Below are 230,686 nucleotides of genomic sequence, written 5' to 3'. Positions count from 1 at the left end.
AAAGAAAGCCTCCAAGAATGTCTTTTTGAATGACAGCGCATACGAGGATGCAAGAAAAAGACTAAAGAATGAGCTTTCACTATGGATTGAAATCCTTGAGTCCGGAGGAAAAGACCCCATGGAAATCGTTGAGTCCTGTAAAAGCGAGTGCCAAAAGGCAGAACGGAATTTGAGTGAGAACCTGTTTTGCATTCACGATGAAATTCGTAAGCTTGAAACCACATACAGGATCTTAGACGCGTTCTTCGCCAATGCCGGACAAGGCAAAGTGAACTGCATTACACTCATGAATGTCAACAAGGAGGAACTTGGTGACAATGACTCGGAAGACACGTTGGCCATCCGTGACGAGCTTGAACGATATTTTGACCGTCTGAACTTGAAGAACAACTACAGTATGCTTGTGGTTCCAGGGTATCTTGGTGATGCGGAAACCGTACGTATGTGGGCACAAACTGCTTATAGGAATAAAGTAATAATGCTCACAGATTTTAAGGACAGCATGAATTTCGAGATGCTCAAAGAGGAACTTGATGATGCTAGCTTGCAAGGAACAGATCCCTATTTGGGTAATATTGTGATGACTGCCAATTATATACTCGGTCGCAAGAAATCAGAGCTTGCCGGTGAGGATGAAGACTTGTACATTCCCGCTTCCGGTGCTTTGGCAGGCAGAATGTCAAATACGGAAGAGACAGTGATAGCCCAAGCGGCAGCAGGAAAACGATATGGTACTTTAGATAATGTCAAAGGTGCCCGCATGGATTTACGCAAATCGGAAATCGCAGCTCTTATTGACCTTGGGGTTATTCCGATGGTTGAAGAAGATGGACGGACAATGGCATTCTCTAACCATACATTGTATAATGGAGCCTCAAAGGGGTTACAGGAATATTCAATTGTCCGTGTATTTGACTGGATAGGAAAGGTGTTTGAGAATTATTGCAATGACCATGCCATGGAGATTTGGACACCACAAATTAAGTCAGAGATTACACAGGATATCCACAATTTCCTTAGTGATTACAAAGGTCCCGGTGGTATCATCGAGAAATATACCAATCTCAAAGTAGATCAAGACCCGAAGACAAAAGACATTAGTATCAATGTCGAGATTACGCCATACTTTGCGGCACAGAATTTCTTCATCGAACTGACGGGAAGAAACACCGCTGCCGGTGTGGATTGGGAACAAAATACGAAAAACGCATAAGCGTTCAATAAATCATATTATTAGTTTTTAAATCATTAGAACAATGGCAGAAACAAGAACCGTGACCATCAATGCAGATGGTATTCAGGAGCGCGAAGTGGCTTATGTTCGCTACGAGCTTAATCAGCAGACCGATGTGGAGGGACAGCCTACAGGCCGTACCCGTGGTGGCAAGATTACCGTAAAGGTAAAGTCTAAGAATGACGGTAATACCGAGATTCTTGAGTGGATGTGCGACACCTACATGAGCAAGAACGGTGTCATCTCTTTCCCCGACAAAGACGGAGGTGAGATGAAGCGTCTCAACTTCAAGAACGGCTATGTCGTAGAGTATGCAGAGACATATGATGACACCAACGAGACAAAACAGTTTGAGGAGTTTGTGATTTCCGCAAAGGAGATTCAGGTCGGCAACGCTGTTCACAACAATAGCTGGACTATCGACAAATAATTCAGAACACAAAGACACAAAAGGTGGTTGGAGGTTATCTCCATGGTAACCTCCAATTATCCGATTTTAAATCTGAAGAATATGGCACTTCAAGGTCAAGTTAAGATTCAAGGTGGCGGAGAGTATGGGATTGTGGAATGCGAATATGAATTTTCACAATCTGTTGATGAAACAGGCAAACCGACGACACGCACCATGGGTGGAGTAATCCGATTCGTAATGCCGGCCACTTGTGATGACGATCAGTTCTTTTATAAGTGGATGTTCAATAAAACTGCCGTTTATTCCGGTACCTTCCGCTTTTGCGTGTTCTCCAACGACAATAGAAAGAGGTATAAGACGGTTGAGTTTACCAATGCTTATTGCATAGGGCTAAAGGATTATTTTTGTGATCATGACAGCAAACTGATGTACACAACCGTCACCATCAGCGCAGAGGTAATACGTGTGGGAACCGGATTTATGGATTCAGCTGTTTTCACGAATGATTGGGCATCGTTAACATCCCAAATTCAAAGTCTAACCACATTCTAATAGTGTGTAAACCATGTCGATATCCATAAGAAACATTTCGGTAGCCATTGATGGCACAAAGTCAACAGGTTTTTGTATAGAATTGGATGGGGCAAAATGGAGGCTTGACAATTTCCTGTTGAGCCAGTCTCTTCTTTCCCCTAACGTCCTCTCGTTCTCTCTGCATAAAGAACCAGATGAAAGGCTCAATGAAATATCGTTTAATGTTTGTGGCGCGATTATCGGTAAGGAGATCTTGGTTTCGTTAGAGACAGACAGTATAGAAAAAAAGACGCTGAAAGCCGAAACGGATTCAGTGGCGGACATTGAGTTTGCAGGAGTTATCACAGGTGCTTCGGGTAGTAGAAGTCGAAGTGAATTTACCGTAAATGCGGAAGCATGCAGTTGGGATGCGTTGCTTAACGATAATCCAGCTTGCAAGTCTTTTGAGAAGCAAACATTGAACGACATTGTAAACGATATCATTGACGATTACTCCGAGCATCTTGATTCGGAGATAGATGCCCGTTTCACAAACACCATTCCGTATTGTGTGCAATACAATGAGTCAAACTATCAGTTCCTGCAGCGTTTGGCGAGACGTTATGGAGAATGGTTGTACAACGATGGAAAGAAAATCATCTTTGGCAATCTCATCGAGGGCGAGAGTGTCAAGCTCGCCTATCCCAGCCAAGATGTTCCATCTTATAATGTGGATTTGAAAATGCGGCATGTGGCTTTCAATCATGTCGCTTCATCTTATAACTCATACGACGCTAACCAAAAGGAAGGTGTTGAGGAAATGCAACGGGAATATAACATGCTGAGTGAACAGGTGTTCCGGGCCTCTCAGTCCTGTTTCGTAAAACCTACGCTTCAGAACCTTCATTCAGGAGGCTTTGCCGACACGGACGGACGTGAGATTGTTTTGAATGTATCGACAAAAACACAGGCAAGAGGTGAAAAAGCGAGTATGCTCACCTATTCAGGCACTACCTACTGCTCGAAAATAAAAATCGGAAGCAAATTGGTTATTGTGGATAACTATATACCGGACACTTCTCTTTTGGAGAGAAGCAAAGTGGAGCAAGACGAGATTCTTATAACGGAATTAGTGCATTACTTCTCTGCCGACGAGACCTACAGCAATCGTTTTATAGGCATTCCTTCCGCTTGCGACTATCCCCCTTATTCTGATAGCGATGTCTATCCTATTGCGCAGTCGTGTCGTGCCAAGGTGAAAGATAACGAAGACCCGAACAACCTTGGCCGTGTTCGTGTTCAGTTTGACTGGCAGGCTCAATTGGATGACACCATGATGACACCGTGGCTTCGCATGGCTCAGCCGTATGCCGGTGGTGGCAAGGGCTTCAGTTTTATTCCTGAGATTGATGAAGAGGTTATGATAGACTTTGAGGGAGGTAATGCGGAGCGTCCCTACGTCAAGGGTACATTATATAATGGTGTAGGCGACCCTGATAGCGCATGGTTACCCAACAACAATAGCAGTAACCAAATAAAAGCCATCCGCACACGCAACGGCCATACCATTGAAATACACGATGAAGGCAATGATGGTTACATCCGCATCTATGATAACGAGAAGGAGAACTACATTCTCACTTTCTCAACCGATGAAAAGCTGATAAAACTTGAATCAACGGGTAATATCGAACTGTATGCCCAAAACGACATCATTATGCACGCCGGACACGACATCAATGCCAGTGCGGACAATGACATTTTCATTGCGGCATCGCATGACATGCAGCGCACAGCCGATAATGACATCCGTGAACATGCTGGTAATGACCGTTCTACGTCTATTGACCGCAATGACTCACTCACGGTTGAAAGCAACCAGTTCATTAATGTGAATGACAACAAAGACGAGCAGGTGGCGCACAAATTACAGGTGACAGCGGAGAATATTCGTATTGAAGCGACGGAAAAACTTCTTGAATATTCCAATGTTCATCAGCAAAAGGCTAATGACTCAATGGCGATGAACTCAGGAAACAGAATTGATATAAAATCTGGAGTTGTAAAAGTACAATAAATAAAAAATAGTCTATGATAAACTTTTTTGCACCAAAGATTTGCATTGACATTATCGTTAATAATTCGTGTATAAGGGTTGTTTACAAAAACGAATTGCTAATGAAAGGTACATATGATTCCTGTATGAGTAAAATTAGGCAGATAGTAAACAACATTCCTATTAAAGAAGAAAAAACTTTTGTGTTCAACATCATAAATAAGGCAAGTTCAGAGACAGTCTACGAAGTCGATAGGTCATACTTTAGAAGCCAACTATTTCTGTTGAACTGTTCGTGTAGTTCTGACATAAAAATTAATGAAGGACCGTTTAATCTATTTGCGTAAAATCCGATGTCAGATTCTTACGTTACATCACAAGCGACTATCAAGTGCTCATGTGGCAACAAGTGTGCCAAGCTGACGATATATCCGGATAGAACTGTATTTTTGACAGAAAAGCCAATGGCAAATATATCCGATCATGTGTCGATGTATAACATTGCACCATTTGGCAAATGTCATACGACCGCATATCCACCGACTGGTTCTGCCACGGCTGCCAATCATGGACGCCTCACGCCCATGCCCTGTGTGCCGGGAACAGTCACAGAATGGATTAACGGAAAGAATGATTATATCGTAAAAGGGAAACCGGCTCTTTTGAAATCGTCTTATTGCCGTTGTCAGTGGGGAGGGATAATTACCATAATAAATGATGGACAGGTTAATTCAGGTACTCTCGATATGAAACGCGAATTGCGCGAAACAAGAGAAAATTTGATTAAGAATATCGAAATTGAGTTAACATCTTCAGAATGTGATATATTGGACGGCATATAATTAGCACTAGATATTGCCGGTTTCGCTCCAGGAATAGGCATATTTGCCGACATAATAAATGCAGCCATGTCAGCAACTCGTGGCGATTTTTCATCAGCAGGATTGTCTCTTCTTACTGCTGTACCTTTAATTGGCGATGTCGCAGCGGCTTCTAAAATAATTAGACATGGCATTAAGATTTCTAAAACGGCAGAAAGGGGTGGCGTTAGAGTAGGAAAAGGAGAAGTGAGACTTTTAAAACAAAATGTATCAAAAGGAAAAGCGAACAAAAAATTTGTTAATAAAGGAAATGAATCACCATTTGGAAGTGATTTGATAAAAGTAAAATTAACAGAGGATAAATCCTTTGTTAGGGTTGCTACTTCTGATAATGTGAAGGGTAGATGGATGATGGAAAAAAAGAAATAGAAGGACTAACTCCAAGGGAAATTAAAGAAAAGTTTGCATTACCAAAAGAACCTGATAGGTTTTTTGAGTTAAAAGTTAGAAAAGGTGCCATTTTACGAAAAAGTAAAGTCGGTGGTAATTCTTTTGGGAAAGGTGGTGGTGTACAGTATTATCTTCAAGAAAATAGTTTCTCAAGAGTTGATTTTGAAAATGTTTCTACGATGAAATTCTAATAGAATTAGTTTATGGGACCAATAATAGCACAGGTTGTTAGGGTAGTAGCTACTCAAGTAATAAAATATGTTGGCAAACAAGCAACAAAACAAGTTGGCAAACAAGCCGGAAAGCAGCTAGCAAAACAAGTTAAGAAAGAAACGACAAAAACAATAAAGAACAATAATATAGTTGGTGGCAATGCAGTAAAAAGGCAATCTATTGGTGAAAAATTTGAAATAGGTAATAATAAACATTTTGATTCATTAGACAAGATAATTGAAAGCAATCTAAAAAAAGATCATTCTGCAAAACAGCAGGTGTCAAATTATTTGAAATTTGGATTGCCTGGCAATATGCCTAAAACGAATATCTTCAAAATGCCCCGTCTATGATTAGCATTGCATTGTCATCAACTCTTTTTACACCAATTCATTATATTTTTGCTGTAGTTAAATATGTTAATGAAGAGATAAAGGTTCTACCAAACAATACCATTCACATCACGGACTGGGGAAAACCCTTGGACGTGAAAGAAATGTTTATGAACTTACATGATGGCAATTCTGTAGCTCACATTCTGTGGTTTTCAATAATTGAGAATAAATATTATGAATTCATACAACCATTAGAAGAGTTCTTTATTAAAGACTATGGCCAGTTAATAATTGGATGTTCAAGCAATGGTAGGGTTTGTATATGGAATTATGATGAAAAATATTCAAAGATTATTCTTTATACAAAAGGGACATGTGTTGATAGTTATATACGGCGACAAATAAATAATGAAAAAATCATTATCATTTCAGAAAAAGAAAAATATAGTCCAGACGAATTAAGTACATTTTTTTGCAATGAACTTTCGCATAAAAATGTGTCTACAGAATCTGATTATATTGTACTTGACAACTATATGAAGCAGTTCACATATCATTATGTAATTCAATTTAAGAAATGGAAAAACGATAAATGGGAGGAATTTTTGAATGAAGATGTCATCTCTGAGTTTGATTATATAGAAGAAACACTTTTTGACGGCACTCACGACAAACTTCATGATGGAGGCCTCCTCAAATATCATCAAGCCGGCAAACCCAAGAAACTTGCCATCAAATGGAACATCGGGAAATCGGAATACTCTGCTTACTTTTGGTTTGAGGATGAAGGAATACGGGAGGTGTTCGACAAGTTCTACGGAGCACATCCCGACACAAAGACAGACTTTATCATCCGTATTGATGCAGAGAATAGGAAATATGAGCTGGCATTATATCGGTATGGATTGAAAGAGCCACAGGTGATACTGGAAGATGTGTATCAGCTATTGGTGTTCAAGAATAAGTTTGAGGATTATCGTTCCGACAACTACAATCAAGAACGGGGAGCTTGGGTATGGTAAAAAAGGATGTTAGGTTTATCTGCAAAGTATCTTAAGATACTTGACGGGCATCAAAAGAAGACAAGAATAATAACAATAAAAAATAATTCATTATGGTAACTGAAGAAATGTACGAAGAAGAGGATTTTATCATCAACCTTACCATTGACGGTACTGAATTTGAGGAGGTGGAAGTGAAAGTGACAGATCCGAACAAGACCATCCGCGATCAGATAACAAGCATTGTATCGGTGTTCGAGCTTCCGAAAATTGACAACGGCGGCAATCCAATCCAGTATCTGCTTGGTCAGATAATAGACGAAGGCGAAGAGCCTGAGATATTGGAGTTTGAGGATGAGGACGGGCGTGAGCAGGCTCTCATCGACTACAATATCCAACCCGGAGACCACTTGCACCTGATTTCTGTACCTATCGCTGGATAAGGAGGAAAACGTATGATGAACGACACGATTAATAATTTCAATCAGAAAGAATTGTCAGGCAGAGATGCCCGGCTTTGGAAAGAGTGGAAAGAATTGGACACGCTTTGCGGCAAGCGGAAGGCTGCCAGCGCCAATCCCCGCCAGCCTTCTATCTCTTATATTGTCCGTAGAAAGAACGCAATGGGACTTCCTACCGAATACGAAATTTGGTATCGATGTAAATCCATTGTGGGTGTCATCGGAGATACTGTACCTAGAGAACCCAAGTTCGGTTATCTTCATAAGATGAGTATCGTGCTCCCTAATAATTATCCATCAGCGGACGGTAATCCTATTTTCACGTTCCGAACAGATGTATGGCATCCCAATATCAGATACTCAGGTAGCTTTAAGGGGCATGTGTGTCTGACCATCAAGGAGATGGGCGTACTGGCTTCGTTGAAGGATTTGGTGCTTCGGGTGGAAAGATACTTAAAATACCAGATGTATCATGCACAGAATACTTATCCTTATCCCGAAGACCAAAACGTGGCAGAATGGGTGCGTGAGGAAGGGGAACCCAATAATTGGGTACGTTTCAATCAAGAAATGCCAGTACTCGCCACGCCTGCGGTAAAAATAATGGAGAACACCAAAACAACAGAGAAAGTAAAACCGACTATTAAATCAAGAACGATATGAGAAAGACTGTATTATTCTTGTGGCTACTATTAACATGCTCTGTCCGCCTTGCGTATGGCGATGAAATTAGATCCATTAAATTAGACAACAAAGGGCATGACAAAGAAACCGTTTCTTTGCCTTTTTGTAATATTTTTGTGGAATTACAACCTGAAAATGATAAAGATCAATATAGAATCTCAGTAAGATTGGAGAATGTCTCAGAAGACAAGATTCTTTATCTTTTTGACAGATCTTATAATGAGAAGACACTGAAGAAGATGCGTATCGTCTATGAAAAGTTGTTCCCCGGAACTAAAGGTAAAAGAATCGCGGAAGCCTGTGATGGATTATCTGAGTCGTGCAGGCTCTTGCCCTCTTCTGAAACGAAAAGTATTCTGAATTTCCAAGACAAAGAAAGTACCATTAAGTGTAGATTACCCATCTACATCGCCCGATACAGCGAGAAAAATTTTATAGTCGTCAAGAAAAGCAGAATATCTTTAGCACAAAAAGAAGTGATAGAATTGAATATTGATGTGGAATTGAAACCAGATGAGGACTTCATCAGGCTGTCTGAAGCAACCGATAGCCTTGTCTATGAAATCGGGAAACAGACATTCTGCTCCAATAAGAATCATAGGGGTACTTCTTTAGAAACTTTATATAAGATCTATAATAAATCGATTGACGATTTGAAAGAACAAGTAGAGCGAATCGTCAGCAGCCGCAATTATAGTTCTTCAAACAAGGGTTATCAGCAATTCATGGCTATTCACAATAGACTTGACTCGATTGATTTAAAGAAATTAACTGTTACTTCATGTAGCAATGACAGGAAGAAAGTTATTCATAACTGCAAATATTGTTCTTTGTCAATTGAAGACATCTATAAAAGGTTGGAAATCTACTATATTGATCTTCACAATGGGAAAAAGACAAAGGGACAAATCTTAGGTGATGTTGAAGCCTTATATAACTGTGCGCAAAAAAACAACAGGCGAGCCAAGGGTAATTATATGTCAAGAATCACAACATACTACAATCGAATAAAATCGAAATGACATGAGATTCGTCAGAGTTATACTATTGGGATGTTTGTTATTGCCTTTTCATCTATATGCCAAGGTGAAAAAGGATACGATTTATACAACCGACGGCGACAGGATAATCCTGACTTATGAAATTATCAACTCTGCCAATCAAACTACAATCAAATTTATTGGACAGCAGAAGAAATTAGGAAGTATAAATTATAAGTATAAGGATCTCAGTAAGGTCGCGGTTATGTTTTTCGACCGGACAGGCAATTACAGTAGCGATGTATCTGTCATGGATATGGTTCCCGAGGCTTTTATGATACCTCCCGGAGTTGAATATCAGAAATCTACGGATGGATTCTATCTGGTACAAGCAGAGCCAAAGCTGTCTTTCAATGTCAAATCTAATACGGAAATACTTATACCTATCTACTTAGCATATAAGCCAAAGAAAGGCCGATATTTGTTATTTGGTAAAAGCAGGGACTTGAAAATTCCTCTTGGTTCAAAAGAAGGAACAAACATAACAAAAACGTCTACTCAAACGATCACTTCAACGATGGAAATAGAATCGGATAATACCGTCGCAATTAAAGTGCTTGAAAGCGTTAATATTATAAAGGAATTGCTTTCAGAAACCACAGAGCTTCCATTCTCCGACAACCTGTTGGATGAAATCAATTATCTGCGGCAAAAACGCCGTGAAATCACAGATGACGCGCTTGTCTCGGAGATAACGGATGTCCTGGACAGGTATGAATCCAAGAAACGTATGTTGGAAGAAAGGAACGCCGAAGAACTACAGGCACAACAAAAGGCGGAAGAATTAAGGGCACAGCAAGAAGCCCAAGTGATTAAAGCGCAGAATGATTCTATAGCAGTCGCTCAACAAGCCGCATCTGAAAAAGAGAAGGAACGTAACTTTTGGATGATTATAGGCGGTATTGTACTTGCCGTACTTGCATTCATCGGTAATCAGATTTTCCAAGGCATTCAAAACAAAAGGAATCAGATGCGGATGATGGATATGCAGCAGAACATCGCAAACAAGGCGGAAGCGGAGGCTAAAAGGTGTGCTCGTAATGCAGTAAGATCTAAAAGGAATCGGATTGTTGCCGAAACCAAGCACAAGGCATCTACCGCAATTCGAGGTAAAAGCACTCTCAACATAAATGGGAAATCAAAAAAGGCATCAATCTAATAAGGTTTATCATGAGTATATTTAGCAAAAAATCAACAATTGTCTTTTCGCTTTTGCTGTTATTTTCACAAGCGTATTCGCAAAGGATGATATATGACGTGACTTCAGATTCGACCATTTTTCTCAAAGCCATATACAATGAAGATGGTACAACACATATAGATGTCAATGTAGATGGAGCATACGTGGGGACGATTGCGGCAGGCGGTTCATTATCTATCAACAAAGCCTGTAGTAAATATGTAAAAGCAGGAAGTAAAGAATTATGGCGAACCGGAGATTCCGCCGCAGAAGGGGAGGAAACTTATCTCATCAAAAGTTATGAAAACCAAAGCGCAGACAATGTAGAATCGCATGAACTGGCGACAGAGATCTCTTCAAATAGTAAAACAGAGCAAAAAAAAACGCGTACAAAGAAAGTGCCGATTAACCGAATAGTCTCATTATTCAAAGAGTATTTGGAGAAAGATCCATTCTATTCACCAATGTTTGTCCAATCATTTATGGATGAAGTCGGCCAATATACGGAAGCACTAAACGATATAAAAGACCTAGAAAGTCGGGAAGAGTATATCCGGAATCGTCAGTTACGAGAATATTTAAGCGACAAAGAGGCGATTATCTCGCGGTATGAAGACAGCATGGATTCGTTTGTTGGGAATTTTGTGGCATCAAATTTCAACGCAAACGAACTTTCTAAGCGTTCTGAATACGAAACTAAATTGAAAAATATACTGGAGGAGAAGATTGCAGAGCGAAAAGATGTGTTGGACAATTGTCGTGGTGAAATTCTTGATGAGGACATCTCAACAATATTAACAAAGCGATTATTTTCCGTTGAATCTGTGTTTATCAACGTTGTCCTTGGAACACTGATTACTTGTATTGTCATCTTGATTATTTGGTTAATCAGGAAATCGACCCGAAAGAAGAGGTCAACAATAAGTCAGGAAGAACGTGTCAGACAGAATGCAAATCCAGATATTGTGGTAAGGAGGAAAACAACTTCCATATTAAAAAAACAAAGCCTTGAAGACGTGCATCATAATCCTGCATACTTTCCGATAAACAGTACAGATTTTTGTTCAGACTCCGCCGTAAGACGTATATATCTGAAAAATACTTGCATTAAGGACATATACAATCTTTATGCAGAAGACCTCAGGAATCCGGAGAATCCCAATGAGGACGGCTGTATGGTACTTGGACGCTGGGTTCATGATAATGAGAGTGATGAATATTATGTATCATTGGAAGAGATTGTGAAACCGGGTGATGATGCAATTTTCAAAGAGTATGAGCTTAATTTTGGTGGAAAGATAAAATTAAAAGTTTCGGAAAAGCTGAGACGATTACGCAGAGAGACCAACCTCCAATATGATATGACTTGTTGGGTACACTCTCACCCGGGTCTTGGGGTGTTTTTCAGCAATGCCGACAGCAACGTACAGATGCAACTTAAGCATCCTATCCACCCTAAATTTTTGGTTGCGATTGTGATAGATATTCTCACTCCCAATCAGGAGCTGGGCATATTTACCTTTAAACATGATTCTGATTTAAGCATTAACTCGAAAGCTGATTTACGAAAGATGTATTCCTTGGAAGAATTGCATAAATGGGCTGTAGAGAGCGACCGGACATCCTTTAAGCAGGAGGATTACAGAAATATCATGCGGACAGCTTCCAACCGGATTGACAGCCATTACGGAGTAGAGTTGTCCAATGGTGCCATTATTGACATGTGCCAATTGCAGACAACTCACGAAAACGGGCTATTAGCATGGGTGCATGGATATACATACGAAAAGAACGGGAAAACGGAGTATATACTGAAATCTGTATTGCAAACCAAGCACAGTTTTGATGATGAGCTTATCGGATGCTACATCAATGGTTCCCATTGCAGCATACCGACTATCAAGAGAGTCATTTCAAATGACTTTAGCAATATCAGATTCATCCTGTTCTACTCGACAGCAGATGGAATACTGACATCCATCCCTGTTGTGAATGGACAAATTTCCGTAGACGAGGCTTATTATGGTGAAGAAAAATTAGAAGATTTAAAAATATGGACACGAAGAAAAAGATAATTCACGAGTTGGTTGCGCTGTGTTTAGCAATCTCAGCTGTTCTGCCGGTATTCGGACAAAATGTAAAACGAATCAAATTTTGTGATAAAAAATACGAATATGGCGTGGGTAAGGATTCACTTACGCTATATTTCAATGTATTAGATGCCAACGGCAAAAGAATACAGAATATTGCAACGGAGCTACTGCAAGATTATTTAGTCATAAAAGAAGAGGGCTCGCTGATTCCACCTTCATCTTGCAAGATAAGCTCCATAACAACGGGACAACGTATTCCGGCGGAATACACATTCTCCGTATTAGTGGACTTGAGCATTCCGCAAGAAGGGAAATCACAAATCTACAAAGCCATTTCCCAGTTAGTTGACATATCTCCTAAAGGATGTGTATATCTCTCCTTTTTTGGAGATGAGGTAACATCCAGTCAACTTGTAACTCCTGAGAATCTCGAATCTTTTAAGTCGGGTTTTGAAAAAAAATCTGAATATAAATACCTTTACGGGGCTTTGTTCTCAAAATTAGCGGAATTTAGTATAACAAGTTCCGAGAAAGAAAGCTCGATTGTCGGAGAGGAGAACTATAAAAGGAACTCGGAAATTTCAAGACGTGCCATAAAAAATACGGACAAGAACATCCTCTTTGTCTTTACCGAAGGTAATAAAAGTCCCTCTTTTGAGGAGAATATCGCATTTATAGAGGTTAACGAATACCAGCAAGATACAAGCCATATAGTGCCGACTGTATATGCGTTCTATTATACGGAACAAGGCAAGGACGCTGATATTGAGAATGTGTTAATGGCTATATGCAATCCCAAAGTGGAAGGTAGGAATGGAGACTATAAGCCTGCTAACGATATGGCGCAGGTTTTGTTTGATTTTCAGGAAATTGTAAATGACAAAATGTATGATTTCTCGTTTACATACAGTACGCCTTCCTCCAAAACATATTTTGGCAAGACTTCCTATACGGCAGAATGGAAGGGTGATATAGTCGGAAATGAGGACTTCTCCATCGGTTCTGCAGAAAGACCTTGGCCGGAACATGCCGCATCAACCTCGGATTCCATATATAAATATTTAGTAGCGGCCATTATAGCGATTCTTACAATTGTCTTCTTTGTTTTGGTAATGAAAGTGCTGATACCGTTGTTCAGGTCAAAAGCATTTGAAACCCAATATTACAGGAAGTATGTGCCGGAAAAGAATATTTCAAGCCGAATTTGCCATTATTGCAAGCAACAGATTCTAGAAGGACAAAGTGTAGTCATGCGATGCAAACACATCATGCACGTGCATTGTTGGAAACAGAACGGCTACAAATGTGCGGAATATGGCCAGAACTGTAAGGTCGGCATTCAAGAGCATGTGGAATGGAAAGAAGTGCTTACATTGAAATCGCTGAAAGAATGCCATCAGACTATTGCGGGGATATGCGCCGGTTTTGTCAGCTGGATTTTCTTTGAACTCGGTGGAAGAGGAGGATTTGAAGGTGTGTCGAAGAGTATTGTCAGTCTGTTTTATATCCCAAGCGAGAACATGCCAAACCTAACACTTGAATGTGAAAGTAAAACCTCCGCTTTCCTTACCATAGGTCTGCTTTTGGGCTTTTTCTTGTCCCTTATCTTCAGATATAACGATGAATACAGGAAGAAGGATTGGAAAATAAGTTTGAAGATCCTTGGTCTTTCACTTCTCACAGGCGTGATTGGAATGCTCGCTTTTTCCATTGGAGCGGACATCCTTTGCTCGTTGTTAACGATAATACACGCAGGCTATATTCCTTGGTATTGTTCGTTTCCTGCATACGTGCTTTTCTCGGTGTGTGTGTCGCTTGCCCTTACAATCAAATCGTCCATTCCTCTGAAGAGTGCCTTGATTGGTGGTGGTTGTTCTTCTGTAATTGGTTTTATAGTATTGTATTTTTCAAGTCTTACAAGCATGAGTTGGCCTTGGATGAACATGCTGCTTGATTTCATCATTTACGGCGGAGGTTTAGGCGCATCTTTGGTTACAGTGAGAATGCTAGCAGAGAAATACTTCCTTGTCATTCAGAATGGTGTCAGAATCGGTCAACGGATTCCTATTCACAAATGGATGAATGCCACAGGTGGTGGAAACAAAGTTTCCATTGGCATGACTGGAAACTGTGAGATACAGATGAATTGGGAGAAGAGCAATAAAGTGGCCAAAGAACATGCTCTGCTGTTCATTGATCACGAAAAACAGTTACCCATGATAAAACCACTAGCGACAGGTGTGATTTATAATATGAGAGCGGAATTGGCTGTCGGTAAACCTAATATATTGTCGAACAACGATACATTTAAGATTGGTGACACAATTTTCCAATACATTGAAACGGAATAAAGAGCAAATCGTATATATGGAAACCGTAAAAACATACGAATGGGGAGAGGGCGTTTTTACGCTTCTTTCCTGGTTCAAACAAGATAAGGTGAAAAATGCTAAAGTCCTTGTTGTAGGTGCAGGAGCCTTGGGGAATGAGGTAATCAAGAACCTTACGCTATTTGGTGTCGGGTCAATTTATGTTTGTGATTTCGACCGCATAGAATTGTCCAACCTGACAAGGTCGGTCTTGTTCAGAGAGGAAGATGCATACAAACATGCCTACAAGGTTGAAGTGGCAGCCAAAAGGGCAATGGAGATTAATCCGCAAATCAAAGTTTATCCAATCGTAGGTAATCTGTTCTCAGAGGTCGGGCTAGGCTTATACAAGGATGTGGATGTTGTAATCGGCTGTCTTGACAGCAGGATAGCCAGATACCAGTTAAACAGGCTTTGTATGCGTGTCGGGAAAACCTGGATTGATGGCAGTATAGAAAACATGACGGGAGTAGTGAAGGTTTACACCCCGGGGATTAATTGTTATGAATGTAACCTTTCGCGGGAAGAATTCAATCATATCATGTTAAGAACCGGGTGTGCGGATGTGGTTAGGGCACAAACGTCTGTCGGACGTGTGGCTACGACACCAATCAGCGCCTCTATTGTCGGTGCCGTGCAAGCACAGGAAGCCATGAAGATTATTCATACCTCCGAGGGAGAACCTACCCCATTCAGGACATTGTTAGGCAAGATGTGGCGTTTTGAGGGCATGACCAATACGATAAATACATATAAGTATTCCTCATGGAAAAACAACTGCCCAGCCCATGAGCGTTGGTATGACATTGTCCGCTGTGAAGACTTGTCGGCCGACATGCCGGTCAAGGAAATTTTGGCTATACTAAAAAAAGTGCTTGGAGTTAATGTTGTGGAAATCAACATGCGTAACAACAAGTTCATTGAGAAGATAATCTCTGACAAACCGGAAAAAGAATTTGAATTACATATCCCTGAATCAAAATTGGAAGAAACGATACAATCCAATGACGAATTGCGAAAACTCAGTTATCGGACTATCTTTCACAAGTGTTTCTATGAGAACATAGATAACGATTTCCCGTTTATGGATTTGTCGTTAAAGACCATCGGTATCCCTCCATATGACATTATCCAGGTATCAACAGAAAAAGGGATAAGGTATGTGGAATTAAGCAAAGATGCAAGAAACTACGGATTATAAGACTACACTCAAGCCGGCAGGTGTCCCGCAGGACATAAATGCAGAGGTGTTCATGGAACTTTATCCCGAGGATACGTTCTTTCTGAAATTCTGCGGATTGCACAAGCGCAATGTCTACAAAGACATTTTGGAAATTGAGCAAAGTCAAAACAAACTGCTTCTGCATTTAGGGCGGAACAGTCTGTATAACTCCTTGCCGGAATACTTGTTTCACAGCATTGACAGGTTTGATCATCTTCCTGAACAGGATAAGAAGCAAAAGTTCGCCGAGGAGTATGCCAAACAAGAAAAAGAAAAGGAACAGGCCTACAAATTCTTCGCTCCGATAGACACATTGCTTTTTCAATTGCGGATGCAAGTCAGGGAACGCCTTAACAAATATACGGAATCTGACCTCGTAATGCAGAATATCCTGTTGGACAACCTGACAAGTGAACAAAGGAAAAACAAGTTCATAAAAAGGACACTTCCCTATATAACCTCTTGTAAGGCTATCCGAGGAAACAGAACGCTTATCACATTGTTGTTGAGAAAAGTCTTTTATGACGAGGGGATTACAGTTCGTGTCCAAAATAATGAAATGGAGTTTCGGGATGAAAATCCCCGTTACGATTGTTCGGAAGGAAATAGTCTTGGTTCAATTTATATTGGGAACACATACTCAGAATCGGTTGTGTCTTATACCGTATCGTATTGGTCTGATACCGACTGCGACGTGGATTTCCTGTCGTTTGTCAATGAGCTGGAGATATACCGACAATTCGTGCAAGACTACTTTCTGTCTGTCGATTCAGTTTTGGAATTTAACATATCCAAGGATGCAAGTCCATTAAGAATCTCTGATACGACAATCTACAACTACTTGAATTTTAATACAAATATTTGATATGCCAAAGAGGATTATGTGGAAAAAGGGCATGAGACTGACGGATGAGATTCTCGCCCTTTCGGATAAATGTACGGAAGAACTGGTTTCAAAAGGACTTGTTTTAAGCACTTGTGGTCGTATAGGGCTTTTACCCGGTGTCAGGAAGTTCAACCTATCTGTTGATATCAATAACGAGGTGATAGATATTGTATCCATCGATTGTGTCGGATTGACCAAAAACGGAAGCCTGATAGATGTCCAATATGATACGAATTATACAAATACTTTTGACACCCGTGCCATCCTGCCTTCGCAAAACACAAATTCAAGGTTTCATCTCTGTATCTCAGCTCTTGATGATGTAAGAGATACCAATGACGGAATGTGTGAGACGCAATACGGTTTTATTGTTATTGAAGAAAACAGTCCGGTTCCAGACAATTCATTGCCTATAGCAAGAATACTCTATGATGAGTATTGCTGGCGAACGGACGAAGAGGACTTTGTCCCTCCTTGTCTATACGTAAAATCGCATTCCAAATATGAGGAACTGGCTCTGAAATTCCTTCATGTCTTAAAAGACATAAACGCAGGACTTCCGCAACAATTACTTACTGAGAAGAGGGATGCGGTGAAAATCTTTTGGCCATTAGTTCAACAACTAATGATTACGATGGATAAGGAACAGGACACGATGACACCTATGATATTTCTTTCCTGTTTACAGCAATTGGCAAGCGCTTTCTATTGCGCATGTTGTTTAGATGAATATATCACCGTAAGTAATCCTGAACAATACATTTCTTTCATCAACACCTCTTGTAATTATAAAAATACTTATAAAATCATACGTGAAGGCGTAAACTTGTCATACTTAATCAATGAGAAGGTAAAGACATTCAGTGCGGAACCGATTCGTCAGGTAGAGCCTCCCTCTCTTCCCGCACCTTCCATAGAGAAAAGTCAGCTGCGCCAGATGATAAAATTCGGTAACGCACAAATAAGGGTTACAAACAATGCCCCGGGAGCTACCATCTATTATACGATTGATGGAAGTATGCCAAATCAATCTTCAAAATCCGGTAACACGATAGTGATTGAGAGTGGATTTACGGACGATTGGCACAAAGAACCGCCGAAAAATGTAACCATTAAGGTCGTTGCATACAAGGACGGAATATGTTCTGAGGTGGAGACTTATGATGCACAAATAAGGAAAGGCAATCCTTTTGCCGGTAAGCAGATATAATAATGAAATTCATAAAAACACCTTTAACCTACGAAAACGGTTCAGCGGTCATAGCGAGAAGTCTGGATGAACGAATCGCCATGATTGACAACTTTATTGAGCTGATTGTATTTTCGCCTAAAGGCAGTTTCATAGCGGACGATGATTTTGGCTTTGAGTATTGGAATCATGAGTATTCCAACGTGCATTTCCGGAGTTTCAACCATGGACAGAACGTAACCTACAGTAATGGACTTTACAATGAGGTCACATTGAAGGAATGCAAAGAAAGTATTGAAAAAAGTCTGAATGCCTACGAACCGCAATTGAAACAGATTGGTGTATCAATAGAATTGGGATCAATAAAAACAGAGCGTGAACCGAATCATAAGCTGCTCTCAAAATATGAAGTTACCATTCGGATTTCAGGAATGCTTGATGACGGTCTCGGAATACTCACGCCTTATAAGAAGGATGTCAGTTTCTTGATGGAACCAACTGTTAAGCAAATCAAAATATAGCGATGGATATTGAATTACAGAAAAGAATAAATGATGTCATAACGCATTTGCAGTCAATGATGTCGGAATCTGTTGACTATCAACTCATGGATCCGATTGCAAAGATGATGCTGGTTGCCCTGTTGTACGAGACACAGAAAATCCGTGATGTGATTGATGGTTTTGACCAAAAGTTAATCGACCGGTTCTGTGAGAACTTTATTCCTATGCAAGATGTTGAAGCCATGCCGGCCTTAGCTGTAGTTTCACCTCTGTTTAAAAAGAACAAAGACAGCGATTGCATTCAGATTGGTTCCGGGGTGTCATTCACATATAAAGAAAAATCGAGCAAAACGGCAATAAGCTATCTGCCACTTTTCAAGAACATGCTCGTTCCATATGAAGATATTTATGTGCTCACGCGAAATCGACTGACAAGTAAGGAATACGTTTACGAGATTCAGATGGAAAAGTCGAATATTCTTTGGATAGGCATTCATACCAAGGCAGAGGTAGAGTCGCTTGAGGGATTTTCGTTCTTTTTAAACAAGAAAGACAATGTATATCCGCAAGCGATATCTGTCATGGGAAGCTCAGCGGAATCCATAGGATTCAGTATGATGAATCGGATGGAAGATATTGAAATGTTGGAACCTTTCGACGCTCAGCAGGTATCAACCAGATTCTTGTCTGTCATTGAATATTGGAAAGAGAGACTTCAAGAACTGCCTGGAGGTGTGTTGGTTACTATAACAGACAAGACACGCAACAGAGACCTCTTTAAGAAGAGAGCCTATCCCCGTGTTTTCCAGAACTGGTTGGAAAGTGATGTGCTGAACTGTTTCAATGACGAGACTTTGTGGTTTCAAGTGGAGTTCCCGGAAAACTATATCGTGAGTGATGATTGCGAAGTCATCTTTAACGCCATCCCTGTCGTTAACGTAGACCTGAATTCTGTTACATTGACACAGGCAGCCCCTGTGGCAAAACTTCAAAAGCAGGACGGTTCTTTCTTCGTGTCGGTACTCGAAACAAGCAATGCCGCACACAAACAGGGGTTCTCCATGTCGGCGGAAGAGTTTGTCATACGGGACTTTGACGCGCATTGCTACCACCATGGCGACTTGTACCGGGATATCCGCAATCTATACAATCATTTTGTAGAAGATTATTATGCCTTTATAGAGTACAACGGATTGAAGGACGGGCAGGACATCAAGCGATTGAAAGAGCTTGTGAATAAAATCGCAAAATCAGTAGGTGAAAAGAATGACAAGTTCAAGTTTGACAGTGGCACCTACGTGATGAAGAATATCAAGCAAGCAACGAACAACTCTGTTACAAAAGTCTCTTTCCTGACTACTTTGGGGGCTTTGGGTAATATGCTTGATGTGACGGTCAATTCCGGTTCTTCAAAATTGGAATGCAAGAAACTTCCCGTAATCGAGAGCAATGTTCCTGTTGTAGTCTCCGCATCGGGCGGTAAGGACAAGGCAACTGCCGACCAGCGTTATGAACTTATCCGTTACTATTCGCTGACCAATGACCGTCTATATACAAAAATGGACGTCGAGGCTTTTGTTAGAAAAGAGCTGATAGCCATCTATGGCAAGGAGGAGTTCAAAAGAATCTTCATAAATGTTCACATAGAAGGTACTGCCGGACGAGATTCTGTTCAGCATGGGTTGTATGTGGATATTGAGTTCAAGGACAAGAAGAATTATGAAAAGGCAAATGCGATAGGGATGGAAGATGTTCTTAATCGAAAGATTATCAATCATTCTTGTATATCCATGCCAATAAAAGTCGAACTATCTTGTGTTTGAGAATAATTATGGAATACCGCAAAACAACACCCTTGGTATATAACCCTAAAGTGAGAGAAATTCAATCTATGCTGAATAGAGCTAGAGATAAAGCACGTGCTCTTATTCTGGAAGATTTTTCAAAACCAAGGTTTTTACAAGATAAATACTATTTCCAATCGATTCATCATAGAGATGAAATTTCGAGTAATTGGGAAATACTTGAAGTTGACGGATATTATGGTGATAATACTGAAAAAGCCGTAAAAAGTCTACAAAGGTTTCTATTCATAACAGAGAATGGTATCATGGGGGATTATACCTTTTCCTTTTTGCAAAAACTATTGTCAGAAAGAATTAAAAGTACCCATGTTCTTTATAGAGAAGCCATTGGAACTTCACCTTCCAAAAAAATACAAATCAATCATATTGATACTGTGGGTAATGTTGCAAGTTTAGGTGCTTTGTTTACAGACGGAAGTTTGCCATGGGTAAAACGTTTTATTGAGGCCATGCCTCAAGTGTTTTATAAAACAACGAAAAAATGTACTGCTCCTTTATTTGTATTTACGAAACAAGAAGCCTACCATACTTTTGGACATATTTATAATAGAGTTGATTTTAGAAATATAGGAACGACTGTTCCTGAGTATTTATCAAAAGTCGCTTACATATGCCAGCTATTAATAGTTAATTCCAAGATAAATGAATATAAGTCTCAACCATTTGAATGGAATCGTTTTCTTAAATTTGGTGGAGAAATAACCAGTTTTGTAACAGGTGGAGCAGATATAATAGTAAAACAATTTCCCAAACTATCGAAATTTGGATATGTTGCAGCTGAATCAGGTGCTTCTGTTTCATTAAGTGCAGGTGCTGCATTATCTACTATAGGACAAGCTATTGGAGCGTTTTTGTTGGGTTGGGAGATAGGGAAACTTATTGGGAAGATTCCTTGTGGAAACAACAAGAATATACAGTATTATGTTGATCAATATATTAATTTGATTTGGGAACACCCATACAAAACAATTGGCTTACATCCTGGAGGATTAGTTTTCGCTACAGAAATATCAATCTTAAAGAAAGCAATAGACTGGAATGTGAATAAAGTGAATAACTTAAAACCATTGACTAAAGCAGAAAAAGGGAAATTAGAGCAATATCAACTTCAGCATAGAGAAATGTATATTCAAACAGCACCTCCTAAAATAATTTTTCTAGCTAAATAAATGCACAGAATAGCAATCATTATTATTTTTGTGGTATATGAACTACAAGTTAGATCTCAGTCGCAATCAGACATATTCACTTATATCTCCCAATACAAACAAATAGCCTTGGAACAAGAGAAACAATACGGCATACCGGCATCCATAACTTTGGCGCAAGGAATCTTGGAATCGGGCGCAGGCAAAAGCACACTGACACGGAATGCCAACAATCATTTTGGTATAAAAGCCTTTGGTGGATGGACGGGAGCAATATATCTTGCGTGGGATGACGAACGTCAGAAGAGCCGGTTCCGTAAATATCCATCTGCGGTGGAATCTTACAGAGACCATGCGCAGCTCCTTAAAAACAACAGCAGATATAGAAGATTGTTCTCGAACAGTGTCTATGACTATCGCGCTTGGGCTATAGAGCTTCAAAAAGCCGGCTACGCAACAGCAGGGAATTATGCGAAAGCCTTGATAGGATTTATTGATGCGTATAAACTCTATGCCATCAACGGTGGCGTTAAACTGCGGGCAGGCAAGACTGTCACAATAATCCGACAAATATCAACGACACAACCAATCTTCGATGCGGAATGCGTAATGAATGAGTATGAAGAAAGCGAAGAAGAAATGGAGGTAACAAACATCGTGAAGAAGTTTGTGGTTGACATAAATGAAGTCCGTTGCACAATTCTTTATCCCGGAGAGAGTTTGGTGTCGATTGCTCAAAAATATGACATTCCACAATCAAAACTACTGGAATATAATGAGTTATCATCCCCATTACAAGTAAAAGAAGGTGACGTGATATATTTGGAAAAGAAGAAAAAGAAATATTCCGGACTACAAGATACATATCGTGTGAAGGCAAATGAGACGTTATACGAAATATCACAGCAATTCGGTATTCAATTGGCATCATTGGCCAAACTGAACGACATTGATATTTTTTCAAAATTGAGAGAAGGAGATACACTGTATCTACAATGAAGACATGCAGGATTTAAGCAAATACATAGATGGAGAGCTGCTGTTTGACGGGCATTATAGGCTTATCAAACTGTTAAGTGCCGAAGGTGGAACGGCGGATGTCTGGTTGGCGGAAAATTATGAGTCCGTTGACACGAAATTGTCGGAAGATACCGATGATGTGATACGGGTGGATGGCACAGGTGTTCTCGTCGCGATAAAGATATACCGTCCCAGGAACATTCTTGACGTTGACGGTGAACAGAACTTTAGGTCTGAGTTCAAGACCATTTTTAATTGTCATCATACAAACCTGTTGCCAACCACCGATTATTCAATTTGTGAGGGTATGCCCTATTTGGTTATGCCGTTTTGCGAGAATGGTTCCGCCGAATCTCTTATCGGCAAACTGCATAACGAGGATGATATTTGGAAATTCTTGGCGGATGTTTCCGCAGGACTAAGTTTTCTCCATTCCGTCAACCCTCCAATAATACATCAGGATATCAAGCCGGCGAATATTCTGATTGATTCCAACAGGAACTATTGTATCACTGACTTTGGCATCAGTGTCAAGTCTGGAGTAGAAGATGACCGATATTTAGACAACGAAAGCAGTGGAACGACTATTTATATGCCTCCGGAAAGGTTCAAGGACGGGTACAAGCCTGATACAAGCAGTGACATTTGGGCTTTCGGAGCAACTGCCTATGAAATCTTGACAGGAGACGTGCCTTTCGGTAATCAAGGTGGTGCGGCCCAATTGGAAGGAACACCAATTCCACCGATTAAGGAAGCTATCCCCAAGAAAATTAAAAACATTGTATATGCCTGTCTGAATGCAGACCCGCAAAAAAGGCCTTCGGCTGAATACATTGCGGAATATGTCCGTAGGAAAGGCAAAAACAACCGTGTAGCCCTCATTGCAACTATATCCATTGTGATTGGTTTCGTACTGTTGTCTGTAATGCTATGGAATTCAAAGCCAAAAGCATTGGAACCGTTTGAGGCATACAAAAACAGCGGTGATTCCATCATTTCGTTGCAAAAGCAAGAGGCGGCTGAAATCAAATTGCTCAATTATGGGATAACGATAAACAGATTGAACAATGCAAAAACAATATACACAAAAGCTCTGAAAGAATCCACGGGTGACAAATCGGTAAGAGACAGTGTCCGGAATCGAATTGTATTCATACAGGAAATTATCGTGGCATTGGGTGAATACAAAGGAGTGTGTGACACTCTTGATTTTGTGACAAACGAGGATTTGCCCACTCAAATCGGTATTTTTTCAAAAAAACGGGATAGAATATCGAAAACATTAAAAAATAAAATCTCTAATTTATGATTAAATTTTTAGTTCTTATGGCATCTTTGGCTTTGTTTGGCAGTGTGCAACTGTCAGCTCAAAGCTGCAAGGTGTTATATCAAGAAGGAAACAAGTTAGTTGACCAAGGAAAACTAGACAAAGCAAAGGTTAAATTCCAACAAGTCATTAATTGCGGCAACAATCTTTATGTGCCGGACAGTGAGAAAAGGATTGCCTGGATAGACCGTATCCTCAGGAAACCAAGTACAGTAAAACCTTTCTCATTGTCTGACAATGAAATTGTCATACCTTATCAGGGTGGACAGGATGTTATCACCGTTGACGGCAACGGAACTTGGACAGCCTCACTCAACGACAACAATGTAGCTTGGTGCAAGATAAAGAAGGAAAAAGGCAAGATTTACATTGTTAGTGAGGCTAATGAGGAGACTTCCGACCGTATCTGTGAAGTGATTGTCAAGATGGGAAGCAAAACGAAAACCGTTGTCGTAAAGAATGAAAAAGCGCCGGAAATGCTAGTGCCGTCAGTTGAAAATCTGACGTTTCCATATAAAGGAGAAACCAACACCATTGAAATCCGTTCCAACACCAATTGGAAAGTGACAGATGTTCCGGGCTGGGTGGTATCAACGAAAGAAGACGGAAAAATCAAGCTGACGGCCCTTGCAAATGACAAGAACGTGGAGCGTTCCGCAGAAATCAAGGTGGAGGGTTCTACAAAGACAGTTATCATCAATCTCTACCAAGGAGCGGGTCTTGACCATCTCGCTTTTTCAAAAAACGACCTCCATTTCGGTCCTGAAGGCGGTGACGAATATGTGAGCATCCTTACGGACGCACAGGACTGGAGGTTTGGTGACTTTCCTCATTGGTGCCAAGTTACCAAAGTGGCGGACAATCTGCTCAGGATTCATTGCACTCCAAATGAACCGATTAATCTGACTCGTGAGGCCAGCGTGAATGTTACGACAGGCAAGCAAACATTGGGTATTAATGTGAGCCAAGAACCAAAGCCTTTTGTTGCGGTTATTCCTAATATTGGGATTGGCGGGCGTACTATCTCATTCGGTGTGAGTGCAGGGTATGTGATACCAATGATCAGCACCTCATCGGGAGGAGACTTCACAGGCAGTGTCGTGAATTACGCATTGGGGAACAACTCCGAGTCCGTGTCTTTTTCTTCACAAAGCGGTTTCTCCATAGAAGCATACGCAGATATGAGAATATACAAAAATTTCTATATCAAGGCTGGGCTTAACTTCATTCACTACACATATAAGAATACATTCTGTGAAGATATAACCCGCATTATATCGGGTATTGCTGATAATTATTATTTAAAGGGCTCTCAGCAAAATAACTACAAGGAAGAATACACGATGAATCTCATAGAGATTCCCGTGCTGGCATCCTATAGGTTGCCGGTAACTAAAATGAGTCACTTCCAGATTAATGTGGGCCCTGTTATTAGTTATGGACTGTCTGCCAAGATGAAGTTATCGGGGAATTGGAAATCTGTCGGATTAAAAGGATATGAAATTCATAACCATCAAATGACAGACACCCCCACAGGGTATATATATCCGCAAAGTTGGTCACAGACGGGCAGCTTCAATCTTTATAGCGATCATGCTACTTATACGGAAACCTCTACGGACGGAGTAGATTTCACGACAAACAATTATCCCTCTGATTTCGAGTCATCACCTTTGAAACGGCTTAACTTTGGCGCAAAAATGGGACTTGCTTACGAATATGCAGGGATAAGTTTTAGCGTTGAATATAACTTGATGTTCACTAATATGGCTGAAAAAAAATTCTGGGAAGGTGAACGATGGAAGATATTCCGTCAAGACGCGCCAATCAACATGACCGGTTATAAACAATACAACAACTATTTGCAATTGAAAATAGGATATACTTTCAGATATTAATATTTAGAACATAGAAGAAAATGAAGAATTTATTGTATTTGCTTTTTGCCACTTTCGTTTTTGTGGCATGTAGCAACGACGATGATAACTCTACAGTTATCGATGATTTGAAAAACGAGACTTTCCTTGACTGTCTTGTAGGGCATAAATGGGTGTATGACCATCCAGAAATCCCAAGATGGGAAGAATGGAATGTTTTTGACGATGGTGTTATGTATCTTTCCAACTCTGAGAAATATAATTCCGACATAACCATTACCAACGAAGATGTAAAATGTAATTATGCGTATAACCACCAAAATGCAGGTTTTATCATCACTTCCGAAAAACTTGGTACGACAGAGGGTGTCATAACTAATTGGAATAAATACGAATTTACATGGAAAACTGTTGCTGGAAGTTTTACATACGGTCTTCTTCTCAACATCTACTCTATAAACTCTTTTGAAACCTTTACACCGGATTACGCTTCTTTAATTACAGATGCAAGCATAACGGGATTTTCATCTCACGACGACAAGATTGCCGAAGTAGACGGCAATACAGGTGAAATAAAAGCTCTCTCAGGTGGTCGCACATACATAGATGTCATTACTACAAAAGGCACTGCTGTAGTTGAAGTTAACGTAACCGGTATTCTTCCTTATGATTATTGTGATTTTCTTGGTCTCGAAAGGGATGAAATATATGAAAAGTTCGGCAAATCATCTTATTCGGATACCGACAAACAAATCATGTATCTATTGAGTGAAGGCGAATTCGAATATCTTGTTTTCAAATTTGATACATGGACAGGTAAAGTCAATACGGTATCGGTGACAGCAAAAGAAAATCCTTCATTTACAAATGATGAAATGAAAACATATCTTAATTTGGAATATTATGCCTATGAAAAAGGAACGACAGACACCCAGTGTGCTTATATAAATGCTGAAACCTACGATGAAGCAACAGCGGGAATAATATGGTATCCAAAAGACCGACAATTGGTGATAGTAACCATAAACCATGACCTGTTTACAGACTATAGTCCGTTATTGGGAAAGACAAAAGATGAGGTGATTTCTCTTATGGGAACTCCATATAATACCACAGATGCGTATATTGTATATGGTTTAAATGACAAATACCTTAATATGGTAGGGTTTTATTATACACTCGATTTTATCAATTATTCATCAACGGTACAAGCGATAACCTTATCCGTAAAAGAAGATGCTGACAAGACTAACATCATTGAATTCCTAAATAAAAAGTACATCTTTGATGCAAACAATAGTACTGACACGAATTTAACTTTCTTCTCCTCTGATGTAACACTTGCTATTCAATACGATTTAGAATACAAGACCATCATTTATTCTCTGATTCCATCTGCCCTAGAAGCCAAAGCTATGCGAATGAACTCAGAGAAACTGTTGAAATTTGAATAATATAAAAGAAGAATGAGGCTGCGCCTGAATTTTGACAGCCTCATTCTTTGCAAACTCCGTGTATATAATGTTGAATTTCTCAGATTATTCTGACTCAAACAAATTGTTTGATAATCATTACAGGCTGTTGAAGCCGTTGAGTACTGAAGGCGGAACAGCAGATGTGTGGTTAGCCATAGACGTTAATACGATTGATACATCTTTTGATGAAATTGATAGTGGAGAACATAGCAATGAGAATTCCGGCATGCTTGTGGCCATAAAGATTTATCGTCCCAAGAATGCCTTGGATATTGAGGGAGAACAAAGATTCAGGGATGAATTCAAAATTGTTTATGAATGTCGCCACGAGAACCTGCTTCAACCAACCAATTTTTCCATCTTTGAAGGAATTCCATATTTAGTCTTGCCTTATTGCAAATATGGTTCGTCAGAGCAACTAATCGGAAAAACGTTGTCTCCGGATGAAATTTGGAAATTTATCCTTGATGTCTCATCTGGATTAAACAGGCTACATACAAATGAGCCAAGTATAATACATCAAGATATAAAGCCGGCCAATATTCTTATTTGCAATACAAAAGACTATGCCATTACCGATTTTGGTATTAGCTCGAAGCATAGCGGAACGCATGGTTTCTATTATGAAGATGAGAACAGCGGCACCATGGCTTATATGGCTCCGGAAAGATTTCAAGAGAATGCAGAGCCTATATGTCAAAGTGATATTTGGGCATTTGGTGCCACTTTATTTGAAATATTGACAGGCAATGTCCCTTTTGGCGAAGAAGGTGGAAGATATCAAATGGAGTCTAAAGCCCAAGTCCCAATTGTTAATAACACTTCTTCAGACATACAGAGGTTAGTAAATGACTGTTTGTCTTTAGAGGCTGGGAATAGACCTTCTGCAAAGATTATTAAAGAAGCAGCCTTAGCAAGACAATATCCTGTTAGATCAAGACGAAAATACATTTTGGCATTAGGTCTTATTAGTATCGCAATTGTAATAATAAGTATTTTCTTCTTGTCACCAGAGAAATCAATTCCTGTTGACAAACAATTTGAAATAGCCCTGAATGATGTAAAAAGTGATGATGCTGCAACGGTAAAACGTGGCATATCTATGATGGATAGTCTAAGTAATTTAAGATACATTCCTGCCATTTATCAAATGGCTTATACGTATGGGTGGTACATTGAAAAAGAATCATTGAAGAGAAAAAACATATTAGGTATAGAAGTTTTTGACAACGAGAAGGATGGCTTGTACTTGCCCAAGGTTGATAGATATAGTAATGAAGCTATGGCTTTATTCTCAAAAATATTAGAACTGGATGACTCGACCTTTGCGGAGATTAACGCTCAATCGGCATATCGACTTGCTTGTTATTACGTTAATCCCAATCAGATAATTAAGTCAAATATGTCTAAAGGGAAAATGTATCTGGAACAATCAAAAAAATGGGCAGAATTATCGAAAGACTCTATTCTTCTTGATAAAATAAACAAATCATTAGACACATTTAAATAAAGAATCAACAAAATGAAAAAGATTTTACTGATTTTGGTATGCCTATGGGCTATGACTGGCGTAAAAGCACAAATAGCGAGATGGCTAATCAGCCCTTCGTATGAGAGTATTCAACTAGCTGATGGAATAGATGCAATCATAACAGATTCAGCTGGAATAAGAGTAGTCTGGACAATGAATGGTAAAAGACTTATAACCTCTAATAACGAGATATACCCTTTTAAAGAAGGATTAGCTTTGTCTGTAAAACGAGGTTCATCCACCATTTCCTCAATATACAAACAAAATGGAGATTCAATCAGGATTGAAGGATGTAATGTAACCCATCAATACCCTTATTATTCAAATGGAAAACTTTTGGTGCAACAAGGAACATTCTACAGATTCATAGATAGTAATGGTAACATCTTGGATGGAAAATATACAAGTGCATTTCCGTATTTCAATGGTTATGCTGTATGCGATACTTATTTGAATATGGAAAAAATGAAGAACATTCGTCATATGCTTATTGATAAAGTAGGTGTTCCATGTACATTCTTTTTTCAAGGGAAACAGTTTGATGCTGATGACATACAATTTATATCATCCGTTAATGATGAAAATATAGCAATTGTAGTCATTAAGAAAAAAGTTTATTTCTTTAACGGAGCCGACAGAAGTTTGTCTCCAGTCTTAGCCCAAGAAAGTTCAACTCCAAATCTAAAAGAGCAAGCAAAAATCACCTCAGAGATAGCGCAATGTTTCTTGCAGAACTCTGATTCCACATATGTTTTGGCCGCAAAATGTGGAAAAAAGGACATGGTATCAATTAGTTTTGATTTAATGAAGCGACCAAAGTCTATTATAATTAATGATATAGAACATCGTTATAAACAAAAACAGGAAAAAGAAAAGATTTGGACTTCAGAATTAAAAGCCATAAAAGAAAATGGTTTGACAGGTTTGCTGTGGAATAATGAGGGCGAAATGCTTCCTCCTCAATTTGAAGAAGTCATAACTTGTTTTGACAATAAGGCTTTAGTGAGAACAAAAGGGAAGGTAGGTATGTTGGAAATATTAAAAAGTGAGTCTTTTCTATTAAAGATGAACAAAGGAGATGATATTCCTTTTCGACATCAAAAATTTGAGACCTCCATTCGAGCGGATTTTCCAACATTCTTAAAAGCAGATGAGGTTAATATAGAAATAAATCCTCAGACAGGCTGTGATATAGACAAAACGTCAAAAGAAAGCAAAAATACAGAGAGCGGAAATTTTGTCCAATATAACTGCGTTCTCAATATTCCCGCAAATTTGACGGACGAACTGACAACGATAGAATATCCCATAACAATCCAATATGAAGGTATCAGATCATCAATGATTCCTTTCAAAGTAAATGCATGGCATTATAAATATTTCGTCGTAGATGTTGATGATTCTCAAACTGCGCTAGAAAATGGTACCGTATCTTTTGTCTTTAACATCAATGCTGAAAGAATTGCAAGTGATGGTATATACCCAACTACAGTAAATATTCTTACGGATTCGCTCACGGTTGAATACGAAAAAATGTCTGAGATTCGCCATAAATGTAAGGTGTTTTCTCTAAAAGAAGGGGTAAACAATATCGTAGTGCAAATTCAGGAACAGGGATGTCCGCCAGCGTTTTTCCCTTTTGAGGTTGAGTACCATAAACCTGTTGCAAGAACAAGGAACAAACCTGCTGAGAAGGAAAAAGTTACTATCAAGAAAAAAGAAAAAACTTCGAAGCCTACAAGTGATAATGAAAACGGACCACGAGTAATTATGTAATGTTACAATGAAGATAAACATTAGCTCTATATGCGACATTGGTATAGAACGAACAAATAATGAAGATGCCGTAGCAATATGTGCAGACTTAAAAACTTATTCATGGGACCAACTATCTACAAACGGCTATATTCCATTATCTACTATAGGCTCATTGTCTATAGTAGCGGATGGAATGGGTGGAGCAAATGCTGGTGAGATAGCCTCAAATTTGGTCGTTAAAAGCATTAAAAAATCTTTTAAGACAGAGAGATATGACAATTTTATTGATTCAGATTCCAAAGTACACATTTTTCTAAAAGAATGTATTGTGAAGTCTAACCAAATGATTCTTGACCATGTAGTAGAATCACCAGACTCCATAGGTCTTGGTACTACAATTGTTTTGGTTTGGATAGTTGAAAATAAAGCTCATATTGCATGGTGTGGAGATAGCAGATGCTATTGTTTCAATCCCAATACAGGTCTTAAGTTACTGACAAAAGATCATTCTTTAGTTCAAGAATTAGTTGATAAAGGTGAAATTAAAAGTAGAGACGCCTTCAGCCACCCTGATAATAATATCATAACTAGATGCTTAGGAGACGTTGATGTAGAGCATGAACCTGAGATCATTACATATAACATTAATGATGGTGACATTTTCCTGTTATGTTCAGACGGGTTGTGTGGATTTTGCAGAGATACTTTGATAGAGAAAATCATGTATAGACATTATAAAAATATCAATCATTGTAAGGACGCTTTATTGCAAAGAGCTTTAGATACTGGTGGGCAAGACAATATTAGTATCGTTTTGTGCGCAACATTACCTCAAAACTGCGATAACTACTACATAAATTTGAAAGGAAAAATTAAACAATTCCTTTCAAAATTCAACACTGTCTAAAATATTGTGTAAATGAAAATAGGATTCAGTTGTAAGTTTCTTCTTATATTTCCAATAGGATTTTTGTAATCACTTAAAAAAGGATGACAGGATTGATATCTTTGCCGTCCTTTTTCTTTGTAAACGATTGATAAACTTTATCTTGCATATTCGTAAGTATCCGAAAGTATATATGTGGTTAAGAGTCAAAATATTCACAGGTTATCTCACGTTGATCTCCCTGCTTGTCCTGCTCGTCCACCTGTTCCGCCAGGAGCAGATGAAGCGCAGCGACATCCGCTCGGACGAACGTGAGCAAGCCCGCATCCACCAACTGACAGAACAGGTCTATATCGGTCTGCTGGAACTGTCCGCATATGGAGAAACCGCTATTGTCTGGGATTCCCTGGATCTCCAATCCTACCGTTCACGACGCATCGAGACATGCGACGCCCTCCGGTCCCTCGGCACGCACGGCCGTCAGGAGCAGACGGATTCGCTTTGTCTGCTGCTCAAGAAAAAGGAGAGCGTGTTGGAAGCAGTCATGGCGACATTCCTCCGCCTGCAGGACGTGGATGACATTGTCAGCGAAAAGATCCCGGCCATAGTCACTAATGTCCGCAAAAGTCCGGAAGTGAACGCTCCGAAGATGATGGATACAGAAAATGACAAACCTCGAAAAGAGAACATCTTTCAAAAGATATTCAAACGCAAGGAAAAGAAGTCCGCCTATCTCGCCCAGCGGGAGAAGAAAGAGAAGGAAAAGGGAAACAAGAAGGAGACCCCTGCGACGACAGTGGCAAGCCTGCTATATTCACTTGACAAGCAAGTGACCGACCATCAGACGCATGAACGTGAGAAGCTGCTAGACCAGATGAATGAGTTGTATGTGAGCAGCACGGACCTGAACCAGAAAATCCATGACATCGCAAAAGAGTTGGAACGTGAGACGGCCGCCCGTCTGGAAGAGCGCCACCTGCGCTCCGTCTCCGAAGGCGACCGCTCCTTCCGCATGATCTCGTACCTGTCCATATCTATCTCCTTGCTCACCCTCCTGCTGTACGGCCTCGTCCATCGCGACCTGAAACGCAAGTATCGGTACCAGCGCAGGCTGGAGTCCTCCAATACGGAGAAACAGGAGCTCCTTCAGTCCAGAAAGGACATGATGCTCTCCATCGCCCATGACCTTCGCTCGCCCCTTACCACGATAAACGGCTCGGCCGAGCTGCTCCCCAAGGAGAACGGTGAGCAGGGCAGGATGAAATACGTGGACAACATCCGGCACGCCTCGGAGTACATGCTCTCGCTGGTCGACACGCTTATGGAGTTCTACCTGCTCGACAGCGGCCAGTTACAGCATCATCCCTCCATCTTCCACCTGAGCACCCTGATTGAGGAGACGGCCGACAGCCACGCCCCGGCCGCCAAGAAGAAACATCTCGGTCTCTCCACCGGCTTCTCCGGCCTGGACGTGGTGGTCGGAGGCGAGAAGGGATTCCTCCAGCAGGTGATGAACAACCTGCTCTCGAACGCCATCAAGTTCACGGAGAAAGGGAGCGTCCGCCTTGAGGCGGAATACAGGAAAGGCGAGCTCCGGCTTCTTGTACAGGACACGGGTATAGGCATGGATGTGAAGGACGCCTCCCGGATATTCGCTCCGTTCGAACGGCTGGAGAACGCCCGGCACGCGTCCGGTTTCGGTCTTGGTCTTGCCATCACCTCCCGGCTTGTATCGGAGATGGGAGGAAAAATCGATGTGGAGAGTACGCCGGGCGGGGGAAGCTGTTTCACCGTGCTGATTCCCCTGCCTCCCGCCGACGGTAACTCCCTGATGGAGAACCGACGGCCATCCGGCAGCCCCCGTCTGGAAAACACACGCATTCTCCTGCTGGATGATGATATCAGGCAGCTCGGCATAACGAAGGAGATGCTGCGTCGGTGTCACGCCTTATGTGACTGCTGCACGGACAGCCGCGAGCTCATCGTCCGTCTGAGGGAAAACACTTACGACGTGCTGCTGACGGACATCCAGATGCCGGAGATGGACGGCTTCTCCGTACTGGAGCTGCTCCGCTCATCCAATATCCCGCAGGCCAGGACCATTCCGGTGGTCGCCCTGACGGCGCACGTGAACAAGGAGGAAGAATATCTCGCACGCGGCTTCGCGGGACGCATCCGCAAGCCGTTCACGATAGAAAGCCTCTCTGAAGGCGTAGCGCGGATTATCGGTACCTCGGAGAATAGGGTCTGGAAACCGGACTTTTCCCTGATCCTCTCCGGTGAGGAGAACCGCCGGGAGATGCTGGACGAGTTCGTGAGGGAAAGCCGGAAAGACCTGCGTGTCCTACGCCAGGCACTGGAAAACGGCGACCGCCGGACCGTCCGGGAGGTACTGCACAAGAACCTGCCCCTTTGGGAATCCGTCCGGCTGGACTACCCGCTGGAAGAACAGCGGCGGATCACGACCTCAGATCCGGAAGGGTGGACAGAAAAGGAATTGGAACAGATACGCGACATAGCGGAGGCCGCCGACCGGCTGGCCGCCTTCGCGGAACAAATACAAGACATTGAATGAAAACGATACTGATCATAGAAGATGACGTGATATACGCCCGCAGCATCGGCAACTGGCTGAGGAAACAGGAGATGGGAAGCGAGCGTGTCACAACCCTCTCCGCTGCCCGAAAGAGCCTCTCGGACAGGGAATACGACCTCGTACTGGCCGACCTCCGCCTGCCCGACGGCAACAGCACGGATCTGCTCCGTTGGATGCACGACCACCACATTGTCACTCCGTTTCTGATCATGACCAACTACGGCCAGGTGGAGAACGCCGTGGAAGCCATGCGCCTGGGAGCGGTCAACTACCTTTGCAAGCCCATCCAGCCGGACAAGCTGCTGGAAGCCATCCGCAAGGAGTTCAGCCGTCCCCGCCACGACGGCACGGAGTTCTATCGGGGAGAAAGCGACAAGGCGCGTGAAATGTACCGCCGGATCAGCCTGGTGGCGCCCTCCGACATCTCCGTCCTAATCCGTGGCGCGTCCGGTACGGGCAAGGAACATATAGCTCTCGAGCTGCACGAACAAAGCCGCAGAAGGAACCGACCATACATCACTCTGGACTGTGGCTCCCTTCCGGAAGATCTGGCCGCCTCCGAGCTGTTCGGCCACCGTAAGGGCGCGTTCACCGGCGCGGAGAGCGACAAAGCCGGCCTGCTGCAGGAGGCCGACGGCGGTACGTTGTTCCTGGACGAGATCGGCAACCTGTCCTACAAAAGCCAGATGCTCCTTCTGCGTGCCTTGCAGGAGAAATGCTACAGGCCGGTGGGCTCGACCCGGGAGCGCAGTTTTGACATCCGCCTGATCGCCGCCACTAACGAGAACCTGGAAGAGGCTATCGCCGAAGGACGTTTCCGTGAGGACCTGTTTCACCGGCTGAACGAGTTCACCATCCGTGTCCCCCTCCTTTCGGAATGCCCGGAGGATATCCTCCCGTTGGCCCGTTTCCTTCTGGGGCACCTCATGAAAGAGCACCGCAAACGGGTGCAGGGTTTCGACCGGCTGGCGGAGGCAGCCCTGAGGCGGTATCCCTGGCCGGGCAATATCCGTGAGCTGAGGAACACTCTCCGCAGTGCCCTGCTGCTGACGGACGGGGAGTGGATCACCGCGACTTCCTTGAACCTGGATCTGACGTTAAAACAGGAAGAGGTACCCACCCTCACGGAGGAGGAAAAAGAGAGGCAGCTGTTACTACAGACACTCGAACAAGCCGGAAACAACCGGGCAAGGGCCGCCAAGATGCTTAGTATCAGCCGGACCACCCTGTACGAGAAGTTGCGGAAGTACGGCATCATCTGACGCATGGAAGGTCACGGCCAAAAGGGGGACGTGAAAACCGACTCCCCCAGGAGTTAACTTTCCTTGTCTTGCCTTCAAAGCAGATTCCGCTTATGTTTGCAACAGACGGATAGAATATAAAGCGTTTATTATAAATCATTTACCAAATAAATATATTATAAGCCATGAATATCCTACCTCTATGCGGCAAACTCAGCCTTGATATCTGCGATTTTGAACGTCGAAAACGCATGTGGCAGACAGGCCTTGCCCAGGCCATGCGCCTGTCCCCGCCGTCAAACGACATCCGGAAGATTATCGAAACGAGGCTGCTGGAACCGGTTGTAAGGGAGTTGGGGCGGAAAACCGGACAAGACATCCGGTACAGGGTGCTCTCCCGGGACACCTGCTTCCATCTGCTATGCAAGGGAAGGGAATTCGCCTTCATATCCCTTCCCAATCCTTCCACCGGCAGAGTGTTCATCCAATACCTGAACGAAAACGCGAGACGGGCCTCCCCGCTGAGAGAGCTGCGGAATACGGATGAAATCAGTTCGTTCCTCCAGGAGCGGTTTCCCATATGACATTCCCCGGCTGACAGCCGGCAGTCAAAGGGGCTTACAGAAAGTGTACGCTTCCCTTACAATTTTGTAAGGCGGGTGTACACTTTTCATTTACACCCTCAATCCTAATCCGTCTTCCACTACATTGATTGCCTGCCTTTTATAATATTCCCCTGATAAAATCCGTCCGCTGGTACGGCATTCGTTTCCCTTGTCATTGAACGTAAAACTTAAATTGGAATCTTATGGAAACATCAATGGCAGACCGTCTTCTCGGTTGCTTTGCGAAAGCCGTCCGGGAAAAGAAAGAGCTTACAGAAGTAGAATTGTCATCCGCCTATACAGAATTCATGAACCGCCTGCAATCGATAACCGACGGTGGGCAGCCCATCATCATGAAGCTAAGGCAGCTGCACCGTCTGGAACTGGAGCTGGAAACCTACCGGCACAGGGCATATCCCGTCCTTGAGGGCCTGGCAGACATCTACTTGACAAAAGCCGCCGCCCTTGTCAGAATGGAGACGGACCTACTCCATTTCATGGCGGACCATCCCGGAATCCATACTACACCGTCACCTGCCGACGAAAAGGCAAGGAATCGTCCCGCCCTCCACTGGAAAGGCTCCCAGGCAAATCTGATGGAACTTGTCTCCTCGCTGGATTATTCCGGCCTGGTGACGGACGGGAAAGGAAACCGCCAGTCCTTCGCCGCCCTGGTCGCGGCATTCGAAACCCTTTTCAATGTCACCCTGCCCAAGCCCTACGACCTTCGTGCCGACCTTGCCCGTAGAAAGAAGAACCTTTCCGTCCTGCTTCCCAAACTCCGGGAAACCTACGAGAAAAACATCGTGAACTGCGGGATCGACCGGCATTGAACCGGCGGGGAAACATCCCTGTCAGTAAAAGTCATCTCCTGTCAGGGATAGTCACCTCGCGCCGTTTGGCGCATAGCGGAATTCTCACTTATTTTGCTCCCGAAAAGATAACCATAAAGAAACAGAAGCAATATGGCAAGAATCAAGCAGACACAGAAACCGCAGGATGTCTCCTCCCAGCCCTGAAGAGGCGGGCGCAAGCCGAAGGATGAATCCGAACTTCATTCCTATTATTACGGGTTCCGCCTGGACGAAAGGCAGAACATCGAATTCGAGAGGCTCTACGCGAACTCCGGTGCGAAGACCAGGTCCCAGTTCATCCTCTCGGCCATTTTTGGCAGACCGCTGAAGGTGGTGAAGATCGACAAGGCCGCCACGGACTTCTACATCCGGCTAACGAACCTGCAGAGCGACTATCGCCGCGTGGGAGTGAACTACAACCAGGTGGCCAAGGCCGTCCACAGCGGGGAACTGACCGAAAAGAAAGCCCTCGCCCTGCTTTACAAGCTGGAACAGCTGACCGTGGAGTACATCTCGCTGAACAAAGAGATTATCCGTCTCACTAAAGAATTTGAGCGATGGTTGCAAAGATAACATCCGGGGTGTCCGTCTACGGGGCGCTTTATTACAACCAGGAGAAAGTGGACAAGGGCAAGGCCCGGACACTGGCATGGAACCGTATCATGGAGCGTCCCGACGGCACGACCGGCATCCCGGAGTGCATGCGCAGTTTCGAGGCCTACCTTGCAGCCAACCGCCGGACGGAAAAGCCGGTGATCCACCTCTCGCTCAACCCCCATCCCGACGACAGGCTCTCCGACGGACAACTGGAGGCCATCGGGCGGGAATACATGGAGAAACTGGGTTACGGTGACCAGCCTTACATCATTTTCCGGCACGAAGACAATGCGCGTCCCCATATCCATATCGTCTCCTTACGTATAGACGAGCAGGGCAGGAAGATAAGGGATTACAAGGAGTGGGAACGTTCCATGAAAATCTGCCGGGAGCTGGAACAGAAATACAGACTGGCCCCGTCAATGAAAGAAGAACGTAAGATCTCCGGCGCCATGACAGCGGTGGAGTACCGCAAAGGTGACCTGAAACACCAAATTGCAAACGTGGTCAAACCTGCCCTGCAGGGTTACCGCTTCCGCTCATTCAAGGAATTTAAGGCCCTGCTCGGACTCTTCAACGTGACGGTGGAGGAAGTACGCAAGAGCGTCGACGGAAGGACATGCCACGGGCTGGTCTATGCGGCACTTGACGAAAAAGGCAGACGCTGCGGAGTGGGCATCAAGTCCAGCGACATCGGAAGGAGCGTCGGTTACGAGGCCCTGAAAAAGAAATGTGCTCGAAGCAAGACGTGGATGAAGAAGCATCCCGTACCGGAAAGCACAAAGGAGGCTATCCGGGAAGCCCTGCGTCAGGACACCCGGCAGGGATTCCTCCGGCTCCTGGCCGGAAGAGGCGTCGTCCCCATACTTTGGGAAAACGAACAAGGCGTGATTTACGGGGTGACCTACATCGACCACGGATCAAAAACGGTCTTCAAGGGCTCAGCCCTTGGCAGGGAGTTCTCCGCCTCCGTCCTAAGCAGGCTGTACGACGCGCCGCTTCCCATGGCAATCCCCCATGAAGATACCGCCTTGAAAGAGGAAAGGGCAAGAGGGGAAACCGGATTTGCGGAAGGGCTGCTGGATATCCTCTCTACAGAATCCCGTCCTTATCCGGATAGGGAAACCGCAGAAGGTATCTACGGAAAAAGAAAAAAGAAACGGAAACGCCGCGGCCCGCATATCGGCTAAAAGGGTTTCCAAAAAGATAAGACATAAGCAAAGTATCACCTGTAAAACAAGTAAAACATGTCACAAGAAGATGCCAGGGGACTTGGCAAGACCACCGACTTCATGCGGGCGGTCAGCATCCTGTTCCTTGTGATGAACGTCTATTATTTCTGCTATCCGTTTTTCCACCGCCTGGGATGTACCAACGGCATGGTGGACAGGATCCTTCTGAACCTGCAACGGGATACGGGGCTGTTCACCCATTCGCTGGTGACCAAGTCCTTCTGCCTGATGTTCCTCTTTTTCTCCGCGATGGGGGCCAGGGGACGCAGGGAGCTGGAGATGTCCCGCCGACGCATCGGCTGTATTCTCATTTTCGGGCTGTCGTTCTACTTCTCAAGCGAGCTGCTACTCACTTCCCCGTGGGACATCCGGCTTGTCACGCTGCTGTACGTCTCTGCCGTCACCGCGGGCTACATCTGCCTCCTGACCGCCGGCATGTGGGCCGGCCGCCTTTTAGGAAGCCAGCTGATGGATGACGTGTTCAACGAGGAGAACGAGTCCTTCATGCAGGAGACAAGGTTGATGACGAACGAGTATTCGGTGAACCTTCCTACCCGTTTCCACTACAACAGGAAATGGCACGACGGCTGGATCAACGTGGTGAACCCGTTTCGGGCAACCCTCGTGCTGGGCACGCCGGGCTCGGGCAAGAGCTACGCCGTCATCAACAATTACATACGCCAGCAGATTGCCAAAGGCTTTGCCTGTTACATTTATGATTTCAAGTATCCGGACCTGAGCACCATCGCTTACAACCAGCTGCTTAAGAACAGGGACAAGTACGACGGCAACGTGCAGTTCTACGTTATCAATTTCGACGACCCGCGCCGCAGCCACCGCTGCAATCCGATCAATCCGGCCTTCATGTCGGATATAGCGGACGCTTACGAATCGGCGTATGTGATTATGCTGAACCTGAATAAAAGTTGGATACAGAAACAGGGTGATTTCTTCGTGGAATCCCCGATCATCCTGCTGGCAGCCATCATATGGTATCTCAAAATTTTTGAGAACGGGAGATACTGCACCTTCCCCCATGCCATCGAGCTGCTGAACAAGCCCTACTCGGACGTGTTCACCATCCTGACCTCGTACCGTGAGCTTGAGAACTACCTCTCACCCTTCATGGACGCCTGGAAAGGCGGGGCGATGGAGCAGCTCCAGGGCCAGATAGCGAGCGCGAAGATACCGCTCTCGCGTATGATCAGCCCCTCGCTCTACTGGATCATGAGCGGGGATGATTTCACGCTGGACATCAACAACCCGGAGCAGCCCAAGGTGCTGTGCGTGGGTAACAACCCCGACCGGCAGAACATCTATTCGGCGGCCCTGGGACTTTACAACGCCCGCATCGTCAAGCTGGTCAACCGGAAGGGAAAATTGAAGAGCTCCATCCTGGTGGACGAGGTGCCGACCATCTATTTCCGGGGGCTCGACACGCTGATCGCCACGGCGCGGAGCAACAAGGTGGCGGTCTGCCTGGGAGCGCAGGACTTCAGCCAGTTGGTACGCGACTACGGAGAAAAGGAAGCGCGCGTGATCCAGAACACCATCGGCAACATCTTTTCCGGACAGGTGGTCGGGGAAACGGCGAAAAACCTCTCGGAACGCTTCGGCAAGGTGCTCCAGCAGCGCAAGTCCGTCAATATGACGAAAGAGGACACTTCCACCAACATTAGCACTCAGCTGGATTCCTTGATACCTGCCTCCAAGATATCCAACCTCTCACAGGGGATGTTCGTGGGAAGCGTATGCGACAATTTTGGAGAGACCATCAGGCAGAAAATATTCCATGCCCGAATCGTGGTGGATAGCGTGAGGGTGGAAGCCGAGACGAAGGCGTACAAACCGATACCCGTCATCACGGACTTCACGGGAGAAGACGGCAAGGACCATATGCAGGAAGAAATAGAACGCAATTACTACCGCATCAAGGAAGAGGTGGGCGACATCATCCGGCGCGAGCTCCTGCGCATAGAAAACGATCCGAAGCTGAGCCACCTGCTGGAGACGGACGGGGAATAACAGACTGATATAAAACAGGATTGCCTGAGGGCAATCCACTATTCAATAACCATTTAATTTTAGTTTTATGACCGAGAAAAAGAAAAACATCGCCCTTCAGGAAAAACCCTGTTTCCCGTGGGTGGGCGGAAAGAGAAGACTGCTGCCGGTACTCATCGAATCCCTGCCGGCAGATTTCGAAAAGATGGAAACGTATGTGGAACCTTTCGTGGGCGGCGGCGCGCTGTTCTTCTGACTAAGACAGGCCCATCCCAGTATCCGCTGCGTGATCAACGACTCCAACGAGAGCCTGGTAAACGTGTACCGTGTCATCCAGAATTCCCCCGAGGAGCTGATCAAGGCGCTGGAGGGCATCCAGAGAGAATACCATGCCCTGGCGGAGCACGCGGACAGAAGGGCGTACTTCATGGAGAAACGCACATTCTTCAACGAGGGCGACCCGGACAATGTCACTCGCGCGGCGTTGTTCATCTTCTTCATGCGCACCTGCTACAATGGCATCTATTCGGTAAACCGCAGCGGCAAGCTCTCCGTGACGTTCGGTGCAGGCAACCGCGCAAAAATACTGGAAGAGGACCTGCTCCGCTTGAACCATAAACTGCTGCAGGGAGTCGTCATCTTGGACGGGGACTACCGCCAGACCGGACAATACGCCAGTGAGAAGACCTTCTTCTACTTTGATCCTCCCTACAAGCCGGTCAACGAGTCGGGTGGATGCACCTCCTACATGCCGGACGACTTTGACGACAACGACCAGATCCGCCTGGCCGAGTTTTGCAGGGATCTGGGGGATGCCGGCAGCAAATGAATGCTCTCCAACTCGGATCCGCGCGAGAAGGATCCGACTAATACCTTCTTCGATGATTTATACGACGGCTTCCATATCCAGCGGCTGAGCATCTTCCGCTCGGTCTGCTCCATTGCCGAGAAGCGGAAATCGGTCAACGAGCTGCTGATAAGAAATTATTAATAAGAATTGGGATATGGGATAAACGCCGGAAACATATCCGATATCCGTACTATAAACAAAGGACTACCCCAAATCGGGTAGTCCTTTGTTGTTACTTGCAGTCTAAAATTATCAAGGTCTGATGTAAATACCAGCACACTTCCGCCGGAAAGGTTTGGAGTGGAGGAGATACCGCCGGGCGGCGAGTCCGTAAAACGGCACGGGAGTTTTTACGGGCGTGCCCTTTTACAGAAACCGCATGAACCCTTATGCAGGCAATGGCGCGGCTCCGAAAGACCGAAGGCATAATCGGTACGTGTACCCGCTGTCAACGATGCCGTACCGGGATTTGCAGCAGGAGCGGAATACCGCTACGGGCTGCCGCCGGAAGCAGTTTCATTCCGGATAGCGAAGGGTGATCGCGGCATGCCCCTTTTTATAGCTCACCCTGAGCCCGAGCTTGTCCAGCTCCTCCCGGACAAGGGATTCCTCGAACCCTTCGGCCATGAATTTTTCCCTGAGCAGACCGATGACATTTCCCGTTCCGGTACTTCCGGAAAGAAAATCCTCCGTCCATTGTAGGAAACTTCCGCCGGTACGTATCAGATTGTAGCGCCTCAGACAGAAGTTCTCCATGCTCTTCAGGTTGAATCCTTTGAAAGACAGCAGGTCGCAGAGAAACGGCCCGTTGGCATCGTCCACCCTGATTTCCGTCGTCAGTACGCAGGCTGGCGTGCCTTTTTCTCCGGGAGCATTATAATAAAGCCGGATGTTGTTCCCTATATACAGCCCCATGACATACACCATCTCTCCAGGGGATTCCGTCATGACGGGAAATGCCTGCAATCCGGCATCCTCTCCCCGCTTCAAAAGCACGATGTCCGGTTTTCCGGAACTCCTGTCTTCCGGCGGGCATGACACCATCGTTCCGTTGGTCTTTCTCCATCCGAGAAACCGTAGACAGTTCCCTATATCTTTCAGATACCTTTCTTTCTCCCTACTTCCATCGAGGTACGGGTGGAGCGTATCCACGATTTCGGCCCAGTTCTCATTCGTCTTCATATATTTATTGTTTACAAATTTCTATAAATCAAACCGCTTTGCAATGGAAATATAGCTATTTTATCCCGATCGGTCAAATGAATTCCCTAAAAAGTCATAGGAGAACCGCTCATGCAATCTTCCCGTGATTTTTCAGAAACCAGGTACGGCCCATATCTCCTTCGACCCGGCATGGAGCCTTATCGGACTCTTTCCCCGTCCTTCCGTACGGGGTCTACCGGATGATTCCAATCGTACGGATTTTTTAATAATGCATAAGTTTCCTCCGCCATATCCCTTTTCAGCTTTTTTATCAATTTTAATGAGAAACCGAATCTGGAAGAATATGAATGACAAGCACCCCTGCTGTAACCAATGCCGGATCAATAATGACAGGCAAGTCAGGATGTTTGAAAACAATAAAACCAATGGGTGTGATAAGTGCGGATAACAAAGGAAATCCTTCTTTTTTGCAGATGTGAATGATAATTGAGCCTTTCATTCCGGCTGCAAAATTGGCACTGCATTGGTAAAATGAAAGGGAGGGCCGGACTTTTGGCTCTCTCTTGTTACATGTCAGTCCCATCGTAGGACCGGTTACTGTTTTATCTTTCACCTGCTTCCCTGTTTCAGTTCCGCACATGGCTCCTCCGTCTTTTTCAGGCGGTGCTGGAGGAACTCGTTCAGATCCTTGTGGGGCAGGTAATGTACCGCCTTGTCCATCACGCTCCCGCACTGCCTTCTGATCTCCTCCGTTGTCTTCCGGCCTGCGTCATCATTGTCCAGGAAACAGCAGACATGCCCGTAATATTTCAGTACGTCCAACGCCCCCTGCAGATTGCCGACCGAATTGAGTATCACGCAGTCCGGCACCGGCTTTCCCTGTTTGAGCGTAAGGTACGAGAGATAGTCCATGAAGCCCTCAAACACCAGGACCGTCGTCCTTCCGTTCCCCCCGGATCCATGCCTCAGATGCGTGATGTCCTTTGGGGAGGTCGAACCCTTGAAATAAGGGTTGCGTATCTCCAGTCCGTCCTTCCGGTTCCTGAACCCGATCCCGAAATACCATTTGCCGCGCGTGCGGTAATGCACCTCCACGCACTCCCTCGTGGCGATACCGGAAGGAATCCCCCTCTTTGCCAGGTAGTCCAGCAGCACCGTATTGCGGAGCGGCGAGACGCGTAGCTCCTCGAATGCTGCAGGTGTGGCGGCCGCTTTCCGGGGTGTCTGAGCGGGCGTGAACACGGGGAAGTATCCCTCTATGCCCTTCAATACGGAGGATATGTCACGCGTTCCGTACAGCCTTTGCGCCAGGTCGATGATGCTGCCTCCCGTCCCCTCGCCAAAATCATGTCACAGGTTTCTGGAAAGGCTGACCTTGAATGAGGGGGTACGCTCCTGTCTGAAAGGCGAGCGGTACCACAAACTGTCCCCCTGTTCCTTTACGGGGGAGAATCCCATCCGCCTGAGGTAATCCTCCAGCGGAATCCTTTTCGCTTCTTCAATGTTCATGACTCGTCGTATGATTGATGATGGTAAGAATTTAGAACCGCCCGCCGAACCATTCCACCGGGTCCAGCAGCCGGCCGTTTTTTTGCAGTTCGAAATGCAGGTGGTTGCCGGTGGACGTCCCCGTGCTTCCGACCTTTCCGATGCGCTGTCCGATACGTACCGTTTCGCCTTTCTTTACAAGGATCCGGCTCATGTGCGCGTACAGGGTGGAGTATCCGCCCTTATGGCGGATGCGGACGAACCAGCCGTAACCCGGGCTGTAGTCGGCGGAGATCACCCGGCCGTTTCCTGCCGAATATACCGGCTCGCCATACGGGGCCGCCAGGTCCACCCCCTTGTGGAATATCCTCCGCCCTTTTACGGGATGCATCCTGCTTCCGAACCCGGAGGACATCCGGTAGCGGGTACGCCTGCCGTCAAGAGGGAACAGGACCGGATAATCCGACAGGATGGCGACCGTCCGCCGCAGCCCTCATTCTTCCGTTCATTTCCCCGGTCCCCGGACACGTCCGTTTAACATTTCCCCGCCGCTTTCCGCCCCTCTTCCTCCATCCTCCAGGCAGGCGGAAAGTGACAAAAGGTGACAAAACATGACTATTAATGACAACTTTCTCATAATCAATTTATTTAATGGCAAAGATACTAATTTTACCTCCCGAAATGATTCATTCACCTTTAAATTTAACAGTCATGCAAGAAGTAAATCCCGCTGCGCAAGGCAGCGAAAACGCCACTCAGGAACAGGGTTACCTGATGGCTTACGACAAGAAGGAACAGAAGGCGAAAGGCGTCAAGGGCATCGCGGCAAACGGTGAGCTGGAGACGCTCGAGGCCAACGAGCAAAACAAGGGACAGTTCATCCGCGTGGACCGCTTCGGGAATTTCTTCACCAACTTCGGGAAGAACTTCCTCTACCAGTACAACAACCCCACACGTTTCTCTCTTTACCGGATGGAAGAAAATACCCCGGTGGAACAGGCCGCCAAAAAGATCGAGGAGGCCCAACGTCCCGAGAATGAGGCCGTCCGCCGCGAGCTTTCCAAAAACAACCGCATCTACAACAACCATTTCTTCAATGAGCGGGAGATCAACTGGGAGCAGGCCGAGCGTTACGGGCTTACCCCGGAGGTGCTCAGACAGACGGGCGACATGGAAAAGCTGCTGCAGGGCAGGCAGTCCGGCATAGCCTATGACATCTCCATGAACACCGAGCTGGGACGCCAGAAGGGGGATGCCAAGCTCTCGCTCTTCCGCGACGAGAACGGGGCGGTCAAGTTCGACCTGCACTTCATCCGCCAGGCACCGAAAATCGGGCAGGAATACCGGGGATACAAATTGGAGGAGGACGTGCTGGAGGCGTTGAACCGTACCGGCAACGCAGGCCGGATTGTCAACCTGGTCACGGACTACCGCACCAAGGAAATAAAGCCCTGCTACCTGTCCAAGGACCCGGTGACCAACGAGATGTTTTTCCTCCCGGCAGACCAGGCACGCTGCCCGCGCAAGATCAAGGATTATGTGCTGAGCGACAAGGAATATGCCGATTACGCCGCAGGAAAAGAGGTGCCCATCGAGTTCAAGTCCTCGAACGGGAAGGTGTACCGGACCTCCATCCAGATGAGCGCGGCCGAGCGCGGCACGGAATTCCTGTGGGAACGCAGTACCCTCAAGCCGGAGAAAAAACAGGGGCAGGAACAGACGGCCGGCCTTAAGGAGACAGCCGGGAAACCGGCCAGACGGACCAGACAATCCATAACCCCCAAAATGTAACCGGCCATGACATCCGTAAATGAAAACATAAAACGGCTGGAAGAGCTTTCCCAGGAGGACGGCACAGGCGGCCTCCTGGTCTGTTACGAGACGGGCAGGGACAAGCCCCATGCCGACTCCTCCTACCAGCTTTATCCTGTCAATCCGGATCAGAAGGGCATGACCTACCAGTTTCTCAGCCTCCTGCATGTCGGGGTGGAGACCGCCCGGATATCAGCCTTCATCCCTGACACCCGTATGGAGGTCTACCGCTTCCCCCGTATGTCCGACCTTCCTCCCTTTTATCGGGATACCCCCGTCAAAGAGTATATCACCGGCATGCTGCTGCCCCATATCAAAAAGAACGGGCTGAAGCCGGTGGTAAGTGTCAACCTGCGCGACATGGTCTTCATACGCTCCGAAGGGCTGTCGGTGGAGCCGGGCGGTGTTCTTCGCCTTAATGCCGGACAGGTCGACCGGCTCGTGGAGTTCCGCCGGCGGCAGGACGAACTGGCCGCAAGATATAAATACATCCCCCGACACAAGCTGCCCCTACGCGTCATCGAGACTCCCAAAGGTGTACTGGTGTTCAGCGGCGGCGAGATCGGAAGGAAAGGGACTGAAAACTTCTATAAGTTTCTGCTGGATAACTATTTTTCGATGCATGCGCCTTCCGGTCCCATCAGGCAATACCGCGTGGATTCACCTTCCGACAAGTTATACGGACTCACCGACATCTCCTGCCGGAAAGAGTCGGGAACAAACAGATACACGTTCGACCTTTTCGACGCATACGCCGGTATCGGAGCGTCGGAAAAGAAAGGATGGGTTTTGGAGTTCGCCACGGACATGGATCCTTCCGATACGGAATACCGCCGCTTGGAGGACTTCTCCGGCTGCCGGCCGGAAGGAAACAACAGGGATATCTTCCGTCTGCTCACCTTGCAGAAGCACTTCGACAGGAACATCATCCTCGATCCGGCTTTCGCCTACCATTTCCAGTTCAAGGAATTCGTCAGGAGGATGGATGATTGCGTAAACGGTCTCTCCAAAGGGGACAACATGGAAAAAATACTGGACGAAATGCGGGCAAAGTCGGATCATATCCTGAGAACGGATTTTCGGGTACGGGGGTACGGTACTTCAGACCGGCAAAAGGAGAACAAGCCCGGAAAGGCCCAAAAGAACAAACCTAAAATATAGCCATGATCAGAAAAGAGCAAGTCAAAATTGGAATGCGGATTGTCGGGGATGATCCCGAATCCCCTGAAAGCTATCCGTACAGAGGAACCGTCACCGCCCTTTGCGAGACAGGCCGGAACGAGACGGACTTTCACATAGTCATCAAACTGGACGAGGCATCCATGAGACAGCCGGAAATATCAAGGTGCTGTCCCGAAGGCATCATGAGGTGCTTCCCCTGGAGGGTCAGCCCCGAGGAAAAACCGGAAAAACGGAACAATATCCCTTCCCTGGCCTATACGGCTGTAGAGACATCCCGGGGATTCCTCTTCTTCACCCATACGGAAGAAGGCAAGAGGAGCCTTCGGGAATTCCTTCAGGAAATGGCCGACAGCTATTTCGAGCCGTCATTCGACCTGGGACCGGTATGCGTCTATGAGGCGGAAGGCGTACTTCCTGCTCTCTCTTCGGTCAATCCGGAGAAAATGCCCCTTGCGGCATATCCCTACGTGCGAAAACCGGAGGATTTCCGGCTGGATGTCCGTTACCGGAACGGGATGAGACCGACAGCGGAGGATTTCCGCAGCTTCTGCCACAATGCCGGTTGCTCGGTCAGCCATCGTAACGGAAATATCACCGACACTCTGGAAGCCTTGGAACGTTACGACAGGCGTCTGGAAACACTTCGGTACATGCCGGAAACGGCTCCTCACGAAAGGGATGAGATCCGTGAGACCAGGCAGCAGCTGCAAAGACTGCTGGACTCCGCCTATGATGTCCGCGGACACCGCACGGCAGGAAGGATACTGGATGATCCCGCCCCCGAGGTCAGCGTGGAAGGAGTACGGCTGTCCGCTCCCCAGCGGAGCATTCTTAAAGCCGACCTCGGGTTGTACCTGCCATGCAAAACCGGAACCGGCCCCGCTCACGCGTATGCATGGGTGGATAGGAATACTGACCGCATCGTCTTTGGCAGCCGCCCGCCCGGAGACCGTGAAACCGTCGGGGTCAAACGGGATACGGAAAAGAGGTCCTCCGCTTCTCTGAGAAGTACAAAAAAGAAGACGGGTCCCCGTCATAAGATGTAAAATTGTAAAATCAAGAAAGACAGTATGGAAAAGAAAAACAAGACAACACCTTTGAAAGTGGTGCGGCGGGAGTCCGGTTATCTGCTGTTTTCCGACAGCAATACCGGAAAGGAAGGCCTTGAAAGCTATCTCCAGTATACCGCCGACCATTTCTTCGATCCCCATGCCCATGACGGCCCCCTGGAAATTTATGAGTATTCCGGTTTCCGGAAGGAGCTGGCCTCCCATATCAACAGCAGCTGCCGCAGGGGACTTTTACTGGGCGGGTACGTTTCCTCCGACCTCCTCCCGGCAGAATTCATCAACCGCCTCGAACCGAAACTCTACGTCCCCATGAGTCCGACATCCGAGGGGTATTCCGGGCTGTTCTCCCAAGTGAGGGGATATATGGGGCTCGAACTATCCCGAAAGCCGGAGAACGAGGATATCTACCGCCTGCTCTCCATCAGGGAACACGGTTATATGAACATCCATGACAAACCGTTCACCTATTACCGGGAGCTGCTGCCCCTGGCCGAACAGCTTGAAAAGGTGACCCAGGTCAAATCCGCCGGCCTGTTCGACGTGCAAGCCTTCAAGGAACTTTCCCTCAAAATAAGAAAAGCGGCGGAGGATATCCTTCACCGGGACTTCGACGTAAGGGGCCACCGGTCGTTGGAGAAATACCTCAATGCCCCCGACACCTCCCTTCTTGTGGGAAACAGGGTGCTGGACAAGGCGCAACTCGGGATACTGGCCAAAGGGAACGCCCTGTACCTGCCGGAGAATGACCGCCCAGCCTCCCGGCACCTGCTGTACTGCATGGCGGACTTTACACGGAACAAACTGCTGGTGTCCGGTGAACCGTTCCCTACCAGGACCTACCGGGTAAAGGACGGTATCCCGCATCCTGTCAGTCCGCAAGAAAAAATACCGGAGAAGCGAAAGACTCCCCGTAAATCCACCGGTAGGAAAATATCATAACCTGCCGGGATATAAAGAAATCTAAAATATCACGATATGGAAAAAGAAACCGATTTGAAACAGAGCGGACCGCTCGTCCTTTTCAATGTGGACAGAAAAGGCAGGCTGGCGGACTATGCCGTGTGCCACAGTGACTATGAATGCGGCGATTATCTGCTCCGGCAGGCGGAGCTGGCCCTGGGCGGGGCGTATGTCCCCAATGAGTCCGTATACTGCCTTGCAGGGGCGGAACGGACGGACGACGGCCTTCCGGAACTGCTGGACGACTATATCCGAGAAGGCAACATCCGCGACCTGCCCTCGATTGGCCTGCGCAGCCTCACGTTCATCCATGAGACTACAGGAGGCGGCCTGCCGGAAGGGATGTGGGCCATACTGAAAAAGACGGAACAGTTGTTGGACAGCCCGGATAACAGAAAAATACTGGAAGCGTACCATGCCTACCACGAAAAAAGGGAGAATGCCCTGCCCGAGCGCACCCTCTCCGCCGTCCGCACGGACAAGGGAGTGCTCCTGTTCGACGACTCGGTCCGGGGGCTGCAATGCCTGGAGGGTTACCTGCGGTACCACGCGGACCGGTATTTTTCCCCCGAGCTCCACGGGCTGGAAAAACTGGAGGTATACCATTTCAGCACATCCGATAAAGGCATATCGGACGCGGCCAAAAGGTGCGCCTTTATGTTCACCCCGCAGGGCCGGCGTGAGTTCGTCCCCAAAAAGGCGCGTTACCAGCCGGACTCCCTTGTAGCCGGCCTCCATCCGTCAGCCGGCTGTCCCATGCACGCGGACGGTGAGGCGTTCAGGCGGTTTGTCAAGACCTTCGGCCTGAATGCCACGGACGAGGCGAACGAGATCGCCGCCCTGACCGGAATCCGTGCCAGGGGACTGTCGGATCCCGGACAGCTGGAGAAGGTATCCGTCCACCGGACCGGATTCCGCAGCCTGTATGAACGCCGGCAGGCCTGCCTAGAAAGGAACGACATTGTGATGTACCGGGCACTCGGACAGGCTTCCATGGACATGGCGGAGAGAATCCTCAGAACGGAATACAAGGTACGGGGATACGCGCCTTCCATGGCGGAAAAAGAAACCGGGCACAGAGCCGGTCCGCCTGCCGGTAAAAAGAAGACAAACCGATGGAGGAAAACAGATGGAACCCCTAAAAGACGGATATAGCATGGCATGGCTGGAACGACTGATAAGGTCTTGGAAACGCCCCCGGGAGGAAAAACACGGAAACCTCTATCTGGAACTGTGTCCGGACAACCGGATAAACTCCTTCATGGTGGTCCGACACAGGCCGCAGGGCACGGATCCCTTCATGGAATTCATCGGGCATACCGCCGACAAAGCCATAAGGGAGGGAAACGGGACGGTCCCGGACAACCTGCTGCTGGCCCTGGAAGGAGTGCCGGAAAAAATGCTCCCGACAAGGGAGGAGCTCCAGGAGGAACACCCGGGGAAAGTATGGGAGCTCATCCCCGGGTACGGCGGGATAACCGGAGGGAACCCGGTCCCGCTCAGACGGGCCGTCTACCTGAGGGCGCACGGGAGGGAGATAGACCGTACCGCCCTCAAAGAGATGGAGCGTTCGTCCGGCTGCCGGAACTACGAGGCCTATGAGACCGCCATGGAAAGGACCTCGGAAGGTAAGAAAGCCCTGTTCCGCCTTACTTTCGTGAAGACGGAACGGGGTGTCAGGGTATTCAACGACGGCCTGCAGGGTCCGGAGCGTATGCGCGGGATGCTGCAGGACATGGCGGACCGTTTCTATTCCACCGCATGGGAAGGGCTGAAAACGCTTTCCATCTACCGGATCGAGACGGCCTCCCGGAAGCTGCTGGAAATGTCTCGGGACAACGGGCGGGATTTCCCCGCCTCGCAGCCCCCGCTGGAGCTCCTTGCCGGCTATCTTCCGACGGTATCTTTCGACATGTCGCCCACGGCGGAGAACCTGGAGCGTTTCGTAAAGGCCAACTCCCTGACACTCTCCGCAGGCAACCGTGAGATCATAACCCTGCAGGATATCGCCCGGAAGGGATACGCCCACCTGTATATGGACGGGCCGTTCCGTTACGGGAAAGAGTTCGCCGGTATCGAGAAAGAGCTCCGCACGCTCGCGGGAAAAAGGGAGCTGTACCGGGACTTCCCCTATGAGGAAAGGATACACGACCTTCGGGAAAAGTCCAGGGCCATTGCGGAATTCCTCCTGAAAAGGGAAGGAATCCGCAGGGAGATGCCCTCCCGGGAGCAGAAAGCCGACAAGTATGCGGAAAGGATACGTCGCATGGCGGAAAGCCCGGAAAAGAAGACTCTCCCCCCGGCTACCGGCGAGAAGAAAAAGGGGGCGGCTCGCAAACAAAAGGGTACGGCCTCCCGAAAAGTGAAACCCAAATTATAAACCGAAATGGAAACAACAGAATCATTCACACCCGAAGAACTGCTCGATGCCGGAAGACGTACCATCGACCGCAAGGCGCTGCAGAAGACCATAAGGGATATTTTCTCATACCGGAACCCGCTCAGGCAATTCATGGAAGGCTACCGTTTCAATGTCATCCGTTGGAGCGCCACCAACCTGAGGAAACCCTCCTTATGGAAACGCGTCAGCCTGTTCTTCAACACCAAAGGAATTCCGGGGATTCTCCGTGAGAATTTCCGGCAGAACCGCGCGGACCTGCTCGCAAGGTGGGAAAGGAGCGTCATCAGCGACATCAACCGCTCGCTCATCCGCCTGGGGAGCATACCGCTCTCCTCCAAGCCCCGCGACCTTTCCCGGCAGCTGAAGGACATATCCAGGAAAATATACCGGATGACCACCTATGACCGCTGCCCGAGCCTGCTCCAGGAGAGCCTGCTGCTGTCCACCTACGAGTATATATTCGCCTCGCCGCATGACAGGAAGTTCGGGAACCTGTGCCCCGACGAGATCTGCGGGATGCTCCGACAGAACGGTGTTCCGCAGGAAAGCCTCTGCTACCAGAACTATGAGAGCATCCTCGCCGGAAGGGAGACGGTCCTTTACGAGTTCACCTCCGACGGGAAAGCCACCCTGTATCTCAAGCCGATGGACCATGTGAGGCTGGAGATGACCTCCAAAGGGTATGACATGGTCCCCACGGGGCTTCCTCCCGCCCGGACTGTCCCTTCACCCACGGAAAGCATGGAGAATACGCCGCAGCTTTCCGAGAAAATCGGAAAGACCAGGAAAGCACGGAGCGGAGAGAAACCCGCCAAAGGAGCCGGGAAATCGAAGAAAGGGCCGAAAATAGGATAGTCCATCAACAACAGATAATAACCTGACAATAAAAATGTAAGAAAATGAAAGTCGTGATTTGTGAAAAGCCCCTCGTGGCTAAAAGACTGGCCCGCGTATTGGGCGCGGACAAAATGGAAGACGGGTATCTCACCGGAAACGGATACGCCGTCACATGAACGTTCGGTCACCTGCTGGCCCCGGTTTCCCCATTTTCCTGTCCGGAAGGACCTTTTACAAAGGAGATGCTTCCCCTTGCAGTCCCCTCCGGACTCGCCGTCCGCCAGACAAGGACGGAGGATGGTTTCCGGGATGATCCCGTAGCCGTCAGGCAGCTGGAAATTATCGGCAGGCTGTTGCGGGAAGCGGACGGGGCGGTTACGGCGACGGACACCTCCCGAGAGGGGCAACTGGTCGCCCGTAACCTTTATGACTATCTGGGCTTCAAGGGGAAAACGGAACGCCTGTGGCTTTCCTCACTGACGGACGATGCGATCCGCAAGGCGTTCCTTGACCTTAGACCGGACAGCCTCTATGAAGGCCTGTACCTGGCAGGCAGGGCACGGCGGGAAGCCGACCGGATCATCGGGTACAACGCAAGCCTCGCGCTCGGCATGGCGGCAAAGAGAAAGAACCACTCGCTCGGACGGGTACAGACACCGGTGCTCGCCCTCATCTCGCGCCGTTACCTGGAGAACAGGGATTTCAACGCCGTACCCTATTACCGGCTGGAGCTGTCGGTCCTCAAGGACGGCAAGGAGCTTGTTTTCACCTGCCCGGAAAAATACACGCAGCAGCAGGAGGCCGTGGCCGTTCGGAACCGGATCGCGGCATCGCGTGCGGCCACGGTAATACAGGCGGAGAGAAAGGAAACGGTGGAGGAACCGCCGCTTTTGTATGACCTGGCCTCCTTGCAGAAGGAGGCGAACCTCCGGATGGGGCTGACGGCAGGACAGACGGCATCGGCCCTGCAGAGGCTGTATGAGGGAGGATACATCTCATACCCGCGTACCTCCTGCCGCCACATCCGGGAGGACATGTTGGAGAGGATGCCGACACTGCTCTCCCTTCTGAAAGACGACCCGTGTTTTGCTCGTTATGCGGAAGCTCTGGAAGGCAGGAAGCTGTCCATCCGGACCGCCGATGACGGCAAGGTGACCGGACACCATGCTATCATCATAACGGAAAGCATACCCGGCAAACTGCCGCTTGATGAGCAGAACCTCTACCGCATGGTCGCAGGCAGGATGCTGGAAGCCTTCTCGGGTGACTGCACTGAAGAGGAGGCGGACATCCGCATCGAATACGGGGGAAGCCTGTTCGAGGCCGGATACCGCCGGACGGTGCACGCCGGATGGAAAAGCGTCCATAACAGGGCAGGGAAAGAAGAAGACACCGTGTTCCCCTTCTGGGAGCAGGGCGAGGTGCTGCCGGTAACGGACATATCCGTCCGAAGCGGGGAAACCTCTCCCGAACCACTCTTTACGGAAGCCTCGCTGCTGTCCGAAATGGAACGGTACGGACTCGGTACACCCTCCACAAGGGCCGGTGTCATCGAACTGCTCATCGCACGTCGGTATGTCGAAAGACAGGGATGCGGCCTGCTGCCCACCCCGAAAGGGCTGGAGGTGTATGAGGCTGTCGGGGACAAGCTGATCGCCGCTCCGGAAATGACCGCCCGATGGGAAAAGGACCTGCAGGAGATCGAGCGGGGAGAACTGGACGCGGACGTGTTCATCCAAAAGGTTGAAGAGTACGCACGACAGATCGTGGAGGAGCTCTCGGAGATTCGGTTCGAACATCCTGAACCGTCCCTCCACCGCTGTCCCAAATGCGGCATGAAGACACTGACCCTTCACCGGAAGGTGGCCCGGTGCAGTGACCCGGACTGCGCGTTCCTGCTTTTCAGGACATTCAACGCAAGGGAACTGACCGACGAGGAAATGCTCTGCCTGCTGGAAGGAAAGAAGACGGATTTCCTGCCTTTTGTCAGCAAGAAAGGCAGGCCGTATGAGGCATCCCTTAAGATGGATGAGAACTACAGGATAGAGATGACATTCAGGCCCCCCACGGAGAGATAGCCGTTATCCGCTCACGACCCGTCTGTAATGCAAGCGGCAAACGTCCTTATGGAAGCTCCGCGCTCCGGCCAGTTTCCATAAGGAAAATCCTGAACCTACCTCGAACAGGCGGGAACCTTCCCCCTGGAAGCGGGGCAGGACATACAAGACCAGCTCGTCGGCCATGCCAAAGCGGAGAAGGCTGTCCGTGAAGGGAAGCGTTTCCAAGGTAGCTTCCGCAAGATATACGCCGGAGTGCCTGCATTTCCATTCCGTAAGGGATATGAAGGAAACATCAGGGTCAAGGCAGGATAAGGCATCCTCCCGGATACGGGTGATGCCATATTTCTCGGGGTGTTCCCACAAATCGGGGAATGTCGTCCTGCGGGCAAGATAGCCGTCAAGGGTGATGAAAGCCAGGATCTGAACCGTCGCCATATGGATAGGATATTTTTATTTCGTAATGGTTCCGGCAGGGACATGAAAAAAGCGTGACCCTACGTGGCTCCAAAACGGAGGTTCTGGCAAAACCTTTGAATAGTTGCCGCGTAGAAGCCACGCTATGACAATGCATAGCACAGCCTTACGCAGAAGCCTCTATTCCGATTGAAATTTTGCCAGATTTCCGTTTTAAGAGCGTTCTGCGGAACGTTATGTCTATATATCAACAGAAACGAAGATTGATCCCCGCCTCTGGATGAATTCATATTTTCGGGGTAAAGATAGGAAAATAATCCGGGATTACAGGCAGGCGGGACAGCCAAATTTGATATTCACCCTCCAAAAAAAAGAATGGACAAAGGGGAGTCGGGACAGCCGTCCCCCTTTCCTTGCCGCCCGGCAAGGAAGAGGCCGTGAGAGAATACGGAAACATTTTATTTTGTGAATGTTATGAATTTATAAATATAATTTCATGGAAATTACGATTATTGAAACAAGCGCGTATCTGGAACTGAAAAGACAGCTCAGCATGCTTTCCGTGCAGTTGGGCGATTTCCAGAGGAAAGTGTCTCCTGCATCACCGGAGAAGTGGTTGGACGCCCAGGAAGTCTGCATGGCCCTTGGCATATCCAAAAGATGCCTGCAGAACCACCGGGACAGGGGGCTGATCCCTTATTCGAACATCGGAGGGAAATGCTTTTACAAGGAAACGGATATCCGGCAAATACTGGAAGAAGGTCTCATTAAGAAAAGAAGGAAATAATGGCGGAAATCATCACAAAAGATTCGGAGGAGTTCAAGGAACTGACCGGATGGATGAAGAAGATCGGCAGATCGGTGGAAGCGGCGACGGCAAGGATACGTCCCACCATCGCGGACGAGCATTACCTGCAGGGAGAAGAAGTGTGTGAACTGCTGCATATCTCAAAAAGGACCCTGCAGACACTGCGTGACGAGGGATCCATACCCTATACCACCATCGGAGGGAAAATACTGTATCCTGAGAGTGTCCTGTACGAGACATTGCGGAAGAACTACCGGAACTACAGGAGGTACGCCAGATAGACGGCCCGGAACATGACAAAGGCGGGGGTGTCGAACAATTTGTTCGGATACCCCCGCCTTCCCGTTTTAACAGTCAAGACGGTACATGTCACCGATTCTCTCGCAGACCTTGTCGGTATCCTCACCGACTTTGGGATTGATAAGCTCTGCATAAACCTGCGTGGAAAGTATGTTCTTATGCCCCAGCACACGCTGCAGGGTTTCCAGCGGCATGCCCTTGGTAAGGGTCAGGGTGGCATAGGTATGGCGGCCCACATGCGGGCTGAGCCGGACGCTGCAGCCGGCTTTCTCACCTATACGCTTCAGGCTGTCCTCCATCGTCTTGCGGTTTCCGGCCGGGAACACCTTGTCCGGGGTATCCTTGCCCTCCCTCATGTCCCGGTACCGATCGATAAGTTCCACGGCTATCGGAAGCAGCTTGACCACATAAGGCACCTTCGTTTTCACACGGTTGCCCATCAGCCAGGTACCTCCGTCGGAATCCGTATGGATGTTCTTGTAAGTCAGCTCCTTCAAATCGGCATGGGCCAGACCGCTGAAACACATGAAAATGAACATATCCCGAAAAGCCCGCTGCCGCTTGTAACTCAGCTTGACACGGAGCAGACGCTGCAGATCCTCCTCCGAGAGGAAAGGACGTTTCTTGTATTCCGGATGGCACTCGAACTTCTTAAACGGATGCTTCCTGAGCCATCCTTCATCCACGGCCTTGTACATCAGCCATTTCATCGTATTGATACGCTCGAAGGCCGTGGATTTGGAAAGTCCCCGCACGGATAACATCCAGTTATAGAACCCCTTGATAAAGTTTAAGTCCAACGATGCCAGCGGAACATCTTCCACTCCCAACTTATCCTTCAGATAATGAAGCAGGCATTTACGGTCATTCACCAGCCCCCGATAGGTGCTTTCCGCCTTGGTCTTGCCGATCTGCCGCCTGTAATCCTCTATCTGGTTGTCAAAAATCTCCATCAGCGAATGAACCTCGTCCCCGAAACCATTATAACGGTCATAGACTCTCTTGGCTGTCAGAAGCGAGTCATGGTCTGAAAGGTACTGGTAGTGCTTTCCGATCTGGGCCTTGATATTGTCCAGATCCTGGTTCAACCTCCGGGCCTCGTCGGATTTACCCCTAGCGCAGTTCCCCTTGGCATCCCAAAGGGCAAGGGGAACGTCGCGCTTACAACTGAAACTTGCTGTCGTACCATTGACGGTGATACGACCCATGACAGGAACACGGCCATTTTTTATGGCCTGGTTCTTGGTGTAGAACAAAACTCTGAATGTACTCCTCATAAACTCAATTTTTTGCTGTTACAAAGTTACTATTTATTGAGTTATCAGAGGATATGAAAAACAACGCAAGACATTGAAAAATAACCTGTTGAAACCGATCTTTTTCCGCCTTTCGGGAGGTAACGGTTAAGTAACGGTACTCTCGCCCAAGTATGCTTTTTGCAGCGTCGTTATTCAATACGAGAACAGAACATTCTCCCATTAATCCATTGATTGAGAGAGCATAATCACCTTTATGTTATACTTTCTAAAAATCGCCGCTTTTATGTAAAAAAAGTATTGGTTTTTCTTTGATTAACCCATAAGAGACAGGTTTTAGGTATCCATCAATTCCCGGAGTGGATGGTTATAAAAAAAGAGGACACCGCCCAAGCAATATCCTCTCTTCTTTTCTATAATAAACGTCTTACCTTCCGATAATACCCAGCTTCGAATCATTGATAAAGTCAATGATATGCTGTATTTCATCACTCATCGGCACCTGGTCCTTAATCATCAGCAAGGCATCGAAAATACTGGTCTTTCCCTGATAAACGATACGGTATGCATGGCTGATATGCTTGATCACCTTTTCACTCAAACCCTGGTGGGAAAGGATTACGGAGTTGACTCCGTAGTAGGAAATCGGTTCAAGAGCCGCCACGATATAAGGAGGTACGTCTTTACGGAAACGGCAACCGGTCTGCGTCATCGACCAGGTACCGACACGGCTACCCTGGCTTGCCAACACATTACCTCCGAAGATCGCATAATCTTCAAAGAAACAATTACCGGAGACCTTGCTACCGTAACCCAAAACGCAATGGTTTCCGATATGTGTATCGTGTGAAATATGCACTCCTTCATGTAGGAAATTACCATTACCGATAAAAGTCTGCCCATCCGGAGTCGTGGCACGGTTGATCACTACGTTCTCACGGATCACGTTATCATCGCCTATAACGGCTAATGTCGTGTCGCCTTTATATTTGAAATCCTGGGGTTCTGCCGCAATAACAGCCCCATTGAATACACGGTTACCTTTCCCCAGACGTGCACCACTCATGATACTGGCATGAGGCATGATCTCGCAATTATCGCCGATCTCGACATTCTTATCGATGTAGGCAAACGGATGAACAGTAACGTTCGCTCCCAGTCTGGCACCGGCATCTACATAAGCTAACGGACTAATCATAATAATCTAAGTTTTAATGGTTATTACTCTCTTCCTCCTCCGACAGCACTATACAGATTGATTACAGCCTGCATACGCTGAACGTTGTCGGATACTTCTGTCAATTGTGCACTAAGAAGGCTCTGCTGAGCTGACAGGATTTCCAGATAAGTTGACTGGGCAGACTGGAACAAAGCTTTCGTATAGGTTACGGCCTTTTCCAATTGCTCGATCTGTTGTCTGTCCTGAATCAACATCTTGTTGGTTGCATCGTAAAGATGCAGGGCATCGCTTACTTCCTTACCAGCTTCAAGAATTGCTTGCTGATAATTCATCTGGGCGATCTTCTCCTCTGCTTTCGATACCTTCAAGTTAGCGATCAACTTACCATTGTTGAAGATAGGCTGTGCCAGTGAAGCCAGAGCCTGGAACATGAACTGTCCCGGATTAGCAACAGTAATACCCGAACCGTTCGTCCAACCGGCTGTTGCCGTAATATTCAAACCGGGATAGAAAGCGGCACGTGCCTTGTTTGTCGTATAGTAAGCACTGGCAAGCGACATTTCCGCAATCTTCACATCCGGACGGTTTTCCAGCAACTGCAAAGGTACGCCGGCCATGATCTCGTCGGGGATTACCTGATCTTCCAGTCTGCCGCGATCGATACGTTGCGGTGCTTTAGCCAACAGTACGGACAAAGAGTTTTCCACTTCGCGAACCTGGCGTTGCAGATTGATTAACGAAGACGATACCTGATGATATACGGCTTTCATCTGAACGACTGCAGCCTCGGTTGTCATACCGGCCGTCTTCATTGCTTCCATCGCGCGTACATTTTCTTTATAGATAGCAACCGTTTCGGTTGTGATCTCTACCTGACGGTCGAGCATCAGCAGGGTAAAGTAAGTATTGGCAATACCACCGATCAACTGTGAACGGACAGCCTGCTGTGAATACTGGCTCTGCAAATAGATTGCTTTCTGGTCGCGGCTTGCATTGAGCAGCTTACCAAACAGGTCGACTTCCCAATTAGCAGCAGCCGGCAAAGTATAGGCTTTTGCATAGCTGGATCCTCCCATGGTGGTCAGCGAGCCTTGCGGAGCCAGATTCAAAGACGGAAGGAAAGATAAACGGGCAGCAGTCAGCAACGTTTTCGCTTCTTCCACACGGAGAACGGCAGCCTGCATATCCACGTTATTCGCCAGTCCTTCTTCAATCAGAGCCTGTAATTTAGGATCACGGAAAACTTCCTTCCAGGAAAGATTTCCCATATTGGTCGTATCGGCAGCCAATGTATCCGTTACCGATACCGGATCACGATACAGACCGGACGTATCTATCGTTTCAGGACGATCATAAGCCTTGTAGATGTGGCAACTGCTCAGCAGGGCAGTTGCACACATCATATATATTATTTGATTTTTCTTCATTGTCTTCTCACTTATTTTTTAGCGTACTGTTCTATTTCCGTATTCAAATCGCTGTTGTCAAGGTCTTCCCATTCGATCGGTTTCACCTTTTCCTGCAAGTACTGGAATACCACGAACAAGGCAGGAACGATCAGGATCTGGAAGATCATACCGACAAACATACCACCAATAGCGGCAGTACCCAGCGTACGGTTACCGTGAGCACCTACACCAAAGGCGAACATCATCGGCAACAAACCGACTACCATTGCCAGAGAGGTCATCAGGATAGGACGCAGACGGGCAGCGGCACCCAATACGGCAGCCCAGGTAATACTCATACCCATACGGCGACGTTCGAGGGCAAACTCTACGATCAAAATAGCATTCTTTGCCAACAGACCCATCAACATGATCAACGCGATCTGCATATAAATGTTATTCGACATTGTGCCCAATATCATCTTCAATGCCGGGATGCTACCTAACGCAGCCCAACCCTGTACAAACAGGAAGCTACCCATCAGACCGAACGGAATTGAAAGCAATACGGCCAACGGCAATACGTAACTTTCATACTGTGCACTCAGCAACAGATAAACGAACACGAAACACAAGATAAAGATCAAGCCGGTAGTACTTCCACTCGTTTCCGCCTCTTCACGTGCCATACCTCCCAACTCATAACCGAAACCGGCAGGAAGGGTGGTACTTGCCACTTCTTCCAGTGCTTTCAGTGCCTGACCGCTGGTAAATCCGTCAGCCGGGGCAACCATCAGTTTCATTGAGGTATACATGTTAAAACGGCTGATGATATCCGGACCATATACTTTCTCTATTGTAATAAACTGGGAGATCGGTGCCATTTCGTTACCGTTTCTGACCTTGATATTCTTCAACGATTCCATATTCGCTCTCATAGAAGGATCGGCCTGCACCATTACACGGTACATCTTACCGAAGCGGTTGAAGTTGGAAGCATACAGACCACCATAATATCCCTGCAAAGTCATAAGGATATCGCTCGGACTGATGCCTACTTTCTTACAGGCTGCCGCATCGATATCGATCATATATTGCGGGAAGTTCGGGTTGAAAGTAGTCTGGGCCGACTTGATTTCCGGACGGGCCGTCAATGCTGCCATATAGTCTTTGGAAACATCAAAGAATTTCTCCAGGCTACCACCGGTCTTATCCTGCATATTCAACTCGATATCACTGGAAGCGGAATAACCCGGAATCATAGGCGGAGTAAAGAACAATACCTGTGCATCCTTCACCACTTTCTGGGCACGCATAAATAAACTACCGTAAACTACTTCCGCACTCTGCGTCATAGAACGTTCTTCCCAGTCTTTCAACTTGATGATGAATGAACCGTAAGAAGGTCCCTGACCACCGATAAAACTGAAACCGGTAATAGCCGTACGTGATTTCACAGCCGGGTCGGAAGCGATCAGACTATCTACACGTTCCATGATTTCCAATGTACGTTCCTGAGAAGCTCCGGGAGGTAATGTTACAGCTCCCATGATAGTACCCATATCTTCATTCGGCACCATACCGGTCGGCGTTACCTGCATGAAGAAGATCAACAGGGCAATAGAGGCAGCTACAGTTCCAAATGCCAGCCATTTCTTCTGGATAAAGAACAATACACGCTTCTTGTAACTCTTTAATAAAGAATCGTAAGCCACATTGAAAGAGGTATGGAAACGGGATACGAATGTCGTCTTCTTTTCACCGTGTTCATCATGAGGTTTCAGGAAAATAGCACAAAGTGCCGGACTCAATGTCAAGGCATTCAATGCCGACAAACCGATAGCAATAGCCATTGTCACACCGAACTGACGATAGAATATACCGGCTGTACCTCCCATGAAACTTACAGGGATAAACACGGACATCATCACCAATGTAATAGAAACAATCGCTCCGCCAAGTTCACTCATCGCATCGATAGATGCCTGTTTCGCCGATTTATATCCCTGGTCCAACTTGGCATGGACCCCCTCGACGACGACTATCGCATCATCGACCACAATCGCAATGGCAAGTACCATCGCACAAAGTGTCAACAAGTTGATACTGAATCCGATCAGTGACAACAGGAAGAATGTACCGATCAAGGCTACCGGAATCGCAATAGCAGGAATCAAGGTTGAACGTAAATCCTGCAAGAACACATATACCACAATAAACACCAGGATAAAGGCTTCCAGCAAAGTTTTGAGAACCTCATGGATAGAAGCATAAAGGAAGTCGTTGGCATTCATGGATACTTCAACCTTCATTCCCGGAGGCATAGTCGCCTCTGATCTCACCAGCAAATCCTGGATATTATTGATCGTTTCTGTTGCATTCGTTCCCGGCATCTGGTAAACGATACATGCTACTGCATTATGGCCGTTTACTTTATTTACATAGTTGTAAGTCAAACGTCCCAATTCGATATCGGCAATGTCCTTCAGACGAAGCACTTCACCGTCGGGCAATGCTTTTACTACAATATTATCAAATTCTTCTGCTGTTTGCAGACGTCCTTTATAACGGATCGTATACTGGAACGACTGGTTTCCCTGTTCACCGAAAGAACCCGGAGCAGCCTCCACGTTCTGTTCAGCCAACACGTTCGATACATCGTTAGGCACCAGCTTATATTGTGCCATTACATCCGGCTTCAACCAGATACGCATAGAATAATCGGTACCCAATACGTTGGCATCACCGACCCCTGGTACACGCTGTACTTCAGGAATCAGGTTGATCTTTGCATAGTTTTCCAGAAATTTCTGGTCGTAACGGTCTTCCGCATCATAAACGGCAAAAACAACCAACATGGAGTTCTGACGTTTCTGGGTAGTCACACCGATCTTCGTTACTTCGGCAGGCAACAGACCTTGTGCCATCGACACACGGTTCTGAACGTTTACTGCTGCCATATCCGGGTCGGTTCCCTGTTTGAAATATATGGAGATATCGGCAGAACCGTTATTGGAAGCATTTGATGTCATATACATCATGTTCTCTACCCCGTTGATCTGGTCTTCCAGCGGTGCAATCACACTATTCAATACAGTCTGCGCATTGGCACCTGTATAAGTGGCCCTTACCGAAACAGTAGGAGGCGCAATGTCCGGATATTGGGTAATAGGCAATGTGAACAAACCTAATATACCCAGGATGACAATCAGGATGGAAATCACCGTTGAAAGCACCGGACGGTTAATAAATCTATCTAATTTCATATGTTACTTTTTTATAAACGAATATCACCGGGAAAGCCCGGGTTATCCTATACCTTTAATTAATTAAAAGCTGTTTTTAAATTTCCTTCGTTCTGGTCTTTCATGGCCTGCTGGAACTTTGCAGCCTGCTCAGCCTGTGTAATCGGCGTGATTTCCTGACCGTCTCTTAAACTCTGAACGCCTTCAACAACGATCTTATCACCGGATTTCAAACCTTTAGTAACCAGATAATTCTGACCATCATCCAAAGAGGAAATCTGAATTTCAACATTTTTAATTTTATTATCGGGTTGCAGTACATATACGAATTTTTTGTCCTGGATTTCAACCGTAGCTGACTGCGGAATCATAATAATACCTTCCATGGTGTAAGGGAATACCACGTTTCCTGTTCCCCCGCTTCGCAGGATTCTTTTGTCATTCGGGAAAACGGCACGCATACTAACCGAACCGGTCGACTGGTCGATAACGCCACTGACAGCATCGATCTTACCGGTTTCTTCCAGCATCGTTCCGTCTGCCAACTGTAACTGAACGGCCGGCATCTTATCCAATTGTTCTTTCAGTGTGCCTCCGGCTTTTGTGAGCTGCAACAATTCCTTTTCCGTCATTGAGAAATAAACATATACTTCTCCGATCTCAGAAACAGTTGTCAACGGACTCGAGATAGAAGGGCTCACCAAACTTCCGATACGGTAAGGGAAAGTTCCGACAACGCCATTGGAAGGACTGGTCACTTTACAAAAAGATAAATTCTGTTCCGCACTAACCAAAGAGGCTTCTGCCTGTGCCAAGGATGCCTTTGCAGACATCAATTGGTTGACGGCTGTCTCATATTCAAAAGAACTGATAATAGCATTATTATACAGGTCTTTCTTATTCTTTTCTGTCAATGTCAACGTTTTTACGTTTGCATCTGCCATAGCAACAGCTGCTTTGGCCTGGTTCACTGCCGCCTTATACTGCGTGGGATCAATTTCAAACAAGGGCTGATCTTTACGGACCGTAGCTCCTTCATCGACACATAACTTAACAATAAAACCCGACACCTGGGGACGGACTTCAATATCCTGCGTACCTCTGATAGTCGCCGGATAGGAAGTTGTCTGATTGCTGGAAGATGAATTCACGGTCAAAACAGCATATTCACTGTCACCTAACTTCATGCCGCTCTGGCTGTTACCACAGGCGGTTAATAAAGACACTCCCAGCGCAAATAATGCAATTTGTCTACATTGGGTAATAGTAGTTCTCAACATTTGTTTATCCATAATTATAATTTAATATATTTCTGCCTTTTATTTTTTCGTACATTTATTCCTGAAGGCTTGTATTATCAGACTCGACAACAAAGGGACTCATATCCTAAAAAACGTACAAATGTAGAATCTTTTTATTGCACTTTTACCGTTTATACATTCTTTTATACTAAAAAATAGCTTTATTTATATGTAGAGATCAAACAGATAGCTATTTTTTGCCGGATCGAAAGTAAATTAGTCCAAAATTGCATACATTCCGTTGTTGTTGTTTGTTTATTCAATAATTTAGTTTAAATTTACAGCTATCTATAAACATAATTAATCTACAATCTGATGGGACCAAAGTTTTCTATTTCGGAAGTATGCAGTACTTCATGGCAACGTACTAAAACTCAGATATGGGTTTTAGCCGGCTTATTGATAGGTATGACAATAATTTCTTTTACGCTGAGCGCTTTTGCCATGCCTATGCAAAAATCCATAGTGGGTACAATCGTTATTAATTTGATCAGTTGCATTATCTCCTGCATTTTTGCATTAGGATACATGAAAAACATATTCCAGGCCCTGGATGGAGAGGAACCGCAATTCTCGGCCTACGGACAACAGGCCCGTAAAATCATCACTTATTTTGTGGCTAATCTTTTTATGGGGATCATCGTGGTGTTCGGTATCTGCCTGTTCATTATTCCAGGCATTTATCTGGCTCTCCGATTGCAATTTTTCACCGCTTTCATTGTTGAAGAAGATACAGGTATCATCGAATCGCTGAAACGCAGTTGGGAAATAACCCGCGGACAGGGCATGCCGTTATTTATGCTTATGCTGGCTATGATCGGTATTTTTATATTGGGACTTATCCTGCTGGGTATAGGAATTTTTGTAGCAATGCCTCTTATATATATGATGTATAGCTATGTTTTTCGTAAATTAAATGCACCTTTGCAGATTATTGAGGAATTATAATTTTTATAACACAAAACAAACAGTCCGCAGAATCTTTTCATGTTCTGCGGATTATTTATGATAACAGAATTGCCCTATGGGGAAAACGTATAGAATAAAAGATATAGCAGAATTATCCGGAGTTTCTACCGGAACCGTCGATCGTATTTTGCACAACCGTGGCAAAGTGTCGGAAGAAGCACAGAAGAAGGTCGAAAAAGTATTAAAAGAGATAGACTATCACCCGAATCTGATAGCCCGTTCGTTAGCCCTCAAGAAAAAGTATAAATTCGTTACATTGATACCCTCTTTCGGACAGGGGGAATACTGGGCAAAGCTGTCCGAAGGGATCAACAAAGCCGAACAGGAATTATTCAGTTACAATATTGAGGTCGAGCGGATGTACTTCAACCAGTATGACAGAAACAGTTTTGATAATTTGATTCCCAAAATAGAAGAGGCGGATTGCCAGGGAGTAATCATAGCAACCCTTTTTAAAGAGAGCGTTATCCAACTCACACAACAACTCGATAAACTCGAAATCCCCTATGTGCTGATCGATGCCTTTATCGAAAATACCAATTGTATCGCTTATTACGGAACAAACTCCTATGATTCCGGATATATCGCCGGGCGGTTACTTTTTGAACAGATACATCCGGAAGACAACATCGCTATTTTCCGCTTTATCCGTAAAGGCGATATGCATTCAACTCAGGTTATGAAACGTGAGGAAGGTTTCCGCGATTATCTGTACGGTCACGATTTTCTGGGGAAAATATACCCTGTACATATTCATGCCGATGAATCAGTTGAAAACAAAGAGATACTCGACTCTTTCTTCGCAACGCATGAAGAGATCAAGGCAGGTATAATCTTCAACTCCAGAGCACATGTCCTGGGTGATTATTTCCAGCATCAGGACATCGACAAACATTTTAAACTGATCGGTTACGACGTGATCGAATCGAATCTGAGCCATCTGAACAACGGATACATCACCCATCTGATCGCCCAACGTCCGGAAGTGCAGGGATTCAATTGCGTCCGCGCTTTATTCCGTCATCTGGTATTAAAAGAAAAAGTCGAACAAATCAATTATATGCCTATTGATATACTTATCAAAGAGAACATTAAGTACTACAATAACTATATTTAAAGGCATAAATTAATTATTTTTCTTCTATATTTTTTTTGTTTGACAAATAAATACTATACATTTGCACCCAACGTGTGCTCGCGCACATATTGAACATAAAATGGAAATATCACAATAAAAATCATCTATAAAATGGCTAATTTATTTTGTATTAAAGACAGAGTTGTCATCATTACCGGAGGAGCCGGTATTCTGGGTAGCGGAATCGCAGGCCATCTGGCTGAAGAAGGTGCTAAAGTTGTAATCCTTGACCGTGCAGTGGAAATCGGAGAAAAAATCGTTGCCGATATCAAAGCAAAAGGTGGCGAAGCCTGTTTCTTCCAAACTGACGTTCTGAATAAAGAGATCCTCGAACAGAATAAAAAAGATATCCTTGCCAAATATGGCCGCATCGATGCATTATTGAATGCTGCCGGTGGTAATATGGCCGGTGCTACAATCGGTCCGGACAACAACATCTTTGACCTGCAGGTCGATGCTTTCAAAAAAGTGGTAGATCTGAACCTGTTCGGCACAGTGCTTCCTACTATGGTTTTTGCAGAAGTAATGGCTCAACAGAAAGAAGGTGCTATCGTAAACTTCTCTTCTGAATCCGCTCTTCGTCCGTTGACACGTGTGGTCGGATACGGCGCAGCAAAAGCTGCCATCTCCAACCTGACCAAATATATGGCCGGTGAACTGGCTATCAAATTCGGTGAAGGCTTACGTGTAAATGCTATCGCTCCGGGATTCTTCCTGACAGAACAAAACAGGACATTGATGACTAATCCGGATGGTTCTTATACGGAACGTGCCAAATCTGTCATTGCCCACACACCGTTCAGACGTTTGGGAACACCGGAAGAATTATTCGGTACGATTCAGTACCTGATCAGTGACGCATCCAAATTTGTAACCGGAACAATTGCAATTGTCGACGGCGGTTTCGATGCTTTCTCAATCTAAATGCCTAATAATATGCCAATAGGTTAATGTGCCAATATGCCAATTACTTTAAAGCATATGCCGTAGCCAATTGGCACATTGACAAATTAATAAATTATTTTCTATGTATTTATGCGAACAAACTTGGCGTTGGTACGGGCCGAATGATCCTGTCAGCCTTTGGGATATTAAACAAGCCGGAGCAACCGGTATCGTAAATGCTTTACACCATATCCCTAACGGGGAAACATGGACAGTAGAGGAAATCATGAAACGGAAAGAAATGATCGCAGAGGTAGGCTTGAGATGGTCTGTTGTCGAAAGTGTTCCCGTTCATGAACATATCAAAACACAAACCGGAGATTTCCAGAAATATATCGACAACTACAAGGAAAGTCTGCGTAACCTCGGAAAGTGCGGTGTTAATGTTGTGACATATAATTTTATGCCGGTACTTGACTGGACACGTACTGATCTGGCTTATACGATGCCGGACGGTTCAAAGGCTCTTCGCTTTGAACGTGCAGCTTTCGTTGCTTTCGACCTTTTCATCCTGAAACGTCCGGGAGCTGAAAACGATTACTCGGCAGAAGAGAAGGCTAAAGCGAAAGCTCGCTTCGATATAATGACCGAAGATGACCGTAAACTACTTACCCGTAATATGATTGCCGGTCTGCCCGGATCGGAAGAAAGTTTTACGATCGAACAGTTCCAGGAAGCACTGGACCGCTACAAAGATATCGATGCCGAAAAACTGCGTTCCAACCTGATCTACTTCCTGCAGGAAATTGCTCCGGTAGCCGACGAAGCGGGTGTTAAACTGGTGATCCATCCGGATGATCCTCCCTACTCCATCCTCGGTTTACCACGTATCCTGAGTACGGAAGACGATTTCAAAAAATTGATCGAAGCTGTTCCGAATCCAAGTAACGGTCTGTGCTTGTGTACCGGTTCATTCGGTGTTCGTAGCGACAATGATCTTGCCGGTATTATGGAACGCTATGGCGACCGCATCGACTTCGTTCACTTCCGCAGCACACAACGGGATGCAGAAGGAAACTTCTTCGAAGCAAACCACCTGGAAGGTGACGTAGATATGTACGGCGTAATGAAAGCGTTACTCGAGCTACAACAAAGACGTGGTTGCTCGATCGCTATGCGTCCGGACCATGGCCATCAGATGATCGATGACCTGAAAAAGAAGACAAATCCGGGTTATTCCTGCATCGGACGCCTGAGAGGTTTAGCTGAACTTCGCGGTCTGGAGATGGGTATAGCCAAATCTCTTTTCAAGAAATAACAGAGACTGAAATTTCATTTCTTATTGATTTATAATAAAAAAAGCGTTCAACTCCGGTTGGCGCTTTTTTCTGTTTTATGGTTTTCCAATACATTCACCAGACCATTGAAAAGCATAAACAAATGAAAAAGAACTATAAAGTATTCCTGATAAGGACTTTAGACTGGATTGTTTTTTCTATTTTTGTCCAGCTAAAAAAATTTCATAATGCCTAAGATCTACAGTTATATATTATTATTTATTACACTAATAACACTAAGTACCTGTTCTTCGGTACTATCAGTGCAATCACCACCATCCGTTTCCGATCAGGAATTTAACATGCTGTCTCCGTCAACAGAAATCCCTCTTCCCCAGATAGATATATTCCTTCCTCCTACACCGGAATTGGGAAAAACAGAATATGCACGTAAAGATATTACTGAGGATTTTTCTCCACGGGAAAAAGCCGATATAGCTGTTCCGGATCCAAAACTTCTGGCTGACGAAAACTCTCTTGTTATCGACCTGGCTCTCATGACAGATGAAGATTATGCTTTTCCACTCCCCGGAGCAAAAGTCATATCGCCCTATGCCGGCCGCAGAAGACATCATTCCGGTGTTGATCTGAAAACATGTGCTAATGATACCATCGTTGCAGCCTTCGATGGAATTGTCCGCATGGCAAAACCTTATGCTGCTTATGGTAATGTTGTAGTCATCCGTCATTATAACGGGCTGGAAACAGTTTACAGCCATAATTCCAAAAATCTGGTTAAAGTAGGTGACCGCGTAAAAGCCGGTGAACCGATCGGACTAACAGGAAGGACAGGCAGAGCTACTACGGAACATCTGCATTTTGAAGTGCGTATCAACGGGCAGCACTTTAATCCTGATAAAGTATTCGACCTGGGAAAACGAAAATTGCAAAACACTTGCCTGGTCGCTACCAAAACAGGAAAAAATATTGCTGTAAAAGCTATCGATATACTCCCGCAACAGCGTACCAATGAATACCAATACTCTTATTTAGGAATCCCTGTTCCGAATAATAATAAAAAGTTGGATTTGTAGAATAAAAAAGACAGAGCTTGAGAATGCAAACTCTGTCTTTTTATAAGATCATCTTCTTTTCTAATCTACTTAGGAAGTTGAGGAAGTTTCTCAAATAATACCTTAATCCTTTTCTGCAAATCTACCGACAGTTGAGAGAGATATTCTTCCGGAGCTCCAAGTTGAACAAAATCCATCATCGTATAAACATCTTCATTTACATTTTTCCAATAATTCGGATTATTTTGCATGGCAAAGAATGTAGGTGACTTAAGAAGTTCCAAGCCTCCTTCTACAACCTTTTTCAATGATTCTTTTAATTCCTTTTCCGATTCTTTTATTTTCTCTGTAGTTTCATGTGTCCCTTCATTCAACAAGGAAAATACTTTAACTTTCCATGACCAGGTTCACAATACAATCCTGCTTTTGATCCAGAAAGGCCAGTACATCCGTTACTGCCTTTTCATGAAATTCCAAAAGGCCATGAGCAAAATAAGGTGTTGCCTTTTCATCAAAACGAATACGAAGATCAAAAAATCTGACGCCAAATTCATACTGTTCTTCAAGAGACAGGTTCTGACATTTTCCGGTATTCCAAGCTAATATCTGGACTAGTCCGGTTGGCTTAAGATAAGTCATTGAGTTGTGAGTTCCTAGTTTAAGCATAATATGGTTATTTAAGTGATTAGTAGAAGCTGATTTTCAAAGGGAGCTTCATTCTGCAAATATAAACATTTATCCATACCTGATGTAAAAAACAACTGATATTCTTATTTATTTTCTAATTTGGTCCATAAACAAAAAAGACCACTGATTTTCAGTGGCCTTCGTGGAGATGGAGAGATTCGAACTCTCGTCCAAACGAGGAATTAATCTGCTTTCTACATGTTTATCTTCGCCTTCGATTATCGGGACCAAGCAAGACCGAAGCCACCCACTTAATCCTTATCCTCTAAATTTTCGCCTGACACCCGAGGCTCATTTCAGACTATCTCCGATATTGCTGCACCACCTGATCGGAAAGCTTCGGAGCCACAGCATCCGGGTGATGTCACGTCCCCACAACTTTTGCAGGGATTAAGCTTGAATCTACTATACTTCGATTAAGCAGCGTAAGCGTAATTGTTTTCGCCAGTTAATTGTTCGTTGTCTGAGATTTAAGTGCAAGCCAACCACGCACTACATGCTTACAAACCACTTCTGCCCGCTGTCAAAACCGGTCATCCCCATGATTTGTGAGTACAAAGATACAAAGATTCTGCGTATCTCTGTACTCCATTTAGTTTTTTTATTCTATTACCCCTATTTCACGGAACCAGTCTTCGGCTCTGTCAGGCCATTCATTCACGGCTGCGCCGGTATCTCTAAGTCCATAACCGTGTCCCCCCTTACTATACAGGTGCATCCAGGCAGGAACATCTGCTTCTTTTAATGCATAATAATAGAAAAGGCTGCTGTTTATATATGACTTATCGTCTTCCGCCTGAATCAGCATAGTCGGAGGTGTTGCCGACGTTACTTTGATCTCTGGTGCCAATTGGAAGTTTTCACCGTCCAGATACGCAGGATACACCAAAAGACAGAAATCAGGACGACAACTTACCTTATCCGCAGCATCCACTGCCGGATATGTCCGTTTCTCAAAATTATTACTAACCATCGCAGAAAGATGACCTCCTGCCGAAAATCCCATCACACCGATACGCTGCGGATCTACATTCATCTCTTCTGCATGGGCTCTGACATAACCGATCGCACGCTGCAAGTCCTGCAAAGGAGCTTCATGCTTCTCGTGACCTTCCCGACGCGGGACACGGTATTTTACCAACACAGCTGTTATTCCCAAATTGTTCAGCCATTCGCAAACTTCGTCTCCTTCCAAGTCGTAAGCCAGAATATTATACCCTCCACCGGGACAGACTACCATTGCCGCCCCTGTAGCAACTTCATCAGGAGCCGGATAAACAGTGATTGTCGGTTCACTTACATTAGTAACCCGTAAGACGGTTTCACCACCTGTCTTACCGCCATCAGTATCTGCTTTTTCTATCAGCTTGGTTGTTTCTCCCGGTGCACCTTTCGGGAACAACAGGATCGGATTATCTTGTGCCATAGCTGAACCTATTAAACAACTTGCTCCGACAAGCAGGAGCATCCATTTTCTGACCATACACTACACTGTTTAAAGAATTTATAAGAACCATTATTTTTGAGGGAAATTCGGACTATACAGCATTGTTTTCTCTAATGTCATTAGTTTGCCATCTTTCACAAAAGCCTCTCCACGCTCTGAAAGATGTTTAACCATTTCTCCACGGAGTTCTTTCAACTGTTTTGCATATTCCGCCTTGGCAGAACAATCGGTCAACTCACCCGGGTCTTTTACCAAATCGAACAGTTGCTCTTTTCCATTATGAAGATTCCAGACATATTTTAGTTTGCCATCTGTTAAAGCACACCAATAATTATCCGCACTATAACAAGTAGCATGCTCCATATCAATATATTTACGCCATTCATCTCCATGTCCCTGCACTAATTTCAGCAGTGAACTACCATCCATATCGGGAGGAACCGCCCCCCCAGCCAAATCAATAAAGGTCGGCAGAAAATCGCGTAATTCAACCGGCTGTTCAATCTTTATACCATTTGGAACTGATTTCTTGACATAAGACGGCCATTTTACAATATAAGGGATATGAGCAGAACCCTCATACGGATAAGTCTTTCTCCAATGATAATGGTCGCCCAACATATCGCCATGATCGGCAGTAAAACAGATCACGGCATCATCATACATATCTTTTTCTTTCAACGTTTCAATAATCTGCCCTATCTGGTCATCGATAAAAGTGACATTTGCATAATAATGCCTTCTGGATTTAACGGCATACTCATCCCCAAAATTACCAAACGGAGCATCAGAAGCAGCCTTTTCCGGATCCAGACGTTCCGCATATTTGCCACACCAATCTCCGATAACTGGCTTAGGTATATCCGCATTCTTATACATATCCAAATAACGCTTCGGCGGATCATAAGGACTATGCGGACGTGCAAAAGAGACTTTAAGGAACAATGGCTGATCATTATTATAATTACGAATCAGTTCACAAGCGGTTTGCCCTGTCCAGGTTGTCGGATGTAAACGTTCATCCAATTTATAAACTCCTGCGCCATGGTCATTCCAGCCTATACCAGTTAAATCCGGATTCTGTCCCGGAGCATTTAACTGGAACCATTCCCGGTAATCACTGATGAAATCTTTTGACTCAATCCGGCCGCTCTCATCAATTAAAGTTGCATGGAATCCATGAAGTGCCTTCTGCGGGAACCAATGCATCTTTCCGATACCAAAAGTGAAATAACCCAGATTACGCAACATCTGAGGCATTTCATATTTATATTGCTCAGCCATTCTTCCGTATCCCAGCATGCCATGATGCCAGGGAGATAAACCAGTCAGCAAGCCGGCACGTCCGGGCGTACTGCTTGGAGCCGAGGAATAACCATTTACAAACAGTGTTCCTTCTGCTGCAAGTTTATCTATATTAGGAGAAATAACAGCTTTGTTACCCATACATCCCAAAGCATCCCCACGATGCTGGTCTGTCATGATAAAAATTACATGAGGTTTCTTTTTCTTTTCCTCTTGCCCATTATTCTGTTCATTCAAGGAAGAAGTGATAGATTGTGCAGAATGATTGACTCCAACTCCTGCACCTGCTAATAGTGACGATTTAAGAAAGGCTCTTCTTTTCATTATATGTTTTTCTATGAATACTAATTTAGATAGCGAAGATAAATATCTTATTTGATTCGTGCAAAGAGAAGACGACTAATATTATCGGTAAGAATAAAAACGAAAAGAAGCTATAAACACAAAAAGGAATCAACCTTTCGATTGATTCCTTTCATTTGTTTGGAGTCTGTGACTCTAAAACGGCGGCTATCTACTCTCCCACTTTTACGCAGTACCATCGACGTGGTTGGGCTTAACTTCTCTGTTCGGAATGGGAAGAGGTGGATCCCCAACGCTATAACCACCTTAATACCTTTAAGATGTTTGACCTGGACAACGCTACTTTATCAGTAACTTTCGCTTTGTCAGTATCTCTACTAACCCTGCTGATATATCAATCCTTCCTTCCGGAAATAGAAAGTCTCGGGCTATTAGTACTACTCGGCTTCGACATTACTGCCCTTACACCTGTAGCCTATCAACGTCGTAGTCTACAACGACCCTCAGGGAGATCTTATCTTGAGGCTGGCTTCGTACTTAGATGCTTTCAGCACTTATCCAATCCAGACTTAGATACCCGGCGGTGCACCTGGCGGTACAACCGGTAAACCAGAGGTCTGTCCAACACGGTCCTCTCGTACTAGTGTCAGAGCCACTCAAATCTCCTACGCCCACGATAGATAGAGACCGAACTGTCTCACGACGTTCTGAACCCAGCTCGCGTGCCACTTTAATGGGCGAACAGCCCAACCCTTGGGACCTTCTCCAGCCCCAGGATGTGACGAGCCGACATCGAGGTGCCAAACCGCTCCGTCGATATGAGCTCTTGGGAGCGATCAGCCTGTTATCCCCGGAGTACCTTTTATCCTTTGAGCGATGGCCCTTCCATGCGGAACCACCGGATCACTATGCTCTAGTTTCCTACCTGATCGAGTTGTCTCTCTCCCAGTCAAGCACCCTTATGCCATTACACTCTACGACCGGTTACCAATCGGTCTGAGGGTACCTTTAGAAGCCTCCGTTACTCTTTTGGAGGCGACCACCCCAGTCAAACTACCCACCATACAGTGTCCTCATTTCCACGAGTTAGAACTCAAACAACCAAAGGGCCGTATTTCAACGGCGACTCCACCGACACTGGCGTGCCTGCTTCGCAGTCTCCGGCCTATCCTACACATTAGTTGCCCAAATTCAATGTAAAGCTATAGTAAAGGTTCACGGGGTCTTTTCGTCCCATCGCGGGTAATCGGCATCTTCACCGATACTACAATTTCACCGAGCTCACGGTTGAGACAGTGTCCAGATCATTACACCATTCGTGCAGGTCGGAACTTACCCGACAAGGAATTTCGCTACCTTAGGACCGTTATAGTTACGGCCGCCGTTTACTGGGGCTTCAATTCAAACCTTCTCTTGCGATGAGCTCTCCTCTTAACCTTCCAGCACCGGGCAGGTGTCAGGCTGTATACTTCATATTTCTATTTCGCACAGCCATGTGTTTTTGTTAAACAGTTGCCTGGACCTATTCTCTGCGCCCCGCCATCGCTGACAGGGACCCTTTATCCCGAAGTTACAGGGTCAATTTGCCTAGTTCCTTAACCGTGAATCACTCGAGCGCCTCAGTATTCTCAACCCAACTACGTGTGTCCGTTTACGGTACGGGTACTCTATAGATATGCTTAGCGGATTTTCTAGGGAGCCTGTTTACATCCATATTGCCTTGTACAAGTACTCGGCATACTGTCAGGTTCGACTCTCACGGCGGATTTGCCTACCGCGATCAACGTCTACACCCTTTAACCATCTATTCCGTCAGATGGCAGGACTGTCACTTCTCCGTCTCCACATCGCTCTATAAAGTAGTATGGGAATATTAAACCATTCTTCCATCGGAATCGCCGTTCGGCTTATCCTTAGGTCCCGACTTACCCTGATCCGATTAACGTTGATCAGGAAACCTTAGTCTTTCGGCGAGGAAGTTTCTCACTTCCTTTATCGTTACTTATACCTACATTTGCTTTTCCAGCTGCTCCAGCAAGGGTTATCCCTCACCTTCAACGCCACTGGAATGCTCCCCTACCATCCATTACTCTGGATCCATAGCTTCGGTAAACAGTTTATGCCCGAGTATTATCCACGCCAAACTCCTCGACTAGTGAGCTGTTACGCACTCTTTAAATGAATGGCTGCTTCCAAGCCAACATCCTAGCTGTCTCTGCAGTCTGACTTCGTTAGTTCAACTTAACTGTTATTTGGGGACCTTAGCTGATGGTCTGGATTCTTCTCCTCTCGGACGCGGACCTTAGCACCCGCGCCCTCACTCCAGGGCAATATATAGTACGCATTCGGAGTTTATCTGGACTTGATAGGCGGTGAAGCCCTCGCATCCAATCAGTCGCTCTACCTCATACTATACTAACCCTAGGCTGCACCTAAATGCATTTCGGGGAGTACGAGCTATCTCCAAGTTTGATTAGCCTTTCACCCCTACCCACAGTTCATCCGAAAGCTTTTCAACGCTTACCGGTTCGGTCCTCCAGTTAGTGTTACCTAACCTTCAACCTGACCATGGGTAGATCACTTGGTTTCGCGTCTACTCCCTCCGACTAATTCGCCCTGTTCAGACTCGCTTTCGCTTCGGCTCCGTATCTGAAATACTTAACCTTGCCGGAGAAAGTAACTCGTAGGTTCATTATGCAAAAGGCACGCCGTCACAACTTACATTGCTCCGACCGCTTGTAGGCAGACGGGTTCAGGGTCTATTTCACTCCTCTGTTCGAGGTTCTTTTCACCTTTCCCTCACGGTACTGGTTCGCTATCGGTCTCTCGGGAGTATTTAGCCTTACGGGATGGGCCCCGCTAATTCACACAGAATTTCTCGTGCTCCGCGCTACTCAGGATACCACTAGGCTTCGTTAGAAAGTCGTGTACGGGATTTTCACCCTCTATGATCACTTTTTCCAAAGCGTTCCACTTTCCTAATTTCTTGCCACAGCGTGGTCCTACAACCCCGGTATTGCCTAAACAATACCGGTTTGGGCTCTTCCGCGTTCGCTCGCCACTACTTGCGGAATCATTGTTATTTTCTCCTCCTATGGGTACTTAGATGTTTCAGTTCCCCACGTTCGCCTCCCATTACGGGATGACAGGCCTTCAACCTGCCGGGTTGCCCCATTCGGAAATCTGAGGATCAAAGATTATTTGCATCTCCCCCCAGCTTATCGCAGCTTATCACGTCCTTCGTCGCCTCCGAGAGCCAAGGCATCCACCGTCTGCCCTTGCTTACTTTCTTATTTCCGGTTACCACAGGGGTAAATTGGATTGATATATCTTCAGCTTGCTCTTGTTACTTTATTTTACGTTGTCCATCATGTCAAAGATCTTTTCGTTACTTTACGTTTCCTATGTCTCGGTAACTTTTCGTGGAGAATAACGGATTCGAACCGTTGACCCTCTGCGTGCAAGGCAGATGCTCTAGCCAGCTGAGCTAATCCCCCAGTTTTTCCCTTTTCAGAGATTCTGTAGTCCCAGGCAGAGTTGAACTGCCGACCTCTACATTATCAGTGTAGCGCTCTAACCAACTGAGCTATAGGACTGGCTTATCTTAATCTCCTGAAACTGCCGGATTTCCTTCAGCTTCATCTTTCTCTACTGGGTATCCAGTTTATAAGATCATATATAAATACATATTCAACCGTAGTACAAGTTAACTAATACCTTTAGTCAACTTGATAACGAACTCTTCGCTCCAGAAAGGAGGTGTTCCAGCCGCACCTTCCGGTACGGCTACCTTGTTACGACTTAGCCCCAGTCATCGGTTTTACCCTAGGCCGATCCTTGCGGTTACGGACTTTAGGTACCCCCAACTCCCATGGCTTGACGGGCGGTGTGTACAAGGCCCGGGAACGTATTCACCGCGCCATGGCTGATGCGCGATTACTAGCGAATCCAGCTTCACGAAGTCGGGTTGCAGACTTCGATCCGAACTGAGATGAGGTTTGGAGATTAGCATCCTGTCGCCAGGTAGCTGCCCTTTGTCCCCACCATTGTAACACGTGTGTCGCCCCGGATGTAAGGGCCGTGCTGATTTGACGTCATCCCCACCTTCCTCACAGCTTACGCTGGCAGTCTCACTAGAGTCCTCAGCTTGACCTGTTAGTAACTAGTGATAAGGGTTGCGCTCGTTATGGCACTTAAGCCGACACCTCACGGCACGAGCTGACGACAACCATGCAGCACCTCGCAAATTGCTATTACTAGAGACTCTGTTTCCAGAGCTGTCAATATGCGTTCAAACCCGGGTAAGGTTCCTCGCGTATCATCGAATTAAACCACATGTTCCTCCGCTTGTGCGGGCCCCCGTCAATTCCTTTGAGTTTCACCGTTGCCGGCGTACTCCCCAGGTGGATTACTTAACGCTTTCGCTGTGCCGCTTACTGTGTATCGCAAACAGCTAGTAATCATCGTTTACTGCGTGGACTACCAGGGTATCTAATCCTGTTTGATCCCCACGCTTTCGTGCTTCAGTGTCAGTTATAGTTTAGTAAGCTGCCTTCGCAATCGGAGTTCTGCGTGATATCTATGCATTTCACCGCTACACCACGCATTCCGCCTACCTCAAATATACTCAAGTCAACCAGTTTCAACGGCAATTTTATGGTTGAGCCACAAACTTTCACCGCTGACTTAATTAACCACCTACGCACCCTTTAAACCCAATAAATCCGGATAACGCTCGCATCCTCCGTATTACCGCGGCTGCTGGCACGGAGTTAGCCGATGCTTATTCATATGGTACATACAAAAAGGAACACGTTCCTCACTTTATTCCCATATAAAAGAAGTTTACAAACCATAGATCCTTCATCCTTCACGCGACTTGGCTGGTTCAGGCTCTCGCCCATTGACCAATATTCCTCACTGCTGCCTCCCGTAGGAGTCTGGTCCGTGTCTCAGTACCAGTGTGGGGGACCTTCCTCTCAGAACCCCTATCCATCGTAGACTTGGTGAGCCGTTACCTCACCAACTATCTAATGGAACGCATGCCCATCTATCAGCGATAAATCTTTAACAAATATTTCCATGTGGAACCCCTGTTTTATGCGGTATTAGTCCGACTTTCGCCGGGTTATTCCCCTCTGATAGGTAGGTTGCATACGCGTTACTCACCCGTGCGCCGGTCGCCACCAATGTATTGCTACACCGTGCTGCCCCTCGACTTGCATGTGTTAAGCCTGTCGCTAGCGTTCATCCTGAGCCAGGATCAAACTCTTCGTTGTTTAAATTGTTTTATATCTCTATGCTCAGAATCCGTTATTTTATTTCAAGTTATTGACGGTATTAATTTCTAATACTTGTACTACTTGTTGATATGTAAATCTTTCAAAGAACTTTCGCTTTCTTTTCGATTGCGGCTGCAAAGGTAAGGACTTTTTTTAAACCACCAAATTTTTTAGAAGAAAAATTTGAAAAGTTTTTTTTGAGTCGCTGTGGCGGTTGGAATTTTGCTTAGAACCTCTAACCTCATCCCCTTTCCTCAGGTTACCTCTTTCATCATGTTGGTGCGCCGTTCTCTCTCGAATGCGGGTGCAAAAGTAGTAGATTACTACATACACTCCAAACTTTTTATCGATTATTTTTCATTTATTTTTTAACGGCAGGCACTGTAATATAATGTACGCACAAAGAAGACTGAAAAAATATTCCTCGCTAACCAGTACACCCCGCATCTTTCGATTCGACCATACGGTTACTTTAGGTTTTTGTCTACTTATTTCAGGACACGACTTCCCTTTCTTTTATTCGTTCAATATATATCGAATGAATAATACACTATTATCAAATGAATAAAGCATATATGTGTTCTTTGCGTTTGATATATATCAAACGAATCACTTATACTGTAGCCGGACTGAGTTCGATACAAGTATATACAGAAAACGAAGGAAGGAAAAAGGTATCTATATAGCCCCACCTGGCCCTTTTGCCTTTGCTATAATAGGTAGTAATAAAGTCTATACCAAAGTTCTAACAGCAAATAGACATATCTCCCGAAATAATTCAAGGTAAAAGAATGGTTAGTATCAATAAGTTAACTATATTTGCTGTCTGATAAAAACTTACGAAATATAGATATGAAACAATTTTTTAAAATGATGTTCGCCTCAGCACTAGGTGTTTTTGTTGCTGTTGGCCTGATTTCCATTGTATTTGTATTCACTCTGATTGGTATTGCAGCCAATGTAGGCAGTACTCCTGATTACACCCCAAAAAGCAATACCGTATATAAATTAACGCTTGAAGGAAACCTCTCCGACAATACCGAAGAAAACCCAATCGCTATGCTGATGGGTGAAACAGATAAGTCTCTTTCATTAAAAGATATTCTTTCCTCTATCCAGACTGCCAAAGAGAATAAAAATATTAAAGGTATATATATAGAAGCAAAAGGTCTTAGCACCGGTTCTGCCAGTCTCGAGGCCATACGTAGAGCATTAAACGATTTCAAAGAAAGCGGAAAATTCATTGTTGCTTATTCTGACAATTATACGCAGGGTTGCTATTATCTATGTTCTGTTGCCGATAAAGTCTTCCTGAATCCACAAGGTACATTAGGACTTGTCGGAATGGCTTCACAAACGATGTTCTATAAAGATTTATTAAAAAAGGTCGGCGTAGAAATGATGATATTTAAAGTCGGAACTTACAAGGGCGCTGTTGAACCGTTCATGCTCGACAAACTAAGTGACGCCAACCGTGAACAAATCCAATCATATATAAGTACCATTTGGGACAATGTAACCAACGGCATTGCCGAATCCAGAAAAATCCCGGTTGCCGACATCAATAATTTTGCCAATCAAGGCTATGCTTTCGCTGCGGCTGAAAAAACTGTCGAATGCGGCCTGATAGACGAATTGAAATACCGTCCCGAAGCCGAAGAATTCGTAAAAGAGCTGGCCGGACAAAGCGACAAACGCCTACAGACTGCCAGCCTTTCAAATATGAAAAGCATCAAAACCATCAGTCGTGAAAAGGCAGACCGTATAGCAATCCTGTATGCAGAAGGCGAAATCAAACCCGAAACTCCCTCTTCACCTTATAATACGGAACAGGCTATTACGGAGAAAGTAGCTTCCGAACTCATCAAGTTAAAAAATGATGAAAACGTAAAAGCCGTTGTTTTCCGTGTCAACTCACCAGGTGGAAGTGCCTTTGTATCCGAACAAATCTGGCGCCAAGTCATTGAACTGAAAAAAGTAAAGCCGATTGTTGTCTCCATGGGCGATGTTGCTGCCTCGGGAGGTTACTATATTTCGTGTGCCGCCAGCAAGATTGTAGCTGAACCCAACACGCTTACCGGTTCTATCGGTATTTTCGGTATTTTCCCGAACGTAACGGGTTTATTCGATAAACTGTCGCTTACTACCGATATTGTAAAAACAAATACATACGCAGATTTGGGAGACATGAGCCGTCCGATGCGTGAAGACGAAAAAGTCCTGATTCAATCATTTGTTGAGAGAGGATATGACACATTCATTACCCGTTGCGCCGATGGCCGCGATATGAGCAAGGAAGCAATCAACGAAATAGGGCAAGGACGCGTTTGGACCGGCGAACAAGCCAAAGAACGGGGACTGGTTGACGAACTCGGAGGTATAGATAAGGCTATCGAGACTGCTGCCTCTTTAGCCGACCTGACTGATTACAGCCTGACTCATGTTTCCGGTTCCAAAGATTTCTGGAAAGAATTCATCGAAAAACAGCTCGGTGAAGTAAAAGTTTCTGTTGTAAAAAGTGTATTGGGCGAAGAATATGAGTATTTCAAAACACTGAATAATATCAAATCGACAACCGGAGTCCAGGCGCGACTTCCTTATGATGTTAAACCATTATAATCCGAGATGCCGACAGAAAACGACATAAAAATACACTCTCTGCTTTCTCCCTTTTCCTTCCTGTATGGAATAGGAGTCCGGTTCCGCAATCAGCTGTTCGACTGGCGACTGCTGTCTTCGGAGTCATATCCTATACCTATTATATGTATTGGGAATCTGGCTGTGGGAGGAACGGGGAAAACACCCCATACCGAATATATCATCCGTTTATTAAAGGATGATTACAGGATAGCCGTGCTCAGCCGGGGATATAAACGAAAATCTTCCGGTTTTATCCTGGCAAACGAGCAGAGCACAAGCCACGAGATTGGTGACGAACCTTATCAGATGAAACATAAGTTTCCCGATATTCTCGTGGCCGTAGATGCCAACCGTCGCGAAGGTATCGGTAAGCTGCTGGCTCTTCCTGAAGAACAGCGTCCGCAAGTCATCCTTCTTGACGATGCCTATCAGCACCGTTACGTTGTCCCTTCATTCTCCATCGTCCTGACTGACTACCATCGTTTATTCTACAACGACAAGCTACTCCCTGCCGGCCGCCTGCGTGAACCTATCTGCGGAATACGCCGGGCAGACATGGTTATCGTCACCAAATGCGAGGAAGATATGAAACCTATCGAGTACCGCATCATTGAAGAAAACATGAAGTTGCTGGCCCACCAGTCCATCCACTTCACGCATATCGCTTACGATGAAATTAAACCGGTATTCGGGAATCAGGGCAAATCACTCAGCCGGAAAGACATTCAAAAAGAAGACGAACTGCTGGTTATATCCGGCATCGCTTCTCCCGAAGGGTTCATCAAAGAAGTCGGAAAGTTTTCCGACAAGGTAACACCGCTGATTTTTCCGGACCATCATGCCTTTGAAAAATCCGATATACGACGCATTAAAAATACCTTTGATAAAATGAAGTCATCCGCCAAATACATTCTGGTTACAGAAAAAGATGCCGCCCGGCTATTGGATAATCCGCACATTCCGGAAGATTGGAAAACGTGCATGTATTATTTGCCGATTACCATCGAATTCTGCCTGGACAAGAAATTTGACGATGAAATCAAAAAACATATAACAACTTTCCATAAAGATAATTTGTTACGATAAATAAAAGATGAGCAAAAGAACAGAAATTGCAACATTAGGCGAATTTGGTTTAATCCGCCACCTTACAGAAAAGATAGAGTTAAAAAACGAAAGTACAGTAAAAGGCGTTGGCGATGATGCCGCAGTACTAGACTATAAGGAAAAGCAGGTATTGGTAACAACCGACCTTTTACTTGAAGGCATTCACTTCGACCTGACGTATGTTCCGCTGAAACACCTGGGATATAAATCAGCAGTCGTCAACTTCTCCGATATTTATGCAATGAACGGAAAACCGAAACAGATAACGGTCTCCCTCGGTATATCCAAACGTTTTTCGGTAGAAGAACTGGAAGAATTCTATTCGGGTCTCCAACTGGCCTGTGATATTTATGGAGTTGACATTGTAGGCGGTGATACTTCCGCATCATTGACCGGCCTGTGCATCAGCATTACGTGTATCGGTGAAGGTGAAAAAGAAAAAATAGTCACCCGCAACGGAGCTAAAGATACCGACCTTGTCTGCGTATCCGGAGACCTGGGAGCCGCCTATATGGGTTTGCAGTTGCTTGAAAGAGAGAAAAGGGTATTTAAAGGAGAAAAAGAATTTACCCCCGACTTCACCGGCAAGGAATATCTACTGGAACGCCAGTTAAAACCGGAAGCCCGCAAAGACATCATCGAGTTGCTTGACAAGGCCGGCATTGTCCCTACCTCCATGATGGACATTTCGGACGGCCTTTCTTCCGAATTACTTCATATATCAAAGCAAAGCAATGTAGGTTGCCGTATCTACGAAGACCGCATTCCTATCGACTACCAGACAGCGGCTATGGCAGAGCAGTTCAACATGAATTTATCGACGGCAGCCTTGAATGGCGGCGAAGATTATGAGCTCTTGTTCACCGTTCCCCTAACCGTCCACGACAAAGTATCTGAAATGAAGGGAGTTAAAGTCATCGGTCACATCACCCGTCCCGAACTGGGCAATTATCTGGTAGGCCGTGACGGTGGAGAAGTTGAACTGAAAGCCCAGGGCTGGAATTCACTTAATGAATAATTTTTATCATTTTTTCCACCAAACTATTGCATATTAAAAAAAAGTCCGTACCTTTGCACTCGTTAAACAAAACAACGGTGCCATAGCTCAGTTGGTAGAGCAAAGGACTGAAAATCCTTGTGTCCCCGGTTCGATTCCTGGTGGCACCACTTGAAGAGAAAGCAAAGCGATGTAAATCCCTGAATTTCAAAGAAGTTCAGGGATTTTTCATTTCCAAGAATAGGCAAAATAAGTGGGATTAAAGCAAACTATACGTCCTTATTCGGGGGACGGTTTTAGAAAGCCCTGAATGTTCCACTACTCAATAGTTACTTCATTCTTTTACAGCATGTTGCGCTATTTTACATAACAGAGTCCTCGGTTCGATTTCCTAACTTTGTATCATTAAAAATTGAGCAGTATGGAAAGAAAAAGATTCAGCGTTTTGTTCTTCATCAAGAGAAGCAAACTGTTAAAAAACGGGGAATCTCCCGTGCGTGTGCGTGTCACTTATGACCGCTTATATGTGGAACTTCAACTAAAACGAAGTGCCAAAGTCCCACTTTGGTCTCAGGACAAAGAGAAATCAATAGGCAAAGACCGTAATTCCGTAGAACTAAACCATTACATCGATGCCTTGCGTGTGAAATTCTATCAAATCTACCAAGATTTAGAACTGGAGGGAAAGATTATTTCTGCTCGTGCCATTGTAAACCGCTATCAGGGAAAGGACGAAACTTTCAAGACATTATATAATGTATTCAAGGAGCATAACGATAACTGCCGGAAATTAATCGGAACAGATTATGCCGACATTACCGTAAGACGTTACGATAATTGCCTTAAATACCTCATGGAACTGGTGAAACGAGATTATAAGGTAGATGATATTCTACTTCGTGAGGTAAACGGGGAATTGGTGCGTAACTTTGATTTATACCTGAAAACGGAAAAACATTGCGCACAAAATACCGTTATCCGTTATATGAAATGTTTTAAGAAAGTGATAAACCTTGCCATTGCAAATGAATGGATAACAAAAAATCCGTTTGCCGGAATCAAGTTTCACGAGGTGGAAGTAAACAAACAGTTCCTTAGTCAAGCCGAAATAAATAAGATATGGCAGAAAGAGTTCAAAATAAAACGGCTGGAACTGGTACGGGATGTATTTATTTTCTGTGTGTACACCGGACTGGCGTTTATAGACGTATATAATTTACGCCCCGAACATATTTCAGAGGATAGCAACGGCAATTTATGGATAGTAAAAGCCCGTGAGAAAACAAATAACCTTTGTAACATTCCGCTTTTAAGCATTCCAAAGCAGATACTTGAAAAATACAAGGACAATCCGTATTGCCTTGACAAAGGCGTTATGCTACCTGTCCCTTGCAATCAGCTGATGAACAGTTATTTGAAAGAAATTGCCGACCTATGCGGAATTAGAAAAAATCTGACCACGCACACCGCCCGGCACAGCTTCGCAAGCGTCATCGCATTGGCGAACAATGTATCACTTCCGAATGTGTCTAAAATGTTGGGGCATTCGTCTACAAGAATGACACAGCATTATGCTAAGGTATTAGACCAAAGCATATTAAAAGATATGCAGATAGTGGAGTCCAAAATCTTTAATAGATAGAAAGTCTATATTATTTCATAAAAATCTGTTTATCAAAAATTTATATAATAATTTGCTTATGCTTATTTTATATTTTATTTTTGCATAAATCAATCAAGAAAAGAACTATGGTACCAAACGTCTTTATATCCTATTCACATGATAACGAAGAGCATAAGGAATGGGTTTTACAGCTTGCAACAAGATTACGTTCAAATGGTGTTGATATAATCTTAGATAGGTGGAATTTGAAATTAGGTAGCAATTTGGCAGCTTTTATGGAGCAAGGACTTTCTAAGTCACAAAGAGTGATTTGTATATGTTCAGAAAGATATGTGGCAAAAGCTAACGAAGGCAAAGGTGGAGCTGGATATGAGAAACAAATAATATCAGCAGAATACATTCAAGACCAAAATTCAAATTGGGTTATTCCACTTATAAGAAACAATAACGCTGATAAAAAAGTACCTACATTTTTAGGAGGAAGGCAATATATTGACTTCAATGATTCTAATCTATATGAATCAAAATATGAAGAATTATTAAGAGATATTCTTGATGAACCAGTATTGCCGATTCCTCCTATTGGAGAGAATCCATTTAAAAATATTAAAAATTTTGCAAAACAGAAATTTATACCTTCAAATGAAAAATATGTTTCTCCTGCTATAAAAGGACTTGTAATTTTTGATTATTCAAACAACAACGGACGATATTGTATTGGTCAAAACGAATTAATGTTTGAATTATACTTTTCTAAAGCAAGTAATACAAGAATACATGTATACAATGATTCTGCAAGTATATCTACAGTAGCCTTAGCAAAAGACTTATCGGACATTAATCAAATAGCTGATGCTCGTATATATGATAGTTCCTCAAGAACAAGGACTCCTGCTATAAATCAGATTGTCGTGTTGCAAAATATAAATGGATTTTATGCCGCTATAAAAATTCTTGCATTAAAAGACGATACGCGAGGAGATTATAACGACGAAGTCACTTTTGAATATGTCATACAAACTAATGGTTCTCCTATATTTACCAAATAAGGTTTGTGAATTTGTAAAATAAATAAAGCCAGCAATACTGTTTTCAATAAAACGAGATTGCTGGCTTTCAATCAACCAATACACAAAGAAAACAAGGATTCAAGATTTCATGTTTTCAAGATTTCAAGTTATCATTCCTGTAATGCTTATCTAACAAATTCATTATATCACTTTCCCGATAAATGATTTTTCCCGGAAGTTGCACATATCCCAGCAGTCCTGTATCCCTGTAATCCTGCAAAGTCCGCTTACTGATACACAGTTTTTGGCAGACTTCCTCACCTGTCAAGTAATGTTCCCCACCCAGTACCGGACGATAATTCGTTATCATGTATTCCACATTCTCCAACACCCGGTCAAGGGATGAAAACAATACTTGTGTTGTATTGGAATCTTTTGTTATCAAATCCATAGGTTCTATTTTTTAGAGTTATTCTTCACGTGATTTTGCATAAAGGTTTCCACATCCGAAATCTTATAATAAATCTTGTTATTGATTTGCGAATAAGGTAATTTGCCCGTATCACGATAGGTTTGCATCGTCCGGGCAGACACATTCAGCAAACGGCAGGTTTCGCAGTTATCCAACCACTTATCCTGTTTTCTCCGCAAAGGAATACACAGGGCATCCATACGATTGATAAAGTGGTTAAACTTTTCCTGCCAAAGTTCGAATGTTTTCTTTTCAATAGTTACTATTTCCATATTTCATTATATTTTGATATTACTTCTTTTTTCTTGTTTGATACAAATATATAGCCTTGAATAATAGCTTGTTTCAGATTGTCCGCAGATGTCCTTATATGTCCTCATTTGTCCCACTTGCATAGAGAAAAGAATAAGAAAAACCGAAAAAGGTAATCAATATAAAGAACTTCGTTCACGTTTCATTCTCTATTATAATAAGGTGAAGAACACAAACGAACTTTCATGGTCTGATAGTATTTTGAAGCAGAGCCGAGCAAAGCAATTCCAAACGGCTGACACTTTGTTTTTTACCAATTTTTCTTATTTTATTTGTGGTGCTAATTCAAAGAACAAAGCACCATGAACAATCCTTTTGAAGAAATTTTCAAGCGGCTGGAAAACATCGAAAAGATGATTTCCCCCGTAATCAGTTCTTCATCCGAAGAACCAGACAGCAGGCAATCTGTTTTAGTCAAAATATCCGTAGCCAGCCGGATAACCGGATATTCAGTTAATTACCTCTACCACTTAGCCAGCAGCGGAGCGATACCATGTGTCAAGCGTGGACGCTCCTTACGTTTCGATGTGGACGAGTTGCAGCGGTGGATGCAGCAACAATATGTACCAGCTTCCAACAAACTATCCGATGAAAGAGAAAAGGGATAACGAAGCGGAACACATCGAGGGTAGGCTATCCAAGAACGAGCGCATCGAAAGGCAGCTTAATTCCTTGTACGACTTCCGGTTTAATATTGTGAAAAGCAGGACAGAATATCGGGCTGCAAATACTTCCGATTTGTATCAGCCAGTCACAAAGTTTGCTTTGAACTCTTTCAGGCGCAAACTGGATGTTACCGTAGGTGTTGCCACCTCTGCCGAAAACATCCGTATGATATTGGAAAGCGATTTCGCAAATAAGATGCATCCCATACGGGAATACCTTACTGCCCTACCCTTGTTGAATCCTGCCGGACATGGATATATCAAAAAACTGTTAAACACGGTGCAAGTAGCCAATCTCGGCAAGTGGGAGGAGTATTTTACGAAATGGCTTGTCGGTGTGGTAGCTAATGCCATGAATGATACAGGCTGTCAAAACCATACTTGTTTAGTTCTTACTGGCGACAAGCAGGGGCAATTCAAAACATGGTGGCTGGATAACCTTTGCCCGTCACCACTAAAAAACTATCTATTTACCGGGAAGATAGACCCGCAGAGCAAAGACATCCTGACACTGATAGCCGAATACTTGTTTATCAACATCGACGACCAGCTAAAGGAACTCAACAAGCAGAATGAAAACGCATTAAAGAACCTAATAACCACCCCGGCAGTTAAATACCGCAGACCGTATGATATTTACATAGAGGAATATCCGCATTTAGCCAGCTTCATGGCTTCGGTGAACGGTAACGAGTTCTTGACAGACCCGACAGGGAACAGACGATTTCTGCCTTTTGAAGTCCTGCACATTGATAAATCGACAGCAGAAAGTATCAACATGGATAATGTCTACTCCGAAATCATGTACTTGTATCGGCAAGGTGTACGCTATTGGTTTAATGATGCCGAGATTGAAGAACTGCACCTGACAAATGCGGAATTTGAGGTGCAAACAGTTGAGTTTGAAATGCTGATGCAGTATTTTGAAAAGCCCACAGAGGAAGAAGAAAGTCTGTTCTTTATGACAACAGCGCAAATCCTCACTTGTTTACGGGACGTATGCCCTATGCAGTTATCTGAAAAACGGTTGGGGGAAGCATTGAGGAAAGCCGGATTCAAACGGGTACAAAAGCGTATCAGCAACTGCAATTATTCGGTATATGGGTACAGAATAAAGCCTGTTTCCATACCCTACACCGATAACGATTACGGTTAACACAGAGCCGTTTTATAATTGGAAGTTACTCCCATGCAGTAACTATCGAAAAAACATCTTACTGTGTTTTATTCATTGAATACCAGCTATTTACACAACACACAGTAAGAAGTAAGATAAAAGCCTGAACTTTCAGGAAATTTGAGAAAAAAGAAAAGTCAGAAAACAACATAGGTAATATTTCTATCTCTTTTGTATAGAATAACTTACTTATCTTACTGCATAGAATATAATCTATTGAAAGAAAAAGAGATAGGTGCAGAAAGTTGACTGTTTTTCTTCTTACTCGTTTCTTACTTCATTACTACAATTTACAAACATTCAAAAATAAAGATTATGACTTATCAGGAAGCTAACCATATCAGTATCAAAGACTATCTGAAATCATTGGGCATTCTGCCCGCAGTGGATAAATATTATTACGGCATGTACCACAGTCCGTTCCGTCAGGATGATACGCCCAGTTTCAAGGTGGATTACGGTGTAAATCTGTGGTGTGACTTCGGGACGGGTGAGGGCGGCTCTCTCATCGACCTTGTGATGAAGCAGCACGGATGTAACGCTTACGGTGCTATCTGCCGACTGGAACAGTATTCATCCGGAAATTTTTTTCCTTTTCAAGGGAAAGAGGTTTCAGAAAGGATTCAGCATGAAAGGAAACAACCGACCAGCCCGATAGACATCCGTAAAATCCAGCCGTTGCAGAATCCGGCACTCATGGATTATTTGAGAAGCAGGAACATTCCACCTGAAATGGCAGCGCACCATGTGCAGGAAATGTATTACCGTATCGGTGACAAGCCTTATTTTGCGCTTGCTTTCAAGAACGATGCCAGAGGTTACGAACTTCGCAATCCACGTTTCAAGGGGAGTACATCACCCAAAGACATCACACACATACGGCAGGCAGGCAAAAAGAACGATAGCTGTTTTGTTTTCGAGGGAGTAATGGACTATCTTTCTTTTATCGCCATCCGGCAGAAAACAAATCCCACCTATCCTTGTCTTGACTGGCAGGATTACATTATCCTGAACTCGACCACAAATGTAGATAAAGCCCTATACCCATTAGCAGATTACGAGCATATCCACTGCCTTTTGGATAATGACGAAGCAGGACGTAAAGCCACCCAAGCTATACAAAAAGAATATCGTTGGCATGTACGTGATTCATCACATCTGTACAGTGAATACAAGGACTTGAACGATTACCTGTGTGGGAAGAAGTTCAACCAAGCAGAGAATAGGAGGCAACAGTCAACCCAACAAACGCAGCCAGAGAAACAAAAACAGTCTGCCAAGCAACAACAGCAGGAAGATAAAAATAGACAAACTCCCGATGAAAAAAGAAAAAGGGGCAGGCGGTTGTAATTAGTAGAACAGGCAAAGCATACCAACGGCAAGCGGTGTGATTTAGGGGAGCAAGGTTATGTTTTGGTAGACCGAAACACCTTGCTTTGCTCATCGCAAAGGGAAATTTCTCCCGTTGGTCGCAATTTCTAAGATACCACCTAAAAAGCAAAAACGTATGACAGAGATAAGAAACAAATCAGGAGGTCGACCGGCAAAGAACCGGATAGACAAACAAAAACGGGTAGTCAGTACGAAGCTGACAGAGTTACAGTATTACGCTATCAAGAAGCGAGCCGGAGAATCCGGTCTGCCTATTAGCGAATACGTCCGGCAAGCGATTATTTCGACAGAGGTAACACCCCGACTGAACAAGCAGGACGCAGACAGTATCCGCAAGTTAGCCGGAGAAGCCAACAACCTCAACCAGCTTGCGCACCGTGCCAATGCAGGAGGTTTTGCGCTCGTGGCAGTGGAGCTTGTGAAACTGAAAAACAGGATTATTGAAATCATAAACCAGTTATCGGATGATTGGAAAAATAAAAAAGGGAAGCGGATTTAAAGGTTGTGTGAACTATGTACTCGGCAAGGAACAGGCAGCTTTGCTTCATGCGGAAGGAGTGTTAGCCGAAAGCAAGCAGGACATTATCCGTAGTTTCTGTATGCAAACAGAAATGAATCCCGGTTTGAAGAAGCCAGTCGGACATATTGCGCTAAGTTATTCGGTAGTGGATGCCCCAAAACTAACAGACGAGAAAATGATACAGTTGGCACAGGAGTACATGCGTGAAATGAAAATCACCGATACGCAGTATATCATCGTGCGGCATCAAGACCGGGAGCATCCGCATGTGCATATCGTATTCAACCGGATAGATAATAACGGTAAAACCATTTCAGACAGTAACGATATGTACCGGAACGAGCAAGTTTGCAAGAAGCTGAAAGAAAAACACGGACTGTATTTTGCCAAAGGGAAAGAACAGGTGAAACAACATCGTCTAAAAGAGCCGGACAAAACGAAATATAAGATTTACACGGCTGTAAAGAATGAAATCAGAAAATCAAGGAACTGGCAGCAGTTACAGGAGCAGTTAACAGAAAAATGTATCAGCATTCAGTTCAAACACAAAGGGCAGACGAATGAGATACAGGGTATTTCCTTTTCCAAAGGTGAATACACGTTCAAAGGCTCGGAGATTGACCGCAGTTTCAGTTTTTCCAAATTGGATAAATATTTCAGGGATGCAAAGTTGACAACAGCCGGAAGCAACAAGCAAACGATTACCCCACAAACACAGGAACCAGCAATAAACAAAAGTGATAATTCGCTACTGGTAGGTTTAGGCGGTTTGTTTTCCGTTTCGTCCTCTCCGGTTGATGAAACGCCTGACAATCCCGATTTGAGAAAGAAGAAGAAAAAGAAACGACAATTTAAGTTATAAGCGTATGGAAGAAAATTTGATTTTTGAGGGGCTTCTCTCTATGGTTACAGAACTGAAAGAGAAGCAGGAACAACAGGTGACACCAGCCAGCCGGGAGGAAACGATAAACCGACTGGATGTTATCGAGCAGCGTATTTTGGAACTACAGGGAAAGCCTGCCATTCCTAAAAACATAGTGCAGGAGATTTTAAGTCAAATCGCCAGTATCAAGCAAGGACAGTCCGAGAACCAAAAACAAGACCTTGAAGATATAAAGGGGCTTATCGTAGCTTCACACAGGTATTTCAAGGAGAAACTAAAGATATTGTTTCCGGCTGACACACAACAATCGGAAAAGTCAGAACCCAGTTCTTGGTATGATAAATTTCTAAACTGGATTACTCCCTATCTGAAACCGAAATTCTTTCTTTTTTCAGCAGGAATACTCATTTGCCTTGTGTCGTTAGTCCTGAATATCCGTTTTGCGGAACGGATGCAGCAGTTACAGGACAATGATATAAAATACCGTTATCTCCTGATGAAAGGAAAGGCAGACGGTAACAGTTTAGATTTGCTGGAAATAAATTTCAGTCGGAAACGGGATAACAGTTTTATCCGGCATCTGACAGATACGGTGACAGATTTTGAATACCGCAGCCGTAAACAAGCGGAAGCGTTGGAGCGTGCAAGGCTGTTGGACGAACAAGCCAAACAGTTAAAAAAGGAAGCGGATAAGTTAGGGAAGCCATAGAAAAGAGAGAGCCGGAGCAAGTGATACCCACTACTCCGGCTTATCTGTTTTACTTCTTTTCCCCAAACTGTTTTTCAAAGTTGCGGAGCATGACCGCATTAAACCGTTCCTTGATGAACTTCCGTACATCCGAAGCCCGGTAATAGACTTTTCCGCTAATCAACATATAGGGAAGCTCGTTTTTGCTTCGCAGCCGTTGCAATGTTCTGATGCTAACTTTGAACAATAGGCATAAATCCTGATTATCCAGTAGGTTATCATCTTCGGACAGCACTTTATCTGCATTGCGCAATATTCGTACATCCTTGCAAAGCTCATCCAATTTGTCAAATAGCTTTTGCATCCATTCCTTGAAATCATAGTTTTCTATATACATATTTACTTCATTTTTCAGATTATACATTCTTGTTTGTCAATCGATTGATGAAGCAAAGTTCAGAAAACCAGTGCAAAGAAATTACGGGGTAGCACATGGAATCCCCTATAAATTAAAGCTAAGTTATTGATTATCTATATCCTTTTTTATCATGTTCATTTCGGATAAGGTCAGATAGTCCATTAAGAAATTCGGTTATTTTGCCCGGCTTGCGCTTTATTACATCCTCATGCTTTTGGTGATAGTCTTTTAGTTGGACGTTAAACACCCATTCAAAAGCTTTAGATAAATCAGACAAGAAAGCTGGTTTGCCATTTTTATAGACGATACGTTTGGAAAGGAATAAACCGCTGATAATTTCCATTATATCAATCAGATTTGTTTTGTCTGCCAAATAAAGAGGGGAAAAAGGTTGTTTGTTAAAGTGTGATTTGAATTGCTCCGGGTACTTGATACGCCATTCCACAAGGCGTATTTCATTGTTCAGTAGCCCAATCGCTTCATCAATGAGATACAAATAAGGCATTTTTTTCTTGCTCAAACCGCACATGATACGATTTAAGTCTATACAATCCGAAAGAAAGGTAGCGTAGTAAAACGCTATTATTCTGTTCATTGATACTAAAATCAGCCAAGTGAATAGCCAATTCCTCAATAGCTTCCATAAATTCTGATACGGAAACTTTACGTTGTGAGCATTCCGATAATAATCGAAAGAAACTCAAATCTGATATTCTGTTCATACAATAGAAATACTAAATGTTTCTTTATTAAGCATATATATTTGTCATCCCATTAAATAGCATTCAAGTGAAGCTATTGAATAAAAAACATTCCCAGCATTGTGAACTTCTAATTTTTGTGCATCTAAGCAAGAAGTTACCCATGAAGCAGATAAACATCGTATTCCAACTTCCCTACAGGACACAATATCTGAAACTGTATCACCTATATATATCATTTCATCCGGTTGTAACTTATAATCTGCGAGCAATTCCCTAAAATTCTCTGCTTTATTATTTTTGAAAGGATTTCCAGTTTTTACTTTATCAAAACACGTGTCCATATTAAATTGACGTAATGTTATCGTACAACTCTTTTCTCCTTTTCCCGTAACCAAAGCAATAAGAATAGATTTCTTTTTTAACTTCTCAATCAGTTCTGTTATACCGTCAAAAGGACGAGGGCACATTATATGCATTTGTTCGTATATCACGTAGAAGTCATTCAAGGCTCCTTCCCAATTATAACCAACAAGTTTTTTTATCATCCCTTTTTCATTTAGTCCAAAAGTTTCTAAAATATCATTTTCGGATACATCATTAAGAGTAACATAAGGAGTTACTGCCTTTTTTAAGGCTTTGAGGCACATGGGAATTGTATCTCCGATTGTACCGTCTAAATCAAAGGCGACTAATTTAATCATAACCTTACATTTGATTGATTTTCCGTATCACCCGGCAAGGATTTCCTACCGCCAAGCTATTTGCCGGAATATCTTTGGTGACAACACTTCCTGCACCAATCACACTTTTTTGCCCTATTGTCACACCCGGTAAAATAATTACTCCACCGCCAATCCAGCAGCCATCCTTTATCATGACAGGGAGGGCAAAAGTTCGACGGACATATTTACAGCCAGCCGGGGTTTCTGTCAATACAAGCCGTTCATTAAACTCTACCGGGTGAGTTGCCGTATAGATTTGCACATTAGGTGCTACCAGCACATTGTTCCCTATGGTAATCCTATTGCAATCGACAAATGTACAACCGGTATTTACGGTGACATTATCACCGATATGTATATTGCATCCATAATCACATATAAACGAATGACCGACAGAAACATTTGCGCCTATACTTCCAAACATTTCCTTTAGTACGGCATATTTTTCAGTCTTTTGTTCATACGGCAAAGAATTATATTTCATCAACAAGTGATGAGCTTTACTTTTCAAATCCATAAAAAACGGGTCGTGGCAATCATACCATTCACCTGCCAAACATTTTTCCATTTCAGTTTTCATAAGCTATGATTTTAAATATATTGCAAAGTTATACCGATTTTTCGGCTAATTTTAGGTATTATTTTTCGTTATTTTGGTATTAATCCGTTTTATAGGGCTATATTTATGGCATGAAAAGAGAAAACCTACATCAACCATTCGAAATTAGTTTTAGCGAGCTTGATGAATCCTTGCTAAAAGAGCATGAACATACCTTTTTTGAATTAGTATATATTCTTTCAGGAACAGGCATCCAATGGATTAACAACAATATGTTTCCTTATCATGACGGACATTTGTTTATGATTACTCCCGGAGATACGCATTCTTTCGAAATCCATACAACAATTAAGTTTGTCGACATCAAGTTTAACGACATATATATACATTCTTCTGTTTTCGGTGCTGAAAATATCCAAAGACTGGAGTTTATTCTTCAACATGCTAATCATCAACCCGGTTGTATACTAAGAAATAAAGTAGATAAGCTATTGGTGAAACCCATGATTGAAGCGATTATCAGGGAATATATTAACCGAAATTTATACAGCAAGGAGATTATAACACAAATAATTAATACGATTATTATTGTGGTAGCACGCAATATCGCAATGTTCTTGCTTGAACAGGTGGATGAATGCTCTGAGGACAAATCGCTTGACATATTGCAGTATATTCAAGCAAACATCTATAAAACAGGTAAAATCAGAGCAAAAGATATAAGCCAACATTTTGGCATTTCGGAGAATTATTTAGGACGATATATCAAAAAACATACTAATGAAACTATGCAGCAATACATTTTAAACTACAAACTAAAGTTAGTAGAAAATAGATTATTACATAGTCAAATGAGAATTTGTGAAATCGTTGAAGAATTGGGATTTACCGATGAGAGCCATCTTAATAAGTTTTTCAAAAAGTATAGAGGATGCAGCCCCTCTAATTTCAGAAAGAACAATTTGAAGTAAACCATATACATATCCTTGTTTTTAGAGTTATTAAAACAATAGAAATGACTATTTTTGCATTATATTTATAGATGTCTATGACAAATACAGAAACCATACAATCACTTATCGATAGCGGAGAAGGCTATAATGTAGAGTTTAAAGTTCGTGTACCTTCAAAAGTTCGTGAACTAACAGAGGAAATTTGCGCTTTCGCTAATGCTGACGGAGGATATTTGCTTATCGGCGTAGATGATAACGGACAGATTATTGGTACAGGTTTGGAAAATGACAAACGTTCAGCCATTCAAGGCTCTATCAGTGAAATATCTCCGGCTCTCCATTGTGATATGTATGCGGTAAATATCGAGGATAAGACAGTTTGGGTAATTGATGTTCCGTCAGGAAAAGATAAACCTTATATATTTTCCGGTTCTATCTTTGTGCGTGAGGGAGCAAACTCACAGAAACTTCGTACTGTCGAAGAAATGCGCAGTTTCTTTCAGGAATGCAACAAAATATTTTTTGATGCTATCCCTTGTTCATGGTTCAACATTTACACAGATGCAGACGAACAAGCGATAAAAGACTTTCGCACGGAAGCAAAGCTAAGTCCATCGACTGCCAACAAACAGATATTTGAGAATTTAGAACTGTTTACGGATAAAGGAGTAGCCAAGAATGGAGCAGCCATGTTCTTTGGGAAACAACCTGAACGAAAGTTTCCACACGCAGTAACAAGATGTATCCTTTTCAAAGGAACAACCAAAGTATATATCATTGATGATAAAACCTTTGGCGGTCCACTATACCAACAATATTTGCAGGCTATGGCATGGCTGGAAAGTAAACTGCAAGTAGCTTATAAAATTGAGGGAGCAGGACCAAGAGAAGAAATTTGGGAAATTCCTCTTACTGTATTCAAAGAAGCCATTATAAACGCTTTATCCCATCGTGATTATTACGAACAGGGAGCAACCATTACAATAGAAATGTTCGATGACCGAGTAGAAATTTCAAACCCCGGAGGACTTTTGCCTATTGTAGCTAAAGATTTCGGACACAAGAGTATGACACGTAATCCGTTAATATTTGGTTTGTTTACACGTATGCATTTGGTTGAAAGGGTGGCATCCGGTATTCCCCGTATGCAAGAAGCTATGAGAGAAGCAAATCTTCCTGAACCTGAATTTCATACAGAGGGGATGTTTACGGTAGTATTTAAAAGGGCTATCAGTATCAAACATGATACTGTAAATGATACTGTAAATGATACTGTAAACTCAAAAGAGCAGGAAGTTTTAAATATCATCAAGCAATATCCGGGACTTAATTCGTCCAAGATAGCGGGACTAATAGGTAAAAGCGTTCCTACAGCTAAACGCTATTTAAACTCTTTAGTAAAATCAGGACTAATAGAGTTTAAGGGGGCACAAAAAACAGGGGGATATTATTTAATTAATTAGTCAATATATGAAATTTAAGCAACTTAAAATAAATCAATGGAAGCAATTTGAAACTATCGACATACAGTTTCATAATAGATTAACTATTCTTACAGGAGCTAATGGTTCTGGTAAAACAACATTATTACATTTACTTGCTAGACATTTTGGTTGGGATTTTCAAGAACTAGCTACTCCCGCAAAAGAATTAAACACAGGATTCCTGAAATATTTTAATCGATTATTTAAAAAGAACAAGATTATAACTGATTCTAATATAGGAGAACTTATTTATGATAATGGAGTAATAGCCGATTTAGCCATACCAAATTCAAATACTGCTAAATATCAAATAAATATACGCTACAGACAGGCTTATAACACAATAAACAAGGATATTACAGGTTTAAATATTTCATCACATAGAAATGTTTTCAAATACCAAGAAGTTCCTAGTATATCTACCCAGAAAAGAGATAAGAAAAACGCATATCACTTAGTAGAAGAAAATACTAAAAACAATATCTTTAGAACTGGCTACTATGAACATAAACCAATAAATTTCCTGATAAAGGAAACTCTATTGAATTGGGCTATTGGAGGAAGTGGGAATGAATTTATTCAAGCTGACAAAGAATTAAGAGAATGTTTTTTAGGATTTCAACATATATTGAGAATTATTCTTCCAGTTAATATAGGATTTAAAGAGATATCTATAAGAAATTATGAGATTGTCCTAGTAACAGAATCAGGTGATTTTATGCTTGATGCTGTTTCGGGAGGAATTGCTTCTCTTATAGACCTTGCATGGCAAATTTACAATATATCAGATTCTAACAATTCAAATATAGTTGTACTAATAGACGAAATAGAAAATCACTTACACGCTACAATGCAGCGTTCTGTGCTCCCTGATTTTTTAGATGCATTTCCTAATATTCAGTTTATAATATCAACACATAGTCCTTTGATTGTAGCATCCGTTAAGGATTCAAATGTGTATGCATTTAGATATAATAAAGATAATTATGTATATAGTGAAAAATTAGATCTAGTAAATAAAGCTAGAACAGCTACTGAAATATTGAATGAAGTTTTAGGAGTTCCTTTTACAATGCCAATATGGGCAGAAAAAACATTAATAGAGCTAGTTAATAAATATAAACACATAAATATTACAGAAGACTCCGTAGAAGAAATGAGAGGAGAATTTAAAAAAGCAGGATTAGAAAGTTTAATGCCATTAGCACTTAAAACAGTTTTAGAGAAATGATTAAAATTATTAAAACAACAGAACCATCAATCTTACAAACTCATAAAGCAAGTTGGACATCTGATTTAATGAATTATATCACATCTGACACAAAAATCCCTGATGCAGTTAAAAATAAATATAACCAACCAGAAATCAAGTCTGCCCTCGAATCTGAAACACATAATAAATGTATGTACTGTGAAAGTAAGATATCGGATGTGACTTATGCTCATATTGAACACTACAAACCTAAATCAAAATATCCTCAAGAAACTTTCGAATGGAATAATCTTGGGCTAGCCTGTCCTATCTGTAATACAAACAAAAATGATATATTTGATGAAACATACCCCATTGTAAATCCCTATAAAGACAATCCGAATGACCACTTTATTTCATTAGGAACTATGATTTGTCATAAAGACAAAAGGGGTGAAATAACAGAAAAATTGTTAGATTTAAATCGACCACATTTAATGGAAAGCAGAATGGAACGCATCAATGCTGTCAGATTGCTGATAGATAAATACAATGAAGAAACGAATACTTCATTAAAATTTATCCTTAAAAAGGAAATAGTAAAAGAATCAGCAGATGATAAGCCATATGCAATGGCAATAAAAGCGGTCATTAAACAATTAACAGATATAAATATATAAATTCAAAGAGTTATTATAGCAAATAATTAGAAGATTTTCTATCTTTGCCCTCAGAAATCGTACCCAAGCTACAAACTTGTGTTGAACGGTGCAAAGCTGTGAAAGCCTTATTCAAGGGACTTACATCGTAGAAAAGATATAACTTATTGAGAAATAGTGCTATACAAACCGATTTTCGGTTGCTGGTGGCACCACTGAAAATCAAGCAGTTACTTTAAAAGTAACTGCTTTTTCGTTTAAAATAGACTCCTTTTGGACTAAAAACACACCTATTTTCTGATTTTCTGCGTTCCGTTTAACCCGCACTAAACCATAAGTATAATCCAGCCGTACAGTCTATTTATTTACAAATTCGAAATCATACTTATTGTATCTATCTCCAATATTAGGGAATTTCTGTACAAGTTGCTTTATCTCTGTCATATCCTCTTCCGACAACCCGATATTAGCTGCCTGTGCATTTTCTTCTAAATATTTCATACGTTTTGTACCCGGTATGGGTACAATATTTTCACTTTGCGCTAACAACCAAGCCAAAGCTAGTTGAGCAGGAGTAATGTTTTTACTTTTCGCAATAGTTGCCAGTCCGGTAGCTAAATTGCGGTTATTCTCCCAATGTTCGCTATTATAACGAGGTAAATGCTTTCGAAAGTCATTTTCTCCTAAAGCTTTAACATCAATGGTATTGGTGACCAATCCTCTGCCTAGTGGAGAAAACGGAACTAGAGTTATTCCCAATTCTTTAGTTAAGGGTAGCATCTCTTTTTCCATATCACGGGTTAATAAGGAATACTCACTTTCAACGGCTGATATAGGATGAACGGCATAAGCTCTCCGCAATGATTCGGATGAACATTCGCTTAATCCTAAATAACGCACTTTCCCCTCTCCCACCAGTTCAGCCATAGCACCAACAGTTTCTTCAACCGGTATTGCCGGGTCTATCCGATGTGCATAGTACAAGTCTATGGTTTCAATATTCAACCTTTTCAAACTGCTTTCTACTGCTTGTCTCATATATTTAGGAGAAGCATCCACATAACTCTCGCCACCGGCAAACACACTGCCTTGATTATTACGTAAGCGGAAACCGAATTTCGTTGCTATAAAAATCTGATTTCTTCTTTCAGCCAATACCTTAGATAATAATCGCTCATTAGCACCATTGCCATACACATCAGCTGTATCCCAAAAGTTGACGCCAAGCTCCAATGCACGGTACAATGTTTTGATGCTTTCTTTTTCATCAGCTACTCCATACGCAGCACTCATCCCCATGCAACCTAATCCGATTGTGGACAGGTTCTCTCCTGTTTTACCTAATTTTCTGTACTTCATAATTTATATTTCTAGTCGGTACAAAATTAAGGAAAGGCATTCAGATTGAATGATACAATTCAAAGCATCATTTGCACAAATCAAATAATTGCCTGTTCTCTGATTTCACTAGGGGATTTACCAGTATGCTTACGATAAAATTTACTGAAATAAGAGACCGTTTCGAATCCCAAACTATACGCTATTTCTGATATAGAAAGATTACTGTGTAACAAATATTGCGTACATTCTTTGGTTATTCTTTCCGCAATCATCTCAGAGGTTGTTTTTCCTGTCGTATCTTTAACAACTTTATTTAAATGATTAATATGCACAGACAGGCGGTTTGCATAATCGGCAGGAGTACGTAAATTTAATATCGCGTGCGGATAATCAACCGGGAATTGCCTGTCTAACAATTCTATGAATAATTCAGTAATACGCTGTGAAGCATTCGGGAACGACTCATACTGATTGAAATCTTGCATTTTCAAGGCTGTATGTATCAACAAATGAAGGTAGCATCGCAACACATCAGACTTATTCACATAGCCGGATTGGTTTTCTTCCTGCATCTGCAGTATATATCCAGCACTTTATCAACTTGCGTATCATCCAAAAAGAAGACTTTATCTCCTGTTATTTTAAATAATGGGGTATTGGCTAACGAACCGTTTTTTTCTTCCGACTGCACAAACTGTTCATTGAAAATGCAAAACATTCCTTTCTGTTCTTCACTGATTGATTCCCAAGCATAAGGAACCAAAGGATTGGAAAACAACAATGCAGGACGGTTTACCAAAATCCATTTATCTGCATAATATAGTTTTCCCACACCTATAATCAATGTTATTTTATAAAACTCTCTGTAACTGAATTGTACTGTACCAAAATTACATTGCCGGGAGAAAATATTAAAATAGGGTTTCTCCTTAGAATAGGTAGCATCCGGTTGAGAAGGACGAAGCTGTATCCTTTTATAGAATTGCGAAATACTTTCAGGCATAATAACGAGTCTTTATTGCAAAATAAACAATTATTATCCGAAGAGAGCTTACTTTTCAGGTAATAACACTATTAAATCCTCACACTCTTCGATTAAATAGTATGCAATGAACACTAAAGATTCGGAATCTGATGCATTATCAAAATGCAGTATCGGCTTATTCTTAGGTTCGTAAAATGCTTCCCCACCTGTTAGCAATTGAGCTTTTTCTCCTTCAACCTGGAACAATAAAGTACCTGAAACAACATGCCCCACAACTGAACAAGGATGTAAATGATACTCAGCCTTTCCACTTTGCGGAATAACGACTCTTTTAATTTCGACTTTTGATAAACCTTGCTTTTCCTTCAATTGAATAGAAAGAAGATTGGTTCTTGCTACGTTATTCTTTTCCATACTTGTGCAACAATTTAAAATGATTAATACAATGAAACTGCTATCTTATTCATGATAGATTTGCTTGCAGCAAAGATAGGACAGAGCAAGAGCTTATTTCATTGACCTATGTTAAGAGATTTAAGACGGCTCAAGGATTCAGGTTTTATTCCAAGATATGATGCTATATGATATTGTGATACATGTTGTTCTATAATTAGGATAAGTTTGTAGAAGTAATTTATATCTATCTAAAGCATTATCCATAAGTAATGATGTCTCTTTCCTGCATTTTTTAATAAAGAGAGTGTCTGCTATATATTTTCCCAATTTATACCACTCATTCGAGGCTTGTAGTAATTGGTCATAATTAGTTTTAGATAAACAATATATAGTCGAGTCTTCTAATGCCTGTATGCTTCCTACACTTGCCTCTTTAGTTAGAAAACTTCTATAAGATGTGATAAATGAACCTTCAAAATAAAAGTCACTGATATAATCGTCTCCTTCCTTTTCTATGTAAGAGCGTAAAACTCCAGATTCCACAAAGCCTATAAATCTACAGATTTGTCCCTGATGCAATAAATAGTCTTTCCGCTTCAAAAAAACTTTATCGCATGTATCTATCAGCCTTAAATCGGACGATAGACCTACTTCGTTGATTAGAATGTTCTCTAATATCATATTTTATCTATGCCGCAACGCCCCCTATTTAATACACCGTTACTATTTCCCCCCTCTCCTTTCGAGTTGAGAAACGTTCGGGTTGTTCTGCGATATATCCCAATGGTATAATCGCTACCGGATATTTTTCAGCAGGTAATTGAAAGTTTGTTCTAAGTAAATCCAAATCAAAGTTACAAACCCAGCAACTACCTAATCCCATTTCTGTAGCAGCAAGACAAATATGTTCTGTTGCAATGGCGGCGTCGATGTCTGCATGATTTTTATTATCAGACTTCCGTATCCAGGCTTCTGATTTATCAGCACATACCACGATATAAACTGGTGCTTTTGCAAACCATTCTCTATTATAACATTGCTGTATCTTCTTTTTCTGTTCTTCACTGATTACGACCATGAAATGCCACGGTTGATAATTTACCGCAGAAGGAGCTAACCGGGCACATTCAATAATATAATCTATCTTATCCTGTTCGACCTTATCCGACTTATAATTTCTTGCTGAAAAGCGTTTCTTTGTTAGTTCTAAAAAGTCCATACCTTCGCTGTTTTTAATATTTGGAGTAAAATATCTGTAAAATTACGCTTTACAAACTATATTTGCTACATGAATAGAGAAAATTTGTAATAACTTCACCCTCTTAAAGACAAAATCATGGCTACTATTTTAAAATCAACCGACAGAAACTTTCAGGAAAATCCGAACAGGATTGAGCCTTTCAAATTATTCACAGACATCTCCAGAAGCCAAAAAGGAGTGGAACCGGAAAATTTAAATTTCGACTTGCGTCAACTGAATCCCGGACAATACTGTTCTGCGTACCATTTCCACCGATATGCAGAAGAATTATTCTTGATTATCTCCGGCTCTGCCACCTTAAGAACACCTGAAGGGTTAGAAGCCGTAAGCAGCGGAGATTTGATTTTTTTCGAAAAAGGTGAAACCGGAGCACATCAATTATACAATCACACGACAGAACCCTGCGTATACCTTGATATAAGGACATTTATCGGACATGACATTTGTGAATATCCGGATTCCGATAAAATATATCTTGTTCCGTCAGGTGAGATATTCAATAAATCCGCGCAATCTGGTTATTTTGACGGAGAAGAAAATCCCCAGGAGAAATGGAGGGAACTTCAATGAAGCCAGACAATATCACCCGCGAAGAATTATGGGCGAGACAAAACCTATCAGCTACCGGCATCGATTACGCCGTTTGGGAACGCGATAAAGCCATGCTCCTGCAAATGGCGAAAATAAATCGTACCTGCACCTTCGTTGTCGATGTCTACAAATGCAGATATGCTTTCGCTTCTCCTAACTTTTCCGACTTGCTGGGATATGACAGCCATAAAATTGCCACTCTCGAAAAACAGGGCGACTATCTGGAATCACGTATCCATCCGGACGATCGCCAGCAACTAGAGGCTTTCCAAATCCGGTTGGGAGAATTCATTTACAGCCTCCCTGCCGCTGAACGGAACAACTATTGCAATATTTACAGTTTCCGTGTCCGCAACATCCGTCAACAATACGTACGTGTCACCAGTAAACATCAGGTAATGGAACAGGACGCTACAGGAAAAGCATGGCTTATATTAGGGAATATGGACATTTCACCCAACCAGGAAGAAACAAACGGGGTAGATTGTACCGTCCTCAACCTCAGAAACGGAGAGATGTTCTCCCCTTCCCTCCCAGTCTGTCGGCAACCGATTCTCACTCCGCGGGAAACGGAGATATTACATCTTATTCAGGAAGGACTGCTAAGTAAGGAAATAGCTCATAAACTATGCATCAGTATCCACACGGTGAATATCCACCGTCAGAACCTGTTACACAAATTAGGGGTCCAAAACTCTATCGAAGCTATAAATGCCGGATTGGAATCTGGACTGTTAAACCGGCTTACGGCATCCACTCCACCACACCGGTAACCGGATATTGCTTTCTCCACTCCTCAAATTCGGCATAACTCCGCACACCGTCACGAATAACAGCCTGATAATACTCCACACCCATGACCTTTTCCGTTGCGGGTGTTTCAAATTTCAGTTGCAGGATAGTCCGTCTTGTTTCATCCGTCAGAACAGCAGCGATTCGCTTGGCAACCTTTTCAAAATAACCGTCATATCGGGAACCTTTCCGGATATGAATCATATCTATCTGCCAAAGTTCACCTTCCGGTTCCTGAAACCAGGCATGCCACTCCACGCACTCCTCAACCGTATGTAACAAGTTCGCACACTCTATTTTTTGGACAAACGGATTCTCTGCCAGTTTTGCCATCGCCCGGAAACTATCTGATAATTCCAACGGAGAGGTATAAATATGAAAATCAATATCCCGGTGCGTCATCAGTAACCCCGTACTTAAAGAACCAACCAGGTTGATTTCAGCTCCTATGCTTTTCCAGGCGGGGATAACGCCGCTGTCCTCCACTACTTTCCAGGCCCGCTGCTGATTCAGCCGTGCTATATCGAGAATATCCATTTTTGTATTTTTAATGTGCACGCAAAAGTATGAAAAAGGCCGGAAATATAGCTATAAATCACTATTTAATAGACAAACCGGTTCATGTAACTTTGCCCGTCCTTTCCAATCATTTTAATATAACAACAAGACAGCTATGGTATTCAACGAAACAGAAAAACAGGAAAAAGAATATTTACAAAAGATACTCAGTATCATACACGCTACGATTAACAATACCGACAAATCAGTTAAAGACCATGTAGACACCCTGCAAGAATACAAGGATTATTTATGGTCTAACAAAGACATAGACCCACACGAGATTCGTTCCATGCGCGAAAGTATCCTGAACCATTTCGCATTGGGAGAAAACGTCATCGATAAACGCAAACGGTTAGGCCGGATTCTCGATATTCCCTATTTCGGACGGATAGATTTCAAAGGAAAGAAAGATGGCAGCCAAACCACACCTGTTTATATTGGAATACACACATTCTACGACTCCATAAGCAGGACCAACCTGATATATGACTGGAGAGCCCCGGTCTCAAGCATGTTTTACGACCATGAACTGGGCGAAGCCTCCTACACCTCCCCGAACGGCGAAGTCAACGGCAAAATATCGCTCAAACGCCAGTACCGCATCCGTAAAGGCCGGATGGAATATATGATTGAAAGTTCCCTCACCGTCCATGACGACATTCTACAGAAAGAACTCAGTGCCAATGCCGACGACAAAATGAAGAATATCGTAACGACTATCCAGCGTGAGCAGAACCAAATTATCCGTAACGAAGAAGCTCCCGTACTTATCATACAGGGAGTAGCCGGTTCCGGTAAAACCTCCATTGCCTTGCATCGTATCGCTTATCTGCTTTACACCCTGAAAGGAAATATTTCTTCCAGGGATATTCTGATTATATCCCCCAATAAAGTCTTTGCCGATTACATATCCAACGTACTACCCGAACTCGGAGAAGAGACAGTTCCTGAAACCAGCATGGAACAAATCCTTTCGGAATTACTCGAAAATAAATATAAATACCGGAATTTCTTCGACCAGGTAGCCGAATTGCTGGAAAAACCATCCCGGGATTTTATCGAACGAATACAATACAAGGCATCGTTCGATTTCATTTCCCTGTTGGACAAATTCATCCTCCACATGGAAAACAATTATTTCAAGGCTACAGATGTCCGGCTCACCAGACATATCACCATCCCCGCCGGCTTCATCGAGGAACAGTTCAAACGATTCAACCGTTATCCGATGCGACAACGGTTTGAGACAATGACCGATTACATACTGGATATGATGAAAATCCAATACAACATATCCGTAACCACGTCAGAAAAGAACCTGCTGAAAAAAGAGATAAAAAAGATGTTCGGCGGAAACAACGATCTCCAGGTATATAAAGACTTTTTCAAATGGACCGGAAAACCTGAAATGTTTAAACTGCGTAAAGGCCATATCCTTGAATATTCTGACCTTGCCCCGTTAGCCTACCTGCACATGTCGTTGGACGGAAACACGACATATTCCCATATCAAACATCTCCTGATAGACGAAATGCAGGACTATTCGCCCATCCAATTTAAGGTAATTCAAAAACTTTATCCCTGCCGGAAAACTATTCTCGGCGATGCATGCCAATCGGTAAACCCCTACGGTTCATCAACAGCCGAAATGATTCGCAAAGCATTTGCAGCAGGAGAGGTCATGAAATTATGCAAAAGCTATCGTTCGACCGTCGAAATAACCGGCTTTGCCCAAAAGATACGTTCTAATGACGAACTGATACCGGTTGTACGTCATGGCAAAAAGCCGGAAATTCTCCGGTTCGGAAATGCTGAAGAAGAAATATCCGCCATCGCTCATTTGGTCTCTGTATTCAGAGAATCAGATTACAAATCATTGGGAATCGTATGCAAAACTGAATTACAGGCAAAAGGAATGGCAGAAAAACTTCAAAAACAAATCGAAAACATATATTTCCTGTCCAGTCAAAGTTCCGCTTTCATAAATGGCACCATCGTCACTTCTTCCCATATGGCAAAAGGGTTGGAGTTCGATGAAGTAATCATCCCCCAAACCAATAAGACAAATTACTGTTCGGAAATCGATAAAAGCATGCTTTATGTGGCAGTAACCCGAGCGATGCATCGATTGACAGTGACATATTCAGGGGAACAAAGTGAATTTATCCGTACGGCTACTCAACACTAAAATCCTCGGATTTGAACCCACTATAATATCTTCCCGAAAAAGCGGTGAATTTCAACACACAATAATCCGGGTCGGTAACACCTTCTTTATAATACATTGTATCTCCCAGCAGCCAGATTAATTCTTTGCTTGCCGGGTCGGTCAGGACTTCGATTGTTCCTTTCAGCATCACGCCTTTGAAAAAGCGCCGGTCGCAAAAGTAAATACAGGAACGGCCATTCTCCCTGAACTGAGCCACACGCATGGAAGATGTATTGGTAGTAAAATAAAATATACGGATTCCTTCCCGTTTACGAGGTTGAAGCATTGCTTTGATATTAGGGAAACCTTCCTCATCAACCGAACCAAGGAATGAAACTGTCTGTTTGTCAACGATATTACCTATCGTCTTTTCCGGATCTCTCATAATTAAACTGTTATTCGTTTATAATAAGGGCAAAAATAGAGTATGAAGCTATCCCAGATGCAACAGTAAACAGGGAGAAAATGTCACTTTTTACGGTTTGTGCGTTTTTCTGTATGCCAATGGAGTTTGTCCGGCATGTTGACGAAATGAACGGATAAAATAAGATACAGTATCATAGTTCAGCCGGGCGGCTATTTCCGAGACGGGTAAATCAGTATAGGTCAGCATCCTTTTGGCCTCTCCCACCACTTTGTTATGAATATATTGTTTGGCACTGACCTGCATGGAGGCCGTAATCATTTCATTCAGGTAATTCGGCGTAATACATAATTTATCAGCATAATAGCTGACTGCACGATGTTCTTTAAAAGACTTGTCAACGCTATGGATAAAGTTAGTAAGATGAAGGTTACGCCCCTTCACTATATCCGTTTTCCCTTCTTCCTCCTTGTATCCCCTGTCAAGGAGCATAAGAACCTCATAAAGCAGTGCCCTCAACACATGGTCACCATTCCTGGAAAACAGGCCGATCTCATCCCTAATATTACATATCTGTTGGAAGATACGATCGGAAACTGATTCCGAAAGATGTATTTTTGCTGCAGTTTTATCAGGTTCAAAATAACTGAGATGCTGAACGAACTGGTCGTCTTTGAAAAAAGAGGAAAGAAACTCTTCCTCAAAAATAAGTGCATACCCATTTATAATATGGTCTTTATCCCAATTACGTATCTCCCCCGGCTTTGAAAAAATCACATCACCGGGACAGACGTCATACTGTTGGTTATCAATTGAAAAAAAGCCTGAACCTTCGGTGACAAAAGTAATGTCATAGTAAGTCAGCGTATGCACCGGGCTGATATCCAGAAACTTCTTGATGTTTTTCAGTTCGACAACATCCACCAGTAACTCACTACCATACTTGTGCTTATAAAATGTATAGCGGGGTATTGACTTTTTCATCGGACAAGCGTTATAAAACCAATTCATAAAGTTGGAACCATTTCAAATGCTCATAAGGCAGTCCCAGATCAACAGTCCCAATATATTGATAACCGAGTTTTTTATAAAGGCTAATAGCAGGTGTATTATCGACCGACACGTCCAACCGGATCGATTTCATCTGGTGACTAACCGCATATTGTTTAGCAAACTCCATCAATCGGGTCGCCACCTCCTGTTTCAAAAATGAAGGATGTACAACCAACGTCCGGATCACCAGAATATCAGCATATTCCGCCTCAACCAGCCAGCGAACCTGACTGTAAGCCTTTTCCGGCTCATGATTCAATATAATACTTCCGGCAACAGTTCCATTTTCAATGGCAACAAACAGGCATTTCTCATCAATCCCCTGCATGGCCGTCTCCCTGACAGGATATATATGTTTTATCCATCCCGGATAGTTTACCGTGGAAGACAAATAGTCATTCAACCCGTCATAAAGAACCTCCAGTTCGTCAAGATGATGCGTTGTGCCTTGTTCTATAATCATTGCCTGATGTTTTCTTATAAAAATAAATGCCTAATATCTTCCAGCAGGCAATGTAAAAGTCTCCTTATCCGTCAGATAACCGTCTGAAGACTTCAGGCGGACAGACAGCACTATTTCTCCGGCTTTCAATTTAGGAGAAGCATGCAAGGTGACAGTATAACTGACTCTTTTATGCGGAGGTAACTGACGGATAACAAGAGGCTTTGAAAGTTTCACATATTTGCCTCCCTGTTCGACCTTGATAACAGGCTCAATATTGTAAGCCGTTTGTCTCCCTTCATTCGATAAGATAAACGAGATGCGGCAACTTTCTCCTGCATCTACGATCTGGTTGTTATTCCGGTCTTCCAGATAAATATCCTCAATAACCAGATAGGGGACCTGATACTCTCTGGCACTCGCTGTATTCCTGTCACGTTGATTTTGAGAGGAAGCGGCGGCAGCACCCAGAACTGTCCCTCCGACCGATCCCACAAACGAACCGATCGCCTCTCCGCGATATCCTCCGGCCGCATGCCCGATCACTGCACCGGTAACCGTACCCGCCAACATGCCGACCTGCGAACCCACTATCGTACGCGATGTCGGATCCATTGTCGCACAACCCGTGCCAATCACAGGTATCATCAGAAACAGGAGCCAATTCTTCATTCTCATATCAACATTTTTTATTTATCCGCTAAAATACAAATATTTAGCGGATAAAGGCTGATCAAAAACGTTATAATATTCGTCTAAACAGAAAACCACCCTTGTTTCATCCGTTGAAAGAATTAATCCAGTGTCAGATTGAACTCGTCTTTCAGTTTTCCCAGGACGGGATTTACGGTCAATAAATGTTCGAACTTCTCGGTTGCCGTATAGGCTAAATGCTTTTCGTTCGTTTCGATAATCCGGACACGCATCTGGATACGTGTATTTCTGAGTTGTGCACGCAAATAATTCAATAAATCCACACAACCATTACTCAGTTCATCCTGCTGACCGGGATTATGTACACCTACTTCAAAGAAATAGTTTTCCTGCAAAACAGGCTTGCAGTTGATCATCGTATTCTTCAGATAAACTTTCTTATCGATAATTCCGCTTGCCGCATAAGCATCCCAACAACGTACCAGGTCTTCTTCCGTGAACTGGTTGACCATCTCCTGAACTGTCCGGTTTTCCTGTTGCCCCATCTGATTCTTCGGTTTTTCCACACCGATTTCTTTCAGCGACGTACCCAAATGTTGCGGACGGGAAGGACGTTTAGGAGGAGTTGCAGCAGGAGGCTGCGGAATAACTGTTGCCGAAGAAGGCATATTCGAAGTTACTACACGACCATTGTTATTACCCATATCAGCCGGTTGCTGTGAAGCCGGTGAACCGGGATAACCGGATGGTTGAACTGGCTGACGAACAGGTTGCCCCTGTGGTGAAGCCTGTGTGCCCTGAGAAACAGGCTGTCCAGGAGCACCGGATGCGATAGGTTCAATTACTCCTTTTTTTTTATCGTCGGCTGCCTGCCCTGCATTACTCAACTGGCAAAGCTGGATAAGCGTCAGTTCCAACAGCAGGCGCTTGTTACGGCTGGCACGATAATTCAGATCACAGGTATTGGCCAGTTCGATCGCCTTAAAAAGCAACTGATCCGGACAGCGTTTTGCCATCTCTTTATATCTTTCGCGGATCGAGGCTCCGACTTCAAACAAGATCAGAGTTGCCTCATCCTTACAAACCAGCAAATCACGGAAATGGGCGGCCAACCCGGTAATGATATTCTGCCCGTCAAATCCTTTGCTCAATATTTCATTCAGGATCAGAATAGACGAACGGACATTTCCTGCCAGGATTGCGTCCGTAAGACGGAAATAATATTCGTAATCGAGTACATTCAGATTGTCGATGACAGCCTGATAAGTAATATTGCCATTGGTAAAACTAACTACCTGGTCGAAAATAGACAGGGCATCACGCATACCGCCATCAGCTTTCTGGGCAATTACGTTCAAAGCTTCCGGCTCAGCAGTCACATTTTCCTGAGAAGCAACATATTCCAGATGTTCCACCATATCGGCAATCGAGATGCGGGAGAAATCATATATCTGGCAACGCGACAGAATAGTCGGAAGTACTTTATGCTTCTCGGTAGTCGCTAAAATAAACAGAGCATGATGCGGCGGTTCCTCCAACGTTTTTAGGAAAGCGTTGAATGCAGCCGAACTCAGCATATGAACCTCATCGATGATGAAGACCTTATATTTTCCGATTGCAGGCGGGATACGCACCTGGTCGATCAACGAACGGATATCGTCGACCGAGTTGTTGGATGCAGCATCCAGTTCATGAATATTATAGGAACGCTGTTCATTGAAAGCCTGGCATGATTCACACTCGTTACAAGCCTCGCCGTCTGCTGCCGGGTTCAGGCAGTTTATTGTCTTCGCAAAGATTCGTGCACACGAAGTCTTCCCGACACCACGCGGTCCGCAGAAAAGGTAGGCATGTGCAAGTTTGTTACTTTGTATTGCATTTTTTAGTGTAGTGGTAAGAGACTTCTGCCCTACAACACTACGGAAGGTAGACGGGCGGTATTTTCTTGCCGATACAATATAATTGTCCATTCTTTGCTTTTTTATTAACAACACAAAGATATACAAAATAATTCATTTACCTTTGCAAAAACGAAGTTCCATGTCACGCATAAAAGACTTTTACAACAAGTATCTATCCAGGATAAATGCCTACTGGTTGGTTATCATTGGATTTTTGATCCTCACTTTTACAGTGGGCGACAGCAATTTGTATAAGCGGTATACATACGACGAAAAGATCCGTAGCCTGGAAAGAGAGATCAAACATTATCAGAAAGAGATCGAGATAAACAGTAAGAAACTGAACGATCTTCGTACCGACAAAGAAGGTCTGGAACGCTTCGCCCGTGAAGAATATTTCATGAAGAAGCCGAACGAAGACGTCTATATCATCAAAAAGAAATAATGAATCAAAAAGCAAGAACAATCATTTTCAATATGGCCGGTTTACTGATACTGGCCGGGGCAGTCCTTTTCCTTACCAAATGGTTCCTGGCACCTTACCTGTTTGCCGTCGGAGCCGCTGGTATGGCTGTATGCTTCCTGACACTCCCTACTAAAGATATGGAGTTTCGCGAACGCAGGTTGCACCGTTTTAACATAATAGCCTCTGTCCTGATGATCTGTGCCTCCGGATTGATGTTCAAAGATATGAAAGAGTGGATTATCTGCCTGACAATTGCAGCCGTACTATTGCTCTACTCATCATTCGTTTCCGGAAAGCAACAAAAATAATCCTATCAAATTTCCCCACCCTATTTTATTATGTGGGGAATTTTCCCCTTCTATATGGGGAAATACCCCCATTGCAGTGGGGAAACACCCCCATTAGAGTGGGGAAATACTCCCATTGTAATGGGGTTTACTCTCTGCATAACAATAAATAAAACGGTATGATACAAAAAAAGCTGTTACATTTAATGCAACAGCTTTTTGTATATCGTTTTTGATACTACTTATTTTCCGCTGGAATAACTCTTATTCAACAAGTCGATCAATTCGTTTGTGATATCGTAAGCATCGCCGGCTAACAAAATATTATCTTCTGCGGTGTTACTGAAAATTACCTGATATCCTTTTTCCTTATTATATACTTTCAATTTTGAAACTACTGTATCACGAAGCTGTTCGTTCAGCTTCTGGCGTTCCATTAACAAATCCTGTGACAATTTAGCATCCAAGTCTTTCAGTTCTTGTTCTTTCTTCATCAGACGTTCCTGCTCTTGTTGAGCTCTTTCACGAGTTAGGAATGCATTATTTTCTGCTTTACGATAGAATTCCTGAACTTCATTCTGCAAATTACGTGCCTGCTGTGTTACATTAGCACGCGAATTTTCTTCTTTTTTCAGGAGCTGTTCATTCAGATCCTTGAAATAATTATAATTAAGCAAAAGCGAATCTACATTGACATAGGCTATAGGAAGCAGGTTTGTTGTATCACCATCTCCGGATGCAAATGTTTTTGTTACTGTTGATTCTTTCTTGTCGGAAAATTGCATTATGAACAATATCACGACAGCCACCGCGAGCACACCATTAATTACGTAGTTAATGTTCTTCATAAAGTGTAAATTAAATCCTTATTTTATTCTTCTATTTCTTTTACTCTATCATATAGATTCTTTTGCTTCTTCTGTTCGCGGTCTTGCGTCTTGGCACAATGGATACCTTTTTTACTCAGTGCTCTGTTACCTCCGACATGCGTATTCGGGAACCTTCCCCCCTTCTTGAATATCACTTTTACAGCAAGTAACACAACACAAATAACAAGAATTATGACCGTTAATAATATCGTTGTAAGCATTTTCTCTATATTTGTGGACGCAAATATAAGAGTTTAAGTGATTATAAAGTATCTTTTTGGTATTTAATTCTACTTTTTTTCATACATAACTCCTGAAATGATTGCATTATTAACTATATAGTAACAACTATAATATATTGTAACATTATGAAGATTACTGACTTAAAGCCTGAAATCGTCTGGAAGTTTTTCCACCAGGTAACACAAGTGCCCCGTCCTTCAAAGAAGGAAGGCAAAATGATCCAGTATCTGGAATCGTTCGCAAAAGAGTATAAAATCGCCATAAAGAAAGATGCAGCCGGAAACATCCTGATGTCGAAGCCTGCAACACCCGGATATGAAAAGCTGCCGGTTGTTATCCTTCAGTCGCACATGGATATGGTTTGCGAGAAAAACAACGGAACCGTTCATGATTTCGACAACGACCCGATCGAAACAATTGTAGACGGAGACTGGCTGCGTGCCAACGGAACAACGCTGGGAGCCGACAATGGTATCGGTGTTGCCGCCGAACTGGCTATCCTGGCTTCCGACGATATCGAACACGGACCGATCGAATGCCTGTTCACTGTTGACGAAGAAACTGGCCTGACCGGAGCTAAAGCTCTTGAAAAAGGCTTCATGACCGGAGATATCCTGTTGAACCTCGACAGCGAAGACGAAGGCGAAATCTTTATGGGCTGCGCCGGAGGAAAAGATACACAGGCCGTGTTCCATTGCGAACAACGCCCGACCAACCCCAATATGTTATATTTCAAAATTGATGTAAAAGGATTGAACGGCGGACATTCCGGTGGTGAAATACACAAGGGACTGGGTAATGCCAATAAAATCCTGGTTCGTTTCCTGTATTTATTGAACAATGAAGCAGACTTCACTTTGTGTTCGATTGAAGGGGGTAATCTGCGCAATGCGATAGCCCGTGAAGCGCATGCAGTCATCGGACTTTATTCGGAAGATAAAGAACAGGTTCGTGTACTGCTCAATAACTATACGGCGGATATCGAAAACGAACTGAAACATATCGATCCTAACGTACAGATCACCATGGAATCGACCGACCGTCCGGAATTATGCCTGTCTAATTTCGATATGGAAAAGGTTATCTGGGCTTTGCATGCTTGTCCTCATGGCGTTATCGGTATGAGCCATGACATCGAGGGATTGGTTGAAACTTCTACCAACCTGGCTTCCGTAAAAATGAGACATGAAGCCGAAACAGAACAATTGATAATCACTGTCGGAACCAGCCAGCGTAGCTCCATCGAATCATGCAAAAACATGATTGCCAACCAGGTAGCCTCCGTATTTAAACTGGCCGGAGCGATTGTTACCCACGGTGACGGTTATCCGGGATGGGCTCCTAATCCGGATTCCAAAATCTTGAAAGTCGCACAGGATACATATAAACGTTTATTCAATAAGGACGCCAAGATCATGGCTATCCATGCCGGACTGGAATGCGGACTGTTCCTCGAAAAATATCCTAATCTGGATATGATTTCTTTCGGACCGACTTTAAGAGAAGTTCACTCTCCGAACGAACGGATCGAAATTAAGACCGTCGGTTTGTGGTGGGCTCATCTTTTAGAATTATTAAAAAGCGTACCGGCAAAATAAAATTAAATATTCTGCGTTATAAAAAGAGGATTAACACTTTAATCGTGTTTTTCCTCTTTTTTTATGTTAATGCCTGAAAACATTCTTTATAAATCGTTTGTTTATAAAGAAACAAGAACACAAAGGCATACATTTTAACATTTAGAGAAAATGAAAAGAATTACAGCGCCGTTGCTTATAATATGTACACTTTTACTCAACCTGTTGGCTGGATGCGACGGGCTGGACGAAAATTATTCGACCAATCCGAATCACCGGTTGAGTTTCTCGACAGATACCTTATCATTCGATACTGTCTTTACCACGATAGGTTCAGCCACAAAACAATTCATGGTTTACAACAAAAACAGTGAACCGCTGAATATAGAGAGAATCATACAAGCCTCGCCTGCTACCAGCGGATTCCGTATCAACGTGGACGGACGAAAAGGTGACAACTTCGACAATGTCAGAATTGCAGCCAAAGATAGCATGTATATATTTGTAGAAGTCACTGTCAATCCGAATGGAAAAGACCAACCGTTATTAATCCAGGATTCAATAGTGTTCACCTACAACAGCGTGAAACAAACAGTTTTACTGGAGGCATGCGGACAGGATGTCAAGCTGATAAAAGGCGGACAGACATTGAGTGAAGACACCAAGCTGACAGCCGAACGTCCTTATCTGATATATGACAGCCTGATGATAGACAAAGGTGTAACAGTTAATATCGAAGAAGGCACCACTTTCTATATGCACGACAAAGCAAAGATCATCGTTGACGGAACGATCATTGCGAACGGAACCATGGATAAACCGATAGTCTTCCGCGGTGACCGTCTCGATTTCATACTCGACATACTACCCTACGACCGCACACCGGGACAATGGGAAGGAATTGTATTCAACAATGAAAGTTTTGACAACATATTTAATAATGTAATAGTAAGAAACGGAAACAACGGCATAACCTGCAAGGCTTCTGATCCGGAAAAATCCAAATTGAAGATTAACAATTCGCAGATCACCAATATGGATGGGAATGTATTGACTGCAACCAACTGTAATCTGGAAGCCGCTAACAGCGAGTTCACAAATGCTACGGTAGACGTTGTTGTATTAAATGGAGGCAAATATAGCTTTACACATTGTACACTTGCAAACTACATCTCTGCCAAAAGCCGGCATTCGGAATCTAAAGAAGGTGAAGCCAGTCATACCTTACAACTATTTGACAATTATTCAAATTCAAATAAAGCGATCATGCCATATGATTTATTACAAGCCAATTTCGACAATTGTATAATCGATGGTAGTCTAGGTGCCGGTAAAGAAATAAAAATCGATATTGGGACCAAGTCCATGCTCTTAAGAAACAACGATTTAAAATATCATTTCGATCACTGCGTCGTAATGATGGATCAAACCAGTAGTGAAAACTTTACCGATGTCATTTTTATTAAAGGAAAAGACGAGAGTAAAATGGAGTACCGGATGACCGGCGGAGAAAAGAATAAATATATGTATGATTTCCGTCCGGATAAAGAAACAACTCCCGGCGTAGGTAAAGCCGATTTGTTTGTTTCCCAGAAATATCCGGTCGATCGTAACGGCGTAAACCGACTGACAAACAACGGGCCGGATATAGGTGCTTATGAATTTGTTCCTAAAGAAGAAGAATAAAAACAATTAAATATGACCAGGACCTTAACTATATTAATTTGCGTTCTCGCCTTTCTCCCCCATCCGGTAAACGCCCAGTCCGGATTCAGGGTCATGAGTTACAATGTAGAGAACCTGTTCGACACCGAAGACAATCCGGACAAGAACGATAATGACTTCCTCCCATCGGGTAATCATCACTGGACACGCGGACGATATTACCATAAACTTCAGCAAATAGCCAAAGTGATCAGCGCCGCAGGTGAATGGGATACTCCCGCCCTAATCGGCCTCTGTGAAGTGGAAAACGATTCCGTCCTGATCCATTTGCTGAACCGGACACCTTTGAAGCAGCAACAATACCGGTACTGCATGACACACGGTTCAGATACAAGGGGAATAAATTCCGCCCTTCTTTATCAACGAACTCAATTCGGATACATCGGCCATAAAGAACACCCGGTACTCTTCACCCATAAAACACATAAACAGACACGTAACATTCTCCATGTATGGGGAAAAGTAATAACCTCCGATACATTAGATGTATTCGTCTGTCATCTTCCTTCGCGCTACGGAGGTGAAAAGGAAAGCGAAGCCGACCGTTTTGATGCTGCCCGTACATTAAGGCATCTGTGCGATTCCTTGCTACAAATCCGGAAAACGCCTCAGCTGCTGATCATGGGAGATTTTAACGACACACCGGAAAACGCCAGCATCACACAAATACTGTCTGCCGGAAAAACCTTCGGAAATCCGGAATCCGACAAGCTCTACAACCTTTTTGCCGATCCCCATGTCCTGAACAATCCCGGAACCCACAAGTATCAGGGAGAGTGGAATCAACTGGATCATATCATCGTATCCGGCAATCTGATCGATAAAAACTCCCCCATGCATGTTGTTCCCGGAAGCAATCGAATATTCATGCTCCCCTTCCTGCTCACTGATGATAAGACCTGGCACGGCAAACGACCTTTCCGCACCTATTATGGTTTTAAATATGAGGGTGGTTACAGCGATCATCTACCTCTCATTACCGACTTTTTACTATCTTTGCCTAACAAAGATTGAATTAAAACAGACATGCAGATACATCATATACTGGCAGGGATTTTCCTCTTTGCCGGAATTACAAACAACACAGCCGAAGCCCAGCAACTTCGCAAACCGATGGATATTCCGGTCTTGCTAAGCGGAAATTTCGGAGAACTGAGAAGCAATCATTTCCATTCGGGAATAGATTTCAAAACACAAGGTGTCGAAGGAAAACCGATCCACTCCGTGCAGGACGGCTATGTCTCACGCATTTCGGTAAGTCCCTGGGGATATGGCAACGGCCTGTATATCACACATCCGGACGGTACGACTACTGTTTACGGCCATCTTCAGAAATTCTCTCAAAAGATCACCGCTTATCTCAAAGAAAAACAATACGAACAGGAAAGCTTCAATGTAAACCTGAGCCTCACTCCGGATGAACTACCTGTTAAAGAAGGCGAACTCGTCGCGCTGAGCGGAAACACGGGAAGCTCCGGCGGTCCGCACCTCCATTTCGAAGTGCGCGACACAGAGACGGAAGAACCGATGGACCCGATCGAATACTACAAAGATTTAATAAAAGATACGCAGGCTCCCAAGATACAGGGAATCATGGTCTATTCAATGCCAGGAAAGGGCGTTGTGAACGGAAGCCGCCGAAAACTGGAACTAAAACCTGTCACTGCCAAGAACGGAAAACAAACATTGACCGGAAAGATTGAAGCCTGGGGAGAAATCGGACTGGCTGTAAAAGGATACGATTACATGGATAATACCTCCAATATTTATGGTATCAAAGACATCACACTGACGGCAGACAGCCAGGTTATTTTTCATAGTAACCTGGATCGTTTCGCTTTCGATGAAAGTCGTTACCTCAACAGTTTCACAGACTTTGAAGAATGGAAAGAACACCGTTCGTTCTATATCAAAAGTTTTGTCGACCCGGGAAACCGGCTTCGTTTCATCGAAAGCCTTAACCGCGGAATCCTGACTATCGACGAACCTCGCACCTATCACCTGACTTACCAGTTGGCAGACGCTTTCGGCAACACGACCCGGCTTTCTATCCAAATCGAAGGCAAAGAACAACCGATCCCGGAAGTCGACACGGAAAACACAGAATTGTTCCATTGGTGGAGCGACAACCGTTTCGGAGCCAAAGGAATCCGCCTGACAATCCCGAAAGGAAATCTTTACGACGACTTATATTTCCGCTATTCCGTCAAAGAAGACAGTACCGCGCTGGGTGCCACACATATATTACACAACAAACCGGTCGCTTTCCACAAATCAGCCAAATTATCCCTCCGGTTGCAAACAGACACACTGGAGAACAAACAGCAATACGGTATTGTCCGACTGCAAAACGGACGCCGGTCATGGACCGGAGGTGTCTACCGCAACGGCTGGGTCGATGCCGATATAAAAGAAATGGGAAGCTACACGCTCGGTCAGGACCTTGTCCCGCCGACCATTACACCTCTCAATCCGGCAACATGGGTCAGTAAACAAGCCATCGCACTCAGGCTGTCGGACAACCTGAGCGGTGTACAAACATACCGGGGTGAAATTGACGGTCAATATGTTTTATTCGAAATGAATAGTAAGTCCGTCATTACCTATCACTTCGATAAAGAGCGGCTGGCAAGAGGGAAACACACGCTGAAACTGGTTGTAACAGATGCCTGTGGAAATCAATCCACTTATACTTATCCGTTTACGTGGTAAAAAATAACTTTTTCTTTTTTCTTGAAAATAAAGCTGCAAGCCATTGTTTACAACAATTAATTTGTATCTTTGTTTTCTCCTAAATAAGGAAATAACACATATATAAATGCAAGATATTTGGGTATGGAAAACAACGAACTGCTAGAAATGGTAAGAAGTAAAGCGCAAAGCTGGCTTACCAAAAGTTATGATGCCGAAACAAAAGCAAAAGTTCAGGAATTATTAGACAGCGAAGATCCGACCGAACTGATCGAATCTTTCTACAAAGACCTTGAATTTGGTACAGGAGGTTTAAGAGGTATCATGGGTGTAGGAACCAACCGTATGAATATTTATACTGTCGGTGCAGCTACACAGGGTTTGTCAAATTATCTGAAAAAGGAATTTGCCAATCTGGATCAGATCAAAGTTGTTATCGGCCATGACTGCCGTAACAATAGCCGCAAGTTTGCCGAAATCTCGGCAGATATCTTCTCTGCTAACGGTATAAAAGTGTACCTGTTCGAAGACCTTCGCCCGACACCGGAAATGTCTTTTGCTATCCGTAAACTGGGATGCCAGAGCGGTATCATCCTGACAGCTTCACATAACCCGAAAGAATACAATGGTTACAAGGCTTACTGGGACGACGGCGCACAGATGATCGCTCCGCACGACCGTAACACGATCGCCGAAGTAAACAAGATCCGCAATGCCAGCGACATCAAGTTCAAAGGCAATAAAGACCTGATTGAAATCATCGGTTCTGAAATCGACAATTTGTATATCGACGCTTTGACGACTATTTCCCTTTCTCCGGAAGCGATCAAACGTCACCATGACATGAAAATCGTTTACACTCCGATCCACGGTACCGGTGTAGAGATTGTTCCGGCTACATTGAAAGCATTCGGATTCACCAATATCATCCATGTCCCGGAACAGGATGTTGTAAGCGGCGACTTCCCGACAGTTGTTTCGCCGAATCCGGAAGAACCGGCAGCACTGGCTATGGCTGTTGAGAAAGCGAAAGAAACAGATGCCGAACTGGTTATGGCTTCCGACCCGGATGCTGACCGCGTTGGAGCAGCTGTTAAGAACAACGAAGGCGAATGGGTATTGCTGAACGGTAACCAGACAGCTTTGATGTTCGTTTATTACCTGATTACCCGCTGGAAAGAATTAGGCAAGGTAAACGGTAAAGAATATATCGTAAAAACAATCGTTACAACCGAGCTGATCCGTACGATCGCTGAGCGCAACGGTGTTGAAATATACGACGTTTACACCGGTTTCAAATGGATCGCCGATGTAATGAAGAAAAACGAAGGAAAGAAAAACTACATCGGTGGCGGTGAAGAAAGCTACGGATTCCTTTGCGAAGACTTCGTTCGCGATAAAGATGCTGTTTCCGCATGTGCTATCCTGGCAGAAATCGCAGCATGGGCAAAAGATCAGGGTATCACCATGTACCAGTTGTTGCAGAACATCTATGTACAATATGGCTTCTCTAAAGAAAAAGGTATCTCTGTTGTGAAAAAAGGCAAGAGCGGTGCAGAAGAAATCGAAGCGATGATGAAAAACTTCCGCGAAAACCCGTTACAGGAAATCGCCGGTTCTAAAGTTTCATTATTCTATGATTATGCATCACTGAAAGGTTACAGCTACATCGATAACGAAACGATCACGCTGGATATGCCGACAACTTCCAACGTACTTCAATACTTCACTGAAGACAATACGAAAATATCTATCCGTCCTTCAGGAACAGAGCCGAAGATTAAATTCTACTGCGAAGTTCATTCTAAAGTAAAAAGCCTGGAAGATTTACCGGAAGCAAACAAAGCAGCCGAAGAAAAGATCAACCAGATCAAAGCATCTTTGGGTATCTGATCAGATAGTTAAATAAAAAAAGCGGGACAAGAGGTTTGACTTCTTGCCCCGTTTTTTTACTACGTACATTCAGAACTTATTGTATCATTCCAATTTCAAATCTTCTTTTCCAAAACAAAGCGGTAAAAGCGATACCGCACTCGGAGCAACCATCACATCTTTTGTTCCGCAAAGTAACACTTTCACAGGCTTACCATATCGCTGTTCTGTTTCCAACAGTACCTGCCGGCAAGCACCGCAAGGCGAAATACTTTCCACCTGTTTCCCTCCTGTTGCCGCTGCAATCGCCAGGGCAACTACCGGAATATCGGGATACTGATGTCCGGCATGGAACAAAGTAACCCGCTCCGCACATAAGCCGGATGGGTAAGCCGCATTCTCCTGGTTACTTCCCGTCACAATTGTCCCGTCAGCCAGTAACGCTGCCGCCCCAACATGAAATTTTGAATAAGGAGCATATGATTGTTCCGTTGCCTTCAAAGCCGCATGAACCAAAGGCAGTTCCTCATCCGGAACTTCGTTCAGCGAATAAACCGTTATTTTTGTTTCCAGTTTGATTTCTTTCATAAGACTGATGATTAGATAAACAAAGATAGTAAATTTGTATCTTTGTCCGATAAAATACGAATAATTCCAAATCAGGATATGCAAATACCCCTACTCACCCCCCAAAAAGACCCGATGGGCGCCGCTATCGCAGATTATTTCGCGAACGGTAAAGCTAGTAAACTCCGCGTTTTTTCTTCCATGTTCGATGAAGATGAAATCCCGGTGAAACAGTTATTCCGCAATTTTACGGAAATGCCGGCACTGGAACAAGAAGCACTCCGCATGAGCGAAGGCAAAATACTCGATGTCGGTGCCGGAAGCGGCTGCCATTCGCTGGCATTACAGGAAATGGGAAAGACGGTAAAAGCCATCGACATCTCACCTTTGTCTGTAGAGGTCATGCAGAAAAGAGGCGTAAAGGATGCCTGCCTGGAAAATTTCTTCAACGAACAGTTTAGCGGCAGCTTCGATACGATCCTGATGCTGATGAACGGTTCGGGGATTGTCGGAAAGATAGCCAATCTCCCGATTTTCTTCCATACTTTAAAACGCCTGCTTGCCCCGGGAGGTTGTGTATGGATGGACTCTTCCGACCTCCGTTACCTGTTTGAAGATGAAGATGGCAATCTCGACATAGATATTGATGATGACTATTACGGAGAAGTGGATTTTCGCATGCAATATAAAAATATCAGGGGCGACCGGTTCGACTGGTTATACTTAGATTTTCAGACGCTCAGCCTGCATGCGGCAAACAATGGGTTCAAAGCGGAGAAGATACGGGAAGGAGAACATTTTGATTATCTGGCTAAAATTAGCAGGATATAAACCAGTATTTTATAGATTATTTAGAAGAATAATATATCCAGCTTCATTATCTTTGCGAAAATAAATACTTTAGGAACTCGTTTTATGAAACTGACAATACGGATTTTTTGCCTCTTATTTTTTATAGCGACATTAGCGGAGGCAGCAACCCAGCGCAAAATACCTTCATACGAAAAGTATATAAAAACATACAGCGCTCTGGCTATAGAACAACAAAAGAAGTACAAAATTCCCGCCAGTATCACACTGGCACAGGGATTACTGGAGTCGGGAGCCGGACAAAGCGACCTGGCACGCCGCTCAAACAACCACTTCGGCATCAAATGTCATTCCGACTGGCGCGGCGGACGTGTTTATCATGACGACGACCTGCGTGGAGAATGTTTCCGTAAATACAAACGGGTGGAAGATTCATATGAAGATCACTCCAAATTTTTGAAACGTTCGCGTTACGACCGGCTTTTCCAATTAAAAATAACTGATTACAAGGGTTGGGCCAGAGGTCTGCAAAAATGCGGTTACGCAACCGACCGCGCATATGCCAACAAACTGATTAAAGTAATTGAAGATTATGAACTTTACCGTTATGATACCGGGAAAGTACACAAATTGACACGCCAGGAAAAGAAAAAACTTAAATACCCGACCGTCAAATATACGATATACAGAACTTACGGTCTACTGTATGTTTATGCCAAAGAGAACGACAGCTTCGACCAAATCGCACAGAATCTGGACTTTCCTGTAAAAGATCTGAAAAAGTTCAACGAAGTACCGGAAGATTTCCCGTTGCAAAAAGGCGATATCGTCTATATTGAAAAGAAAAAGAAAAAAGCCGATAAGCCTAATTACGACCATGTTGTACAAGTCGGAGAATCCATGCATAGCATCGCACAGAAATACGGAATACAGATCAAGAGCCTGTATAAGATGAATAAAAAAGACAAAGATTACGTTCCTGAAGAAGGAGATGTGCTTAAACTTAGATAAGTAACATAAAAAAATAGTATCTTTGCAGCCAAATATGTAAAAACAATGAGTGACCAACGTTACAACCTGCGCGGTGTATCCGCTTCAAAAGAAGATGTTCACAATGCAATAAAGAACATCGACAAGGGAATATTCCCTAAAGCATTTTGTAAGATCATCCCTGATATATTAGGCGGTGATCCTGAATACTGTAACATTATGCACGCTGACGGAGCCGGAACAAAATCATCTCTGGCTTACATGTACTGGAAAGAAACCGGTGACTTGTCAGTGTGGAAAGGTATTGCCCAGGATGCACTGATCATGAACATCGACGACCTGCTGTGTGTAGGTGCGGTCGACAATATACTTGTTTCTTCCACTATCGGACGTAACAAACTGCTGATCCCCGGCGAAGTGATCTCCGCCATTATTAACGGAACGGACGAACTGCTGGCAGAACTGCGCGAAATGGGTGTAGGCTGCTATGCCACCGGAGGCGAAACGGCCGATGTGGGCGACCTGGTTCGCACGATCATCGTCGACAGCACCGTGACTTGCCGCATGAAACGTGCAGACGTGGTTGATAACAGTCATATACAAGGGGGCGACGTAATTGTCGGAATGGCATCTTACGGACAGGCTACCTACGAAAAAGAATATAACGGCGGAACAGGCAGCAACGGTCTGACCTCTGCCCGTCACGACGTATTTGCCAAATATCTGGCAACCCAATATCCCGAAAGCTACGATGCAGCAGTTCCCGATGAACTGGTTTATTCAGGCGGACTGAAACTGACCGACAAAATCGAAGAACTGGGTATCGACGCCGGTAAACTGGTGCTTTCCCCTACTCGTACCTATGCTCCGGTAATCAAAGTATTGTTGGATAAACTGCGTTCGCAGATACACGGAATGGTACACTGTTCAGGCGGAGCACAAACAAAAGTAATGCACTTCGTAGAAAACAAGCGTGTGACAAAGAACAACCTGTTCCCTGTTCCTCCTCTTTTCCGTATTATTCAGGAACAGAGCGGAACCGACTGGAGCGAAATGTACAAAGTGTTCAACATGGGTCACCGCATGGAGATCTATCTGTCGCCCGAACATGCTGAAGAAGTGATCAGCATTGCCAAGAGCTTCAACATTGATGCACAAATCGTAGGCTTCGTGGAAGAGGCGGATAAGAATGAATTGATTATTGAAAGCGAAAAAGGTCGCTTCGTATATTAATCTGATAAATGGCTGATAATAATTTATTAGGAAGACTGGACGGATTAGTAAGCCGTTTTGAAGAAGTCGGAACACTGATTACCGACCCGGCAGTGATAGCCGATATGAAACGGTTTGTAAAACTCAATAAAGAGTATCGCGATCTGGAGAAGATCGTGACTACCCGAAACGAATATGTCAATACATTAAATGGTATAAATGAAGCACGGCAGATGCTCGATACCGAGCAGGATCCTGAAATGAGGGAGATTGCCCGCGAAGAGCTGGATGCCTGCAATGCCCGCATTCCGGAACTGGAAGAAGAGATCAAGCTGTTGCTTGTTCCGAGCGATCCGGAAGACGATAAGAATGCTATCGTTGAAATTCGTGGCGGAACGGGAGGCGACGAGGCCGCCCTTTTTGCCGGCGACCTCTATCGCATGTATATCAAATACTGCGAAGCCAAAGGCTGGAAAGTCGCCCTGTCAAGTTGCAGCGAAGGTTCGTCGGGCGGATATAAAGAAATTATTTTCACCGTTAGCGGTGAGAAAGCATATGGTACGCTCAAATATGAATCGGGCGTACATCGTGTTCAGCGTGTACCCAGTACTGAAACTCAGGGACGTGTACACACCTCAGCAGCTACCGTGGCTGTGCTCCCCGAAGCAGACGAGTTTGATGTTGAAATTAATGAAGGTGAAATTAAGTGGGATACTTTCCGTTCGGGAGGTGCCGGCGGCCAGAATGTGAACAAGGTCGAATCGGGTGTACGTTTGAGATACGTCTGGAAGAACCCGAACACCGGTGTGAGCGAAGAGATCCTGATCGAATGTACGGAGACGCGCGACCAGCCGAAGAACAAGGAACGCGCACTTACCCGCCTGCGTTCTTTCATTTATGACAAAGAACATCAGAAATACCTGGACGACATTGCCAACAAACGCAAGACAATGGTATCGTCGGGCGACCGATCCGCGAAGATCCGGACATACAACTATCCGCAAGGACGTATCACCGATCATCGTATCAACTACACGATCTATAATTTATCTGCTTTCATGGACGGCGATATACAAGCCTGCATCGACCAACTGACCGTTGCCGAAAATGCAGAACGCCTGAAAGAAGCTGAACTATAACAATTTCACTATTTGACACAAGACAAGATGAACAAGCAACAATTATTCGAAAACATTAAAAAGAAACAATCTTTCCTTTGCGTAGGATTGGATACAGATATAAAAAAAATCCCGCAGCATTTACTCTCTGAAGAAGATCCTATCTTCGCTTTCAACAAGGCAATCATCGATGCTACAGCCGATTACTGTGTAGCTTACAAACCGAACCTAGCTTTCTACGAAAGTTTGGGCGTGAAAGGTATGCTTGCCTTTGAAAAGACTGTTACTTACCTGCGTGAAAACTATCCGGACCAGTTCATTATCGCCGATGCGAAACGTGGCGATATCGGCAACACCTCCGAAATGTATGCCCGCTCTTTCTTCGACCATATCAAAGTGGATGCCGTCACAGTGGCTCCTTACATGGGTGAAGACAGCGTAAAACCGTTCCTGATCTATCCCGAAGCATGGGTAATCCTGCTGGCATTGACTTCAAACAAAGGCTCACAGGATTTCCAGATGACGGAAGATGCCAACGGCGAACGTCTGTTTGAAAAAGTATTGAAGAAATCGCAGGACTGGGCTACCGACGAACAGATGATGTACGTTGTCGGTGCAACTCAGGGAAAAATGTTCCTGGACATCCGTAAATATGCTCCCAACCACTTCCTGTTGGTTCCGGGTGTCGGAGCACAGGGTGGCAGCTTGCAGGAAGTGGCTCAATACGGAATGAACGATCAGTGCGGTTTGCTTGTTAACTCTTCACGTGCGATCATTTACGTAGATAAATCTGAGAATTTTGCCTCATTTGCCCGCGAAGCAGCACAGGCTGTGCAACGTGAAATGGCAGGATATCTGCATGATAAGGGAATTATTCCCTGCAAAGCATAGGCTATCCCAATATTTTTCACCATTTTTGCAAACTGCTTTGTTCTTAGTGGAGCAGTCTCAATTCAAAATACAATATAACAAAATAAGTAATGGAGTTATCAGCCCAACAAATAGCGGACTTTCTTGGTGGAACCGTTGATGGCAACCCGGAAGTGAAAGTTAGCAACTTCTCAAAAATAGAGGAAGGACAACCCGGAACACTAACGTTTCTGGCTAATCCCAAGTACGAACATTATATCTATAATACAGAAGCAAGCATTGTTCTGGTGAATAACGACTTTTCTCCGGCTGAACAGATCACCGCTACTTTAGTGAAAGTTGAAAATGCATATTCTGCTCTTGCCATGTTACTCAACCTGGTAGAACAGTCTAAACCTAAAAAAGCCGGTATTTCTTCGGCAGCTTTCATTGCAGCCTCTGCGACAATGGGAGAAGATTGCTTTGTCGGCAACTTTGCCTATATCGGAGAACAGGTAAAGCTGGGTAAGAACTGCCAGATATATCCCAACGCATACATCGGTGATGGCGTGACTATCGGAGATAACTGCATTCTTTATCCGCATACAACCATCTATAACGGATGTAAAATCGGAAATAATTGTATCCTCCATGCCGGTTCTGTGATCGGTTCGGACGGTTTCGGTTTTGCTCCCGAAGGAGAGAATTATAAAAAGATCCCGCAACTAGGGAATGTTGTATTGGAAGACAATGTCGAGATCGGGGCCAATACCACGATCGACCGTGCCGTGATGGGATCAACCATCATCCGCCGCGGTGTGAAACTGGATAACCTGGTGCAGATCGCCCATAACGTAGAAGTCGGAGAAAACACTGTAATGGCAGCCCAGGTAGGTATCGCCGGTTCAGTCAAGATCGGCAGCCATTGTATGTTTGGCGGACAGGTAGGACTGGCCGGACATATCCATATTGCCGACGGCGTCGTATTCGGAGCACAATCCGGTGTGATCAGCGACATTAAGGAAGCTAAGACTGTATTGGGTGCTCCGGCTATAGACGCGAAAAACTTCATGCGTTCAAGTGCCGTATTCAACCGCTTGCCCGATATGTACCGTACACTGGGACAGTTGCAACGCGAGATCGAACAATTAAAAAAGGAAATCAATAAATAATTAATATACGTATGCAGAAACAAAAGACGCTAGCCAAGAGTTTCTCGATGCAAGGTAAAGGCTTGCATACCGGACTGGACATACAGATCACGTTCAATCCGGCACCGGAAAACCACGGATACAAAATTAAACGTGTTGACCTGGAAGGACAACCTGTTATTGATGCGTTGGCAGAAAACGTAGCCAGTACACAAAGAGGTACCGTTTTATCAAAGAACGGCATCCAGATCAGCACAGTTGAACACGCAATGGCAGCATTATATGCCTACGAAATCGACAACTGCCTGATTGAAGTGAACGCTCCCGAGTTTCCGATTCTGGACGGTAGCTCACGTTTCTTCTCTGAAGAGATCCGGAAAGCAGGAATCGTTGAACAGAACGCTCCGAAAGATTTTTATATCGTAAAACATAAGATCGAAGTAAAAGACGAAGAAACAGGTTCTTCACTGATCATCCTCCCGGACGAGAAGTTCAGTGTGAATGTGCTGATCTCCTTCGATTCGCCCGTTTTATCCAATCAGTTCGCCACTATGAACGATCTGAGCGAGTTTCCCGAAGAAATTGCCGCTTCCCGTACGTTTGTATTCGTTCGCGAAGTGGAAATGCTCCGCCAGAACAACCTGATCAAAGGCGGTGACCTGGACAATGCAATTGTTATCTACGACCAGAAAATGCCGCAGGAAACACTTGACAAACTGGCAGACGAAGTCGGCATACCCCACAAAGACGTATGCGACCTGGGTTACATCAACAACAAACCGCTGGTATTCGACAACGAACCGGCACGCCATAAACTGATTGACGTACTGGGCGACCTGGCACTGATCGGTAAGCCTATCCGCGGACGCATCATCGCAACCCGCCCCGGACATAAGATCAACAACCAGTTGGCCCGCATGATCCGCAAGGACATCAAATTAAACGAAGTACAAGCTCCGATTTACGATCCGAACGCAGCTCCGATCATGGACATCAACCGTATCCGCGAGTTGCTTCCCCACCGTTACCCCTTCCTGCTGGTCGACAAGATCATCGAAATAGGCGGTAACTATATCGTCGGAATAAAAAATATCACGACAAACGAACCGTTCTTTACCGGACACTTCCCGCAGGAACCTGTTACACCGGGTGTATTGCTGGTTGAAGCGATGGCACAGACCGGTGGTTTGCTCGTTCTGAATTCAGTAGACGAACCGGAACGCTATTCAACTTATTTCATGAAGATCGATGGCGTTAAATTCCGCCAAAAAGTAGTACCGGGAGATACACTGATCCTACGTCTGGAACTGCTGGCTCCTATCCGCCGTGGTATTTCCACGATGAAAGGTTATATCTTCGTTGGCGACAAGCTGGTTTGCGAAGCTGAATTTATGGCTCAGATCATTAAAAACAAATAATAATAACAGAAGAAGGCAATGAATCAATCCCCTTTAGCAGTCGTTCATCCCGAAGCAAAGATCGGCCAGAATGTAACGATAGATCCTTTTGCAGTGATTGAAAAGGATGTAGTAATAGGCGACAATTGTCATATTTATTCACATGCAGTCATTCTCGACGGGGCAAGGATCGGAGACAACTGTTCCATCTTCCCGGGAGCTGTAATTGCCGGTATTCCACAGGATCTCAAGTTCAAAGGAGAGCAGACCACCGCTGAAATCGGAAAAAATACGACGATCCGCGAGTGTGTCACGATCAACCGGGGAACAGCATCAAAGGGAAAGACCATAGTCGGAAGCGATTGCCTGATTATGGCATATTCCCATATCGCACACGATTGCGTGCTGAAAGATCATATTATCCTCGGGAACGCATCCCAGATAGCCGGAGAAGTGGAGATTGACGATTTTGCTATTGTCAGCGGCGGCAGCCTGGTTCACCAGTTTACCCGCATATCGAAACATGTGATGGTGCAGGGCGGTTCCCGTATCGGTAAAGATATTCCGCCTTATACGTTGATCGGCCGCGACCCGATTGTTTACTGTGGCATCAATATCGTAGGATTGCGCCGCCGTGGGTTCACCAACCAGCAGGTATTCCTGATACAGGATATCTACCGTACGTTATATACCCGTGGCCTGAATAATACGGAAGCCATCAAGGCTATCGAGACCGAATACGAAGCCAGCGAAGAAAGAGACTTGATACTCAACTTTATCAAGACTTCCGAACGTGGTATCGTAAGAGGTTCGATCGACGAATAAGAATGTGCTAATCAGGCAATATGCCAATACGCCAATGAAAATATCAACAGATAGTATTTTTATTGGCATATTGGCATATTATTTTATTGGCACATTATTTTTATTTTACTACTTTTGAACCAACAAAAAACTAAAAAGACTATGGTATTTAGATTCCTCATTCTATCAGATGAAGTAGATGACTTCAAACGCGAAATCAAGATTGATGCGGAAGCAACTTTCCTTGATCTGCACGACGCCATCCTTGAGTCGGTTGGCTACACGAAAGATCAGATGTGCTCTTTCTTTATTTGTGACGACGATTGGAGCAAAAATACGGAAATTACATTAGTTGAAATGGACACCACTTCGGAAGTGGATAACTATATAATGGCTGAAACTCGTCTGGAAGAATTGCTTGAAGACGAACACCAGAAACTTATGTTCGTTTTCGACTATATGACCGAACGTGCTTTCTTCATGGAGCTCCGCGAAATAGAGCCGGGTAAAGATCTCGATAAAGCAATCGTCAGCAAATCAATAGGTGTCGCACCTGCCCAGACGATCGACTTCGATGAGTTCGAAACCAAAAACGGAAGCACAGAGATCGGCGAAGACTTTTACGGTGACTCAGAATACGACATCGACGAACTGGACAAAGGCGGTTTCGAAGGTTTAGGCGACGTACCGATGGAAAACCCGTACGACGACGAGCGTTTTTAATTGATGAACTCCCTTGTCATATTACTCGGGCCGACAGGAGTCGGAAAGACCGAACTGAGCCTGCGCGTAGCAGAACATTTCGGTTCGCCTATTATTTCCTCCGACTCCCGTCAGCTCTATAAAGACCTGCCTATCGGAACGGCAGCCCCCACCGCCGAACAAATGGCAAGAGTAAAACATTATATGGTCGGGACACTGGACCTGACCGATTATTACAGCGCCAGTAACTTTGAAGAAGACGTAATCTCCCTCCTGGAAACACTCCACCGTACCACTCCAACCGTTGTAATGACAGGCGGTTCCATGATGTACATCGACGCCGTATGTAAAGGCATTGATGATATTCCAACCGTCCCCCCCGATATACGTGAGGCTATTTACGCCCAGTTCGAGCGTGAAGGACTGGAAAATATCCTACAGGAGTTAAAAGAATCCGACCCTGTCCATTATGAAGAAGTAGACCGGATGAACTACAAACGGGTAATCCATGCTGTCGAGATATGCCGGATGACGGGAAAGCCTTATTCTTCTTTCCGCACCAATATAAAGAAAGAACGCCCTTTCAGAATCATCAAAGTGGGACTGACACGCGACCGCGAAGAATTATGTGACCGCATCAACCGTCGTGTCGATCAGATGATGGCTGACGGCCTGCTGGAAGAAGCGCGCAAAGTCTACCCTTTCCGCCACCTGAACTCCCTCAATACGGTCGGCTATAAAGAACTGTTCAACTATTTCGACGGAGAATGGCCGCTCGACCTGGCCGTAGAGAAAATACGGCGCAACTCCCGTGTCTATGCCCGCAAACAAATGACCTGGTTTAAACGGGACGAAGAGATCAAATGGTTTCATCCGGACGAAGAAACAGAAATATTACGGTATCTGGATGGGATAATAAAAAAACAATAGCATGTTGAGGATGGAATGCCTTCTTCAAACGATTTATCAAACCAACTATCATACTATCATTTAAAATCATAAGACACTAATTACAAGACTATTACTCTATGACAGTTGTTATTATTAACTATCATATAACTATCAGGCAACTATCATAGTCTTATCCAAAGGTCCAGTGTAAGCTTCTTTTTTTGCTAAAGTACATGACTTATTTTCAAGGAAGTAATTACTTATGTTGTTCGAGACCCGGGTCTCAAGGTTGCCAACACCCGGGTCTGAGCATCGTCAACATCCGGGTGTCAAACAGGATAAAACGGGCATCCTGACAACAATAAATAGTTGTTTCGATGAAATAAGTCTATATATTTCGGCAAAAAAGACTGGGGATAGAGGCTTTTTAATAGATACAGGAACGATAGTTTAGTTAAAACAATGTAAATATGATCGTTGCATGATAGATAAATGATAGTTAATAACAACAACTGTCATAGGATAACACACTCATTATACGCATATTACATCAAATTATGATAGTATGATAGTTGAATTCAAAATTAACCCCATAGTTGATTCACTGATATTTGCTGCATTTAACGGAATAGCAACTATAATATGAATAAAATAACGGTAAAGAATACAGAAATAGTCTTTTCCGCCAACTTCAGAAGACAGGAAAACTCCCTACCCATATAGTAAAAGTAATAGTCAAAAAAGAACCTTCCCCATACAATGAACCCACCTTCAGAAATACATTCATCCAATGAATGAATCCCCGAGGTGGGTTCATTGTACGCCGATTACTTATTTACTTCTTAAATACCAGGTATACCGCCGCTACCAAAAGCAAACAAGCCAATGCATGATTCCATTTAAACGATTCCCCTTTAAAGGCGATCGCACTGAAAGCCACGAATACGACAAGCGTAATAACCTCCTGTATTACTTTCAATTGGATCAGATTGAACGGTCCGCCATTCTCCCTGAATCCCATACGGTTTGCCGGTACTTGAAAACAATATTCGAAGAAAGCTAAAAACCAGCTGAATAAGATCACACCGATCAACGGCAAATGTTCGAACCAACTGAACTGCTGTTTCATTTTCAGGTGACCATACCAGGCACACGTCATAAAAATATTTGATACGACCAATAACAGAATAGTATAAAAACCCTGCATAACTTATTTATTTTTTTGAGGAAGATAATCCTGTTGTACATTCGACATACTGTTCCAGATGCTGTAACGTGCTTCCGGATTTATAGCTTCGAGCCGGGCCAGGACCTCTTTCATATCCGAACGGCTGGAACCGGACTCATACGGACAGTTCTTTATTTGTTTACGATACCCTTTCCATTCGGCAATACGGACCAGTTCTTTTTCTTCAACCAGGCACATCGGACGAATGATCTCCATATCGAACTTATCCATCTTCAACCGCGGAGGCATAGTCCCGAAAGCCCCCTGATGGGTTATATTCATCAGTAATGTTTCGATAATATCATCCTGATGATGCCCCAGGGCGATCTTATTGCAATTATGCTTCTTGGCTATATCAAACAAGGCCTTTCGCCGTGTCCAGGAACAAAGAAAACAAGGAGACTTACGTGTATCGGTAGAAGCGTCGAAACTCGTTTCGTGAATGATAAACGGCAATCCGTGTTCATCGGCACAGCTTTTCAGGTACTCCGCATCCGAGCAATAAGGAATATTCATCATCACCACATGCGCCACGACCACTTCAAAGCGGGGATTATAGATTTTTGAACGACGCCCCAGCAGGTCGACAAGGGCAAGCGAATCCTTTCCACCCGACAATCCGATCAGGATGCGGTCACCATTGGCGATCAGGCTATATTCGAAAATTGCCCTCTTCACTTTCTCTTCTATTTTCCGGAACAGGAGTTCTTCTGCTGTCAACTTTGCCATATCTACTCTAAATCGGGCACAAAAATAGATATTTATCTAATGAATTGTACGCTTAACTAAAAATATTATTATCTTTGAATCAGTATAATTATATCATAACAAGAGACAATGAGCCGGTTATCTAAAAAACTGTTTTACACAATTGGAATTACATTTCTTTGCTGCAGCCTGCAGGCACAGAGCCTGGACCAGGCCAAAAAACTATACAACGAAGGGCAATACGCTGAAGCTAAACCTGCCTTTGAGAAACTGGTGAAACAAGCTCCCAGCAACTCGTCCTATAATCATTGGTATGGTGTGTGTTGTTACGAGACCGGAGATCTGGCCGGTGCCGAAAAACATCTGAAAGTGGCAGTCAAGCGCAAAGTTCAGGAAGCTTATCGCTATCTGTCGGATGTTTATTATCAGACCTACCGTTTTGATGAAGCGGCTGAAATGATGGAAGAATACATCGACCTGCTAACTAAAAAGAAACAGGACACACAAGCATTCGAAGAAAAACTCAGCCTGGCTGAGAACGCCCACCGGATGATGGAAAAGACGGAAGATGTACAGATTATAGACAGTATCGTTGTCGACAAAGACGATTTTCTGGCAGCTTATACACTGAGCGAAGAAAGCGGCACATTGACTTCTTTCAAAGATTTCTTCCAGACAAATGAACCTGTATCCTCAACGGTTTATATGAACCAGAAGGGTGACAAGATTTATTATGCCCATGCAACAGACAACGACCGCTACTGCCTTTTCACCCAATCCAGATTAATGGACAAATGGGGGGATGAAAAACAGTTACCGATGAATATCAACAGCAACGATGACGACAATTATCCTTTTGTTCTGTCTGACGGAGTCACCATCTACTATGCCTCCAAAGGAAACGGTTCATTAGGCGGATACGACCTGTTTGTTACGCGCTACAACATCAACTCCGATACTTATCTGGCACCGGAGCAGTTAAGCATGCCTTTCAACTCTCCGTTCAATGATTATATGATGGTGTATGATGAAACCAAGGAGTTGGGATGGTTCGTATCAGACCGCTTCCAGCCCGAAGATAAAGTATGCGTTTACCTGTTCATCCCGAACAATGAACACAGCCGTGTGGAAAGTGAAGATATCGAAATGAAACGTGCCCGTGCCGCCATCACTTCCATTCAGGACTCATGGAAACCGGGAAGCGACTACAGCAATCTGGTCGAACTGGCCCATAAAGAAATACCTTACGGGGAAGCAAAAATCGAAAAAGATTTCGAGTTCGTGATAAACAACAGCCTGGTTTACTATAAACTGGACGATATCAAAAGTCCGGAAGCAAAGAGTTACTATGGAAAAGTTGTCTCACTGAACAAACAGATAAAAGAACTGAATGATAAACTGGCCGACCTCAGAGCCTCCTATTCTTCCGGGAACAGTGCAAAGAAGGAACAGTTGAAACCGGCAATTCTTGAAGCGGAAGAGCAATTAAACAGTCTGCTCGACCAGCCTGAAGAGTTGGAAAAGAAAGCTCGTAATACGGAGATAAACTATTTAAAAAGTAACAGATAATTCAACCGCGACTATTATGATCTGGGAAATAACCATTATTGTCTTTTTGATGCTGGTAGCCATCGTGCTTATCCTGCTGGAAATATTCCTTTTGCCGGGAATAACAATTGCCGGTGTCGGAGGATTTCTTTTCGCGGCATCAGGCGTTATTTATGCCTATACGGTAGGTGAAACGGCCGGACATATCACATTGTTCCTGTCGTTAACAGCCTTTGCCGCCTCATTTGTATGGTTATTACGTGCCCGGTCATTCAACAAGGTCGCCCTGAAAACGGATGTCGACTCCAAACTGACTTCAAGCCGTGACCTGGGCATCGAACCGGGTGACGAAGGTATCACCCTTTCACGCCTTGCTCCTATCGGCAAAGCACGTATCAAGGGCATCACCGTCGAGGCGAAGTCGATGGATGAATTGATAGACGAAAACACGCCGGTCGAAGTACTGCGTGTCGACGGTTATAACGTATTGGTTAAGAGAAAAGAACAAACAGATATTCACGCTTAATTAAATTTATATGGAAGAATTGAATTATTTGCCTTTTATCCTACTGGGTGCAGCGGTATTGCTGCTGGCAATTTTCTTTTACTATGTGCCGTTCCTGCTATGGATCTCGGCCAAAGTATCGGGTGTAAACATCTCGCTGATACAGTTGTTTTTGATGCGTATCCGTAATGTACCTCCTTATGTTATCGCCCGTGCCATGATCGAAGCACACAAAGCCGGTCTGAAGTCGCTGACCCGTGATGAACTGGAAGCACACTATCTGGCAGGCGGACATGTTGAGAAAGTGGTTCATGCACTGGTATCTGCCTCCAAAGCAAATATAGACCTGCCTTTCCAGATGGCAACTGCTATCGACCTGGCAGGCCGTGACGTATTCGAAGCCGTTCAGATGTCGGTTAACCCGAAAGTGATCGATACTCCTCCTGTAACTGCCGTTGCAAAAGATGGTATCCAGTTGATTGCCAAAGCCCGTGTAACCGTTCGTGCCAACATCAAACAGTTGGTCGGTGGTGCCGGTGAAGAGACTATCCTTGCCCGTGTCGGTGAAGGTATCGTATCGTCCATCGGTTCGTCCGAAAGCCATAAAACGGTATTGGAAAACCCGGACTCAATCTCTAAGCTGGTACTCCGTAAGGGTCTTGATGCCGGTACGGCATTTGAAATCCTGTCCATCGATATCGCGGATATCGATATAGGTAAGAACATCGGTGCATTCCTTCAGATGGACCAGGCACAGGCCGATAAGAACATCGCCCAGGCTAAAGCCGAGGAACGCCGTGCAATGGCTGTTGCCCTGGAACAGGAAATGAAAGCAAAAGCTCAGGAAGCCCGCGCCAAAGTGATCGAAGCAGAGGCAGAAGTTCCGAAAGCAATGGCAGAAGCCTTCCGCTCCGGAAACCTGGGTATCATGGATTATTATAAGATGAAGAACATTGATGCCGATACATCTATGCGTGAAGCAATAGCCAAACCGACCAGTGCTCCTTCAAAACCGCTTAAAGACTAATCAGATGAGAGTAATTCCCGAATCCGAATTAATTATAAATGCAGATGGAAGCGCCTTCCATCTGCATCTTAAGCCGGAACAGCTGGCAGACAGAGTAGTCCTGGTAGGCGACCCCGACAGGGTTTCAACCGTTGCTTCTTACTTCGACACACAAGAATGCGAAGTGTCCAGCCGGGAGTTTCACTCCATAACCGGTACCTATAAAGAAAAGCGTATCACAGTTGTATCCCACGGCATCGGAACGGACAATATAGATATTGTACTGAACGAGCTGGATGCACTGGCCAATATCGACTTCTCTACCCGTACCGTAAAACCGGCATTCAAACAATTGACTTTGGTTCGTGTCGGGACATCGGGAGGTCTGCAACCGTTTGTTCCTGTCGGCACGTACGTTGCCGCTGAAAAATCTATCGGTTTCGACGGTGTCATTTACTTCTATGCAAACACCGAACGTGTCAGGGATACTGCTTTTGAGGCCGCCTTGAAGGAACAATTGGACTGGAAACTTTCCGGCCTTTCTCCTTATGTCGTACCAGCCGATCATTCCCTGATCGAACAAATCACCGGAAACGATATTATCCGTGGCGTGACGATAGCCGCAAACGGATTTTATGGTCCGCAGGGCCGTGAACTCCGCCTGCCTCTCGCCGACCCCAAATTGAATGAAAAGATTGAAGCATTCAATTATAATGGAAGACAAATCACGAACTTCGAGATGGAAAGTTCTTCGCTTGCCGGTCTTGCCGCCTTGATGGGACATCGCGCCATGACAGTCTGCTGCATCATTGCCGGCCGGGTAGACAAGAACATGAACACCAATTATAAAGGTTCATTAACCGGATTGATTGAAACAGTATTAGAACGCATCTGATCAACACATTATGGACTGGGAGAAAACAATCATCAATTCGTTGGAATGGGGTAAAGAGATTTCCAACCGGGAAGAAAAACAAAAAGTAGCCGACAAGATCGCCTCTATGGTAAAAGACGGCGACATTATCGGCGTAGGTTCAGGATCAACGGCTTATCTGGCACTCTTAAAAATAGCCGATCGTATCCGGACCGAACAGTTACATATCCATGCCATTCCTACTTCTCAGGAGATAAAGATGACTTGTGCCAAACTCGGTATCCCCCTGACAAGCCTGCTTGAACACAAACCGAACTGGACTTTTGACGGGGCGGACGAAATCGATCCCAACCATAATATGATCAAAGGACGTGGCGGTGCCATGTTCAAAGAAAAACTATTGATTAGTTCCAGTCCGCAAACCTTCATTATTGCTGATCCTTCCAAAATGGTTTCGAAGCTAGGTTCCCGTTTCCCCGTTCCGGTAGAAATCTTTCCGGATGCATTGATACATGCAGACCAGGCTCTCCGGTCATTAAGCCCGGTTGATATAAAACTCCGGATGGCACAAGGCAAAGACGGTCCGATAATCACCGAAAACGGGAACCTGATACTCGATATCTGGTTCGACAATATACCCGACAACCTGGAGAATGCAATCAAGTCCATCACAGGTGTGATAGAAAGCGGACTTTTTATGCACTATGAAGTAAACATCATTTCATAAATCCCTGGTCTTTTAAGACATTCAACAGCACTTCGGAGAAATACTCATTATTCTTTTTCGTATAACGAACATCGGTAAACACCTGTGCCAGTGTTTCCTTATTGTTTTCTTTCACAAACTGTTTATTGACTTCCAGTGCTTCCTTTTCACCATATAATTCGTCTATCATATCCGGAGTATAATCTACATAAGCCTCCTGATGAACCACGGCAGCCAAAGGGAGTCGTTCCATCTGTTCCGGCAACGGCATAGCCGGATAACCGACAGTTACAGTAACGATAGGCACAACGAGGCGGGGTAAAGACAACGCTTCGATAATTTTATCAGCATTATAGGCAGTCGTCCCCAAATAGCAGATACCCAAACCTTTCTCTTCAGCCGCATCACAGAAAGCCTGTGCAAACAGCATCGCATCAATTGTAGAAGCAATGAAAGTCTGCAAATTATCAAATCCGGCTTCCGCTTTCCGCTGTTCCGCCCATTTCACAAAACGGTTGGCATCGGCACAGAAAGTCAACACTACCGGAGCCGTCGTAATCATTGGCTGATTAAAATGAGCCGGGGCCAGTTTCTCCTTATTGGACTGGTCACGGGTAACAACCACACTGTATAACTGCATATTACCGGTATTGGAAGCACGGGCTGCCACTTCCAGCAATTCATTCAACAACTCTTCGGGAATATCCTGCTCTGTATATTTGCGGATAGTCCTACGATTTTTCATTATATCTATCATATCTATACTTAATAAGAAATCCATCAATAACAAAGTCCCAACAACCAGATCGGGAGTTTGTTGTTCTGACTTTTAGGTTGACCGTAGATAGCGGCAAAAGCATTATCCAACTCTTTGATCCGATCATAATCCATCAACGGATCGCCAACCATGAAAATATATTTGTCGTTTATCAGAAAGTCATTATTCTCAAACAACTCAATGGTCGCAAAATTCGATAACTGATCGACAAAGAAAGTCTCTCCCAGTACCACACGGTCATTCACATCCTCTTCAAAAGCCATCAATAAATTGGTATTGCCCATATAAGTTTTTTGAAGACGATTCTGGACCTGCCTTTTGGACTGGTAATATCTTATGCAAACCGCATCCGTCAGATAATCAAAATACCGCTTGACATCCGTCCGCTCCAACTTCAACTGAGTAGCCAGGTCGGCAACGTCAGCCACATCGGGTATCTGGCCGGAAATAGACATCATTAGCCTTTTAATATCCTTCAATTCCCGATATTCCAATGGATAAAGAGGCGGCAGATCAACATCGACCATCTCTCTCACCCGGTCCTGCAAACGAAATGGAAATGCATCCGGATCATCCCAATAAAACGGATAACAACCATGTTCCAGATAGTTACGGAAGATAGGGGCAACGACAATCTGATCGTTCACATTCCTCGATATTTCCACATGGTTTTCCAACAAATCATCCAGAGAAACCGGAGGCAAATCCAGTACACACTCATAAGAAAGATATTCCCGGAACGACATGGCTGCTAATGTATAACAAGACACTTGGTTCTTAAATCCTTTCTTCACTTTTGAAACCGGAAGTAACGAAGAAGAAGCAAAAACAATATTCAGATTCGGACAACGTTCCAACAACTTCCTGGTCTCCGCCATCCAATCGGCATAACGGTGCACACTGTCCAAAAACAGATGCGTACCTCCATCCTTATAGAACTGCATAGCCACGTTGACCATTTTTTCCCGTTGAAAAAGAATGCTGTCCAGATTCAAATACAAGGCTTTATCCGAATCATCGAAAGCCTGTTTTATCCGTTGCAGCAACAAGGTTGTTTTCCCGACACCTTGCGAGCCAAAAATTCCAATCAGACGATCATCCCACTGTATCTGTTTATAAAGATATCGCTGAAAATTGCATCTTATCCCCTTCAGTAATTGCTGATGGTTTACTTGGTATATGTCCATAAACTAAACTATTTGATACAAATGTAATACATTATGATAAATAAACATGTAAATTTGCATGACAAAAACCAATAAGAGAATGGACAAATCAAAAGTTTACTTTACTAATCTTCGCACAACTCCATCCAGTAACTTGCTGGATAAAATGGAGCGTCTTGTTAAGCGCGCCGGCATTACAAACATTGATTTTAAGAATCAGTTTGTAGCAATTAAGATTCATTTCGGAGAACCGGGGAACCTGGCTTACATCCGTCCCAATTATGCCGCCCGCATGGCTACTTTGCTTCGTTCATTAGGGGCAAAGCCCTTTCTTACAGATTGCAACACATTATATTCCGGCCGCCGCTCGAATGCCGTAGATCATCTGGAGAGCGCCATGGAAAATGGTTTCAACCCTATCTCAGCCAAATGTGAAGTGATTATCGCAGACGGACTAAAAGGGACAGATTACCGCGAAATAGAAATAAACGGTGAATATTGTAAAGCACCAAAGATCGGAGCTGCCATCGTCGATGCAGATATTGTATTGACCATGAACCACTTCAAAGGACATGAACAGACAGGTTTCGGCGGTGCTTTGAAAAACCTGGGCATGGGTTGCGCCAGTGTCGGAGGTAAGCTGGAATTACATTCTGCCTCCCAACCGATCGTAGCCCGCGAAAACTGTAAAAGTTGTAATATCTGTGTAAAACACTGCGCTCATGACGCCATTCACCTGGATGGCAGCAAAATAGCAACAATCGACTATGAGAAATGTGTCGGTTGCGGCCAGTGTGTTGCCCTTTGCCAATATGATGCAGCGGTCATGGGTGATGGAGACACATCGGAACGGCTCAACTATAAAATTGCCGAATATTCAAAAGCGGTATTACTCGATAAACCGAATTTCCATATCAGTTTTATCATGAATGTCTCTCCCGAATGCGATTGCTGGAATCATAATGATGCCGCTATCGTTCCCGACCTGGGTATCGCCGCATCATTCGACCCGGTAGCTTTGGATAAAGCCTGTGCCGATATAGTCATCAACGCTCCGATCCTGGAGACCGGCAACCGCCTTTCGGATTCGCCTCATCACGACCATTTGGAAGGATGCGACAAATTCCACATCATGCACCCGGAAACCAACTGGCAGGCCGGACTGGAACATGCCGAAAAAATCGGACTGGGAACTCAGGAATATGAACTAATAACCGTATAACTTAGCTGACAGTTGACAGTTTTGTCACTGGTATCTCTGTCAACTGTCAACTGTCAACTGTCAACTAATATATGATTAATCAAGAAACAATCTGTGCCATATCGACAGCCCCCGGAGCCGGAGGCGTAGCTGTTATTCGTGTATCCGGCACTGAGGCTATAACAATTTGTGACACAATCTTCACGTCTAAGATCGAGGGAAAGAATCTTCAGAACCAAAAAGCCTATACCTTACGCTACGGTAGTATCCGCCGCGGGGAAGAGTTGATCGACGATGTACTTATCGCCCTCTTTCGCGCTCCTCATTCATTTACAGGAGAAGACACTGTCGAGATTACTTGTCACGGTTCGGTTTATATCCAGCAACAGATCCTTCAGCTACTGATTGAAAAGGGATGCCGTTCTGCACTCCCCGGAGAATATACACAACGTGCTTTCCTGAACGGAAAGATGGACCTGAGCCAGGCGGAAGCTGTAGCCGACCTGATCGCATCCACATCAGCCGGTATGCACAAACTGGCTATTAACCAGATGCGTGGCGGTTTCAGTAATGAATTGACCAAACTGCGCAGTCAACTACTCGATTTCACTTCATTGATCGAGCTGGAGCTTGATTTCAGCGAAGAAGACGTCGAGTTCGCCGACCGCACCAATCTGAAGCAACTGGCAACTGGCATCGAACAACTGATCCGCAAACTGGCCGATTCATTCAGTGTCGGAAACGCCATCAAAAACGGTATTCCGGTTGCTATTATCGGAGAAACAAATGCCGGTAAATCAACCTTACTCAATTTACTCGTCGGTGAGGAACGTGCCATCGTTTCCGACATCCACGGAACAACCCGCGATGTGATAGAAGATACAATCAATCTATCAGGAGTGACTTTCCGCTTTATCGACACGGCCGGAATCCGCGAAACCAACGATACCATTGAAAGCCTTGGTATCGAACGCACTTTTCAAAAGCTCCGCCAGGCATCCATTGTCCTTTGGGTGATCGACCTGAACACTCCGGCGGAACAGATTGAAGAACTGGCTAAAGTGATTATCCCGAAAGCAGAAGACAAAAAGGTAATCCTTGTTTTCAACAAATCCGACTTGCTTTCGTCCGATGAACTGGAGCTCAAGCAACAATTGCTTAACAATATTCCAGCTGACCGCATATACATTTCCGCCAAACAACAGGAAAATACCGAAGTACTCAAGCAGCATCTGATCCAGGCCGCCGCTTTACCCGAAGTATCTCAAAACGACGTCATCGTCACAAACATCCGCCACTACGAAGCCCTAACAAAAGCCCACGAAGCCATCCTCCGTGTAATCAACGGCCTGGAAATGAATATCTCCGGGGATTTTCTGAGCCAAGATATCAGGGAATGCATGCATTATTTGGGCGAAATTACGGGACAGATTAGTAATGATGAGATTTTAGGGAATATTTTCGGGAAGTTTTGCATCGGGAAGTAGGTATTAATTTCCAACGATTTCCATATATCACCAATAATTATTAAGGCATTCGAAACACATGATTGCAGTTGATGAAATCACTATCTTTGCGGTAGATAGAATCGATTAATTAACAAAGAGAATATTATGCTTGCATACACATATATTGAACAAGGTAAATTTGAATTACAAGACAAACCGGAACCAAAAATTACGGATACACGGGATGCAATCGTACGTGTGACTCTTGGCAGCATCTGCACCAGCGACCTGCATATCAAGCACGGTAGTGTACCGCGTGCAGTACCCGGAACAACAGTCGGACATGAGATGGTAGGTGTCGTGGAAGAAGTGGGAACTGATGTCACATCAGTCAGACCCGGCGACAGAGTGACTGTGAATGTCGAGACTTTCTGCGGAGAATGTTTCTTTTGTCACCACGGATATGTCAATAACTGTACCGACCCCAACGGCGGTTGGGCCTTAGGTTGCCGTATCGACGGCGGGCAGGCGGAATATGTCAGAGTACCCTATGCCGATCAAGGACTGAATCGTATCCCCGATACGGTCAGTGATGAACAGGCTCTGTTTGTCGGTGATGTACTTGCCACTGGTTTCTGGGCAACTCGTATCTCAGAGATTACAGAGAAAGACACTGTCCTCATCATTGGTGCCGGCCCTACCGGTATTTGCACTTTGCTCTGCTCGATGCTGAAGAATCCGAAGCGTATCATTGTCTGTGAAAAGTCTCCCGAGAGGATTCAGTTTGTCCGTGAACATTATCCCGAGGTACGGATAACGACACCTGATAACTGCAAAGAGTTTGTACTCAAAAACAGTGATCACGGCGGAGCAGATGTGGTTCTGGAAGTGGCGGGAACTGAAGATAGCTTCCGGATGGCATGGGAGTGCGCTCGTCCCAATGCGATAGTCACCATTGTGGCTCTTTACGACAAACCTCTGCTTTTCCCTTTACCTGATATGTATGGTAAGAATTTGATTTTCAAAACAGGTGGAGTGGACGGCTGTGACTGTGCAGAGATTCTCAGACTGATTGAGGAAGGTAAGATAGATACCACTCCTCTTATCACCCACCGCTTTCCGTTGAACGAGATAGAGGAGGCATATCGTGTTTTTGAAAACAAACTGGACGGTGTCATCAAAGTCGCTATTTATTAAAGACTTGTTTAATGCCTGTTAAAACGACCTGTTATATGAATAAAACGATTGTATGTCTAACCGAAAGTTATAAATAAGAATATGCCTGTTATCGAAATATCCTCTTTATCTCATCCTGGTGTTGAAATGTTCTGTACCCTCACCGAAGCTCAATTGCGCAACCGTATCGAACCTGACAAGGGTATTTTTATCGTAGAAAGTCCAAAGGTTATCACAAGAGCTTTGGACGCAGGCTTTGAACCTTTAGCCATTTTGTGTGAGCATAAACATATCACAGGGGATGCTTCCGAGATCATTGAACGTTGTGGTAATCTGCCTGTCTATACGGGTAGCAGAGAACTACTTGCTACATTGACCGGCTATGTTCTGACACGAGGTGTTCTTTGTGCCATGCGTCGCCCTGCGATACGCAGCATGGAAGAGGTATGCCGGGAAGCCCGACGCATCGTCGTTATCGACGGAGTTGTTGATACAACCAATATCGGTGCCATTTTCCGTTCGGCAGCTGCCTTTGGAATCGATGCCGTATTACTGACGCGTAACTCTTGTGACCCGTTGAACCGCCGTGCGGTCAGAGTATCGATGGGAACAGTCTTTCTTGTACCATGGACCTGGATGGATGGTTCTCTCAGTGACTTGGGCAAGTTGGGATTTCGTACTGTAGCCATGGCGCTCACGGACAACTCTATTTCCATTGATGATCCGGTCCTGGCAACCGAACCCCAGCTGGCTATCGTAATGGGTACCGAGGGAGACGGACTTCCACCGGAAACAATTGCTGAAGCCGACTACGTAGTCCGTATCCCTATGTCGTCCGGTGTCGATTCACTCAACGTAGCCGCTGCGGCTGCCGTAGCTTTCTGGCAGCTTCGTGCTCCACGAATATAGTCACACAAACTTAAATAATTCATCCAACTACGACATAATATAAAAATGAAACATCAACTATATCCGGACCTTCTTCGCCGTCTCACCGTCGATTGTAAAGATGATGGAAAACAATTCATCATATCAACGCGCATAGAAGAAATCAAAACGCTGCTTCAGCAAAGCAACTACCAACTGGTTAGTGAAGGGAAACTTTCACTCATCTATGCCCGGAAGCTCAAGCCGGAAGATTGGCGTATACTCATCTCCTCTCATATCGACTGTGTCTATCAGAACTGTTTTATGACAGAAGATAGTGATCATTGGAAAGGGACTTTCGACAACAGCGCTACCAATGCTGCAATAATCGATCTGATGTTACGCAACGAACTGAATGACGACGCAATCATCGCCTTTACCGGAGATGAAGAGATACATTCGGGTGGCGCTATTGAAGTAATGAATGTGCTGCACAAAAAGGAAGCACGACTTAGTCATGGTATCGTGCTCGATGTAACCGAAGAAGGCTGGGATGATGAAGCAGCTTTCTCCATCGAGAATGACCGGGGATTTGATATCCTGACAGGTTACCATATCATCCAAAAAATTCAAGCGACCGAAATGCCCTGTACTTTCGTACACCATGCAGAACCGGATGAAACCTGGGATTATGGTAAAGGCATTGAAGAAGTCTTTCCTCCTCTCCCCTGCCTTAGCCTATGTTTGCCGGCACAAGGAGAACTTCATGGTGAAGCAGGTGTTTTAATCAGGAAAACCTCTTTACAACCATATCAGGAAATACTAAAGGAATTGGTTAATAGCCTGACAATATAGAGTTCTAAAAAATACCAATCCGGAATTGCAACTAAATAAGTATTATAAAGACAGATCATAAAAAACTAAACATCATGGCAGATAACTATCTGGAAAGAAAATATCAGGAATATCAGTCTCAAAAATCTTCCGCTACAAAGAGCGGCTACGGCAAGAAAAAAACAACTCCAATCCACAAAATGCGCAGAGTGTTCGTGACAGGAGGCGCTGACGGTATCGGAAAAACAATTGTCAAGGCGTTCCGTATGGCCGGGCATCGTGTAGCTTTTTGTGACCGGAATGAAGAATCAGGAAAAGAAACAGCCGAAAAAACCGGTACCACTTTTTATCAGGTAGATATCAACAATAAAGAAGCTCTTGAAAACTGTATGCGCCATATCCTGGAAGATTGGGGGGATTTGGATATCATCATCAACAATGCCGGCATCAGTAAATTCGCCTCTCTCACAGAAACCAGCGTGGAAGATTTCGACCAGACTTTATCCGCAAACCTGAGACCGGCATTTATTACCTCCCGTCTGCTCGCTATTCACCGTCAATCACAAACGACACCCAATCCGTACGGCCGGATTATCAACATATCGTCCACTCATTACCCAACAAACAGACTTAGCAGTGAAGCATACGCCGCATCTAAAAGTGGCATATGCTCATTAACACAGACACTTGCCATGTCTTTATCACCTTGTCATACGACGGTTAACTCCATTATTCCGGGTTGGATACAAGCAGACGATTACGATCAGATCGACGCGGGAGCCCACCCCATACCCTTTTCCGGACGAATGGGAAAACCGGAAGATATAACCCGTATCTGTCTGTTCCTTTGTCAGGAAGAAAATGATTTCATTAACGGTGAAAACATAACAATTGATGGCGGAACCACCAGGATATTCCATGACCATCATTGAAAAACAACAACTTTAAACGATTATTCTTTTAAAAGATTGTACCTTTGCCCCAACATAAAATTATATCATTATGAGACTGACACGCAAACAGACAATCTGCGATATTCCTATCCTGAAAATCAGGGATTATTTTGACCACATCAGACCCGCTCTGATATCCCCGGAGATGATAAGCGAGTAATTCGACCTCAACAAAGAGAAAACGAAAGAGCTTATCGATGTCTTATTATCCGAAGGATATATCGAAGCTGCCAAGAAGAAAGGGAAGTATCAACTGACCATTAAAGGTCAAGCCCTTTGTGTAGCCCGGTATACAAATCCACTCAACAAGGAAAAGGCCGATAAACTGTTTAAGGAATTCATGGAACGGGTCGAAGAGATCAACAGTAATGAGTTTTACCTGTATAGAGTCTCCAAAATCGTTTTATTCGGCAGTTATATCGATCCTGAAAAAACAGATTATTCAGACATCGACATTGCGTTTGAACTCTCCCGCAAGGCTAAAAGCCATGAGGAATTCATGGAAATGGACGAGCAAAGAATTAAGGAAGCAGAACTCGCCGGAAAATCCTTTCCTTCCTTCTTCGATCAAATCGGATACACGGAACGTGTCGTACTGCTCAAGATGAAGAATAAATGCCGGTATATCAGCCTCCATCGTATGTATGACGGAATATTGAATATTACGAAAACCAAACAAGTTTATCCCTAAAGAGTAGTCATAATCTGATATTCCTTTATATATTTGTTTTCTACAAACAAACAATATACATATATAAAGTTCGAAGATCATGAAAACAAAAACATTCATAGCACTTGCACTGATCATCAGTTCCATATCCTTTTGTAGTTGCGGAAGTTACATGACCGGTAAAAGTGCTATCATGAAAGTTGAAAAAGGGATGGCTAAAAAAGAAGTCGTCAGTCTGCTCGGTGAACCCGACTTTCGCCGGTTCGATGAACAAGTTGAAGAATGGGAATACAAGAAAACAAATCCGCTGACAGCGGAAACAACCATCATTATAGTCAACTTCATCAACGAAAGAGTGAGCAATATGAACTCATTCGACGGTGATAATTATCCGGTAAACCCTCCGGTCGCCATTTATCCTCCCGGTGATATCGATTACGGAAAACGTCCCCATCCATCCCGCCCGGATGACCACAGAAGACCATCCAGGGCTATAAACGAAAAAGACTTTCAGCAATTATACAACAAGGTCAAACAGAAACCGTTTAAAGACGACCAGCTGGAACTTCTTGAAATGGGGGTTACCAATAAAAATTTCACCTGTAAACAGTGCATACGCCTCATGTCCATCTACACTTTCGATGATGATAAACTGGAAGTATTGGAAATAGTGGCCCCGCATATTGTCGATTCCGAGAATTACGAAGACATCATCAAGTCGCTGAGCTTTCTTTCCAGCGAAGAAAAAGCGAATAAAATATTGCGTCGATCCCAGAAATGAACAAGTTCCATCAGTTACCTTTTCCGGTTACGCATTTTCATTTGCCGGAAAAGTTTACTTATCCATTCCATTACACACCTCATCCTTTATGCGTAGCGGTAGCAGCCGAGGTACAAAAATATCTGCAAAACAAGGATGAATGGAAAAGTGATCTGGAGCAGGGGAAGATGTTCGGTGTCTTGATCGTACAAACCCAGACAGGAGAGACCGGCTATCTGGCCGCTTTTTCCGGTATTCTGGCGGAAAAAAATCTACATGATTATTTCGTCCCTCCCATTTACGACCTTCAACAACCGAACGGTTTCTTCCGGATCGAAGAAGATCAGATATCTGCTATCAACGCGCGCATCAAAAAGGCTCAGACGGATAAAAGCTATCTGGCAACCAAGACACTACTGGCAGAAACAATCGACCAGGCAAAAAAAGCAATCAGTACAGCCAAAGAAGAGCTGAAAGAGGCCCAACAAAAACGAGAAGAAAGGCGCAAGCATACCTCCGACGAAAACGAACTGGCAAACATGATACGTGAAAGCCAGTTTCAAAAAGCTGAATTAAAACGGCTAAAAAAACAATGGGATGAACGTATTTCCGCCATACGATCAGAAGCAGAGACATTAGACCAAGCGATAGAGCAGCTGAAAACAGAACGCAAAACCCGCTCAGCCGCTCTCCAGCAACAACTTTTCGAGCAGTTTCGGATACTAAACGGGAAGGGGGAGACGAAAAACTTATGTGAAATTTTCAAAGAGACTACACAACAGGTTCCTCCTGCCGGAGCCGGAGAATGTGCAGCACCCAAATTATTACAATATGCCTACCTCCATGGCCTGAAACCTGTTGCTATGGCAGAGTTCTGGTGGGGCAATTCGCCTAAAAGAGAAATACGCCATCATGGATATTTCTATCCGGCTTGCAAAGGGAAATGCGAACCGATTTTAAAGCACATGCTGCAAGGTTTGAATGTAGAAGAAAATCCGCTATTAAACGACTTGCATCGTGGCACGGAACTTGAAATCCTGTTCGAAGATAACTGGCTGGTAGCAATTAACAAACCTGCGGGAATGTTATCTGTTCCAGGCAAAGCGGATATAGACTCTGTCTACCATCGACTAAAAGCACGTTATCCCGAAGCAACAGGACCTATGATAGTACACCGCCTGGATATGGCAACCTCCGGCATATTACTGGTTGCCAAGACAAAAGAAGTACATCAGAACTTACAGGCACAGTTCAAGAGCCGAATGGTAAAAAAGCGTTATGCCGCGTTGCTTGACGGAACAGTCATACCCAAAGAAGGCATTATCGACCTTCCCCTCTGCCTCGACCCTATGGATCGTCCCCGGCAGATTGTGAGTACGGAACATGGCAAACCAGCCATCACCCAATATAAGGTTCTTGCCCACAACGGGAATCGGACACGCATTGCTTTCTATCCGCTTACAGGACGGACGCACCAGTTGCGTGTACATGCTTCCCACCCACTAGGCCTCAATGCTCCTATTATCGGTGACGAATTATATGGCAAAGGAGCCGACCGCCTTTACCTGCATGCGGAGTTCCTTGAATTCCGGCATCCGGTATCAGGCCAAATCATCCGGATAGAGAAAAAGGCTGGATTTTAAATTCTAAAACAGGACAATCATGAAAGAAAAGCAACAACAAACAATGTATGAAGCTGCTTCCATAAGAGATTACGACGAACTAATCCAGCTATGGGAAACATCTGTACGCAGCACTCATCATTTCCTGACGGAAGATGATATCCAATATTACAAACCTCTGATAAGAAACGAGTATTTCCGTGCAGTAGAACTCTACATTATAAGAGACAGAAAAACAGAGCAAATCACCGCCTTTATGGGATTAAGCGACGAACTGATCGAAATGCTTTTTGTTCATCCTGCACAGCAAGGAAAAGGCTTGGGAAAAACATTGCTTGAATATGCCATACGGGAAAAGAAGATGCAGAAGGTAGATGTAAACGAGCAAAATACCCAAGCCCTGCATTTTTACCAGAACAGAGGATTCGAAGTTATAGCGCGGGATGCTATCGACGGACAGGGAAAAGCTTATCCAATCCTGCATATGCAGTTAAAACCGGTCCGCCTGAGAAAAGCTGAAGCAGGCGATCTTCCGGAACTTCACTCCGTCTTCGAGCAAAGTGTAAGAAATAATTGTAAAAAAGATTATACGCCCGAACAAATCGAAGCCTGGGTACAACGTGCCTCTCCCGAACGTTGGCAGGAATTATTCACAAGCGGCCTGCAATTTATCGTTGCAGAAGAAACAAAATCTTTCCGAATAACAGGATTCACTTCTTTTAATAGCCAAGGATATTTACACAGTATGTTTATACTACCCCAATTCTGTGGTAAAGGTATTGCCACCATGTTATTGGATTTTGCAGAAGATTTTGCACGAAACAATCATATACCCAACCTCTTTTCAGAAGTGAGTTTTACCGCCCGTCCTTTTTTCGAAAAACGAGGGTTCATCGTAGAACAGGAACAGCTTGTCAAAGTAAATAATGTTGAAATGGATAATTTCCGGATGCGGAAGTCCTTATATATATAATGTACGTATAAAGGATATCAAAAAAAAGAGGTAAATCATTTCTAATTTACCTCTTTTTGTAGTCGGGATGAGAAGACTCGAACTTCCGACCTCCACGTCCCGAACGTGGCGCGCTAGCCAACTGTGCTACATCCCGTTTTTGATTACGGCTGCAAAGGTACAACTATTTTTGAATCCGCAAACACTTTCGATGTTTTTTTTCAAAAAAATATTGCATTCACCCCTTCAATTTCTTCAAATGCATTTTTTTCGATATTTTTTTTATGAAACATTTGGAATGTATCATATTTTCCCTACCTTTGCACCCGTTAAACAAAACAAACGGTACCATAGCTCAGTTGGTAGAGCAAAGGACTGAAAATCCTTGTGTCCCCGGTTCGATTCCTGGTGGTACCACTGAAAATCAAGCAGCTACTTTAAAAGTAGCTGCTTTTTTGTTTTCTGAGACAAAATACTTATTACCTATATTATCTCTTTTAATTTGGCTAAATGAGGAGTGGCACTATCGTATTTTATCCCGTAGGCTATTATATCTTCAATCATTTGCCGTACCTCTTCAGGAGAATGACTCACATGACCGTCAAACATAAGTTGTAAAGCCTCGTTGCCATATATCTTCCTGGCAATCGGAACACTTAGAAACAAAGGCAATTGATACAATTTATTTGCTTTCTCTTCCTTGGCATCATATCCACGCTTCAAACAAATAGAAAAACCCTCACGAATGGCGCGAATAGTAGTTCGAATAGTAGCGGAGTCATTCACAAACCTGGCTGCACTGCCTGCACTCAATATTCCGGCAGTCAATCCGGCAGCAGCAGCGTAATGGGTAATTATCCAAAGTAATATCTGTCGGGACAGGACAGGTTTCAGATGTGCTTCGTCCAACGCCTGAACCATTTTCCGCACACGGGGAGTCATCTCTCCATCCACCTCCCCGATGGGAGTATGGGAATATTTCATTCCCGAAATAACACAATGTATTTCGTTCGCCTCTCTTCCACCTCCTACCATGAATGGAAAGCCGAAGAAATACTGTTCAGGTTTCAGAAAGCGGGCAATCTCATCAAAGCAATCCCAATTATTCTGAAAGAACATCACATGCGCTTTGCCGGCGGACACACCTAAAACCGGCAACACATCCGGTAGTTGTATCTTATTCGTTGCCACAATTATGTATTCAAAATCATTCCGTGCATCCAGTCCGTCAACCACATGAGGACGAAAGACTGTATCAACCGTATTCTTTATACCGCTCCTAAAATCCTGACAAATAATATGAATGCCTTGTTCATCTATCAATTGTTTCTGTTCCTTCCGGACAAGTAACGTAACATCGTGTCCGGCCTCTGCCAATTGCCAGCCATACGTACAACCTATTACTCCGGCACCATAAATCAATATCTTCATAATCTATTACTTTTTGTTTCCCGTTCTCCATTGATAAAAACAGAATTGAATAAAGAAAGATATTCCGAATAAGAATCACAAATAGAAAGATATTCCTTTGGAGTATACCCCATAAAGGTTTTGAAATCTTTTATCAGATGCGATTTATCACAATATCCCCAATCATAAGCCAACTGGTTCAAACGAATTTGCGAACCAGCATGTAAACAATGTAAAGCATTCCGGAAACGTGCTATTTGCAAAAACTCTTTCGGATTTAAACCTGTATATTCAGCAAATACCCGTTTGAATTGCTTATATCCGAGACAAGCAGACTGAGAAAGCTCCGTAATGTCCTGCTGTCCGTTATTAATAGACTGAACAACCGCATTCATTCTGGCAAACCGCTCGGAAGTAAAACCGTATAACTTTTTTAACAGATATTGTTCTATCAGATATACACATTGGTTATTATCCTCCGTTTCCATTATCCATTTCTCCAATTCAATCAAAGAAGCATCTCCCAATAACTCTACATCTACATTCTTATCCCGCAAATTATTCATAGGAATCCCTAATACAACCCGTGCTGCAACCGGCTTGAATACAACCATAACCAGATTGAGATTACCGGAATAAACAACATCAGTGTACGAAACAGATTGTCCGCACAAACTGGAACGAGGCTGCATCTCCTGATGCAAAGTTGAATAGATTTTGTCACCCCGGTGGAACGCAAGCACAGCACAACCGGATGGCACATAACGCTGCGAACTTCGTTCCGCGTTATCAATCGTCAAAAACCAATACTGTTTCACGTATGACCTTAACAGTCTGGACGGTTGTACTAGCTGAAATTTTTCCATTTTGCTTTATTCTGCCAGCAAAAATAATCCATCTTTACTGGAAAGCGGTGTAAAAAAAGGACTTTGTTATTGATTCAGACACACTTTCATTCCATATCAAACATATCCGGCTCTTCGCTTCTGCTCTTGCTTTTATCTTTTTTCTTGTTCATGTTGCCGAAGTTGTAAGTCAACGTGAAACCTACACGTCTTCCGCCACGCCAGTTCTCAGAGTCCTGCCAGAAACCGTCGCCGGCTGTAACGGTACGGAATTTACGGGAATCCAACAAGTCACGGGCATTAATGCTCAAGGTCAGTTTATCGCTCAGGAAAGATTTACGCAAGCCCAGGTCGACCGAGTAGTTCGGTTCGCGATGTCCCTGTGCCATCAACTGTTTGGAATTATAATTACCGGTCCCCTGCAAAGAGACACCCCAAGGAAGACTAAAGTTGGCAATCATACGGACGTTCCAAGCAAAACTCTCATCCGTATCTCCGATAACCGGTGTTTCCGCACCTTGCGGCAGATAACTGAAACCATCCAATTTAGAATAATAGAGGTTGACTGTCGTTGTCAAGTCGAGTATCTTGAATAATTTATCCTTCCCTACGATTTCCAGACCGCTGGCCTGAGATTTTGCCACATTCTCACTGGTGGTATACATTACGTTGTCTTCCATATTCAGAAAACGGATACGCTGGATTACATCATCTGTCGAACGATAGTAACCGGATAAAGACAAAGTATGTCCCGATTCCCAACTTTTGATATAATTCAATTCAAATGAGTGAGAATACTCCGGTGTCAACTCCGGATTACCGAAAGAGATATTGGAAGCATCGGATATATTACGGAAAGAGTTCAATTGTCCTCCCCACGGACGACGCAGACGGCGGGTATAATTCACCTGCAACTCATTGTTTTTCGGTAAAGCATAAGAAATAAACGCACTCGGAAAAAGTTTAAAATAGTCTTTCTCAAACGTCTCGGAAGCTTTACCGTTAAACTCCTGGTCGAAATCAAGCGAACGGGTATCCACCCGCCAGTACTCACCGCGCAGACCGGCCTGGTAACTTAATTTATCCCATTTTCCGCCGTATGTCATGTAAAGAGCATGTACATCCTGATTATAAAGGAAGCGGTTATAGAGCGACTCGTCCTGTCGGATATCTTCGGCTGTCGTTCCGGTATAGGTATCAACCGGACTGGCATTCCGCTGAAAAGTACCCTTATAGCCGGCTTCGATGCGGGCCATATCGGATATTTTATTGGTGTAGTCGGCCTGGACTTCCCAGGTCTTATCTTTTATGTCATTCTCCTGAGTCTGATAAAGAGGATTAGCGGTTTGAGAAGGGTCTGTATAGACAGTCGATTGCCGGAAAATATTCATTCCGTCCCGTCTCCACTGGTTATTGCTGACCATCAGGTCGATGTTACTGTTTTCCGAGAACTTATGAACATAATTCAGTTCCAGATTATACATTTTCATATCCGAATCACCATTGGTTATACGATCGCTGGTGTAGATTGTATTCTTATGACTGTCGATAGAGTTATAATGGATATTCTCACTATTGTCTCCGCCGCCGGTCATACCGGTTACATTGAATGCCAGGTCATCGCTTTTAGTGATATGCCAGGTGGCGCCAAAACGTCCGAACCAGTTATTATGCTGTCGTTTGGAATCGTTGGTCTGGTCGAGAAAACTGTTGTCCGTTGTATTCAGACGACTGGTGATGCCTCCTCCTTTAAACTCACGGTTACGGTAATTCAGATTAGCATAAGCATCCACTTTACTACTGCTGTAATTGATGTTGCCACTTGCCTGATACCCTCCGTCCGTATCGGCTCCGACTTTCACGCTTCCGTAATAACCGGGTTTCCGGTCATCCTTCAATATAATATTGATAATACCGGCTGTACCCTCAGGGCTATATCTGGCAGAAGGGTTGGTAATAACTTCTACCTGCTTGATATCTCCGGCCGGCATCATATCCAGAATATCCGACTGGTTATCAGCCGTTAGACCCGATGCTTTACCATTAATCCAAATCGTTACACTGGAGTTTCCCCGCAACGATACTGAGCCTTCATTATCTACTTCTACAGACGGGATATTGGATAACAGGTCGCTTGCCGAACCACCTTCGGCCGCAATATCCTGCGTCGCATCAAAGACTTTCCTGTCAATCTCGAACCGCATCTGAGGCCGTTTCGCCACCACTTCCACTTCTCCCAATTGATTGGCATCTTCTGCCAGTGTCAACTCTCCCAGACTCAAAATCTGGTTATCGCTGCTGATAGAAATATTTTTAGATACTTCTTCATAGCCGATATAAGAAAAAGTAACTACATATTCCCCTTTCTTCAATCCGCCGATCGTGTAATTTCCGTCACTCCCGGTAACGGAACCCTGCACTATCTTATCCGAACCTTTTGCCTTAACCTGCACTGTAACAAACTCCAACGGTCCACCCAGTTCGCCGTCCATTACAATACCTTTAATCTTTCCATCCGTTTCATTTGCAAACATGTCCGGAGCAAAACACAAAAGCATTCCGGCCAGCACAATACTCATCTTCTTCTTCATCATAGTCCAAATATCTATCTATTCCAATTTTTTGTCGCTTTGTTTGACTGGTTACTAACGGAATAGTTTATTCAGAACAATAAAAAAATAAGCAAATATACCTTAATAAAAAACACTTTCACTGGTTTGAAATTGATTATCATCATCAGTAGATATTCAGAAGCAAGCACACATTTAAAAACGAATATTTTTCAATCTACAATATAATATTTTATCTATTTTCATTTATTACCAATTGGTAAGTTCATCCGGAGGTTAAAGGCCTACCTTTGCAAACGTTATTATTAAAAACCAATTGATATGCAGAGGGATAGCCTTGATTTCAAAAGCATGAGCGTAGGAAAACTATTTACCAAATTACTGGTTCCTACCATTATGGGAATGGCCGCATCGGCACTATTTACCGTTGTAGACGGTATTTTCGTCGGGAACGGGATTGGAAGTGATGCAATGGCAGCAGTCAATATCTCCGCCCCTATTTTTATGATTATTACCGGAGTCGGATTGATGTTCGGCATGGGAGGCGGGATACTCACTTCCATCAACTTGTCGCAGGGTAAAAAGAAAGTTGCAAATATTAATTTTACCCAGTCGGTCATCGCATTGGTATTCATCAGCCTCGTTATGACGTTGTTGCTAACGATATTTCCGCATAAGATAGCCACCCTTTTCGGCTCCGATGAATATCTGATGGATATGGTGGTTGAATATTTATTCTGGTTTTCCATCAGCCTGCCATTTACGGTACTGGTGGTTGCCCTTCCGTTTTTTATCCGGCTGACGAATCCCAAGATATCCATGTGGGCGATGCTGGCTGCTACCGTTGTGAATATTATTCTCGACTATTTGTTTATTTTTGTTTTCAAATGGGGATTGTTCGGGGCAGCGATTGCAACAGATATAGGTGAGTTTGTTGGTGCCGCCATTATGATTGTCTATCTGTTCCGGCATTCGATAGCCATACGGTTCGTGTGGTTGAAACTGAGTGTCAAGAGTCTGCTGTTGACGCTCCGAAATGTAGGTTATATGATTAAGCTCGGCTTTTCCGTATTCCTTAGTGAGATAACGATATCCGTTATGATTATTTCCGGCAACTATGTTTTTATGGATTATATGGGAGCCGACGGCGTAGCGGCTTACAGTGTCATTTGCTACCTGTTCCCAATCATATTCATGGTTTTCAACGCAACCGTACAGTCCGCACAGCCGATTATCAGCTATAACTACGGATGCGGCCAGATGAAACGTTAGGATAACGCTTTACGTTTATCCATGCTTTTCACTTTGGTATTCGCATTCAGTATCATGCTCCTGTTTATATGTTTTACCCGGAGCATCGTTACTCTTTTCATTCCCGATACAGCCAGTGCGGCATGGGGATATGCAGTAGCCGGCTTACCGCTGTTTGCTACCGATTACCTGTTTTTCGGTATCAACATCATTATAATCGGTTATTATACCAGTATCGAACGGTTACGGCGTGCGATATCACTGACAGTTTTACGGGGAATATTGCCTGTCGTATTCTTTTTCACATTACCTTTACTACTGGATGTCAATGGTATATGGCTGGCAGTAGCGGCAGGGGATATTACCACGACAGTTGTTATCGTCATTTTATTAATTGTAGATAAAGTACGTAGGAATGGATAAATTAATTGAAGAAATAGACAACCGGTGTAACCTAAGCGATACGGAAATGACATTGCTCCGGCAGACACTCCGTATCCTGCATTTCCCCAAAGGTAGTATTGTCATAGGGGAAGGCAAGACGGACGATTCCATCTATTTTCTGGACAAAGGTGTATGGAGAGCCTACATCGAAGAAGAAGGCGAACAGCAAACCCTTTGGTTTGCTATCCCCGGGGAGACCATATTCTCTTCCTGGGGATATTTCCGCGGACATCCTTCACGTTACACAATCTGTTCGTCGAGTGACAGTATTGCCATCGAAATGAGAAACAGCACAATACAAAAACTGTCGGAGTCTTCGCCGGCTTTTCTGAAATGGATACAAGGTCTTCTGATGGATATACTCGTTAATGAAGATGATGTTCTGGTCGATATATCCAGCCCGAAGGCGGAAAAGCGTTACCTGGCTTTCATCAAAAAGATGCCGGAGTTGTTTAATAGCGTTCCTTTGAAAGAGATAGCCGGATACATCGGTGTAACTCCCCAGTCACTCAGCCGCATCCGGGCCGGGCTAAACAAAAACAAATAGAAAAGAAAGTAACCTTAACAGCCAACGTTTTAACAGACATTAGCTGTTAAGGTTATTTCATATTATAAACAGATGCTTTCTATAGCGCGATTTTATTTATTCCAGATATAGCGATAATTAAATCTTCGGTTAGGAGCCGCATCGCCATCTACACACAATGATATAGGATCTTTCAAATTAGCAGGATTATCAGTCCATTTAAAATCAAAGACAAATGAATCGTCAATTAATCCTAAATCTGCACGAGGTATTGATAATTCCAATTGATTTCCATTCACCCGATATGACAATGTATTTACTTTCTTCCACTCTCCGGCTTGTTCATCATACCTCATCAATTCTGTCGACTGCGCATCAACAACCTTTTTATTTACTATAAAATCATAACCGTACCAGCCGGTCGAAGCATTATTATCCGCATCGATAAGTAATAACATCCAGTTCGGATCAGAAAATGGGGACAATTTATCCATCGTTTCCGCATAAAAGAATATGTTATCCTTATCTACTGCTACTTTCGATAAAACAATATCATTTCTACCAGAATTATTTACATAATGATTTCCGCCATATCCTTTATGGTCACGATGAGTTACATCTCCTTTGGTATCCCGATATTCAACCTTGACTTTATCCCATTCCTTAAATGTCCCGTCTATTCGGATTTTCTGGTATCCACTACTCTGCGGTATGGGACGAACTCCTTTATAACGACGAATATTCTGTGCCATCTGCATATAATAGTTATCCGTATAGCCACCTTTCATAGGTTGAATTGTACGATTAAATTCTGCATTATACTGATCTACAAAATAAAACGGATTTTTACGTCCCAAAAATTCTGTCGGGCCGGGTAATTCAGACCCGGGAGCTTTCCCTGAGTTATATTTTCCAGCAGTCCATTCATTCCAGTCATTCAAATACAGAAACTGAGGATCGTTTTTCAATGCTTCATCCCAGCGATCCTGAAAATAGATACCGTATGCTGTAGGATCATTTACAGTCTTCCCTAGCCAGGAGACATAAGTCGGTTCAGGCATATCATGGTCATTCAACTTCGGTTCCTTTTTATCACGAGTCCAGGATTTTCCAATTATGGAAATAGGATGTTGAGCCGGAGTAACTGCAGCTTGTTCATTTTCTCCTCGATAAGTTGCAACCAAATCCGACGGTGACATTTTACAGACTCGTTCGTCACCCAAATCGTAGCCAAAACTCCAGTTTCCTTCTGTTCCGACAAAACGTTCACCAGCCCACTCATAGTATCCCCACCACATGGTTCTGAGCGTGAAAAAATCTTTCACATCCTGGGTATAATCCGTATAAAACTCATTTATGTAATCCGGATCATTATAGTGAGAATGTGAAGGGTCAGTCAATGCTTTGGGATCATAATGAGGATTCGGGTTCTTCACACCTCCGCCATTAGCATCCATTGTCGGTTTTCCATTATACAACAGTAAAGGTTTATCTCCCCAGTAGAACCATAAATCCTTATATTTATTTTCTTTATATACTTTATCATATAAATCTTGTACAACAGAAATAACAGGTCCGTTGAAAGCCCAAAAACAAAATTGAGGGACTTTGTTACCTTCCGCTTTCATTTTTTGCATCGTTGTAAACAGAGTTTCCCACTCATCCCAATAACGGACTGCATTTGTTACATCCATAACTAATACATCCACACCGGCATCGGCCAGCATCGACATATCTTTACGAATCACATATTCATCACGACTAAGGAAATATCCCAATTCAGGTTCCCCCCAATGGTAAGAACCTTCTGTCCATGCCGGATGATTAGCATCCAGACGAGCTTCGGGAGCTTCTTCCAACACCTTACTTACATCAGCACGATAAGGAGCCTTCAAATTAGCCAAATTATCCGAATGCCACGTGATATAAAAAATACCAACCACACGACGCTTATCATTCTTGACATTTCCGACCTCTTCTTGTGTCGGCATAGTCCGTCCCAAAGCATCTGTTGCCACCCAGGTATCAGAATAAGTATCCCAACAAGAATCAGGCATATTCACATTCGAATGAACGGTATCCTTTTGATTTCCACATCCCGACAGGGCCATTATCCCTATCAGTCCAAAAGTCCATAATTGATTTATACAAAGACCTTTAACATGTTTCATAATCTATAAATTCAGAGTTTATAAAAATAAGACAAAACTGATTCAAAACGAATTATATATTTCTTTATTCTTTATAAATTTCTATTTGGTATACTCCCGATGGAAATTTATAAAGAGACACTTCCTCCTCGCTTCCAATAAGTGGATAATCAGCCTTATTAAAAGAACGTTTGTTTACATGTATCTTTTTACTATCAGGTAATGCTACAATGCCTGATGTATTAGGAGGTAATGTTATTATCCATACCAGACTATTTTCTTCTTGGGACCATTCGCTTGCCGTTCTCCCATAAGGTGTTTCTATCGAAGCTTTTGCCCAGGAAAGATAAGATGTCATTGTTGGTTCAAAGTGTATAACTTTAAAACCCGGGCCTGACACATCCGGTCGTATGCCTGCTATATCTTCATAAAACCAAGTGTCATAACCACCCTGCATGGGATGATTAAGTGAAGATCCTGCCAAACACATTTCCTTACTCTTCCCATTTACCGGAAGAATCTCCCAAAGAGATGTAGCATCAGCATCCGTCCACATATAAGCAAAACTATTCTCACCTGTTTTAGTAAACATATCCCATGCCATTTTACTATTGCCAAAACGTGATAATGCTTGCCCAATACGTCCTAGACCAAATATCCCCGTATGCATAAAACCATCATATTTTTCTTTCATATTCCTGACAATCGCATCAGAAACAGCTTTTTCATCTCCGGCAGGAACCAGTCCAAAATCAAGAGCCATTGCATCAGCAGTCTGACTCCCGAATGTTTTACTTTCTTTATCATAAAATTCGGCTACAAAAGCTGCTGCAATCTTATCCTTCAAACCACTGTAATATCCGGCATCATCACTCTTTCCTAACATAGCGGCCGTTTTAGCCAAAATTGAAGCATCAAGATAATGGAAAGCAGTAGAACTCAAAGCAACAGGACAATCAATCGCATTGTTCCCTTCCGGCGGACACCAGTCACCCAATCCGTAAGGTACAATATGTTTGGTTGAAAGCGTATCATTAAGCGTTAGACTCTCCACGTGATCCACCCATTGTTTCATTTCCTGATAATATTTATGTAAAGGCTCTTCATTGCCGAAATATAAATAAATGTACCAGGGTAATTGAACTACGGCCGTCCCCCAATCTGGAGAAGCAACCCCACAAAGACGTTTTCCCGGAGAAATCATATACGGGATTCCCGGCGCTTTATCTGCAAAATAAAATATTGTATTAAAAAGTTTTTGATGAAGTGTATTTTTCTCAAATGCGGAAGAAGTCGAACTGATATCTTCCATATATTTCATCCAAAAATTATTCAGGTCAAAATTATAATTCTCAAAAGGAGCTACGGTATGTGCATCTCCTAACCAACCACATCGTTCTCTGTGAGGACAATCCGTCGGCAAACCATGCGTATTATTGAGCATTGTCCTGACCGCTAACTCATGCAATTTATTAATTTGTTCATCAGAACATTCAAATTCACCTCTCTTATTGACATCCGTATGTACAACAATTGTCTTTATCCAATCCAATTCAGGCTCCGCTGCCATACCGGAAAGTTCTAAATAGCGATAGCCATGGTAGGTAAAACGAGGGTTCCAGACTTCCCGACCGTTTCCGGCACAAATATATTCATCTGTTTGTACAACACCTGTAGCAAAGACTCCGGTTGTATTATATTCGATTGAACCATCCTCACGAAGAAGTTCTCCCATCCGCATTTTCAAATGTGTTCCTTTTGGCTGATCTACCGTTATTTGTGGTACACCGGCAATATTACCCCCAAAGTCAAATATCCAATTTCCGGAAGAATCCTTCCATTTCTTTATCGCTCTGATTTCATTCTTCAAACGAATAGGTTCCATAACCTGAGGAAACAAATTCACCGGAATAACACCTTCTGCAACTACAGCATTTTTCCATCCATTCAGTTGAGTTCCAACTTCTGACCAACCTTTAATTTCCTTTGTAGCATCATACACCTCACCAGCATATATATTACCCTTTAACACAGGTCCGGAAGTCCACAGCCAGGATTCATCTGAAACAATCATTTCCTTAGAACCATCCTCATAAGTTATTTCCATTTGTAATCTAAAAAGAGGATCGCCATATTTAGCCCAAGGTCCCCAGACACTGTTTTGCCCGTACCAACCTTCACCAAGTATCACACCTAAACAATTTTCACCTTTCACTAACCCGGATGTGATATCAAATGTAGAATACAGGGCATACTGCTCATAATTCGTTTGTGCAGGGTCAAGGATTCGTTTTTTATCGACAAGTTCACCATTCAAATAAAGATCACCGCATCCTAAACCACAAAAATAGACAACAGCTCTTTGTAGTTTCGATTCTGCCTTCCCTGTATCAAATACTTTACGAAAATAAGGCATCGGACTATCTTTTTTCCAAACAGAAGTTATCCACTTAGCTTTCCAATCAGACGTATTTAACCCCAAAGAGAAAAAAGAAGGCTCACTCCAGACCGTTACTTGTCCTTTCCCATCCCAAATGCGCAAACGCCACCAATAGAGTGGCCCTCTTTCTAGTATTGCGATATCCGGACGTACATTCACTTGCTGTTCTGAAACAGTCTTTCCTGAATTCCAAATATAATTACCATCCTCCAAATCCTCTCGGGAAGAAGCAATCTCTATTTCCCAAGCAGACTGAATAAAGCCATTCTCCTCTGACTCGATTTTCCAACTAAAAACGGCTTCATCTATTCCTTCCGGGGTTACCAGACCACGACACTTCAAATCCACCACCTTCGCTTTACTCCCGACACAGTTATCAGTACATCTCGTAAACCCTAAAAGAAAAATGAAAAGCAATAATAAACAAAGACTCTTTGACTTCATACATTTCCTATTTAATCGTATCAGACGCAAATATCATATAATGATATATTTTAAAGACTTCTCCATATCTCATAGAAGAGGGTGATACTATAAATTTTTGAAATTCCTGTATACACCCTCTCTATCATTTATCGAAAAATCATTTAAATCGTATATTTCTGATATTTATTGTAACATCAGCATTTGTACCGAAATCACAACGCATATAATCACCTGAATTACCCCAGCCGACAGTAGCCATTCCGGCTGTATAGTCCTGTTCAAATGTTGTCCATTCTTCTGCTGCCGGAAACTCTATCGTTGTCGAATTAGCTTCAGATGGTCCGGAAGACGAAGTACACCAGAATATTTGTAACTTAACACTTTTAGTAGACTTATATCGGAATACCATGGTAGAACCTTTTTTTGCGGCAGCTAAGCCATTTGAATAAATATAAGGGTCCCCTCCTGTTGTTACAATCGTATATTCATTTGAATTCTCCGGATTAGAAGCAACCAATGTCATATCATTAATTGTAGCCTGGAAAGTTACATATTCCACATCGGGATAAACAACATCATCCGGATCAATAACCGGAGTAATCACATACTCTTTTTCTACAGACTTTCCACCATCCGCTTGATTCACTGCATAAACCGTCAATTTTGTTTCAGCGATAAAACCGGTAACAACATATACCCCTGTTTGAGTTGCATCAATAGTAACTTCCTGTTTCACATTATTTTTATCCAGATATGAAGCTATCAGGTCAACTCCCACAAATGTCTCATTTGTCCAGAAAATCTTTGCACCACCACTTGCCGGTTCCATTTCAACGGTTTCGATTACATAATCTTTTGCCTCCTCTATACCCTGAGGAACACCTTTCACCGTTACAGAAGATGAGGATTCTCCACCATATCCATAAGATGTCAAAACAAACTCATGTTCTTCCGTATCTGTAAATCCTCCAACAACAACCGATACGTTGTTATTAGCATCAGCACTATATTTACTAACCTTTTTATTCACATTTTCTCCTTGGGAATTTCTATAGGAAATCAATGTATAATAATAATTGGCATCTGTTGGATTCATCCAATTCAATGTGACGGAACCAATAAAAGGTATACACTCCACATTGCTGACAGGATCTATATGGCCCTTATTATTGTCATCATTGTCGCATGCATAAATAAAAAGCGAGATGAACATTACTAATAGAATATATTTCTTCATTGTATACTTTTTTTAATTATATCTTCAATTACCATCCCGGATTCTGCCAGTTAGCACCCGTATGTTTCAACATCTTGGCTACTTCTGTCTGTTTAATCGGGTAGAGCAAATATTTATCTGCATTTGTCCCACGCGATGCAAGTTTGATTCGATTGTATGTGAAAGTACCATCCTCCTCTTTTACAATTTTCATACCTGTCACAAAATCATCTGTTTCATTTAAAATTTTCCAACGACGAACATCAAAGAAACGATGTTCTTCGAAAGCTAATTCTACACGACGTTCATTTCTATAACGTTTTTCAAAAGAATCTTTCGACATGCCTGACGATAATGCCGGTATACCGGCACGAACCCTGATTTTATTAACAGCATCTCTGGCTGATAACGCCTCTGCCCCTACTTTGGATGCCACTTGTCCATCCGGACCTACAGCCTGATAAGCTGCCTCTGCAAAATTCAAATATAATTCAGCCAAGCGAAAAATACGCATAAGTCCATCTGCATCCTGCCCGATTCCGGATTTGAAATTATTGAATTTACGCATATAATATCCCGTACGAGTATAACGAATATCCGTCACCTTATCAGAGATACCACAATTTCCACCCACATATGTTTCTACAACATCTCCATTAGGTTGATCTAAATATCGAATAGCCCCATTATAATAAACCGACGCATAGAAACGAGGATCACGATTCGCATACGGATTTTTCGGATCATAAGAAGAAGCCGTATTTAATATCGGCCGCAAATGCTCTGCATCCGAATAACCTAAAATGGGTTGAGTACCATCAATCATTTCATAACTATCTATCAACTCCTGCGAAGGTCCAGCTCCAGCTTTTTCCATACCTTTTGTAATAGGAGTCCCGGCAAACTTCCAGACATTTGAACGCCAGGAGGTCGTTTCATAGATAGTTTCCCTATCCCATGAACGGCTTGGATCTGAACGAGTAATGAAATAATAGGCATATGCATTCTGAGCAATTGCAGGATCCGGAGCCTGACTATACAACTCAAAACCATGTTGCAAACAAAGATCTAAAGCCTCTTTGGTAATTTCTGTTGTTTTCTCCCATGTGTATTTACTGCTTCCGTTCTCATTCCATAAAGGACTTGCTGCATATAAAGCCGTCTGAGATTTCACAGCACAAGCAAAAGCACGTGTCAATTTTCCTCTTTCGTTATCATTTATTTGCCAACGAAAACCAATTGATTGTCCTTCGGACTCTACCGTAGCCAAAGCCTTATCACATTCTGAAATAATAAAATCTGCACATTCCTCAAAAGAGGCACGTTTATCTATCGAGAAATCATGATTCGTCTCGTAAGGAGTTTCTATTAGAGGAACTCCCCCATAACGTTTTATCAATTGTAAATAATAAAACGCACGTGCAACACGAACCTCGGCAATCCAACCATTTTTTTCTACTTCATTAAAAGTATAAGTGGCCATTTCCGGATCATTTATACAAAGCAAAAAAGTATTACAACGACGAATACCTTCAAAATAATGCGACCAAGGATCCATATAACTGGCTGTTAAAGGATTATATTCAGGAGTCGTATATCCTTTATACCACTTGGATACCGGTCCGTCCTGATTGTCATTTGCATCATGGGCTTCATCACAAAAAGAAGCCAAAGGAGTATTCGTATTTTCATACGTAAATCCAACCTGAGGCATATATCCCAAGCAATTGGAGTAATAAGCAGATGTACGTTCATATCGATTAAAAATATCATTCAACGACACACGCCCATCGGAAGCTATATCCAAATCTGCACAGGAAGAACAACACAATGTAAAAGTAACAACTAATATATTTATCAGATTCTTCATAATATCTATATTTAAAATGTTAAGCTCACTCCAATATTATACACTCTATATGGTTGGAAAGTACCCATGTTAGCTATTTCCGGATCTATATGTTTTGAACGCATATTATCGATTGTAAACAAATTCTGTCCACTTAAAGAAAAACGGATTTTTTCTGCAAAAACCTTCTTTGAAGTATTCAATGGTAATGTATAAGCAACCTCCGCGTTCTTTAAGCGCAAATAAGATGCATCCATAATAAAGAAACTGTTTGGCTGATGGTTGGTAGATGCTTTCAACGATAAAGCCGGATAAGTTATTTCTTCTCCATTATTCCAACGTTCAGGAGTCCATGCTTTTAAATGAAGGTCTGTAAATACACCCTGATATTCCGATTCATATGCACCTACACCACTTATTGTTTTTGAATATTTACCAACGCCTTGAAATAAAAGATTAACTTCAAAACCCTTATATTTAAAACCTCCGGAGAAACTATAGTACTGCTGCGGTATAGAAGTGTTTAAAATCGGAGCTTTATCTTTTTCATCTATTATTTTATCACCGTTTAAATCCTGATAGATAAAATCACCGACACGAGGAGTTCCGAAAGCATAACTCAAACCGCTCTTTTCAAGTTCTTCCTGAAAATTAAACATGCCATTGCCATTGCTGTAATCAATCAAATATCCCCACTGTTGCCCATAACTAAATCCCTCTGTACGGTACGGATAAGCATACTCATTTGAATAAGGAGATTCATTAATATTAATAACCTTGTTTTTATTATAACTGAAAGCGCCGCCTACATAAAAAGACCAATCTTCATTAATCTTTTTGTCATACATTGCTTCAATTTCAAAACCATGATTTTCCATTTTACCCGTATTCGTTTTTGGATAGTTGGAAAGTACAGTTCCTTGATATTCCGGAACTAAACCAGCACTACTTACCAGCATATTATCGCACAAAGATTTATACCAGTCAAAAGAGATGGTCAATTCATTGAACAGCCCCAGATCAAAACCATAATTTTGCTTTTTCATCTTCTCCGCCATCAAATCCGGATTACCTTTTAATCCTTCATTACCACTTACATCAATATAATCCAGATATAAAAATCGTTCCCCACCCAGCTGATCATTTGCTGTAATACCATACGAGGCTCTTAATTTCAAATTACTTAACCAAGTCCAATTCTCCAAAAAAGCTTCATCCGAAACAACCCAGGCACCGGAAATAGCCGGAGTAGCAATATAACGGTTATCTGGGTGGAACTGTTCAGAACCGGAATATCCCAAATCCGCTTTTACAAAATAACGGTCTTTATAACCATACGTTGCTGTAAATCCTAAACTTTCACGTTTATATGGCAACATACCGGAACCAGAAGAGACCTCTTTCTCTTGTTGCAAATAAAAAATATACCCCATGGCGCTAATACTATGATCATCAAACCTACGTTTATAATCCACATTTGCATAAAGATTCAAATTGTAATAAAATGTAGAGCTTTTTCCGTAAGAAAGAGGAGTATTGTTGTCTGAACCTAATAATGAAAAATCCAACTTTGACAAGTCTTTTGAACGGACATAACGTTCAAAATTCTGAGTTGTAGTTGTTTGATTCACAGAATTAGTTTGATAAGCCATTGTCCCACTTACAGAAAGACCTTTAGTAAGAAAACTCATATCCAAAGTCAAACCAGCTTGAGCGTTTATATTGGCAACAAGAGCCTGAATATAACCAGAACGGTTCAGCATCCCGTAGACAGGAGTTTTCTCATTATCATGTGTTACAACTTGATTACCGTTACTTAGACCGTCTCCTGACGGAGTTAATGGACCATACATCGTGGGTGGCAGATTAAATATATGGTTATAAATAGTCTCATTACCATAACCTGCAGTCTTTTCTGTTTTAATATTACCGGACAACCGCATGAAACCACTTAAATAATCATTTATTTTCACATCAATATTCGAACGGAAATTAAACCAGCTATTTTTAGGAGTCGGATCATACTTCGAACCACTTTCATTAGCTGTTTTAAACGGCAATTGCTGGTGCATATAATTCACATTAGAAAAATAACGAACTCTCTCAGTTCCCCCTTTTACATTTACACCTACTCTGGACATTAAAGTCAAAGGACGTATAAACATTTTATACCAGTTATTATTCGGATATAATTCATTACCTCCAGCTTGGAACAACTCGGTATCCGTCTTAGAAAACTGGGAATACCCCCCCAGACCATCATTATAGCCTGCCTGATTTCTCATTGTAACATAATCGGATGAATTAACAAATAAAGGTTCTTTTGTCATTTGCTGGAATGACTGGTCAAAATTCACCTCTACTTTTGTTTTTCCAATGTGTCCCTGCTTAGTCTTAATCGAAATTACCCCATTGGCTCCCTGAATGCCATAAATAGCCGTTGTAGCAGCATCCTTCAATATAGTTACCGACTCTATTTCTTTAGGAGTAATATATGTATAATTCGTATTAGGACAAATAATTCCATCCACAATCACTAGCGGTTCCCGTCCATTAATGGTAGAAAGCCCTCTGACCAATTGTGTTACCCCTGTTGACGAAGAACTCAATGCTCCACGGGATAATTCAGCATTTGTTTCTATCGTCGTCAACCCCGTAAACCGACCTGCAAAAGTTTTTGTCAGATTTGATTCAGGAGACTTATCCAAATCTGAACCTAAAACTCTGGAAACAGCTCCGGTTACCGCCCTTTTAGGTAACGACATATATCCCAAATCTATGACCTCATCCATTTTTTCAGCATCATATGACAACTGAATAGATTCCAATCCTTCGTGATTTACGACAGATACTTTTTTATCATCATAACCGATATATGAAACTGTAATATATTGGCTTCCATCCTTTATATCAATTTCATACGCACCATCAACTTTTGTCAGATATTCGCATTTTCCGTTTTCCGACTTCAAAAGAGCCCCGGAAATCGGCTTTCCAAACTCATCAATGACAAACCCTTTTAATTGAATAGAAGGATCTTGTGCCCAACCTAATATTCCCGGAGAACTCAAGCAAGCACAAATAGCCAATATGGATATTTTATTTTTTATGTAGCTCATAATTTAGATTCTTTTCAAGTTATACAGAATATTACCATCCCTGATTTTGCCAGGAGACTCCCGTTGTTGACTCCAAACGGGACACTTCGTCCAATGGTAATGGCAATAATAAATCTCTATTCTGATATCCACCACGTGGATTTGTAGATATATTATATCGTTGATAATTGAACGAGCCATCATTATTTTTTGTAATTCTCATTCCTGTCAACCACTGGCATGTAGCATTCAAATTACCTTCAGGCTTCTGCCAACGACGTAAATCAAAATACCGAACCTCTTCCCAAGCTAATTCAACGCGTCGTTCATTATGAACACGTAAAATCATTTCATCTTTCGACAAACCGGCTGGCAACGCAGGCATATTTACACGAGCCCTTATCTCATCCACGGCAGCTTTGGCTTCTGCCAAATGCCCTGATTCTGCTGCAGCTTCCGCATAATTCAGAATAATTTCTCCTAACCGGAAAAATTTCCAGTTTGAATTATTTATTTGATTTGTATTTGAAGCCTGGGGAGTAACTAATTTCCTATGATAATAACCAGTACGACTATGAGCTCTGTCAGACGGATCCAAACTCATTCCATGTCGGCCATTCACATAAGTTTCAACAGTAAATACTTCTCCATTATTCCAGATTAAAGAATCACCATTACATAAAACTGTTGCTGTCAAACGCGGATCACGATTTTCATACGGATTTTTAGGATCATATATTTTATTATCTGGATTATAATTCGGTTGCATATGCTTTTCGTCCAAATAAGGTTTAGCCAAATCCAGTATAGGCTGCCCATCTATTGTTTCGAAAGCATCAACCAGCTCCTGAGTAGGACATGTTCCACATTTATAAGTACCATCCATAGAACTTCCTATATAACCGACATGCCATACGAAAACACCTCCGGCACGATGTTGCCAAATTGTTTCTTTATCACGTGGTTCTGCTGAATAGTCTGCATTTTGACAAACCAACTGATGAAAAGCAGCAGCGTCATATGTTCCAAATGTCGAAGGATTAGTACATGTGGTAAATAATGCATACCCATTCTTTTTCAATTCCTCTACAGCCTGTTTATTCATCTGATATGCTTCTTCCCAATGATCTTCTCCTGCATTAAACAAAGGGCTGGCTGCAAACAACATCATTTTAGATTTAACAGCCCAAGCTAATGCTTTAGTTGCCCGCATTGCTTCATCTTCCGTTGTAATACGCCAGGGTAGTTCCGCACAATTGAGACCGGCATCACAGTCTTCTGCTATAAATCGGGCAACATCATACACGGCTTCTCGTTTCAATGTAGAAAAATCAGCATCAAACGCTATGGTTTTATCCACAATAGGAACTTTGCCAAACCATTTAACCAACTCTGAATAGAAAAAAGCACGCATAACGTGTGCCTCTGCGGTAAAACGGGCACGTTCTGCTTCACTATTTACAGCCGCAGTCCCTATATTTTCCAAAAACTGGTTGCACAAACGTATTTGTTGCCAATATCTGGACCAATAAGCATTATTAGCTGCACCATGTCCATCGTGCATATCTCTTATCGGATGGGAAGACGCTGATTCATTCGCATTATACATTGATTGAATACTTGTTCCCTGTACTTCTTCCGAAGACCACCCTTCATCACTACAAGCTGTCACTAAAGGATCAAAAAACCAATAAGCATATCCCTTTTGAGGAATATTATTATAACAAGCATTCAACAAAGCACCTACTTTATCCGGGTCTGCATATATTTCCTCCATAGTGAGCGTTCCATCAGGAGCTACATCCAGGACATCAGAACAAGAATTCAATGTTCCCAACAGAACAATTGAAGATATTAAGAAATATGTTAGTTTCATATAACTCTCCTTTCAATGATTAAAATGTCACATTAATACCAAAATTCATCATCTTAGTAATCGGATAATTAAGCTCTGCACTTTGCTCCGGGTCAATTGCATCAGTTTTCATGGCCTTCCATGTCAATAGATTATTCCCGTTTACATAAACTCGTGTACTATTAATTCCGACTTTTTTCAAAAGTTTTTTAGGCAATGTATACCCCAGTTCTATATTCTTCAAACGCAGGAAAGAACGATCCATAATAAAGAAATCATTTGCCTTCTGGCTAGTTCCGGGTGAGGATGCCAAGGCTGGATATTTAATTTCTTCACCATTAGCATAACGTTCAGCAGTCCAAGCCTGCAAATGATAATCACTGTAGAAACCAACCAAACCGAACTCTGTAGCTCCCCAACCAGTATATACACGGGATGCTTTAGCTATACCGGAAAACAAAAATGAAAAATCAAAATTCTTCCAGTTTACAGAACCAGAAAAGCCATAAGTAATACGAGGTATATCACTATACTTGATCGGAGCCTGGTCCTTCTCATCAATTACACCATCTTCATTTATATCCACATAAAGAAAATCACCCAAACGAGGAGTTCCTCCTACCTGATAAGTAGCCAAAGCGTTGTCCAGTTCTTCTTGTGTATTAATATATCCATTACCATTACTATAGTCTATTTTATATCCGAAACACTGTCCTATACTGTAACCTGTACTTCTGTAACGATATGCATAATCAGCCGTTTTTTGTGCTTCATCCATAAAACGTTGGGTATTCTTATTATACGCGAAATTTCCCTTTACAGTAAATGACCAATCATCGTTTAATCGCTTATTGTAAGTTGCCTCCAACTCATATCCATGATTATCAATACGTCCCATATTGACTTTTGGCAGATTACCAAGTGCTACTCCCTGAATTTCAGGTACTGTACCACGAGATATCAAAACTCCTTCACGTTTTTCCTTAAAATAATCAAAAGTTAAAGACAGTTCATTAAACAACTGTATGTCAACTCCATAATTCTGTTTATAAGCAATTTCCCAACTTAAATTGGTATTTCCTAATTTCCCTTGTGAAATGGCTTGCCCACGTCCTAAAGAAGGAATAACTCCACCACCACTCGTAATGTTACTTATATACAAGAAACGTGTACTACCTAATTTATCATTACCCACTTTACCATAAGAAGCACGTAACTTCAAATTAGAAATAGTCTTATTATCTTTCAGGAAACTTTCATTACTAGCCACCCAACCTGCGGAAAAAGCAGGAAAAAAACCAAAACGATGTCCTTTTGCAAATTGCTCGGAACCGTTATATCCAATATTTACTTCAGCCAGATAACGAGAATCATATCCATAAGTAGCACGCGCTGAAACACCTAACATATTATAAGGTAAATCTGCTGCATATTCCTGCCAATTATCACGTTGAACCAGAGCCATCCCTGTGACATCATGCACTCCAAATTTCCGGGCATAATTCAATGAATACTGCATATTCATATAATAGTTGGTCGACATAGACTTTGAGAGAGAAATAGCATTATTTTCATTCGTTCTCACTTTTGTATAATAAGATTGGTCTTCCGCCGTTCTGGCAACCGACACACCATAAGCATCATACGATCGGACTCCCTGTAAAGTAGTCACAGCTTTTGAGTCAAAAGAAATCATAAATTTATTACTAAGTCCTTTCGTTATGAAATCTAATCCCCAATCCACGATTAACGATGAATTCAAATTAGTATTCGTTTCCTGCTGATACCCTCTACGGTTTATTTCCCCATAAGTATTGCGGTCCTGACCAGACTGATTAACAACCTCACCAGCCGGAACAGATGTTCCATCTATCAACGTATAACCCTCTTGAGTCAGTGGTCCCGGATCTGTCGGAGGTGTTCCCCAAATATAAGCCCTCATATTTTCAATCATAGCAGCGACACTTCCTCCAAAAAGAGTTTTTGTTTGTGGAGTATTTACCTTTTCCAAGTAAGAAGCCAGATTCAAAGAAAGCTTTAAATTTGAAAGTACTTTATAATCCAGGTTTGCACGAAAATTATAACGATCCGATTTATAACTCGGATCATATCCCAGATCCTTCTCCGATTCCGTGCGGAATTGGCCTCCTTGCCCCAAATAAGCAACATTCATGAAATAGCTCAATTTTTCTGTTCCTCCACTCAAATTCACGTTAACACGAGTTTGAGGAGCCCATTTTAAAAAAAATTCACTATATACATCCCTATCCGGATAAAATACAGGATCTTTACCAGACCTATACATATCGATCATATAATCGGTGTAAGGTAAATCCGCTTCAGAATATCCATCATTGCGAAACGCCTGATTACGTAACTCAGCAAATTCCCAGGAGTGAATACGATCTGCCTGGGCAGTAAATTGCTGCAAACTATAATCCGCAGAAATACTTAATTCTGTTTTTCCTACCTCACCACGACGTGTGGTAATCATTATAACACCATTAGCACCACGAACGCCAAATACTGCAGTAGCAGATGCATCCTTTAATATAGATACGGAAGCAATTTCATTCGGGTCTAACGTAGAAATATTATCACGTGGCACACCATCTATTAAAATAAGAGGATTTGCTCCATTTGTCGTACTGGCCCCACGTAAATAAAATGTAACATCATCTCCACCCGGTTGTCCGGATGTCTGCAAAGCGGTTAATCCCGGTAGACGTCCAGCCAAAGCGGTTGACAAATTCGCAGCAGAACTTTGTTTCAGTTCTTTCGTCTGTATTGCAGCGACTGCTCCGGTTACAGACACTTTCTTTTGGGAACCGTATCCAACCACTACTACTTCTTCCAGTGTTTCTGTATCTTCAAGCAATGTAATAGATACAGATTTCTGGCTCCCTGCCTTTATTGTTTGTGTCACATATCCAATATAGGATACACGCAACACAGACTGTGGAGTGACTTTAATGGAAAATTTACCATCTGCATCGGTAACAGTTCCGTTTGTAACACTTTCCATAATATTTACACCAATCAACGGGAAACCGTCTTTATCCAAGACAATACCTGTTAATAGCGAAGTTTGTTGTTGAACTCCTGCCTTTTCGTTTTTTTCCGGTATAACATTAGATTTTTCCGAATACCCATAGAAAGGGGTTAACAACAATGAGGTGATCAGCAAAGCTGATTTGCCTCCTAATTTTGTTAATCTGACATTTTTCATAAAAGATTAGCTTATTGTACATTATAGTAAGCAAGCTTAATAACAAAGTATATACACAATTATTCACGTGCATTTGAGAGATTCACAAGTTCTCATTTTTGACAAAATCAAGAATACTCATTTCAGAAACAGTTCAACATCTTTACTTCAATTTTTACCCTAAAATTCTTATGAAAGGGTAAAAGATTCAACAATTTTCGTTTACATATCGCAATAAAAGTTTGTATTATTATCATAATTAACCGAATTCTAGCCAAAGAATACTTCGGCAAAGACATAAAGATTTCACTACGGAGCAAAAACCATGTTTTTACTCCGTTCAAATGACGATTTAACAAAAAACAAATAGGATTTTTCAGGATAAAGAAGCTTATTTTTATCCTGTTTCTTTATATATAGGGATGGATGATTTACAAAGGATAGTCAAAATAGCACTTTTCAAAAGCACTAACCAAATACAAGATTTTATTATAGAATAATATAATTGACAAAAAGATTTGTCAATTATACAGGTTATAACCTGCGTTTTTTCGGTTTCATTAATCTGTTTCATCTGTTCTACACGGTATATATTTTTACTAATATCAAAGGAACAAATTCTTTTTTTATTAAATATTAAAAAAATGATTTTTCAAGTTTCATTTTTGACAAATACATCTGATATAAATATTTCTTATTTCAAATGCATTCCCAATTTCTATTTTTCCAACAAATAAATCAATATATCTCCGGGAGAGATTAATAAAGTAGCTGTATACGATTCAGCAGAAACAAGACTTCCGTCTTTTAATACACGTTTCACGGAGGGATCTGCATAAAAGGTAAGCTCCATTGTATCCATCAGACTTCTGTTTACAATAGCAAGATATTTCTTACCTCCATTTTCCAGCAATGAAATAATGGCTCCATATCCATGTGTATCCAAAACCTTCACCTTTTCAGGAAGAGTGGTCAAACGTGTCGTACCTCTCGGTATAACACTTCCTGTATGTCTGACCGACAAAACTTTTGCCCCCAAAAAGATTCCGGCAATTGATCTGATCTCGGCATTCATATCTTTCACCAAATCATAAACTTCCGTTCGCTTACCATCCAAACCAATCGGTCCGTGTTGATAATCATAAAAAGAATCACCAGCCGGTGTCCAATAAGTAAAATACTGTAACCCTTGGGCTCCATAAACCAGATTACTATATAGTTGTAACCGTAAAGAAGCGCGTGTCGGAACAGGATATGGTCCATGTTTGGTAGCAAGAGCAAACGCCCAGAAATCCTTACCGATTTTTCTTGCTTCATCTGAGAAATCTTCCAGATTTTCATACCATTCAGCTTTCAAAACATTATCTCCAAGAACCGGATAATGGTCGAAAGAAAGAAATGGTAGAGGAACCTCTTTATTAAAACGGGTAATATAATCACGATAATTCTGAACACCCAAAAACCTCAAATGCTCCTCACCTCCTGTCGGAAATAAGTTCAGATAGCAAAATTTGCGATTATCTACAGCTTGTATTCTTTTAGCCCAATCACCTAGCGCTGCAAAATCTGCAACAACAGGCTCATCCCGTAAAAAATAACCTGCAACCGCCGGATGTTCCATAAATTTCCGAACAGTTTTTTCTGGTTCTTTACGTAACTCAGGACAAGCTATTATTAGCTGCACACCTACTTTATGTGCGGCGTCAAGCGCTTTTTCCACTTCTTCCAAACTTGAATACTCACTAAAGTTTATAGTAAATCCTGCCTCTTTCAGTTCCTTGAAACGCTCAACGGTCGCTTCATTTGCCCTTATGCCATACCAGGCTACTATGGGTATCTGTGCCGATAAATCCAATCTTTCCTGTGCTTGTCCTATTCTTGTAAACAGTAACAATAAAAAGATCATTCCCAATACGAAATAATGTTTCATAAAATATTTTTTACTAATTATCCTTCTCATTTCAAACTAAGATCCAACCTTTTTCCTGCATAAACTGGTAAAATCATTAGGGTAAGACGATGGTCAGCCACCGAACAATTAATTTTTTTACCATTAAAACGGACTTCAGCTTTTTTCACATGTGCAGGAAGAGGTATGCTTATTTTACCCTCACCGGCAACATACATCTGATAGCGGGACATATCATTATCTACAGGCGAAAATGTTAAATCCACGGGGGTATCTGCAAATTTATAATGAGTTCCGTCAAGAGTAATTTCATTACACTGCTGTCCTGAAAATGCAATCAGCTGTTGACCGTCTAAACGAAAGCCTAAAGATAAACGTCCTACATATGATACCTCATGCCCGTTAATTTTTGCCTGTTTCAATTCTATCCGATCTGATGGAAGAGGATTTTCAAGCAATACTTTTTCATCATCTTCCTGATTTCTTGAGAAACCTCCAAACCAACTTTCAGCATGTGTACGATAATGTGCTACTACCATGGTTGTTGAATTCGGGAAAGAAGAAACAAAATATTCACCAGTCCTTGAAAGATACGACGGATTATCATTTACCACAAACTTTCCGGTAGAAGGATAAGCATTACAAGCATTTAGTATTTCAAACAAAGTACGGGTTTCATACCCCAGGCTTGCCGATTGGTCATCACGTGGACGGAAACCACAATAACAAGCAATTCCTCCATCAGGATATTTAAGCATTGTCCCAACCACTTTCTTGTCTGAATAAGCTATAATCTCCGCATTAGAAACGGGAGTTACCGGATAAATCCGGTCCACAATAAAATCTGTCAGGATTGACTGATCCGGAACATCAGACAAACTCCCGGAAAAATCAATCATTTTCCCGGATGCAATTTCCCCCATATAACAATCATGGTTATACTGAGCTCCAAACAGTTTCTGCCACTGCCTGGTACAATTTTCCCCACTTTTATCGATCAGAGGCGGAGTACTGAACCAGACAACCTTTCCACCAGCTTTAACAAAACGTTCCATCATATCCAGTAATCCTTTTTCCGGTAACGGCTCAAACATAACAACCAATGTTCCGTACTTTTTTTCTGCGACCTGGATATGTCCGTCCGATTGTACAGTTCCCATTTCAAGCAATTTATCAGTTGTCAGATAATTTGCATATCCATATTGCGTCATCCAACTTCCAAAACGCGGTTCCACAGCAACCAAATTCATCGGATAAAGAATCAACACTTCAGTATCGCGGTGCACATTTCCTGTCATTAAGCGGATTGGCTCACTCGGACTGGCACCATACGCATAATTTATAGCCATTTTACGTTCCAGAGCTTTATCCGGCATTCCCCAAGCTGCTGCATAGGCATTCGGATATTTATTGATAACACCTATGGATGCAGCCATTGCCGCCCCGTAATAATTACGGTCACTCCAACCACCTTCAGCAAAATCATTACCGGTCGGTTGCAGATATTCACTCCATTTAAAATAATCATAACAAGCAGCAGACGCCTGATGTACCGTATTACCCCAGATAAAATTGGATGTATATTCATATTTATAACGATTGCCATATAGTTTCTCACAATTCCAATAGTCTATCGTAGGACTCTGTGCCCATGATGCATGCGCCGACGTACTCAATTCATGCCCAAACAGCTTTTCACCATAATCTTTCGCATTTTTGAATAAGTTGACTACATCATCATTCAACATTCGATAATAACGGTCACGTAATAAAAATGTACGATGTATTGCATCCGGTGTTTCTCCCAAAACATATTGAATATTGACAACTGCATCAGTTGTAGGACGGAACATCGGAGCTCCGTACGCAAAATAGAGCATGTAGCGATCATCAAATTTCTGGTTATACTTCTCTTCATACCGACATGCCATATTTTTAGTCAGATAACGTTCTGCAAACTGACCTTCTTCGTGATGTCCAAAATAAAACCAATCTTGTTGAATATGCATTTCATCAGAATACAGGGAAGTCAGATTTACTTTTTTATCATGGTACTTCTTTAACAAGTTACTCAAGAAAGCCGGAGCTTCCGGATCAAAGTAATCCATTTCCTGAGTTTCATATTCTAACATAACCATAACCCGATCAAAACCTGCACATTGGATTCCATCACCATAGATACGTAAGCGCTTCATCGGAATTGTTCCCTGATCAGAGCCATTGATAGAATCAATCTCCTCATATTTCACATTTTCCAATAAAACAATATCATCCGGATTTACAGATCGCATAGATGTAGATACCACCTTTTCTTTAAAAGCATAAGCCTTTACACCTTTAAGTTTAACCGGAGTTTGTCCCTTATTATTCGTCCAAAACAACTGCTGCCACATCTGCAAGCTGAATTGTCCTGTACGGGGATTCCTCAATCCGACTTTATAAGCAAGCCAACGACCGCTGTTACCCGTTTGATTTTTATATGCCAAACCCAATTCAAGCGGACTAAGCAGGCTCAAACAAAGTCCCATATCCTGTTTAGAAACAAAATCGCTGACAACTTTTATTTTATCAACATATTCATCCATATCAGGAGTTAAATTTCGTTCCGTATTCTTATCTGTACGATATTGACGGAAAAATTCATCAAACGCAATAATCAGTTCTTTCGATCCATAACTCTTTCCTCGTTTACAAACATCACGAAGACTTTCCAAACGAGAATCATACCCCAACGAATTATCTATTTTTTTATCAGGATCTGTTAAATCGTTTAGTTGTTGATCACTTGTCAGAATAATTGTTTGTGCCTCAACAGGACTGGTTGTCAAGGAAATTCCCACAAACAAATTTAAAATCCATTTTACAATTGTGCTTTTCATAATTTAAAAATTTAATTAATTTGAATATTACACAACAAAAATAGGACTCCTTTATTTCTATCAATTCACAAATCTGACATTTATGCCTACAATATTGACACATGAATATTACAACAAATGTTATTCATATTTTGAAAAAAGTACGGTATGATCCGGAAATAATAGGATACTGGGTAAGTTTTTTACTAAATGGACATAAAAAAAGCCACCCTGTAACAGGATGGCTTTTTTTTTTCTATCTTGGGGGTGAACGATGGGACTCGAACCCACGACCCTCGGAACCACAATCCGATGCTCTAACCAACTGAGCTACGCTCACCATTTCAGTCTCGTTGAGTATTTCTCTTTAAGACGGTGCAAAGATAGATGTTTTTTCTGATTCCGCAAGCGTTTTCAAAGAAAATTATACAAATATTTTACTTGTAAATCGCTTTCTTCCCGGCTAACAGCGTGTTACGCATCAAAGAAATGATTGTCATAGGACCAACACCTCCCGGAACCGGAGTTATATAAGCACATTTAGGAGCGACTTCGTCGAACTTTACATCACCGGTCAGCTTATAACCGCTCTTGGTTACACTACTCGGCATACGGGTAGTACCAACATCAACAATCACGGCACCGTCTTTCACCATATCGGCTTTCAGGAATTCGGGAACACCCAAAGCTACAATGATAATGTCAGCGTTCAGGCACATTTCTTTCAGATTCTTTGAACGGCTGTGACAAACAGTTACCGTGCAGTTTCCCGGATAATTTTTCTGCATCATCAGGGTTGCCATCGGTTTACCGACAATATTGCTGCGTCCCAGGACTACGCAATGTTTGCCGCTTGTTTCGATTTCATAACGTTTCAGCAATTCCAGAATACCGGCCGGAGTGGCAGAAACAAAACAAGGAAGACCGATCGACATACGTCCCACGTTGATCGGATGGAATCCGTCAACATCTTTACGGTAATCGATCGCCTCAATAATCTTTTGCTCTGAAATATGTTTCGGAAGCGGAAGCTGCACAATGAAACCGTCTACATCCGGATCGTTGTTCAGTTCGTCTACCCGGCGAAGCAACTCTTCTTCGGTCACATCGTCCTCATAGCGAATCAGCGTCGATTTGAAACCGATTTCTTCACAAGTTTTTACTTTACTGGCCACGTAGGTTTCACTTCCTCCATCATGACCTACCAGAATAGCTGCCAAGTGGGGAATCTTACCTCCTGCAGCTTTGATCTGGGCGACTTCTTCCGCCATCTCTTTCTTCATCTGAGCAGAGACGGCTTTTCCGTCCAGTAATTGATAATGATTGTCTTCCATAATATATCTCTTTAGTTTTTATCTTCTAAACGATGGGAATTTCTTACTTCCCGGTTTGGCAGCGGTAAGCATGCGCATCATCTTACGGGTTTCATCAAACTGCTTGATTAGCTTGTTTACCTCCTGGATAGTCGTTCCGCTACCTTTGGCGATACGCTGACGGCGTGAACCGTTCAGGATAGCCGGATTAACACGTTCGTCCGGCGTCATGGAATAGATAATCGCTTCGATGCTCTTAAAGGCATTATCGTCGATATCGATATCTTTCAAGGCTTTACCAACACCCGGAATCATAGAAGCTAGTTCTTTCAGGTTACCCATCTTCTTGATCTGCTGGATTTGGGAAATGAAGTCGTTGAAGTCGAACTGGTTCTTAGCAATCTTCTTCTGCAAACGTTTTGCTTCTTCTTCATCGTATTGTTCCTGGGCACGTTCTACCAAAGAAACGATATCACCCATACCGAGGATACGGTCAGCCATACGTTCCGGGTGGAAAGTATCCAGTGCATCCATCTTCTCACCGGTTCCGACAAACTTGATCGGTTTATCGACTACCGTACGGATAGAAAGGGCGGCACCACCACGGGTATCACCATCCAGCTTAGTCAGAACTACGCCGTCGAAGTCAAGACGTTCGTTAAATTCTTTGGCTGTGTTCACCGCATCCTGTCCGGTCATAGAGTCGACAACGAACAATGTTTCGTCCGGTTGGATAGCACTTTTGATAGCGGCAATCTCTTTCATCATCTGCTCGTCGATCGCCAGACGACCGGCCGTATCGACAATCACTACATCGTTACCCTTGGCACGGGCTTCGCGGATAGCGTTCATCGCAATCTCTACCGGATTCTTGTTTTCCAGCTCCATATAAACAGGAACACCTACCTGCTCGCCGACAACACGCAACTGTTCGATAGCCGCCGGACGGTAAACGTCGCAGGCAGCCAGCAACGGCTTCTTGTTTCTTTTGGTTTTCAACATATTGGCCAGCTTTCCGGAGAAAGTGGTCTTACCGGAACCCTGTAAACCCGACATCAGGATAATAGCCGGATTTCCACTCAGGTTAATATCGATAGCCGTTCCTCCCATCAGGCTGGCAAGTTCGTCGTGAACGATCTTAACCATCAACTGGCTGGGTTTAACGGAAGTAAGTACATTTTGTCCTAACGCTTTTTCTTTTACCGTATCGGTAAATGACTTGGCTACTTTATAGTTTACGTCGGCATCAAGAAGGGCTTTGCGCACATCTTTCAGTGTTTCAGCCACATTAATCTCGGTGATCTTGCCTTCACCTTTCAGCAGTTTAAACGATCTGTCTAACCTTTCGCTTAAATTTTCAAACATATTCGTATGTGTATTTATTTTTTTCTTTCTAATTTCTAACGTAATAGGGTGCAAAGGTAAGAAAAAGGATGTAAACCTCTAAATCTTTTTATTCTGCCAAGCTGCTTTTTTCAAATAAATTACACTTGCCAGCAGCAGTCCGGTGTAATAAACAACTTCGGTCAGAAAACAAATAGCAACCGGAAGATGTAAACGCATCCCTGCCACATAGATAAACAATGTATAAAAGACAAGTGTCACCAACTCCATCGCAAAGGCAGAACGGGTATTTCCCGTACCTGTCACACCATTAAATACGATATTAGCGACAGCCGCTATCAGCAAGGCTCCGGCAATCACATAAAGCGAAGGTATCGAAGCATGTATCAAAGAGGCGTCATTCGTATAAACCGACAAGATAGCCGATGGGAAAATACAGGTGATAAAAACACATACAGCCACAATACCAAACGAGATATAAGAAAGCCGCCGGATAATCGGGATAACCTGGTCGGTATGCCCCGCACCAATGCTATTACTGACAAAAGAGTTGGTTGCCGTAGATAAAGAATTAACCGGAATCAACAGAACGATATACACACTGCGCACAATATTGGCAATCGCTAACTCCCGTTGCCCCAGATGCTCCACGGCTACAAAAAGCATGAAATAAGTGCTCAACGATATAAAATACTGTAACATGGTAAATATAGAAATACTTAACACCCGTTTCAGCAACCTGATATCAAACGACCGGAATTGATTCAATGCATATTTCTTTATATCCACCGTCAGACGGGTATAAACCAAAAAGAAAACAATCGACACCCCCTCTGCTATCACCGAGGCGATAGCCGCCCCTTTGATACCCATTTCAGGAAAACCACCTTTCCCGAATATCAGCAGGTAGTCGAGCAGCACATTCGTCAATGCCATCACAACAGCGTTCAAGGTCAATACCTTTGTCCGGGTTATACCGATAAACAGCGCCCGGAACATCACATTAACGAAAGAGAAAAAGAATCCGAACACACGCCAGTCGAGGAACTCTTCCGTTGCTCCCAAAATCGTATCGGAAGAAATCATGAACCGCATAATATCTTTAGCAAAGAGACGGGAGAAAGTAAACATCACAGCCGCCAGTGCCAACAGAAAAAACACCCCCTGTATCATGACCGGTCCTACATCACTGTACCGCCGTTCACCGTTTCTGCGGGCCATCACAATCTGAGACCCCGTACTGAATCCGAAAGCAATCGTAAACACACAAATATAATAGAGCCCACCCATCGCGGAGGCTCCCAGTTCAACTTCCCCTACCCTTCCCAGGAAAGCCGTGTCGGTCACATTAATAATGTTCTGCGCCAACAAACTCAGAAAAATAGGATAACTTACATTCCAGATTTGTTTGTTCGTATACATATTCTACTCTTATTATTTTCTAAAAGGGGAAACACAAGACCATAAAAAAAGCCCGCCGGCAACCGGCGAGCTTCTTTATTGTTGTTTAAAAACATTCTAAATGCTGCTACCGATGCTCTATATCAGTCTATTTGTTGCTGTATCGGGAAACACAACAGCCGGTTTAAATGTTTTGGCTTCTTCAAAATCCATCATGGCATACGACATGATAATGATGATATCGCCAGGCTGTGCCTTGCGGGCTGCTGCACCGTTCAGACAAATCACGCCCGAACCGCGTTCGCCTTTAATGATATACGTTTCAAAACGTTCACCGTTATTGTTGTTCACAATAGCCACCTTCTCATTGGCAATCAGGTTGGCGGCATCCAACAAATCTTCGTCGATAGTGATACTACCGATATAATTCAGATTAGCTTCCGTTACCGTCACCCGGTGAATCTTTGATTTAACTACCTCTATAAACATCGTTTTCTGTATAATTTGATTACCATTAAATGTCCCTCAAACGAAAGTAGGGTCTTTTGCATTTAAAATAAGGGACTTTTGTTTTCAAAATAAGGGACTTTTAAACTCAAAAGTCCTGACTTTTTTTCGAAAAGGTAATCACCTTATTTATCAGCTACTTATACTTTATATTATCAATCAGGCGAACTTCACCGCAATAGACCGTGATACAGCCGACTGCATAATCGGTATCCGACCAGTTTTTGATCGACTCCATGGTGTTTCCGTCTACGATTTCATAATATTCCACCCGCATAACAGGGTCGGCATTAATCGTATTCACAACATAATCAATAACCTCCTGTACGCTTTTTCCGGCTGCAAAGTTAGTACTTTCTTTTAACGTACGTGCTATTAACGGTGCTTTTTGACGTTGTTCCGGTGTTAAACGAACGTTACGACTGCTTAAAGCCAACCCGTCGTCCTCACGCAAAATCGGGCAGGCGTTAATCTTTACAGGGATATTCAACTGTTTTACCATCGCACGGATCACTGCGATCTGCTGGAAGTCTTTTTCTCCGAAGTAGGCATTATCCGGCTCTACGGCATAAAACAGCTTGCTGACAATCTGGGCCACCCCGTTAAAATGTCCCGGACGGCGCGCCCCTTCCATCACGGCCGATACTGTTCCGAAATCAAATATGCGGGTATCCGGTTCAGGATACATCTCCGCCTCTGTCGGAGCAAAAACATAATCACAACCGGCCGGCTCCAATAATGCACAGTCCTTATCCAACGTGCGGGGATAAGTCGCCAAATCATTTTTGTCGTTAAACTGGGTCGGATTTACGAAAACGCTGACAACGCACACATCGTTTTCTTCCACGCAACGCTTAACCAGGCTCAGGTGTCCGTTGTGTAATGCTCCCATGGTGGGAACAAAGCCTATTTGCTTGTTATGCTGCCTTTCTTCGGCAAGATAACGCTTCAATTCTTGAATGCTGTTTACTATTTTCATCTTTTTAGATGCTTATTGACGGTGCAAAGCAAATAAATAATTACGGTAAATGAAAGAAATTTATTATCTTTGTGCCGTCTTTATAAAACTAGTTTACAGAATGGATGCAAAAAAAATCTTGTTTATAGCTCAAGAAATAACACCCTACCTTCCCGAATCTGAGATTGCAACAATATGCAGGAATCTGCCGCAAGGCATTCAGGAGCGTGGTCGCGAAATCAGAACTTTCATGCCTAAATTCGGAAATATCAACGAGCGACGCAATCAGTTGCACGAAGTGATCCGCCTGTCGGGTATGAACCTTATCATTGATGATACGGATCATCCGCTAATCATTAAGGTAGCATCCATTCAGGCCGCACGCATGCAGGTGTACTTCATTGATAATGAAGACTTCTTCCAGCGTAAACATACTGTCAGCGATGAAGAGGGAAATGAATACGAAGATAACGACGACCGTTCGATCTTCTATGTACGTGGAGTACTGGAAACAGTGAAGAAACTTCGCTGGATACCGGATGTGATCCACTGCCACGGATGGATATCTGCACTGACTGCATTATACATAAAAAGAATGTATGCAGACGATCCATGTCTTAAAAATGCAAAAATAGTCTATTCTATTTATAATGATGATTTTAAAACACCGTTAAGAAAAGAACTGGCTCAGAAACTGAAAACAGACGGAGCCAAAGACAGCGACCTGAAAGGTATTAAGGCTGATACCAGCTTTGTCGGCTTGACGAAACTGGCTATCGATATGGCTGACGGTGTGATACAAGGTAGTGAAACGATCAACCAGGATGTACTGGACTATATTGCAACCAAGAAAGATACTCCGTTCCTTCCTTATCAGTCGCCGGAAACTTATATGGATGCATTCAACGAATTTTACGATGTCGTATTAGATTCTAAATAAGTGAGAGAAAATGATGAAGATCAAGCCTTTATTAATTGGCCTGGGCTTAGGAGTAACAATCCTGAGTGGGTGTAGTGATGATTTGAATCTGGTTGGCTCGACAATTCAGCCTGACGGAGACAAAATGCCCGTATATGTAGATACTTTCCAGATGCAAGCGACAACTTTGCTGATGGATTCGGTATATGCAAGAACTACTAATGGACTTCTCGGGGAGTTCTATGATCCGTTGTATGGTAACGTAAAATCTGATTACATCTGCCAGTTTTACTGCCCGGATGACTTCAAATTTAAGCATGAACCTATTAATGGACAGATTGACTCTATCGATTTTAAAATCATGTATCAGAACGGTGCCTGGGTAGGTGATTCTTTAGCACCTATGCGTGCCCAGATATATTTGGTAGACAAAGAACTGGAAAGAGATTTTTATACGAACTTCGATCCGTTGGAGTATTGTGACATGCAGAATTCATTGGGCATGCAAACATATACTGCATATGATAATTCTGTGCCTGACAGCATTCGTAATGCCATTGATTCTAATGGTGATCGCACTTATATTCCGACCGTTACAATCCGGATGCCTAAGGAGTTCGGTCAGAAGTTCTACGATGAATCAATCAAAAATCCAAGTACTTTCAGCAGCCAGGAGAACTTTAATAAATTCTTCCCCGGATTGTATATAACAAATACATATGGTAGCGGTAATATTCTGCAAATTACCTATTCAACTTTCTCGATCTACTATAAGTACAGTTTGAAAGGCAGCCAGGGTCAGGATTCCACCGCATATTCCAATGAAACGTTCAATGTAACCAAAGAAGTATTGCAATTGAACCGTTTCAAAAATACAGATTTGACTTCGTTGTTAGAGGAAAATGATTCAATTGCTTATCTGAAAACACCGGCAGGTGTATATACACAATTAACAATTCCTGCCCAGGATATAGTTGAAAGAATCGGAGACCGTGTTATCAACAATATACCTCTGACAATAAAAGCACTGCCGCAGGAAAACTGGCAATGGGCTCTTTCTGCTCCTTCAAATTTACTGTTGCTGCCTAAAGATTCTTTGGCTACTTTCTTTGTGAATAATAAGATAGAAGATAAAAAAACATCATTCCTTGCTAGTTACAGTACTAGTAGTCGATCTTATTCGTATGATAATATCTCCAATCTGATGCAGGAACATATAAAGAATAATCCTGACAAGGATATGGTATTGCTTTTGGTTCCGGTTGAACGTCTTACAGGTCAATCAAACAGCTATTACGGACAATCTCAACCATACACCACTGCTATAAACAACTATTTACTTCCTTCCGGAGTCAAGTTGCTCAAAACAAAAGAAGCGACAAAAATTGTCATAACGACAACGGAATATAAGTAATAATTTTAAATTCATAAAAAAAGCGGATAATCAAAAAAATTATCCGCTTTTTTTATGAAAGACTATTGTTTCTTTTTCGCTGCTTTCTTTTTCAACTTATCGACTTCTTTCTGAAGTGTCTCAATCTCAATACCCTGATTCTTAATTGTAGTCAATAATGAATTTAATTCTTCATTATCCACATCAATTGGGTACAAAGCATTCACACGACTAATAAAATCTCCCAGGATATTCATATAGTTTGTAAATGCATCATAAGGAGAATCATAGATACCACGATTCAACCATATCCCCGTATTCTTTGTAGTCATGAAACGGAAATTATTACTTGCCTGCAAATAATCCCAGTCTTGCTTGATACGACGGTCATCACACAAATGAACACGTTCTGCCACACTATAAAGCTTATTGAATGCTTCACGCTGCATCACATTACCCAACCAACAACTGATATCTCTTTCTTCATCTATCCACGACATCGGATAAGGGACATCAACCTGATCCACTGATTTCAATTTAGTCACAATATCTGTCGGTGTAGAGAACGTAATACCTCTTTCTTTTGCACAAGCAGGCAATGCTTTGATAAAACTCAAGATATTAGAAGATAACGGTTGGGCAATTCCCAAAGCCCCAAGTTCCATAAATATATTGATAACCTGCTCTTCTTCAGGAAATGCAGCAATCCAATCCATATACTTATCAGCAAACAATGGATACTCACTCCAACTTGAATTAGAAAAACGCAAACTAATATCATCCGACAATTTGAAATCACGAAGCAACAACTTCAGATTCGGGTTATATGCACAATGATATAAATAATGAGCGCTTTTCCAACCTAAAACATGCTTAGCACCTTCCGTCAACATACCTTTAAATCCCATGCTGGCAACCAAAGCACCGATTTCATTCGAATAGATCAAGCTTGAATTACGGAACACTTTCGGAGTTTGTCCGAATACCTGTTTGATCTTTTTCTTCATACGGTCTACCTCTTCCCGGAAACACTCTTCATTAGCCAATGAAGACAAACCGTGCGAATAAGGTTCACACAAGAACTCACAGCAACCGGTATCATTCAACTGATGCAACAGTTCGATCACTCTGGGGGCATATACCTCCAATTGCTCCATGGCCACACCAGAGATTGAAAATGCAACTTTAAATGCCCCACCATTCTCTTTTGCCATTTCAAGCAATGTTGTCAGAGCAGGAATATACGAACGTGCTGCAATATCACTGATACTGCGTTCATTTTCATAATCATCATAGTAGTAATGATCGGTACCTATATCAAAGCAGCGATAACGTTTCAGATGAATGATTTGATGTATTTCAAAATAAAGACAGATTGTTTTCATATCTAGTTATTGTTTTATTATTTACCGTAATTCTTTAAAACTTCCTCATAAAGTGCCCGGATTCGCAAACCGACTTTTTCCCACGTAATGCCGTCAACCTCCTTCTTTCCTTCTTCCTGAAGGTATTTGAAAAGAGATTCATTCGTACAAAGAGAATAAATAGCATCGGCCATTGCATTGATATCCCAATAATCTGTTTTGATCACTTTATCAAGAATTTCACCGCATCCGGACTGCTTTGAGATAATAGAAGGCGTTCCGCACTGCATCGCTTCCAACGGAGCAATACCGAATGGCTCGGAAACGGAAGGCATCACGAACACATCACTGTTTTTATATGCTTCATACACCTGGCGGCCACGTTGAAAACCCGGAAAATGGAAACGATCGGCAATACCGCGCTCAGCGGCCAAATTGATCATGGCATTCAACATATCACCTGAACCCGCCATTACGAAACGGATATTGCGTGAGCGTTTCAATACCAAAGCTGCCGCTTCTACAAAATATTCCGGTCCTTTCTGCATCGTGATACGTCCAAGGAACGTAACCACTTTTTCTTTCGGATGCTCCGGACGAGGTATATCCAGCAACTCCTGCGAAAGCGGATAAACGGCATTGTGCATAGCAAAACATTTACGGGGATCCTGATGATATTCACGGATAACTGTCTGACGAGTCAGTTCCGATACACACATGATACAATCAGCATGATCCATACCGTTCTTCTCCATCGCATACACGGTTGGATTCACCTTTCCACGTGAACGGTCGAAATCAGTCGCATGAACATGGATACATAATGGTTTTCCACTTACCAGCTTCGCATGTACGCCTGCCGGATAAGTCAGCCAGTCATGCGCATGAATTATATCGAACTGCTGTTGCCGAGCTATAACTCCGGCTATAATAGAAAAATTATTGATCTCATCATGAAGATTACCCGGATATCCTCCGGCAAATTCCATACATCCCAAATCATTGACATGCATATGAGAAAAGTCGGCATAAATATGATCGCGAAAAGCATAATACTGCTCCGGCGTCATATAATGAGGCAACCGCGACTTGACATAGTTATAATCGACATCACGCCACACGATCGGCACTTGATTCATACCGATGATATTCAAAAAACCTTCTTCTTCCCCGGTCGGCTTCGGAAGACAGAAAGTCGTTTCTACATCTCCCTGCAAACTCAATCCTTTTGTAATCCCATAGGATGCTACAGCAAGACCACCATATATTTTGGGAGGAAATTCCCATCCAAACATTAATACTTTCATATTGGCTCCTCCTATTAATAATTGTATTTACTCAATAAATATAACACTCGCAATATTTCTGCCACATTCATAGCAAAAGAAACAGCACCGCGTCCTTTGAAAGGAGGATTTCCATCAAACAGTTCAGAAATAGATCCGATACAGTGAGAAGACATCTCATCTTCATAACCGATCAAATAGCGTTCAATAAAACCCAAGGCACTCATTTTATAAATACGAAGATAAGCTTCGAAATAAAAACCTGCCAACCATGGCCATGCAGTACCTTGATGATAGGCATAATCGCGCTGAATCTGAGGCCCTACATAATTCGGATTATAACCTCCGCTCTTCGGGCTCAACGAACGAAGACCTTTTGGCGTAAGTAATTCTTTCGTTACAATATCAAGTACTCCTTTTTTCTGGCTGGCATTCAAAGGAGAATAATCCAAAGCTACGGCAAATATCATATTAGGACGGACACTCCAGTCCATCATATTTCCATCTACATAATCTAACAAATAACCGTACTCGTTCAAAAATGTTTCGAGAAACGACTTACCGCTTCTTTCAGCCAAAACAGATAAATCAGTACTTAATTGTTCATTTCCTGCCTCACCTAGCAATTCGCCTACAAAACATAGGGCATTATACCACAAAGTATTAATTTCTACAACAAAACCAGTCCGAGGTATTACCGGTCGCCCATTAGCTGTAGAGTTCATCCATGTAACAGCCTTCTCTGTTCCGCGAGTATACAACAAACCGTTGTCAAGTAAAGACAGATTAGGATGTTTATTACTGCAAATAAATGCCATGATATCCTCCAACAATACACCATATTTCTCACGACATGCATCGCGTGACACCATCTTAGCATACTGCTGGATACACCACACAGCCCAAAGTAAAATATCGGGATGATCCATTTCATAAACCCGTAGGTGGCTCGGTTCATTATTCATGAAAGCATACAAAGCTTTACGGGCTGTTTCCATCACAAGCTCAAATTTGGACTTTTCGTTGATAGCCAGCGTCAGTCCCGGCAAGGATATAAACATGTCGCGGGCACGGCACTTAAACCAGGGATAACCGGCCAGAATATAAAACTCGTCACCCTGCTTATTCAGAAATTGATGAGCAGCATTGATCAGACAATGTTTAAATGTATCACGCGGAGTACGCTCTTCCATTTCTTCTTCAAACGTCTTTTTCAACGCACGTGTACCCGTCTCGGAAACACCTCCGGAGAAAACAATGCTTTCACCTTTTTTGATATCTACTTCAAAATACCCGGGAACATAAAGGTCTTCATTGAAATCATACCCTCTCTCCTGTTCTTTCGGATATTCGATACCACGATACCAGTCCGGTTGAAAATGGAACTCATTCTTTTTATTTAACTGCATGTACAATTCGGGATATCCCGGATACATACATGTCTTAATACCGTTTGTGACAACCTGATACTCACGACTAGCCTGTGAATTCTCATGGGTATATTCACGTACACTACGAAAAGCTAAAAACGGACGCAAACGCAAGGTTGTAGCAGAATGCGCATCCAACAATGTATACCGAATCAAAATCCGGTTTTCATGATGAACAAAAAGCTTTTCTTTTTTCAAAACAACTCCACCTACTCTGTAGATTGTTGTCGGTACTTTCTCACATTCAAATTCACGGATGTATTTATGCCCGTTCGGACTATAGTTATCACCCTGATACTTATGGAGACCTAAATTAAATTCAGCCCCATGCTGTATAACCGTTTCATCCAACGATGATAGCAACACATGGTTTTCATCATCTAGTTCTGGCACCGGAATGACAAGTAATCCATGATACTTTCGCGTATTACAATCCGCGATAGTTGTACAGTGATAGGCTCCCGAACGATTCGTACGAAGAATCTCCCTTGGTAGAGACTCCTCCAGGTTTGTCATAAGAGTCTTGTCAAATTTAAGATAACTCATAATTTTATATTTGGTTTTAAGTTTATGCTTATATAATGAAAATGATATGATATACAGACCAAATGTATCACTTAAAAACAAAAAAAACAAATCAGCTTTCATATTTATTTAGAAACTAACTTTTTTTACAACGCCAAAACGTTTGATAAATAACTCCTTAGAAAATTAGAAGCTTCCGTTCATGTGTTGTCAAACACATGAACAGTTGTTAAAAACTCAAAACAAGCTACTTTATGAATATCTTAGACTAACCCCCAAAAACAGATCTGCATACTTTTTGAAAAAAATACACACAGTAAGAAGAAAACAAAAAACCTCTGCAGAAAGTTATAAAAACACAAGCGGGAAACAATAGTATACCAATTGCTGGCAAATACCGATACAGACAGACTTTATTGCCGATGCAATAAGGATTTGTTGCCTATCCAACTGTTTGTCGATAGCTATCGGTAAGCTTGCTTACATCTGTCGGTATAATTGTCGATAATTATCGGCTATTATGCTTATAACTATCGGCAAACAATTGGATCGGCAACACAATTAAGAAATATAGAGGGAATTTATTCTGTAGCACAGCTATTTTTTCCATCTTTGTGCCGGAAATAAACAGGTTGTTTCCGGCAATATATGGACTATAATAATATATAATGTATAAGAGATATGACACAAACAACTCATAATCCGTTTTTCTTTAGTTATAACACCCCTTTCGAAACCCCTCCTTTCAACGAGATAAAAAACGAACATTTCGAACCGGCTTTCGATGAGGGAATAAAGCGACTCGATAGTGAAGTGCAGGCCATTGCCAACGATACACAGCCGGCAACCTTCGAAAATACAATCATCGCTCTGGAACGTAGCGGTAAACTGCTGAACAAAGTCAGTTCAGCCTTCTTCAATATATTGAATGCGGAAGCCGACGACGAAATGATGGAGATCTCACAAAGAATCTCCCCCAAGTTGTCGGAAAGCTCTAATAATATCTTTCTGAATGAAAAGCTATTTGCACGTGTCAAGAACGTATATGAACAAAAAGACAGGCTCAACCTTTCTACAGAAGATACCAAGCTGCTGGAAGAAACATTTGAATCGTTCTCCGTTCGTGGTGCCAACCTGAATCCGGAAGACAAAGAGAAATACCGCAAATTAAGCACAGACCTGAGCGTACTATCTCTGAGATTCGACCAGAATGCATTGAAGGACAAAAACAGGTACGAACTACTTCTTACCGATGAGAAAGATTTGTCGGGCCTTCCCGAAAGTATTTGTGAAGCCGCAGCTCTCCGTGCCAAAGAAAAAGGGAAAAAGGGTTGGTTATTTAACCTGACTGCACCGAGTTATATCCCATTCATGCGATATGCCGATTCACGCAAATTGCGTGAAACAATGTACCGGGAATACATGAGCGTAGGGAACAAGGGAGACGAATATGACAATAAAGAGATCATCCGCCAGATCATCAATATTCGCCTGGAGATAGCCAGATTGATGGGTTACAACACCTATGCAGAATATTCGCTTAAGCATACGATGGCTAAAAATCCGGCTACTGTTTATAACCTGCTGAATCAATTGCTCGATGCCTATAAACCTGTCGCCATCAACGAATATAATGCAGTACAAGGGTTTGCCATGGGTATGGAAAAAGAAAATATCACCGTCATGCCCTGGGACTGGAGTTATTATTCAGAAAAACTGAAAGATATTCGTTTTAATGTAAACGATGAAATGACACGTCCCTACTTTGAACTGAACAATGTCAAAAACGGTGTGTTCGGACTTGCCACACAGCTATACGGCATCACATTCAAAGAGAACAAGGAAATACCGGTTTATCATCCGGAAGTAGATGCTTATGAAGTATACGATGCAGACGGTAAATTCCTCTCCATCCTGTATACTGATTTTCATCCGCGCGACGGAAAACAATCGGGAGCCTGGATGAACAGTATCAAAGAGCAGTATCACGAAGCCGACGGAAGCGATAGTCGCCCACAGATTATCATCGTCATGAATTTCACACGTCCAACGGAGACTAAACCGTCTTTACTGACTTTCGACGAAGTAAATACGCTTCTACATGAATTCGGACATGCCCTGCACGGAATGTTTGCCGAAGGAAAGTACGCCAGCCTGTCCGGTACAAATGTATATCGCGACTTTGTCGAACTGCCTTCACAACTCATGGAAAACTGGCTGACGGAAAAGGAATTTCTCGACCAGATCGCCGTACATTATGAAACAGGCGAAAAAATCCCGCAGGAACTGATCCGGAAGCTAGTCGATGCATCCAACTTCAACACCGGCTATTTCTGCTGCCGCCAATTAAGTTTCGGCATGCTCGATATGGCATGGCATACACAGAACGAACCGTTTGAGGGAGATGTCATCGCCTTTGAAAAACAGGCTTGGGCACGGACCGTTATCGTACCGGAAGTTCCGGGCACATTCATGAGCAGTAGCTTCGGACATATCTTTTCCGGAGGCTATGCCGCCGGATATTACGGATATAAATGGGCGGAAGTATTGGATGCTGATGCATTTTCTGTCTTCAAAGCCACAGGCATATTCAACAGGGAAACAGCTCGCTCGTTCCGTGAAAATGTCCTTTCAAAAGGAGGAACCGAAGACCCGGCAATCCTGTATAAACGCTTTCGCGGACAGGAGCCGACCATCGACGCCCTGCTCATAAGAAACGGCATCAAACAGACTGAACCGAAAGCAAATAGCAATTGATATAAAAAATAGCTAAACATACAATAGTTAAATCAATTATATTTACCTTTGCCAGCTAAAGTAATAAGTACAAAATCAGGTAAACAATGTGCGAAAAAACAGAGAAACAATATGAATTAGATAAACGTTATCTGCGGATGGCTGCCGTTTGGGCTGAAAATTCATATTGCAAACGACGTCAGGTCGGTGCACTGATAGTTAAGGACCAAATGATCATTTCCGATGGATACAACGGGACACCTGCCGGTTTTGAGAATGTCTGTGAAGATGAAAATAATGTGACCAAGCCCTATGTGTTACATGCCGAAGCGAATGCAATAACAAAAGTGGCGGCATCTTCAAACAGCAGTAAAGGAGCGACGATCTATGTGACTTCGGCCCCTTGCATCGAATGTGCCAAGCTGATCATCCAATCGGGTATTAAGCGTGTTGTATATTCAGAAAAGTACCGGATGGAAGACGGATGCAATTTATTGCAACGTGCCGGTATTAGTATAGATTATATTGATATAAACGAATAAATATACGTTTTTATGGACAAAAACAGAAGGTTGACCATCTGGTTACCTGTTATCATTGCAGCAAGTATTGCTCTCGGAATTTTTATCGGGAACAATTATCTTTCTCTTACACAACATGGCAAGCGCCGTATGTTCTCCAGCGGGAATAAAATAAATGCCATACTCGATATTATCGACGAACAATATGTCGATACCGTTAATATGGCGAAGCTGGTGGAAGGCACCATACCTAAAATATTCAGTGAACTGGATCCGCACTCCGTTTACATTTCTGCCGAAGACGCGACAATAGTGAATGAAGACCTCGAAGGGTCGTTCAGCGGTATCGGTGTATCATTCAATATGCAGACAGACACGATCCTGGTGATCAGTGTTATCTCCGGAGGTCCGGCTGAAAAAGCTGGTTTATTGCCATTCGACCGTATCATTACAATCAACGACTCGATCTATTCGGGAAATAACACCAGCCAGGCAAAAATTATGCGTACGCTGCGCGGAGCCAAAAACAGCACCGTTAAACTGGGAGTAAAACGCGGAGGTGAACCGGAACTGCTTTATTTCGATGTTACACGCGGTGATGTTCCGGTCAACTCTGTGGATGTTTCCTACGAGGTTAGTAAAGGCATTGGTTATATCAAAGTCAGCAAGTTCGGCCGGACAACTTATAACGAGTTCATTACAGCTATCGCCAAACTGAAAGAAGCAGGATGCAGTTCTTTCGTTATCGACCTGCGTGGAAATACAGGAGGTTATATGGATGCCGCCATCAATATGGTCAACGAATTTATGCCGGAAGGAAGACTGATCGTTTACACGGAAGGTAAGGCCTTTCCCCGTAACGATGTCTATACAAACGGAACCGGCACTTGCAAAGAGGCTCCGATCGTTGTCCTGACAGATGAATTCTCGGCTTCTGCCAGCGAGATTTTCTCCGGAGCGATCCAGGATAACGACCGTGGATTGATCATCGGACGCCGTACGTATGGAAAAGGATTGGTTCAGTCACCGATCAAACTGAGCGACGGTTCTGAAATCCGCCTGACAATCGCCCGTTATTATACTCCTTCCGGAAGAAGTATCCAAAAAGATTATGAAATGGGTAATTCCACCGATTATGATCAGGATATATACAACCGATTCATCCATGGTGAATTCGATTCAGCCGACAGTATCAAGAATACGCATACGGAAAAATATAACACCATGATGGGACGTACGGTCTATGGTGGTGGCGGTATCATGCCGGATATATTTATTCCACGCGATACAAGCGGAATTACAACGTATTTCACAAGTATCGTCAACAGTGGCACACTTTATCTGTATGCACTTGAATATTCAGACCAGAATCGTGAAAAATTATCTTCGTTCACGACTTATCAGGATCTGTACAAGTATCTGCAATCGCAGCCATTGCTATATGACTTCACGAACTTTGCCGCAACCAAAGGGATCAAGAAACGCCCGAATCTGATCAATATATCAGGAAAGCTGATCGAAAGCCAGTTGCAGGCATATATCGTACGTAACTTTTTCGACGAAGCCGGATTCTATCCGATCTTCCTGAAAGACGATCCTACGTTATTACGTGCTATCCAGATCATAAACGAAGGTAAATCCGTTCCTACATTAGAGAAAAAAGATGCAGACAAAGGAATTGCAGGAATCCAAGCAACAACTCCGAAAATACATAGCCTCGCTAAAGAAATCGTACAAGAAGACTACATTGCTTGATCTTTCCGAAGAAATAATGAAGCGGCTGGAAGAGACTGAACTCTTCCGGCAGGCTTCCTGTATCGCTTTATACAACGCGATACCCGGCGAAGTCCAAACGGCCGGTTTTCTTGAAAAATGGTTTGAAAAAAAACAACTTCTCCTACCGTTGATTGTAGGAGATAATCTCCGCCTGTTACCCTATAACGGTACTGACAGCCTTAAACCGGGCATCTTCGGCATTATGGAACCTATCGAACAGGAAACAACTGTCGATGAATCGGAAATAGACCTGATCATTGTTCCGGGTGTAGCTTTCGACCGGCAACTGAATCGCATGGGACGCGGTAAAGGATATTACGACAGACTGTTATCCACATTGCAAGCACCCAAAATCGGTATATGTTTCGATTTTCAGCTACAAGACACAGTCCCTACCGAATCTTTCGATAAGAAAATGGATATGATCATTACGGAAAAAGAGATTGTCAACGGATAATAATATCGTGTATAACGGTTGCCCCGGCATACTCATTCAGACTCTTCACCAACCGTTCACGGCATAAAGTCAGCTCACTTCTCAAGACAGCAGAAGTCAACGATACATATAATATATGATCGCGTACATATATATTACGGGTATATTGCATAACCATCGGTCCGAGCACTTCTTTCCAGGCACGTTCCACACGAATTTCCAGAATCTTTTCATAAAGTTCCGTATTATCTTCAAAGAAATCTCTCAGGACTTCACCGATCGCTTGTGTATTCTTTCGCTTCATGGCTGATCCTCCATCGGTTGAACTTCACCCTGTTCTACTCTGAACAAAGCATAATCATGATTCATTGCCTGCAGGATTTCATCCAGGTATTTCCGGTTGGTATCGGTAATAAATATCTGCCCGAAACTATCTCCACTGACCAGCTTGATGATCTCAGCCACTCGTGCCGCATCCAGTTTATCAAATATATCATCCAAAAGCAAAATAGGAGTTGTCTGTCCTTTCCGGGTCAGAAAAGCAAACTGAGCCAACTTCAGTGCTATCAGATAAGTTTTATTTTGTCCTTGCGAACCGGCCCTGCGGATTAATTGTTCATTCAAAGTCATTTCCAGTTCATCTTTATGAACACCGTTGGAAGTATATCCCAGAATACGGTCACGCTCCCTGTTGGCAGCCAGCGACTCAGCCAGATTCCGGTCTGCCAGTTGGGATATATACCCCAATCCGACCTGTTCGGTAGAACGGCAGATAGTTTGATAGTATTCGTTAAAAATAGGAATAAAACTTTCCACCAGCAGCTGGCGCTTCTCGAACACCATCCGCCCATACATATCCAATTGCATTTCCAGCACTTCATACAGAGATGTATCTGTATTTTGATTCTTCAAAAGAATATTCCGCTGGAGCAAAGCCTTGTTATATTGTATCAAGGCATGCAGATATTGTTTGTCCTGTTGCGAAATGATCAGATCCAGAAAGCGGCGGCGTTCGTCACTCCCCCCCCGGATCAGATCTGAATCCGCCGGCGACACCATAACCAAAGGCAGGAGTCCGATGTGTTCGGACAACTTATCATATTCCTTTTTATTCCGTTTGAACTGTTTCCGCTGGCGACGGCGGATAGCACAGAATATATCCTCGTTTCTCCCCTCGTAATCATATTCACCCTGGATAACGCACATATCCTGATCATTATTTATAATCTGACTATCAGGAGTATTGATATGACTCTTGCAAAACGAAAGATAGTGGATCACATCCAGCAGGTTCGTCTTCCCCATCCCATTATTTCCAAAGAAACAATTCATTTTCGGAGAGAAAGCGACTTCCGCCTGAAGAATATTTTTATAATTGAGAATAGAAAGCTTTTTGAGTATCATCTGTACCTTATTAATCGTACAAAATTAAAAAATATACTTCTAAGTATAGATTATATCAGTAAAAAAAACTACTTTTGCGCTTTGAATTGCCATTGGCATAAATCAGTAGATAAAAATAATAAATAACTATAACACATTATGGCTACTAAGGAAAAAAACACCAACACGGAGTTAGAAGTAGAAGAAATTGTTTCAAGATCAGAGCAGTTCATTGAAAACAATTCAAAAAAGATCATTTACGGAATTATAGCTATCGCACTCGTTGTTGGAGCTGTTTTAGGAATTAAACACGGTTATTTGATTCCTCAGGAAAAGAAAGCAGCCGCTGCTATATTTAAAGGAGAACAGTATTTCGCTAAAGATTCTTTCAATCTGGCTTTAAACGGTAATGGCGCTGACTTTGACGGATTCGAAGGTATCATCGACCAATATGGAAGTACTGCTTCCGGCAACCTGGCAAAGGCTTATGCAGGTATCTGTTATTTCAAGATGGGAGAAACTGAAAAAGCTCTTGACAAACTGAAATCATTCAGTGGAGACGACAATATGATTTCTCCGGCTATCATCGGCCTGATCGGTGACTGCTATGTAAATATGGGTAATGTAAAAGAAGGTATCAGCTATTTCGAAAAAGCTGCTAAGAAAGCAGACAACGAAGTGATCAGCCCGGTTTATCTGAAAAAAGCAGGTATTGCTTACGAAAACCAGAAACAATATAGCGATGCAGTTAAAGCATACACTACGATCAAAGAAAAATATTTCAACTCAATGGAAGCTGCCGATATCGACAAATATATCGCTCGTGCTTCTGCTGCAAAATAATATTATCATTACGATATGAACTATATAAAAGGATGTCCATCAAAAAAGGCATCCTTTTATTTTAAATAGAAAGTTATGGCTACAGCTTATCAAAATTTATCAGACTACGACTTCAACAGTGTTCCTGACGGTTCAGAAATGACGTTCGGTATTGTAGTCGCAGAGTGGAATAAGCACATCACCGAGAAATTACTGGAAGGTGCCTGCAACACTCTGGAAAAACATGGTGTAAAACCGGAAAATATCTATGTGAAACGTGTACCGGGTAGTTTCGAACTGACTTTTGGTGCAAAACGCATGGCTGAAACAAAAGATGTAAACGCTGTGATCGTTCTTGGCTGTGTTGTCAGAGGCGATACTCCACATTTTGATTATGTTTGTTCAGGCGTTACACAAGGTGTTACCGAACTAAACCTGATGTATGATATCCCATTCATTTTCGGTCTGTTAACTACGGACAATATGCAGCAATCGGAAGATCGTGCAGGCGGTAAGTACGGAAACAAAGGGGATGAAGCAGCAGTGACCGCATTAAAAATGGTTCATTTTTCTGACTAAACGCTTGCAGGTTTCAAAAATAATCGTACCTTTGCACTGCAATTGAAAATAATAGGGGCAGTTACCAGAGTGGCCAAATGGGGCTGACTGTAACTCAGCTGTCTTTCGACTTCGGTGGTTCGAATCCATCACTGCCCACTACTATTTCAAAAGCAATAAAAATTGCGGAAGTAGCTCAGTTGATAGAGCATTAGCCTTCCAAGCTGAGGGTCGCGGGTTTGAGCCCCGTCTTCCGCTCTCTGAAAAAAGGATAATCGAAAGGTTATCCTTTTTTTGTATACCAAAAGTCCCGACTTTCACAAGCCGGGACCTTACCTGATTACTAAATCAAAAACTATGAAAAAATAAAGTTGATCAACCTCTCCAAATGAATAAAAAGAAAAAACATAAATTTAATCATAGGCTACGAGTATTCTAGAAAAAGTAGTCCGACAAACGTCTTCATCAGACTACTCAAAGAAGAATCACTTCTTCTTTCTCTTTTTCATAGATAAGGTATGCCTATGCATCTATATACTTTAATACCTTTTATTTTTATCATTTGTCTCTGATGCAAAGAAATAACAAAAAAAACGGATCAAGCAAAGAAAAACAAAGCATGAAGAAGACAAAAACGATCCATGGATAGGACAAAATCGTTCTTATTTGTTTCTTTTGACTGCTCAGCTATAAAATCAGGAGTTTTTTGTCCTATGAGAACGACGATATTCACTGGGAGTCATATGGTATACTATTTTGAAATTACGCACAAATGTCCGGGAATTATTAAAGCATGATTCCGAAGCTACAACTTCAATCAGCTTATTAGAGGGTTCCAATAATAAAGCGGATGCATAAATAACACGCTGTTTATTTATATATGCATGAAAAGCAACGTCATCTTTCAACCTAAGAATCTTATTCAATGACTTTTTCTTAACGTTACATTGACGGACAATGATATCTACTGTTATATCTTTATCCAGGAAATGCTTTTCAGTCACTACATAGTGATGAATCTTATTATATATTTCTATATATTCCGTATTCTCTGAAAACTTTGATATTTTAGGAGGAGGTATAATTCTATCCAATATAAATATAAAAAGATAAAAGTCCGGACGTTCTATTTCGAAGAAATGCATTTTAATCTTTTGATTCATGAGTTTACTATATTAATTAAATATTTTAGGGCAGACCTGATATCGCTTATAGTAAAAACTTAATCAATATATTAGATCCAGAGTTAACAATAACAAATTCAAGCCCTACACATAAACAAATATAGGATTTAACATTTGCTTATCCAAAGAAAATATCTAAATAACATTCTACTCCCCATTTTTCTAGTCATTTTGCTTTTTATTTATAACTTTGGGGCAACATAAATCTATAAACGATCTACAGAAGATGAACGAACAGATAAAACAGATAGCGGAGCGCCTGGCCGGTCTTCGTGATGCATTGGAGATAGCTCCTGAAGAAATCGCCAAGGTCTGTAACCTGACCACAGAGCAATATCTGGAACTGGAAAGCGGCAATGTCGATATTTCAGTCAGTGTTTTACACCAGATATCACAGGCATACGGAGTGGAACTGACCACACTTATGTTCGGTGACGAGCCTAAAATGAGCACTTACTTTATTACCCGTAAGGGAAAAGGTATTGCCGTTGAACGTACCAAGGCTTACAAGTATCAATCGTTGGCTGCCGGTTTTGCCGGACGCAAGGCAGATCCGTTCCTGGTTACCGTTCACCCGAAATCCGAAGAAGAGCCTATTTATCTGAATTCTCATCCAGGACAGGAATACAACCTCGTACTGAAAGGACGTATGCTTTTGCAGATCAACAATAAGGAATTGATCCTTGAAGAAGGAGACAGCATATATTTCAACTCCGAACTGCCACACGGCATGAAAGCATTGGATGGAGAAAAAGTCAGTTTCCTGGCAATCATTTTATAAATCAGTAGACAGTTGACAAGCGAGAGCTGACAATTAATTATAAAAGCAACAACTATCCTTGTCCGTTAAATAAATAAATTATGTTAGAAAGATTCTTAGATCAGACGTCTTTTACGTCTCAGGAAGATTTTATAAAGAATTTCAAGATAAAAGTACCCGAGAACTTTAATTTCGGATATGATGTAGTAGATGCATGGGCCGCTGAAGAACCCGACAAAAAAGCTTTGTGCTGGACAAACGACCGGGGCGAACATATTGATTTCACATTTGCAGATCTGAAGAAATACACCGATCAAACGGCTGCCTATTTCCAGTCTTTGGGGATAGGACATGGCGATATGGTCATGTTGATCCTGAAACGCCGTTACGAATTCTGGTTCTCGATTATCGCATTGCATAAGTTAGGAGCGGTTGTCATTCCGGCAACTCACCTGCTGACTAAAAAAGATATTGTTTATCGCAATAACGCAGCCGATATAAAAATGATCGTTTGCGCCGGCGAAGAAATCATTACCAAACATATTATTGACGCCATGCCGGACTCTCCAACTATCGAGAAATTAGTCTCTGTCGGTCCTGAAATACCGGAAGGCTTCGAAGATTTCCATAAGGGAATCGAGGATGCGGCCCCATTCATCCGTCCATCTCATCCGAACAGCAATGACGATATTTCACTGATGTATTTTACATCGGGCACGACAGGTAATCCGAAGATGGTGGCACACGATTTCACTTATCCTCTGGGACATATCGTGACCGGTAGTTTCTGGCATAACCTGCACCGCGACAGTCTTCACCTGACGATTGCCGATACAGGATGGGGAAAAGCCGTCTGGGGAAAACTATACGGACAATGGATCGCCGGTGCGACTGTTTTCGTTTACGATCATGAGAAGTTCACACCAGCCGATATGTTGCAGATGATTCAGGACTACAAAATCACTTCTTTATGTGCACCTCCAACAATCTTCCGCTTCCTGATCCGTGAAGACATGACAAAATACGATCTGTCATCCCTACAATATTGTACGATTGCCGGTGAAGCACTGAACCCAGCCGTATTCGAGGCATTCTATAAGCTGACAGGTATCAAGCTGATGGAAGGATTCGGCCAGACAGAAACAACACTGACGGTTGCAACCTTCCCCTGGATGGAACCGAAACCCGGTTCTATGGGTGTTCCCAATCCTCAATATGATGTCGACCTGATCCGTCCGGACGGAACCCGTGCGGAAGATGGCGAACAGGGACAAATCGTGATCCACACGACCAGCGGCAAGCCTATCGGACTGTTCAAAGAATATTACCGGGATGCCGAACTGACTCACGAAGCCTGGCACGACGGCATGTATTATACCGGCGACGTTGCCTGGCGCGATGAAGACGGCTATTTGTGGTTTGTTGGCCGTGCCGACGATGTGATAAAGAGTTCCGGTTACCGTATCGGCCCGTTCGAGGTGGAGAGTGCCCTGATGACACACCCGGCAGTCGTAGAATGCGCCATCACCGGTGTGCCGGACGAAATACGCGGACAGGTAGTAAAAGCAACGATCGTACTGGCTAATGATTATAAAGAAAAGGCAGGCGAAGGCCTGATTAAGGAATTGCAGGATCACGTGAAACGTGTGACGGCTCCTTATAAATATCCGCGTGTAGTGGAATTTGTCGATGAGTTACCGAAGACCATCAGCGGTAAAATCCGTCGGGTGGAGATCAGGGATAAAGACAATAAATAACCGTGAACGCAAAGATGGCATATCAGTTTAAGCGGATAGCTGTAAAGATAGGAAGTAATGTGCTGACAAGGAAGGATGGCTCACTCGACGTCACCCGCATGTCAGCACTGGTCGATCAGGTAGCCGAACTACACCGGAAGGGAGTTGAAGTTGTCTTAATCTCTTCGGGAGCGGTAGCTTCCGGAAGAAGCGAGGTGAAGCCCGGCAAGAAACTCGATGCCGTTTCAGCCCGCCAGCTCTACTCCGCAGTAGGCCAGGCCAAACTGATCAACCGTTACTTCGAACTGTTCCGCGAACATAAGATCGCCTGCGGCCAGGTGCTCACTACGAAAGAGAATTTCGGTAGCCGCACGCATTATCTCAACCAGAAACATTGCATGGAAGTGATGCTCGATAATAACGTGATACCAATCGTAAACGAAAACGATACGATATCCGTTACAGAACTGATGTTCACGGACAACGACGAACTGTCGGGACTGATCGCCACCATGATGGGGATGGATGCACTTATCATCCTGAGTAATATCGACGGCATCTACAACGGAAATCCTGCCGATCCTGCCTCTACCGTTATCCGCGAAATAGACGGCGGGAAACAGGACCTTTCCGAATACGTACAAACCAGTAAGTCTTCGTTCGGACGGGGTGGCATGCTGACTAAATGCAGTATTGCACAGAAAGTTGCCGACGAAGGTATAACCGTCATTATTGCCAACGGGAAAAAGGAAAACATTCTGCCCCAATTGTTGGTTAAAGGAAGTACGGAAATATGTACCCGTTTCATTCCTGCGGCCAAGCCGGTCAGCAGCGTAAAGAAATGGATCGCCCACTCCGAAGGCTTTGCCAAAGGAGAGATACATATCAACAAAGGTACTGAAGAAGCATTAACAGGACCACGTGCAACAAGCCTTCTATTAGTCGGCGTCACAGCCATTAAAGGAGAGTTTGAAAAGAACGACATCGTAAAGATTGTCAATGAAGAAGGCATCCAACTCGGTGTCGGCTGTACCGGTTACGACAGCAATGAAGCAAAGAAGCTGATCGGGCAGCGCGACATAAAACCGTTGGTACATTATGACTATCTGTATCTGGATTAGAGATTAAACATAGCGACCGGTAGTAATCACTCCCCTCTTGAGAGGGGGTAGGGGGTGTGTTATCTTCCGCCATTCACGCAAATTATTACACACCCCCTGCCCCCTCTCAAGAGGGAAAAAGTTACTATCAAGAATGTCTATTAAGAACCTATTACAGCAGACCGTTGCCGCTTCACGCCAGCTGATCACGCTGAGTGACGAAGCCATAAACCGTATCCTGACCGATACAGCCGGCGAATTGATGAACCGGCAAGCCGAAGTGCTCGCAGTAAACGAGAAAGACCTTTCCCGTATGGACCCGGCCAATCCCAAATACGACCGCCTGAAACTGACAACCGACCGTTTGGAAGGTATTGCCGGAGACATGCGAAATGTAGCAACACTCCCCTCACCGCTTGGAAAGGTATTAAGCGAAACAACCCGCCCGAACGGCATGGTTATCCGCAAGGTATCCGTCCCATTCGGAGTAATAGGTGTGATCTATGAAGCACGTCCCAACGTGACATTCGATGTATTCTCCCTCTGTTTCAAGAGTGGCAATGCCTGTGTATTGAAAGGAGGTTCAGATGCTGACGACTCTAACCGGGCACTGGTCGGTATGATCCATCAGGTGCTGGAACGTCATGGCGTAAACCCGGCTGTTTGTTGCCTGCTGCCACCTGACCGTGAAGCGACAACCGAACTGCTGAATGCTGTCGGACTGGTGGACCTGATCATACCCCGTGGCAGCAGTTCGCTGATTAACTTCGTTCGTGACAATGCCCGTGTCCCGGTAATCGAGACAGGAGCCGGTATCTGCCATACCTATTTCGACAAGGAGGGAGACAAAGAGAAAGGGCAAGCCATCGTAAACAACGCAAAGACGCGTCGTGTCAGTGTATGTAACGCTTTGGATTGCCTGATCATCCATGAAGACCGGCTCGGCGACCTGCCCTATATCTGCAATAAGTTAAAGGACAGCCATGTAATCATATACGCCGATCAACCGGCTTTCAACTCCCTAGCAGGTTCTTATCCATCGGAACTGCTTCAACCGGCTACGGAAGACAGTTTCGGTACCGAGTTCCTCGACTACAAGATGAGCATCCGTACGGTAGCCAGTCTCGACGCAGCCTTGGAGCACATCGCCCGATACAGTTCAAAACATAGTGAAAGTATCGTAAGCGAATCGGCAGAAGCTATCCGCATCTTCCAGCAACAGGTAGATGCCGCCTGCGTTTATGCAAACGTATCGACCGCCTTCACCGACGGCGCACAGTTCGGATTCGGAGCAGAGATCGGTATCAGTACGCAGAAGCTGCATGCCCGTGGGCCGATGGCATTGCCGGAGCTGACTACCTATAAGTATATTATCGAGGGGGAAGGCCAGATCAGACAGTAGTAAGAAACAGCCTTTGTAGCCTATGTTATCATTCAATTAAATTGACTACATTTGCCATTCATATAAACAGATAAATAACATGAGACATTTCACTTGTGTACAAGATGTAGGCGACCTGAAGCAGGCGCTTAACGAAGCATTCGAGATCAAGAAAGACCGCTTTCAATTCACAGAACTTGGCAAGAACAAGACGCTGCTAATGATATTCTTCAACTCCAGCCTGCGCACCCGCCTCTCCACCCAGAAGGCTGCGATGAACCTGGGGATGAACACGATGGTGCTCGACGTGAACCAGGGTGCCTGGAAACTGGAAACCGAACGTGGTGTCATCATGGATGGTGACAAACCTGAACATTTGCTGGAAGCTATTCCTGTCATGGGTTGCTACTGCGATATCATCGGTGTCCGTTCCTTTGCCCGTTTCGAAAACAAGGCGGACGATTACAATGAAAAGATTATCTCCGAATTCATCCAGTACTCCGGTCGTCCGGTATTCAGCATGGAAGCGGCTACCCGCCACCCGTTGCAGAGTTTTGCCGACCTGATTACGATTGAAGAATACAAGAAGACTGCCCGTCCGAAGGTGGTTATGACCTGGGCGCCTCATCCGAAAGCCTTACCGCAGGCCGTTCCCAACAGTTTCGCCGAATGGATGAATGCAACCGATTACGAATTTGTCATCACCCATCCCGAAGGGTATGAGCTCGACCCGAAGTTCGTCGGCAATGCCCGTGTAGAATATGATCAAAAGAAGGCCTTCGAAGGTGCCGACTTCATCTATGCCAAGAACTGGGCTGCCTATACCGACCCGAATTATGGCCAGGTATTAAGCAAAGACCGCGCCTGGACTGTCGATACGGAAAAGATGGCACTGACCAACAACGCTTATTTCATGCACTGCCTGCCGGTTCGTCGTAACATGATCGTCACCGACGACGTGATCGAAAGCCCGCAAAGCATCGTCATCCCCGAAGCAGCCAACCGGGAAATCTCAGCACAAACAGTATTGAAGAAGATATTGATGGGGTTATAACCTGAAAGAAAACCTGTCCCCGTGCCTGACACGGGAGCAGGTCGGTTATGTCACCTATGGGAAGTCACCACGTCTACCTACTTGGTAAGCTATGTCTACCTACTTGGTAGGCATCATCTACCTACTAGGTAGGCAACGTCGACTTACCAGGTAGACAACATTCCCCTTTGAGGGTAGTTGTTTTCAACCCTCCCGAATACCTATTTAATGGTTCATTAGTATATTATTAACAAATATATGAAACATCTATACCTCCTCTCTTTATCCCTATTCTTTCTCCTGACCGGATGCAATCAGCCGAAACAGTATTACGAAGTAACCGGCATGCTTCATACTCCCTATCAAATCAAGTTCGAATATACCGAATCGCTGGAAGATGAAATCAGTGCTGAACTTCAACGCTACTACCATTGCCTCAATCCGTTCGATTCTACCTCCGTCATCTCCCAGGTAAACCAAAACAAAGATATAGAGGTCGATGATCTTTTCATCGAAGTCTTCAATAAAGCGATGGAAGTATCCGGACAGACCAATGGCATCTATGATATTACCTGTGCCCCGTTTATCAACCTTTGGGGATTCGGATTCAGCAAGAGTGATAGTGTTACGCCGGCTATGATAGACAGCATACGTCCATTTGTCGGTTATCAGAAAGTCCGTTTGGAGGGACGGAAGGTTATCAAAGACGATCCCCGCCTTTTGCTGAATTGCTCCTCTTTGGGAGACGGATGCTGTTGCGAAGTCATCGCCCGCCTCTTCGACAGTAAAGGCATCGAAAACTACCTGATCGATATAGGTGGTGAAACGACAGCCAAAGGTGTCAATCCCCGGGGAGAATGCTGGCATGTCGGGATCACCAAACCATCCGATGACCCGATGGGCACCAATCAGGAGGTACAGGAAATCGTCCGGTTATGCGGACGCCACGGTCTTGCCACTTCCGGCGACTACCGCAACTTTTACATCAAAGACGGAAAGAAATACGCCCATACCATCAACCCGAGAACAGGCTCTCCCGCCGGACAGCCCGTCCTCAGCGCAACCGTTATCGCCGCCGACTGCATGACCGCCGATGCTTACGCTACCGCCTTCATGGCTATGGGCCGCGAAGAAGCCCGCAAAATCCAACAACAACATCCGGAACTGGAATATATGTTTATCTATGCGGATGAGAATGGAAAGTATTGCACGGATTATACGGAAGGATTTAAACAGTATTTGTTTCAGAGGCCATAATCCCTCATAACTCATCCTATAAATCAAGGCCTTTCCCCTATTCCATCCGAACATATTCCGTCTCCGATTGTTCTATTATAAAACATAACATAGAACATCATGGGCTTCAACATCGCAAAAACAAATAAGAAACGCGTAGTCATCATAGGGGGTGGCTTCGGCGGATTAAAGCTGGCCAATAAACTGAAGGGGAGTAATTTCCAGGTTGTCCTGATAGACAAAAACAATTTCCATCAGTTCCCGCCTTTGTTGTATCAGGTAGCATCGTCCGGACTGGAACCGGGCTCAATCATATTTCCTTTCCGGAAGATATTCCAGAAGCAGAAAGACTTCTATTTCCGGATGGCGGAAGTGAAAGCCATCATTACCGAACGCAATCTGATTGAAACATCCATCGGTGAATTAACCTACGATTATCTGGTGATTGCTTCGGGAACTATCACCAACTTCTTCGGCAACAAGACCATCGAAGAAAAGGCTCTGCCGATGAAGACAATCCAGGAAGCTCTCGAACTCAGGAATACCCTGCTCTCAAACTTCGAGAAGGCGACAATCTGTACCGACCCGGAGGAACGGCAAGCACTAATGAACGTAGTTATAGTCGGTGGCGGTGCAACAGGCGTTGAAATATCGGGCGTATTGGCCGAGATGAAAAGATTCGTTATGCCCAAGGATTATCCGGACCTGAAACAGTCGGACATGCATATCTACCTGGTGGAAGGTTCTCCCCGGCTACTCGGAGTGATGTCGCCTGAAGCATCAGCCAACGCAGAAAAGTTCTTGAAAGGAATGGGAGTAAACATCATACTCAACAAACGCGTTACAGACTATCAGGACGGAAAAGTGATATTGGACGACAACTCCACCATCGCCACCAAAACACTCGTATGGGTTAGCGGAGTAACTGCCACCCATTTCGAACATATCGATAAAGAGGCGTTGAACCGCGGCGGACGAATAACGGTTAATGAATTTAACCAGATGCCGGGAATAGCAAACATTTTTGCCATCGGAGATGTCTGCTTCCAAACAGAGGAAGACTACCCGAACGGTCACCCACAGGTAGCCCAGGTAGCAATCCAACAAGGTAACCTGCTTGCCGACAACCTCAAACGGCTGGAATCGAGCAAAGAATTGAAAGCCTTCCATTATCTAAATCTCGGAACACTGGCTACCGTTGGACGCAATAAAGCAGTGGCCGACCTGAAAAAGTTAAAGCTGCAAGGATTCATTGCCTGGATGGTTTGGATGGGGGTACACCTCCGTTCTATCCTGGGTGTCAAGAACAAACTGATGGTACTGATCGAATGGGTATGGAGTTACTTCACATACGACCAGTCCATTCGCCTGATATTGTATATTCCTAAAAAGAAAGTAGGGAAGAGTTAACATTCAGCCCCCCTTTCCCACCTATATAGTTTCGTTTATTACAAACTATAGGTCAATGTCAGCCAGGTCACCCGTGCATCCCGGTTGCGTACTTGCTCCATGTGCATTTTACTTGTATCGATAAGGGTCGTCTCTTCCAGGCCGTCAAAGATATTATTGATACTCAGATTGGCACGCAGTTTACGATGCATGAAATATTGGGAAAGCCCGGCATTCACACTGCTGTGGCTTTTGATTTTACCCTGCGGAGTCAGTTGGTCCGAGATAAAGAAGCCATCCAACTGAAACTCCGTGGTCGGGGTGATATAGATACTCACACTTCCTTTCAGGTCGGTGCAAACCATTGACTTCTTCTCCTCATAGCCAACCGTTCTGCCATCAATTTCATCTCTGTACACATTACCGGAGAAACCGATATTCAGGATACGGATAGGATTCCAGTTTCCGGAAAGTTCAAAACCCAATGCCTGGCTGTGGCCTATATTCTCTTTCTGCCAGATAGACTCCTCGTTTATCACTTCCATAATCCGGTTCGATTTATTACGGTAATAAATGGCCGGAGAGAAACGGAAACGATTTGCAACCAACAGATAAGACAATTCCAATGAATGAATGAACTCATCCTTCAAATCCGGATTCCCCTGTGACAGATGAGTCGGGTCACTATAATTGGTGAAAGGACTCAAATCCGCTCCATTAGGACGAATCACGCGTTGCAGATAACTCAATGACAAACAACCCGCGTTACCGGTCTGCAAAGAAAACTTTACCCGGGGATATACATGAAAACGAGTATTGCTTTTCTGTGTTTTGAATTTCTGCGCATTGACTTCCGCCTGTAAACCGGCTTCGGCAGAGAAGCGGTCCCAGCGTCTATCGACCGAGGCGTACAACAAATGAGTATTCCGGTTGAAAGAATAATCGTATGTTTTATTGCCAACGGGAGTCCAGTTATTATCATCCAGGCCAATGGCGTTTGTCTCCGTCCTGTAAGTTTCATCCTTGATACGTCCGATATATCCGGCTTTGAAATACCATTCATCGGCAAACAACTTACTGAAGGCAGCAGAAAAATAATAATTATGCTTGTCCTGATTGATGAACATATTGTCTTTCTTCAGGATAGTTCCGGTTCCCGGCTTCTCATTTTCATAGTAATTGTCCTCATCATAACCGAAGTCATTATAGTTGAATGTTACACTTAACTGATCCTGCGGATTGGAAAAATGATGGTTCCAACGGGCCTCCAAGGCATAAGCATCCTGACGCTGGTCGTTATAACGATGGCGGGTCATTTGGTTCTTTACACTTCCATCCGGATTCAAGACCTTATTATTGATTCCCCCATAACGGCTGTAATCCATCAAATGATATAATCCGTAGACAGTCAGCAAGTCTTTTGAAGTCAGGTCATACCCCACACTCAGGTCGGCCAGATGAACATCCGGACGTGCCGATGCATTATTATTCATTATGGTTGTACCGGCATCCGTTTTTGTCGTCTTGTCAAACGAACGTTCGCGGTATTCCTTCCGGTAGTTATATTTCCCAATGATATGAAATTTCCCCGGATGCAGATTTACGATTGCCCCGGCATTATACCGTTCCTGCAATCCCGCCCCCAACGTCACCGTCAGCGGCGAATCCGATTTTGTATAATTAGTAGAGGAAAGGTTCAGTACACCGGCATCCCCATCAGGCACCAGCGAAATATCAGGCAACGCAGACATTGATATCCGGTTGAAAAATAAAGCAGGCAACTGGATAAGGACATCTCCGCTATATTCCTCCAGCAACCCGTAAGGAATACCATTAATCAGCATCCCTGCTTTACCCGACCCGCGATAAGTGACTCCCCCTTCAATATCGGTCACCAGCGAAGGCATTTGCCGGAAGGCTTCGGACACCGTGCCCGTCATACTGCTCAGGTTCTTGTCTACCTGAAGACGTTTAACCTCACCGCCATTGAGACCGGCAATACGTTTACCCTGTATTTCCACATTCTGCAACTGCAAATTCATGTCAACCGGGGTCTGGGCATACATCGTATGACTCAACAATGCGACAACTGGGATAATGATTCGATTTCTTTTCATATTAAATACCGTTATAAACAAAAAAAGTCTGTATGTTTGAGCATACAGACTGTCCTTTTAACTGATTACTGAATATTATTCAGCAGGAGCAGCTTCTGTTTCAGTAGCAACAGCAGTTGAATCACCTTCAGCAGGAGCAACTTCTTCTGTTACTGTTTCTTCTTCAACAACTGCAGGAGTAGTTTCTTCTACTGTAGTTTCTGTTTCAGCTACTTCAGCATTTGATTCTGCAGATTTGTTACCACATGATGTGAAAGAAACGGCTGCAACGATAGCAGCAAATGCAACTAACTTTTTCATTTTGTCTTTAATTTAAACGGTCTATAATATCTTCTTGTTGTTGTAAAACGATGCAAATGTATGTATTAATTATATATGTTGTACAACATAAGATGCTTTTTTTTCAATTATTTTTTGCAACAAGCGTAATAGACTGTTAATCAAGACATGGATACGTATCAGTAGTTGCTATACAAATACCTCTTGATACTCTTCTTCGGTGTTTTTTCAAACTCTGTCGGGTATAATTGTATTTCTGAAACAACTTCATAGGAAGCCAGCTGCTTATTTAACTCAACCCGGTTCTGTTCCATAATGACCGGCAGGTCGGTATGGGATATTCCGGTACCGTCTACCGTATCGTAATCCGGATAGACCAAAGCTACCAGCTTGCCGTTTTTCTCGATAACGATACTTTCCATGACGAAAGGCAGGTTATTGATTTTCGACTCAATCTCTTCCGGATAGATATTCTGTCCGCTTGCTCCCAGAATCATCGTCTTGCTACGACCACGGATAAAGATACGGTTATCCGCATCAATCGTTCCCAGGTCGCCGGTATGAAGCCAGCCGTCTTCAGTAAAAGCATTCTTTGTCGCTTCTTCATTTTTATAGTAGCCTTTCATTACATTCTCACCCCGGACCTGGATTTCCCCTACCTTATTATAGGGGTCATCAGAATCAATACGTACTTCCATGATTCCTTTCAGGACTTGTCCGCAGGAACCGGGCACATATTCATAATTGTGGTCGTAGCTAATCAGCGGCCCGCATTCGGTCATTCCGTAACCGATAGTAAACGGGAATTTAATTTTATACAGGAAATCGCTCACTTCCTGGTTCATGGCAGCTCCACCGACAATCACTTCACGGAAGCGTCCTCCCATAGCATCCACCAGATGTTTACGAATCTGGGCATAGATGCGCGAATCCAGCAAAGGAATATTCAACGCCAGCTTCATCGTTGTTTTGCTCAACTGCGGAAGAATCATCTTTTTGTATATCTTTTCCAGAATCAGCGGAACAGTCAGAATCAGATTCGGCTTTACCTCTTCAAATGCTTTCAACAAGATTTTCGGAGAAGGAACTTTTCCCAACATATAGACATGGGCGCCCACCGCCATCGGTACAAGGAAGTTGAAAGCACAGCTATAGGCATGTGCCAACGGAAGAAAACATAATTCACGGTCACCTCGAAACAACAGGTCGAGCGTCTTGGCATAAGTAACATTCCCTGCCAGATTGTTTCCGGTCAGCATGACGCCTTTACTGAAACCGGTCGTACCGGAAGTATAGTTCAGCAGGACAACCTTGTCGTTATCCAGTTCGGCATATTTTATATCGTTCTTGCTGAATCCTTTCGGATACTTTTCCGCCATCTTCTCATCCATCGACTTCATCAATTTCTGAATGCTTTCGCCATCACGCTGATGCAGGCAACGGAAGTCGGAAAGAGAGAATACACCGCGTATCTCTTCTATCTTATCCTCTTCCAGCGAATCCCAGATACGGTCGCTGACGAACAGGAAGACCGATTCGGAATGATTGATAATATGATGTACGTCGTTCGGGTTGAAATCTTGCAAGATGGGCACTATGATTGCACCATACGTAACAGCCGCCATATAGACAATACACCAGCGGGCACTGTCTTTACCGATCAGAGCGATTTTATCTCCCCGGCGTATCTGACATTCCTCAAACAGGATGTGGATACGGGCTATTTCCTTTGCTACATCCTCGAATGTAAAAGTGACGTTCTTGCTGTAATCTGTCAGTGCGGGTAACGACCAGTTTTCCTTGAAACTGTTTTCGTATATCTTAATGAAGTTTTCTTGTATCATAGCACAGATGCTTATATTTCGTGCAAAAATACAGACTATCCGGCAGATACACAACAGACAGGCTGAGTTTAACCCTTACCCGGTCAAACTCAGCCTCTGTTTGATTTCTTTATTTCTTATGCTTTATCAGCATAATCACCGGATTCGCTTCCTCATCCAAGGTCGCTGCAATTTCTTTCAACCGGCCTTTCAGCTGTCCTTTTTCGTAAGCCTCCGTAAGGTCAGAGGCTTCTAATGACAGACCGACCGGTATTTCTTGATTTTTAGGCTTCGAGAAGAAAGAGACCTGTTTCTTATTCGAGTAATCAGCATTACATATAGTATAGTTGAAGATTGCTTTTTCCTGCTTGTCATACACCAAATCGGTACCAGGAAATCCTTTAAACGTTTTATAGTCCAATTCTTTCTTCATAGCCCGCATGAAATAATAACGGTCGGTGATAATGGTTGGGAAAAGAAAGACTTCTACTTCCATGGATTGTATGGAGGGAATCCTGACAATAGAAGGAGTCAGATTACCCTTCGGCGAATAGCTGTACACAGTATCGGAAGATGTATTCACAAGCGCCCAATGATCCTTGGCTGGAAATGTCAGATGAAACTCAGGCATTACAACCAATTCATCTTTCATCACAACCGGTGTCTTCATCTCTTTAAAGGGAATTGGTATTTCCTGGGTGACACTTCCGTCCTGCTTTGAAAACAGTATATGGCATGCTTGCCTGTTTTCTTCCGGCGTTCCGTAGTATTTCTTATAAGTAATCAGATGCTCCCGGTCGTAATCGAATACATCGTCATAATGACTGTTATCTGCAAATTTGAAACTTCTTTTAAAGTTTCCGGATAAGTCATATGCCAATATCTTCTTAGTATAGTCTACGACAAACAATTCGTTATTATCCTCATCCAGAATAATCCCTGAAATACCGGAATATTCCTCAGCTCCTTGCCCCAGACGGTTTATCTTTCGCTGGCCTTTACCTGTTTTCCTGTCAAAGACGAAGATATTTCCATCGTTCCGGTTTCTTACCAGCAGGAATTCCTTACCGATAGCTTCCACAATACCATGAGTGATAAACTCGTCAGTAGTTTCCAGCGGAACATATTCCACATCCATTATATCCTGGAGAATCAGTTCCTTTTCAGGATAGCTGGCAGTGACATCGACGGTGATAATCTCGTCATTTTGGGAACCGGACTGTTGGCAACCAGTGCATCCCCCTATGAAAAAGAGGATAATTGCCAGATTTACATTTAGTTTCTTCATTTCTTTCTGTTTGTTGTGAATACTAATTACGAACGACCTTACGTTTGCACGAATAAATCGTACGAAATATACGTACTTTCTGGCGAATAAACAACTTAATCTATTTCTTCCTGTTTCTTATTCACAAAGAAAGGACAATAAAACAGTAAGTCATTCATACCTTTAATCTTCACAAACACAATGTTCTCCTTCTAACCGTAAAGGGAAAGGAGAAATAACGAGATTACTGAAACCACAGAAAACACCAACAATCTACATGTCAATAATTTTAATTACATTTGCGCGATAATTCAATCGCAATGATAGACAAAACCGTATTTGAAAATAAAATAGCTGCTTATTATACCCTGGGTTGCAAGCTCAACTTCGCAGAGACCTCCACCATCGGGAAGGTATTGGCAGAGCAGGGTGTACGTAAAGCCCGTGCGGGTGAGAAAGCAGACATCTGTGTCGTAAACACCTGCTCGGTAACGGAACTGGCCGATAAGAAATGTCGCCAGGCCATCCGTCGCATCAGCAAACAGCATCCGGGAGCCTTTATTGTTGTGACCGGCTGTTACGCGCAGCTCAAACCGGAAGAGGTGGCCCATATCGAGGGGGTCGACCTGGTTTTGGGCGCAGAGCAAAAACTGGATATATTAATGTATCTGGATGACCTGAAAAAGAAAGAAGAAAGCGGCGCAGTCGTTGCCTCACAAACTAAAGATATACGGACCTTCTCCCCTTCCTGTTCGGCAGACGACCGTACGCGTCATTTCCTGAAAGTACAGGACGGATGCGATTACTTCTGCTCCTATTGTACCATTCCTTTTGCCCGCGGACGAAGCCGCAACGGCACAATCGCCAGTATGGTGGAGCAGGCACGGGAGGTAGCTGCCAAAGGTGGAAAAGAAATCGTGCTGACCGGAGTCAATATCGGCGACTTCGGCAAGTCGACGGGCGAGACTTTCATCGACCTGATTCGTGCACTCGACGAAGTGGAAGGTATCGTGCGTTACCGCATTTCTTCCATCGAGCCGAACCTCATTACGGACGAGGCCATCGACTTCGTAGCCTCCAGTAAACGGTTCGCCCCTCACTTCCATATCCCTTTACAGAGCGGAAGCGACGAGGTGCTGAAACTGATGCGCCGCCGTTACGACACGGCCCTTTTCCGTCATAAGATTGAGAAGATTAAGGAAATCATGCCCCACGCCTTTATCGGGGTGGACGTGATTGTCGGGACACGCGGCGAAACGGACGAGTTCTTCGAAGATGCCCGCAACTTCATCAACAGCCTGGACATCAGCCAGCTGCATGTATTCAGCTATTCGGAACGTCCGGGAACACAGGCGTTGAAGATTGCCCATTCGGTCGACCCGAAAGTAAAACATGCCCGCAGCCAGCAACTGCTGGATATTTCCGACAGGAAACTTCATGCTTTCTACGACGCCCATATCGGCAGTCAGGCGGAAGTTTTATTCGAACATACACGCAAAGACGGCCGGATGCACGGTTTCACAGAGAATTATATTAAAGTCGAGATACCTTACAACAGTTCGCTGGTAAACGAAACCCGACGGGTGACGCTGACCGGATGGAACGAAGACCGTACCGCATTAAATTGTGAATTAGTAACTATCGGTTGATATGTGGAATAAAATTCAATACGGATTAATCTTTGCATGGGCCAAGCTGCATGCATTTTTACCGATGTCGGTACTGTATGTACTGTCCGATATCCTGTATGTACTAATCTATTGGGTGATTCGTTACAGGATAAAAGTAGTGCGCCGCAACCTGGAAGCCTCTTTCCCCGAGAAATCGGAAATAGAATTACGCCGGTTGGAAAGGGCCTTTTACCATCATTTTGCCGACTACATTGTCGAGACAATCAAACTGGCGCATATCTCTCCCGAAGAAGTATTGCGCCGTGCCCATATCAAGAATCCCGAAGTGGCAACCCGTTTGCAGGCAGAAGGACAAAAAACAGTGATGATGCTGATGGGCCATTACGGCAACTGGGAATGGTTCAGCGCCTCCAGCCTGGTATATACCGATTCGTGCCTGTGGCAAATCTACCGACCGTTAAATAACAAAGCTGTCGACCGCCTGTTCATTTATCTGCGCACCCGCTTCGGTTCTTATGGAATGAAGAAGAACGACACGGTACGCGACATGATGACGTTGAAGAAAGAAGGCAACAACAACATCGTTATCTTCATAGCCGACCAGACACCCAGCAAGGCAAACCTGCATTACTGGACTACCTTCCTGAACCAGGATACCGCTATGCTGAACGGTGCGGAACGTATCGCCCGTAAACTGGATTTGCCGGTCATCTTCCTGGATGTACAGAAAGTGAAACGCGGCTACTATACAGTCGAAATGAAGCTGATGACCGCCCATGCCAAACAGACTGCCGAGAACGAGATTACCGAATCATACGCCCGCATGACGGAAAAGATGATTCTCCGCAATCCGGCCTATTGGCTCTGGACACATAAACGTTGGAAATATAAACGGGAGTAATCCCCTCCCCTCTCGAGAGGGGAAACAGTTACAACCAGTCACTATAATAAATATATCATGACAAATAATACGACTTCCTCCCCCTATCTGTCAACTAAAAAAGTAGCCATCGTCATCCTTAACTGGAACGGTGCGAAGCTGATGGAAGAATTTCTCCCGTCTGTAATAACATACAGTCCGGCAGAAGAGGCAGAAGTAGTCGTGGCCGATAATGGTTCTACCGACAACTCGATAGCCCTGTTGCAGGAAAAGTTCCCTTCCGTCCGCATTATCCAGCTGGATAAGAACTACGGTTTCGCCGAAGGATACAACCAGGCACTCAAACAACTCGACAACGAATATACCGTCCTGCTGAACAGTGATGTCGAAGTAACCCCCGGCTGGCTCGACGCACCATTGGCTGCCCTTGAGGCCGATGCCACCATCGCCGCCGCCCAGCCCAAGATACGGGCACAGCGCAACAAGGAATATTTCGAATATGCCGGAGCTGCCGGCGGTTATATGGACATTTACGGGTATCCTTATTGCCGGGGACGCATGCTCCATGTCGTAGAAAAAGATGAAGCCCAATATGATACGCCTGCCGATATCCTCTGGGCAACAGGGGCCTGCCTGTTTATCCGTACCGCCGTCTATAAAGAAATAGGCGGCCTCGATGCCGGTTTCTTTGCCCATCAGGAGGAGATAGATATGTGCTGGCGGTTACGTTCGCGGGGGTATCGGCTGGTATGTACGCCCCAATCGGTCGTTTATCATGTCGGAGGGGCGACTTTGCAGGTGGAGAGTCCCCGCAAGACTTTCCTCAACTTCCGCAATAACCTGCTGATGCTTTACAAGAACCTTCCGGAAAAAGACCTGAAGCCTGTTATGCGTGCCCGCTTCTGGTTGGATTATATAGCTGCTACGAAATTCCTGTTATGCGGCCATATTCAAAATGCCAAGGCTGTATATGAGGCCCGCAAAGCCTTTTTCAATATGAAACCGGAATATGAAGAGAAACGCAGGGAGAACCTGGCAAAGACAACGCTTCCGATTATTCCAGAACTGATGCGCAGCAGCCTAATCCTCGCTTTCTATTTGAAAGGGAAAAAGAAATACTCCGACCTTTAAGTTCTTTCTTCATAATATCTAAGTGGAAAGGATATGATATCTAACCTTTTTTGTCAGGACTTTTAGAAAAGAAAGATTAAGCATACATATATGTAAGGCATGCTTTACATTTCCAAAAGTCTAGCCTTACATATTTGCAACGTATATATTACATATTTAAAAGTCATAACAAAAAGGATTAATTGTCAGGACCCAAAAGGATAAAACCAGTAATGAACCGGCTTAAGGAAGCAGAGAGATAATATCCCACAACGAATCGACAGTAAAGAACCGCGGGTTTACGACAGGCTCATCCACCTTTTCATGTTCCCAGGTAGTATGGTAAGGGATATGAACAGCATAACTGCCAAGTTCCAAAGGCGGGAGGATATCGGAACGGACAGAGTTACCAATCATCAGAAATTCTTCGGGACGAATATCCAAATGCTTCAACAGCAGACGGTATTCACGGTCGGTCTTGTCGCTCATTATTTCGACGTGATGGAAAAGATGCTCGATACCCGAGCGGCGCAGTTTCTGCTCCTGATCGAGCAGGTCGCCTTTGGTCACAACAATCAGACGGTAACGACCAACCAACGCATTCAGTGTCTCCTCCACTCCATCCAGCAGTTCTACCGGCTTGGTGAGTTGTTCCTTTCCCAGGGCCAGGATTTGCTCCAGTACGCTTGCCGGGACTTTACCGCCGGTGATACGGATAGCCGTTTCCAGGACAGACAAGATATAAGCCTTCACCCCGTAACCGTAAAGAGGCATGTTGCGGCTTTCCGTGCGGAACAGTTCAGCCGAGACGGTTTCGCCGTCTACATAGGAGGCAAGCAAAAGGCGGAGTTTCTGCTCCGTCTCCAGAAAATAAGTTTCGTTTACCCAAAGCGTATCATCGGCATCGAAGCCAATCACCTGTATTCCTTCCATTATAAATTAGCTTGTTGCAATATATCAATCATTATTGGTTTAAAACCGCTTACAAAACATTCCACGGCAATAACCATCAGGATAAGTCCCATCAGACGCATCATCACGTTATTCCCCGTCTCACCCATATATTTGTTCAGCCGAGTGGAAGCACGGAGTATCAGGAAAGTGATGAAATAGACAGATGCTATCACACTCACCAGCAGGATTTTCTTTATCAACGTATCCGCATCTTCCATCAGCATGATACCGTTGGCAATCGCACCGGGACCACAAAGCATCGGAATGGCGAGCGGGGTGACGGAGATATCGTTTACATACGTCTTTACCTCTTCATCCTTCAGTTTTGCCTTGGAATAACGTGCTTGAAGCATGTCGAATCCGATGGTAAAGATAATAATACCGCCGGCAATACGGAAACCGTTTGTAGAGATACCGAAGAACTTGAACAGGAACTGCCCCGAGAAAGTGAAAACCATCAACGTGATAAAGGATACGATGGTGGCACGGCGCACAATGGTTTTGCGTTCATCGTCACTCATTCCGTTAGTCATCGTCAGGAAAACCGGCATAGTACCCAACGGGTTTGTCAGGGTAAAGAAAGAAGTGAAGCACAAGAGGGCAAAAGGGAGTAAGGTATCCATAATATGCTAGTTTAAAGTTATTTCATAACAAAGATCAAGCGACTGATGGTAACTGTTTCCCCTCTTGAGAGGGGATAAGGGGTGTGTTATAAAACACTTGCTTTAACACACCCCCTGCCCCCTCTCAAGAGGGGAACAGTTACTCCTGTCACTAAATTGTTTCTATTCATCCCAGACTAAATAAGCAGACACCAGCCAATGGTTCAGTTTATTGCCATCTATCTCCTGAGCTTCGGGGATGCTTACGGTAAATGTATGTTCGCCCGGTTGGATATCGGTCAATTCGACTTCCTCAGGCATCACATCGGAACCCGGACACCAGTTGGAACGTGAAAAATCGGAAGAAGCGACAGGTTCTTCCACTTCTTTCTCTGCATATCCTTTCTCTCCGATATAAGAGGCCAGACGTTTCTCCAACCACACACCCGTTGCCGGATTGAAACGGCGGAAAGAGGCACAGTCATTACGCCACGGGATAAAGTTCAGCACTTCTTTGCCATCCACAGAAATAATATTGCGCTTCTGTACAAACTCGTCGCCACCACTATGACCACCATGTCCGGTAACGATATATTTCAGACGCACGTTCTTTGCTCCTTCCGGAACGGTAAAGCCGGTCGACACATCTTTACGGGCAAAAATATCAGGATAAGACTGACCGATATAGTAAACCGTATTCATCAACGGTTCCACATGTCTTTTGGGCAATGCGTCACAGGTTATATCCGATTCGTCCACATCAATGGTAACACTGGCAATATATCCTTCGGGAGTCCAGGTATCGATAAAGACACCTACATAAGCCCCGCCTTCCAGTAAAGGATACAGGTCGGTGATATTCTGCTCCCAGCTCACACTATCGGCCCACTGGTCGATATAAACAGGCTTGCGTTTGCTACTCAGGCTATCGTCTGCACTGCTGTAATGACCGACACCGAACGGGGTCATAAAACGCATCAGTTCGACAGTCGGTTCATAATCCTCACCGGAAACAATACCAATCAAGTTTTCCAATTTCGTACTGTCTACTGCAGGGAATTGCTTCTCTCCTTTTGCTATGTTCAGCAGATTGATAGCCGACTCTTTGGGGAGGATGAAGCAGGAACCGGACTTATCCCAACGGTCACCGTTGGAGGCAATTGTTACTTTCAGGTTCACGGAGACATTGCGTTTATAGTCGGGCAATGTAACCTTCTTCAGGATGATACGTCCGTTTACCAGATGGTAGATACTATCTGCTCCCGGTTCACTGTAACCGGCATACTGGTCCGGTGCGAACTTCACCGGAGTGTCGTGAAATACCTGCACGGAATAATCTCCCATCGCCGGTAATTCCCGGTGGCCGCATGCTGTCAACAGCATCGCACCGGCCAATGAGAATGATACTAAGATTTTCTTTGTCATTGTTGTTTAGAATTTAGTAAGTTCCTTAATCAACTGCTTCTGTCCGGTTACTTTATCGGCGTGGATACAAGGACCGGTTACACACCCGCCTTCGCAGGCCATCACTTCGATAAACTGTGCCGGAGCCTTTCCCGTCTTGGCATAAGCACGAAGCAGGGCGACGTTCTTCTTTGTCAGGTTGGCTACCTGTACGGCATTTACCTGTTCTTCTTTCAGATAGACTTTCACGGCATTTATCACACCGCCGCTCTGGGCAAAGCCATGTGCTTCACGCACGGAATTATAAAGGACGGAGAACGGTTTCGCTTCTTCCACCTTTATACCCAGGCCTTCCAGCACCGAACCGATTTCCTCGAAAGTCAGCGTAAAGTCGACTGCCGGGTCCATCTTTACTTCTTTACGTTTAGCAACACACGGGCCGATGAAAACGACTTTGGCGTCCGGATGTTTTTCTTTCACGAGACGGGCCGTATAATACATCGGGGAACCGGTTGAAGAGATATATTTCTTCAGGTCCGGAATATGTTTCTCTGCCAGCTGGACATACGACGGGCAACAGCTGGTCGTCATGAACGGTTGTCCTTCTTCCAGCTTTTCCTTCAGTTCTTCCGCTTCCCGGCGGGTCGTTTCCATCGCCCCCTGGGCGACTTCCACAATCTCCTCAAATCCCATTGCCTTAATCGCTCCGTACACACTTTCCACCGGTGCACTGAATTGTGCCAGAATGGAAGGTGCCACGATAGCAATCATCTTCTCCTTATTGCGCAAACGTTGCAGTATATCAAACACTTGTGATATTTCGAAGATAGCACCGAAAGGACAGGCATTGATACATTTACCGCAGTAAATACATTTCGATTCATCGATATGCTCCACGCCGTATTCATCTTTGCTGATAGCCTTGACCGGGCAAACTTCTTCACAAGGAATCGGTATATAAACAATTGCATGGTAAGGACAGTTCTGGTGGCATTTGCCGCAACTGATACAAGTGTCATGGTCAATCCGCGCCTGTCCGTTCTTTTTGAACTGGATGGCGTCTTTCGGACAGTTCATATAACAGCTACGCGCCACACAACCACGGCAGAGGTTGGTAATTTCATAGTTTACCTGTACACAGGAGGAACATGCTTCATCCACCACGCACATCAGGTTCTCTTTCTTGTTTTCCGAACGGAGCAGCGCCCGTTTAGCATACTCGGAGAGCGGTGTCAGTTCGTCAACTTCGTCCTGCATATCAAAACCCAGAAGAGGAAGTGTCTTGTATTTCCATACGGCACGTTCCTTATGTACGCAGCAACGGCCTATTACTTTCGATTTACGGGGACTCAACTCTATGGGCAAACGGTCAATCTCGTCGAGCAGACGATTTTCCTTCCAAAGTTTAACTAACTTCGCCATCAATCCGTGGCGGACAATCATTACGTTGTTGGTAAATGCCATGGTGCTTTGTTTATTTGTGCTTTAAAAATGCAAAGATAGAGAAAGTTATCCAAATACTAACCGTAGCTCTCCCTTAGAATTATAGAGGCGCTGTAAACATCGCCTCCAAAAGGCGGGTTCAACTTGGAGAGTTTCAGTTCGATAGCCAGAAGTTGCGGAAAAGTATCCTTCAAGGCTGCCAGGATACGTCCCGCCGCATGTTCCAGTAATTTGGAAGGGATAGCCATTTCACGCTTTACAACTTCGTAGACAACGGCATAATTTATCGTATCTTCCAGGTCATCGCTGGCTACCGCCTTTTCAAGGGGAGCCGTCAATACAAGGTTTACCACAAACGTATTGCCGACACGTGTCTCCTGCGGGGAGACCCCATGACAGGCGTAAAATTTCATGGTTTCCAGTTCTATTTGTACTGTCATTTTTCGTTATTTTATCTGTAAAAGTAGATAAAGTAAACCTTTCTGCAAAAAAATAGTCTATATTTGCGATTAAGCAAACAAACTATTTATGATGGGAATAAAACAAAAAGATGAAAACTCTGCCGGTGGCCTACATAACACCCTCGCCGCCGGAACAAACGTAAAAGGTAATATTATTACAGAAACCGATTTCAGATTAGACGGACAGGTAGATGGCGACATCAATTGCAGTGGAAAAATCGTAGTGGGTCCAAAAGGACGTGTAGTAGGCAACATTATTTCTACCAATGCCGAAATTTTGGGCGAAGTGGAAGGTTCTATACGTATCACAGAAAAACTGATACTAAAAGCTACCGCCAACATTAAAGGAGACGTGTTTACCCAGTCGCTGGAAATAGAGCCAAATGCCCGTTTCAACGGAGTTTGCAACATGTCATCCGATATGACAAAGAAAACAAAAGCCCAGTAATTTACCGGGCTTTTTACTTTTATAGCCTGTTACTTATTTTCTTCCTGAGGCAACAATCAGTTGCGCAACCTTATCATTAAACTCCTCTTTCATCAACAGACTTTCCAACGGTATATGCATCCGGTAGCACCAGTAATGGTTTGAGTTGGCCGGGACATTGATTCGTTCGGCTTCGATGTCTTTCCTCTTCACTGTATCGTCAATAGCAAACCAATCCTGTAAAGGAATAATAGTCAGCATAGAGTTTGTTGCCAGATGGTTTGTGATAATCCGGGAGGCAATTTCCGATGAACATTCCCCGGGAGCCTGCCCTTCATAATGCAATACATTATTATAATAGCGCTGTATCTTTTCGCGATCTTCCTTCCACCAGTTGCGGAGCGGTGACATATCATGGGTAGATGTAGTACAAACAGAATTATACGGCAGACTGAACAAATCGGAAAACTCCCGCTGAGGAGTCTTTGGCATCCGTTCAATCTCCAGGCTCAGAATCTGTAACTTGTTCATTACATCAGGTACCGATTCGGGAATCATCCCAAGGTCTTCCCCGCACACCAGCATATTGGTACTGCCCACTAAAGGAGTCAGCCGCTTGAATGCCTGTGCCTTCCAAAAGTCGTTATGACGGTGATAGAAGAAATCCCAATACAGCTGGTCGAAGGCATACTTTTCGGATGTATTCAATTCACTATATATATAGGAATGGCTGGCTGAAATACGCGGATGGAATTTTTCCTTTTCCTGTGGGTCACGCAAAAACAACACTTCATTGGCTATGGCAAACAATCCGTCTTTTATGCGTAAAGAGACTTCGTCTGTTTTCCCATCGAATATGGCTTCTATCTTCCGTTGCGTATCACAGAATGATTTCAGGACGAAATGATTGGATGAAGACTGTGCCAGATAAGTACCTTCTACCTCTTCTGCCAAATCGCCGAACAACTCGGGCAGGAACTTTCGGTTAATATGCGGTGTAGTAAAACGTGCTTCATTGAAAGTTAATCCGTACTGTTCAATCTCTTCCCGGGTAAAAGGCAAAGCCGGATTAAAATGTCCGCAAAGGCCTTGTATATAATCCAACGGAACTTCCCAGATACGGAAAAATCCTAAGATATGGTCGATACGGAAACAGTCAAAATAGTCACTCAACTTATGGAAACGCTTCTTCCACCAGGAGAAATGGTCTTTCTCCATAATATCCCAGTTATAAGTCGGAAATCCCCAGTTCTGTCCATTGACAGAAAAGTCATCGGGCGGAGCTCCTGCCTGGCCATTCATATTGAAATACTGTGGTTCTGTCCAGGCATCGATACTGGTACGATTCACTCCGATAGGGAGGTCGCCTTTCAGGACAATGCCATTCTTACGGGCATAGTCGGATACCGACTTGAATTGAGTATGTAATATGTATTGCAGGAAATAATAAAAGGATATCTCCGGATAGGCGCCACTGTCTTCCGAGCAAAGTTCGCGTATCTGAGACTTATTATAGATTGCATTCTTATCCCACTTCGTAAAGTCGGAAGTCTGATACTTCTCACGCAGATAACTGTAAGCGGCATAAGGCATCAGCCAGGATTGGCTTTGTTCAAAAAACTCATGGTATTCCGGACTCGACAGAATGGCTTGTCCTTCCTGACTGAAGAACTCACGGCAATAAGCTAACTTATATCCTACCGCCGCTTCATAATCGACAAAATCTTTTGCATTCAGCTCTTCCTGTTTTGCCTTGTAGAAGGCAACCCTGTCTGCATCCTTCAATTCGCCCATCAAAGGCAGGCTGATATACATCGGATGGAGCGCATAAACAGAAATGGCACTGTAAGGATAGGAATCCCTCCAGGTATGGCTCATAGTCGTGTCATTCATCGGCAACACCTGGATAATGCGCTGGCGGGTTTTCTTTGCCCAGTCAACCAACATACGGAGGTCTCCCAAATCACCGACACCGAATCCTTGTTCCGAACGCAAAGAGAATACAGGGATAACTGTCCCCGCACACCGCCACAACGGTAAGTTATCACGAAAAGACAGACCGGAAACCACTACTGTTTCTCCGAAATCCTGCGGAGGCAAATCCAGCTTCCTGTTTTCGTCTTCCTCCCAATATAATGGTTGGTGTTTGTCATTATCATATACCAGGAACTTATATTCCAACGGATAAATGATATCATTGGCATCCAAGTCGATATGCCAGTCGGGAAAGGTATCGCAACTAAGTATCAACGCTTTATCCGGATGCCAGTTTCCCAGACACTCCTGGTTTCCGGTGATGGCAACACTCTGCCATTTCTCCACCCGGGGAGCCGATATCTTGATTGTCAGTTTCTTTCCGCTCTTAACAACTCTTTCGTATGTATTACAGGGATGTGCAAACAGACTTTTAGTAAAAGCCGACGAGTAGAATGACAGATTAGCCGGACGTATCTGCCAGTAGTCATATAAAGTATAATGATTGGCATGTCCTTCAAATGTGACCTGATGATTTTTCTCCCACTCTTCAAATATCTGCTTATCGTTTATACTTAAAAAGTAGCGGTATTCTATGGTCTGTTGCGGCGATGTAAGTTCCAACTCCAGCTCAAGCTGCCAGTTTCCATCCCCTTTGTAGTTCATCTCTTTAGCCAAAGCAGGCTCCCATGAGCCAAGCTCCGGAATAGACCCTACTATACATAACTTCTGTCCCCAAACGGTATGGAAGTTTATATTAAAGGTGACTTTCATGTGTATCAAATTTAGTTCCGGAGACGAAGGTATAAAAAATGCGGGGAAAATCCCCGCATTCCTATAAAAATATTTGTTATGTTACGCTTATCCACACTTTGAAGCTCCACAGTTCGTACAGATCAGACACCCTTCCTGATAGATAAGGGTTTCCAGACCACAGTTCGGACACACCTGTCCTTTTACTTCCGTACCATTCGGCAGATACTTCTTCAATGCACGTTCAACCCCATTCTTCCAGGTATTGATCGATTCATTGTTCAGTTCCATTCCCTGAACCAACTTGATAACCTGGTCGATAGGCATGCCGTAACGCAATACGCCGGAGATCAGTTTCGCATAGTTCCAGAATTCGGGATCAAACTTTCCGTCCAGACCTTCGATAGTCATCTTGTAACCACGCTTGTTCTTGAACTGGAAATCATAATGTTTCTTGCCGTCTTCATCATAACTCTTGATGATCGTTCCTTTGGATACATTCTTCGGCAACATGATACCTTCGTCATCATCGGCAAGACCGGTAAAGATCTCATACGGACGACCGTTCAGCAAACCGACAAAAGCAATCCACTTTTCGCGGTTGTTCTGGAACTTCACTACATCAGCTTCCAGTTCACGCGGACGGGTGGAAACAATCACCGGCGGTTGCATGCAATTACAATCATCTTTCTTCTCTTTTTTCTTTTCTGTCGAGAGCAGTACACCTGAACGGGAACCGTCACGGTAAACCGTACAGCCTTTACATCCGCACTTCCATGCTTCAACATACAAAGAATCTACCAATTCTTCCGATACGTCAGCCGGCAAGTTGATAGTTACACTGATAGAATGGTCCACCCATTTCTGGATACGTCCCTGCATCCGGACTTTCTGCAACCAGTCTACATCGTTTGAAGTAGCTTTATAATAAGGTGATTTAGCTACCAACTCATCAATTTCTTCCTGGGTATATTTCTTGATAACGGAATAACCGTTAGCCTGCATCCAGGTTACAAACTTATGATGGAATACGACATATTCTTCGAATGCGTCGCCGGTTTCATCCACAAAATCGACACGCGTTTCCGCATCATTCGGGTTAACCTTACGACGACGTCTGTACACCGGAAGGAATACCGGCTCGATACCGGAAGTCGTCTGCGTCATCAAACTGGTTGTTCCTGTCGGAGCAATAGTCAGACAAGCAATGTTACGACGACCGTACTTCAGCATATCTTCATACAATCCCGGATCAGCTTCACGCAAACGGTTGATAAACGGATTCTTTTCCTCACGTTTCGAATCATAGATTTCGAAAGCGCCACGCTCTTTAGCCATCATAACGGAAGAACGGTAAGCCTCCAAAGCCAATGTCTTCTGGATTTCTTCAGCACACTCTGTTGCCTCATCCGTTCCGTAACGAAGTCCCAAAGCCGCAATCATATCGCCTTCAGCAGTGATACCCACACCGGTACGACGGCCTTGCAGAGTCTTCTTCTGTATCTTTTCCCACAAATGACGTTCCGTTTCCTTCACTTCCATTGATTCCGGGTCAGAATCGATCTTTTCAAGGATCTTCTCGATCTTTTCTGATTCCAGATCGATAATATCATCCATGATACGTTGTGCCAATGCTACATGTTTTTTGAACAGATCAAAATCGAAGTAAGCATCTTTTGTAAACGGATTTACTACATATGAATAGAGATTGATAGCCAGCAAACGGCAACTGTCGTAGGGACAGAGAGGTATTTCACCACACGGATTGGTTGAAACCGTACGGAATCCCAGATCGGCATATGAATCAGGAACAGATTCACGCAAAATAGTATCCCAGAACAAAACACCGGGTTCAGCCGACTTCCATGCATTATGGATGATCTTCTTCCACAAAGCAGCCGCATCGATTTCCTTTACTGTAGTCGGTTCATTTGAATCAATCGGATATTGCTGTTTATATGAAGTTCCGCTAACAACGGAATTCATAAAATCATCATCAATCTTCACCGAAACATTTGCCCCGGTAACTTTTCCCTCAGTCATTTTTGCATCAATAAAGGACTCCGAATCCGGATGCTTAATCGATACACTTAACATCAGCGCCCCACGACGACCGTCTTGTGCTACTTCGCGTGTCGAATTAGAATAACGCTCCATAAACGGCACCAAACCAGTAGATGTAAGAGCTGAATTTTTAACAGGAGAGCCTTTCGGACGGATATGCGACAAATCATGTCCCACACCTCCGCGACGCTTCATTAACTGAACCTGCTCTTCATCAATCCGGATAATTGCACCATATGAATCGGCTTCTCCGTCCAATCCTATAACAAAACAATTAGAGAGTGAGGCAATCTGGTAATCATTGCCAATCCCCGTCATCGGACTTCCTTGCGGAACGATGTAACGGAAATGATCAAATAGGTCAAAAAGCTCCTGCTCTGATAAAGGATTAGGATACTTTTTCTCTACACGGGCAATTTCACTTGCCAGACGGTGGTGCATATCCACGGGAGATTCCTCATAAATATTCCCGAATGCATCCTTCAAAGCATACTTGTTTACCCATACTTTAGCGGCAAGCTCGTCGCCCGTAAAGTAGTCCAGTGAAGCCTTAAACGCTTCATCGAATGTGTAAGTTTTATGGTTCACGATAATTACTGTATTAATAATAGTGCAAGTTTAAGAATACTTTATTTATTGACCAAATTATTAAACAACTAAAATCGAAAAGAATATCAGGTTTTCCAATTCATTTCATACCATATATGAAAATCAACATATTAACATTTCGCAAATCCAAAAATATTTTCCAAAAAGAAAACCACTAACATTTCCATGTTTCCCAAAACAGAAAAAGGATGCCATATAAAACGACATCCTTTCCACCTATATAAAATGATTTATCAGCTTCTTAATTTAACCTCGATCTCTTCAACAGACGAACGGAAAGACTTGCTCGTTTCCATCTGGTCCTTGATTGTTTTGCAGGCATGCAATACTGTGGCATGATCTTTCTTTCCTACAATCTTCCCAATATGGGAAAAAGAACAATCGGTATACTTTTTGGCAAGATACATCGTAATCTGACGAGCCTGCACAATCTCACGTTTTCTGGAACGTGTCTGAATGACCGCCTGATCCAGATTGAAATAATTACATACGATTTCCTGAATCATCTGAACAGAGAGCTGTTTTTTCTCCAGACGGACAGCCTGACTTACCACACGTTTAGTCAGAGGCAGATCTATTTCCTTATTATTAATAACAGCATTCGCCATCAATGAAACAAGGATACCTTCCAGGTCACGTACATTTTCAGTAACATTATTCGCAATGAAGTTGAATACCTCATCCGGAATAACAATACCGTCATGGTTGATCTTATTCTTCAAGATCTTCTTTCTCAAATCAAGATCCGGACGGCTCAACTCAGCTGTAAGTCCCCATTTCAGACGGGTTATCAATCGCTCCTCCATTCCCTGCAAATCGACAGGTGCCTTATCCGAAGTAAGGATCAACTGTTTTCCCAGCTGATGAAGATGATTGAATATATGGAAGAATGTATTCTGAGTCTTATCCATACCGATCAATTCCTGGATATCATCCAATAGCAGAACATCGATATTCTGGTAAAAATTCAAAAAGTCATTCGTTGTATTCTTACGGATTGCATCGGTAAACTGAACACGGAACAAGTGGGAGGAAACATACAATACCTTCTTTTCCGGATGAAGTTCACGGATACGGGTTCCTATGGCATGACACAAGTGTGTTTTACCAACCCCTGACGGTCCGAAAATAAATAAAGGATTAAACGTCGTCTTTCCAGGATTCTGTGCAACAGCCTCACCTGCCGTACGCACTAATTTATTGCTGGTTCCTTCAAAATAGTTATCAAAGTTATACTTGGGATTTAACTGCGGATCCAAATCCTGAGGTGCAGTCTGTATAAATGGATTAGGAGCCTTATTCGCATCTTTGGGAGTTATCTTCTTTACTGCTACCGAACCATTCTCTGCCGGATAATCTACGGTACCACCAGTCGTCTTATCTACCATAACACGGTAGTTAAGAATCGTACCCTGACCTATTACACGATATAATGTAACTTTCAATACATTTACGTATTTCTCCTCAAGGTACTCATAAAAGAACTGGCTCGGCACCTGGATCGTAAACTTATTATCCTCATAGGATAAAGGTATGATCGGCATGAACCATGTGTTAAAAGCGGCCTCCGGCACGATGTCTTTAATGACAGCGAGGCATTTATTCCACAATGTCTGATATTCAGTCTGCAT

General features: G+C 43.5%; 193 protein-coding genes, 8 tRNA genes, 3 rRNA genes, 1 other RNA gene and 6 pseudogenes (1 of these 211 cut by a window edge). 128 read left to right on the top strand and 83 right to left on the bottom strand.

Annotation, left to right across the window (positions count from 1 at the left end):
* From K6V26_RS01850 to K6V26_RS01670, 37 genes and pseudogenes are all read left to right on the top strand, one after another.
* On the top strand, positions 1-1,213 hold the 3' portion of the coding sequence (locus K6V26_RS01850) for a hypothetical protein (protein WP_087339445.1). 179 nt of this gene lie to the left of the window's left edge; 1,213 of the gene's 1,392 nt are visible here — the last part of the coding sequence; its start codon lies off the left edge, out of view; its stop codon occupies positions 1,211-1,213.
* A gap of 43 nt (positions 1,214-1,256) precedes the next feature.
* Positions 1,257-1,664, top strand: coding sequence for a type VI secretion system tube protein TssD (gene tssD, locus K6V26_RS01845; RefSeq protein ID WP_087339442.1), 408 nt, complete (start codon positions 1,257-1,259; stop codon positions 1,662-1,664).
* Positions 1,665-1,745: 81 nt separating this feature from the next.
* Complete coding sequence (tssD, locus tag K6V26_RS01840; protein WP_140396718.1) at positions 1,746-2,198, top strand: type VI secretion system tube protein TssD; 453 nt, start codon at positions 1,746-1,748, stop codon at positions 2,196-2,198.
* Between the two features lie 13 nt (positions 2,199-2,211).
* On the top strand, positions 2,212-4,236 hold the full coding sequence (locus K6V26_RS01835; RefSeq protein ID WP_087339436.1) for a type VI secretion system Vgr family protein: 2,025 nt from the start codon (positions 2,212-2,214) through the stop codon (positions 4,234-4,236).
* 332 nt (positions 4,237-4,568) lie between these two features.
* Positions 4,569-5,057: a DUF4280 domain-containing protein gene (locus tag K6V26_RS01830; protein WP_087339430.1), complete on the top strand. Its 489-nt coding sequence runs from the start codon at positions 4,569-4,571 to the stop codon at positions 5,055-5,057.
* 66 nt (positions 5,058-5,123) lie between these two features.
* Positions 5,124-5,465, top strand: a complete 342-nt coding sequence (locus K6V26_RS01825; protein ID WP_087339427.1) for a hypothetical protein — start codon at positions 5,124-5,126, stop codon at positions 5,463-5,465.
* Positions 5,441-5,677, top strand: coding sequence for a hypothetical protein (locus tag K6V26_RS01820; protein WP_087339424.1), 237 nt, complete (start codon positions 5,441-5,443; stop codon positions 5,675-5,677). The genes K6V26_RS01825 and K6V26_RS01820 overlap by 25 nt, the downstream gene beginning before the upstream one ends.
* A gap of 12 nt (positions 5,678-5,689) precedes the next feature.
* Positions 5,690-6,052, top strand: a complete 363-nt coding sequence (locus K6V26_RS01815; protein ID WP_087339421.1) for a hypothetical protein — start codon at positions 5,690-5,692, stop codon at positions 6,050-6,052.
* 479 nt (positions 6,053-6,531) lie between these two features.
* Complete coding sequence (locus K6V26_RS01810) at positions 6,532-7,056, top strand: hypothetical protein (protein WP_140396717.1); 525 nt, start codon at positions 6,532-6,534, stop codon at positions 7,054-7,056.
* Positions 7,057-7,148: 92 nt separating this feature from the next.
* Complete coding sequence (locus K6V26_RS01805) at positions 7,149-7,478, top strand: hypothetical protein (protein WP_087339414.1); 330 nt, start codon at positions 7,149-7,151, stop codon at positions 7,476-7,478.
* A gap of 12 nt (positions 7,479-7,490) precedes the next feature.
* Entirely contained in the window at positions 7,491-8,159 is a 669-nt protein-coding gene (locus K6V26_RS01800) for a ubiquitin-conjugating enzyme family protein (protein WP_087339411.1), read from the top strand.
* Complete coding sequence (locus K6V26_RS01795; protein ID WP_087339408.1) at positions 8,156-9,202, top strand: hypothetical protein; 1,047 nt, start codon at positions 8,156-8,158, stop codon at positions 9,200-9,202. Before K6V26_RS01800 ends, K6V26_RS01795 begins: the two co-directional genes overlap by 4 nt.
* 1 nt (position 9,203) lies before the next feature.
* The gene (locus tag K6V26_RS01790) at positions 9,204-10,379 is read left to right on the top strand and encodes a hypothetical protein (RefSeq protein ID WP_087339405.1); all 1,176 of its coding nucleotides are present in this window, start codon (positions 9,204-9,206) and stop codon (positions 10,377-10,379) included.
* An 11-nt stretch (positions 10,380-10,390) separates the two neighbouring features.
* Positions 10,391-12,475 carry a hypothetical protein gene (locus K6V26_RS01785; protein WP_224264462.1) on the top strand — a complete coding sequence of 695 codons (2,085 nt, stop codon included), beginning with the start codon at positions 10,391-10,393 and terminating at the stop codon, positions 12,473-12,475.
* Positions 12,454-14,844 carry an FHA domain-containing protein gene (locus tag K6V26_RS01780; protein WP_087339399.1) on the top strand — a complete coding sequence of 797 codons (2,391 nt, stop codon included), beginning with the start codon at positions 12,454-12,456 and terminating at the stop codon, positions 14,842-14,844. The genes K6V26_RS01785 and K6V26_RS01780 overlap by 22 nt, the downstream gene beginning before the upstream one ends.
* 16 nt (positions 14,845-14,860) lie before the next feature.
* Positions 14,861-16,063, top strand: a complete 1,203-nt coding sequence (locus tag K6V26_RS01775; RefSeq protein WP_140396715.1) for a HesA/MoeB/ThiF family protein — start codon at positions 14,861-14,863, stop codon at positions 16,061-16,063.
* Positions 16,041-16,949 (top strand): hypothetical protein, encoded by a 909-nt coding sequence (locus tag K6V26_RS01770; protein ID WP_087339393.1) that lies wholly within the window; start codon positions 16,041-16,043, stop codon positions 16,947-16,949. Before K6V26_RS01775 ends, K6V26_RS01770 begins: the two co-directional genes overlap by 23 nt.
* Before the next feature lies 1 nt (position 16,950).
* Positions 16,951-18,180: an FN3 associated domain-containing protein gene (locus K6V26_RS01765; RefSeq protein ID WP_087339390.1), complete on the top strand. Its 1,230-nt coding sequence runs from the start codon at positions 16,951-16,953 to the stop codon at positions 18,178-18,180.
* Between the two features lie 2 nt (positions 18,181-18,182).
* Positions 18,183-18,680, top strand: a complete 498-nt coding sequence (locus K6V26_RS01760) for a hypothetical protein (protein WP_087339387.1) — start codon at positions 18,183-18,185, stop codon at positions 18,678-18,680.
* Between the two features lie 2 nt (positions 18,681-18,682).
* Positions 18,683-20,485: a hypothetical protein gene (locus K6V26_RS01755; protein WP_087339384.1), complete on the top strand. Its 1,803-nt coding sequence runs from the start codon at positions 18,683-18,685 to the stop codon at positions 20,483-20,485.
* A gap of 8 nt (positions 20,486-20,493) precedes the next feature.
* Complete coding sequence (locus tag K6V26_RS01750) at positions 20,494-21,696, top strand: peptidoglycan-binding domain-containing protein (protein WP_087339381.1); 1,203 nt, start codon at positions 20,494-20,496, stop codon at positions 21,694-21,696.
* Positions 21,697-22,674, top strand: coding sequence for a glucosaminidase domain-containing protein (locus tag K6V26_RS01745; protein WP_087339378.1), 978 nt, complete (start codon positions 21,697-21,699; stop codon positions 22,672-22,674).
* Between the two features lie 4 nt (positions 22,675-22,678).
* The gene (locus K6V26_RS01740) at positions 22,679-24,004 is read left to right on the top strand and encodes a serine/threonine-protein kinase (protein WP_087339373.1); all 1,326 of its coding nucleotides are present in this window, start codon (positions 22,679-22,681) and stop codon (positions 24,002-24,004) included.
* A 17-nt stretch (positions 24,005-24,021) separates the two neighbouring features.
* Positions 24,022-25,920 carry a BACON domain-containing protein gene (locus K6V26_RS01735; protein ID WP_224264461.1) on the top strand — a complete coding sequence of 633 codons (1,899 nt, stop codon included), beginning with the start codon at positions 24,022-24,024 and terminating at the stop codon, positions 25,918-25,920.
* Positions 25,921-25,940: 20 nt separating this feature from the next.
* Positions 25,941-27,353 carry a hypothetical protein gene (locus K6V26_RS01730; protein WP_087339367.1) on the top strand — a complete coding sequence of 471 codons (1,413 nt, stop codon included), beginning with the start codon at positions 25,941-25,943 and terminating at the stop codon, positions 27,351-27,353.
* 67 nt (positions 27,354-27,420) lie between these two features.
* Positions 27,421-28,884: a serine/threonine-protein kinase gene (locus K6V26_RS01725; RefSeq protein ID WP_087339365.1), complete on the top strand. Its 1,464-nt coding sequence runs from the start codon at positions 27,421-27,423 to the stop codon at positions 28,882-28,884.
* A gap of 12 nt (positions 28,885-28,896) precedes the next feature.
* Positions 28,897-30,681, top strand: coding sequence for a hypothetical protein (locus tag K6V26_RS01720; RefSeq protein ID WP_140396714.1), 1,785 nt, complete (start codon positions 28,897-28,899; stop codon positions 30,679-30,681).
* 7 nt (positions 30,682-30,688) lie between these two features.
* Complete coding sequence (locus K6V26_RS01715; protein ID WP_087339359.1) at positions 30,689-31,570, top strand: PP2C family protein-serine/threonine phosphatase; 882 nt, start codon at positions 30,689-30,691, stop codon at positions 31,568-31,570.
* A 172-nt stretch (positions 31,571-31,742) separates the two neighbouring features.
* Entirely contained in the window at positions 31,743-34,124 is a 2,382-nt protein-coding gene (locus tag K6V26_RS01710; RefSeq protein ID WP_087339502.1) for a hybrid sensor histidine kinase/response regulator, read from the top strand.
* Positions 34,121-35,407 (top strand): sigma-54-dependent transcriptional regulator, encoded by a 1,287-nt coding sequence (locus K6V26_RS01705; RefSeq protein ID WP_087339356.1) that lies wholly within the window; start codon positions 34,121-34,123, stop codon positions 35,405-35,407. Before K6V26_RS01710 ends, K6V26_RS01705 begins: the two co-directional genes overlap by 4 nt.
* A gap of 164 nt (positions 35,408-35,571) precedes the next feature.
* Positions 35,572-35,970: a hypothetical protein gene (locus tag K6V26_RS01700; protein WP_087339353.1), complete on the top strand. Its 399-nt coding sequence runs from the start codon at positions 35,572-35,574 to the stop codon at positions 35,968-35,970.
* Positions 35,971-36,194: 224 nt separating this feature from the next.
* Entirely contained in the window at positions 36,195-36,824 is a 630-nt protein-coding gene (locus K6V26_RS01695; protein ID WP_087339350.1) for an RteC domain-containing protein, read from the top strand.
* A gap of 192 nt (positions 36,825-37,016) precedes the next feature.
* Positions 37,017-37,418 (top strand): annotated as a pseudogene (gene mobA, locus K6V26_RS01690) (conjugal transfer protein MobA); the annotation flags it as partial.
* Positions 37,403-38,632: a conjugal transfer protein MobB gene (mobB, locus tag K6V26_RS01685; RefSeq protein WP_185117675.1), complete on the top strand. Its 1,230-nt coding sequence runs from the start codon at positions 37,403-37,405 to the stop codon at positions 38,630-38,632. The pseudogene mobA and the gene mobB, both read left to right, overlap by 16 nt.
* 57 nt (positions 38,633-38,689) lie before the next feature.
* Positions 38,690-40,699 carry a conjugal transfer protein MobC gene (gene mobC, locus K6V26_RS01680; protein ID WP_087339344.1) on the top strand — a complete coding sequence of 670 codons (2,010 nt, stop codon included), beginning with the start codon at positions 38,690-38,692 and terminating at the stop codon, positions 40,697-40,699.
* Positions 40,700-40,766: 67 nt separating this feature from the next.
* Positions 40,767-41,507 (top strand): annotated as a pseudogene (locus K6V26_RS01675) (DNA adenine methylase).
* Positions 41,508-41,669, top strand: a complete 162-nt coding sequence (locus K6V26_RS01670; protein ID WP_224264460.1) for a hypothetical protein — start codon at positions 41,508-41,510, stop codon at positions 41,667-41,669.
* Positions 41,670-42,044: 375 nt separating this feature from the next.
* Here the strand turns inward: K6V26_RS01670 and K6V26_RS01665 are convergent, their stop codons facing one another.
* The 4 genes from K6V26_RS01665 to K6V26_RS01650 form a co-directional block, all read right to left on the bottom strand.
* Positions 42,045-42,710: a hypothetical protein gene (locus tag K6V26_RS01665; protein WP_087339334.1), complete on the bottom strand. Its 666-nt coding sequence runs from the start codon at positions 42,708-42,710 to the stop codon at positions 42,045-42,047.
* Positions 42,711-43,008: 298 nt separating this feature from the next.
* Entirely contained in the window at positions 43,009-43,305 is a 297-nt protein-coding gene (locus K6V26_RS01660) for a hypothetical protein (protein ID WP_140396713.1), read from the bottom strand.
* On the bottom strand, positions 43,302-43,961 hold the full coding sequence (locus K6V26_RS01655) for a toprim domain-containing protein (protein WP_224264459.1): 660 nt from the start codon (positions 43,959-43,961) through the stop codon (positions 43,302-43,304). The genes K6V26_RS01660 and K6V26_RS01655 overlap by 4 nt, the downstream gene beginning before the upstream one ends.
* A gap of 81 nt (positions 43,962-44,042) precedes the next feature.
* Positions 44,043-44,201 (bottom strand): hypothetical protein, encoded by a 159-nt coding sequence (locus K6V26_RS01650; protein ID WP_165352357.1) that lies wholly within the window; start codon positions 44,199-44,201, stop codon positions 44,043-44,045.
* Between K6V26_RS01650 and K6V26_RS28765 the strand changes: the two genes are divergently transcribed.
* The 5 genes from K6V26_RS28765 to K6V26_RS01625 all read left to right on the top strand — a co-directional run bounded on the left by K6V26_RS28765 (position 44,194) and on the right by K6V26_RS01625 (position 49,183).
* The gene (locus tag K6V26_RS28765; protein ID WP_449590403.1) at positions 44,194-44,718 is read left to right on the top strand and encodes a hypothetical protein; all 525 of its coding nucleotides are present in this window, start codon (positions 44,194-44,196) and stop codon (positions 44,716-44,718) included. The genes K6V26_RS01650 and K6V26_RS28765 overlap by 8 nt on opposite strands.
* 173 nt (positions 44,719-44,891) lie before the next feature.
* Positions 44,892-45,971, top strand: coding sequence for a DUF4099 domain-containing protein (locus K6V26_RS01640; RefSeq protein WP_224264457.1), 1,080 nt, complete (start codon positions 44,892-44,894; stop codon positions 45,969-45,971).
* Positions 45,972-45,977: 6 nt separating this feature from the next.
* Complete coding sequence (locus K6V26_RS01635) at positions 45,978-47,153, top strand: DUF6047 family protein (protein WP_224264456.1); 1,176 nt, start codon at positions 45,978-45,980, stop codon at positions 47,151-47,153.
* Between the two features lie 2 nt (positions 47,154-47,155).
* Positions 47,156-48,220 (top strand): DUF6047 family protein, encoded by a 1,065-nt coding sequence (locus K6V26_RS01630; protein WP_087340142.1) that lies wholly within the window; start codon positions 47,156-47,158, stop codon positions 48,218-48,220.
* Between the two features lie 24 nt (positions 48,221-48,244).
* Complete coding sequence (locus tag K6V26_RS01625; protein ID WP_224264455.1) at positions 48,245-49,183, top strand: DUF6047 family protein; 939 nt, start codon at positions 48,245-48,247, stop codon at positions 49,181-49,183.
* Between the two features lie 21 nt (positions 49,184-49,204).
* Here K6V26_RS01625 and K6V26_RS01620 read toward each other — a convergent pair whose 3' ends face one another.
* Positions 49,205-49,810: a hypothetical protein gene (locus K6V26_RS01620; RefSeq protein ID WP_224265891.1), complete on the bottom strand. Its 606-nt coding sequence runs from the start codon at positions 49,808-49,810 to the stop codon at positions 49,205-49,207.
* On the opposite strand from K6V26_RS01620, the gene K6V26_RS01615 reads away from it, so the two are divergent.
* From K6V26_RS01615 to K6V26_RS01600, 4 genes and pseudogenes are all read left to right on the top strand, one after another.
* Complete coding sequence (locus tag K6V26_RS01615) at positions 49,691-50,359, top strand: DUF6047 family protein (RefSeq protein ID WP_224265794.1); 669 nt, start codon at positions 49,691-49,693, stop codon at positions 50,357-50,359. The two genes, K6V26_RS01620 and K6V26_RS01615, sit on opposite strands and share 120 nt — an antisense overlap.
* Before the next feature lies 1 nt (position 50,360).
* Complete coding sequence (locus K6V26_RS01610; protein WP_224264454.1) at positions 50,361-51,584, top strand: DUF6047 family protein; 1,224 nt, start codon at positions 50,361-50,363, stop codon at positions 51,582-51,584.
* Positions 51,585-51,590: 6 nt separating this feature from the next.
* Positions 51,591-52,460 carry a hypothetical protein gene (locus K6V26_RS01605; protein WP_224264453.1) on the top strand — a complete coding sequence of 290 codons (870 nt, stop codon included), beginning with the start codon at positions 51,591-51,593 and terminating at the stop codon, positions 52,458-52,460.
* Positions 52,461-52,684: 224 nt separating this feature from the next.
* A pseudogene (locus K6V26_RS01600) lies at positions 52,685-54,601 on the top strand (DNA topoisomerase).
* Here the strand turns inward: K6V26_RS01600 and K6V26_RS01595 are convergent.
* Complete coding sequence (locus K6V26_RS01595) at positions 54,524-54,937, bottom strand: deaminase (protein ID WP_087338322.1); 414 nt, start codon at positions 54,935-54,937, stop codon at positions 54,524-54,526. The pseudogene K6V26_RS01600 and the gene K6V26_RS01595 sit on opposite strands and share 78 nt — an antisense overlap.
* A 595-nt stretch (positions 54,938-55,532) precedes the next feature.
* Between K6V26_RS01595 and K6V26_RS01590 the strand changes: the two genes are divergently transcribed.
* Positions 55,533-55,703 carry a helix-turn-helix domain-containing protein gene (locus tag K6V26_RS01590; protein WP_185117671.1) on the top strand — a complete coding sequence of 57 codons (171 nt, stop codon included), beginning with the start codon at positions 55,533-55,535 and terminating at the stop codon, positions 55,701-55,703.
* Complete coding sequence (locus K6V26_RS01585) at positions 55,703-56,005, top strand: helix-turn-helix domain-containing protein (protein WP_087338330.1); 303 nt, start codon at positions 55,703-55,705, stop codon at positions 56,003-56,005. The genes K6V26_RS01590 and K6V26_RS01585 overlap by 1 nt, the downstream gene beginning before the upstream one ends.
* 66 nt (positions 56,006-56,071) lie before the next feature.
* Here the strand turns inward: K6V26_RS01585 and K6V26_RS01580 are convergent, their stop codons facing one another.
* From K6V26_RS01580 to K6V26_RS01560, 5 genes are all read right to left on the bottom strand, one after another.
* Entirely contained in the window at positions 56,072-57,301 is a 1,230-nt protein-coding gene (locus tag K6V26_RS01580) for a site-specific integrase (RefSeq protein WP_087338333.1), read from the bottom strand.
* Positions 57,302-57,707: 406 nt separating this feature from the next.
* Positions 57,708-58,478, bottom strand: a complete 771-nt coding sequence (gene lpxA, locus K6V26_RS01575) for an acyl-ACP--UDP-N-acetylglucosamine O-acyltransferase (protein ID WP_224264452.1) — start codon at positions 58,476-58,478, stop codon at positions 57,708-57,710.
* Positions 58,479-58,501: 23 nt separating this feature from the next.
* Complete coding sequence (locus K6V26_RS01570) at positions 58,502-59,887, bottom strand: efflux transporter outer membrane subunit (RefSeq protein ID WP_044215243.1); 1,386 nt, start codon at positions 59,885-59,887, stop codon at positions 58,502-58,504.
* Between the two features lie 11 nt (positions 59,888-59,898).
* A complete protein-coding gene (locus K6V26_RS01565; RefSeq protein ID WP_007653785.1) occupies positions 59,899-63,114 on the bottom strand; it encodes an efflux RND transporter permease subunit in 3,216 nt (1,071 codons plus the stop codon).
* A 59-nt stretch (positions 63,115-63,173) separates the two neighbouring features.
* Complete coding sequence (locus K6V26_RS01560) at positions 63,174-64,385, bottom strand: efflux RND transporter periplasmic adaptor subunit (RefSeq protein WP_007653786.1); 1,212 nt, start codon at positions 64,383-64,385, stop codon at positions 63,174-63,176.
* A gap of 324 nt (positions 64,386-64,709) precedes the next feature.
* On the opposite strand from K6V26_RS01560, the gene K6V26_RS01555 reads away from it, so the two are divergent.
* The 5 genes from K6V26_RS01555 (at position 64,710) to K6V26_RS01535 (ending at position 69,757) form a co-directional block, all read left to right on the top strand.
* The gene (locus K6V26_RS01555) at positions 64,710-65,342 is read left to right on the top strand and encodes a hypothetical protein (RefSeq protein ID WP_224264451.1); all 633 of its coding nucleotides are present in this window, start codon (positions 64,710-64,712) and stop codon (positions 65,340-65,342) included.
* Positions 65,343-65,418: 76 nt separating this feature from the next.
* Complete coding sequence (locus K6V26_RS01550) at positions 65,419-66,480, top strand: LacI family DNA-binding transcriptional regulator (protein WP_128133144.1); 1,062 nt, start codon at positions 65,419-65,421, stop codon at positions 66,478-66,480.
* Between the two features lie 132 nt (positions 66,481-66,612).
* Positions 66,613-67,425 carry an SDR family oxidoreductase gene (locus K6V26_RS01545; RefSeq protein ID WP_007653797.1) on the top strand — a complete coding sequence of 271 codons (813 nt, stop codon included), beginning with the start codon at positions 66,613-66,615 and terminating at the stop codon, positions 67,423-67,425.
* Between the two features lie 103 nt (positions 67,426-67,528).
* Positions 67,529-68,704, top strand: a complete 1,176-nt coding sequence (gene uxuA, locus K6V26_RS01540) for a mannonate dehydratase (protein WP_224264450.1) — start codon at positions 67,529-67,531, stop codon at positions 68,702-68,704.
* A gap of 204 nt (positions 68,705-68,908) precedes the next feature.
* Positions 68,909-69,757 carry a M23 family metallopeptidase gene (locus tag K6V26_RS01535; RefSeq protein WP_224265793.1) on the top strand — a complete coding sequence of 283 codons (849 nt, stop codon included), beginning with the start codon at positions 68,909-68,911 and terminating at the stop codon, positions 69,755-69,757.
* Positions 69,758-69,822: 65 nt separating this feature from the next.
* On the opposite strand, the gene K6V26_RS01530 is transcribed toward K6V26_RS01535, so the two are convergent.
* From K6V26_RS01530 to K6V26_RS01485, 10 genes are all read right to left on the bottom strand, one after another.
* Positions 69,823-70,110 (bottom strand): hypothetical protein, encoded by a 288-nt coding sequence (locus K6V26_RS01530; RefSeq protein WP_007653803.1) that lies wholly within the window; start codon positions 70,108-70,110, stop codon positions 69,823-69,825.
* A 13-nt stretch (positions 70,111-70,123) separates the two neighbouring features.
* Positions 70,124-70,402 (bottom strand): PI-PLC domain-containing protein, encoded by a 279-nt coding sequence (locus tag K6V26_RS01525; RefSeq protein ID WP_007653806.1) that lies wholly within the window; start codon positions 70,400-70,402, stop codon positions 70,124-70,126.
* 161 nt (positions 70,403-70,563) lie between these two features.
* Positions 70,564-70,964, bottom strand: a transfer-messenger RNA (tmRNA) gene (ssrA, locus tag K6V26_RS01520).
* A 60-nt stretch (positions 70,965-71,024) separates the two neighbouring features.
* A complete protein-coding gene (locus K6V26_RS01515) occupies positions 71,025-71,906 on the bottom strand; it encodes an alpha/beta hydrolase (RefSeq protein ID WP_007653808.1) in 882 nt (293 codons plus the stop codon).
* A gap of 33 nt (positions 71,907-71,939) precedes the next feature.
* Positions 71,940-73,499, bottom strand: coding sequence for an arylsulfatase (locus K6V26_RS01510; RefSeq protein ID WP_007653809.1), 1,560 nt, complete (start codon positions 73,497-73,499; stop codon positions 71,940-71,942).
* A gap of 177 nt (positions 73,500-73,676) precedes the next feature.
* Positions 73,677-73,787, bottom strand: a 5S ribosomal RNA gene (rrf, locus tag K6V26_RS01505).
* Positions 73,788-73,890: 103 nt separating this feature from the next.
* Positions 73,891-76,770: ribosomal RNA gene (locus K6V26_RS01500) — 23S ribosomal RNA — on the bottom strand.
* A gap of 131 nt (positions 76,771-76,901) precedes the next feature.
* Positions 76,902-76,975, bottom strand: a tRNA-Ala gene (locus K6V26_RS01495).
* A gap of 25 nt (positions 76,976-77,000) precedes the next feature.
* A tRNA-Ile gene (locus K6V26_RS01490) sits at positions 77,001-77,074 on the bottom strand.
* Positions 77,075-77,230: 156 nt separating this feature from the next.
* Positions 77,231-78,757 (bottom strand): 16S ribosomal RNA (locus K6V26_RS01485).
* The 16S, 23S and 5S rRNA genes sit together here with 2 tRNA genes alongside, the layout of an rRNA operon.
* An 855-nt stretch (positions 78,758-79,612) precedes the next feature.
* Between K6V26_RS01485 and sppA the strand changes: the two genes are divergently transcribed.
* From sppA to K6V26_RS01455, 6 genes are all read left to right on the top strand, one after another.
* Positions 79,613-81,379 carry a signal peptide peptidase SppA gene (gene sppA / locus K6V26_RS01480; RefSeq protein ID WP_224264449.1) on the top strand — a complete coding sequence of 589 codons (1,767 nt, stop codon included), beginning with the start codon at positions 79,613-79,615 and terminating at the stop codon, positions 81,377-81,379.
* A gap of 6 nt (positions 81,380-81,385) precedes the next feature.
* Positions 81,386-82,486 (top strand): tetraacyldisaccharide 4'-kinase, encoded by a 1,101-nt coding sequence (gene lpxK / locus K6V26_RS01475; protein WP_224264448.1) that lies wholly within the window; start codon positions 81,386-81,388, stop codon positions 82,484-82,486.
* Between the two features lie 7 nt (positions 82,487-82,493).
* Positions 82,494-83,525, top strand: a complete 1,032-nt coding sequence (gene thiL / locus K6V26_RS01470) for a thiamine-phosphate kinase (RefSeq protein ID WP_007653813.1) — start codon at positions 82,494-82,496, stop codon at positions 83,523-83,525.
* 76 nt (positions 83,526-83,601) lie between these two features.
* Positions 83,602-83,674, top strand: a tRNA-Phe gene (locus K6V26_RS01465).
* Between the two features lie 251 nt (positions 83,675-83,925).
* Positions 83,926-85,146: a site-specific integrase gene (locus K6V26_RS01460; RefSeq protein ID WP_224264447.1), complete on the top strand. Its 1,221-nt coding sequence runs from the start codon at positions 83,926-83,928 to the stop codon at positions 85,144-85,146.
* A 107-nt stretch (positions 85,147-85,253) separates the two neighbouring features.
* Positions 85,254-86,177 carry a toll/interleukin-1 receptor domain-containing protein gene (locus K6V26_RS01455; protein WP_195382319.1) on the top strand — a complete coding sequence of 308 codons (924 nt, stop codon included), beginning with the start codon at positions 85,254-85,256 and terminating at the stop codon, positions 86,175-86,177.
* A 115-nt stretch (positions 86,178-86,292) separates the two neighbouring features.
* Here the strand turns inward: K6V26_RS01455 and K6V26_RS01450 are convergent, their stop codons facing one another.
* A complete protein-coding gene (locus tag K6V26_RS01450; protein ID WP_195382320.1) occupies positions 86,293-86,589 on the bottom strand; it encodes a helix-turn-helix domain-containing protein in 297 nt (98 codons plus the stop codon).
* A gap of 5 nt (positions 86,590-86,594) precedes the next feature.
* Positions 86,595-86,882 (bottom strand): helix-turn-helix domain-containing protein, encoded by a 288-nt coding sequence (locus K6V26_RS01445; protein ID WP_035449922.1) that lies wholly within the window; start codon positions 86,880-86,882, stop codon positions 86,595-86,597.
* Positions 86,883-87,224: 342 nt separating this feature from the next.
* Between K6V26_RS01445 and K6V26_RS01440 the strand changes: the two genes are divergently transcribed.
* The 6 genes from K6V26_RS01440 to K6V26_RS01415 all read left to right on the top strand — a co-directional run bounded on the left by K6V26_RS01440 (position 87,225) and on the right by K6V26_RS01415 (position 92,268).
* Positions 87,225-87,530: a helix-turn-helix domain-containing protein gene (locus K6V26_RS01440; RefSeq protein ID WP_044469089.1), complete on the top strand. Its 306-nt coding sequence runs from the start codon at positions 87,225-87,227 to the stop codon at positions 87,528-87,530.
* Complete coding sequence (locus K6V26_RS01435; RefSeq protein WP_195382321.1) at positions 87,511-88,743, top strand: VapE domain-containing protein; 1,233 nt, start codon at positions 87,511-87,513, stop codon at positions 88,741-88,743. The genes K6V26_RS01440 and K6V26_RS01435 overlap by 20 nt, the downstream gene beginning before the upstream one ends.
* Before the next feature lie 336 nt (positions 88,744-89,079).
* A complete protein-coding gene (locus tag K6V26_RS01430; protein ID WP_195382322.1) occupies positions 89,080-90,114 on the top strand; it encodes a toprim domain-containing protein in 1,035 nt (344 codons plus the stop codon).
* Between the two features lie 157 nt (positions 90,115-90,271).
* Positions 90,272-90,655, top strand: coding sequence for a MobC family plasmid mobilization relaxosome protein (locus K6V26_RS01425; protein WP_010993345.1), 384 nt, complete (start codon positions 90,272-90,274; stop codon positions 90,653-90,655).
* Positions 90,621-91,538, top strand: coding sequence for a relaxase/mobilization nuclease domain-containing protein (locus K6V26_RS01420; protein ID WP_195382323.1), 918 nt, complete (start codon positions 90,621-90,623; stop codon positions 91,536-91,538). The genes K6V26_RS01425 and K6V26_RS01420 overlap by 35 nt, the downstream gene beginning before the upstream one ends.
* Before the next feature lie 4 nt (positions 91,539-91,542).
* A complete protein-coding gene (locus K6V26_RS01415; protein WP_224264446.1) occupies positions 91,543-92,268 on the top strand; it encodes a hypothetical protein in 726 nt (241 codons plus the stop codon).
* A gap of 49 nt (positions 92,269-92,317) precedes the next feature.
* On the opposite strand, the gene K6V26_RS01410 is transcribed toward K6V26_RS01415, so the two are convergent.
* The 5 genes from K6V26_RS01410 to K6V26_RS01390 all read right to left on the bottom strand — a co-directional run bounded on the left by K6V26_RS01410 (position 92,318) and on the right by K6V26_RS01390 (position 94,671).
* Entirely contained in the window at positions 92,318-92,644 is a 327-nt protein-coding gene (locus K6V26_RS01410) for a helix-turn-helix domain-containing protein (RefSeq protein WP_035450063.1), read from the bottom strand.
* A gap of 130 nt (positions 92,645-92,774) precedes the next feature.
* Positions 92,775-93,194 carry an RteC domain-containing protein gene (locus K6V26_RS01405; protein ID WP_035450064.1) on the bottom strand — a complete coding sequence of 140 codons (420 nt, stop codon included), beginning with the start codon at positions 93,192-93,194 and terminating at the stop codon, positions 92,775-92,777.
* Positions 93,148-93,387: a hypothetical protein gene (locus K6V26_RS01400; RefSeq protein WP_115498076.1), complete on the bottom strand. Its 240-nt coding sequence runs from the start codon at positions 93,385-93,387 to the stop codon at positions 93,148-93,150. Before K6V26_RS01400 ends, K6V26_RS01405 begins: the two co-directional genes overlap by 47 nt.
* Positions 93,388-93,431: 44 nt before the next feature.
* The gene (locus K6V26_RS01395) at positions 93,432-94,070 is read right to left on the bottom strand and encodes an HAD family hydrolase (protein WP_195382325.1); all 639 of its coding nucleotides are present in this window, start codon (positions 94,068-94,070) and stop codon (positions 93,432-93,434) included.
* Positions 94,071-94,074: 4 nt separating this feature from the next.
* Positions 94,075-94,671 (bottom strand): sugar O-acetyltransferase, encoded by a 597-nt coding sequence (locus tag K6V26_RS01390; RefSeq protein ID WP_195382326.1) that lies wholly within the window; start codon positions 94,669-94,671, stop codon positions 94,075-94,077.
* Between the two features lie 110 nt (positions 94,672-94,781).
* Between K6V26_RS01390 and K6V26_RS01385 the strand changes: the two genes are divergently transcribed.
* The 4 genes from K6V26_RS01385 to K6V26_RS01370 all read left to right on the top strand — a co-directional run bounded on the left by K6V26_RS01385 (position 94,782) and on the right by K6V26_RS01370 (position 98,959).
* On the top strand, positions 94,782-95,621 hold the full coding sequence (locus K6V26_RS01385) for an AraC family transcriptional regulator (protein WP_224264445.1): 840 nt from the start codon (positions 94,782-94,784) through the stop codon (positions 95,619-95,621).
* 77 nt (positions 95,622-95,698) lie between these two features.
* Positions 95,699-97,066 (top strand): AlbA family DNA-binding domain-containing protein, encoded by a 1,368-nt coding sequence (locus K6V26_RS01380; protein WP_224264444.1) that lies wholly within the window; start codon positions 95,699-95,701, stop codon positions 97,064-97,066.
* A 7-nt stretch (positions 97,067-97,073) separates the two neighbouring features.
* Positions 97,074-98,318 carry an AAA family ATPase gene (locus K6V26_RS01375; protein ID WP_224264443.1) on the top strand — a complete coding sequence of 415 codons (1,245 nt, stop codon included), beginning with the start codon at positions 97,074-97,076 and terminating at the stop codon, positions 98,316-98,318.
* Positions 98,315-98,959, top strand: a complete 645-nt coding sequence (locus K6V26_RS01370) for an HNH endonuclease (RefSeq protein WP_224264442.1) — start codon at positions 98,315-98,317, stop codon at positions 98,957-98,959. Before K6V26_RS01375 ends, K6V26_RS01370 begins: the two co-directional genes overlap by 4 nt.
* Before the next feature lie 336 nt (positions 98,960-99,295).
* On the opposite strand, the gene K6V26_RS01365 is transcribed toward K6V26_RS01370, so the two are convergent.
* The 5 genes and pseudogenes from K6V26_RS01365 to K6V26_RS01345 form a co-directional block, all read right to left on the bottom strand.
* Complete coding sequence (locus K6V26_RS01365; RefSeq protein ID WP_224264441.1) at positions 99,296-100,297, bottom strand: aldo/keto reductase; 1,002 nt, start codon at positions 100,295-100,297, stop codon at positions 99,296-99,298.
* A gap of 80 nt (positions 100,298-100,377) precedes the next feature.
* Positions 100,378-101,282, bottom strand: a pseudogene (locus K6V26_RS01360) (helix-turn-helix domain-containing protein).
* 48 nt (positions 101,283-101,330) lie between these two features.
* Complete coding sequence (locus K6V26_RS01355) at positions 101,331-101,678, bottom strand: cupin domain-containing protein (RefSeq protein WP_224264440.1); 348 nt, start codon at positions 101,676-101,678, stop codon at positions 101,331-101,333.
* 98 nt (positions 101,679-101,776) lie between these two features.
* Positions 101,777-102,341: pseudogene (locus K6V26_RS01350) on the bottom strand (Crp/Fnr family transcriptional regulator).
* 28 nt (positions 102,342-102,369) lie between these two features.
* Positions 102,370-102,879, bottom strand: coding sequence for a nitroreductase family protein (locus tag K6V26_RS01345; RefSeq protein ID WP_224264439.1), 510 nt, complete (start codon positions 102,877-102,879; stop codon positions 102,370-102,372).
* Positions 102,880-102,996: 117 nt separating this feature from the next.
* Here K6V26_RS01345 and K6V26_RS01340 point away from each other — a divergent pair, with 117 nt between their 5' ends.
* Both K6V26_RS01340 and K6V26_RS01335 read left to right on the top strand, forming a co-directional pair.
* The gene (locus K6V26_RS01340; RefSeq protein ID WP_224264438.1) at positions 102,997-103,491 is read left to right on the top strand and encodes a cupin domain-containing protein; all 495 of its coding nucleotides are present in this window, start codon (positions 102,997-102,999) and stop codon (positions 103,489-103,491) included.
* Complete coding sequence (locus K6V26_RS01335) at positions 103,488-104,285, top strand: LuxR C-terminal-related transcriptional regulator (protein WP_224265889.1); 798 nt, start codon at positions 103,488-103,490, stop codon at positions 104,283-104,285. The genes K6V26_RS01340 and K6V26_RS01335 overlap by 4 nt, the downstream gene beginning before the upstream one ends.
* Here K6V26_RS01335 and K6V26_RS01330 read toward each other — a convergent pair.
* Positions 104,257-104,841: a phosphoglycerate mutase family protein gene (locus K6V26_RS01330; protein ID WP_224264437.1), complete on the bottom strand. Its 585-nt coding sequence runs from the start codon at positions 104,839-104,841 to the stop codon at positions 104,257-104,259. The two genes, K6V26_RS01335 and K6V26_RS01330, sit on opposite strands and share 29 nt — an antisense overlap.
* Before the next feature lie 136 nt (positions 104,842-104,977).
* On the opposite strand from K6V26_RS01330, the gene K6V26_RS01325 reads away from it, so the two are divergent.
* Positions 104,978-107,053: a HelD family protein gene (locus K6V26_RS01325; protein ID WP_224264436.1), complete on the top strand. Its 2,076-nt coding sequence runs from the start codon at positions 104,978-104,980 to the stop codon at positions 107,051-107,053.
* Here the strand turns inward: K6V26_RS01325 and K6V26_RS01320 are convergent.
* From K6V26_RS01320 to K6V26_RS01300, 5 genes are all read right to left on the bottom strand, one after another.
* Positions 107,040-107,459 (bottom strand): pyridoxamine 5'-phosphate oxidase family protein, encoded by a 420-nt coding sequence (locus tag K6V26_RS01320; RefSeq protein ID WP_224264435.1) that lies wholly within the window; start codon positions 107,457-107,459, stop codon positions 107,040-107,042. The genes K6V26_RS01325 and K6V26_RS01320 overlap by 14 nt on opposite strands.
* Before the next feature lie 90 nt (positions 107,460-107,549).
* Entirely contained in the window at positions 107,550-108,422 is an 873-nt protein-coding gene (locus K6V26_RS01315; RefSeq protein WP_224264434.1) for an AraC family transcriptional regulator, read from the bottom strand.
* Positions 108,423-108,432: 10 nt separating this feature from the next.
* A complete protein-coding gene (locus K6V26_RS01310; protein WP_224264433.1) occupies positions 108,433-108,954 on the bottom strand; it encodes a GNAT family N-acetyltransferase in 522 nt (173 codons plus the stop codon).
* Positions 108,955-108,984: 30 nt separating this feature from the next.
* Positions 108,985-109,611, bottom strand: a complete 627-nt coding sequence (locus tag K6V26_RS01305; protein WP_010800380.1) for a glycine zipper family protein — start codon at positions 109,609-109,611, stop codon at positions 108,985-108,987.
* 116 nt (positions 109,612-109,727) lie between these two features.
* Positions 109,728-111,557: a DNA polymerase III subunit gamma/tau gene (locus K6V26_RS01300; protein WP_010800381.1), complete on the bottom strand. Its 1,830-nt coding sequence runs from the start codon at positions 111,555-111,557 to the stop codon at positions 109,728-109,730.
* Positions 111,558-111,627: 70 nt separating this feature from the next.
* Between K6V26_RS01300 and K6V26_RS01295 the strand changes: the two genes are divergently transcribed.
* Together K6V26_RS01295 and K6V26_RS01290 are read left to right on the top strand one after the other, a co-directional pair.
* The gene (locus K6V26_RS01295; protein WP_007653878.1) at positions 111,628-111,933 is read left to right on the top strand and encodes an FtsB family cell division protein; all 306 of its coding nucleotides are present in this window, start codon (positions 111,628-111,630) and stop codon (positions 111,931-111,933) included.
* On the top strand, positions 111,933-112,262 hold the full coding sequence (locus K6V26_RS01290; RefSeq protein WP_046147743.1) for a hypothetical protein: 330 nt from the start codon (positions 111,933-111,935) through the stop codon (positions 112,260-112,262). The genes K6V26_RS01295 and K6V26_RS01290 overlap by 1 nt, the downstream gene beginning before the upstream one ends.
* Positions 112,263-112,483: 221 nt before the next feature.
* On the opposite strand, the gene K6V26_RS01285 is transcribed toward K6V26_RS01290, so the two are convergent.
* Both K6V26_RS01285 and K6V26_RS01280 read right to left on the bottom strand, forming a co-directional pair.
* Positions 112,484-113,089 carry an OmpH family outer membrane protein gene (locus tag K6V26_RS01285; RefSeq protein ID WP_007653880.1) on the bottom strand — a complete coding sequence of 202 codons (606 nt, stop codon included), beginning with the start codon at positions 113,087-113,089 and terminating at the stop codon, positions 112,484-112,486.
* Positions 113,090-113,112: 23 nt separating this feature from the next.
* Positions 113,113-113,331 (bottom strand): hypothetical protein, encoded by a 219-nt coding sequence (locus tag K6V26_RS01280; RefSeq protein ID WP_010800383.1) that lies wholly within the window; start codon positions 113,329-113,331, stop codon positions 113,113-113,115.
* Positions 113,332-113,478: 147 nt separating this feature from the next.
* Between K6V26_RS01280 and K6V26_RS01275 the strand changes: the two genes are divergently transcribed.
* The 5 genes from K6V26_RS01275 (at position 113,479) to K6V26_RS01255 (ending at position 121,239) form a co-directional block, all read left to right on the top strand.
* Positions 113,479-114,951 (top strand): aminoacyl-histidine dipeptidase, encoded by a 1,473-nt coding sequence (locus K6V26_RS01275; protein WP_195585908.1) that lies wholly within the window; start codon positions 113,479-113,481, stop codon positions 114,949-114,951.
* A 150-nt stretch (positions 114,952-115,101) separates the two neighbouring features.
* Positions 115,102-116,616: a hypothetical protein gene (locus K6V26_RS01270; protein WP_010800385.1), complete on the top strand. Its 1,515-nt coding sequence runs from the start codon at positions 115,102-115,104 to the stop codon at positions 116,614-116,616.
* Between the two features lie 12 nt (positions 116,617-116,628).
* Positions 116,629-117,669, top strand: a complete 1,041-nt coding sequence (locus tag K6V26_RS01265; RefSeq protein WP_195585909.1) for an endonuclease/exonuclease/phosphatase family protein — start codon at positions 116,629-116,631, stop codon at positions 117,667-117,669.
* Between the two features lie 12 nt (positions 117,670-117,681).
* A complete protein-coding gene (locus K6V26_RS01260) occupies positions 117,682-119,367 on the top strand; it encodes a M23 family metallopeptidase (RefSeq protein WP_129699016.1) in 1,686 nt (561 codons plus the stop codon).
* A gap of 123 nt (positions 119,368-119,490) precedes the next feature.
* Positions 119,491-121,239: a phospho-sugar mutase gene (locus tag K6V26_RS01255; RefSeq protein ID WP_224264432.1), complete on the top strand. Its 1,749-nt coding sequence runs from the start codon at positions 119,491-119,493 to the stop codon at positions 121,237-121,239.
* An 84-nt stretch (positions 121,240-121,323) separates the two neighbouring features.
* Here the strand turns inward: K6V26_RS01255 and K6V26_RS01250 are convergent, their stop codons facing one another.
* Complete coding sequence (locus K6V26_RS01250; protein WP_224264431.1) at positions 121,324-121,806, bottom strand: cytidine deaminase; 483 nt, start codon at positions 121,804-121,806, stop codon at positions 121,324-121,326.
* Between the two features lie 78 nt (positions 121,807-121,884).
* On the opposite strand from K6V26_RS01250, the gene K6V26_RS01245 reads away from it, so the two are divergent.
* The 10 genes from K6V26_RS01245 (at position 121,885) to miaA (ending at position 131,748) form a co-directional block, all read left to right on the top strand.
* The gene (locus K6V26_RS01245) at positions 121,885-122,616 is read left to right on the top strand and encodes a class I SAM-dependent methyltransferase (protein WP_224264430.1); all 732 of its coding nucleotides are present in this window, start codon (positions 121,885-121,887) and stop codon (positions 122,614-122,616) included.
* Positions 122,617-122,700: 84 nt separating this feature from the next.
* Positions 122,701-123,606 carry a glucosaminidase domain-containing protein gene (locus K6V26_RS01240; protein ID WP_122328915.1) on the top strand — a complete coding sequence of 302 codons (906 nt, stop codon included), beginning with the start codon at positions 122,701-122,703 and terminating at the stop codon, positions 123,604-123,606.
* Positions 123,607-123,651: 45 nt separating this feature from the next.
* Positions 123,652-124,818, top strand: a complete 1,167-nt coding sequence (locus K6V26_RS01235; protein WP_195585911.1) for an AIR synthase related protein — start codon at positions 123,652-123,654, stop codon at positions 124,816-124,818.
* Positions 124,819-124,826: 8 nt separating this feature from the next.
* Positions 124,827-125,936, top strand: a complete 1,110-nt coding sequence (gene prfA, locus K6V26_RS01230) for a peptide chain release factor 1 (protein ID WP_007653895.1) — start codon at positions 124,827-124,829, stop codon at positions 125,934-125,936.
* A gap of 27 nt (positions 125,937-125,963) precedes the next feature.
* Complete coding sequence (gene pyrF / locus K6V26_RS01225; RefSeq protein WP_128133668.1) at positions 125,964-126,806, top strand: orotidine-5'-phosphate decarboxylase; 843 nt, start codon at positions 125,964-125,966, stop codon at positions 126,804-126,806.
* An 89-nt stretch (positions 126,807-126,895) separates the two neighbouring features.
* On the top strand, positions 126,896-127,936 hold the full coding sequence (lpxD, locus tag K6V26_RS01220) for a UDP-3-O-(3-hydroxymyristoyl)glucosamine N-acyltransferase (RefSeq protein WP_007653898.1): 1,041 nt from the start codon (positions 126,896-126,898) through the stop codon (positions 127,934-127,936).
* An 11-nt stretch (positions 127,937-127,947) separates the two neighbouring features.
* Positions 127,948-129,333: a bifunctional UDP-3-O-[3-hydroxymyristoyl] N-acetylglucosamine deacetylase/3-hydroxyacyl-ACP dehydratase gene (locus K6V26_RS01215; protein ID WP_007653900.1), complete on the top strand. Its 1,386-nt coding sequence runs from the start codon at positions 127,948-127,950 to the stop codon at positions 129,331-129,333.
* A gap of 18 nt (positions 129,334-129,351) precedes the next feature.
* Positions 129,352-130,137: an acyl-ACP--UDP-N-acetylglucosamine O-acyltransferase gene (gene lpxA / locus K6V26_RS01210; protein ID WP_007653902.1), complete on the top strand. Its 786-nt coding sequence runs from the start codon at positions 129,352-129,354 to the stop codon at positions 130,135-130,137.
* A gap of 141 nt (positions 130,138-130,278) precedes the next feature.
* Positions 130,279-130,839, top strand: coding sequence for an IS1096 element passenger TnpR family protein (locus K6V26_RS01205; RefSeq protein WP_007653904.1), 561 nt, complete (start codon positions 130,279-130,281; stop codon positions 130,837-130,839).
* 3 nt (positions 130,840-130,842) lie between these two features.
* Positions 130,843-131,748 (top strand): tRNA (adenosine(37)-N6)-dimethylallyltransferase MiaA, encoded by a 906-nt coding sequence (miaA, locus tag K6V26_RS01200; protein WP_224264429.1) that lies wholly within the window; start codon positions 130,843-130,845, stop codon positions 131,746-131,748.
* A gap of 796 nt (positions 131,749-132,544) precedes the next feature.
* On the opposite strand, the gene K6V26_RS01195 is transcribed toward miaA, so the two are convergent.
* Positions 132,545-132,916 (bottom strand): DMT family protein, encoded by a 372-nt coding sequence (locus K6V26_RS01195; RefSeq protein ID WP_007653908.1) that lies wholly within the window; start codon positions 132,914-132,916, stop codon positions 132,545-132,547.
* 3 nt (positions 132,917-132,919) lie between these two features.
* A complete protein-coding gene (locus K6V26_RS01190) occupies positions 132,920-133,666 on the bottom strand; it encodes a tRNA 2-thiocytidine biosynthesis TtcA family protein (RefSeq protein ID WP_224264428.1) in 747 nt (248 codons plus the stop codon).
* Between the two features lie 108 nt (positions 133,667-133,774).
* Here K6V26_RS01190 and K6V26_RS01185 point away from each other — a divergent pair, with 108 nt between their 5' ends.
* Genes K6V26_RS01185 through rpiA form a run of 5 tightly spaced genes read left to right on the top strand, consistent with a single transcriptional unit; the run spans position 133,775 to position 138,305 of the window.
* The gene (locus K6V26_RS01185; RefSeq protein WP_046147732.1) at positions 133,775-135,214 is read left to right on the top strand and encodes a tetratricopeptide repeat protein; all 1,440 of its coding nucleotides are present in this window, start codon (positions 133,775-133,777) and stop codon (positions 135,212-135,214) included.
* Positions 135,215-135,230: 16 nt separating this feature from the next.
* Positions 135,231-135,719, top strand: coding sequence for an NfeD family protein (locus K6V26_RS01180; RefSeq protein ID WP_007653913.1), 489 nt, complete (start codon positions 135,231-135,233; stop codon positions 135,717-135,719).
* 10 nt (positions 135,720-135,729) lie between these two features.
* Entirely contained in the window at positions 135,730-136,725 is a 996-nt protein-coding gene (floA, locus tag K6V26_RS01175) for a flotillin-like protein FloA (protein ID WP_007653914.1), read from the top strand.
* Between the two features lie 4 nt (positions 136,726-136,729).
* Positions 136,730-137,599: a nucleoside phosphorylase gene (locus K6V26_RS01170; RefSeq protein WP_224264427.1), complete on the top strand. Its 870-nt coding sequence runs from the start codon at positions 136,730-136,732 to the stop codon at positions 137,597-137,599.
* 10 nt (positions 137,600-137,609) lie between these two features.
* The gene (gene rpiA / locus K6V26_RS01165) at positions 137,610-138,305 is read left to right on the top strand and encodes a ribose 5-phosphate isomerase A (RefSeq protein ID WP_224264426.1); all 696 of its coding nucleotides are present in this window, start codon (positions 137,610-137,612) and stop codon (positions 138,303-138,305) included.
* Here rpiA and K6V26_RS01160 read toward each other — a convergent pair.
* Positions 138,295-139,041: a nitroreductase family protein gene (locus K6V26_RS01160; RefSeq protein WP_224264425.1), complete on the bottom strand. Its 747-nt coding sequence runs from the start codon at positions 139,039-139,041 to the stop codon at positions 138,295-138,297. The genes rpiA and K6V26_RS01160 overlap by 11 nt on opposite strands.
* Before the next feature lie 23 nt (positions 139,042-139,064).
* Entirely contained in the window at positions 139,065-140,249 is a 1,185-nt protein-coding gene (locus tag K6V26_RS01155) for an AAA family ATPase (RefSeq protein ID WP_224264424.1), read from the bottom strand.
* Between the two features lie 79 nt (positions 140,250-140,328).
* Between K6V26_RS01155 and K6V26_RS01150 the strand changes: the two genes are divergently transcribed.
* From K6V26_RS01150 to K6V26_RS01105, 10 genes are all read left to right on the top strand, one after another.
* Complete coding sequence (locus K6V26_RS01150) at positions 140,329-141,450, top strand: DUF362 domain-containing protein (RefSeq protein WP_007654032.1); 1,122 nt, start codon at positions 140,329-140,331, stop codon at positions 141,448-141,450.
* A 74-nt stretch (positions 141,451-141,524) separates the two neighbouring features.
* Positions 141,525-142,916: a tRNA uridine-5-carboxymethylaminomethyl(34) synthesis GTPase MnmE gene (gene mnmE, locus K6V26_RS01145; protein ID WP_224265888.1), complete on the top strand. Its 1,392-nt coding sequence runs from the start codon at positions 141,525-141,527 to the stop codon at positions 142,914-142,916.
* A 126-nt stretch (positions 142,917-143,042) separates the two neighbouring features.
* On the top strand, positions 143,043-144,074 hold the full coding sequence (locus K6V26_RS01140) for an alcohol dehydrogenase (RefSeq protein ID WP_224264423.1): 1,032 nt from the start codon (positions 143,043-143,045) through the stop codon (positions 144,072-144,074).
* Between the two features lie 81 nt (positions 144,075-144,155).
* Positions 144,156-144,962, top strand: a complete 807-nt coding sequence (locus K6V26_RS01135) for a TrmH family RNA methyltransferase (RefSeq protein WP_224264422.1) — start codon at positions 144,156-144,158, stop codon at positions 144,960-144,962.
* A gap of 45 nt (positions 144,963-145,007) precedes the next feature.
* Positions 145,008-145,775 carry a hypothetical protein gene (locus K6V26_RS01130; RefSeq protein WP_224264421.1) on the top strand — a complete coding sequence of 256 codons (768 nt, stop codon included), beginning with the start codon at positions 145,008-145,010 and terminating at the stop codon, positions 145,773-145,775.
* Positions 145,776-145,849: 74 nt separating this feature from the next.
* Positions 145,850-146,686 carry an SDR family NAD(P)-dependent oxidoreductase gene (locus K6V26_RS01125; protein ID WP_224264420.1) on the top strand — a complete coding sequence of 279 codons (837 nt, stop codon included), beginning with the start codon at positions 145,850-145,852 and terminating at the stop codon, positions 146,684-146,686.
* Between the two features lie 361 nt (positions 146,687-147,047).
* Positions 147,048-147,398, top strand: a complete 351-nt coding sequence (locus K6V26_RS01120; protein WP_224264419.1) for a nucleotidyltransferase domain-containing protein — start codon at positions 147,048-147,050, stop codon at positions 147,396-147,398.
* Positions 147,399-147,477: 79 nt separating this feature from the next.
* Complete coding sequence (locus tag K6V26_RS01115) at positions 147,478-148,158, top strand: DUF4476 domain-containing protein (RefSeq protein ID WP_007654050.1); 681 nt, start codon at positions 147,478-147,480, stop codon at positions 148,156-148,158.
* Positions 148,155-149,780: an RluA family pseudouridine synthase gene (locus K6V26_RS01110; RefSeq protein ID WP_224264418.1), complete on the top strand. Its 1,626-nt coding sequence runs from the start codon at positions 148,155-148,157 to the stop codon at positions 149,778-149,780. The genes K6V26_RS01115 and K6V26_RS01110 overlap by 4 nt, the downstream gene beginning before the upstream one ends.
* A 19-nt stretch (positions 149,781-149,799) precedes the next feature.
* On the top strand, positions 149,800-150,732 hold the full coding sequence (locus K6V26_RS01105) for a GNAT family N-acetyltransferase (protein ID WP_224264417.1): 933 nt from the start codon (positions 149,800-149,802) through the stop codon (positions 150,730-150,732).
* 62 nt (positions 150,733-150,794) lie between these two features.
* Here the strand turns inward: K6V26_RS01105 and K6V26_RS01100 are convergent.
* Positions 150,795-150,868: transfer RNA gene (locus tag K6V26_RS01100), tRNA-Pro, on the bottom strand.
* A gap of 187 nt (positions 150,869-151,055) precedes the next feature.
* Here K6V26_RS01100 and K6V26_RS01095 point away from each other — a divergent pair.
* Positions 151,056-151,128, top strand: a tRNA-Phe gene (locus K6V26_RS01095).
* 66 nt (positions 151,129-151,194) lie between these two features.
* On the opposite strand, the gene K6V26_RS01090 is transcribed toward K6V26_RS01095, so the two are convergent.
* The 3 genes from K6V26_RS01090 to K6V26_RS01080 form a co-directional block, all read right to left on the bottom strand.
* Entirely contained in the window at positions 151,195-152,142 is a 948-nt protein-coding gene (locus tag K6V26_RS01090; protein WP_224264416.1) for a ketopantoate reductase family protein, read from the bottom strand.
* Positions 152,139-152,921: a helix-turn-helix domain-containing protein gene (locus tag K6V26_RS01085; RefSeq protein ID WP_224264415.1), complete on the bottom strand. Its 783-nt coding sequence runs from the start codon at positions 152,919-152,921 to the stop codon at positions 152,139-152,141. The genes K6V26_RS01090 and K6V26_RS01085 overlap by 4 nt, the downstream gene beginning before the upstream one ends.
* Positions 152,922-153,073: 152 nt before the next feature.
* Positions 153,074-155,560 (bottom strand): outer membrane beta-barrel family protein, encoded by a 2,487-nt coding sequence (locus K6V26_RS01080; protein WP_224264414.1) that lies wholly within the window; start codon positions 155,558-155,560, stop codon positions 153,074-153,076.
* A 297-nt stretch (positions 155,561-155,857) separates the two neighbouring features.
* Between K6V26_RS01080 and K6V26_RS01075 the strand changes: the two are divergent.
* Both K6V26_RS01075 and K6V26_RS01070 read left to right on the top strand, forming a co-directional pair.
* Positions 155,858-157,210, top strand: a pseudogene (locus K6V26_RS01075) (MATE family efflux transporter).
* Positions 157,203-157,778, top strand: coding sequence for a Crp/Fnr family transcriptional regulator (locus tag K6V26_RS01070; RefSeq protein WP_007654061.1), 576 nt, complete (start codon positions 157,203-157,205; stop codon positions 157,776-157,778). Before K6V26_RS01075 ends, K6V26_RS01070 begins: the two are co-directional and overlap by 8 nt.
* A 92-nt stretch (positions 157,779-157,870) precedes the next feature.
* Here the strand turns inward: K6V26_RS01070 and K6V26_RS01065 are convergent, their stop codons facing one another.
* The 15 genes from K6V26_RS01065 to panC form a co-directional block, all read right to left on the bottom strand.
* On the bottom strand, positions 157,871-159,928 hold the full coding sequence (locus K6V26_RS01065) for a glycoside hydrolase family 71/99 protein (RefSeq protein ID WP_007654062.1): 2,058 nt from the start codon (positions 159,926-159,928) through the stop codon (positions 157,871-157,873).
* 64 nt (positions 159,929-159,992) lie between these two features.
* Complete coding sequence (locus tag K6V26_RS01060; protein ID WP_224264413.1) at positions 159,993-162,791, bottom strand: alpha-L-rhamnosidase; 2,799 nt, start codon at positions 162,789-162,791, stop codon at positions 159,993-159,995.
* Between the two features lie 139 nt (positions 162,792-162,930).
* Positions 162,931-164,010, bottom strand: coding sequence for a DUF4959 domain-containing protein (locus K6V26_RS01055; protein WP_007654064.1), 1,080 nt, complete (start codon positions 164,008-164,010; stop codon positions 162,931-162,933).
* Between the two features lie 28 nt (positions 164,011-164,038).
* Positions 164,039-165,859, bottom strand: coding sequence for a RagB/SusD family nutrient uptake outer membrane protein (locus K6V26_RS01050; RefSeq protein WP_224264412.1), 1,821 nt, complete (start codon positions 165,857-165,859; stop codon positions 164,039-164,041).
* 11 nt (positions 165,860-165,870) lie between these two features.
* Positions 165,871-168,957, bottom strand: coding sequence for a SusC/RagA family TonB-linked outer membrane protein (locus K6V26_RS01045; protein ID WP_007654070.1), 3,087 nt, complete (start codon positions 168,955-168,957; stop codon positions 165,871-165,873).
* 31 nt (positions 168,958-168,988) lie between these two features.
* Positions 168,989-170,812 carry a RagB/SusD family nutrient uptake outer membrane protein gene (locus K6V26_RS01040; RefSeq protein WP_007654073.1) on the bottom strand — a complete coding sequence of 608 codons (1,824 nt, stop codon included), beginning with the start codon at positions 170,810-170,812 and terminating at the stop codon, positions 168,989-168,991.
* Between the two features lie 19 nt (positions 170,813-170,831).
* Positions 170,832-174,020, bottom strand: coding sequence for a SusC/RagA family TonB-linked outer membrane protein (locus K6V26_RS01035; RefSeq protein WP_007654075.1), 3,189 nt, complete (start codon positions 174,018-174,020; stop codon positions 170,832-170,834).
* Between the two features lie 697 nt (positions 174,021-174,717).
* Entirely contained in the window at positions 174,718-175,929 is a 1,212-nt protein-coding gene (locus tag K6V26_RS01030; RefSeq protein ID WP_007654077.1) for a hypothetical protein, read from the bottom strand.
* A gap of 26 nt (positions 175,930-175,955) precedes the next feature.
* A complete protein-coding gene (locus K6V26_RS01025; RefSeq protein ID WP_007654082.1) occupies positions 175,956-178,787 on the bottom strand; it encodes a hypothetical protein in 2,832 nt (943 codons plus the stop codon).
* Between the two features lie 241 nt (positions 178,788-179,028).
* Positions 179,029-179,107 (bottom strand) — tRNA-His (locus K6V26_RS01020).
* 96 nt (positions 179,108-179,203) lie between these two features.
* Positions 179,204-180,100, bottom strand: a complete 897-nt coding sequence (gene folD / locus K6V26_RS01015; RefSeq protein ID WP_007654087.1) for a bifunctional methylenetetrahydrofolate dehydrogenase/methenyltetrahydrofolate cyclohydrolase FolD — start codon at positions 180,098-180,100, stop codon at positions 179,204-179,206.
* Positions 180,101-180,118: 18 nt separating this feature from the next.
* Positions 180,119-181,444 (bottom strand): signal recognition particle protein, encoded by a 1,326-nt coding sequence (ffh, locus tag K6V26_RS01010; protein ID WP_007654088.1) that lies wholly within the window; start codon positions 181,442-181,444, stop codon positions 180,119-180,121.
* Between the two features lie 78 nt (positions 181,445-181,522).
* Positions 181,523-182,845 carry an MATE family efflux transporter gene (locus K6V26_RS01005; RefSeq protein ID WP_224264411.1) on the bottom strand — a complete coding sequence of 441 codons (1,323 nt, stop codon included), beginning with the start codon at positions 182,843-182,845 and terminating at the stop codon, positions 181,523-181,525.
* Between the two features lie 117 nt (positions 182,846-182,962).
* A complete protein-coding gene (panD, locus tag K6V26_RS01000) occupies positions 182,963-183,313 on the bottom strand; it encodes an aspartate 1-decarboxylase (RefSeq protein WP_007654090.1) in 351 nt (116 codons plus the stop codon).
* 154 nt (positions 183,314-183,467) lie between these two features.
* Entirely contained in the window at positions 183,468-184,310 is an 843-nt protein-coding gene (gene panC / locus K6V26_RS00995) for a pantoate--beta-alanine ligase (protein ID WP_224264410.1), read from the bottom strand.
* Between the two features lie 100 nt (positions 184,311-184,410).
* On the opposite strand from panC, the gene K6V26_RS00990 reads away from it, so the two are divergent.
* Together K6V26_RS00990 and K6V26_RS00985 are read left to right on the top strand one after the other, a co-directional pair.
* Positions 184,411-185,229: a glycogen/starch synthase gene (locus K6V26_RS00990; protein WP_044215231.1), complete on the top strand. Its 819-nt coding sequence runs from the start codon at positions 184,411-184,413 to the stop codon at positions 185,227-185,229.
* 13 nt (positions 185,230-185,242) lie between these two features.
* Positions 185,243-186,622 (top strand): DUF4270 domain-containing protein, encoded by a 1,380-nt coding sequence (locus tag K6V26_RS00985; RefSeq protein WP_044245836.1) that lies wholly within the window; start codon positions 185,243-185,245, stop codon positions 186,620-186,622.
* 62 nt (positions 186,623-186,684) lie between these two features.
* Here the strand turns inward: K6V26_RS00985 and K6V26_RS00980 are convergent, their stop codons facing one another.
* From K6V26_RS00980 to K6V26_RS00970, 3 genes are read right to left on the bottom strand one after another with little or no spacing between them, the layout of a single operon-like run.
* Positions 186,685-187,986 carry a glycoside hydrolase family 57 protein gene (locus tag K6V26_RS00980; RefSeq protein WP_007654094.1) on the bottom strand — a complete coding sequence of 434 codons (1,302 nt, stop codon included), beginning with the start codon at positions 187,984-187,986 and terminating at the stop codon, positions 186,685-186,687.
* A gap of 17 nt (positions 187,987-188,003) precedes the next feature.
* Complete coding sequence (locus K6V26_RS00975) at positions 188,004-189,272, bottom strand: glycosyltransferase family 4 protein (RefSeq protein ID WP_010800450.1); 1,269 nt, start codon at positions 189,270-189,272, stop codon at positions 188,004-188,006.
* A 14-nt stretch (positions 189,273-189,286) separates the two neighbouring features.
* Positions 189,287-191,227: a glycogen debranching enzyme N-terminal domain-containing protein gene (locus K6V26_RS00970; protein ID WP_224264409.1), complete on the bottom strand. Its 1,941-nt coding sequence runs from the start codon at positions 191,225-191,227 to the stop codon at positions 189,287-189,289.
* A 660-nt stretch (positions 191,228-191,887) separates the two neighbouring features.
* Here K6V26_RS00970 and K6V26_RS00965 point away from each other — a divergent pair.
* From K6V26_RS00965 to K6V26_RS00950, 4 genes are all read left to right on the top strand, one after another.
* A complete protein-coding gene (locus K6V26_RS00965; RefSeq protein WP_224264408.1) occupies positions 191,888-193,963 on the top strand; it encodes a M3 family metallopeptidase in 2,076 nt (691 codons plus the stop codon).
* An 86-nt stretch (positions 193,964-194,049) separates the two neighbouring features.
* Complete coding sequence (locus K6V26_RS00960) at positions 194,050-194,484, top strand: dCMP deaminase family protein (protein WP_007654099.1); 435 nt, start codon at positions 194,050-194,052, stop codon at positions 194,482-194,484.
* A 12-nt stretch (positions 194,485-194,496) separates the two neighbouring features.
* Positions 194,497-196,218: a S41 family peptidase gene (locus tag K6V26_RS00955; protein ID WP_010800452.1), complete on the top strand. Its 1,722-nt coding sequence runs from the start codon at positions 194,497-194,499 to the stop codon at positions 196,216-196,218.
* The gene (locus tag K6V26_RS00950) at positions 196,211-196,696 is read left to right on the top strand and encodes a 5-formyltetrahydrofolate cyclo-ligase (RefSeq protein WP_262905191.1); all 486 of its coding nucleotides are present in this window, start codon (positions 196,211-196,213) and stop codon (positions 196,694-196,696) included. The genes K6V26_RS00955 and K6V26_RS00950 overlap by 8 nt, the downstream gene beginning before the upstream one ends.
* On the opposite strand, the gene K6V26_RS00945 is transcribed toward K6V26_RS00950, so the two are convergent.
* Both K6V26_RS00945 and recF read right to left on the bottom strand, forming a co-directional pair.
* Positions 196,686-196,979 carry a DUF721 domain-containing protein gene (locus K6V26_RS00945; RefSeq protein ID WP_007654102.1) on the bottom strand — a complete coding sequence of 98 codons (294 nt, stop codon included), beginning with the start codon at positions 196,977-196,979 and terminating at the stop codon, positions 196,686-196,688. The two genes, K6V26_RS00950 and K6V26_RS00945, sit on opposite strands and share 11 nt — an antisense overlap.
* Positions 196,976-198,079, bottom strand: coding sequence for a DNA replication/repair protein RecF (gene recF / locus K6V26_RS00940; RefSeq protein ID WP_010800454.1), 1,104 nt, complete (start codon positions 198,077-198,079; stop codon positions 196,976-196,978). The genes K6V26_RS00945 and recF overlap by 4 nt, the downstream gene beginning before the upstream one ends.
* A 138-nt stretch (positions 198,080-198,217) precedes the next feature.
* Here recF and K6V26_RS00935 point away from each other — a divergent pair, with 138 nt between their 5' ends.
* The 4 genes from K6V26_RS00935 (at position 198,218) to K6V26_RS00920 (ending at position 199,696) form a co-directional block, all read left to right on the top strand.
* Positions 198,218-198,901: a tetratricopeptide repeat protein gene (locus tag K6V26_RS00935; protein WP_007654107.1), complete on the top strand. Its 684-nt coding sequence runs from the start codon at positions 198,218-198,220 to the stop codon at positions 198,899-198,901.
* Positions 198,902-198,976: 75 nt separating this feature from the next.
* Positions 198,977-199,459 carry a 6,7-dimethyl-8-ribityllumazine synthase gene (gene ribH, locus K6V26_RS00930; RefSeq protein WP_007654108.1) on the top strand — a complete coding sequence of 161 codons (483 nt, stop codon included), beginning with the start codon at positions 198,977-198,979 and terminating at the stop codon, positions 199,457-199,459.
* Positions 199,460-199,514: 55 nt separating this feature from the next.
* Positions 199,515-199,597, top strand: a tRNA-Tyr gene (locus tag K6V26_RS00925).
* A gap of 26 nt (positions 199,598-199,623) precedes the next feature.
* A tRNA-Gly gene (locus K6V26_RS00920) sits at positions 199,624-199,696 on the top strand.
* Positions 199,697-200,133: 437 nt separating this feature from the next.
* On the opposite strand, the gene K6V26_RS00915 is transcribed toward K6V26_RS00920, so the two are convergent.
* Positions 200,134-200,583 carry a helix-turn-helix domain-containing protein gene (locus tag K6V26_RS00915; RefSeq protein WP_224265887.1) on the bottom strand — a complete coding sequence of 150 codons (450 nt, stop codon included), beginning with the start codon at positions 200,581-200,583 and terminating at the stop codon, positions 200,134-200,136.
* Between the two features lie 265 nt (positions 200,584-200,848).
* Here K6V26_RS00915 and K6V26_RS00910 point away from each other — a divergent pair, with 265 nt between their 5' ends.
* The 7 genes from K6V26_RS00910 (at position 200,849) to K6V26_RS00880 (ending at position 209,278) form a co-directional block, all read left to right on the top strand.
* A complete protein-coding gene (locus tag K6V26_RS00910) occupies positions 200,849-201,403 on the top strand; it encodes a helix-turn-helix domain-containing protein (RefSeq protein ID WP_007654110.1) in 555 nt (184 codons plus the stop codon).
* An 80-nt stretch (positions 201,404-201,483) separates the two neighbouring features.
* A complete protein-coding gene (locus K6V26_RS00905; RefSeq protein ID WP_195585939.1) occupies positions 201,484-203,139 on the top strand; it encodes an AMP-binding protein in 1,656 nt (551 codons plus the stop codon).
* A gap of 14 nt (positions 203,140-203,153) precedes the next feature.
* Positions 203,154-204,239 carry a glutamate 5-kinase gene (gene proB / locus K6V26_RS00900; protein ID WP_195585940.1) on the top strand — a complete coding sequence of 362 codons (1,086 nt, stop codon included), beginning with the start codon at positions 203,154-203,156 and terminating at the stop codon, positions 204,237-204,239.
* 133 nt (positions 204,240-204,372) lie between these two features.
* The gene (locus K6V26_RS00895; RefSeq protein WP_007654113.1) at positions 204,373-205,620 is read left to right on the top strand and encodes a glutamate-5-semialdehyde dehydrogenase; all 1,248 of its coding nucleotides are present in this window, start codon (positions 204,373-204,375) and stop codon (positions 205,618-205,620) included.
* A 79-nt stretch (positions 205,621-205,699) separates the two neighbouring features.
* Positions 205,700-206,653, top strand: coding sequence for an N-acetylornithine carbamoyltransferase (locus tag K6V26_RS00890; protein WP_007654116.1), 954 nt, complete (start codon positions 205,700-205,702; stop codon positions 206,651-206,653).
* A 237-nt stretch (positions 206,654-206,890) separates the two neighbouring features.
* Complete coding sequence (locus K6V26_RS00885; protein ID WP_224264406.1) at positions 206,891-207,889, top strand: FAD:protein FMN transferase; 999 nt, start codon at positions 206,891-206,893, stop codon at positions 207,887-207,889.
* 99 nt (positions 207,890-207,988) lie between these two features.
* Positions 207,989-209,278, top strand: coding sequence for an NAD(P)/FAD-dependent oxidoreductase (locus K6V26_RS00880; protein ID WP_224264405.1), 1,290 nt, complete (start codon positions 207,989-207,991; stop codon positions 209,276-209,278).
* 38 nt (positions 209,279-209,316) lie between these two features.
* On the opposite strand, the gene K6V26_RS00875 is transcribed toward K6V26_RS00880, so the two are convergent.
* The 4 genes from K6V26_RS00875 to K6V26_RS00860 all read right to left on the bottom strand — a co-directional run bounded on the left by K6V26_RS00875 (position 209,317) and on the right by K6V26_RS00860 (position 214,764).
* On the bottom strand, positions 209,317-211,374 hold the full coding sequence (locus K6V26_RS00875) for an outer membrane beta-barrel family protein (protein WP_224264404.1): 2,058 nt from the start codon (positions 211,372-211,374) through the stop codon (positions 209,317-209,319).
* A gap of 75 nt (positions 211,375-211,449) precedes the next feature.
* Positions 211,450-211,674: a hypothetical protein gene (locus K6V26_RS00870; RefSeq protein ID WP_007654122.1), complete on the bottom strand. Its 225-nt coding sequence runs from the start codon at positions 211,672-211,674 to the stop codon at positions 211,450-211,452.
* 158 nt (positions 211,675-211,832) lie between these two features.
* Complete coding sequence (locus K6V26_RS00865) at positions 211,833-213,497, bottom strand: AMP-binding protein (protein ID WP_195585944.1); 1,665 nt, start codon at positions 213,495-213,497, stop codon at positions 211,833-211,835.
* A 109-nt stretch (positions 213,498-213,606) separates the two neighbouring features.
* A complete protein-coding gene (locus K6V26_RS00860; protein ID WP_224264403.1) occupies positions 213,607-214,764 on the bottom strand; it encodes a 6-bladed beta-propeller in 1,158 nt (385 codons plus the stop codon).
* Between the two features lie 299 nt (positions 214,765-215,063).
* Between K6V26_RS00860 and mtaB the strand changes: the two genes are divergently transcribed.
* The 3 genes from mtaB to K6V26_RS00845 are packed head-to-tail and all read left to right on the top strand — an operon-like array spanning position 215,064 to position 218,385.
* Positions 215,064-216,392 carry a tRNA (N(6)-L-threonylcarbamoyladenosine(37)-C(2))-methylthiotransferase MtaB gene (mtaB, locus tag K6V26_RS00855; protein ID WP_224264402.1) on the top strand — a complete coding sequence of 443 codons (1,329 nt, stop codon included), beginning with the start codon at positions 215,064-215,066 and terminating at the stop codon, positions 216,390-216,392.
* A 1-nt stretch (position 216,393) separates the two neighbouring features.
* Positions 216,394-217,275, top strand: coding sequence for a lysophospholipid acyltransferase family protein (locus tag K6V26_RS00850; protein WP_007654137.1), 882 nt, complete (start codon positions 216,394-216,396; stop codon positions 217,273-217,275).
* Positions 217,276-217,332: 57 nt separating this feature from the next.
* Entirely contained in the window at positions 217,333-218,385 is a 1,053-nt protein-coding gene (locus K6V26_RS00845) for a glycosyltransferase family 2 protein (RefSeq protein ID WP_224264401.1), read from the top strand.
* Between the two features lie 222 nt (positions 218,386-218,607).
* Here the strand turns inward: K6V26_RS00845 and K6V26_RS00840 are convergent, their stop codons facing one another.
* The 5 genes from K6V26_RS00840 to folB all read right to left on the bottom strand — a co-directional run bounded on the left by K6V26_RS00840 (position 218,608) and on the right by folB (position 223,207).
* On the bottom strand, positions 218,608-219,297 hold the full coding sequence (locus K6V26_RS00840; protein WP_224264400.1) for an HAD family hydrolase: 690 nt from the start codon (positions 219,295-219,297) through the stop codon (positions 218,608-218,610).
* Positions 219,297-219,941 (bottom strand): MarC family protein, encoded by a 645-nt coding sequence (locus K6V26_RS00835; RefSeq protein ID WP_128133153.1) that lies wholly within the window; start codon positions 219,939-219,941, stop codon positions 219,297-219,299. The genes K6V26_RS00840 and K6V26_RS00835 overlap by 1 nt, the downstream gene beginning before the upstream one ends.
* A 162-nt stretch (positions 219,942-220,103) precedes the next feature.
* On the bottom strand, positions 220,104-221,345 hold the full coding sequence (locus tag K6V26_RS00830) for a PNGase F N-terminal domain-containing protein (RefSeq protein WP_224264399.1): 1,242 nt from the start codon (positions 221,343-221,345) through the stop codon (positions 220,104-220,106).
* 6 nt (positions 221,346-221,351) lie between these two features.
* Positions 221,352-222,788: a monomeric [FeFe] hydrogenase gene (locus K6V26_RS00825; protein WP_007654143.1), complete on the bottom strand. Its 1,437-nt coding sequence runs from the start codon at positions 222,786-222,788 to the stop codon at positions 221,352-221,354.
* A gap of 56 nt (positions 222,789-222,844) precedes the next feature.
* Entirely contained in the window at positions 222,845-223,207 is a 363-nt protein-coding gene (folB, locus tag K6V26_RS00820) for a dihydroneopterin aldolase (protein ID WP_010800470.1), read from the bottom strand.
* 88 nt (positions 223,208-223,295) lie between these two features.
* Here folB and K6V26_RS00815 point away from each other — a divergent pair, with 88 nt between their 5' ends.
* Positions 223,296-223,676 carry a bactofilin family protein gene (locus K6V26_RS00815; RefSeq protein ID WP_010800471.1) on the top strand — a complete coding sequence of 127 codons (381 nt, stop codon included), beginning with the start codon at positions 223,296-223,298 and terminating at the stop codon, positions 223,674-223,676.
* A gap of 33 nt (positions 223,677-223,709) precedes the next feature.
* On the opposite strand, the gene K6V26_RS00810 is transcribed toward K6V26_RS00815, so the two are convergent.
* The 3 genes from K6V26_RS00810 to dnaA form a co-directional block, all read right to left on the bottom strand.
* Positions 223,710-226,403, bottom strand: coding sequence for a 4-alpha-glucanotransferase (locus K6V26_RS00810; protein ID WP_224264398.1), 2,694 nt, complete (start codon positions 226,401-226,403; stop codon positions 223,710-223,712).
* An 87-nt stretch (positions 226,404-226,490) separates the two neighbouring features.
* Positions 226,491-229,034, bottom strand: coding sequence for an adenosylcobalamin-dependent ribonucleoside-diphosphate reductase (locus K6V26_RS00805; protein ID WP_007654147.1), 2,544 nt, complete (start codon positions 229,032-229,034; stop codon positions 226,491-226,493).
* A gap of 254 nt (positions 229,035-229,288) precedes the next feature.
* Complete coding sequence (dnaA, locus tag K6V26_RS00800; protein WP_010800474.1) at positions 229,289-230,686, bottom strand: chromosomal replication initiator protein DnaA; 1,398 nt, start codon at positions 230,684-230,686, stop codon at positions 229,289-229,291.

Source organism: Parabacteroides goldsteinii, assembly GCF_020091425.1.
Classification (GTDB): Bacteria; Bacteroidota; Bacteroidia; order Bacteroidales; family Tannerellaceae; genus Parabacteroides; species Parabacteroides goldsteinii.
The sequence above is the reverse complement of the archived record's forward strand: the minus strand, read 5'-3'. Positions and strand labels throughout refer to the sequence as shown.

Excerpts from the sequence above, each read along its gene's own strand:
- tssD (WP_087339442.1), top strand. The coding sequence starts at position 1,257 with ATGGCAGAAACAAGAACCGTGACCATCAATGCAGATGGTATTCAGGAG.
- tssD (WP_140396718.1), top strand. The coding sequence starts at position 1,746 with ATGGCACTTCAAGGTCAAGTTAAGATTCAAGGTGGCGGAGAGTATGGG.
- K6V26_RS01835 (WP_087339436.1), top strand. The coding sequence starts at position 2,212 with ATGTCGATATCCATAAGAAACATTTCGGTAGCCATTGATGGCACAAAG.
- K6V26_RS01830 (WP_087339430.1), top strand. The coding sequence starts at position 4,569 with ATGTCAGATTCTTACGTTACATCACAAGCGACTATCAAGTGCTCATGT.
- K6V26_RS01825 (WP_087339427.1), top strand. The coding sequence starts at position 5,124 with ATGTCAGCAACTCGTGGCGATTTTTCATCAGCAGGATTGTCTCTTCTT.
- K6V26_RS01820 (WP_087339424.1), top strand. The coding sequence starts at position 5,441 with ATGGATGATGGAAAAAAAGAAATAGAAGGACTAACTCCAAGGGAAATT.
- K6V26_RS01815 (WP_087339421.1), top strand. The coding sequence starts at position 5,690 with ATGGGACCAATAATAGCACAGGTTGTTAGGGTAGTAGCTACTCAAGTA.
- K6V26_RS01805 (WP_087339414.1), top strand. The coding sequence starts at position 7,149 with ATGGTAACTGAAGAAATGTACGAAGAAGAGGATTTTATCATCAACCTT.
- K6V26_RS01800 (WP_087339411.1), top strand. The coding sequence starts at position 7,491 with ATGATGAACGACACGATTAATAATTTCAATCAGAAAGAATTGTCAGGC.
- K6V26_RS01795 (WP_087339408.1), top strand. The coding sequence starts at position 8,156 with ATGAGAAAGACTGTATTATTCTTGTGGCTACTATTAACATGCTCTGTC.
- K6V26_RS01790 (WP_087339405.1), top strand. The coding sequence starts at position 9,204 with ATGAGATTCGTCAGAGTTATACTATTGGGATGTTTGTTATTGCCTTTT.
- K6V26_RS01785 (WP_224264462.1), top strand. The coding sequence starts at position 10,391 with ATGAGTATATTTAGCAAAAAATCAACAATTGTCTTTTCGCTTTTGCTG.
- K6V26_RS01780 (WP_087339399.1), top strand. The coding sequence starts at position 12,454 with ATGGACACGAAGAAAAAGATAATTCACGAGTTGGTTGCGCTGTGTTTA.
- K6V26_RS01775 (WP_140396715.1), top strand. The coding sequence starts at position 14,861 with ATGGAAACCGTAAAAACATACGAATGGGGAGAGGGCGTTTTTACGCTT.
- K6V26_RS01770 (WP_087339393.1), top strand. The coding sequence starts at position 16,041 with ATGCAAGAAACTACGGATTATAAGACTACACTCAAGCCGGCAGGTGTC.
- K6V26_RS01765 (WP_087339390.1), top strand. The coding sequence starts at position 16,951 with ATGCCAAAGAGGATTATGTGGAAAAAGGGCATGAGACTGACGGATGAG.
- K6V26_RS01760 (WP_087339387.1), top strand. The coding sequence starts at position 18,183 with ATGAAATTCATAAAAACACCTTTAACCTACGAAAACGGTTCAGCGGTC.
- K6V26_RS01755 (WP_087339384.1), top strand. The coding sequence starts at position 18,683 with ATGGATATTGAATTACAGAAAAGAATAAATGATGTCATAACGCATTTG.
- K6V26_RS01750 (WP_087339381.1), top strand. The coding sequence starts at position 20,494 with ATGGAATACCGCAAAACAACACCCTTGGTATATAACCCTAAAGTGAGA.
- K6V26_RS01745 (WP_087339378.1), top strand. The coding sequence starts at position 21,697 with ATGCACAGAATAGCAATCATTATTATTTTTGTGGTATATGAACTACAA.
- K6V26_RS01740 (WP_087339373.1), top strand. The coding sequence starts at position 22,679 with ATGCAGGATTTAAGCAAATACATAGATGGAGAGCTGCTGTTTGACGGG.
- K6V26_RS01735 (WP_224264461.1), top strand. The coding sequence starts at position 24,022 with ATGGCATCTTTGGCTTTGTTTGGCAGTGTGCAACTGTCAGCTCAAAGC.
- K6V26_RS01730 (WP_087339367.1), top strand. The coding sequence starts at position 25,941 with ATGAAGAATTTATTGTATTTGCTTTTTGCCACTTTCGTTTTTGTGGCA.
- K6V26_RS01725 (WP_087339365.1), top strand. The coding sequence starts at position 27,421 with ATGTTGAATTTCTCAGATTATTCTGACTCAAACAAATTGTTTGATAAT.
- K6V26_RS01720 (WP_140396714.1), top strand. The coding sequence starts at position 28,897 with ATGAAAAAGATTTTACTGATTTTGGTATGCCTATGGGCTATGACTGGC.
- K6V26_RS01715 (WP_087339359.1), top strand. The coding sequence starts at position 30,689 with ATGAAGATAAACATTAGCTCTATATGCGACATTGGTATAGAACGAACA.
- K6V26_RS01710 (WP_087339502.1), top strand. The coding sequence starts at position 31,743 with ATGTGGTTAAGAGTCAAAATATTCACAGGTTATCTCACGTTGATCTCC.
- K6V26_RS01705 (WP_087339356.1), top strand. The coding sequence starts at position 34,121 with ATGAAAACGATACTGATCATAGAAGATGACGTGATATACGCCCGCAGC.
- K6V26_RS01700 (WP_087339353.1), top strand. The coding sequence starts at position 35,572 with ATGAATATCCTACCTCTATGCGGCAAACTCAGCCTTGATATCTGCGAT.
- K6V26_RS01695 (WP_087339350.1), top strand. The coding sequence starts at position 36,195 with ATGGAAACATCAATGGCAGACCGTCTTCTCGGTTGCTTTGCGAAAGCC.
- mobB (WP_185117675.1), top strand. The coding sequence starts at position 37,403 with ATGGTTGCAAAGATAACATCCGGGGTGTCCGTCTACGGGGCGCTTTAT.
- mobC (WP_087339344.1), top strand. The coding sequence starts at position 38,690 with ATGTCACAAGAAGATGCCAGGGGACTTGGCAAGACCACCGACTTCATG.
- K6V26_RS01670 (WP_224264460.1), top strand. The coding sequence starts at position 41,508 with ATGCTCTCCAACTCGGATCCGCGCGAGAAGGATCCGACTAATACCTTC.
- K6V26_RS01665 (WP_087339334.1), bottom strand. The coding sequence starts at position 42,710 with ATGAAGACGAATGAGAACTGGGCCGAAATCGTGGATACGCTCCACCCG.
- K6V26_RS28765 (WP_449590403.1), top strand. The coding sequence starts at position 44,194 with ATGTTCATGACTCGTCGTATGATTGATGATGGTAAGAATTTAGAACCG.
- K6V26_RS01650 (WP_165352357.1), bottom strand. The coding sequence starts at position 44,201 with ATGAACATTGAAGAAGCGAAAAGGATTCCGCTGGAGGATTACCTCAGG.
- K6V26_RS01640 (WP_224264457.1), top strand. The coding sequence starts at position 44,892 with ATGCAAGAAGTAAATCCCGCTGCGCAAGGCAGCGAAAACGCCACTCAG.
- K6V26_RS01635 (WP_224264456.1), top strand. The coding sequence starts at position 45,978 with ATGACATCCGTAAATGAAAACATAAAACGGCTGGAAGAGCTTTCCCAG.
- K6V26_RS01630 (WP_087340142.1), top strand. The coding sequence starts at position 47,156 with ATGATCAGAAAAGAGCAAGTCAAAATTGGAATGCGGATTGTCGGGGAT.
- K6V26_RS01625 (WP_224264455.1), top strand. The coding sequence starts at position 48,245 with ATGGAAAAGAAAAACAAGACAACACCTTTGAAAGTGGTGCGGCGGGAG.
- K6V26_RS01620 (WP_224265891.1), bottom strand. The coding sequence starts at position 49,810 with ATGGTATACCTCCAGTTTTTCCAGCCCGTGGAGCTCGGGGGAAAAATA.
- K6V26_RS01610 (WP_224264454.1), top strand. The coding sequence starts at position 50,361 with ATGGCATGGCTGGAACGACTGATAAGGTCTTGGAAACGCCCCCGGGAG.
- K6V26_RS01605 (WP_224264453.1), top strand. The coding sequence starts at position 51,591 with ATGGAAACAACAGAATCATTCACACCCGAAGAACTGCTCGATGCCGGA.
- K6V26_RS01595 (WP_087338322.1), bottom strand. The coding sequence starts at position 54,937 with ATGGCGACGGTTCAGATCCTGGCTTTCATCACCCTTGACGGCTATCTT.
- K6V26_RS01585 (WP_087338330.1), top strand. The coding sequence starts at position 55,703 with ATGGCGGAAATCATCACAAAAGATTCGGAGGAGTTCAAGGAACTGACC.
- K6V26_RS01580 (WP_087338333.1), bottom strand. The coding sequence starts at position 57,301 with ATGAGGAGTACATTCAGAGTTTTGTTCTACACCAAGAACCAGGCCATA.
- lpxA (WP_224264452.1), bottom strand. The coding sequence starts at position 58,478 with ATGATTAGTCCGTTAGCTTATGTAGATGCCGGTGCCAGACTGGGAGCG.
- K6V26_RS01570 (WP_044215243.1), bottom strand. The coding sequence starts at position 59,887 with ATGAAGAAAAATCAAATAATATATATGATGTGTGCAACTGCCCTGCTG.
- K6V26_RS01565 (WP_007653785.1), bottom strand. The coding sequence starts at position 63,114 with ATGAAATTAGATAGATTTATTAACCGTCCGGTGCTTTCAACGGTGATT.
- K6V26_RS01560 (WP_007653786.1), bottom strand. The coding sequence starts at position 64,385 with ATGGATAAACAAATGTTGAGAACTACTATTACCCAATGTAGACAAATT.
- K6V26_RS01555 (WP_224264451.1), top strand. The coding sequence starts at position 64,710 with ATGGGACCAAAGTTTTCTATTTCGGAAGTATGCAGTACTTCATGGCAA.
- K6V26_RS01550 (WP_128133144.1), top strand. The coding sequence starts at position 65,419 with ATGGGGAAAACGTATAGAATAAAAGATATAGCAGAATTATCCGGAGTT.
- K6V26_RS01545 (WP_007653797.1), top strand. The coding sequence starts at position 66,613 with ATGGCTAATTTATTTTGTATTAAAGACAGAGTTGTCATCATTACCGGA.
- uxuA (WP_224264450.1), top strand. The coding sequence starts at position 67,529 with ATGTATTTATGCGAACAAACTTGGCGTTGGTACGGGCCGAATGATCCT.
- K6V26_RS01525 (WP_007653806.1), bottom strand. The coding sequence starts at position 70,402 with ATGCTTAAACTAGGAACTCACAACTCAATGACTTATCTTAAGCCAACC.
- K6V26_RS01515 (WP_007653808.1), bottom strand. The coding sequence starts at position 71,906 with ATGGTCAGAAAATGGATGCTCCTGCTTGTCGGAGCAAGTTGTTTAATA.
- K6V26_RS01510 (WP_007653809.1), bottom strand. The coding sequence starts at position 73,499 with ATGAAAAGAAGAGCCTTTCTTAAATCGTCACTATTAGCAGGTGCAGGA.
- sppA (WP_224264449.1), top strand. The coding sequence starts at position 79,613 with ATGAAACAATTTTTTAAAATGATGTTCGCCTCAGCACTAGGTGTTTTT.
- lpxK (WP_224264448.1), top strand. The coding sequence starts at position 81,386 with ATGCCGACAGAAAACGACATAAAAATACACTCTCTGCTTTCTCCCTTT.
- thiL (WP_007653813.1), top strand. The coding sequence starts at position 82,494 with ATGAGCAAAAGAACAGAAATTGCAACATTAGGCGAATTTGGTTTAATC.
- K6V26_RS01460 (WP_224264447.1), top strand. The coding sequence starts at position 83,926 with ATGGAAAGAAAAAGATTCAGCGTTTTGTTCTTCATCAAGAGAAGCAAA.
- K6V26_RS01455 (WP_195382319.1), top strand. The coding sequence starts at position 85,254 with ATGGTACCAAACGTCTTTATATCCTATTCACATGATAACGAAGAGCAT.
- K6V26_RS01450 (WP_195382320.1), bottom strand. The coding sequence starts at position 86,589 with ATGGATTTGATAACAAAAGATTCCAATACAACACAAGTATTGTTTTCA.
- K6V26_RS01445 (WP_035449922.1), bottom strand. The coding sequence starts at position 86,882 with ATGGAAATAGTAACTATTGAAAAGAAAACATTCGAACTTTGGCAGGAA.
- K6V26_RS01440 (WP_044469089.1), top strand. The coding sequence starts at position 87,225 with ATGAACAATCCTTTTGAAGAAATTTTCAAGCGGCTGGAAAACATCGAA.
- K6V26_RS01435 (WP_195382321.1), top strand. The coding sequence starts at position 87,511 with ATGAAAGAGAAAAGGGATAACGAAGCGGAACACATCGAGGGTAGGCTA.
- K6V26_RS01430 (WP_195382322.1), top strand. The coding sequence starts at position 89,080 with ATGACTTATCAGGAAGCTAACCATATCAGTATCAAAGACTATCTGAAA.
- K6V26_RS01425 (WP_010993345.1), top strand. The coding sequence starts at position 90,272 with ATGACAGAGATAAGAAACAAATCAGGAGGTCGACCGGCAAAGAACCGG.
- K6V26_RS01420 (WP_195382323.1), top strand. The coding sequence starts at position 90,621 with ATGATTGGAAAAATAAAAAAGGGAAGCGGATTTAAAGGTTGTGTGAAC.
- K6V26_RS01415 (WP_224264446.1), top strand. The coding sequence starts at position 91,543 with ATGGAAGAAAATTTGATTTTTGAGGGGCTTCTCTCTATGGTTACAGAA.
- K6V26_RS01410 (WP_035450063.1), bottom strand. The coding sequence starts at position 92,644 with ATGTATATAGAAAACTATGATTTCAAGGAATGGATGCAAAAGCTATTT.
- K6V26_RS01405 (WP_035450064.1), bottom strand. The coding sequence starts at position 93,194 with ATGTGCGGTTTGAGCAAGAAAAAAATGCCTTATTTGTATCTCATTGAT.
- K6V26_RS01400 (WP_115498076.1), bottom strand. The coding sequence starts at position 93,387 with ATGAACAGAATATCAGATTTGAGTTTCTTTCGATTATTATCGGAATGC.
- K6V26_RS01395 (WP_195382325.1), bottom strand. The coding sequence starts at position 94,070 with ATGATTAAATTAGTCGCCTTTGATTTAGACGGTACAATCGGAGATACA.
- K6V26_RS01390 (WP_195382326.1), bottom strand. The coding sequence starts at position 94,671 with ATGAAAACTGAAATGGAAAAATGTTTGGCAGGTGAATGGTATGATTGC.
- K6V26_RS01385 (WP_224264445.1), top strand. The coding sequence starts at position 94,782 with ATGAAAAGAGAAAACCTACATCAACCATTCGAAATTAGTTTTAGCGAG.
- K6V26_RS01380 (WP_224264444.1), top strand. The coding sequence starts at position 95,699 with ATGACAAATACAGAAACCATACAATCACTTATCGATAGCGGAGAAGGC.
- K6V26_RS01375 (WP_224264443.1), top strand. The coding sequence starts at position 97,074 with ATGAAATTTAAGCAACTTAAAATAAATCAATGGAAGCAATTTGAAACT.
- K6V26_RS01370 (WP_224264442.1), top strand. The coding sequence starts at position 98,315 with ATGATTAAAATTATTAAAACAACAGAACCATCAATCTTACAAACTCAT.
- K6V26_RS01365 (WP_224264441.1), bottom strand. The coding sequence starts at position 100,297 with ATGAAGTACAGAAAATTAGGTAAAACAGGAGAGAACCTGTCCACAATC.
- K6V26_RS01355 (WP_224264440.1), bottom strand. The coding sequence starts at position 101,678 with ATGGAAAAGAATAACGTAGCAAGAACCAATCTTCTTTCTATTCAATTG.
- K6V26_RS01345 (WP_224264439.1), bottom strand. The coding sequence starts at position 102,879 with ATGGACTTTTTAGAACTAACAAAGAAACGCTTTTCAGCAAGAAATTAT.
- K6V26_RS01340 (WP_224264438.1), top strand. The coding sequence starts at position 102,997 with ATGGCTACTATTTTAAAATCAACCGACAGAAACTTTCAGGAAAATCCG.
- K6V26_RS01335 (WP_224265889.1), top strand. The coding sequence starts at position 103,488 with ATGAAGCCAGACAATATCACCCGCGAAGAATTATGGGCGAGACAAAAC.
- K6V26_RS01330 (WP_224264437.1), bottom strand. The coding sequence starts at position 104,841 with ATGGATATTCTCGATATAGCACGGCTGAATCAGCAGCGGGCCTGGAAA.
- K6V26_RS01325 (WP_224264436.1), top strand. The coding sequence starts at position 104,978 with ATGGTATTCAACGAAACAGAAAAACAGGAAAAAGAATATTTACAAAAG.
- K6V26_RS01320 (WP_224264435.1), bottom strand. The coding sequence starts at position 107,459 with ATGAGAGATCCGGAAAAGACGATAGGTAATATCGTTGACAAACAGACA.
- K6V26_RS01315 (WP_224264434.1), bottom strand. The coding sequence starts at position 108,422 with ATGAAAAAGTCAATACCCCGCTATACATTTTATAAGCACAAGTATGGT.
- K6V26_RS01310 (WP_224264433.1), bottom strand. The coding sequence starts at position 108,954 with ATGATTATAGAACAAGGCACAACGCATCATCTTGACGAACTGGAGGTT.
- K6V26_RS01305 (WP_010800380.1), bottom strand. The coding sequence starts at position 109,611 with ATGAGAATGAAGAATTGGCTCCTGTTTCTGATGATACCTGTGATTGGC.
- K6V26_RS01300 (WP_010800381.1), bottom strand. The coding sequence starts at position 111,557 with ATGGACAATTATATTGTATCGGCAAGAAAATACCGCCCGTCTACCTTC.
- K6V26_RS01295 (WP_007653878.1), top strand. The coding sequence starts at position 111,628 with ATGTCACGCATAAAAGACTTTTACAACAAGTATCTATCCAGGATAAAT.
- K6V26_RS01290 (WP_046147743.1), top strand. The coding sequence starts at position 111,933 with ATGAATCAAAAAGCAAGAACAATCATTTTCAATATGGCCGGTTTACTG.
- K6V26_RS01285 (WP_007653880.1), bottom strand. The coding sequence starts at position 113,089 with ATGAAGAACATTAACTACGTAATTAATGGTGTGCTCGCGGTGGCTGTC.
- K6V26_RS01280 (WP_010800383.1), bottom strand. The coding sequence starts at position 113,331 with ATGCTTACAACGATATTATTAACGGTCATAATTCTTGTTATTTGTGTT.
- K6V26_RS01275 (WP_195585908.1), top strand. The coding sequence starts at position 113,479 with ATGAAGATTACTGACTTAAAGCCTGAAATCGTCTGGAAGTTTTTCCAC.
- K6V26_RS01270 (WP_010800385.1), top strand. The coding sequence starts at position 115,102 with ATGAAAAGAATTACAGCGCCGTTGCTTATAATATGTACACTTTTACTC.
- K6V26_RS01265 (WP_195585909.1), top strand. The coding sequence starts at position 116,629 with ATGACCAGGACCTTAACTATATTAATTTGCGTTCTCGCCTTTCTCCCC.
- K6V26_RS01260 (WP_129699016.1), top strand. The coding sequence starts at position 117,682 with ATGCAGATACATCATATACTGGCAGGGATTTTCCTCTTTGCCGGAATT.
- K6V26_RS01255 (WP_224264432.1), top strand. The coding sequence starts at position 119,491 with ATGGAAAACAACGAACTGCTAGAAATGGTAAGAAGTAAAGCGCAAAGC.
- K6V26_RS01250 (WP_224264431.1), bottom strand. The coding sequence starts at position 121,806 with ATGAAAGAAATCAAACTGGAAACAAAAATAACGGTTTATTCGCTGAAC.
- K6V26_RS01245 (WP_224264430.1), top strand. The coding sequence starts at position 121,885 with ATGCAAATACCCCTACTCACCCCCCAAAAAGACCCGATGGGCGCCGCT.
- K6V26_RS01240 (WP_122328915.1), top strand. The coding sequence starts at position 122,701 with ATGAAACTGACAATACGGATTTTTTGCCTCTTATTTTTTATAGCGACA.
- K6V26_RS01235 (WP_195585911.1), top strand. The coding sequence starts at position 123,652 with ATGAGTGACCAACGTTACAACCTGCGCGGTGTATCCGCTTCAAAAGAA.
- prfA (WP_007653895.1), top strand. The coding sequence starts at position 124,827 with ATGGCTGATAATAATTTATTAGGAAGACTGGACGGATTAGTAAGCCGT.
- pyrF (WP_128133668.1), top strand. The coding sequence starts at position 125,964 with ATGAACAAGCAACAATTATTCGAAAACATTAAAAAGAAACAATCTTTC.
- lpxD (WP_007653898.1), top strand. The coding sequence starts at position 126,896 with ATGGAGTTATCAGCCCAACAAATAGCGGACTTTCTTGGTGGAACCGTT.
- K6V26_RS01215 (WP_007653900.1), top strand. The coding sequence starts at position 127,948 with ATGCAGAAACAAAAGACGCTAGCCAAGAGTTTCTCGATGCAAGGTAAA.
- lpxA (WP_007653902.1), top strand. The coding sequence starts at position 129,352 with ATGAATCAATCCCCTTTAGCAGTCGTTCATCCCGAAGCAAAGATCGGC.
- K6V26_RS01205 (WP_007653904.1), top strand. The coding sequence starts at position 130,279 with ATGGTATTTAGATTCCTCATTCTATCAGATGAAGTAGATGACTTCAAA.
- miaA (WP_224264429.1), top strand. The coding sequence starts at position 130,843 with ATGAACTCCCTTGTCATATTACTCGGGCCGACAGGAGTCGGAAAGACC.
- K6V26_RS01195 (WP_007653908.1), bottom strand. The coding sequence starts at position 132,916 with ATGCAGGGTTTTTATACTATTCTGTTATTGGTCGTATCAAATATTTTT.
- K6V26_RS01190 (WP_224264428.1), bottom strand. The coding sequence starts at position 133,666 with ATGGCAAAGTTGACAGCAGAAGAACTCCTGTTCCGGAAAATAGAAGAG.
- K6V26_RS01185 (WP_046147732.1), top strand. The coding sequence starts at position 133,775 with ATGAGCCGGTTATCTAAAAAACTGTTTTACACAATTGGAATTACATTT.
- K6V26_RS01180 (WP_007653913.1), top strand. The coding sequence starts at position 135,231 with ATGATCTGGGAAATAACCATTATTGTCTTTTTGATGCTGGTAGCCATC.
- floA (WP_007653914.1), top strand. The coding sequence starts at position 135,730 with ATGGAAGAATTGAATTATTTGCCTTTTATCCTACTGGGTGCAGCGGTA.
- K6V26_RS01170 (WP_224264427.1), top strand. The coding sequence starts at position 136,730 with ATGAGAGTAATTCCCGAATCCGAATTAATTATAAATGCAGATGGAAGC.
- rpiA (WP_224264426.1), top strand. The coding sequence starts at position 137,610 with ATGGACTGGGAGAAAACAATCATCAATTCGTTGGAATGGGGTAAAGAG.
- K6V26_RS01160 (WP_224264425.1), bottom strand. The coding sequence starts at position 139,041 with ATGATAGATATAATGAAAAATCGTAGGACTATCCGCAAATATACAGAG.
- K6V26_RS01155 (WP_224264424.1), bottom strand. The coding sequence starts at position 140,249 with ATGGACATATACCAAGTAAACCATCAGCAATTACTGAAGGGGATAAGA.
- K6V26_RS01150 (WP_007654032.1), top strand. The coding sequence starts at position 140,329 with ATGGACAAATCAAAAGTTTACTTTACTAATCTTCGCACAACTCCATCC.
- K6V26_RS01140 (WP_224264423.1), top strand. The coding sequence starts at position 143,043 with ATGCTTGCATACACATATATTGAACAAGGTAAATTTGAATTACAAGAC.
- K6V26_RS01135 (WP_224264422.1), top strand. The coding sequence starts at position 144,156 with ATGCCTGTTATCGAAATATCCTCTTTATCTCATCCTGGTGTTGAAATG.
- K6V26_RS01130 (WP_224264421.1), top strand. The coding sequence starts at position 145,008 with ATGAAACATCAACTATATCCGGACCTTCTTCGCCGTCTCACCGTCGAT.
- K6V26_RS01125 (WP_224264420.1), top strand. The coding sequence starts at position 145,850 with ATGGCAGATAACTATCTGGAAAGAAAATATCAGGAATATCAGTCTCAA.
- K6V26_RS01120 (WP_224264419.1), top strand. The coding sequence starts at position 147,048 with ATGGAACGGGTCGAAGAGATCAACAGTAATGAGTTTTACCTGTATAGA.
- K6V26_RS01115 (WP_007654050.1), top strand. The coding sequence starts at position 147,478 with ATGAAAACAAAAACATTCATAGCACTTGCACTGATCATCAGTTCCATA.
- K6V26_RS01110 (WP_224264418.1), top strand. The coding sequence starts at position 148,155 with ATGAACAAGTTCCATCAGTTACCTTTTCCGGTTACGCATTTTCATTTG.
- K6V26_RS01105 (WP_224264417.1), top strand. The coding sequence starts at position 149,800 with ATGAAAGAAAAGCAACAACAAACAATGTATGAAGCTGCTTCCATAAGA.
- K6V26_RS01090 (WP_224264416.1), bottom strand. The coding sequence starts at position 152,142 with ATGAAGATATTGATTTATGGTGCCGGAGTAATAGGTTGTACGTATGGC.
- K6V26_RS01080 (WP_224264414.1), bottom strand. The coding sequence starts at position 155,560 with ATGATGAAGAAGAAGATGAGTATTGTGCTGGCCGGAATGCTTTTGTGT.
- K6V26_RS01070 (WP_007654061.1), top strand. The coding sequence starts at position 157,203 with ATGGATAAATTAATTGAAGAAATAGACAACCGGTGTAACCTAAGCGAT.
- K6V26_RS01065 (WP_007654062.1), bottom strand. The coding sequence starts at position 159,928 with ATGAAACATGTTAAAGGTCTTTGTATAAATCAATTATGGACTTTTGGA.
- K6V26_RS01060 (WP_224264413.1), bottom strand. The coding sequence starts at position 162,791 with ATGAAGTCAAAGAGTCTTTGTTTATTATTGCTTTTCATTTTTCTTTTA.
- K6V26_RS01055 (WP_007654064.1), bottom strand. The coding sequence starts at position 164,010 with ATGAAGAAATATATTCTATTAGTAATGTTCATCTCGCTTTTTATTTAT.
- K6V26_RS01050 (WP_224264412.1), bottom strand. The coding sequence starts at position 165,859 with ATGAAGAATCTGATAAATATATTAGTTGTTACTTTTACATTGTGTTGT.
- K6V26_RS01045 (WP_007654070.1), bottom strand. The coding sequence starts at position 168,957 with ATGAGCTACATAAAAAATAAAATATCCATATTGGCTATTTGTGCTTGC.
- K6V26_RS01040 (WP_007654073.1), bottom strand. The coding sequence starts at position 170,812 with ATGAAACTAACATATTTCTTAATATCTTCAATTGTTCTGTTGGGAACA.
- K6V26_RS01035 (WP_007654075.1), bottom strand. The coding sequence starts at position 174,020 with ATGAAAAATGTCAGATTAACAAAATTAGGAGGCAAATCAGCTTTGCTG.
- K6V26_RS01030 (WP_007654077.1), bottom strand. The coding sequence starts at position 175,929 with ATGAAACATTATTTCGTATTGGGAATGATCTTTTTATTGTTACTGTTT.
- K6V26_RS01025 (WP_007654082.1), bottom strand. The coding sequence starts at position 178,787 with ATGAAAAGCACAATTGTAAAATGGATTTTAAATTTGTTTGTGGGAATT.
- folD (WP_007654087.1), bottom strand. The coding sequence starts at position 180,100 with ATGGAAGACAATCATTATCAATTACTGGACGGAAAAGCCGTCTCTGCT.
- ffh (WP_007654088.1), bottom strand. The coding sequence starts at position 181,444 with ATGTTTGAAAATTTAAGCGAAAGGTTAGACAGATCGTTTAAACTGCTG.
- K6V26_RS01005 (WP_224264411.1), bottom strand. The coding sequence starts at position 182,845 with ATGTATACGAACAAACAAATCTGGAATGTAAGTTATCCTATTTTTCTG.
- panD (WP_007654090.1), bottom strand. The coding sequence starts at position 183,313 with ATGTTTATAGAGGTAGTTAAATCAAAGATTCACCGGGTGACGGTAACG.
- panC (WP_224264410.1), bottom strand. The coding sequence starts at position 184,310 with ATGAAAATAGTAAACAGCATTCAAGAATTGAAGCGTTATCTTGCCGAA.
- K6V26_RS00990 (WP_044215231.1), top strand. The coding sequence starts at position 184,411 with ATGGATGCAAAAAAAATCTTGTTTATAGCTCAAGAAATAACACCCTAC.
- K6V26_RS00985 (WP_044245836.1), top strand. The coding sequence starts at position 185,243 with ATGAAGATCAAGCCTTTATTAATTGGCCTGGGCTTAGGAGTAACAATC.
- K6V26_RS00980 (WP_007654094.1), bottom strand. The coding sequence starts at position 187,986 with ATGAAAACAATCTGTCTTTATTTTGAAATACATCAAATCATTCATCTG.
- K6V26_RS00975 (WP_010800450.1), bottom strand. The coding sequence starts at position 189,272 with ATGAAAGTATTAATGTTTGGATGGGAATTTCCTCCCAAAATATATGGT.
- K6V26_RS00970 (WP_224264409.1), bottom strand. The coding sequence starts at position 191,227 with ATGAGTTATCTTAAATTTGACAAGACTCTTATGACAAACCTGGAGGAG.
- K6V26_RS00965 (WP_224264408.1), top strand. The coding sequence starts at position 191,888 with ATGACACAAACAACTCATAATCCGTTTTTCTTTAGTTATAACACCCCT.
- K6V26_RS00960 (WP_007654099.1), top strand. The coding sequence starts at position 194,050 with ATGTGCGAAAAAACAGAGAAACAATATGAATTAGATAAACGTTATCTG.
- K6V26_RS00955 (WP_010800452.1), top strand. The coding sequence starts at position 194,497 with ATGGACAAAAACAGAAGGTTGACCATCTGGTTACCTGTTATCATTGCA.
- K6V26_RS00945 (WP_007654102.1), bottom strand. The coding sequence starts at position 196,979 with ATGAAGCGAAAGAATACACAAGCGATCGGTGAAGTCCTGAGAGATTTC.
- recF (WP_010800454.1), bottom strand. The coding sequence starts at position 198,079 with ATGATACTCAAAAAGCTTTCTATTCTCAATTATAAAAATATTCTTCAG.
- K6V26_RS00935 (WP_007654107.1), top strand. The coding sequence starts at position 198,218 with ATGGCTACTAAGGAAAAAAACACCAACACGGAGTTAGAAGTAGAAGAA.
- ribH (WP_007654108.1), top strand. The coding sequence starts at position 198,977 with ATGGCTACAGCTTATCAAAATTTATCAGACTACGACTTCAACAGTGTT.
- K6V26_RS00915 (WP_224265887.1), bottom strand. The coding sequence starts at position 200,583 with ATGCATTTCTTCGAAATAGAACGTCCGGACTTTTATCTTTTTATATTT.
- K6V26_RS00910 (WP_007654110.1), top strand. The coding sequence starts at position 200,849 with ATGAACGAACAGATAAAACAGATAGCGGAGCGCCTGGCCGGTCTTCGT.
- K6V26_RS00905 (WP_195585939.1), top strand. The coding sequence starts at position 201,484 with ATGTTAGAAAGATTCTTAGATCAGACGTCTTTTACGTCTCAGGAAGAT.
- proB (WP_195585940.1), top strand. The coding sequence starts at position 203,154 with ATGGCATATCAGTTTAAGCGGATAGCTGTAAAGATAGGAAGTAATGTG.
- K6V26_RS00895 (WP_007654113.1), top strand. The coding sequence starts at position 204,373 with ATGTCTATTAAGAACCTATTACAGCAGACCGTTGCCGCTTCACGCCAG.
- K6V26_RS00890 (WP_007654116.1), top strand. The coding sequence starts at position 205,700 with ATGAGACATTTCACTTGTGTACAAGATGTAGGCGACCTGAAGCAGGCG.
- K6V26_RS00885 (WP_224264406.1), top strand. The coding sequence starts at position 206,891 with ATGAAACATCTATACCTCCTCTCTTTATCCCTATTCTTTCTCCTGACC.
- K6V26_RS00880 (WP_224264405.1), top strand. The coding sequence starts at position 207,989 with ATGGGCTTCAACATCGCAAAAACAAATAAGAAACGCGTAGTCATCATA.
- K6V26_RS00875 (WP_224264404.1), bottom strand. The coding sequence starts at position 211,374 with ATGAAAAGAAATCGAATCATTATCCCAGTTGTCGCATTGTTGAGTCAT.
- K6V26_RS00870 (WP_007654122.1), bottom strand. The coding sequence starts at position 211,674 with ATGAAAAAGTTAGTTGCATTTGCTGCTATCGTTGCAGCCGTTTCTTTC.
- K6V26_RS00865 (WP_195585944.1), bottom strand. The coding sequence starts at position 213,497 with ATGATACAAGAAAACTTCATTAAGATATACGAAAACAGTTTCAAGGAA.
- K6V26_RS00860 (WP_224264403.1), bottom strand. The coding sequence starts at position 214,764 with ATGAAGAAACTAAATGTAAATCTGGCAATTATCCTCTTTTTCATAGGG.
- mtaB (WP_224264402.1), top strand. The coding sequence starts at position 215,064 with ATGATAGACAAAACCGTATTTGAAAATAAAATAGCTGCTTATTATACC.
- K6V26_RS00850 (WP_007654137.1), top strand. The coding sequence starts at position 216,394 with ATGTGGAATAAAATTCAATACGGATTAATCTTTGCATGGGCCAAGCTG.
- K6V26_RS00845 (WP_224264401.1), top strand. The coding sequence starts at position 217,333 with ATGACAAATAATACGACTTCCTCCCCCTATCTGTCAACTAAAAAAGTA.
- K6V26_RS00840 (WP_224264400.1), bottom strand. The coding sequence starts at position 219,297 with ATGGAAGGAATACAGGTGATTGGCTTCGATGCCGATGATACGCTTTGG.
- K6V26_RS00835 (WP_128133153.1), bottom strand. The coding sequence starts at position 219,941 with ATGGATACCTTACTCCCTTTTGCCCTCTTGTGCTTCACTTCTTTCTTT.
- K6V26_RS00830 (WP_224264399.1), bottom strand. The coding sequence starts at position 221,345 with ATGACAAAGAAAATCTTAGTATCATTCTCATTGGCCGGTGCGATGCTG.
- K6V26_RS00825 (WP_007654143.1), bottom strand. The coding sequence starts at position 222,788 with ATGGCATTTACCAACAACGTAATGATTGTCCGCCACGGATTGATGGCG.
- folB (WP_010800470.1), bottom strand. The coding sequence starts at position 223,207 with ATGACAGTACAAATAGAACTGGAAACCATGAAATTTTACGCCTGTCAT.
- K6V26_RS00815 (WP_010800471.1), top strand. The coding sequence starts at position 223,296 with ATGATGGGAATAAAACAAAAAGATGAAAACTCTGCCGGTGGCCTACAT.
- K6V26_RS00810 (WP_224264398.1), bottom strand. The coding sequence starts at position 226,403 with ATGAAAGTCACCTTTAATATAAACTTCCATACCGTTTGGGGACAGAAG.
- dnaA (WP_010800474.1), bottom strand. The coding sequence starts at position 230,686 with ATGCAGACTGAATATCAGACATTGTGGAATAAATGCCTCGCTGTCATT.